This window comes from Novosphingobium sp. FSW06-99, from assembly GCF_001519065.1.
In the GTDB taxonomy this organism is placed as follows: Bacteria; Pseudomonadota; Alphaproteobacteria; order Sphingomonadales; family Sphingomonadaceae; genus Novosphingobium.
Map to the genome: position 1 here is coordinate 1 of NZ_KQ954252.1, position 230686 is coordinate 230686.

Sequence of the window (230686 nt, forward strand, 5' to 3'; positions counted from 1 at the left end):
AGAGCATCCTGCTACAGATTTATCGCAGGACGCTCTAGGTCGCGCAAAGCGCTGTTCATACCTCCCGCCCCTCCTCCCCGCCCGACCACCAACGATAGCAGTAGGTTATCGCGGTCGGGCGGGGAGGAGGGGCGGGAGGTATGACTGCACGTCAGTGCAGCTTGGTATAAAGGGCGTCAGGTGTCGCGCAATCCCACGCCGATCCCGGCCCTGGGCTGATCGAGTTCGGCCGAGGCGACCGGATAGGCGCACGAATCCGCCGCGTAATAGGCCGCCGGGCGGTGATTGCCCGACAGGCCAACCCCGCCCATCGGCGCCGCGTGCGAATGGGCGGTGGTCGGGCGGTTCCAGTTGATCACCCCCGCGCGCACTTGTGCCCAGAACCGGTTGTAATCCTGTGGCGATCCGCCCACCAGCGCGGCGCACAGGCCGAACCGGGTGGCATTGGCTTCGGCAATCGCGGCGTCGAAATCATCGACCACCACCACTTGCAGCAAAGGCCCGAACAGTTCGACATCGGGCCGTTCCTTCATCCGCGTGACATCGATGATCGCGGGCGACAGGAACGGATTGGCTTCGTCCAGCCGCACCAGATGCTTGATTGCGCGGCCCCCGTTCGACAGCAGATAGACAAAGCTTTCGGTCAGCCCGTCGGCGGTGCGGTTGTCGAACACCGGGCCCATGAACGGCGCGGGATCGTCGAACGGCGCGCCCACGATCAGCCGATCGGCCAGCCGCCGCACTTCCTCGATCAGATCGTCGGCCAGCGCATCCTTGACGATCAGCCGCCGCGCCGAGGTGCAGCGTTGCCCGCTGCTGGCAAAGGCCGATTGCACCACCAGCACCGCGGCATCGGCAATCTTGGGCGTGTCCCACACCACGATCGGGTTGTTGCCGCCCAGTTCCAGCGCGACCAGCTTGCCCGGATTGGCCGCCAGGCGCCGGTTGATGGCAATACCGACATGGGCAGAGCCGGTGAACAAGACCCCATCGATGCCTTCGTGGGTGGCCAGTTGCTGGCCCTGTTCGGGCCCGCCCGCCACCATCTGCACCACGCTTGCCGAAATGCCCGCGCGGTGGAAACATTGCACCAGCAACTCGCCTGTGGCGGGCGCGCGCTCCGACGGTTTGAACACCACCGTGTTGCCCGCAATCAGTGCCGGAATGATGTGCCCGGCGGGCACCGAGGCCGGGCCGCTGGCCGGCGTGATCACCGCCATCACCCCGTGCGGTTTGTGGCGCAGCGCGGCGCTGCCCTGCAACGCGCTGTCGAGGCGGCGGTGCGATGTGCGTTCGGCAAAGCCGCGCACCGCGATTTCTACGCGCGCGACCACTTCTTCGACTTCGCCGCGTGCTTCCCACAGGGGCCTGCCGGTTTCTCGTGCGATCAGGTTGGCCAGGCGGTCGTGTTCGCGCCGCACTTCGTTGGCAAACCGGCGCACCGTCTCGATCCGGTTGGAATGCGGCTGTGCCGCCCAGCCCGGCCAGGCCCGCCGCGCACGCGCCACCGCATCATCGATATCGCCGACCGGGCCGCTCCATAGCGGCGCTCCGGTGGCGGGTTCGCTGGAAATGAGCTCTCCCGATGCCACGCTTGCCTGATCCATCCGTTGTTCTGTGCCCGTCTGTTCCCGAAGGGTCAATCATGTCCAGACGGATCATGCCCGGCGGGCGGCAAAGCGGGGCCATGGGCCTGTCCCATGCGCCGGATTGCGGCAATCGCACCGTAAAAGGCTGTCCAGTCATCGTGTTCGGCAATCTGTGCCCAGATCGCCTCGACATCGTCGATCAACAGGGTTTGCGCCTGGCTATCGGCCCAATAGGGATGGTCACTGAGTACCGCCTGAAAAGGCGCCAGCGCCTCGGCCAGCGCGCCGGTGGCGCCGCGCCCGCCGCGATGGGCAAAGAAGAACGCATCGGGCCCCTGGCCGGTTTCGACCATCGTTTTTTCGCACACGGCAATCAGCGCGCTGTCGGCCTCTACTCCGCGCGGGGTCACCCCCAGCCGCCAGCACCAGCGGCGCGCCATCGCCGCGCGGTAAAGCTCGGGAAAGCGGCCCAGCGCGGCGATCAGCGGCGGCGCATCTTCGACCAGCCGCAAGGCGACTGCCAACTGGCCGCAATTCCAGTGCAGCGTCTGCGGCTGGCGGCCAAAGGCATAGAGGCCCTGGTGGTCAAAATAGGCGGCGGTAAACTGCGAGTCCCAGCGTGGCAGCCAGCGCCAGGGGCCATAGTCGAAACTTTCCCCGGTAATGTTCATGTTGTCGGTATTGAGCACGCCGTGGACAAAGCCCGCGACCATCCATTGCGCCGCCAGATCGGCCAGCCGTGCGACCACCTGTTCGAGCAGGCGCGTCGCCGGGCTGGCCCCGGCAGAGCCTGCGGGGCCGGGAAATGTGGCCAGGCAATAGTCGAGCAGCGCGTGCATCTCGGCGCTGGCGTCGAGCGCGAGCAGCCGCTGGAACGTGCCGATGCGGATATGGCCGTGGCTCAGCCGCACCATGACCGCCGATCGTGTGGGTGACGGTTCGTCGCCGCGCCACAAGGCCTCGCCGGTTTCGATCACGCTGAACGTGCGGCTGGTGTTCACCCCCAGCGCTTCGAGCATTTCGGTGGCCAGCACTTCGCGCACCGCGCCCTTGAGCGTCAGCCGCCCGTCGCCCTGGCGGCTCCACGGGGTCTGCCCCGATCCCTTGGTGCCCAGATCGAGCAGACGGCCCGCGTGATCGCGCATCTGCGCAAACAGGAACCCGCGCCCGTCGCCCAGTTCCGGGTTGTACACCTGGAACTGGTGTCCGTGATAGCGCAGCGCCAGTGGCTGCGGCAGATTGCCCGGCAACGGCGCAAAGCGTCCGAAATGCGCGATCCATTGCGCATCATCGAGCGTGTCCAGCCCGACCTCTGCCGCCGCACGGTCGTTGCGCCAGCGCAGCGTGGTCGCGGGAAAATCCGCCGCCGCCACCGGATCGCCCAGCCATTGTGCCAGTGTCAAGATCTGCGGATCGGGTTGATAGCCGTGGGGTTGCATCGTGTCGTTGTGGGGGCTGTGCCCTTGTGGCGCAAGCATTTGCCCTTTGGTGGCTTGCGAATCGGACGATTTGCCAGCAACCGTCCAGACCATGACAAATCCATGGGACTACACCTGGCAAAGCGCGGACGGATTGGCCCTGTCCGCGCGCATCTATCCCGGCGATCCGACCAGCGCGCCGGTGCTGTGCCTGCCGGGACTGACCCGCAACGGGCGCGATTTCGAGGATCTGGCCGCGGCGCTTGCGCCGCGATGGCCGGTCATTTGCCCCGATCTGCGCGGTCGCGGCAACAGCGCGCGGGCGACCGATCCGGCAACTTATAACCCTGCCACATACCTCGATGATATCGAACGGTTGCTGGCAGCGCTGGATACAAAGCGGTTTTTCGTGATCGGTACCTCGCTCGGCGGCCTGTTGACGATGATGCTGGCGGGCGTCGATGCCGATCGGATTGCCGGGGCCGTGCTCAACGACATCGGGCCCGAAATCGACCCTGCCGGGCTGGCGCGGATTCGCGGCTATGTCGGTGTTGCCGCGCGCTTTTCCGATTGGGACGAGGCGACACGCGCGCTGGCCGTTGCACAAGGCGGCGCATTTCCCGCCTTCGGACACGACGACTGGCTGCGGATGGCGCGGCGAACCATGCGCGACGTCGCGGGCACCATCGAATTCGATTACGACATGGCGATTGCCCAACCTTTCGCCAGCGACGATGGCGCCAGTCCCGCGCCCGATCTGTGGCCGCTGTTCGATGCCTTGGCCGGGCGCCCGGTGCTGGTGGTGCGCGGCGGGACGTCGGATATCTTGTCTGCGGCGACGGCAGAGGCGATGCAGGCGCGCTTTGCCAATGTCGATCTGATCACGGTGCCCGATGTGGGCCATGCGCCCACGCTCGATGAACCGGCGGTGCGCGCGCGCATCCTGCGGTTGCTTGAATCCGCGGCATGACGGCCCGCATACCGCATATCCTGCATCTGCATTCGACATTCGCCGCCGGTGGCAAGGAACGCCGGGCGGTGGCGCTGATCAACCGGTTCGGCAAGGGCGTGGCCCATTCGATCGTCTCGGCCGAGCCTGGCGCGATGGGTGCGCGCGACCTGATCGCGCCGGGGCTGACGGTCAATTTTCCGTTCGGGTTTCCTGCGCTGGCGGGCCGCGTCGGGGTGCAGCGGTTGCAGGTGCTGGCGCGGGCGATGCGCGGGTTCGACCTGATTCTGACGTATAACTGGGGCGCAATGGATGCGGCGCTGGCGCATGCGCTGTTTGGCCCGATGCAGGGTCTGGCGCCGCTGATCCACCACGAAGACGGGTTCAACGCCGATGAGGCGCATGGCCTGAAATGGCAACGCAACTGGTATCGTCGGCTCGCGCTGGCCCGCGCCCATGCGCTGGTGGTGCCTTCGCGCCAGTTGGAGGCGATCGCGCTGGGCCCCTGGGCGCAAGCGCCCGCCAAAGTGCACCGCATTGCCAATGGCATCGATACCGCGCGCTATGCGGCAGGGCGCGCCAAACCGCGCCCCGATGCGCTGCCTCGTGTGATCAAGCGGCGGGGTGAAAAGTGGCTGGGCACGCTGGCGGGCCTGCGCGCGGTGAAAAACCTGCCCCGGCTGGTGCGTGCCTTTGCCGCGATGGGCCCGGAATGGCATCTGGTGATTCTGGGCGAGGGCCCCGAACGCATGGCGATCGAACAGGCGGCGCTCGATTGCGGCTGTGCCACCCGCGTCCATCTGCCCGGCCATGTCGCCGACCCGGCCGCCGCAATCGGGCTGTTCGACGTGTTTGCGCTGTCGTCGGACAGCGAACAGGCGCCGCTGTCGGTGATCGAGGCGATGGCCGCCGGGCTGGCGGTGGTCAGCCCGGCGGTGGGCGATGTGGCGGCGATGGTATCGCCTGAAAACGCCGCGCTGATCACACCTGTGGGCGATGATGCGGCGTTGGCGGCGGCGCTGGCGACTGTGGGCGGCAATGCTGACTTGCGCGAACGCATCGGCAGTGCCAACCGTGCGCGGGCTGCGGCCGAATTCGACGAAGCGGCGATGGCCGGGCGCTATGCGTCGCTCTATGGCGCGGCGATGGGCCGTGCCGATTTCCCCTGATTGGCGCGTTCAGGTCCGGTTTCACGTCATTGAGGTTGAATTGGCGCCGGGCTTCGCTAAACCCCCGCGATCATCGCCCGTATAGTTACCGATCCGAAAGCGTACCCCTTGGCCCTGACTCCGAAGAACCCGACGACCACCTCCGAGCGCAATGCCGAACGCCGTGCCGCGCAGGAGCAGGTGTTTCTGCGCGAAGTCGACGATGCCTTGCGCGAAGACGATGCGCTGCAACTGTTCCGTCGCTATGGCCTGCCTGCGGGTGTGGCCATTCTGGTCGGGCTGGCCGGGTTGGCAGGCTGGATGGTGTGGACCAACCACGTCGCCGCCGAAGCGGGTCAGAAGGGCGAGGCGCTGGCGCTCGCACTCGACCAGGTCGATGCCGGCCGGTATGATCCCGCCAAGGCCAGTCTCGACGCCGTGGCCGCGCAAGGTGGCCCGGGCTATACCGCTGCGGCGCGGCTGGTCGAAGGCGGCATCGCGCTCGACCGCAAGAAACCCGAAGATGCCGCGCGCGCCTTTGCCGCCATCGCCGCCGATCCGCACGCCCCGCAGGCCTATCGCGATCTTGCCACGGTCCGCGAAGTGGCGGTGAAATTCGACACGATGGCGCCGCAACAGGTGATCGACCGCCTGAAACCGCTTGCCGTGCCGGGCGGTCCATGGTTCGGCAGCGCAGGCGAACTGGTCGCGGTGGCTGAACTGAAACTGGGGCGCAAGGCCGATGCCGGGGCGCTGTTTGCCGCGATGGCCAAAGACACCGGCGTGCCCTCCAGCCTGCGCAGCCGCGCGGGACAACTCGCCGCCGAGCTTGGGGTCTATCCCGCACAGCAAACCGCCGGCACCGCCGTGACGGTTGCGCAATAAGGAGCCCCGCCAGGGTGGGTCAGGTAACAACTATGCCGGGAACGCGCATGCCGCATGACACGATGACGTCTTCACAGCCTTTTGCTCGTCGCGCGCTGGCGTTGGCGGTGGTTGCCGCCTTGGCGCTTTCGCTGGGCGCCTGCGCCGGTGGCAAGCACAAGGTCAAGAGCACGCCGACCACCGGCAACCGCGTGCCGATCCTGTCGCGAATCGAGGCGGGCACCAAAGTCGACGACGCGCTGTCGAGCGTGGCGGTGGTACTGCCGCCCGCCGAAGTGAACACCGAATGGACCCAGGGCGGCGGTAACGCGGCCAAATCCTATGGCCATCTGGCGCTGGCCGATCACCCAAAGAAACTGTGGACCGCGCAGATTTCAGGGTCGTCGCAGTTGCGCCGCCTGGCCGCCGCGCCGGTGATCGGCGCGGGCAAGCTTTATGTGATCGACACGCTGGGCGTGCTGCGCGCGTTCAATGCCAACACCGGCAAGGAAGTGTGGCACCAGAGCTTTGACATTCCGGCGGACACTGCCGCCGTGTTCGGTGGCGGTGCCTCGTTCGACGATGGCACCGTCTATGTCACCACCGGTCTGGGCGAAGTGGCCGCGCTCGATGCCGAAAAGGGCACCATCAAATGGCGGGTGAAGCCGCTCGGGCCGCTGCGCGGGTCTCCGGCGGTGGGCTATGGTTCGGTCATCGTGGTGACGCAGGACAACCAGATCGCCTCGCTCGATGCCACCGATGGCAAGACGCAGTGGAACGAATCCGGTTCGCTGTCGCAGACCGGGGTGTTCGGCGTGGCCGCCCCCGCGATTGGTCAGGGCACCATCGTGGCCGGCTATTCGTCGGGTGAACTGGTCGCCTATCGCTATGAAAACGGGCGTCAGTTGTGGAATGACGCGCTGGCGCGCACCTCGATCGCGACATCGGTGTCGATCATCACCGATATCGATGCCGATCCGATCATCGACAACGGCCATGTCTATGCGCTGGGCCAGGGCGGGCGCATGGCCGCCTATGAACTGGTGACCGGGCAGCGCATCTGGGAACTCAATCTGGCGGGTATTTCCACCCCGGCGATCGCGGGGGAATGGATTTTCACGCTGACCGACGAAGACAAACTGCTGTGCATTTCCAAGAGCACCGGCAAAGTGCGGTGGCTGTCGCAATTGCCGCGCTGGCGGATTGAAAAGAAGAAAAAGCACAAGGGCGATATTCTGTGGACGGGCCCGGTGCTGGCCGGCAGCCACTTGTGGGTGAACAGCTCTGAAGGCGATGTCGCCGAAGTTTCGATCGACGATGGCAAGATGACCCGTGTGTTCCGCCACGAAACCGGGTTCACGCTCGCGCCGGTGGTGGCCGACAAGACGCTCTATGTGCTGGAAAACAGCGGCCGTATCACTGCCTATCGGTGATACCGGGCACTGGCCGGAACGGACAACGACGAAGCCGGGGGCCGCAAGGTTTCCCGGCTTCATCCTTTTTTGGGAGCTTGGCGGCTATGGCGGCGGCATCATGAGCGAGCCCTTGCGCACAGCCCCCGATCGACCGGCGCGTCCGGCCAGCGATGTTTCCGCAGGCGTCGGGCTGTCGGGGCTGGCCGGACTGCTGGTCTGGCTGCTGCTATGCCGCAACTGGGGGGTGATTGCGGGCGCGCTGGCGCTGCCGGGCCCGCATGCGCCCCTGGCGGGGCCCTATGCCGCGCTGGCGGCGCTGGTCGCGTCGGGTGGGCCGATGGTGCTGTGGTCTATCCTGGTCGACAAAGTGCATCGCCGTACCTCGACCGGGATCGACTGGAGCGCGCCACGCCCCTTGCGCGAGGTTGTCGATATCTCGATCACCAAGCTGGCGGGGCTGTGGGCGACCTGGGCGCTGATCGCGTTTCTCTATTGCCTGGGGCGCTGGTACTGGCGCGGCAATTACCTGTTTGCGATGGATGTGCTGGGGTTCAGCGCGCCGCTGCTGTTTCTGGGCGCGATCCCTTATGTGCTGTGGCTCGATCGCGTGCTGGTCGATCCGCGCGACGGGGCGTGGCATTTCGGTGCGATGCTGATCGGGCGCGAAACTTATGATCGCGACCAGGTCTGGCACCATCTGCGCGCGTGGGCGGTCAAAGGCTTCTTCATCGCATTCATGCTGTCGATCGTGACGCTGGGCTTCATGGAAGAAGTCCGCGCCGATTTCTGGCACGGCGCGGGTGATCCGGCATCGATCGGCTATGTCACCATCGATTTCATGTTCATGGTCGATGTGCAGATCGCGATGGTCGGCTATCTGCTGACGATCAAGCCGCTCGATGCGCACATCCGCACGGCCAATCCGCTGCTGGCCGGGTGGGTCGCGGCGCTGATCTGCTATCCACCGTTCATCCAGATGGGGTCGGGCGGGGTGCTCGACTATCACCCCAACACCGCCGACTGGTCGGTCTGGCTGGCCGGGCACACCGCGCTGATGTGGCTATGGGCGGCTCTGCTGGTCGTGCTGACGGCGCTCTATGCCTGGGCGACGGTGGCGTTCGGCATCCGCTTTTCCAACCTGACCTATCGCGGCGTGCTGACCAACGGGCCTTATGCCTGGACGCGCCACCCTGCCTATCTGGCCAAGAACACGTTCTGGTGGCTGCAGACATTGCCGTTTCTGGCGACATCGCATTCGCCGGTCGATGCGGTGCGCAACACCGTCACGCTGGCGCTGGTCAGCGGGGTCTATTACTGGCGCGCCCGCACCGAAGAGGCGCACTTGCTGGCCGCCGATGCCAAATATCGCGCCTATCACGCCTGGATGGCGGACCACGGCCCGATTACGGCGCGGCTGGTTCGCACCGGGCGCTGGCTGGCGCGGCGGCGCAGTCAGACCGCCTGACCGTCGTCGCTTTCGTAGATGCGGATGGCACGGTCGAACAAGTCGAGTTCGGCGCGTTCGGCAATCCAGGCCTGCATGTGCGGGGCCTTGAAATGCGCGGCCAGGGCTTCGCGATCGCGCCATTTCTCGCTGACATGGATCAGGCCGGGATCGAACAGATCCTGCGCATAGCTGTAGGCGATGCAGCCATCCTCGGCGCGCGTGGCGGTGACCACGCGTTCGGCCATGGGCAGCGCGCGGGCCAGATTTTCGGGCGGCAGGCGAAACGTTCCAACGACCAGGATCATGTCAGAAACTCGAATCGGCATAGATGCGCGACAGATCGCCACCCCATGCGCCGTGGTACAGATCGAGCAGCCGCTCGGCCCGGGTTTGCCCGCGTGCGACGATGTCTTCCAGCGGTTGCAGATAGCCGGTTTCGTTGTCGCCCGCCGCGTTCAGCTGCGCGCGCGAGGCCAGACCGCGCTGGGCAATCGCCAGCACCGGCCCGGCAATGTCGCGCAATGTGCCGCCACCTGGCAGCGGCGCGTCGAGCGCCAGCCGGGGTACCGCCGCGCGCAAGGCTTCGCGCCCGGCCATGTCCCAGTCCTTGACCAGATCCCACGCCGCATCGAGCGCCTGGTTGTCATAGAGCAGCCCGACCCAGAACGCCGGCAGCGCGCAGATCTGGCTCCACGGGCCGCCATCGGCGCCGCGCATTTCGAGGAACGATTTCAGCCGCACTTCGGGAAAGGCGGTCGACAAGTGGTCGGTCCAGTCGGACTGGCGCGGCTTTTCGCCCGGCAAGGCGGGCAGGCGGCCATCGAGGAAATCGCGGAACGATTGGCCCGCCGCATCGATGTACTTGCCGTCGCGATAGACGAAGTACATCGGCACATCGAGCATGTAGTCGATATAGCGTTCATAGCCAAAGCCGTCTTCGAACACGAACGGCAGCATGCCGGTGCGTGCCGGATCGGTGTCCGACCAGATATGGCTGCGATACGACAGGAACCCGTTGGGTTTGCCTTCGAGAAACGGCGAATTGGCAAACAGCGCGGTCGCCAGCGGTTGCAGCGCCAGACTGACGCGGAATTTCTTGACCATGTCGGCTTCGCTCGAATAGTCGAGATTGACCTGGATGGTGCAGGTGCGCAGCATCATGTCGAGGCCCATCGAGCCGACGCGCGGCATGTGCCGCAACATGATCGCATAACGGCCCTTGGGCATGACCGGCAGTTCGGCGCGCGTCTTGTCGGGCCACAGGCCCAGGCCGAGATAGCTCAGTCCCAGCTTGTCACCCACCGCCTTGACCTGTTGCAGGTGGCGACCGGTTTCGGCGCACGTCTGGTGCAGGTTTTCCAGCGGCGCGCCCGACAGTTCGAGCTGGCCTGCCGGTTCAAGGCTGATCGCGCCGTCGGCGCCGCTCATGGCGATGACATTGCCGCCTTCCTCGACCGGTTCCCAGCCATAGTCGCCAAGGCCGGACAGCAGATCGCGGATGCCGCCGGGTTCGTCATACGACGGCGCGCGGTGGTCGGCGTTGCGATAGACGAACTTTTCGTGTTCGGTGCCGATGCGCCAGCGCTCGGCGGGCTTTTCGCCCTTTTGCATGGGGATCAGGAGCGCCTCGCGGCTCTCGATCAGGGGTTCGTTGGTGTCGGTTTCCTGCCGCGTGCTCATGCGCGCATCCGTTAATGGGCGAATAGGTTTCGCGCTACAACTATTCGCTGTCGGCGGGCCAATCGCCTGCAATACCCATCCAAAGGGCGGTGGCTGCAATGGCCGCCGTTTCACCGCGCAGGATGCGCGGGCCCAGCGTGATCGGCACGGCCGCACGATGCGCGCGGATCGCGTCGCGTTCGGCGGGATCGAACCCGCCCTCGGGCCCGATCAACAGCGCCGCGGGGCCCCGATGCGCGGCAAACGCGGCCGCCGCCGGGCCACCGCCGGTCTCATCGGCGAAAAACAGCGCGCGATCGTCGGGCCAGTCGGCCAGCAGGTGCGCCAGCGGCGCTGGGGCATCGCACACTGGCAGTGCGGTGCGCGCGCATTGTTCGGCGGCCTCGACCAGCGTGGCGCGCACGCGATCGGGATTGATGCGGTCGGCCACACAACGCCGCGTCAGCATCGGGCGGATACGCGCGACCCCCAGTTCGCAGGCCTTTTCCAGCACCAGATCGAACCGGTCCTTTTTGAGCAGCGCCGGGCACAGCCAGAAATCGGGCACATCCTCGCGGCCGCGCAGATGTGTGACACAGCGCAGAGTCATCTCGCGCTTGCCGGTCTGTTCGGCCAGCGCCAGCCATTCGCCGGTGCGGTCATCGCACAGCACCACGCTGTCGCCGGGGGCCAGGCGCATCACGCGCACGAGATAGTGCGCCTGCGCGCCATCGATGGTGGCCACCATGTCGCGGTCGAGCGGCCCCGGCACAAACAGGCGCGGCGCGGATTTCGGGGGCCAGGCAGGCGTGGCGGGCAAAGGCTCGGTCATTGCGCGGGTGGTAGGACAGGTCGGCGCACACGGCAATCGCGCTTGCCCTCGCGCGCGGGGCGGCGCAGGAAAGGCCGCGATGACCGACGCAATCGTACCTGATACCCAACATAAGGGCCTGGTTGCCGCGCTGCCGCTGCCCTGGCGCCATTATGCCTCGCTGGCGCGATTCGATCGCCCGATCGGCTGGTGGCTGCTGTTCTGGCCTTGCACCTGGGGGCTGTTTCTGGCCGGCGCGACCTCGCACTGGGTCACGGTGGGGTGGTTGCTGCTGGGTTCGGTGGCAATGCGTGGCGCGGGCTGCGTGTTCAACGATATTGTCGATGCCGATCTCGACGCACGGGTGGCCCGCACCGCCGCGCGGCCGATCGCCAGCGGCGCGGTGTCGAAACGCGCAGCCTGGGCATGGATCATGGTGCTGGCCGCGGTCGGCCTGGTCGTGCTGGTGCAATTGCGCTGGCAGGCGCAAGTGGTGGCGCTGGGCAGTCTGGCGCTGGTCGCGGCCTATCCCTTCATGAAACGGGTGACCGGCTGGCCGCAGGCGTGGCTGGGGCTGGTGTTCACCTGGGGGGCGCCGACCGGCTGGGTCGAGGCGACCGGGTTCGCGCATCCTGCCCCGCTTGGCCCGCTCTATCTGGGCTGCTGGGCGTGGTGCATGGGCTATGACACGATCTATGCCTGCCAGGATCGTGAAGACGATGCGCTGATCGGCATCGGTTCGTCGGCGCTGTCGTTCGGGCGCCATGTCCGCGCCGGGGTGACCGGGCTCTATGCGCTGGCCCTGCTTGGCTGGGCCGGGGCGATCTGGCTGGTGCGGCCCGATCCGCTGGCGCTGGTCGCGCTGGTGCCGGTGGCGATTCATCTCGGCTGGCAGGCGTTGACCTTGCAGCCCGATGATGGCGCGGGCGCGTTGCGGCGGTTTCGCAACAACCGCTTTGCCGGGCTGCTGATGGCGGCGGCGTGCTACGTGGTGGGCGCGGCGGCCTGATCGGGAAACAGCGTGGCGTGGCGCGCGACGATCGCGGGCCACAGGCGCGCGGCCTCGGGCACGATCAGATCGAACCGTTCGGCCAACACGGCAACCAGCGCCTGCGCGCTGTCGATGATCTGCTCGCAGGCGCCACGCGCGTCGGTTTCGACCAGCACGCGGCCCCGCAGGCTGACATTGGTGGCCCCGCAATCGCGCATCACCACCAGATTTTGTACAAAGTTGGATTCGGGATCGCTGGCCTGCCACGCGCACATCGCCGCGATCAGCGCCTCATCGGCGGGCACGGCGGCGAAATCATACGACATCGTATATTTGCCCAGATCGACCTGCACCCGCCAGTCGCCGCGATCGGTGTGACCGATCGCCACCGGCCACACCGGTTGCGGCCAGACCCCCGGTTCCAGCGGCAAGGGCCTGCGCAGCCAGCGGCCGAACCCGGCATCGACCAGCCAGGGCCGATCCAGCCGCACGATCAGCGCCAGGTGCGACCCCATCGCGGGCGCGCTGAGACCGGGACGCAAGATGCCGCCGCACACCCGCTCCACGGTAAAGCCAAGCGCGCCAAGCGCGCTGCCCAACAGGCCATTGTGTTCATAGCACCAGCCGCCCCGGCGCTGCTCGACCAGCTTGGCAAAGATTGCGCCGGGATCGAGCGAGGGCGCGCGCGCCAGTTGCACATCGATGTTTTCAAACGGAATGGCCATGCAATGCGCGGCGACCAGTGCGGTCAGACCGGCCAGATCGGGGGTGGGCGGCCGATCCAGGCCCAGCCGCGCGCAATAGGCGGTCAATTGCGCGGGCGTCATGCCGATGCCAGCAACTGTTCGGCGCCGCCCAGGTCCACGCTGACCAGCCGCGACACCCCGCGTTCGACCATGGTCACGCCGAACAGGCGGTGCATCCGGCTCATCGTCACGGCGTTGTGGGTGACGATCAGATAGCGGGTGCGGGTTTCGCCGACCATCGCGTCGAGCATGTCGCAAAACCGTTCGACATTGGCATCGTCGAGCGGGGCATCGACTTCATCGAGCACGCAGATCGGCGCGGGGTTGGTCAGGAACAGCCCGAAGATCAGCGCCACGGCGGTCAGCGCCTGTTCGCCGCCCGACAGCAGGGTCAGCGATTGCAGGCGCTTGCCCGGCGGCTGGGCAAAGATTTCCAGCCCCGCTTCGAGCGGATCGTCGCTGTCGATCAGCGCCAGATGGGCCTCGCCCCCGCCGAACAGCCGCGCAAACAGCCGGCGGAAATGCGCATCGACCGCATCGAACGCGGCGCGCAGCCGTTCGCGCCCTTCGCGGTTGAGCGCGCCGATCGATCCGCGCAGCCGCGCCACCGCTTCGGTCAGTTCGGCGCGTTCGCGAATCACCGTGCCATGTTCGCCTTCGGCGGCGGCCAGATCGTCGGCGGCGACCAGATTGACTGGCCCCAGCCGCTCGCGTTCGCCCAGCAGGCGGTCGTGCGTGGCGCTGACACTGGCGGCGCTGCCCAGATCATCGGCCACAAAGCCCAGCCGTCCGGGCAGCAGCGGCGGCGGGCACTGGAACCGTTCGCCTGCGATTCCGGCCATTTCCTGGCGCCGCTGGTCCTCGTTTTCGGCACGCGCGGCCAGCCCGGCGCGGGTTTCGCGCGCGCTGGCGAGCGTTTCGGTAGCGAGCGTCAACGCCGCCCCGGCGGCTTCGCCAGCGGCCTCGGCGCGGCCTTGCGCGGTTTCGGCGGCGGCCAGATCGGCGGCGAGCCGGTCGCGCAAGGCTTCGCCCGCCACGATTTCGGCCTCCAGCGCGGGGGGCTTGGCGGCATGGACCGCTCGCTCTTCGGCCAGATCCTGCGCGCGGGTGACCATCTCCGCCAGGCGCCGCGCGGCGTCACTGGCGCGGGTTTGCCAGTTGCGGATATCGTTCTTCAACGCCGACAGCCGCTCGCGCCCGACTGCAATCGCCTGTTCGGTGGCGGCGAGCGTGGCGCTGGCGGTCTGCAACGCGGTGCGCGCGGCGCCGTTCTGTGCGCGCGCGGCCTCCAGCGCGGCGCGCCCGAGCGCCGGATCGGGCAAGGCGGAACGACGGTCTTCGGCACTGGCCAGATCGATCTGCGCGGCGGCGCGCTGCGCGTCGCAATCGGCACCGGCACGGGCCAGATCGGCGGCGCGGGTCTGACGCAGGGCCTGTGCGCCTTGCGCGGCGTCGAGCGCGCGCAAGGCGGCGCGTTCGGCATCGCCTGCGCTGGCCAGCGCACGTTCGGTGGCGGCCAATTCGGTCTGCACCCCGGCCAGTTCGCCGCGCGCGGCGGCATCGGCTGTTTCGGCTGCGGCCAGTGCGGCCTGCCGCGCGGGCAATTGCGTCTGAAGCTCGATCAGCCGGTTTTCGGCTTCGAGCTGGGCGGCTTCGGCGGCGCCTTCGCCTGCCGCGACAAATCCGTCCCAGCGGCGCAGCCGTCCGCCGCGCGTGACCAACCATTCGCCCGGTGCCAATGCACGGCCATTGTCGTGATCGGCCACACGCACCAGCGCCAGCCGTGCCGCCAGTTCGGCCGGCGCGGCGGTGACATGATGGGCCAGCGCATCGGGCAACATCGCGGGCGCTGCGGCGCCGGTCCAGAACCGGCCCTCGCCGGTGGCGGGCGCCGGGCCGAGCGGGGCCATCGCATCGCGCCCCAGCACGGCGGCGAGCGCGCGTTCGTACCCCGGCGCAACCCGTGTGGCCGACAGCGCGGTGGGACCGCGCCCTTTTTGCGCCGCCGCGCGGTCGCGCGCGGCCTTGTCACGGGCGAGCGCATCGGCTTCGCGGGCGATCCCGGCCAGATCGGCGCGCGCCGCGGCCAGCGCCTGCGCCGCCGTATCGCGCGTTTCGGTCAGCGCCTCGCGCCGGGAGGCGAGGTCGCTGCGCGCGGTGCGCGCGGCGGTCAGCGCGGCCATTGCGGCATCGCGCGCGATTTCGGCCTCTGCCACGCGCAGCGCGGGATCGGGTTCACGCGCCAGTGCCTCGGCCTGTGCGCCGATCCGCGCCGCCTCGGCCTCGATCCGCGCCACGCGTTGCCGCGCAGCGGCGACGGCGGCTTCGGCCACGCGCCATTCGGCATCGGTGCCCGCCTGTTCGGCGGTGGCCGTGGCCAGCGCGAGTTCGGCGTTGCGGCTGTCGGCTTCGGCCCGGTCGCGTGCGGAGCGCGCGGCCGGGCGGCGCTCTTCGTCGTCTTTCAGCGCGGTTTCGGCCTGGGCCAGATCGCGGGCGAGACGCGCTTGCGCCTCGGCGGCGTCGCGCGACAGGCGGTCGGCGGCGTCGCGGTCGCTGTCGATCCGCGCGATCTGGCGATCGATATCGGCCAGTCGGTCTTGCGCGGCCTGCAATTGCGCGGTCAGCGTGGCCATGCGCTGGGCATGGGCCTGTGCATCCTGGCGCCGGTCGAACAGGTCTTCGCGGCTTTGGGCCAGCGTGGCGGCGGCCTGATGCTGCTGCGCCTGCGCGGTGCGGGCCTGGTCCTGCGCAGCGCTGACCGCTGCTTCGGCCAGCGCCAGCGCGGCGCGGGCGGCCTCGGCGGCCTGCGCCGCATCGCGCCAGCGGGCATAGACCATTTGCGCCTCGGCCACACGGACCTGTTCGCTGAGCGTCTTGTAGCGTTCGGCGGCGCGCGCCTGGCGGCGCAAGGTGGCGATGCGCCCTTCCAGCCCGACGACAAGATCTTCCAGCCGTCCCAGATTGGTCTCGGTTGCGCGCAGCCGTGCCTCGGCATCGCGGCGGCGCACGTGCAGCCCGGCGATCCCGGCGGCCTCTTCCAGCATCATGCGCCGCTCGGTCGGCTTGGCAGCGATCACCGCGGCAATGCGCCCCTGGCTGACCAGCGCGGGGCTGTGCGCGCCGGTCGCGGCATCGGCAAACACCAGCGCGACATCGCGGGCGCGCACATCACGGCCATTGACGCGATAGACGCTGCCCGCGCCGCGCTCGATCCGGCGCACGACATCGAGTTCCTGGCCATAGGCGCCGGGCTGATCCAGCTCGGCGCTCAGTGTGACTTCGGCAAAGTCGCGCGCCGGGCGGCTGGCGGTGCCGGCAAAGATGACATCGTCCATGCCGCCGCCGCGCATCGCCCGCGCCGAGTTTTCGCCCATCACCCAGCGGATCGCTTCGAGCAAGTTGGACTTGCCGCAGCCGTTGGGACCGACCACCCCGGTCAGGCCGGGTTCGATGCGCAGCTCGGCGGGTTCGACAAAGCTTTTGAAGCCCGACAGTCGAAGCCGCTTGAACTGCATCGTCCCCGCCCCCCGGTTCGCCTGGGGCTAGCGCGCCCCGGCCTTTTGCAGGATCGGTTCGAGCGCGTCCCAGTTCGACACGTCGAGATTGCGACCGTTGAGAATGAACGCCGGGGTGCCGGTGACGTTGAATTCCTTGGTTGCCTTGTCGGTGGCGTTGCTCAGCGCGCTGGCCCTGGTGGCGTCGGACAGGCAGGTCGCACCCTGCGCGGTGGCGATGCCGCGCTGGGCAAAGAATTCGTTCATCCCGGCCAGGCGTGCGATCACCGGAATGCGCTGGCTGGCGGGCAGGGTCTGGACTTTTTGCAAGGCGTCCTGGCCCGCTGTTTTCAGATTGGCGAACATCGTGGGCTGCCATGCCCAATATTGCTCGGCCATCGGGATCACCGTGTCGGGCGTGTTGGCGCAAGTGGCCAGCAGCACGGCGGGCAAGTCGAGCATGTTGAGCATGAAGAAGCGCAATTCATAGCTGACCCGGCCGCTGTTGACATAATCGTCGCGCAGATGCGGGAACCCTTCGGTCGAAAACGCCGCGCAGTGCGAACACGACAACGCGCCATATTCGACCAGTTTCAGCGGGGCATCGGGGTTGCCCATCAGATAGCCGCCATCGGGGGTGGCGGTGATCACGTCGGACCATTGCTTGCCCGCAGGTGGCGCCACTTTGGCCAGCGCGGTGTCGGCGACGACCGGGGTGTCGGCTTTCTTGCCGCAGGCAGCCAGTCCGAGCGCAAGAGGCATGACCGCAAGAGCGAGGGCGAGACGGATCGGTTTCATCGGGTCGAGGAGCTTTCGCAATAGGGGGAAGGCGTCGTTTAGCGCGTCACCGGGCGTGAGGGAAGTTCAGCGCAACCGGGCATCGATCTGCGGCTTGAGCGCATCCCAGGTATATGTCGCGGCCAGCGGCACGCCGTTGATCAGGAATGCGGGCGTGCCGTTGACGAATTCCTTGTCAGAGGCGTCCTGCGTGTGTTTGGCCACGCGGTCGGCTAGCGCCCGGTCGGCCAGGCAGCGATCGAGTTCGGGGCGAGTATAACCGCGCGCTTCCATCAGCCCATAGAGCCCCAGGTCCGAAGCGATCGCGTGCATCTTGGTGGCGAAATCGGGGTTGTCCCAGCGGCCCTTCTGCGCTTCGGTCAATTTGCCGATCGGTTCGAGCCAGTCGCGCTGTTTGGCCAGCAGCATCTGCGCATTGCCAAAGAATTTCGACGGCGGCCCGCATTCGGCCAGCAGCGTGGCGACCACGTCGAGCCCGTTGCGAAGGAACGGGCGCACTTCATACGATCCCTTGCCCGGCCCGATCATGCCGATGCCCAGCGGGGCGATCGCCTGCGCCTCGAATTCGGCACAGTGCGGGCAGGTAAAGCTGATATAGGCCACCAGATGCAGCGGCGCGTCGGGATTGCCGAGCACATAGCTGTCATTGGCGGTACGGATGACATGGCCGTTCCAGTTGGCAGGGCCCTCTACACGGGCGACGGGTTTGGCCATCGCCTGTGGCGTGGCCCAGACCAGCGCGCCTGCCAGCGCGAGCATGATAAAGCGGAACAAGCGTTTCATTGGCATCTCCAGAAAACGGCTCAGCGGATCTTGCGACCCGGTTTGTCGCGATCGGCGCTGGCGCGTTCAAGACTGCGCGCCAGCGATTCGAGCACCGCGCGCAATTCGGGATCGCCCACATCGCGCAAGCTGTCGCCCAGTTCGAGCGGCACGGGTTTGAGCGAGGGCGGCGGCGCCTTTGGTTCGGCGGCGCGGGGCGCCTGCACCGCGCCCTGCCGCATGCGCACCTGGGCCACCGCGCGATAGCCGAAAAAGCGGTTCACGCGCTCGATGATTTCGGGAACGACATGCTGGATGATCGGCGCATGCGCCGGGCTGACCACCAGATGCAAAGTGCCTTCGGACTTTTCGCCGACCGGAAAGCGGATCGATTCGGGCGCGCAATGGCGGGCATGCGCCGCGCCGATGATTTCGGGCCAGCGCGTGACCACGCTCGACTGTACAAAGCCGAAGCGGCGAAACGCGGTGCGGCCGATCGCGGGCATCAGATCGCCGATCATGCGCGCCTCGCCACCGCGCGCACGTTCATAGACGCGCGCGGAGGCGGGCTTGTCGCTGTTCGAACCCTTGCGGTCACGTTCCATCACGCGCCATCCCATGCCATAGCTGCGTGATGCAGACCAGCGTCCAGACCGATCGATCCCCATCCTTTGCGCTATTGCATTGGTATGATGCCCACGCGCGGGTGCTGCCCTGGCGCAGTGCGCCGGGTGCGCCGCCGCCCGATCCCTATCGCGTGTGGCTGTCCGAGGTCATGCTGCAACAGACCACGGTGGCGGCGGTGCAGCCCTATTTCGCGCGGTTTGTCGCGCGCTGGCCCACCGTTGCGGCGCTGGCGGCTGCGGACGAGGCCGATGTCATGGCGGCCTGGGCGGGCCTTGGCTATTACAGTCGCGCGCGCAACTTGATCGCCTGTGCACGCGAAGTGGCCCGGCTGGGCGGATTTCCCGACGATGAGGTGGGACTGCGCGCGCTGCCGGGGCTGGGCGCCTATACGGCGGCGGCGGTGGCGGCGATCGCGTTTGGCCGCGCGGCGGTGGTGGTCGATGCCAATGTCGAACGCGTAGTAGCGCGGCTGTTCGCGATCACCGATCCCTTGCCCACGTCGCGCCCGGCGATCCGCGCGGCGGCGGCGACCATCACGCCCGACGTGCGACCCGGTGATTTTGCGCAGGCGATGATGGATCTTGGCGCGACGATCTGCACCGCGCGCAATCCGCGCTGCCTGTTGTGCCCCTTGCGCGGGCCATGCCGGGCAGAGGCGGCGGGGCTGGCCGCGTCATTGCCCGCGAAACTTGCCAAAAAGGCCAAGCCGCAGCGCACCGGCCATGCCTGGTGGATCGAACGCGACGGCAAGGTGTGGCTGGTGCGGCGGCCCGGCAAGGGCATGCTGGGGGGCATGCGCGCGCTGCCCGACGATGGCTGGTCGGCGCGCGCCGATGGCGATGCCACGCCGCCGTTTGCAGGGAATTGGCGCAAGGGCGGAGTGGTCCGCCATGGCTTCACGCATTTCGATCTCGATTTGCAATTGATGCTTTGCGATGGCGCCGAAATCGGTAAACCTTGGCATGACGATGCGGCCGGAGAATTCTGGCCAGTCGCCACGATCGACGCGGCCGGCCTGCCCACCGTCTTTGCCAAGGCGGCGCAGTTGGCCCTGGCGGAACGATAGGCAATAGAGCGACAGGCAATGGGGAGAACTATGGTGCAGACTGGCATGCAACCGGCGCTTTCGCGACGCGGATTTCTGGGTGGTGCGCTGTTGGCGGGCGGCGCCGGGCTGATGCCGCGCCTGGCCTTTGCGACGCCCGAGGCCGAGGCGCTCTATCCCCATCTGGCCAGGCTTGCGGCAAGCTATGTCGATGGCGGGAAACTGCCCGGCGTGGTTACGCTGCTCGGGCTGGGCGGCAAACAGGCGGTGATCGCGCGCGGGGTGCAGACGCTGGGCGATCCGACCCCGGCGGGGCCCGACAGCCTCTACCGCGCCTATTCGATGACCAAGCCGATCACTGGCATGGCAACGATGATCCTGATCGATGAAGGCAAGCTGACGCTCGACACGCCGCTGGCCGATATCCTGCCCAAATATGCCAAAATGCAGGTGCAGGTGACCCCGGATGGATCGCTCACCGATGTGCGCCCGGCGCGCACGCCGATCACCATCCGCCATCTGCTGACGCACACCTCGGGCCTGGGCTATTCGATCATCCAGAAGGGCCCGATCAAGGATGCCTATGAGGCCAACGGGCTGGTCCCTGCCGAAGTCAGCCATTTTCCGGTTCCGGGGCTGACCGTCGCCAAGACCCTGCCCAGCCTGGCCGCCTTTGCCGACAAGCTGGCCGAAATGCCGCTGGTCTATGAACCGGGCACCATGTGGTCCTATTCGGTTTCGCTCGATCTGCTGGGCCGGGTGATCGAAGTCGTTACGGGCAAGCCGTTCGATGCTTATGTGCAGGAACGGATTTTCGGGCCGTGCGGGATGACCAGTTCGGGTTTCCAGGTCGCACCGCAGAATGCTTCGCGGCTGACCACCAATTACGGTCTGCTCAATGGCAAGCTGGTGCCGATCGATCCGGCGGCCAAGTCGATCTATCTCGATCCGCCCGCCTATCCGTTCGGCGGGGCCGGGCTGGTGACATCGCCGCGCGATTATGACAGGTTCCTGCAGATGGTGCTCAATTATGGCCTGCTCGACGGGCGCCGGGTGATGAACGAACATGCGGTGCGGCTGGGCACCAGCGATCTGCTGCCCCCGGCACTGGTCGGTACCAAAGTGTTCGGGCGCGTGTCGGGCTTTGGCGCGGGTGGCCGGGTCGGCGTGGGCGAGGATGCCGGGACTTATGGCTGGTCGGGTGCGGCGGGCACGGTCGGCTTTGTCAGCTATCGCGGCAATCTCAGCGCCGGGCTGTGGGTGCAATATATGCCTAGCGGCGCATTGCCGATCGGCGAGGAATTCCCCATCGCGGTGCGCAATGATCTGATGCCGCAAAAGATCGCCGCATGACCGATCTGACAATCGCGTTTTCGGGTTCGGTGATCGACCGTGCCGATGCGGTGCGGTCCGATCCCGAAAAGCTGGCGGCGCTGACCAACTGGCGCGCGCGGTTGTTGCGGATGGATGGCCTGGCGCCGCAGATCGGCGCCGATGGCGGGCTTGCCTGGGGCACGCTGGCCGATGCCGACCCGGCGGCAGAGCTGGTGTTTCTGGGATTGTCGCCCGATGGCCGCGCCTGCTTTGTGGCCGTCGATCCGCGCCTGGTCGGGGTGGGCAGCACAGCCCCGCCCGATCCGCGGCTGTGGCAGGTGATGGGCATGCTCTCGCCGCCCGATCTTGCCATCTATGGCGCGGCCAAGGCGCTGGTCGACTGGCATGCGCGGCACGGGTTCTGTGCGCGCTGCGGCCATGCGACGCGGCTGGGCAAAGGCGGCTGGCAACGCACGTGCACCAATGCGGCGTGCCGCGCCGAACACTTTCCGCGGGTCGATCCGGTCACGATCATGACCGTCGAACACGATGGCCGCCTGTTGCTGGGGCGCCAGCCGCGCTTTCCGCCGCGCCGCTATTCGGCGCTGGCGGGGTTTATCGAGCCGGGCGAAACCGTTGAGGAAGCGGTCGCGCGCGAGATTTCTGAAGAGGCCGGGCTGATCGTGCGCGATGTGCGCTATGTCGCCAGCCAGCCCTGGCCGTTTCCATCCTCGCTGATGATCGCCTGCCATGCCTTTGCCGAGGCGGATGTGGTGACCATCGACCGCACCGAGCTTGACGATGCGCGCTGGTTCACCCGCGACGAAGTGATCGCGGCGATGCGCGGCGACGAGGGCGCGGCGTTTCTGGCGCCGCCGCCATACGCGATCGCGCACCAGTTGCTGCGCTGGTGGCTGGCGGCATGACTCATCCCGTTACCATCGACATCTGGTCCGATGTCATGTGCCCGTGGTGCGTGATCGGCACGCGCCAGCTTGAAACCGCGCTGGCCGAACTGGGCGACGAAGTGGCCGCCACGATCCGCTTTCATCCGTTCGAGCTCAATCCCGACATGCCGCCCGAAGGCGAAGAGCAGCGCGCGCACATCATGCGCAAATATGGCCGCAGCGCCGACGAGGCCGCGCAAGGGCGCGAACGCCTGCGCACGATTGCCGCCGGCGCCGGCTATTCGTTCGATTATACCGGTGCGGGTGATCCGCCGCCGGCGATGATGTGGAACACCCGCGCCGCGCACAAATTGCTGGTCATGGCGCTGCGCGATCATGGCCCGCAGGTGCAGGGGCGGCTGAAACACGCGCTGTTCGACGCGCATTTTCAGGCCCGGCGCAATGTGTCCGACCCGGATGTGCTGATCGATGTGGCGCAGGCCGTGGGCATTGCCCGCGCCGAAGCCGCCGCCGCGCTGGCCGATGCCGAACTCGATGCGATCGTGACGGCGGGTGAACAACAGGCGTGGGACTGGAACATCACCGGGGTCCCGGCGATGATCGTCAACGGCAAGTACATGATTCCCGGCGCACAGGACCCGGCGACTTATGCCAATGCCCTGCGCCGCGTGATCTCCCGCGAAACCGCCTGACCCCAAATCCTCCCCGGCACGGGGAGGGGGACCGCGCGAAGCGTGGTGGAGGGGCGTCACCGGATTGCGCAAGGTCGCGAAGATGCGCCAAACCACCGGGTACGATCCGCGTATTTTCAATGTTTTACCCAGCCGCGAAACCCCTCCACCAGCTTCGCTGGTCCCCCTCCCCGTGCCGGGGAGGATTGAAGGTGGGTTAATTCCAGCCATCCTCCGGCTTGTCGAACCACACGTGCACTTGGCTGGTGCCGGTGGCGTTTTCGTAATCCGAAAATTGCCGCCCCCGGGCCTTCCAGTCGCGCCCGCCGCAGGCGGCGGCCATCATCAGGTAATGGCCGAAACGCGCCTCGGGCGCGTGGCGCAAGTAATCGGGCATGGAGTCGATTACCGCCGCATGGTTGCCTTCGGCAAACCAGCGCAGGCGTTCGTAATCGGCCTCGCGCGCGGCGGGGCTGGAAATATGGATCGGGTCTGATGCCTCGTGCAGCGGGATGTCGCGGAACGACCAGAACCGGTGGCTCATCGATCCGCTGGCGATCAGCACCACGCGCTTGTCGCTTTCGGCAATCGCCTGCCCGATGCCGTGGCCCACGCGCAGGAATTCGTCGGGCTCGGCCGAATAGGCGTGGCTGACCGACACCCATTCCTCATCGCCCTGGAGAAAGGTCGACAAGTTGACCGTGGGATAGTGGATCGGCAGCCACGGATCGTCGATCGCGGTGGTGCGCACGCCGTTGGCCGTGGCCTTGTCGGCCATCGCCCGGGCCAGCACGGGGCTGCCGGGTAGGTCATAGCGGATCTGGCGCATGCCGCGCGGCAATTCGTCGCTGGTGAACAAGCCCGACCGGCGCGCCTGGGCGGCCACGCAGAATTCGACGATGGTGAACCAGTGCGTGTCGAACAGCACGATCGTGTCGGGTTTCAGCACGTCGAGCACTTCGGTCTTGATCCGGTGCAATCCGGGCACCAGACTGATTTCCTTGCCCTCGTTGAGGGCCAGGCGGTCCTCGCGCGACATCATGATGGTGGGGGCGTGCGCGACAATGCCGGCACCGATGATTTCGCCCATGATCTTGCGGCTCCCTCGCGTAAATGCGGCTCTTGCGGCTGTGCATAAGCGCAGGGTCGGGCAATCGGAACAGGCGGGGCCACTTCTGTCCGCTTATGCCAAGTGCGCCGGGCCACGACGGGTCTAGCTGGCAGACATCAAGGGAGTTGCCCGATGTCTTATGCCTTTTCCCGTTCGACCGACGCGCATGTCGATCTGTCGTCGCAGGACGCCTTCAACGATGGCGCGCCGTTTGCCACGTTTGACCGCATGCGCCGCGAAACCCCGATGGCCTGGTCGGACATGGCCAATGGCGATCGCGGGTTCTGGTCGGTCACGCGACATGCCGACTTGCTCGAACTGAACCGGCAGGCCGATCTGCTGTCGTCGGCGCGCGGCATCCGCATGGAAGACCAGACCGAGGAAGAATACGAGGCGCGCAAGACCTTTCAGGAAACCGATGCGCCGGTCCACCGCGCCTTTCGCGCGCTGGTGTCGAAGGCCTTTGCAAAGCACACCGTCGCCGGGTTCGAGGACCAGATCCGCACGATCGTCACCGATCTGCTCGACGTGGCGCTGGGCGAGGGTGAATTCGATGCGGTCGATCGTATCGCCCGGCGCCTGCCGATGCAGATGCTGGCGCAGATCATGGGCGTGCCGGTGTCCGACGGGCCGATGCTGGTCGAACTGGGCGATGCGCTGATTTCCAATTCCGACCCCGATTACACCGACTTCGTGATCGACAAGGTCGATACCGATGCCTACCGGCTGCTGCCGTTTCGCAGCCCGGCGGCGGTCAAGCTGTTCGACTATGCCAACGATCTGCTCGACCGGATGGATGCGGGCGAACAGATCGGCGTGCTCAATCTGGTGCGCCAGACCACCAGCCACGGCACGCAGATGTCGCGCGATGAATTCCGCAATTTCTTCTGCCTGCTGGTGGCGGCGGGCAACGACACCACGCGCTATTCGATTTCGGCGACGATCCACGCGCTGGCCAACAATCCGGCGTTGTTGCGCCAGTTGCAGGCGGGCGACTTCACCAATTGGGAGGCGGCCGCCGACGAAATGATCCGCTGGGCCTCGCCCACATCGCATTTCCGCCGCACCGCCACGCGCGATTTCACCTTTCACGACCAGACCGTGCGCGCGGGCGACAAAGTGGTGCTGTGGTTCATTTCAGGCAACCGCGACGAGGCCGCGATAGCCGATCCCTACGCGCTGCGGCTCGATCGGCCGCGCAATCCGTTCCTGTCGTTCGGGCAGGGTGGCCCGCACATTTGCCTCGGCATGTGGCTGGCCAAGCTGGAAGTCGCGATTGTCATGCAGGAACTGGCCAAGCGGCTGACCGCGATCGAGCAGGTTGCCGAACACAGCTATCTGCGGTCGAATTTCATTCATGGCATCAAACACCTGCCGGTACGCGTCACGGCGCGGTGAAGAACAGGATTTTGGGGAGCAGCATGACCAGCCATTCGTCTACTTCGTTCGAGCGCGCGCGCCTGCTGTTCGCCGATCAGCTCAATCTGGCGCGCGGCAAATATGTGCCGATGACCGAGGCGGCCAAGGGCCATGCGCGGTTTTGCGTCGGCACATATGCGGTGACTTATGACAAGACGCTGGTCGCGGCGCCGGGCGGCGGCTTGCTCGACGGGTTGCCCGACATGGAAATGCTGTTCGATCCCGATGGCCTGCGCCCGGGCTGGGAAGCGGGCACGCGCATCGCGCTGGGCACCTTGCAGTTCAAGGGTGAGCCATTCCCGCTGTGCGGGCGCGGCGCGCTGTTGCGCGCAATTGCCGCCTGGCGCGCGCGCGGGCTGGAACCGATGGTCGGCATCGAAATGGAGGCCTATGTGTTCCAGCGCGATGCGCAGGGACAATGGGTGCCTTACGATACCCCCGGCGCGTTCGTCTATGGCACCGGCCCGTTCACCGATCCGGCCGGGCTGGTCGACACGATCTGGGAAGCGGCGCATGCCTGCGGCATCCCGATCGAATCGATGAACGCCGAATATGACGCGCCGCAGTTCGAACTGACCCTGCGCTTTGCCGATGCGCTGAAGGCCGCCGACGATGCCTTTCTGTTCCGGCAGATGGCGCGCGAACTGCTGCTGCGCAAAGGCTACCTGCTGTCGTTTCTGCCCAAACCGTTTGCCGACAAGAGCGGCAGCGGGCTGCATTTCAACATCAGCTTTCGCGATGCGAGCGGGGCCAACGTGTTTGCCGACGATGTTGCCTCGGGCACGCTGTCGCCGGTGATGCGCGGGGCGATCGCGGGCCTGTTGCACCACCACGAGGCGCTGGCGGCGATCCTGGCGCCGATCAGCCAGAGCTATGCGCGGCTGCAACCGGCCAGCCTGTCGGGCTATTGGGCCAACTGGGGAATCGACCACCGCAGCGTGACCGTGCGCGTTTCGGCGGAAACCGGCGCGGCGGCGCGCATCGAGCACCGCATGGCCGATTGCGCGGCCAGCCCCTATTTCGCCATCGCCGCGCTGTTGCAGGCCGCGCTGAAAGGGGTCGAGGCGGGGCTCGATCCCGGCGCGCCCGAAACCGACGACGGGCTGGAGGTGACCAACACCGATCGGCACACGCCGCACGATCTTGGCGCCGCGCTCGACGCGCTGGAGGCCGACACCGTGCTGACCGAGGCGGTCGGGGCCGAACTGATCGCCAACTTCATCGCCATCAAGCGCGAGGAACTGCGCATCGTCAGCCCCCGCGATGCCGCCGGCCATACCGCCTATTACCTGCCCTATATCTGAAAGCACGCCCATGGACACGCGTATCGACATCGCCGGGCATTCGGTTTCGCCCGATCACTATATCGGTGGGCGCCGGGTCGCCTCGCCCTATACGTTCGAAACCCGTTGCCCGTTCGACTGGTCGTGGAAACTGGCCGACATCGCGCGCGGCACGGTGGCCACCGCGGCACAAGCCGCCGAGGCGGCAACCCAGGCGTTTCCCGCCTGGGCGGCGCTGAGCGCGGCGGAGCGCGGGGTCTATCTGCACCGGCTGGCCGACCTGATCGAGGCCAATGTCGAAAAGCTGGCGATGATCGAATGCCTCGACATGGGCATGCTGCTGGAAAGCCTGCGGCTGCGCGTGATTTTGCGCGGGGCGGCCAATTTCCGCAACTATGCCGATCTGGCGACGGCGCATCAGGAACGCGTGTGGTCATCGCGCGGCACCGCCAACCGGGTGATCCGCCAGCCCGCCGGGCCGTCGCTGATCATCACGCCGTGGAACGCGCCGTTCATGCTGTCGACGTGGAAATGCGCGCCCGCGCTGGCGGCGGGCAACACGGTCATTCTCAAACCCGCCGACTGGTCGCCGCTGTCGGCCTCGGTGCTGGCCGACCTGATCGACGAGGCGGGCTTTCCGGCAGGGGTGTTCAACATCGTGCAGGGGCTGGGGGCAGAGCTTGGCAACGCGCTGACCAGCGACCCGCGTATCAAGCGGATCAGCTTTACCGGCAGCGTGCCCACCGCGCGGGTGATCGGCAAGGCGGCGGCGGAAAACATCGTGCCGTTTACGGCGGAACTGGGCGGCAAATCGCCGCTGCTGGTGTTCGCCGATGCCGATCTGGATGCGGCGGCGAAAAAGGCAGCCGGGCAATATGATGACAGCGGACAAGTGTGCATGGCGGGCACGCGGATCATCGTCGAGGACAGCGTGAAAGACGCCTTCCTCGAACGGTTCCATGCCTGTGCCGATGCCCATGTGATGGGCGACAGCCGCGATCCGGCCACTACGATGTCGGCACTGATCCACCCGCGCCATGTCGAACGCGTGCAGGGGTTCATCGACCGCGCGCGCGCGGCGGGCGACACGGTGGTGCGTGGGGGCCGCACCTGGAACGGTCAGTGGATCGAACCCACGCTGATCGTGCCGAAGGACAACCAGTCCGAAGTCGTCCAGAGCGAAGTGTTCGGCCCGGTGCTGACATTCCAGACCTTCCGCGACGAAGCCGAAGGCGTGGCGCTGGCCAATTCGACCGCCTATGGCCTATCGGGCATCGTCTACACCGGCAGCGCAGAGCGCGCCGAACGGGTGGGCCGCGCGGTGCGCGGCGGCACGGTGTGGGTCAACACGTTCCTGGTGCGCGACCTGACCGCGCCGTTTGGCGGCATCGGCATTTCGGGCATTGGACGCGAAGGCGGCGACTATGCGCTGGATTTCCACTCCGACCTGAAAACGCTGCAAATTCTGGACGGCAGCGTGACCTGAGAAGCCCTCCCCCTTCAGGGGGAGGGTTGGGTGGGGGTGTGCGACGCTGGCCTTGTCACGCGCCAATCGGGCCGGGCACCACCCCCTCCCGACCTCCCCCTTTTCAGGGGGAGGAGCAGAAGCCGCAAGGATATTCAGCCCAGGGCCTTGGCGAGAATCCGGCTCAGCCGGTCGGCAAAGGCGCGGGCGTCGTCGGGCAGTTCGCCATCGGCGATGCGCGCTTCGTCGAACAGCAAGTGCGCGCCGTCGGCCTTCAGATCGGCATCGTCGGGCAGCGCGGCCAGACGGGTTACCAGATCGTGGCGCGGGTTCAGTTCCAGCACCGGCCTGGTGCCGCGCGGGGTCTGGCCGCTGGCCGCCAGGATGCGTTCAAGCTGACGGTCGATGCCATGTTCGCTGGCCACCAGACAGGCCGCGCTGGTGGTCAGCCGTTCCGACGCGCGCACGTCCGACACCGCATCGCCCAGCGTGGTTTTCACATAGGCGATGAAGCTTTCGGCCTCGGGCGCGGTCGGCTCTGGCGCATCGGTGCCGTCGATCGGCGCGATCTGGCCCAGATCGGCCAGGCCCTGGGTCACCGATTTGAACGGCTTGCCGTCGAAATCGGCCCCCGCTCCGGCCCAGAAGCTGTCGACCGCATCGGTCAGCAACAGCACTTCGATGCCCCGCGCGCGGAACCCTTCGATCTGCGGGCTGGTCGCCAGCCGTTCGCGATCGGTGCCGGTGGCGTAATAGATCGCGGTCTGGTTTTCGCGCATCGCACCGGCGTAATCCTTCAGCGACCGCCAGGCATCGCCGCCGCTGGTGGTGTGGAACCGCGCCAGGCCAAGCAGCGTCTCGCGCCGGGCGTAATCTTCATAGATGCCTTCCTTCAGCACCGCGCCAAACGTATCCCAGAACGCGGCGTACTTGTCGGCGTCGTGCTGCGACAGCTTGTCGAGCTCGGACAGGACACGGTTGGTCACGCCTTTGTTGATCGCGGCGAGCAGCGGGCTCTGCTGGATCATTTCGCGGCTCATGTTGAGCGGCAGATCAGCCGAATCGACCAGCCCGCGCACAAACCGCAGATAGCGCGGCAGCACGTCGGCCTCGTCGGTGATGAACACGCGCCGCACATAGAGCTTCATGCGGCCCGCACGGTCGGGGTCGAACAAGTCGAACGGGCGGGTTTCGGGCACAAAGGCCAGCACGTTGTATTCGTGCTTGCCCTCGGCGCGGTAATGCAGCGTCAGCGCGGGGGCATCCCACTGCCCGGCCACGCTGCGGTAGAAATCGGTGTATTCCTCGGGCGTGATGTCCGCCTTGGCGCGGGTCCACAGCGCGCTGCCATCGGTCAGTTCGGCGGCGTCGGCATCGGGTTTTTCGATCAGCGCGATCGGCACCGGCACATGGCCCGACTGCGCGCGGACGATCCGTTCGACCGTGGCGCGTTCGGTATATTGCGTGGCGTCGTCTTTCAGATGCAGCACCACCCGCGTGCCTTGCGCCGGGGCCTGGTCCAGCGGCACTGCCTCGATGCTGTACGTGCCAAGGCCGTCGGACGACCAGCGGTGCGCCAGATCGGTCCCGGCGCGGCGCGAAGTGACCTCGACCGTGTCGGCGACCATGAACGCCGAATAGAACCCGACGCCGAACTGGCCGATCAGTTGCGGGCTTTCGCCGTCTTTGGCCGCGGTCAGCTTGTCCATGAATGCGCGCGTGCCCGACCGGGCGATCGTGCCCAGCGCCTCGATCATGTCGGCCTCGGTCATGCCGATGCCATTGTCGGCAATGGTCAGGCGGCGTGCGTCGGGATCGAGCGCGATGGTGATCCGCGCCGTTTCGCCGCTGGCGAGCGCAGGATCGGCAATGCTGTCATAGCGCAGCTTTTCACACGCGTCGGCGGCATTGGCGATCAGTTCGCGCAGGAACACGTCGCGATCGGAATAGACCGCATGCACCATCAGGTGCAGCAGGCGGGCAACATCGGCTTCAAAAACACGGGTTTCGGGGGCGGCGGTGGAGGTGTCGCTCATGGTAATCCTGTGGTCACAGTCCAGATGGTTGCAGATGGGTGAGGACATGGCGTTGTCGCCGCCCGGTTTCAAGCCGCTATCACTGCCGGAAGCAGACGCGCGATGTCGGCGGGGTGGGCCAGATCGGTGCCGGGGTGCAACACCGCCGCGGTACCCGCCGCCACGCCCATGTGAAAGGCCGCCACGTCACCTTGCCCGGCGCACAGCGCATAGACCATCGCCGCCAGAAAGCTGTCGCCGGCGCCGACCGTGCTGCGCGCCTCGACCGGGACCGCCGGGCAGTCGATCACCCCTTCGGCACGCGCCAGGATCGCGCCCTCGTGGCCCAGCGTCACCGCCACCAGCCGGGCCTGGCGCGCAGCGACAATCGCCATTGCCGCATCGATCACCGCGGCGCGGGTCGGCAGGCGGCTTCCGGTCAGTGTTTCTAGTTCGCCCCGGCTGGGCTTGACCAGATCGATCCCCCCGGCCTGCAACCCCTGGCGCAGCGCCTCGCCCGACGTGTCGAGCACCATGCACGTGTCCCGGGCGGCGACGATCCGCGCCACGTCGGCATAGAACGTGGCCGGAACCCCGTGCGGCAGCGATCCGCTGGCGACAAAATGGCTGCATTCGGTCGCCGCGACCCGCGCCAGAGCCGCGCGCCATTCGTCCTCGCGCACTTCGGGGCCTGCGGGCGTAATGCGATATTCCTGCCCGGTGGCATGTTCCAGCGTGGTCACCGCGATGCGCGTGTGTCCGGCGATCGGCACGCGCGTGCGCACCAGTTGGTGCAGGTCGAGCAGCCCGTCGAGCGCCACCCCGGTCGGTCCGCCCGACAGATAGATGCAACGTGCTGCGCCGCCCAGCCGCACGAACACCCGCGCGACATTGATCCCCCCGCCGCCGGGATTGGCATATTCGCGGGTGGTGCGGATCTTGTGCGTGGGAATGATCCGGTCGACGTCATAGGCGACATCGATCGTCGGGTTCATCGTCAGCGTGGCGATGGTGGTCGAAGGAACCGTCATGGGATCGGGCCTTTGCGATGGATGTCGCCCCCTGTGCCATGTCGCCATGACGCAGAGTTTGATGGCCGTCAAAGCGGGGATTGTTTGCGGGCGAGCGCACCGGTATGCGACAGATCGATGCCAACAGGGGGCGAGGCGATACCACGATCCAGATCTCTTACCCCGCATGCCGGGACCCTGACATGGCTTTGCGCGATCATCGCGCTGGCGGTCGGCTTGCGCCTGCGCCACGCGGCCGGTTCGATGGCGTTCGACGAGATGGCCTCGATGTACTTTTCGGGCCAGCCATGGCGCCACTTGTGGGGCTGGTGGATGCTGCGCGAAACCAATCCGCCGCTGTTCTATTCGCTGCTCAAGCTGTGGCGCATGGTCGTGCCGATGGGGCACTGGTGGATGCGCGCGCTGCCGCTGTCGATTGCCTTTGCGCATATGGCGCTGTTCGGGCGCTTTGTGCGGGCACGGCTGGGGTGGCCGGCGGCGCTGCTGGCGCTGATGTTCCTGGCGGTGTCGTCGTCGGATATCTATCAGGCCGATTATCTGCGCGGCTATGGCCTGGCCAAGCTGGCGGTGCTGGTCTCGTTCATCGCCCTGGTCGATGCGCTGGAAACCGGGCGCGGCTGGCGCGTCTTTGTGGGCGGCGCGGTGGTGGCGATCTATTGCCATACCACGATGATCCTGTGGCCGGTGATCGCGACGCTGGCGGTGCTGGGCGATGCCGCGCTGCGCCGCGACTGGCGCTGGCGGCCGATCGTGGCGCTGCTGGCGGCGGATATCGCAACGGCGGTGCTGTCGGGCTGGGTGCTGGTGATGGCCTATGCGCAACTGCGCAGCATGGCGGCGGCCAATATCACCTGGCTGGAATCGCTGGGCTGGGCGGATTTCTGGACGACCTGCCGGTTGCAGTTGCTGACCGGTGGCACGTTCGGATCGGGGCTGATGGCGCTGGCCATGGCGGTGGGTCTGTGGCGCGGGCGTCATGTACGGGCGGTGCGGCTGGCGGCGGGCGTGGCAATTGCCACGCTGGTGGTGTTCAAGGCGACCGACAGGGTCCACCCGATCGTGTCCGATTTCACGCTGCACTGGTGCTTCAGCTTTACCGCGCTGATCGCGGCGGCGGCGCTGACCGGCCCGTGGCCGCAACGGATGCTGCACCGCGCGGGCGTGGCCGTGGCGCTGCTGGCGGTGGGTGTGGCCGGGCTGGTCGATCTGCTGGTGCTCAATCCCGATTGGCAACCGCAGGACTGGCGCCGCACGGTGCAGACCGTGGCGGCGCGTCCCGGCGCGGCGCTGCTGGCCAGCCATGAAGCCGTGGCGGTGGTGATCGAACAGACTTGTGTGGTCGAATTCGGCCATCTGCCCTGCCCGTTTGCGCTGGTGGTGATGACCGATCCCCGGACGACCGACAACTGGGCGTTCGGCGGCTATCACGGGCATCTGGTACCGCCAGGGCACGTGCGCACGGCACTGGGCGGCGCGCGCGTGGTCTATGCCTTCAGCCGCTATTACTATACCCCGCTCGAACATCTGGGGCTGCACGCGCGCGACTGGCACGAAATCTATTGGGACGATGGCGAACTGATCGGGCCGATCCCGATCCACGCCTTTGATCCGCCCGCACCCGGTGCGCCCCCGCGCGTGCCCGACCCCGATGCGCAATATACCGGCGCGCCCGATGACGAGTGATGGAGCACAGATTTGATGATGGCAGACAATGACCGGATTGCCGTGCTGTTGCCCGCCTATAACGAGGCCGTGGCGATCGAGGCGGTGATCGCGGCATTCCGCGCGGCGCTCCCCGATGCGCGGATCTATGTCTATGACAACAACAGCCGCGACGCGACTGCCCGGGTCGCGCGCGAGGCCGGGGCGGTCGTGCGCACCGAACGCCGCCAGGGCAAGGGCCACGTCGTGCGGCGCATGTTCGCCGATATCGAGGCCGAAATCTACATCATGTGCGATGCCGACGATACTTATGACGCGGCCGCCGCCCCGGCGCTGGTCGCGCGGCTGATCGAGGACAATCTGGATATGGTGGTGGGCGCGCGCACCGCGATCAGCGACACCGCCTATCGCCCCGCGCACGAGTTTGGCAACTGGCTGCTGACCGGGCTGGTGCGGTTGATCTTTGGCGACGAATTCCGCGACATGCTGAGCGGATACCGCGTGTTCTCGCGCCGTTTCGTCAAATCGTTTCCGATCATGTCGGGCGGGTTCGAAATCGAGACCGAGCTGACCATCCACGCGCTCGAACTGGAATTGCCGGTTGCCGAAGTCGCCACCAAATTCAAGGAACGCCCGGTCGGTTCGGCCAGCAAGTTGAACACCATTTCGGATGGCGTGCGCATCTTGTGGATGATCCTGGCGCTGCTGAAACAGGAACGCCCGTTGCAGGTGTTTGCGGCGGTCGGCGGCCTGCTGATGATCGCCGCGCTGCTGACCGCGTGGCCCCTGCTGCCCGAATATCTGGCGACCGGGCTGGTGCCCCGCCTGCCGACCGCGCTGCTTGCCACCGGGATGATGCTGCTGGGCTGGCTATGCGTGATGAACGGGCTGATCCTCGATACGGTCACGCGCGGTCGGCAAGAGGTCAAGCGTCTGCGCTATCTCGAATTGCCGGGCATCGGCAGCGCGCCATGATGCGATTGGTGCGCTTTGCGCTGGTCGGGTGTCTGGGCTTTGTGGTCGATGTGGCGATCCTCTACCCCGTGGCCTGGCTGGGCGCGGGATGGGTGATCGGGCGGCTGTGTTCGTGGCTGGGCGCGGCGACGTGCACCTGGGCGGTCAACCGGCGGTTCACTTTTGCCATGGCGATGGCGCCCTCGTGGCGCGAATGGGGGGCCTATCTGATCGCGAACAGCGCGGGCGGGGTGGTCAACTATGCCACGTATGTCGCGCTGATCGAGGCGGTGCCTGCAACCGCGGCGCATCCCTATCTCGCGGTCGGCGCGGGATCGGTGGCGGGATTGCTGGTCAATTTCACGATGTCGCTGCGGTTCGTGTTTTCAAAGGCCTAAAGCAGAAAATAGACGCTGGCGATCCAGGCTGGAATGGCCAGCGCAGCGGCGGCTTTGGGCAGGCGCAGCCCGGTACCTGCCAGCACCAGCAGCGAGATCACCCAGAATTCGGTAAAGGCGCGGAAATACCCGTTCGGATCGATCCAAGGGCCCTGGGCCGACAGCGTCGACAGGACGATGGCAAGGCCAACCCAGCCCGCGGCGATCGATCGGCGCAGGCCCCCGGCGCGCAGCGCACCGGGCACGTACCACGCCGTCCACAGGCCGGTCGCGAAGATCGCACATGCAGTGATCACGACATAGATGTTGCGGATGGCGTTGGGACCGGGGCGCGGTGACAGCGGACGCTGCAGCATTACGCAGTCGTGCACGGTCTGCAAAAAGCCCTGCATGGGCCAGCCCATGTCGCCATTGAAGGATTGCCCGGTACCGGCGATGCCGTACCACCGCTGGGCCAGAAACAGCCGCCACGCGGCATAGGCGATCACCGGAAACAGCCCGATCGCCAGCCGCCGCATGGTCGGTCGCCCGCCGAACAGCGCAGCACAGGCAAACACCACGGCCGATGTTTCGCGCGTCAGCAGGGTCATCACGCCGCTGGCCATGAAGCGCGCGGGCCGCCGTGCCGACGCGGCACCGATTGCCAGCATCAGCCAGGCTGCCGCGACGATCTCGGTGGTGTCGTGCAGCAAGGTAACCGTCAATCCCGGCCAGGCCATCACCGCCGGGGCGAACCATCCCGGCAAAGCGAGCCTTTCGCGCAAGGTCACCGCGCTGCGCGCCATGACGAAAATCCCCAGCAGATTGGCCAGCACCATCATCACCGGCACCAGCGCGGGCCTGCCCAGGCTGAGGCAGAACACGATCAACGGATAGCCGATGCGCTGGCTGCGATAGGCGGGGCGATCGAACGTCACCCCGCCGCCGGTCACCGTGCGCGGCAGCGGCTGGTTGGCCAGGCGGAAATAGAATTGCCCGTCATACCCGGACGATTGCGCGCGCACCGCGATCGGCGTGGGCACGGCGGCCTTGTCGACATAGCGGTCGCCCGCCACGATCAGGCTGGACACGTCGAACTGCCCCCGTGCGATGCCGATGCCCGCGATCAGCGCATAGAGCGCCACCACCGCGATCGGGAAGGCGACGGCATGGCGGCAAAACGCGGCAGCACGCGCATGAGGCAGGGTCATCGGCTCAGTGCGCTTTCAGATCGGGCAAATGCGTCGGGCAGGCATACGGCGGCAGCCAGCACGGCAGGCCAAAGCCGACCGCCGGGCGATAACGCGCGATCGCCATCACGGGAAAGCGCCCGGGCAAGGCAGTATCGGTGTAATGCGTGGTGGTCAGATGGGGCCAAAGTGCCAGATCGCCGGGGTTCATCCACCGCTCGTCCCCGGCAAAATCCCGGCGTTGCGCCACGCCAACCACCCGGCCTGCCGGGTCGGCCATCGGCACAAGATGGAAATCGAAACTGTTGCGCAGCACCCCGGCCCGGTCCGACAATGTCGAATGGGCGTTGTAGATATCGGCATAGGCCGCCATCGGCCCGGCAAACACCACCAGCCGGGCGGGCTCGTCCACACTGGCGCGCACCGGCGCGATGCGCAGGGATGTCAGCGCCAGCATGGCCGCGACGAGCGCCAGCGTCAGGCGCGGGCGTCGGCGCGCGTCGCGCAACGCGATCCACCCGAACAGGCCGATCGCGGGCAGGACCCATTTGAAATAGTGCACATTGCCGAACCGCCACAGCCCGCTCGGCACCAGATCCATATAGCACAGCGCCATCGTGCAATAGGCCAACAGCGCCAGCGCGGTCATCGCCGCGACCATCCGGTCACGCCGCACCAACGCGGCATGGACAATCCCGCATAGCCCGAACGGAACCCATGGCAGCACGGCGAACAGCCCGCGCCCCTCGGGATACCACGGGCGCGGTTCGATCAGCAGGACATAGGCCTTCCACCCGATCCGTCCGAACTGTTCGCCATACGTCGCCGACAACCGCATGTAATCGCTCGACACGGCGCCATAGATCGCCAGGTGCAACACCGCCGCCACGACCAGCGGAACCAATGCCGCGCCCACCAGCGGTACCAGCGATCGCCAGGTGCCCCGGCGCACCAGCGCGATCAGCATGAACAGGCCGATGATGCCGCTGATCACGATATCGCCCGGACGGCTGACGGGGATCAGGCCCAGCATGGCGCCACAGGCGATCATTCGTCCGGTCCGCGTGGCACGCGGCGTGTCGCGCAGCACATCGGCCGCCAGCGCCAGCGCGCCCCAGATCAGCGCCGCCGAGGGTGTGGTGGTCCACGGCTGGATCCAGCTATCGCCGGTGTGCGGCCAGGCAATCGTGGTGGGCACGAACAGCACCACCGCGCCGACCGGACCCAGGCCAAAGCCACGCGCAAACCGGCGAAACCCCAGATAGGCCAGCACATAGCAGGCAAAATCCGGGATCAGTGCCTCATAGAGCGGCGGCAGCCCCGCAAACGGCGCCAGCAGCAAGGGAAACAGCAGCGGATACCAGTGTTGATCGGGGTGCAGATCGCCCCGCGCAAAGGCGCGCGCCGATTGCAGATAACGGTCCTGATCAGACCAGAACACGAAACCGGGCGGTGTGTGTGCCGCCAGCGTCGCCAGATTGAACGAAAAGAACCAGCCGAGCGCAAACACCAGCGCCACGAACCAGACATCGCCCCGGTCCCTGAAATTCACCCCCACCGTATGATCCCGTCAGCCCCCGGGGTTCCTTTGCATGCTTTGCGCCATGCGCGCCAGTTGTTCCGGTGTCGCCTCGGTCTGATAACGGGCTTTCCATTCGGCGGCGGGCAATCCGTGGATCGCTTCACGCGCGGCCACTTTGTCCAGCGGGGCGCCGGCATCGATGATCCAGTCGGCCAGGCAGTTGCGGCAAAACCCGGCCAGACCCATCAGATCGATGTTCTGTGCATCGTGGCGGTGGCGCAAATGGCGCACCAGTCGGCGAAACGCGGCAGCAGCCACCGCATCGGGCAGCGTGTCAAGCGAGTCGGGTGTCGTGTCGAGTGGGGAATTCGTATCCATGCGATTGGTCCTGAGGGTTTTGGGTCTTGGGTTTTAAGGCCCCATGGGCCATAGCCCCGGCGCAGTCGCATGGCCACCGTCGCAATCGGGCAGTGGCTGGCCGACCGCACGCAAAGTATTCAGGCACAAGCGAGGCGGACACCGTGGCGAACACCAATCAGACACAGGCGAATGGCGCCGGGCAAAGCCCACGCGGACGCAAGGTCAAGATTCTGGCGACGGTCGGCCCGGCCAGCCGTTCGCCCGAAATGCTGGAAAAGCTCTATCGCGCGGGCGTCGATGCGTTCCGCGTCAACATGAGCCATGGCGATCACGCCACCCATGCCGAAACGATTGCCTCGATCCGCGCGCTGGAAACCCGGCTTAACCGCCCGATCACCATCCTGGCGGACCTTCAGGGGCCCAAGTTGCGCGTCGGCACGTTCAAGGGTGACCGCGCGGTGATCCGCCATTCGGGCCATTTCACGCTCGATCGCAACCCCGAACCGGGCGATGAAACCCGCGTCTGCCTGCCGCATCCCGAACTGTTCGGCGTCCTGCAAAAGGGGCAGCGGCTGCTGATCGACGATGGCAAGCTGCGTTTGCGGGTGATCCGCGCCGATGCCAACGAAATCTTCTGTTCGGCCGAAGTCGGCGGGGTGATTTCCAACCGCAAGGGCGTCAATGTGCCCGACGCGGTGATCCCGGTGCCCGCGCTGACCGACAAGGACCGCCGCGATCTGGCCTTTGCCATCGAACAGGGCGCCGACTGGATCGCGCTGTCGTTCGTGCAACGGCCCGAAGATCTGGCCGAAGCGCGCAAGCTGATCAATGGCCGCGCCGCGCTGATGGCCAAGATCGAAAAGCCCGCCGCGATCGGGCGGCTAGATGAAATCATCGAACTGTCCGACGGGATCATGGTGGCGCGCGGCGATCTGGGCGTCGAGCTTGACCCCGAAGACGTGCCGCCGCTGCAAAAGCGCATTGTCGCGATGGCCCGCCGCCAGGGCAAGCCGGTGGTGGTCGCCACCCAAATGCTCGAATCGATGATCGAAGCGCCCACGCCCACGCGCGCCGAAGTGTCGGACGTGGCCAATGCGGTCTATGACGGCGCGGATGCGGTAATGCTGTCGGCGGAAACCGCGTCGGGCGCCTGGCCCGAAGAAGCGGTGACCATCATGAACCGCATCGCGGTGCAGGTGGAACGCGATGCCGGGTATCAGGCGCGCGTGCATTTCACCCAGACTCCGCCCGATCCGACCACCGCCGACGCGCTGGCCGGGGCTTGCGCGTCGATCGTGGCGACGTTGCCGATTGCCGGGATCATCGTGTTCACCGGGTCGGGTTCGACCGCGCGGCGGGTGGCGCGCGAACGGCCGGGCGTGCCGATGCTGGTGCTGACGCCGGCACTGCGCACCGCGCGACGGCTGGGCCTGTTGTGGGGCACCCACGCGGTGTCGACCAAAGACATCGGCAGCTTCGAGGAAATGATCGCCAAGGGCAAGCGCATGGCGCTGCGCCACGGGTTCGGCGTGGCCGGGTCAAAGCTGATCGCGCTGGCCGGGGTGCCGTTCGGCACGCCGGGATCAACCAACCTGTTGCATGTCGTCACGCTGGTCGGTGACGAACTGGCGCGGTATGGCGAAGGCACTGCGGAGACCTGATCAGGCTTTCGCAGCGGCCAGTTTCAGCCCGAACGCGACAAACACCACCCCGCACGTCCGGTCGATCGCCCGGGCAAAGGCGGGGCTGGTGACCAACGGGGCCAGCACGCGGGCAAAGCCGATCAGCAGCGCAAACCACATCAGCGTCAGCGCGACATGCACGCCTGCCAGCATCAGCCCGGCCGCCGGATCGCTGGTGCCGGGGGGCAGGAACTGCGGCAGCAGTGTGATATAGAACACCCCGACTTTGGGATTGAGCAGATTGGTCAGCAGCCCGCGCCGGAACGCGGCGGCGGCAGGCGCGGGACCGGCTGCCCCGGCACGAAGCGGGCGCAGCAGCAGGGTCAGGCCGATCCAGCCAAGATAGAGCGCGGCCATTGCGCGCAGCCAGCCATAGGCGACCGGGCTTGCCACCAGCAGCGCGCCAAGGCCCAGCGCCACCGCCAGCCCCCAGGCCAGACAGCCCAGTGCAATACCCAGCCCGGCCATCATGGCCGGGCGCGCTCCGTTCAGCCCGGCGGTGCGCAGCACCAGCATGGTATCGGTGCCCGGCGTGATCGTCAGCAGCGCCGCGACCGGCACGAAGGCCAGCAACGTCGCCGCGCCGATCATCCCGCGCGCGCCCCGAACAAGGCGCTGCCCACGCGCACATGCGTCGCGCCCAGCATCACGGCGGTGTCGAAATCCTCGCTCATTCCCATCGACAGCTGCGCCAGGCCGTTATCGGCGGCGATCTTGCCCAGCAACGCAAAGAACGGCGCGGGCTCGATCCCCGCCGGTGGCACGCACATCAGCCCGGCGACCGGCAGATCGGCACCACGGGCCTGCGTCAGCAGCGCGGACACGTCACCGATGGGACAGCCGCCCTTTTGCGCCTCTTCGCCAATATTGACCTGGACAAACAGCGGCACGCGCCGCCCGGTCTTGTCCATCGCGCGGGCCAGCGCCACCAGCAGCGAGGGCCGGTCGAGCGAATGGATGGCGTCGAACATCTGCACCGCGTCCTCGGCCTTGTTCGATTGCAACTGGCCGACCAGATGCAGGCGGATATCGGGGTGCGCCTCGACCAGCGGGGGCCATTTGGCCTGCGCCTCCTGCACGCGGTTTTCACCGAACACGCGCTGCCCCTCGTCGATCAGCGGCTGGATCGCCTCGACCGGTTTGGTCTTGGCGATGGCGACCAGCGTCACATCATCGGCGCGGCGCCCGGCCAGCGCGGCGGCGCGGGCAATGCGGGCATGGATGGCGGCAAGGGGCGACAGATCGACATCGTCGGGGTGGGTGGCGGCGCTCATGCGCGGTGCTATAACGCATCGTGCGATTTGCTCCAGTGATCATCAAATCCGCTGGCCGGGGTAGGCATCGGCAGGTGCCGCGCCAGGTGCTGTTGAGCGACGCGCGCAACGACGCGCTGCTCGATCGCGCGCTGCGGCGGCTGCCCCAGGGTTCGGCGCTGGTGTTTCGCCATTATCATCTGGCACCGGCGGCGCGCGCGACGCGGTTGCGGCATCTGCGGCGGATCGCGGCGTTGCGCGGGGTCGAGGTGGTGCTGGCGGGCGCGGGCTATGGTCCGGCCAACGCCTTGTCGCCGCGCGCGCGCTTGCGGCTGGCGACGGCGCACACCCTGCGCGAGATCGGCGCGGCCGCACGTGCCGGGGCACATGCGGTGCTGCTCTCGCCGGTCTATCCGACTCGCTCGCATCCCGGCGCCCCGGTGCTTGGCGCGCTGCGCTTCAACTGTCTGGCGCGGCTGTCGCCGCTGCCCGTGCTGGCGCTGGGCGGGATGACCCGGCGTCGTTTTGCACAAGTGCGCGCACATGGTTTTGCCGCAATCGATGGGCTTCCCTGAGAAACCACGCAAAACCGCGACTCGTGGAAAACCCTTGGATTCTTGACGATTCCGGCCTTTGTGGCGCATGATGGGCCGAACGGATCGAAAAGGGTAAGCAGATGGCATCGCGGGCAGTCACTCCGGCGCGTGGGCGGGCCGGGTCCGGTGGGCAGGGCGGCCGGTCGGACTGGCGCGCGATCCTGCGCCGCAGTTTCTGGCGCAGCGCCGAACTGATCGGCGGTACGCTGCTGTTTGCCACGTTGGTGTTCCTGGCGCTGGCGCTGGTCAGCTATACCCAGACCGACCCCTCGGGATCGACCGCATCGGGCAGTCCGGTGGAAAACTGGATGGGGCTGGGCGGGGCCTGGGCGGCGGAGCGCGTGCTGATGCTGTTCGGCCTGCCGGGCGGGCTGATTCTGCCCATGCTGTTCGTGTTTGCGCGGCGGCTGTGGGATGGTACCGGCGATCTGATCGAAGCGACCGAAGACGATGCCGATGTGCCCGCGCTGGTGGTGTGGTGGTGGCTCGCGCTGCTGATGCTGGCGGGCGTGATGCTGATCGACACGACGCTGGCCACAACGCTGGAACGGCCGGGCGGCACGCTGCCCGCCGGGCCGGGCGGGCTGATCGGGCTGATGGGGGCCGCCGGGGTCCACTGGTGCGCGCATTTTGCCGGTGCGGTGCAGGGCTGGGTCGCGCTGGGGCTTGGGCTGGTGATCGGGCTTGCCGGGCTGGTGCTGGTGGCGCGGGTGTTCGTGCTCGAAGGCTGGCGGTTCAACCCGCTGGCCCTGTTGTGGCGTCGCCGCGCCGCGCCCGACGACGCGATTGGCGATGACGGGGACGTGCCCGAACCACGCGCCGCCGCGCCTGCGCCGCGCGCCGCGGCCGCGCCGCCCGCCCCGGCCGAAAGCCAGACCCCGCGCCGCCCGACCGAAATCACCGATCCCACGCGCACCCCCGCGCCCGCACCCATTCAGAAAGCGCGGCAGGGCGATCTGTTCGATGCGTTCGAATTGCCGCCGATCGACCTGCTCGACGAAATCCCGGTCAGCACCGCGCCAAAGATCGACAAGCTGGCGCTGGAACGCAATGCGCGCCTGCTCGAAAACGTGCTCGACGATTTCAACGTCAAGGGCGAGATCATGGCCGTGCGCACCGGTCCGGTGGTCACGATGTACGAACTCGAACCCGCGCCGGGGATCAAGGCCAGCCGGGTGATCGGCCTGGCCGACGATATCGCCCGCAACATGAGCGCGGTGTCGGCGCGTGTGTCGGCCATTCCGGGCCGCACCGTGATGGGTATCGAATTGCCCAACGTCACGCGCGAGATGGTGTCGTTCCGCGAAATCGTCGCCTGCGACAAGTTCGTCAACGCCAAGGGCCTGCTGCCGATCATCCTGGGCAAGGATATCACTGGCGAACCGATCGTGGCCGACCTGGCCGCGATGCCGCACTTGCTGGTGGCGGGCACCACCGGATCGGGCAAGTCGGTCGGGCTCAACTGCATCCTGCTGTCGCTGCTCTATCGGCTGACGCCACAGCAGTGCCGGATGATCCTGGTCGATCCCAAAGTGCTGGAACTCAAGAGCTACGACGATATTCCCCACTTGCTGTCGCCGGTGGTGACCGAGCCTGCCAAGGCGGTGCGCGCGCTGAAATGGGCGGTCGAGGAAATGGAGCGCCGCTATCGCCAGATGAGCTCGATCAGCGTGCGCAACATCACCGGGTTCAACGAAAAAGTGCGTGCCGCGGCCGCCAAGGGCAAGCCGCTGGGCCGCCGCATCCAGGTCGGGTTCGATCCCGACAGTGGCGAGGAAATCTACGAGGAGCAGCAGCTCGATTATCAGGTGCTGCCGCAGATCGTGGTGATCGTCGACGAACTGGCCGACCTGATGGTGACGGTGGGCAAGGAAATAGAAGTGCTGATCCAGCGGCTGTCGCAAAAGAGCCGCGCGGCGGGCATCCACCTGATAATGGCGACGCAGCGCCCCTCGGTCGACGTGATCACCGGGGTGATCAAGGCCAACTTGCCCACCCGCATCAGCTTTGCGGTGACCAGCCGCATCGATTCGCGCACCATCCTGGGCGAACAGGGCGCCGAACAACTGCTGGGCAAGGGCGACATGCTGTACAAGCCCAACACCGACCCGGTGAAGCGCGTGCACGGCCCGTTCGTGTCCGACGAGGAAGTCGAACGCATCGCCGACCACTGGCGCAAGCAGGGCACGCCCGAATATGTCACCTCGGTCACCGAGGAACCGGCAGATGGCGGGTTCGGGTTCGATGATCTGGACGCGACCGCGTCCGACAGCCCCGACGAACGCAAATACCGCCAGGTCTGCCAGCTCGTGTTCGAAAGCCAGAAGGCCTCGGCAAGCTGGATTCAGCGGCAGATGGGGGTCGGCTACAACACCGCCTCGAAGTGGATCGAGCGGATGGAAGCCGATGGCTTTGTCGGCCCGCCCAACCATGTCGGACGCCGTGAGATCTATCGCGACAAGGATGGCAATCCGCTGTGATCATTGCCGACCGGCGGGATCATTTGCCTGCGTGGTGATCGAACTCCACGGAATGATCCTGATCGTGGTTGAAAGAAGACCAATTGCGGAACAGCTTGTTTTTGTGTGCATTTCGCCGGACGCTTTTCCCGCAATTTTTACAATGCCCGACGTAATTCAGGCCGTCCCATCGGACCTTTCCACGAATTGGTCGATGCACATTCAGAAGATTGCAGATAAACAGTCTTTTAAGGAGCGACATTTTTCCTCCAGGGATTTGGATCTGTCAAATCCGGTTCGATAGCCGTCCGCATTCACGGCGCTGGTATCTTGCGAATGGCCGGGTTCACCTGGGGGAAGTATAGCCTTGCGGGCATAAACGCGCTCGGCGTTGAATGGTTAACGGTTGCAGGCGGCGGGCGCGAACCGCGCCGATCATCAGTCCGCGTCGTGCACTGGCGGCACGGGACACGACTGGATTGGCTGCAGAATGTCGTGCGCCATTTGCGCATGGGCGGCAGCGGCATAGGCCTGCTTGTTGAAGGCACACAATTCGTCGAGCGCGTCGAGCGCATCCTTCAGGAATTGCACCGCGCGCGCAGGGTCTGCGGCCGAGCACGGGGCCGGTGGCGGCGTTTCACTTGCGGGTGCCGCCGGGTGCGGTGGGTTGGGGATGCTGGGCGCCAATTGCTGATACTCGCGGTGGGTGGCACTCTGTCGCCGAAAGGTGATTTTCGAAACAGACTCTTACGGAAATAATTTATCGTTATTTGATGATTCGAGGATCTTGTTGATTAATACATATCCTCTGGAATAATCGTTTTTTATTATATATCCGCTATTCAGTTTTTTCCGTAAATTGGAAATCATGACTTTAATAGAACCTTTGAATGCCGTCGTATCAGATGGATTTATCTCTGAGCAAAATTTCTTAATCGAAACGAATGAATTTATGTTGTCGACAAGGGTGTGGGCTATTTCAAATTCCCGTGGCGTAAGCAAGTCGGGATTGCATACCAGAGATACGGCATTTCTCTTGGTGAAGCTGTCGCTCAATAAATTTCTGTTCGCCCTATATTTTATGATAACCGATTTAAGCCGCAGTCTTGCCTCGTCCATATGCATCTTTTTGCTATCGATAACTTCGTCAAATCCGTAATTGAGTAACCTGGTGCGGCGAGGGGGCGTCGAATCGTGGATCAGGGCAATTTTTGCGACATTGTTCAAAAGCAAACTGTTTGAACGAATGAAGCGACCCATCCGCGCGGGGTCATTGCCTCCTGTAATCAGTACATCATAATCACCATGGGCCTTTGAAAGTATGAACGTATCATCATCAAGAAATGGTCTCGACATAATTGTATCTACTAAATGTTCGGCAAATTTATCGCGATATTCTTTGGCATGATCGTTAAATGACTGATAGCGTGCCGAACATTCAACCTTTGTGGCAAGCGAGTGATCGATAAGAAAGTTGTCAATGGTATGGGTAATGTGAAAATTGAACGCAATCGCGGCTGCAAGGTCCACATTCTGCCCCTTTTTTTCAAATCAGGCAAACAATCATGGCGGAGCCTGTTAACGGCTGCATCTTGACCGTGTTTGCTCACTTCATAACTATTGTTACGCGGTTAATGGTAAATTTTCATCGTGCCGGTTTGTAAACCGGATTCGCCCGAAAATGCTAATAATTAGCAACAAAAACAATGCCTTTGTCGACCGCCGGTTAAAATGCATCCGTTTTGAATATATTTACCAGAATATAGTACAGGCGTATGAAATCATTGACAAACTTCCACCCTGCGGAGCGTTTGCGCGCCTCGTCCTGCGAGCGCGCGATCCCCGCTTTTGAAGCGCGCACCCTTAACCACCACCACGGCCTGCCGTTCTTGCAGCATGATCGGCGGGTCGTTCCACCTCCATCCCGAATGGACGGCGCGTCGATCACCTGACCTCGAAGGGCAACGCGCGGCATGGAAGCGCTGGCACAGTGCTGGTTCACCCGGGTTCATCGCCCGGTGCGAGATCGCCATCGCGACAGCGATGGTTCGATGGTCAGCACGTGCCGGTATTGCCACCGTCAACTGGTCAGTTGGGACCGTTCGAACTGGAACTTGGCGGGCGGGCTCGATGTGTCGCGGTTGGCCGAATTGACCGGCGGCCGCACGCTGACGCTGCTCGATGCCTCGGATGATCTGATCGTGCGGCGCTTTCCCATCCGCCATCTCGACAACGAAGCCGATGTCGAGGCGTTCAAGCAGGAATTGCGCGCGCAATATGGGCTCGATGAACCCGGCACGACGCTGGTGCTGCGCGACAGCGCGCCGCCGCGCAAACGCAAGATCAGGCTGTCGCCGCCCCCCGACGAAACGCCTCTCGCTGATCCGCTCTGATCAGGGTGTGTGGGGATTTGGCTCAGGGTGGAGCGAGAATGGCTGATTTTGAGAACCGGCGCGCAGCGTACTTCAGTACGTGAGCACCGGAAGCGCAAAAGCGGCCGTTCGCAGCCCGCCCTGGGCCAAATCCCCACACAGCCTAGGGCAGGAACGGCGCGGCGATCTCGGCGGTCACCCGCGCCAGCCGCCCGCTGGCGCGATCGATCAGCGCCCAGGTGGTGCGCGCCTCGACCAGCACGCGATCGTTTGCATCGCGGAACGTGGTGCAGCGGTCGAACCGCGCGCCTGTCGGGCCCTCTGGAATGAACGTTTGCGCGCGTACGGTCTCGCCCGGCCCGACATTGCCGCGATAGTCGATTTCGTGCCGCGTCACGACCCAGATATAGCGGTCGCGGTGCTCGGGCGCGGCATCGGCCTGCCAGTGCGCCACCGCGATGCGCTCCATCCAGCGCACCCAGACGGCGTTGTTGACATGGCCCAGTTCGTCGATGTCGTCCGCGCCGGCGACGAAGGTCAACTCATGCCGGTTGGCCATCGCCGATATCCAGTTGCCACAGGATAAAGGCGAATTCCTCGGCGGTTTCCTTCAGGCTTTCAAACCGGCCCGATTTGCCGCCGTGGCCCGCGCCCATGTTGGTCTTGAGCAGCAGCGCATGGGCGTCGGTCTTGGCCGCGCGCAGCTTTGCCACCCATTTTGCGGGTTCCCAATACGTCACGCGCGGGTCGTTCAGCCCGGCAGTGACCATCAGCGGCGGATAGGCCTGCGCGCGCACCTGGTCATAAGGCGAATAGGACGCGATCAGGCGAAACGCCTCGGCATCCTCGATCGGGTTGCCCCATTCGGGCCATTCGCCCGGGGTCAGCGGCAGTGTCGCGTCGAGCATGGTGTTGAGCACGTCGACAAACGGCACATGCGCGACCACCGCACCCCATAGATCGGGATCGGAATTGATCACCGCACCCATCAGTTCGCCCCCGGCGGAACCGCCGCTGATCGCGATGCGTCCGGCCTCGGTCAGCCCGCGCGCGACCAGGCCGCGCGCCACGTCGACAAAATCGTTGAACGTGTTGGTGCGCTTGTCCAGCTTGCCCTGTTTGTACCAGCGGCGGCCCAGATCGTCGCCGCCCCGGATATGCGCGATGGCAAACACCATGCCGCGATCGACCAGGCTGAGCCGCACGGTGGAAAAGCCGGGGCCGATGGCAATGCCATAGGCGCCATAACCATAAAGATAGAGCGGCGAGGGATCGCGGCGATCCTTGCGCGCCATGATCGACACCGGCACCATCGTGCCGTCGCGCGCCTCGATCTCCAGCCGTTCGGTGACATAGAGCGACGGGTCATAGCCCGAAGGGATTTCCTGCACTTTCAACAGGTCGAGCGTGCGCGCGGCGACGTGATAGTCATAGACCGAGGCCGGGCTGACCATCGATTCATAGGTCAGCCGCAGGCGGTCGGTGGCCCATTCGGGATTTTCCGACAGACCCGCTTCATAGCTCGCCTCGGGAAACGCGATCGGCTCGATCCGCGCCGGGTCATCGTAATAGCGCACTTCGATGCGATCGAGCCCGCGCACGCGGCCTTCGACGACATAGAAATCGCGGAACAGGTCAAACCCGGTCAGATAGAAATCGTCGGTGCCTTCGACCAGCGTGGTCCACGCGCCGGGTGTGGACAGCGGCGCCGTGGCCAGCCGGAAATTCTCGTGCGTGTCGTTGGTGTGGATGAACAGCAGCGGTTCGCTGCCATCACCACGATCATAGACGTCGGCATCATATTCGACCCCGGTCTGGCGCTCGCGCACCAGGATCTGCGGCGCGGTCGGATCGCTGGCGGGCACCAGCCGGGCCTCGCCGGTTTCATGATCGCCGGTCGAAATGACGATCCAGCGCTCGCTGGCCGACAGGCCGACGCCGACACGAAAGCCCTCGTCGGCTTCGTGATAGAGTGCCACGTCCTCGCCGTGGGCAGTGCCGATGCGGTGCAGCAGGACGGTGTCGGTGCGCCACTGGTCGTTGACGCGGGCATAGACCAGGCCGCTGTCATCGCTTGTCCAGATCAGCCCCGACAGCGTGTCGGGAATTTCGTCGGCCAGCACTTCGCCGGTGGCAATCACCTTGATCCGCGCGACAAACCGTTCGGACCCGTCGCTGTCGACGGCCCAGGCCAGCCGGGTGCCATCGTTCGACACCGCGATCGCGCCCAGCCGGAAATAATCGAGGCCCGCCGCCGCGGCGGTTTCGTCGAAAATCAGCTCGTCGGCGCCGGTATCATCGCCCGCGGCCACGGGCCTGCGCCACCATTTCTTGTATTCGACGCCCTGTTCGTATTCGATCCAGTAGAGGTAATCGCCATCCTTCTGCGGCACCGACCGGTCGGCTTCCTTGATGCGCGCGCGCATTTCGGTGAACAGCGCGTCGACGCGTGGCGCCTGTGCCTCCATGGCTTTGGCAAACCAGTCATTTTCGGCGTTGAGATAGTCGAGGATCGCCGGGTCGGTAACTTCGGGATAGCCGGGGTCGCGCAACCACGCATAGTCATCGGTGACGGTCACGCCGTGGTGGGTGAATTGGGTGGGGCGCCGTTCGGCGACCGGGGGCAGCGAAGGGGAGGGGGTGGTTTTGGCCATGCATCGTCTCTATGGTGCATGGCACGCCCCTGCAAGCGCGGGGGATTGCTTTTGATGGACAGCGGCGATGTTGATGAACACCCATGAAGCGCGGCTGGTCGCGCTGCGCAAACAGCTTGTCGAACAGGGCCTCGATGGTTTTGTCGTGCCGATCTGCGACGAACACATGAGCGAATATGTCGGCGCCTATGCCAAACGGCTGGAATGGTTGACCGGGTTTGCCGGGTCGGCGGGGACGGCGGTGGTGCTGCGCGATCGCGCGGCGATGTTCGTCGACGGGCGCTATACGCTGCAAGTGCGCGAACAAGTCGATGCGCGGTTCTATGATTTCGAGCAGGTCCCGGCGTCGAGCGCGGCGGCGTGGCTGGCGCGCCATGTGCAGGCAGGCGCGCGCATCGGTTATGACGCGTGGCTGCACACGCGCGACTGGGCCGGGGCCATGGCGCGCACGCTGGCCGCGCGCGGCGCGGACCTGGTGGCGGTGGACGCCAACCCGGTCGATGCGGTCTGGACCGGGCAACCGGCACCATCAGCCGCGCCCGCCTTTGCGCAGCCGATCGAATTTGCCGGGGTCGATCATGCCGACAAGCGCGCGGCGGTGGCCGCGTGGCTGGCCGATCAGGGCTGTGACGCGGTGGTGATTGCCGCGCTCGATTCGGTGGCCTGGCTGTTCAACATCCGGGGCGCCGATGTCGAGCGCACCCCAGTGGCACTGGCCTTTGCGCTGGTCCACGCCGATGGTGGTGCCGATCTGTTTCTGGCGCCCGAAAAAGTGACCTCGGAACTGGTCGCGCATCTGGGCGATGCGGTGCGGATTGCCCCGCGCGCTGCCTTTGCCGATGCGCTGGCGGCGTTGGGCGGCAAACGCGTCGCGGTCGATCCCGAACGCAGCGTCGCGGCGATCTTCCACGCGCTCGATCGGGCGGGCGCGACGATCGTGCCGCTGACCGATCCGGTGATCGTGCCCAAGGCGATCAAGAATCCGGTCGAAATTGCCGGGCAGCACGCCGCGCAGGCGCGCGACGGCGCCGCGCTCAGCCGGTTTCTCCACTGGCTCGAACGCACCGCCCCGGCTGGCGGCGAAACCGAAGTGAGCGCATCGAACCGGCTCGAAGGCGAACGCCGCGCGACCAATGCGCTGATCGATCTGTCGTTCGACACCATTTCGGGCGCCGGGCCCAATGGCGCGGTGGTGCACTACCGTGCCGATCCGGCAACTTGTCGCACGATCGAGCCCAACAGCGTCTATCTGGTCGATTCGGGCGGGCAATACCGCGATGGCACCACCGATGTGACGCGCACGGTGTGGATCGGCCCCGATGCCCCCCCGCCCGAAGTGCGCGACCGGTTCACGCGCGTGCTAAAGGGCCATATCGCGCTGGCCCGCGCGGTGTTTCCCGCCGGCACCACCGGCGCGCAGCTCGATGTGCTGGCGCGCCAGTTCCTGTGGGCGGCGGGGCTCGACTATGCGCACGGCACCGGGCACGGCGTGGGCAGCTTTCTGGCCGTGCACGAAGGGCCGCAGCGGATTGCCAAGGCGCAAGGCGCCCAGGCCGGCACCGGGCATCCGTTGCTGGCCGGGATGATCGTGTCGAACGAGCCGGGGTATTATCGCGCGGGCGCCTATGGCATCCGCATCGAGAACCTGGTGCTGGTCGAACCGCGCGCGATCGATGGCGCAGAAGGCGAATTCCTGGGCTTTGCCACGCTGACCCATGCCCCGATCGACCGGCGCCTGATCGATCTGTCCTTGCTCGATGCGGGAGAGCGCGACTGGCTGAACGCCTATCACGCGCAAGTCCGCACGATTGTCGCGCCTTTGCTGGACGGCGCGGACCGCGTCTGGCTGGAAGCGGGCACCGCGCCGTTGTGATGGGTATTAGTTCCTGATATGTTCCTGTCATCCCGAGTCGTTTCGGCCGGGAGATGGGGAGGATTTCGGGATGATCGGCTATGTCACGCTGGGCACCAGCGATCTTGCGCGCGCGGCGCAGTTCTATGATGCAATCGCGGCCGAACTGGGCACGACGCGAATGTTCACCACCGACACCGCGATTGCCTGGGGCACCCCCGGCGGCGCAGCGGGTATCGGGCTGACATTGCCGTTCGATGGCCAGCCGGCCAGCGTGGGCAATGGCGTGATGGTGGCCTTCGACGCGCGCGATCATGCACAAGTCGATCGGTTATATGCGCTGGCGCTGGCGCACGGCGGCAGCGACGAGGGCGCGCCGGGACCGCGCGGCGAGGGTGGTTTTTATGCTGCCTATTTCCGCGATCCCGATGGCAACAAGTTGAACGCCTTTGTCATGACGGCAGGCTGACAGCGCGCCGGGATCTGCCCATCCACGCGACAATGTGCGACAAAGATCAGGGGATTCCGGCATAGTTGGGCGACATCCGCCGCCTATACCATGGGCTGGAAAGTCGTGGGGCGGCAGATGCACAGCCCCAAGCACGACCGGTCAGGCAAGGCCCCCCCCAGCCTGACCTCAGCTACCGCCTCGCGGCTTTCCTTGGATACCGGCCCTGGTGGATCGGGCCGTGGTCTCCACGAAGGGAACGAGGACATGAAGCGCGTACTTTTTGCCGGCGTCGCATTGGCTCTGGTGGCGGGCTCGGTGCCCGGCTTTGCAGCCCCCGCTCCGCAGGCGCCTGCCGCGCCGCACGTGCAACAGCCGATCACATTTGCGCAAGTCAAGGCCGTGGCCGACAAGTTGTGGGATCGGATGGATGTCAATCACGACGGCAAGATCGACGCCGCCGACCATGATGCGCGGTTGCTCGAACGCTTTGCCAGGTGGGATACCAACCGCGACGGCGTGATCAGCAAGGATGAATTTCTGGCCTTTGTCCATGCGCGCGAAGCGCAATGGCACGATCATGGCCCGGACCACGGTCCCGACGGCCCGCCCCCGCCCCCGCCGGGAGAAGCGGGTTGGCACAAACCGGGCCATGAAGGCAAAGGTCCTGACCGGTTGATCGCGATGGCAATCGTCATGCCGGCCCTGCACAGATTGCATAAGGATGGCATCAGCACCCGCGCGGTATTCGATGCGGCGGTCAAGGCGCGTTTCGATACGCTCGATGCCAATCACGACGGCGCGCTGACGCATGAGGAACTTCGCGCGGCGTGGCACGGCGGGTGGCGGCACGGCCAACACCACCACATGGATCACCATGACTGGGATCATCCTGGCGAAGGCGGACCGCACGGGCACGAATGGCGCCACCACGATGGCGACGCACCACCGCCGCCACCCCCACCCCCTGCTGCGCAGTGACGGAGGCGTGAAGTGACAACCATGCTGGCGCCGGGGCTGCAATCGGATATGAACGACGCGATGAGCAACCCGTCGCTTACCGAAATCCTGCTGGTTGATGACGAAGCCGGCTTGCGTGAACCGCTGGCGGATTATCTTGGACGTCAGGGCTTTGCCGTGACGCAGGCGACCAACGCGGCCGAAGCGCGCGGGCGGTTGGCAGCGAGCCATTTCGACCTGGTGCTGCTCGATATCATGATGCCGGGCGAGGATGGCCTGTCGCTGTGCCGCTATCTGGCCGAATCGCGCAGGGTGCCGGTGATTTTCATCACCGCGCGCGGCGAATCGACCGATCGCATCGTCGGGCTGGAAATCGGCGCCGACGACTATGTGGTCAAACCGTTCGACCCGCGCGAATTGGTCGCGCGTATCCGCAGTGTCCTGCGCCGTGCCGGACGCACCATACCCGATGCGGCCGAAGCGGTGGTCTATGAATTCGAAGGCTGGCGTCTCGATCCGCTCAAACGTCGGCTGATCGATCCCGAAGGCGCGATGGTGTCGATTTCTTCGGCGGAATTCCGCCTGTTGATGGCGTTTCTCGACCATCCGCGCCAGGTGCTCGACCGCGATCGTCTGCTCGACATGGTGCAGGGACGCGAAGCGCATTTGTTCGACCGCGCGGTCGACAACCAGATCAGTCGTCTGCGCCGCAAGATCGAACCCGACAGCCGCAATCCGCAACTGATCCAGACGGTGTGGGGCGGCGGCTACATGCTCGCAGCCGAAGTGCGCAAGTTCGCGGCCCGGGACTAGCACGATGTGGGTGCGCAGCCTCCAGGGGCAGATGATGCTGGCCATCGCGGCTGCGCTGCTGGTCGCGCAAGGCCTGTCTGCCTGGTTTATCTGGCGCGAAGTGCACGAACGCCACATTGCCGGGCTGGTCAACGGCGCGGCCATGCGCATGTTCGACGGCCGCCTGCAGGGGCCGCGTCCCGACAACGGCGCAGGGCCCGATGCCCATGGCGACCATCCGGACCATGGGCCGCCGATGGGCCCGCCGATGGGGATGCCGCCGGGACCACCCGATGAGGGATTGCACCTGCCGCGCGGATTGCGTGTGCATGTTGATGCCGCCTCGCCCGAACAGGCTGGCGACACGCATCTGACCGAAGTGGAAACTGCGTTGCGCGATGTGCTGGTGGCCCAAGGCGAAACGCCCGGCCAACTGCTGGTGGTGCAGCGCGAGGCGGCCAGCGATCCCTTGCTGCACCCCGCCGTCCCGGAACTGCGCGTGCGGTTCCGCCTGACCGGCGACAGGACGCTGCCCCCGCTGGTGGTCGCGTCGGAGCGGCGCCCCGACGGCACCTGGATCACCGTGCGCAGCTTCAACCCGTCGAACGAGAGCATGCTGTTTGCCCGGTTGTTGCGTCAGACACTGTTGATCTATCTGCTGCTGGTGGGGGTGGTCGCGCTGATCCTGCGGCGCATCACCCGGCCGTTGCAGGCGCTGACCCGGCGGATCGAGCGGTTCGCCGCCGATCCGGGCAGTTCCGACCCGTTGCAACCACAAGGGCCCGAGGACATTCAGCGACTGATCGCCGCGCACAACGCAATGCAGGCGCGGTTGAGCACGCTGCTCGATGAAAAAGACGTCATGCTGGGCGCGATCGGCCACGATCTGAAAACGCCGCTGGCGACTTTGCGCGTGCGGATCGAGGCGGTGGTCGACGATGTCGAGCGGGCGCGGATGGCCGCCACGATCGAGGATATCAACCGCTCGCTCGACGATATCCTGTCGCTCGCACGGGTGGGCCGCCCGTCAGACCCGATCGAAGTGACCGAATTGTCGGCGCTGGTGACCGATGTCATCGGCGAATACGAAGACATGGGCGACGATGTGGTGCTGACCCAAACCGAACGCACGGTTGCCCCGGTACGCGCCACGTGGCTGCGCCGCGCCTTGCGTAATCTGGTGTCGAATTCGCTGCGGTATGGACACCGCGCCCGGGTGCGCCTCCACCGCGAGGCGCGCGAGGCCGTGCTGGTGGTCGACGATGACGGTCCGGGCATTCCCGAAGACGCGATTGCCCGCATGATGGAACCGTTCACGCGGCTCGATCCTTCACGCAACACCGGCACCGGCGGTGCAGGGCTGGGCCTGACGCTGGCACGTGCTATCGCCGATCAGCATGGCGGCTCGCTGTCGCTGGCCAACCGGTTTGAACAGGGCCGGATCGTCGGTCTGACCGCAACCTTGCGCCTGCCGCTGGTCTGACCGGACGCCAAGTCGTTCGTCGGGCGGCAGATGCTTCCCGTCGATCCAGTCCGGCAAAACTGATTGCCATTGCAACCATCGCGCGGCTAGGCCTGCGGCCCATCCAGATCCCTGTTCCCGATGGGATCGCTTGCTGACAAGGCCTTGCATGTTTCGTTCCGGACATCGTTCTTTCGCTGCGCTGGCCCTGGCCGGTACCGCACTGTGCCTCGCCCCCGTGGTTCCTGCCATGGCGCAGGCGCCGTTTCCCGCCGATGGCACGCTGCCGCACACCGCGATCCCCAGCCACTATGTCATCGCCATCCGGCCCGATCCCAAGGCGCTGACGTTTACCGGAACGTTCGCGATCGATATCGATGTGCCGCAGGCGACCGATGCAGTGGTGCTCAATGCCGCGCAGATCACCGTGGACAAGGCGCGGCTGGTGACGGCCGATGGGCACAGCATGCCGCTGGCGATCAGCCCTGATGCAAAAGAACAGACCGTGCGGCTGGGCGCGACCGGCGGCATCGCCGCGGGCCACTATCGCATCGAAGGCAGCTATGCCGGGCGCATCGACACCCAGGCCGACGGGCTGTTCGCGCTCGATTACACCGGCAACGACGGCAAGCCGACGCGCGCGCTGTTTACCCAGTTCGAACCCAGCTATGCGCGCCAGTTCGCGCCGATGTTCGATGAACCTTCGTACAAGGCGACCTTCGATCTGTCGGTGGTGGTGCCGCAAGACCGCCTGGCCGTCAGCAACATGCCAGTCGCCAGTGAGGAACCGGCGGGCAAGGGGCTGAAAAAGGTCACCTTCCGCACCACGCCGAAAATGGCATCCTACCTGCTGTTCTTTGGCGAGGGCGATTTCGAGCGGATGAGCAAGATGACCAGCGCCGGGGTCGAGGCGGGGATCGTCTCGCCAAAAGGCAGCGGCGAACAGGCGCGCTTTGCGCTGAACGAACTGGCCGGGCTGATCCCTTATTACAACGACTATTTCGGTGTGAACTACCCCCTGCCCAAGATCGACAACATCGCCGGACCCGGCCAGTCGGAATTCTTTGCGGCGATGGAAAACTGGGGCGCGGTGTTCACGTTCCAGCGCGATCTGCTCGACGATCCCAAGACGACCTCGCCGCAATCGCGCGAATTCATCGAAGTGGCGCAGGCGCACGAAGTGGCCCACCAGTGGTTCGGCGATCTGGTGACGATGGCCTGGTGGGACGATCTGTGGCTGAACGAAGGTTTCGCCAGTTGGATGGAAAACAAGGCGACCGACCATTTCCATCCCGACTGGTTCGCACTGCTCAACCGCGTCTCGGGGCGCGAGGCGGCGATGGGGCTCGATGCGTTCCGCACCACGCATCCGGTGGTGCAGCGCATCCGCACAGTGGATGAAGCCAACCAGGCGTTTGACGCAATCACCTATCAAAAGGGTGAAGCGGTGCTGGCCATGCTGGAGGCCTATGCCGGGGAAACCACCTGGCGCGACGGCATCCGCGCCTATATGGCCGCGCACAAGTTCGGCAACAGCCACACTGCCGATCTGTGGCATGCGGTCGAATCCGCCGGGGCCACCGGGCTGACCACGATTGCCACCGATTTCACCACCCAACCGGGCATCCCGCTGGTGCGCGTGGCCGATGTGCAATGCGCTGGCGGCAAGACCACACTCAGCCTGACGCAGGACGAATTTACCCGCGATCGCGTGGGCGAACCGTCGACGCGCCGGTGGCATGTGCCTTTGCTGGTGTCGGTCGGCGGCGGCGCGCCGCAGCGTTCGGTGATGGCCGATGGCAAGACCACGCTGACGATCGACGGCTGTGGCCCGGTGGTGATCAACGCCGGGCAGCTTGGCTATTACCGCACGCTCTATACGCCCGCCGGGCTGACCGCGTTGACCGTTGCGCTGCCGCATCTGGCGCCGATCGACCAGCGCGGGCTGATCGCCGATCAGATGGAACTGGGTCTGGCCGGGTATCAGCCGCTGGCGGGTCCGCTCGATCTGCTTGCAGCCTTGCCGGTCGACGCCAATGCACGCGTGGCGGGTGATGCCGCGCGGCGCTTCGACGGATTGTATGACCGGCTGGATGGCGATCCGGCAGGGCAGGCCGCGATTGCGGCGCGCGCGATTGCGCTGTGGAAGCCACGGCTCGACACGCTGGGCTATGATCCGCGCAGCAGTGACACGCTGCCCGATGCCGATCTGCGCGCCACGCTCGTCGCGGTGCTGGGGCATCTGGGCGAACCGGGCGTGCTGGCCGAGGCACGGCGGCGGTTTGCCGCGCTCGACCATGATCCCCATGCGCTGGATGGCCCGTTGAAGCAGGACTGGCTGGGCATCATCGCGCGCAACGCGACGCCTGCCGAATGGGACAAGCTGGCGCAGATGGCCAAGGACAGCACCTCGACCGTGGCGCGTTCGGATCTGTTCGAACAACTGGGCGGCGCGCGCGATGTCGCGCTGGCACGGCGCGCGCTCGATCTGGCGCTGACCGATGTCCCGGGCAAGACCACTTCGGCCGGGATCATCTCTGCAGTGGCGGCCGAACACAGCGAACTGGCGTTCGACTTTTTCGTCGCGCACCGTAATGCCGTGCTCGCCCTGGTCGATGCCTCGGCCCAGACGACTTATGTCGAACGTCTGGCTGGGCGTGCCGATACTCCGTCGATGGTCGACAAGCTGACCGCGTACGAGCAGACCCTGCCCGAAGACGCGAAAAAGCCGGTCGAACGCGCGCTTGGGCGGTTGAAGGACCGCCTGGCGGTGAAGGCCCGTATCGATCGCGAAACGGTGGCCTGGCTCAAGGGGCACTGATCGCTCTTTTGCGTTAAGGGCGGGATGCGGGTAAGGGCCGGGTTGTCATGACCCGGCCCCCCTTTATTCTGCTCGATGACACACGCGGCACCGGTGCGGCGCCTTCGCGGCTCTATCGCGATCCGGTCGAGATCGTGGTGGCGCGCCGGGCGCACGAAGTGGCGCCCGCGCTGGCGCGGATTGGCGCAACGCCGGGCCACTGGGCGGGGATGATCGCCTATGAAGCCGGGCTGGCGCTCGAACCCCGGCTGATGCCGCTGGCCGCACGGCGCAGCGGCGCGGCAGGGCCGCTGGTGTGGTTTGCGCGCTTTGCCGACCGCACGCTGATGACCGGCGATGACGTCGATGGCTGGCTGGCGCGCGAAATCCAGGGGGCCGGCGTGCTCGGGCCGATGGTGCCGCAAGTGTCGGTCGGTGGCTATGCCCAGGCCTTTGCCGGGGTGCACGAGGCGATTGCCGCGGGCGATGCCTATCAGGTCAATCTGACATTTCCGCTGGGCGGAACCTGGCGCGGCGATCCGCTGGCGATCCACCGCGCATTGCGCCGCGACAGCGGCGCGGGGTTTGGCGCGGTGCTGTGGGACGGGTCGCACTGGACGTTGTCGGCCTCGCCCGAACTGTTCTTTCAGGTCGAGGGCGACAGCGTGACGGTGCGCCCGATGAAGGGCACCGCGCCGCGCGGACGCACCGTGCACGAAGACACCGCCGAGCGTGACCGCTTGCGCGCCAGCGTCAAGGATCGCGCCGAGAACCTGATGATCGTCGATCTGATGCGCAACGATCTGTCGCGCATGGCCGTGCCCGGATCGGTGCGGGTGGATGAACCCTTCGCGATCGAGAGCTATCCCACGGTGCACCAGATGGTTTCCACGGTGAACGCGCGGCTGGCGCCGGGCAAAGGCGTGGGCGATCTGTTGCGCGCGATATTCCCCTGCGGATCGGTCACCGGAGCGCCAAAAATCCGCGCGATGGAACTGATCGACAGCCACGAGCGCGATGCGCGCGGCGTCTACTGCGGGGCGATCGGCCATATTGACGTGCCAGAGCCGGCCGATACCAAGGATGGTGGCAATCAGGCTGGTCGTGCGGTGTTCAATGTGGCAATCCGCACGGTGCGGCTTGCGCCCGATTATCCGGGCGCTGCGGGCGGCCGCGCAACGATGGGCGTGGGCTCGGCGGTGGTCGCCGATTCGGCCATGCTCGGCGAATGGCGCGAATGCCTGATCAAAGGGAGTTTCTTGCGGTTGTCCGCTGGCCAGGCTGATCTGATCGAGACGATGGCGTTTGATCCCGCGCGCGGGATCGCTCTGATCGAACACCATCTCGAACGGCTGCGCACCAGCGCGGTCGAGCTTGGCTTTGCATTTGACCGCCATGCCACGCGCAACGCAATCCAAGCGCTGTGCTTTGATCTGGAGGCGCCCGCCAAAGTGCGGCTGATGCTGGCGCGGTCGGGCGCGATTGCGCTGGAAACCGCGCCGCTGCCCGCCACGCCCGATCGGCTGCTGACATGCGCGGTGCTGCCGCTGCCGCTGGCGGCGGATGACTGGCGGTTGCGGCACAAGACCAGCGACCGCGCGTTTTACGAGGCCGCCTTGCGCGCCGCCCGCGCCGCCGGGGCGGACGAGGCGCTGTTGCTGCGCGATGATGGCCTGATCACCGAGGGCAGTTATACCAATGTGTTCGTCCGCCGCAGCGATGGCCGGTTGATCACGCCGCGCGCGGGCCACGGGCTGTTGCCCGGCGTTTTGCGCCGCAGCCTGATCGATGCCGACAAAGTTGTCGAAGGCGATGTCACGCTGGCCGACCTTGCCGAAGGGTTTTTGCTGGGCAATTCCCTGCGCGGGCTGCTACCGGCACGTCTTTTGGGATAGATGCCAATGCGCAGTGCCGAACCCATCAGCCAGGCCCTGGCCCGGATCGCGCCATCGCGCACCAATGGGATGACCGATCGCGCCATCGCGCTGCGCGCGGCCGGGCGCGACATCATTGCGCTGTCGGTCGGCGAGCCCGATTTTGCCACCCCCGATCATGTCAAGGCGGCGGCCAAGGCCGCGCTCGATGCCGATGACACGCGCTATACCGCAGTGGCCGGAACCCAGACCCTGCGCGAGGCGGCGGCGCTGCATTTCGCGCGTGATCTGGGCATTGTCGTACCCTGGCAACAAGTGATCGTGTCGGCGGGCGGCAAGCAGGCGATCTTTCACGCCCTGGTGGCCACGCTCGATGCGGGCGACGAAGTGCTGATCCCGTCACCCTGGTGGGTCAGCTATCCCGAAGTGGTGCGCTTTGCAGGGGCCACGGTGGTCGACCTGCCGACTACGGCGGCGGGCGGATATCGCATCACGCCCGAACACCTGGCGGCGGCAATCACCCCGCGCACGCGCTGGCTGCTGCTCAACAGCCCCGGCAATCCGACCGGCGCGACGTATTCCGCTGCCGATCTGGCCGCGCTGGGCGAGGTGTTGCGCGCGAATCCGCACGTCCTGGTGCTGAGCGATGATATCTATGCGCCGTTGCGCTATACGCCGGGTGATCATGCCACGCTGGCGGTGGTCTGCCCCGATCTGGCCGCGCGCGTGCTGACCGTGTCGGGCGTTTCGAAAAGCCATGCGATGACCGGATTTCGCATCGGCGTTGCGGCAGGGCCGGCCTGGCTGATCGGCGCGATGGGCAAATTGCAGTCCCACACCAGCGGCAATGCCTGCTCGATTGCACAGGCGGCGGCGGTGGCGGCGTTCACCGGGCCGCAGGATTTCCTGATCGACTGGCGCGAACGGTTCCGCGCGCGGCGTGACCGGGTGGTGGCCGCGATCAACGCGATCCCCGGACTGTCGACCCCGCTGCCCGATGGCGCGTTCTATTGCATGATCGACGCGACGCCGCTGATGGACCGTTTCGGCGATGACGAGGCGCTGGTGCTGCACTTGCTCGACCATGGCGTGGCGGTGGTGGCGGCATCGGCGTTTGGCGGGCGCAATGGATTTCGCATCAGCTTTGCCGCCGATGATGACAAACTTGACCGCGCGATCGCGCGTATCGCGGGGGCCCTGCAATGACTGATCTGACCATCCTGTACGAAGATGCCGAAGCGCTGGTAATCGACAAGCCCGCCGGGCTGCCGCTCGACCGGCCCCGCGCAGGGGGCATGTCGCTTGAAGAACGCGCCTACGAATTGCGGCTGGGCTTTTCGCGCTCACCCTCGCCGGTGCACCGGCTCGATCAGGACACCTCTGGCTGTCTGTTGCTGGCGCGCCATCCACGCGCGCTCAAACGCTATTCCGCCGCGTTCGAGGCACGCACCGTGGGCAAGACCTATTGGGGCGTGGTCGATGGCACGCTGGACGAAGATCGCGGGACGATCAGCCTGAACTTGTCGAAAATCAGCAGCGAGCGCGATGGCTGGCGGATGATCCCGGCGCGCGCGGGCAAGGCGGCGATCACCCACTGGCGCGTGCTCGACCGCCAGGGTGCGCTTACGCTGGTCGAATTCACCCCCGAAACCGGGCGCACCCACCAGATCCGCGTGCATGCCGCCGCCGGACTGGGCCATGCACTGCTGGGCGATCCGGTCTATGGCAAGAAACTGCCCGGCAAGCGCACGATGCTTCACGCCGCGCGACTGGTGATCCCGCGCGATGGCAAGCCGCCGATCGACGCCCATGCGCCGATGCCCGCCGACTTTCGCGCGCTGGGCTTTGCCGAGCCCGCAGGATGAGCGCCGCCGCCGATGCGGTGATCGACCGCGCCATGGCGCTGGTCAGCGAAAGCTTCATCACCGCGACCGGGCCCGGCGGGCAGAACGTCAACAAAGTTGCCACCGCCGTGCAACTGCGCATCAACATCTATGCCTTGCGGCTAAGCCCCGAGGTGTTTGCGCGGCTGAAAACGCTGGCCGGCAGCCGGCTGACCTCGGGCGGCGAGATCGTGCTGACCGCGCGGCGGTTCCGCACGCAGGAGGCCAACCGCGCCGATGCGCGCGAACGCCTGGCCGACCTGCTGCGCGAAGCGCTGACCCTGCCCGAAAAGCGCGCCAAGTCGCGGCTCAACCGCGTCGGCAAAGTCCAGCGGCTGGCAGGCAAGAAAATTCGCGGCTCGATCAAGGCCGGGCGCGGCAAAGTGCAATTCGACTGAATTTCGCGAATTCGAGGCCATTCACCGCACGGGCGTTGGCAGTTTTGCTTCGCCGTCGCCGATATCGGCTGGCACGGTGGCATCGGCCAGCGGCGGCGCCGGGCGCTTTTCCAGCGCCTCGGCGGCGGCATCGAGCTGTTTTGCCTCGCCTTTGGTCACGCCGCCGGGGCCGGGATCGCTGTCGCTTGAACAGGCGGCCAGCAACAGCACCAGGCACAGCGCGCCGCGCATCTTATTGCGGGGGTTGCTGGTGGGGGGTGGTGCTGTCCCCGCCGCCTTGCTGGTCGGCGTCGGCAGCCGCACGTGCGGCACGCACTTGTTCGGCGACCGAGGCGGCATCTTCGGCATCGGTGGTCGCGGCGGCACGTGCCGACAGTGCGGCGGCAGAGGCATCGGCGTCGGGATCGCGCGCAGGCGGCGGGGCGGCCAGCGAGGGCGGCCCGGCGGGCAAGTCGGCGGCCGGCATTTCGACATTGCTGGGGGTGGCGTCATCGCTTTCGTGATCGTGATGGCCGCAACCGGCCAGCATCAACACGGCCAGCAGGGCGGCGGGGGCGAATTTCGTCATCAAAGTCCTCGTCGGTGCGATGGCTTTTGCCATAGAGTCCCTCTCTAGCCATGGCATCGGGCCCTGTCCAATCGTGCCGTAGGGGGAACAACCTGAACTTCATATAACAAAATCTTTATATGCCTTGCTCCATATAAAGATGTCTTTATATGGATGTCCCATGAGCTCCGCGATTCCCCTGATCGATACCTTGCGCGCGCTGTCCGATCCGACGCGCCTGCGGATCATGCGGCTGCTCGCCAGCATGGAACTGGCGGTGGGCGAATTGGCACAAGTGCTGGGGCAAAGCCAACCGCGCGTGTCGCGCCATGTCAAGATCCTGTGCGATGCCCGGCTGGCGGAACGTCGCCGCGAAGGGGCCTGGGTGTTCCTCCACGCGGTGGGCAGCCAGTCACGCGGGGCCGGTCCGTTGGTCGACGCGGTGGCGCACTTGCTGGCCACTGCCGAAGACAGCGATCCGGCGTTCGCCGGGCAATGCGCCGAAGACCGCGCGCATCTCGACGCGATTCGCGCCGCGCGCCAGGCCCATGCCCGCGAATGGTTCGACCGGCATGCCGCGCAATGGGACCAGTTGCGCAGCTTGCATATCGACGATGGCCCGGTCGAATCCGCGCTCGCCGAATTGCTCGGCACCACGGCAGGGCAGGGCGATCTGGGCCGCCTGCTCGATGTCGGCACCGGCACCGGGCGCATGGCCGAACTGTTTGCGCACAGCGCGCGCCGCATCACCGCGCTCGACCACAGCCCCGATATGCTGCGGCTGGCACGCACCCGGTTGCAGCACTTGCCGGCGGGCAAAGTCGAGCTGGTACAGGGCGATTTTGCGCAATTGCCGTTTGCCGCGGCCAGTTTCGATACCGTGCTGTTCCACCAGGTGCTGCACTATGCTCAGGCGCCAGAGGCCGTGCTGGCCGAGGCCGCGCGCGTTACCGCGCCGGGAGGACGCATCGCGATCGTCGATTTCGCCGCGCACGATCGCGAAGATCTGCGCACCCAGCATGCCCATGCGCGGCTCGGCTTTGCCGATGCGCAGATCGCCGGGCTGTTTGCCGATGCCGGGTTCGAGCCGCAAGCCGAACGCGCGCTGGCGGGCAAAGAGCTGATTGTCAAACTGTGGACCGCCACGCGCCGGTCCGGCCGCACACAGGCATGATCCCGATGACCGACTGTCTTTCCCCGATCGCTGCCGATGCCCCGCTGTTTGCCGGGCTGCCGGGCGATATCGCCGTCAGCTTCGAATTCTTTCCGCCCCGGACCGAGGCGATGGATGAGCAACTGTGGGATGCCATCGGCACGCTGGCCCCGCTCGATCCCGCCTTTGTCTCGGTGACCTATGGCGCGGGTGGATCGACCCGCGAACGCACCCATGCAACGGTCGCCCGGCTGGTGCGCGAAACCGCGCTGGTGCCGGCCGCGCACCTGACATGCGTCGGGGCGAGCCGGGGCGAAATCGCCGAAATCGCCGATCGCTACTGGGAAGCCGGGGTGCGGCACATCGTTGCCCTGCGCGGCGATCCGCAGCCGGGCATGGGCGGACAGTTTGCGCCCCATCCCGACGGCTATGCCAATGCCGCCGCGCTGGTGGCGGGGTTGGCCGCGCGCCACCCGTTCGACCTGTCGGTGGCGGCCTATCCCGAAGGGCATCCCGAATCGCCCAGCCCACAGGCCGATCTCGACAACCTGAAGCGCAAGATCGATGCCGGGGCGACCCGCGCGATCACCCAGTTCTTCTTTTCGGCGGAAACCTATTTCCGCTTTCTCGATCGCGCACTGGCGGCGGGGATCACCGTGCCGATTCTGCCTGGCATCATGCCGGTGACCAATCTGGCGGGGATTCGCCGGATGGGTGGCAACACCGCGATCCCGTCCTGGCTGGAGGCGATGTTCACCGGGCTCGACGATCGCGCCGGCCCGCGCGCGCTGGTCGCCGCGGTGGTCGCCGCCGATTTGTGCCGCAGGCTCTACGAGGGCGGTGTGCGCGATTTTCACTTCTACACGCTGAACCGGGCGGATCAGGCCTTTGCCATCTGCCAGTTGCTCGGTCTGCGTCCCAGGGACAGCCAGTCATGACCATCATCCCCAGCGCCGCGCGCGCCGCGTTTCTCGAACAGGCGCGGCAACGCATCCTCATCACCGACGGAGCCTTCGGCACAGAAATCCAGCGCTGCGGCCTGACCGAGGCGGACTATGCCGGAACGCTCGGGCTGAGCCATGACCAGAAGGGCAACAACGACATCCTGGCGCTGAGCGCACCGCATGTGCCCGAGGCGATCCACCGCGCCTATTTCGCCGCCGGGGCGGATCTGGCCGAAACCAACACGTTTTCGGCCAATCGCATCAGCCAGGCCGACTATGGCGCCGAACATCTGGTGCGCGACATCAATCTGGCGAGCGCGCGGCTGGCCCGCCGCGTGGCCGACGAATTCACCGCCGCCGATGGCCGCCCGCGCTTTGTGGCGGGCGCGATCGGGCCGACCAACAAGACGCTGTCGCTCAGCCCCGATGTCAACGATCCCGGCTATCGCGAGATCAGTTGGGACCATCTGGTCGATGTCTATGCCGAACAGGCTGAGGCGCTGGTCGAAGGCGGGGCCGATTTCATCCTGATCGAAACGGTGTTCGACACGCTGAATGCCAAGGCGGCGGTGATGGCGGTGCGCCGCATCGAGGCGGCGCTGGGCCGTGAAGTGCCGATCATGCTGTCGATGACGCTGACCGATCTGTCGGGCCGCAACCTGTCGGGCCACACGGTCGAGGCGTTCTGGTATGCCGTGCGCCATGCCCGTCCGCTGACGATCGGGCTCAATTGCTCGTTCGGCGCGTCGCAATTGCGCCCGCATGTGCGCGTGCTGTCGCAGATCGCCGATGCGCTGATCATGGTCTATCCCAACGCCGGGCTGCCCAACGAACTGGGCGAATATGACGAGGCGCCGCCGACCACCGCCGGGCTGGTGCGCGAATGGGCCGAACATGGCCAGGTCAACGTGCTGGGTGGGTGTTGCGGATCGACACCCGATCATATTGCGGCCATGGCGCAGGCGGTGGCCGGGCTGCCCCCGCGCCAGCCATCCCCCGTGCCGGTGGCCACGCGGCTGGCCGGTCTTGAACCCTTTATCATGGCGTCGTGATGTCCGAACAAACTGCCCCGGCGTCCGCCGGTTCGCGCTTCGTCAATGTCGGCGAACGCACCAATGTCACCGGCTCGGCCGCGTTCAAGAAGCTGATCCTGGCGGGCGACTATGCCAGGGCGGTTGATGTCGCGCGCCAGCAGGTGGAAAACGGCGCGCAGATCATCGACGTCAACATGGACGAAGGCCTGCTCGACGCCGAACTGGCGATGACCACGTTCCTGAAACTGATCGCCGCCGAACCCGATATCGCGCGCGTGCCGGTGATGATCGACAGCTCGAAATGGTCGGTGATCGAGGCCGGGCTGAAATGCGTGTCGGGCAAACCGATCGTCAATTCGATCTCGATGAAGGAAGGCGAAGAGGCGTTCCTGCTCCACGCGCGCAAATGCCTCGATTACGGCGCGGCGGTGGTGGTCATGGCATTTGACGAGGCGGGCCAGGCCGACACGCGCGAACGCAAGGTCGAAATCTGCCAGCGCGCCTATGCCTTGCTGACCGGGATCGGCTTCCCGCCCGAAGACATCGTGTTTGATCCCAATGTGTTTGCGGTGGCCACCGGCATCGAGGAACACGATCGCTATGCGCTCGATTTCATCGAGGCCGCGCGCGAGATCCGCCAGACCTGCCCGCATGTCCACATTTCGGGCGGGCTGTCGAACCTGTCGTTCAGCTTTCGCGGCAATGAAACGGTGCGCCGCGCGATGCATTCGGTGTTTCTCTATCATGCCATCCCCGCAGGGATGGACATGGCGATCGTCAACGCCGGGCAACTCGACATCTATGATGCGATCGATCCGGTGCTGCGCGAGGCGTGCGAAGACGTGCTGCTGATGCGGCACCCCGATGCCACCGAACGCCTGATCACGCTGGCCGAAAGCTTCAAGGGCCGCGACCAGGTGGCCGAAAAGGCCGCCGAGGAATGGCGCGGATGGGATGTCGTGCGGCGTCTCGAACATGCGCTGGTCAAGGGCATCGACGCCTATATCGTCGAAGACACCGAAGAAGCGCGCCTGCTCCATGCCCGTCCGATCGAAGTGATCGAAGGCCCGTTGATGGCCGGGATGAACACGGTTGGCGACTTGTTCGGTGCGGGCAAGATGTTCCTGCCGCAAGTGGTCAAATCGGCGCGCGTGATGAAAAAGGCGGTCGCCCACCTGATCCCCTATATCGAGGCGCTAAAAGAGGAGGGGGCCCGCGCCAAAGGCCGCATCATCATGGCCACGGTCAAGGGTGATGTGCACGATATCGGCAAGAACATTGTCGGCGTCGTGCTGCAATGCAACGGCTATGAAGTGATCGATCTGGGCGTGATGGTGCCCTGGACGCGGATCATCGAAACCGCGCGTGAACAGGATGTCGATATTATCGGCCTGTCGGGGCTGATCACCCCCTCGCTCGATGAAATGGTAACGATGGCCGAGGAAATGCAGCGCGCCGGGATGACCATTCCGCTGCTGATCGGCGGGGCCACCACCAGCAAAGTGCACACTGCGCTGCGCATCGATCCGGCCTATGACGGCCCGGTGATCCACGTGCTCGATGCCAGCCGCGCGGTCGGCGTGGCCAGCCAGTTGCTGTCCGACACGCAGGCCGATGCGTTTATCGCCGCCACCGCCAATGACTATGTCGCGGTGCGCGATGCGCGCGCGGGCCGTGGCGCGTCGAAGCTGCTGACGCTGGAGGCCGCGCGCGACAACGCCTTTGCGCCGGATTTTTCCGAGAAGGCGCCCCCGCCCGAACAGCCGGGGCGGCATGTCTTTGCCGATTGGGATCTGGCCGACCTGGCGCAAGTGATCGACTGGACACCGTTCTTTCGCGCGTGGGAACTGGCGGGCACTTTTCCCGCCATCCTCGACGATGCGGTGGTGGGCGAAAGCGCGCGTGCGCTGTGGGCCGATGCCCAGGCGATGCTGACGCGGATCATCGCGGAAAAGTGGCTGACCGCGCGCGGCGTGGCGCAATTCTGGCCCTGTGCGCGCCATGGCGACGATGTGCTGTTGCATCTCGATGGCGGCGACCGCCATGTCCGCCTGCCGTTCCTGCGCCAGCAGATCATCAAGAGCCGGGGACGCGCCAATTTCAGCCTGGCCGATTTCATCGATCCCGCGGGCGACTGGATCGGCGGGTTCGCCGTCGGCATTCACGGTATCGATGCGCATCTCGAACGGTTCCGTGCCGAACACGACGACTATTCCGACATTCTGTTGAAGGCACTGGCCGACCGCTTTGCCGAGGCTTTTGCCGAACGCCTGCACCAATATGTGCGCACCACTTTGTGGGCCTATGCGCCGGGCGAGCAATTGACCAACGAGGCGCTGATCCGCGAACAGTATCGCGGCATCCGCCCCGCGCCGGGCTATCCCGCGTGCCCCGATCACAGTCTCAAGCCGATCCTGTTCGATCTGCTCGATGCCAATGCCACCACCGGTATTACATTGACCGAGAGCCAGGCCATGCTGCCCACCGCGGCGGTCAGCGGATTCTATTTCGCGCATCCCGAAAGCCAGTATTTCGGGGTTGCCACGATTGGCCGCGACCAGGTTGCCGACTATGCCGAACGGCGCGGGATCGATCTCGCCACCGCCGAGCGCTGGTTGCGCCCCAATCTGGATTGACACCGATGCCCACCCCCGCCGTGCACGAAGCGCCCGCCAGACGCTGGGTCGAATGGGCCCTGTCGCGGATCGCCGCCGACTACACGCGGTCGGCCGATACGCACCTGATCCCGGTCAGCCTGCCCGCGCTGCCGGGGGTGGCGCTCTATCTCAAGGATGAAAGCAGCCATCCCACCGGCAGCCTGAAGCACCGGCTGGCGCGGTCTTTGTTCCTCTATGGCTTGTGCAATGGCTGGATCGAGCGCGGCACCACGATTGTCGAGGCGTCGTCGGGTTCGACCGCGGTGTCAGAGGCCTATTTTGCCCGCATGCTGGGGCTGCCGTTCATCGCGGTGGTGCCCCACAGCACCGCCGCCGAAAAGATCGAGGCGATCGAGCGGCTGGGCGGGACATGCCGCAAAGTGGCCGATCCGGGCGCCGTCTATGCCGAGGCGGAACGCATCGCGGCGGCCCACGGCGGGCATTACATGGATCAGTTCACCTTTGCCGAGCGCGCCACCGACTGGCGCGGCAACAACAACATTGCCGAAAGCATCTTTGCCCAGATGGCGCACGAACCCTGCCCGATCCCGGCGTGGATCGTGTGCGGCGCGGGCACCGGCGGCACGTCGGCCACGCTCGGGCGGTTTGTGCGCTATCACCGCCATGCCACGCAGATCTGCCTGGCCGATCCGGTCGGCTCGGTGTTTCACCGCCACTGGCACGACCGTGCGGTCACCACGTTTGCCGGCACGCGCAGCCTGATCGAGGGAATCGGTAGGCCCCGGGTCGAACCGTCGTTCCTGCCGCCGGTGATCGACCGCGTCGAAGTGGTGGCCGATGCCGCCTCGATCGGGGCGGCGCGCGTGCTGTCGCACGTGCTGGGCCGTCGTGTGGGCGGATCGACCGGGACCAATCTGGTGGCGATGGCACGGTTGGCGACCGCGATGGCACAGGCGGGCGAACGCGGTGCGATCGTGTCAATCTTGTGCGATTCGGGCGAACGCTATGCGTCCACTTATTTCAATGCCGACTGGCTGGCGGCGCAAGCGATCGACACCGCCGACGACGAAGCGCGCATGACACATTTTCTGGCCACCGGGCACTACGCCGAGGTGTAAATCGGCCAGTGCGATGCCATATCGTGCGCCTGCGAACAGGAGCATCAGGCGCATGAAACCCCAAGGCAACACCATCTTGATCACCGGCGGCGGCAGCGGTATCGGCGCCGCGCTGGCGCAGCGCCTGCACGATGCGGGCAACACCGTAATCGTCAGCGGGCGGCGGCTCGACGCGCTGCAGGCGGCCATCGCCGGCCGGCCCAATATGCATGCGATCGTGCTCGATATCGACAATGCCGTGGCCATCGAGGCCTTTGCACAAGAGGTGCTGAGCGCATTTCCCGCGCTCAACGTGGTGATCCACAATGCCGGGATCATGCGTTTGGAACCGCTCGACACCCGCCGCGATCTGGCCGATGCCGAGGCAACCATCACCACCAACCTGCTTGGGCCGATCCGTCTGAACAACGCACTGATCGATCATCTGGTGGCGCAACCCGATGCCGTGATCGTGACGGTCACGTCCGGGCTGGCATTCGTGCCGATGACCGTCGCGTCGACATATTGCGCGACCAAGGCGGCGATCCATTCCTACACCGTGTCGCTGCGTGAAGAGCTGAAGGGCCGGGTCGAAGTGATCGAGCTGGCGCCGCCCGCCGTGCAGACCGGTCTGACGCCGGGTCAGGAAAATCGCCCCGGCTATCAACCGCTGAACGAATTCGCCGACGAAGTCATCGCACTGCTGCTGGCGCAGCCGACGCCTGCCGAAGTGCTGGTGGAGCGGGTCAAGTTCCTGCGCAATGCCGAGGCCGAACATCGCTTCGATCAGACCGTGGTGCAACTGAACGCCTTTGCTGCGCAGGCCCGCGCCGCAAGTACCTGACGGTTTGTTTCGAAAGTCGCCTGTCGGCGACAAAGTGCCGCCCACCGTCGCGCACCTCCGGCCCATCCACCTACAGGGTACCTTGAATGGGTGGATGGGCCGGGGGCGCGGGGTGATGAGTGGCACTTTCAAAACAGAAACTTACATACCTATTCCCGCACCGACCGGCTTGCGCTTCGCGCCATATGCGGCATGACGTGGCAAAACAGCCGGGCGGGGAACCATGGGCACCAGCGAACTCTTTCTGATCGCGCTGACGATCATTCTGGCAGTGCCCTACGCGGTGTGGCGGCTGGCCCGCAGCGATACCCACGCGCCGCTGGTGGTGGTGCAGATCATCGGCGGCATCCTGCTGGGGCCGGGCGTCCTGGGCGGGGTGTTTCCCACTGCCTTTGCCACGGTGTTCAATCCGCAGGTGATCGGCGCGCTCAACGGGATCGCGTGGTGGTCGGTGATGCTGTTCGTGTTCGCCGCCGGGCTCGAACTCGATCTGCGCGATGCCTGGGCCAAACGTGGCGAGACATTCACCGCCGCCGCCGCCGCCCTGCTGGTGCCGCTGGCGTTCGGCGCGGGCGCGGCGGCGGTGCTGCTGTGCTGGCCGGGCTGGGTCGGGCCCAAAGGCAGCTATGGGCAGGCGGTGATGGGTATCGGCATGGCCTGCGCGGTGACCGCGCTGCCGATCCTGGTGCTGTTGATGGAAAAGCTGGGCATCTTTCGCCGCCCGCTGGGCGACCGGTTGCTGCGCTATGCCAGCTTTGACGATGTCGCAATCTGGGGCGTGCTCGCGCTGATCCTGCTCGATTGGCAGCGGATCGGGCGGCAGGGGCTGTTTCTGGTCGGGTTCGGCCTGGCTGCGTGGGGCATGCGGCGGCTGATCAGGCGGCTGGCAGAACCGGATCGCTGGGCGATCGGCGTGGTCTGGCTGGCGGCGGCGGGGTTTGCCGCCGACTGGTCAGGGCTGCATTTCATGGTTGGCGCCTTTCTGGCAGGCGCCGTGCTCGACGGGCATGATTTCTCGATCGAGCGGCGCGATGCAGCGCGCGAATTCCTGCTGCTGGCGCTGATGCCGGTGTTTTTCCTGTCGACCGGGCTGCGCACGCAGTGGGGCGCCGGGCTGAACGGAATGGGTGCGGTGATGGTGTTTGGCGCGGCGGGGCTGTTGCTGGTGGCCTCGGTCGCGGGCAAGCTGATCGGCGCGCATCTGGCCGGGTGGCTGCTGGGCTGGGCACCGGGCGAAGCCTCGGTGATCGGCTGGCTGTTGCAGACCAAGGCCCTGATCATGATCATCTTTGTCAATGTGCTGCTCGACCGCCAGATCATCACCGCCGAAACCTTTACCGCGCTGCTGCTGATGGCGGTGGCCAGCACCGCGCTGACCGTGCCGATGACCCGTCCCCGCCTGGCACGCCTGGGCCAGCCAGCGGCCCCGCATCCTCCCCGATTCGGGGAGGATCGAAAACGGTCAGGGTCGTCGCAGCGTTTTTTCGGGAACCGGATTTTATCAGATATTGCATGCATTCCCGCCTGCCAACGTCGGATTTTTGCGAGAGATCGCTTTGGCAGCGCGGCGCCGATCTGGCATAGCGACAGGCGTGACCGACGCCCGACTGCACCAACCCCGCCCCGATCTAGACCAGGCCCGCGCAGAACTGGCGCGCGTGTTCGGATTTCCCGCGTTTCGCGGGGTGCAGGACAAAGTGCTGACGCGCGTGCTGGCGGGGCACTCGACGCTGGCGGTGATGCCGACCGGCGCGGGCAAATCGCTGACGTATCAATTGCCTGCCGTCATGCTGCCGGGCACGTGCGTGGTGGTATCACCGCTGATCGCGCTGATGCACGACCAGTTGCGCGCGGCCACTGCCAACGGCATCCGTGCCGCCACGCTGACCAGCGCCGACACCGATCGCGGCGCGACGATGGACCGGTTTCGTGGCGGCGAGCTCGATCTGCTCTATGTCGCGCCCGAACGCGCCAGCCAGAGCCATTTCCGCGAATTGCTCGAATCCGCGCCGATCGCGCTGTTTGCCATCGACGAGGCGCACTGCGTGTCGGAATGGGGGCACGATTTCCGCCCCGATTATCGCCTGTTGCGCCCGTTGCTCGACTATTTCGACGAAGTGCCGCGGCTGGCGCTGACCGCGACGGCCGATGCGCATACCCGTGCCGACATTCTCGACCAGTTGGGCATCCCTGGTGACGGGCTGATCATCGCGGGGTTCGACCGGCCCAATATCCGCTATACGATCACCCCGCGCGACAATCCGATGCGGCAATTGACCCGCCTGCTGGCCGAACAGCCAGGACCGGGCATCATCTATGCGCCAACTCGCGCCGGGGTGGAAAAGCTGGCCGATCAGCTTGGCGCCACGGGTCGGCCGGTGCTGCCCTATCACGCAGGCCTGTCGCCCGATGTGCGGGCGGCCAACCAGTCGGCGTTTGTTGCGTCGGAAGATATGGTGATGGTGGCCACCGTCGCCTTCGGCATGGGCATCGACAAACCCGACGTGCGCTTTGTCGCGCATGCCGGTCTGCCCAAATCGATCGAGAGCTATTACCAGGAAACCGGGCGTGCCGGGCGCGACGGCGATCCGGCGGTGGCGGTCATGCTGTGGGGCGCCGACGATTTTGCCCGCGCGCGGGCGCGGCTGGGGGAAATGGACGAAGTGCGGCGCGCCGGTGAACGCGTCCGGCTCGACGTGCTGGCCAGCCTGGTCGAAACCGCGCAATGCCGCCGCGCGATCCTGCTGCGCCATTTTGGCGAGAGCCCGCCCGAGACGTGCGGCAATTGCGACAATTGCCTCGATCGTCCGGCGGTGACCAATGTCACCGATCTGGCGCGCAAGCTGCTGTCGGCGGTCTATCGCACCGGGCAATCGTTCGGGCTTGGCCATGTCGAAAAAGTGCTGACCGGTGCGGCCGACGAACGCGTGATGGCGCGCGGGCACGACCAGTTGTCGGTCTATGGCATTGTCGGCGCGGACGAGGCGGCGCTGATCCGCCCGGTCAGCCGCGCGTTGCAGGCGCGCGGCGCGCTGGTGCAGACCGAACATGGCGGGCTGATGCTGGCGGGCGATGCGCGCGATATTCTCAAAGGCGATGCCAGTGTCGACCTGATCGTGCCCAAGACCCCGCTCAAGGCAGAAAAGCCCGCGCGCCGCCGCAAGGGCGCCAGTGCCGCGCCGGCAGGCGATCCGGGCGATGATCCGTTGTTCGCCGCGCTGCGCGCGCTGCGCCGCGATCTGGCCAAGGAAGCGGGCGTACCGCCCTATGTGGTGTTCCACGATTCGACTTTGCGCGAAATGGCCGCGCAGCGTCCGGGTTCACTGGACGCGCTGGCCGAAATCAGCGGCGTCGGCGCGCGCAAGCGCGATGCCTATGGCGATGCGTTCCTGAAGGTGATCGGGGAGTTTGGCGATGGATGACGGAGCATGGTTTGCGGCCAAGCGGTTTGGCTATGGTGCCGGGTTGCCGATCGCGTGGCAAGGCTGGGCGCTGCTGGCGGTGCTGGTCGGTGCGATCGTGGGACTTGCACGGGCATTGGTGCCCGCCCATCCCGGCTATTTCGTCGGGGCGGTGTTCGCGCTCGGCACGCTGTTGATGCCGCTTTTCCGGGCCAAGACACGCGGTGGCTGGAAATGGCGAGGGGGCCGCAACTGATCAGCCGAGCAGATGCCCGCTGCGGTCGCGCTTGGTGGCAAGATAACGGTGGTTGTGCGGGTTTGACGGCAATTCGTGCGGCACGCGTTCGACCACTTCGACGCCCACCCCGCGCAAGGCATCGACTTTGGCCGGGTTGTTGGTCATCAGCCGGATCGCGGGCACGCCCAGCAGATCGAGCATCCGCGCCGCAACCGGAAAATCGCGCGCCTCGTTGGGTAGGCCCAGCCGTTCGTTGGCGTCGACCGTGTCGAACCCCTGATCCTGCAACTGATAGGCGCGCAACTTGTTGATCAGGCCGATGCCGCGCCCTTCCTGCCGCAGATAGAGCAGCACGCCCCAGCCGCCGCGTTCCGCTTCGTCGGCCATGGCGTGGAGCGCGGCGTCGAGCTGCGGGCCGCAATCGCATTTCAGGCTGCCGAGAATGTCGCCGGTCAGGCATTCGCTGTGCAGCCGCACCAGCGGCACGCGGTCATGATCCTGCGTGCCGATGATCAGCGCGACATGTTCGCGCAAATCATCGCGCGCGCGAAACGCCACGATTTCGGCATCGGCGGTGGCCGCCACCGGCAGATGCGCGCGGGTCTGGATCGACAGCGCGGCGGGATCGCGAAAGGCGGCCAGGTCCTGCAAGGTGACGGTCACCGCCGATTCGGTGCCGGTGGCGACCATGAACGCGGGCAGGATACCCGCCATGCGCGCCAGATCCATCGCGGCGCGCGCCACATCGGCATCGGCCAGCGGATCGGCGCGGAACGGCCCGCGCAACGGGCTGTCGAGATCGTGCGCCGGATCGGCCAGTTCGCGCGCGGCTTCCAGGCTGAACGGCTGATATCCGCGAATCAGCACCGGCGCGGCGGGGTTGAATTCGCGGGTGTTGCCCAGTTTCAGCGTGGCCGCGCGCGCGGCCGAAACCAGCAGGCGCGCGGCAAACAGCCCCGGCTGCGCATAGGCGGTTTCGGCTGGCAACAGGTCGAGCGCGCCCTTTTCGCCCGCATCAGACGCCACCCGGATCGCCCAGCCGTGGCGCAACGCATCCAGCGCCTGCGCCACGCGGCGACTGTCACCGTCGCCGGTCATGCGTCAAACCCGGTGATCAGCGGCACATGGTCCGAGGGTTGATCCCAGCGGCGGGTTTCCTCGACCAGCCGGTGCGTCGCCGAGCGCGCGGCCAGCGCGGGCGAGGCCCACATGTGATCGAGCCGGCGGCCCTGATCCTTGTCGCGCCAGAACGAGCGGTACGACCACCACGAATAGTTGCGTTGCGGCGCGGGGATATGTTTGCGGCCCAGATCGACCCAGTCATGCGCCGCCGCCAGCCGTGCCAGCGCGGCCACTTCGACCGGGGTGTGCGAGACGACCTTGATCAGCGCCTTGTGGTCATAGACATCGCAATCGAGCGGGGCGATGTTGAAATCGCCGACCAGCAGCGTGGGCCGGTCAAGATTGTGCGACCAGGCCGTCATGCGTTCGAGAAAGTCGAGCTTTTGCCCGAACTTGGGGTTGGCCTCGCGGTCGGGAATGTCGCCGCCCGCCGGGATATAGACGTTTTCGAGGAACAGGCCGTGCCCGGTCAGTTCCACCCCGACATGACGCGCCTCGCCATTTGCCTGCCAGTCGTGGCGCGCGGTTTCGGTGAGGGGCAGGCGGCTGACGGTGGCTACGCCGTGATAGCCCTTTTGCCCGCTGATCGCGATATGGCCATAGCCCAGCCGTTCGAACACATCGCGCGGGAACAGCTCATTGGTGCACTTGATTTCCTGCAGGCACAGCACATCGGGCTGTTCCTGAACGAGAAACCGTTCGACGGATTCGATGCGCAGGCGGACCGAATTGATGTTCCAGGTGGCGATGGTGATCATGGGCGGGTCTTAAGCGCGGCGCAAAAGGGTGGGAACCGATTTTTTTGCCGAAGGCGCCATGACTGCCTCATATCGCGCAGAAGAAAGGCCAGACGCGCGCGTTCTACGTCGCAGGCCTGGCCAAAGTTCGTCAGAGAGGAAAACCCTCGCCCCAGGGGGGGGCGGTCGGGGCGAGGGTTCCAGCTGCGTTCGTCACGCTCCTGCAAGACAGACCGGGGGGGCTTGTCAGCGGGTAACAGGGGGGTGAACCCGCTTGGTCCGTCTTGCTGAAACCGGTTTAGACTGGTCCCGCTTTCTCCCAGATGAACGGACCGTGCAGGATTGCGCTCAAGTTGTCGCATGTGTGTCGCAAGATTTCGTCAATACTGGAATATGGGGAAGGCGGCGCCAGCCCGCTCCCCCGCATTCGCACATTCCGCGAAAAAAGGATCACCCGGCGCGATGGTTCTGCTGGCGCGGGTCGGTCCAGTGGAACACCGAGTCGTTGACCGGGGCGCCATATTGCGGGTTGATCAGGCGCACCATCGTGCGGCGCGACTGGGCATCGGTGGCAATCCACGAATCGAGCTCGAGCCCACCCGGCGCCGAAGCCTTGCGCACCATCAGCAGTGTCAGCGTGCCATATTCGGGGTGGCCGGGATCGCGCACCGCCATGCTGATCAGATCGGACCGCCCGGTGGGGTTCAGCCTGGCAAAGCGCGCGACATCCTTGTTCGGATCGAGCAGCGCGCCCAGCGGGCTGTTGCGAATCGGCCAGCGCTGCACCTGCCGCACTTCGTAATCGATCATCGTCAGCGATGTGCCGTCCGACACGATCAACAGTGGCACGCCGGGCTGATACTGGAAGCGGATCTTGCCCGGCCGCTTCATCGTCAGCACACCGGTCACCCGGCCACCTTGCGCATCGGTCTGGATGAAATCGGCGTGCAGCGTGTCGATCGCGCGCAAGGCGGCGACCGCCTGGTTGATATCGGCGGCGGCATCGGCGTGCGCAGCGACCGGGGCCAATGCAAGCACCCCCGTCGCAGTGGCGACGAGGGTGGCTGAAGCGACTGCGCCCAACAGGGCACGTCGCGGGAACAAGGAGATCATGCGGGTCATGGCCATGCTGTGGGCGCTGGTCATTGAACCCGGCGTGAACTTACTTGATCTTGGCTTCCTTGAATTCAACGTGCTTGCGCACGACCGGGTCATACTTCTTGAAGCTGAACTTTTCGGTCGAGTTGCGCGGATTCTTCTTGGTCACATAGAAGAACCCGGTGTCGGCGGTCGAGACCAGGCGGATCTTGACGGTGGTAGGCTTGGCCATGACTCTATCCTGAAACCTTGTGTGTCAAAGAATGACGTTTGCTGACGTTTTGGTGTCTTGCAAAAAGAACGGGCGGCCAACAATGCCGCCCCGCGCCCGCGCCACACCATGATGCGATACAGGGGTGGCCCGTTGCGGCAGAATCGGGCGAATGTCAAGCTGTGAGAGTCTGTATCGAGTGTGCCGCACCCTCGCCGTAGGCCGCCATAGCGCCCTCTGATCAAATCCCGGAACCGGATCCCTCCCCTCATCAGAAGGGGAGGATCGAATAAGGCCGGGTTTGGCGGTCGGAGGCTGCGTGGTGGAACAAAGCCGCCGATCGGGCGACTTTCGCAGCAGGCAGTCAGTCCCCCTCTCCATCACCACCAAACGGCGGCAATGGCGTGACCAGGCCGAAATGTTCGTGGTGCGGGGCGTGGTGCAGCGGTGGCAGGTTGAGCGGTTCCGGCTTTACGCGGGTGTCGGGCAGGCGGTCGAGCAAGTTGCGGATCAGCGTCAGGCGGCCGCGCTTCTGGTCATTGAAATCGACCAGCGTCCAGGGTGCCTGGGGGGTGTGCGTGGCCGCCAGCATCACTTCGCGCGCATGGGTATAGTCGGCATAGTGGTTGCGTGCGGCCAGATCGACGCTCGACAGTTTCCAGCGTTTGAAGGGATCGTCGCGGCGTTCGGCAAAACGCTTTTCCTGTTCGGCCTGGTCGCAGCACAGCCAGTATTTGAATAGGATGACGCCGTCATCGATCAGCAGGCGCTCGAACACCGGGGTGGCGGCCAGAAACGCGCGCACTTGCGCCGCGTCGGCAAAGCCTTCGACTGCCTCGACCCCGGCGCGGTTGTACCAACTGCGGTCAAACAGCGCGATTTCGCCGGCGGCGGGCAGATGCGCGACATAGCGTTGGAAATACCACTGGCCGGATTCGCGCGCAGAGGGCTTGTCGAGCGCCACCGTGCGCACCTGGCGCGGGTTGAGCTTTTCCGAAATTGCGTGGATCACCCCGGTCTTGCCTGCGGTGTCGCGCCCTTCAAACAGCACCAGCACGCGCGCGCCGGTCTTGGCCGCCCAGCGCGCGGCGATGCTCAATTCCTCCTGCAGGCCTTCCAGCAGGGCGGCGTAATGCTTGTGCCCCAGCTTGTCCGTCATCAGATTTTCAACAACCAGATCAGCGCCGCGGTGCCGATGACGATGCGATAGATCGCAAACGGGATGAAACCGTGCTTGCTGATATAGCCGAGGAACAGCCGGATCACCACCAGCGCGACCACGAACGAGACCACCGATCCGATGGCGATCTGCACAAACCCGACCGGCCCGCTGTGTGCGGCCAGCGCATGACGGTTGTCCCACAATTGTTTGACCGTGGCGCCAATCATCGTCGGCACCGCCAGGAAAAAGCTGAATTCCGCCGCCGTCTTGCGGTTTTCGCCCATCGCCAGCGCGCCCATGATGGTGGCACCCGATCGCGACACGCCGGGGATCATCGCGATGCATTGCACCAGCCCGATCAGAAACGACCGCTTCACCGGCAATGCGCTGACCGGTTCATAGTCGCGATGGCGCACCGCACGCTCGATCACGATGATCGCAAACCCGCCGACGATCAGCGCAACGGCCACCACGAGCGGCGATTCGAGCAGGAAATCGATCTTCTTTTTCAACAACACGCCCAGCACCGCCGCCGGGATGAACGCAATCAGCACGTTGCGGATGAAATGCAGCGATTCGCGGTCGCGCCGCAGCGCGCCGGTGCCAACTTCGACAAAAGTGCGCCAATAGACCACCACCACCGCCAGGATCGCGGGCAACTGGATGACGATGTTGAACACTTCCCAATCTTTCAGGTCATACCCGAACAGATCGGTCGCCAGCACCAGATGGCCGGTTGAAGACACGGGAAGGAACTCGGTCAGTCCCTCGACGATACCGAGCACAATGGCGGTCAGATTCATGCTATCCATGGCGCCAAGGGATTGCCGCAGCGCAGCACGCTGTCAAGGGCCGCAGCCCGATCGTCAGGATCGCACGCTGTGACGAGGCCGGCGATTTCGGCTCAATCGGTGAGTGTGGCCGCGCTGTCGAATTGCAGCCGGGCCAGCCGCGCATAGAGCCCGCCTTGCGCCGACAGCGTGGTGTGGGTGCCCTGTTCGACTATCCGTCCGTCGCTCATCACGATGATGCGGTCGGCCTGGCGCACCGTGGCCAGGCGATGGGCGATCACCAGCGTGGTGCGCGTCTTCATCAGGCGATCGAGCGCGTCTTGCACCAGCCGTTCGCTTTCGGCATCGAGCGCGCTGGTCGCCTCATCGAGCAGCAGGATCGGCGCATCGCGCAACAGCGCGCGGGCGATGGCGATGCGCTGACGCTGCCCGCCCGACAACCGGGTGCCGTCTTCGCCCAGAAAGGTGTCGAGCCCGTCGGGCAGGTCTTTCAGGAAATCCTCGGCATTGGCCGCGCGCGCGGCGGCCCAGATGGCGTCATCGTCCGCATCCGGTTTGCCATAGCGCAGATTGTCGCGCGCGCTGGCGGCGAACAGCACGCCTTCCTGCGGGACCAGCGCCATGCGCGCGCGCACCTGCTTGGGATCGGCTTCGCGCAAGGGTACGCCGTCGATGCGCACCAGCCCCGCCTGCGGGTCGTAGAACCGCTCGGCCAGCGCAAACAGCGTCGATTTGCCTGCCCCCGAAGGCCCGACAATCGCCACGGTCTCGCCCGGTTCGACCGACAGCGAAAAATCGTTGAGCGCGGCCACTTCCGGCCGGCTGGGATAGCGGAAGGTGACGTTCTGAAACGCGATCTGCCCGCGCGGCGGGCTGGGCAGCGCGATCGGGCGGGCGGGGGCGGCTATTTCAGGGCTGACCCGCAACAGTTCGCTCAACCGTTCGGCGGCGCCCGCGCCGCGCACCAGATCGCCATAGACTTCGGTCAGTGCCTGGAACGCGCCCGCCACCAGCGCGCCGGTCAGCACGAATTGCGCGATCATGCCGCCGCTGATCCGGCCCGAGGCAACGCCCAGCGCGCCTTGCCACATCAGCGCGGTCAACCCGCCCAGCACCAGCACGATCACCACCGCAGTCATCACCGAGCGGATCAGGATACGGCGTTGCGCGGTGGCAAAGGTGTGTTCCACCGCTTCGCCAAAGCGGGCCTGTTCGCGCGTTTCCTGCCCGAACGCCTGCACCACCTTCATCGCGCCGAGCACTTCGGCGACGCGCACGCCAACCATTGCCACGCGGTCCTGGCTCGATCGTGACACGCGGCGCAAGCGGCTGCCGAACAGCGTGATCGGCACGACCACCACCGGGATGCCCAGCAGCAGTTCGGCGGTCAACGCGGGCGCCAGTGCAAACAGGATGGTGACCCCGACCAGGATCGTCAGCGAATTGCGCAGCGCGATCGAAACGGTGGTGCCGACCACTTGTTCGATCACCGCGGTGTCCGACGTCATCCGGCTGGAAATTTCCTTGGGGCTGTTGTCCTCAAAGAAGCTGGGCGGCATGGTCAGCAGATTGGCTTGCACTTTCAGGCGGATATCGGCGACCACGCGTTCGCCCAGCCACGACACGAAGAAAAACCGGATGGCGGTGAACACGCCCAGCAGCGCGACGATGACGAACAGCAACAGGAACCAGCGCCCCAGCGCGTGAACATCGGCGCCTTTTGAAAAGCCCTTGTCGACCACCAGCCGCAGGCCATAGGGCACCGCGGCGGTCAGCCCGGATGTCGCCAGCAAGGCGATCCCGGCCATCGCCACCCGGCCGGGATAGGACAGCCCCTGTTCGAGCACCATGCGCAGCGGCCCCAGCGATCGGCGGCGACCACGTTCCACTTCGGTTTCGGCAGCGGGGGCAGGTTCGGCAGCGGCAAGCGGGGGCGCATCGGTCATGCGCCTTCGCCTAGAGCATTTTTTCGGGCAAGGGTATCGTCGAAATGGGGCCATGCCCGCACGGTGCCGCCGTCGATGGCAGCTACCAGGCGAGGAGACCTTCTGATAAAAGACGGTAATGCTGAAATTTACCTGTCTGTGCGGTCAAGTCCGCGTCGAAGTCGCAAAGCGGCCAGACTTCATCAACGAATGCAATTGCACGCTTTGCCGCAAGTCAGGCGCGCGCTGGGCCTATCTCCATCCCTCTGAAGTCAACATCGAAGGCGCGACCGGAGGATATAGCCGGACCGACAAGGACGATCCGGCGGCAGAAATACATTTCTGTGGCCGATGCGGCTCAACGACGCATTTCACGCTGACAAAGAGCGCCAAGGCGAAGTTTGGCGATGTCCAGACCGGCGTCAACATGGCATTGGCCGATGAACGCGACCTCGCCGGAATCGAGTTGCGTTACCCCGATGGATTGGCCTGGTCGGGCGGATCGGACTTTGGCTATGTGCGGGCGCCGCGTGTCATTGGCCAGTCCCAGGCTTCGCAATGACGGCTGGCGAGGATTGCCGCTAAGGCGAAACCCGAACTGAGACAGCACCGTTTTTTTAGGTTGCATTGCACAATCGATTGGAAAGGGCCACAATGGCCTTTCGGATTCGCCTGGTGCCGCATTGTCGCCCCCGCACCGCACCGGGTTCCCATGTGATCAGGATTGCCGCGTGATGTTGTACAAGGCTTATGAAATTCAGCGCTCGTTCCTCAACGCCGGCAGCGCGATGGCGTCGATGGCGGCCGATTGGCTGGGCGATCCGCGCTATCCGCTGGCCGGAACCGCGCCGAGCCAGGCGCTGGCCTCGGCGCTGGAAGTGTTTGCCCATGCCGCCGCGCCGCGTGGCAAGCCCGCGTTCGGGATCAAGTCGGTGCAGGTCGATGGTGCCACGCACACAGTGACCGAAACCACCGTGATCAAGCGCCCGTTCGGCGACCTGAAGAAATTCACCCACGACGGGCTGCCCGATGACGCGCCGCGTCTGATGATCGTTGCGCCGATGAGCGGGCACTATGCCACACTGTTGCGCGGCACGGTCGAACGCATGCTCGAACGCCACGTCGTCTATATTACCGACTGGATCGATGCCAAGCTGGTGCCGGTGGCCGACGGTCGCTTCGATCTTGACGACTATATAGATTACCTGATCCATTTCCTCGAATTCATCGGCCCCGGCGCGCACGTGATGGCGGTGTGCCAGCCTTCGGTCCCGGCGTTTGCCGCCACGGCAGTGATGGCGCGGCTGGGCCATCCCTGCCGTCCGCTGACGCTGACCATGATGGGCGGCCCGGTCGACACACGCGAAAGCCCGACCGCAGTCAACGACCATGCGATCACCAAGCCTTATGTGTGGTTCAAGCACAATGTGATCACCGACGTGCCCGTGAATTACCCCGGCGCCGGTCGCAAGGTCTATCCCGGCTTTGTCCAGCTTGCCTCGTTCATGTCGATGAACCTGGGCAGCCACATGATGAGCCATTACGGCCTGTTCAAGCACCTGGTGCAGGGCGACGGCGAAAGCGCGGATTCGACCAAGGCCTTCTATGATGAATACCGCTCGGTCTGCGACATCACCGCCGAATTCTATCTGCAGACGGTCGACGTGGTGTTCCAGCAGCACTTGCTGCCGCGCGGCGAATTCGTCCACCGCGACCGGATCGTAGATCTGGGCGCGATCACCGACACCGCGATCTTGTGCATCGAGGGCGAGCGTGATGACATTTCGGGCATCGGCCAGACGCGCGCCGCGCTGAAAGTCACCCCGGGCCTGCCCGACACGATGAAGAAATACCATCTGGCCCCCGAAGTCGGCCACTATGGCATCTTCAACGGGTCACGCTGGCGGTCGTCGATCGCTCCGGTGGTCGACGAATGGATCGCCCGCCACAATCGGCACGAACAGGGCGGCAAACTCAGCGCCGTCGCCTGATCGTATCCTCCCCGGAACGGGGAGGGGGACCGCGCGCAGCGTGATGGAGGGGTTTTGCCCCACAAACGTCGCTCTGTAGCGGGGCGCACCCCTTACGCTGCTTGTGCGCGCCCTGCCGGCGTTTCACCAGGCGGCCAGGCCCCTCCACCGCCTTTCAGGCGGTCCCCCTCCCCGTGCCGGGGAGGATATTACACGAAGAACTGGGTGATCCATTCGCAGATCAGCGCGGGCTTGGGCTCGCCTTCGATCTCGACCGTGATTTCCATCGTCTGTTGCCATTGGCCGGGGCGCTTTTCTTCGATTTCCAGCAGCTTGAAATGGCCCCGGATGCGTTTGCCCGATCGCACCGGCGACAGGAAGCGGGTCTTGTTGCCGCCATAGTTGACGCCCATCCGGATGCCCTTGGGACGCGGGCAATCGCTGTTCTGGGTCAGCAGCGGGATCAGCGACAGGGTCAGGAACCCGTGCGCGATGGTGCCGCCGAACGGGGTCTTGGCGGCGGCTTCGGGATCGATGTGGATAAACTGGAAATCGCCGGTCGCTTCGGCGAACTGGTTGATGCGTTCCTGCGTCACGTCGACCCATTCGGACGTGCCGACCACCTGGCCGACCAGGTCCTTGAGCGCGGTGGCCTCGATATAGTTGGGCATGCTGGATTTCCCCGATGCTGTTGCGGGGCCCGTCATGCCGCCTCGCGCGGGCGCGCGCAATGGTCAATTAATCACGCGATTAAGGTGTGGTGCGATCGTCCAGCAAGGTTCCGGCCGCGTTCGGGTGGCGCACCGCCATGACCGGTTCGGGCACGCGCGCCGGTGGCCGCCGGATCAGCCGGGCAATCCGCCGCGCCTCGGCAGCCGCCTCGTCCAGCCGCCCGACATAGGCCGCCAGCCCGCATTGCAGCCCGACCAGCATGTAACAGAACGGCTGAAACGCGATCCCCACAAAGCTGCCGCCGACCAGATAGACGATCTGCGCCTGTTGCAGCGCATCGGCCAGTGGACTGACCCAGGCCATGTCGGCGGGCGGGTCCTTCAGATAGCGTTTGCGGATGCGCTCCATCTGTACCACGCCCAGAATGTGCAGCAGCAGCCACAGGCCAAGGCCGGGATAGCCCTGTTCGCCCAGCATCTCGAAATAGCTGGAATGATAGGCGCGGGCATGTTCGATCACCCGTTCGGTGTGCACCGCCGTGCTGTTGCCGTCCTTTTCGGTGACCACTTTGTCATAGCTGATGTTGTCCTGGCGGAACGCGTCGAAACCGCCGCCGAACGGATGCGACTTGGCGAATTCCCAGGTCCATTGCCACACCGCGACGCGGGTACTGGCCGACTGGTCGGCCTGGTGGTCCTCGATCGTACTCATCCGCTCGGTAAAGCTGGCGGGCAGCAGCGGCAGCGCGATCGCGCTGCCGAGGCCGATCAGCGCAAGATAGGTAAACCGCCGCTGTGTGCTGCGCAGTTTCAGCAGGCCGAGCACCGCGACACAGATCAGCCCGGTGCGCGCCTGCGTTCCCACCGGCATCAGGATCGCCGAAAAGCTGACGCCGATGGCAAACAGGCGCACCGGCCAGCTTGGGCGGAACACCGTGCCATAAGTGGCCAGCCAGAACGCCAGCGGTATGATGCAGATCGCCACCGTCGAAATGATCGAGCCTTCGTAAAGTCCGGTGTTGTCGTTGACGAGCAGCTTCAATTCGCCATAGCCGCCGCCGCCCGCCAGGGTCTTGATCGCGCCGTCGATGATGATCACCGCCACGCCCATCACCATGATCAGCACCAGCGCCTCGATCCGCAGCCGCGTGCGCAGCGTTAGCGGCAGAAAGATCGCAAAGATCAGCGCTTTCCAAACCCAGTCCCATTTGGCGGCGGCCTCGACCGGAAAATCGGCGGTGAGCGTGGTCAGCCCGCAATAGACCAGCAGCGCGATCATCAGCCCCTGGCGCGAGGACAGGCGGATGCCGCGCTTGTCGTCGCGCACGGCAAACATCACCACAGCCAGCACGAATGCCACCAGCGAGATCGACAGCGACCCCAGCGGCCCCCAGCCGATTTTCTGCGGGCTGACGATATCGATATAGGCATAGGCCAGCACCAGCAGGAACGGCCGCGACAGCCCGGCCAGGAAGAACGCCAGCACGAATGCGGTAAGCGCAAGGTTGGTCACGGCTGGCGGTCCTGCCCCGGTTTGCGTCGGTCGATCGTCGGGCGTGGCAAGGCCGGATCGTCATCCAGATCGGCACGCTGCACCAGCCGCCAGACGGCGATCGCCATGACGAAATGCGGAATGGCAAGGGCAAGCAGATCGATCATGGTGAACCCGTCATGCGCCGGGCGCGGTTGATACCGCGTTAAGGCTTGCTGTGGCATGCAAAAGACATGACTCGCATCCTTCACGTGCTCGATCACGGGCTGCCGCTGCAAAGCGGCTATACCTTTCGCACGCGCGCAATCCTGAAGGCGCAAGAGGCGCTGGGGCTGGAAGTGCGTGCGGTCACCGGGCAGCGCCACACTGCCGCGCCCGATCCCGCCGCAATCGATGATGATGGCGCCGAACGGGCCGATGGCTTGCGGTTCTGGCGCACGCCGGGCAGTGCCGAAGGCGCGCCGGGCCTGCGCGAATGGCGCGAAGTGCGCGCGCTCGCCGATCGTATCGAACAGGTGGCGCGGATCTGGCGCCCCGACGTGCTCCACGCGCACAGCCCGGCGCTGTGCGGCATGGCCGCCTTGCGCGCTGCGCGGCGGCTGGGTCTGCCGCTGGTCTATGAAATCCGTGCGTTCTGGGAAGATGCCGCGGTCGGCAACGGCACCGGCAGCGCGGGGTCGTGGCGGTATTGGTTGACGCGCCAGTTGGAAAACCGTGTGGTGGCGGGCGCCGATGCGGTGGTCACGATCTGCGAAGGGCTGCGCACGGATCTGATCGCGCGGCGGTTTCCGGCAGAGCGCATTTCGATCATGCCCAACGGGGTCGATCTGGCGCTGTTTGGCGCGCCGCTGGCGCGCGATACGGCACTGGCCGAACGGCTGGGGCTGGGCAGCGGGCCGGTGATCGGATTTCTGGGCAGTTTCTATCCCTATGAAGGGCTCGATGACCTGATCGCGGCCATGCCCGCGATTGTCGCGCGCCAGCCCGATGCCCGGCTGTTGCTGGTTGGCGGGGGGCCGGCAGAGGCCGCCTTGCGCCAGGCTGCGCAGGCATCGCGCGCGGCAGATGCCATCCACTTCGTCGGGCGGGTGCCGCATCACGAGGTCGATCGCTATTACGCGCTGGTCGATGTCGTGTGCTATCCGCGCAAGGCGATGCGGCTGACCGATCTGGTCACCCCGCTCAAACCGCTGGAGGCCATGGCGCAAGGCAAGCTGGTGGCCGCCAGCAGCGTCGGCGGGCATCGCGAACTGATCGAGCACGGGGTGACCGGCACGCTGTTTGCGCCTGACGATCCGGATGCATTGGCGGTTGCCATGATCGCCTTGCTGAGCGATCGTTCGGGGTGGGATGATCGTCGCGATGTGGCCAGGCGCTTTGTCGAAGGCGCGCATGACTGGGGTTTCAACGTGCGGCGTTATCTTCCCGTTTACCAAAGGGTGTTAGCCACCAGGGGTGAAGCTGCCCCGATTGCCGCCTGATAGCCAAGGCCCGGTCGACCCCGGGCACCTGCAGGAACGATAGAGCCACGTGATCAAAGTCCCTCGTCCTCGCTCTGGCAAGACCTCGCAACGCGGCAGCGCCGCGCCTGCGGCGATCATGACCCATCGCCTGTTTCCGGTGCTGGTGGCATTGTGGTGTGCCGCGCTGGGCGGTCTGGGCTGCCTGGCGGCGGGTGCCGATGCACTGGCGGCGCTGGTCGTTCATCTCCATTTGCCTGCCATCCTGCCCGCTGCGGCACCACCGCTGGGATTGACCGCACGGCTGGTGCTTGGTCTTGCGCTGGCCGGGTTGGGCGGCGCGATCGGACTGGCGATCGGCGTGGCGCTGTTCCTGCGCGCCGGGGGCAAGCTGCCGACCCGGCCTGCGCGCCCGGTCGCGGCGCCCGCGCCGCGCGAAGATCCGGTTGTCGTGGCCGAACCGGCCTTGCGCGTGCGCAGCCGCGACGCCCATCCCGATGCACCGCCGCGCCGTCCGCTGGTGGTGACCGAAGACGTGCTGCCCTATCCCACCGCGATGGTCGAACCGGCCGCCGCGCCGGAACCCGGAGGCCCGACCGAACCCGACGCGATCAGCTTTGACCATGGCGGCCCGGGCCAGACCGAGCGGCCGTTTGATCCCAACAGCGAACCGGCGGACCTGCCACCGTTTCTGGCCGCTGCGATGTCTGCGGTGAACCGCAATTCCGCGCCGGTGGTGGTGGCCCCGTCCGAACCGATCATCGTGCCGGCCTTCGATCAGGCCGACATGCCCGAAGCGCGTGAGCCCGAAGTTGTCGAGCACGAAGTGGTCGAGGCTGTGGCTGTCGAGCCTTTGGCAGACGAGCATGAAACGGTTGAACCCGCGCCCGAACCGGTGGTCGTCCACGCGCCGGTCACCCCGCTGCCGCTGGCCAGCGTGGCCGCCGCTGCGCCCAAGGCGCCGCTGGACGAATTGCCGCTGGCAAGCCTGGGGCTGGTGCAACTGATCGAGCGGCTGGCGCTGGCGATTGCCACGCGCCAGGCGCACCGCGCGGCCGTCGCCGCTGCCGAGCCGGAACCGGTCGATCCGCGCATGCCGCTGCACCGTTTCGATCCGCTGTCGATGGACCCGACCGGGCCGCTGTTGCGCACCAAGAAATCGCGCGGCGATACGCCCGCCATCCGGCCTGAAGCGGCGGACGATCAGGTTGAAGCGGCCACGATCACCACGCTGCACGATCCGCTGGCCACGATGGGTGACTGGCACGACGATCATGAGGCGGAACCGTTGCCCGCGCGCTTTCTGGGCGCAGGCGCGGCACAGGCCGACACGGTGGACGAGGATGCCCACGCCGATCACGACGCGGTCGAGCATCGCTATTCCTCGCTGGCCGAGATGGCCTTGCCCCGGCCCGAACTGGTGCCGTTTGTCACGCTGGAAACCGCCACTCCTGGTCATGACCACGATGCCGCGGCGCAGGACGATCGCCATGGATCGGATCGCCAGGGTTCGGAACGCCACACGCCTGATCCCGTGGTGCCGTTCCCCAGCCGCCTGACCGGCGGCGATACGTCTTCGGCTCTGGCCCCTGGCGATGCCGATCGCGCCTTGCGCGAGGCACTGGCGACCTTGCGCCAGATGAGCGCTCAGCGCTAGAATAGCGACCGACCGGCCCAGGCCGGCGATCCGGTTGCACCGCGTGCGGCGCAACCGGACCACACCCGCTTGCCCGAGTGGGGCAGGGGGCATGGTCGCGGTTGCAAAATAACATTCATGCGGCCATGGGGAATTTCGCGCAACTTTCGTTGCCTTTCGGGCAAAGTGATTCGCGTGTTTGAACGACCTCTGGTTGCAGGAATGTTGGAAAGATGGGTTTTCCGCCGGTTCAGGGCCTTTATGATCCGCGTAACGAGCACGACGCCTGTGGTGTGGGCTTCATTGCCCATATCAAAGGCACGAAGAGCCACGCGATCATTAAACAGGCGCTGGAAATTCTGGCCAATCTCGACCATCGCGGGGCGGTGGGCGCCGACCCGTTGCTGGGCGATGGCGCCGGCATCCTGATCCAGTTGCCCGATGCGCTGTTCCGCAAATGGGCCGCCGCGCAGGGCAAGGATCTGCCGCCGCCGGGCGATTATGCGGTGGCGATGTGCTTTTTGCCGCAGGACGAACCCAGCCGCAGCTTCATCACCCAGTTCTTCGAAAAGTTCATTGCCAAGGAAGGGCAGGAACTGATCGGGTGGCGCGATGTGCCGACCACTTGCGCCGGTCTGGGCGCGGCGGTGATTGCCGAAATGCCGGTGATCCGCCAGTGCGTGATCAAGCGCGGCGAAGGCACGCCCGATCAGGACGCGTTTGAGCGCAAGCTGCTGGCGATCCGCAAGCAGACGCAGAACCCGTTGGAGGCGCTGGCCGAACGGCACAAGCTGCCGGGCATCAGCCAGCTCTATATCCCCAGCTTTTCGTCGCGCACGATCGTCTACAAAGGGCTGCTGCTGGCGACCCAGGTGGGCAGTTTCTACGATGACTTGCGCGATCCCGATTGCGTGTCGGCGCTTGGCCTGGTGCACCAGCGGTTTTCGACCAACACGTTCCCAAGCTGGAAGCTGGCGCATCCTTATCGGTTCGTCGCGCACAACGGCGAAATCAACACCGTGCGCGGCAACGTCAACTGGATGAATGCGCGGCGCCGGACGATGGAATCCGAACTGCTGGGCGCCGATCTCGACAAGATGTGGCCGCTGATCCCGCATGGCCAGTCCGACACCGCCAGTCTCGACAACGCGCTCGAACTGTTGCTGGCGGGCGGCTACAGTCTGGCCCATGCGGTGATGATGCTGATCCCCGAAGCCTGGGCGGGCAATCCGCTGATGGATGCGCGTCGGCGCGCGTTCTACGAATACCATGCCGCGCTGATGGAACCGTGGGACGGTCCGGCGGCGGTGGCATTTACCGACGGGCGCCAGATCGGCGCGACGCTCGATCGCAACGGCTTGCGCCCGGCGCGGTTTTCTATCACCCGCGACGATCTGATCTGCATGGCCTCGGAATCCGGGGTGTTGCCGTTCCGCGAAGAGGACATCGTGCGCAAGTGGCGCCTGCAGCCCGGACGCATGCTGCTGATCGACCTCGAAAAGGGTCGCATCGTCGAAGACGAGGAAATCAAGGCAGAGCTTGCCAGCGCCGAACCTTATGAGGAATGGCTGGCCGCTGCGCAGTACAAGCTGAAGGAACTGACGGTTCCCGATGCCGACGATCTGCCCGATGCGCCCGCGCTGCCGGTGTGGTCGACCACGCTGCTCGATCGCCAGCAAGCGTTCGGCTATACCCAGGAAGACATCGCCCGGTTCCTCGAACCGATGGCGATCACCGGCGAAGACCCGATCGGGTCGATGGGCACCGACACGCCGATCGCGGTGCTGTCGCGCCGCTCGCGGTTGCTCTACGACTATTTCAAGCAGAACTTTGCCCAGGTCACCAATCCGCCGATCGATCCGATCCGCGAAGAACTGGTGATGAGCCTGGTGTCGATGATCGGCCCGCGCCCCAATCTGCTGGGCCGCGTCGCCGGTACGCACAAGCGGCTCGAAGTCGATCAGCCGATCCTGACCAATGACGAGATCAACAAGATCCGTTCGGTCGAGGCAATGCTCGACGGCGCGTTCCGCACTGCCACCATCGACATGACCTGGGATGCCTCGACCGGGGCGGCCGGGCTGGAACAGGCGGTCAAGGAAATGTGCTGGGCCGCGACCGAGGCGGTGCTGGCCGACCAGAACATCCTGATCCTGTCTGACCGCGCGCAGTATGAAAGCCGCGTGCCGATGCCCGCGCTGCTGGCGACGGCCGCGGTGCACCATCACCTTGTGCGGCAAGGGCTGCGCATGCAAACCGGGCTGGTCGTGGAAACCGGCGAAGCGCGCGAAGTGCACCATTTCTGCGTGTTGGCAGGCTATGGCGCCGAGGCGATCAACCCTTATCTGGCGTTTGAAACGCTGGAGGCGATCCGGGTCGAAAAGGGCCTGCCGCTGTCGACCTACGACGTGCAGAAGAACTATATCAAGGCGATCGGCAAGGGCATCCTGAAGGTTATGTCCAAGATGGGCATCTCGACCTATCAGTCCTATTGCGGGGCGCAGATCTTCGATGCGGTGGGGCTGTCGTCGGCGTTCGTCGACAAGTATTTCACCGGCACCGCGACCACCATCGAAGGCGTGGGCTTGCGCGAAATCGCCGAGGAGACCGTGCGGCGGCACTCCGAAGCCTATGGCGACAACCCGATCTATCGCAAGATGCTCGATGTCGGCGGGATGTACCAGTTGCGCCTGCGCGGCGAGGAACACGCCTGGACTGCGTCCAACATCGCCAGCCTGCAACATGCGGTGCGCGGCAACCTGCCCGACCAGTACCGCGAATTCGCCGCCAGCATCAATGATCAGTCGGAACGGATGCTGACCATCCGTGGCCTGCTCGACCTGAAGCCGGCGGAAGTTGCGATCCCGCTCGACGAGGTCGAACCGGCGGCAGAGATCGTCAAGCGGTTTGCCACCGGGGCGATGAGTTTCGGTTCGATCAGCCGCGAGGCCCACACCAACCTGGCGATCGCGATGAACCGCATCGGCGGCAAATCGAACACGGGTGAAGGCGGGGAAGAACCGGATCGGTTCAAGGCCCTGGCCAATGGTGATTCGCTGCGGTCGGCCATCAAGCAAGTCGCGTCGGGCCGGTTCGGAGTCACGGCCGAATATCTGGTCAATGCCGACGACATCCAGATCAAGATGGCGCAGGGGGCCAAGCCCGGCGAAGGCGGCCAGTTGCCTGGCGACAAAGTCGACAAGGTGATCGGCCGCACCCGCCATTCGACCCCCGGCGTGGGGCTGATCAGCCCGCCGCCGCACCACGACATCTATTCGATCGAAGACCTGGCGCAATTGATCCACGATCTCAAGAACGTGAACACCGCTGCGCGCATTTCGGTCAAACTGGTGTCCGAAGTGGGCGTCGGCACGGTGGCGGCGGGCGTGTCCAAGGCGCGCGCCGACCATGTGACAATCTCGGGCTATGAAGGCGGCACCGGCGCGTCGCCGCTGACCAGCCTGACCCATGCCGGTTCGCCGTGGGAAATCGGTCTGGCCGAAACGCAGCAGACCCTGTTGCTCAACAACTTGCGCAGCCGCATCGCGGTGCAGGCCGATGGCGGCCTGCGCACCGGGCGTGACGTGGCGATTGCCGCCTTGCTCGGCGCCGACGAGTTCGGCTTTGCCACCGCGCCGCTGATCGCCAGCGGGTGCATCATGATGCGCAAGTGCCACCTCAACACCTGCCCGGTGGGCGTGGCGACGCAGGACCCGGTGCTGCGCGCGCGCTTCACCGGCAAGCCCGAACACGTGATCAACTATATGTTCTTCGTTGCCGAGGAACTGCGCGAGATCATGGCCGCGATGGGCTTTCGCACCGTGGCAGAGATGGTCGGGCGGGTTGACCGGCTCGATCCGAAAAAGGCGATCCACCACTGGAAGGCGCAAGGCATCGACTTGTCGCGGCTGTTGCATCAGGTCGATCCGGTTCCCGGCACTACCCGCAACTGGAGCGAGCGGCAGGATCACGGGCTCGACGCTGCGCTCGACAACGATCTGATCGCCTCTGCCCGTCCGGCCTTCGAACAGGGCACCCCGGTGCGCATCGAACGCAACGTGATCAACGTCAACCGCACTGTCGGCGCGATGCTGTCGGGCGAAGTGGCGCGCGCGTTCGGCCATGCGGGCCTGCCCGACAACACCATCCATGTCGCGTTTCGCGGCGTGGCGGGGCAATCGTTCGGCGCGTTCCTGGCGCACGGGATCACGCTCGACCTGACCGGCGATGCCAACGACTATGTCGGCAAGGGGCTGTCGGGTGGCCGCGTGATTGTGCGCCAGCCCGCGCATGTCGCGCGCGAGGCAAGCGAGAACATCATCGTTGGCAACACCGTGCTTTATGGTGCGATCGCGGGTGAGGCCTATTTCAACGGCGTTGCCGGGGAACGCTTTGCGGTGCGCAATTCGGGCGCGATCGCGGTGGTCGAAGGCACCGGCGATCATGGCTGCGAATATATGACCGGCGGCGTGGTGGTCGTGCTGGGCCGCACCGGGCGCAACTTTGCCGCGGGGATGTCGGGCGGGGTGGCCTATGTCCACGATGTCGACGGGGTGTTCGCGCAGCTCGCCAACACCGCGATGGTCGATCTGCTGCCGATTTCGCCCGATCGCGATGACGAGGATGGCACCGGCCGTCCGCAACAGCGCGCGATCGATGTGGCCGATTATGGCATGGGCGACATGGTGCGCCACGATGCCGATCGTCTGCGCATCCTGATCGAACGCCATTTGCTCCACACCGGCAGCCGCCGGGCCCGCGCGATCCTTGACAACTGGGCCGAGGAACTGCCCCGGTTCGTCAAAGTGATGCCGCGCGACTATGCCCGCGCCCTGCGTCAGCTAGAGGCGGAGCGGGTTGCCGCTGCCTCGGTCGCTGCAGAATAAGGATTGACAGACAATGGGTAAGTCGACCGGTTTTCTCGAAATCGACCGCCAGGACCGTGGCTATGACGCGCCGACGGAACGGTTGAAGCACTATCGCGAATTCATCGTGCCGCACGATGAGGCCACGCTGAAAGGCCAGGCCTCGCGGTGCATGAATTGCGGCATTCCGTTCTGTCACAATGGCTGTCCGGTCAACAACCAGATCCCCGACTGGAACCATCTGGTCTATGAATCCGACTGGCGCGATGCGCTCGACAACCTGCATTCGACCAACAATTTCCCCGAATTCACCGGGCGCATCTGCCCCGCCCCGTGCGAGGCGGCGTGCACGCTGAACATTGTCGATCAGCCGGTCACGATCAAATCGATCGAATGCGCGATTGTCGACAAGGGCTGGCGCGAAGGCTGGATCGAACCGCAAGTGCCGGTGAAAAAGACCGGCAAATCGGTCGCCATCGTCGGCTCGGGCCCGGCGGGCATGGCTTGTGCGCAGCAACTGGCGCGCGTCGGCCATTCGGTCACCGTGTTTGAAAAGTCCGACCGGATGGGCGGGCTGCTGCGCTATGGCATTCCCGACTTCAAGATGGAAAAGGCGCTGATCAACCGCCGCCTGGTGCAGATGATGGCCGAAGGGGTGGAGTTCCGCACGTCGGTCGAAGTCGGCGTGACGGTGTCGATGGCCTCGCTCAAGGAAAATTTCGATGTGGTGGTGCTGGCGGGCGGCGCGGAAGACCCGCGCCCGCTGCTGATCCCCGGTTTCGAATTGCCCGGCGTGCGCTTTGCCATGGAATTCCTGACCCAGCAGAACAAGCGCAACGCGGGCGACGATGAAATCCGCGCCGCGCCGCGCGGGTCGCTGACCGCCACGGGCAAGCATGTGGTGGTGATCGGCGGGGGCGACACCGGCAGCGATTGCGTCGGCACGTCGAACCGCCAGGGCGCCTTGTCGGTCACCCAGCTTGAGATCATGCCGCGCCCGCCCGAAAAGGAAGACAAGGCGCTGACCTGGCCCGACTGGCCGCTGAAACTGCGCACATCGAGCAGCCACGAAGAAGGCGTCGCGCGCGAATTCGCCGTGTTGACCAAGCGCGTGGCCGGCGAAAACGATGTGACCGGGCTGGAATGCGTGCGCGTCGAATGGGTCGGCGGCAAGATGCAGGAAGTGCCGGGCAGCGAGTTCACGCTTCGGGCCGATCTGATCCTGCTGGCTATGGGCTTTGTCGGCCCGCGCAAGCAGGGTCTGCTCGAACAGGCCGGGGTGGAACTTGATCCGCGCGGCAACGTGCGCGCCAATGTGCAGGATTATCGCACCAGCGCCGACAACGTGTTCACGTGCGGGGACATGCGGCGCGGGCAAAGCCTGGTGGTGTGGGCCATCCGCGAAGGTCGCCAGTGTGCCCGCGCGGTAGACGAGGCGCTGATGGGCGTATCCGAACTGCCGCGTTAAGCCCGCGTGCAATCCTTTTGTGCCAAGATCGGCCGACGGGCGCGTGTGCACCCGTCGGCCGCTTGACTTGTAATGGTGTTGTAACATAGCGGCCGGGATTCAGATTGCCCGGAGTTGCCGCCATCGATCAGATTGCCGCCTTGCCCTATCGTACCCGTGGTGACGGTCTTGCCGCACCGACCGAAGTTCTGCTGGTCACCTCGCGCGGGACCGGGCGCTGGGTCATCCCCAAGGGCAACCTGGGCAAGCGCGAGGCCGCGCATATGGCCGCCGCGCGCGAGGCGATGGAAGAGGCGGGCGTGGCCGGCGCGGTTTGCCCCAGCCCGCTGGGTTTCTATCACTATCGCAAGACATTGCGGTCTGGTGCGGCAGTGCGCGCGCAAGTGCAGGTCTATCCGCTGGCGGTAACCGACGAATTGCCCGACTGGGCCGAATCGGGCGAGCGCACCCGGCGCTGGTTTTCGCTGGGCGAGGCCGCCACGCTGGTCGATGAACCCGATCTGGGTGACCTGATCCGCAGTTTTCGCGCGTCCGAAGTGCGCGTGCTGACCCGTACCGCGCCGCTGCTTGCCCGCATCAGCGGCGCGAAGGAGAAGTTGGGAATGTTTCACTGGTTTCAGTCGCTCTTGCCGCAACAGGGCAATTTCTTTGCCTTGTTCGAAGCCCATGGCGAAACGCTGGTCGCGGGCAGCAATGCGCTGGTGCGCATGTTGCAGGGCGGCGAGGCGATGTCGCAGCACGTGCGCGAAATCTCCGAACGCGAACACGATGCCGATGCGATCACCCGCGAAGTGCTGATCGCGGTGCGCAAGACATTCCTGACGCCGTTCGATCGTGGCGCGATCACCTCGCTGATCGGGGCGATGGACGATGCGATCGACCAGATGCACCAGACATCGAGCCTGGCCGCGATCTACAGCGTGACCACGTTCGAGCCCGAGATGCAGGACATGGCGGCGATCATCGTCGATGCCGCGCGCCTGATTTCCGAAGCGCTGCCGCTGTTGCGCGCGATCCACGGCAATGCCGCGCGGTTGCACGAATTGACCGAACGGCTGATCCGGCTGGAAGGCCGCGCCGATGAAATCCACGATGCCGGGCTGGCGCGCGCCTATCGCGAGCTGGGCGAAAGCGCGCCGATGCGCTTTTTCGTGCACCGCGAAATCTACAGCCATCTCGAACGCGTGGTCGACAAGTTCGAGGACGTCGCCAACGAGATCGACAATCTCGTGATCGATCACGCCTGATCATGCAGCATATCGGTCTGGCGCTGCCCCTGATCATCGCGCTGGTGGTGATGGCGTTCGCGTTTGATTTTCTCAACGGCCTGCACGATGCGGCCAATTCGATCGCCACGGTGGTGGCCACCCGCCTGCTGACGCCGGTGCAGGCGGTGCTGTTTGCTGCGGTGTTCAACTTTGCCGCCTATTTCGTGTTCGGGCTGAAAGTGGCCGAAACGGTGGGCAAGGGCATCATCAACAAGGATGTGGTGACGCCGGGCGTGGTGTTTGGCGCGCTGGTCGGCGCGATGGCGTGGAACGTGATCACCTGGTGGCGCGGCATTCCGTCGAGTTCGAGCCACGCGCTGGTCGGCGGGCTGCTCGGCGCAGGCATGATGCATGCCGGGCCCGGCGCGATCGTGTGGGGCGGGTTGACTGCGACGACGCTGGCGATCGTGCTGTCGCCGCTGATCGGGCTGGCGGTGTCGATGCTGTTTTTCCTGGTTACCGCATGGCTGTTTGTGCTGGTTACCGCGCGCACGGCAGAAGGGCTGTTCAAACGGCTGCACCTGGTGTCGGCGGCGGCCTATTCGCTGGGCCACGGCGCCAACGACGCGCAAAAGACGATGGGGATCATCACCGTCCTGCTCTATTCGCAAGGGTACATGGGCACGACCTTCCACGTGCCGCTGTGGGTGGTGCTGGGCTGTTATGCCGCGATGGGGTTGGGCACGCTGTCGGGCGGGTGGAAGATCATCGAAACGATGGGTAGCCGGATCACCCGCCTGACCCAGCATCAGGGGTTCTGCGCGTCGGCCGGCGGATCGGTCATGCTGTTTGCGGCGAGTTCGCTGGGCATTCCGGTGTCGACCACGCACACCATCACCGGCTGTATCGTCGGGGTTGGCGCGGCGCGGCGCACCACGGCGGTGCGCTGGGGTGTGGCGCAGCGGGTGGCGGTGGCCTGGGTGGTCACCATCCCCGCCGCCGCCGCCGTTGGCGCGCTGTTCTACGAGATATCGCGGCTGTTCTGACGTCCACGATTGGGACTGTCAGCTTTTTTGGTAATGATGCACGCCGCGCTTGAGCGGCGTCCGCACATGACTAATGTGCGATCGCAGATTTCCATAGCGCTGACTCGAGGATCACCCCATGTCGTTTTCCGCCAATGCCCTGAAATTCTATATCGATGGCGCCTGGGTCGATCCCGCCGGAACCGCCACGCTCGATGTGATCAATCCCGCCACCGAGGCACCGTTCCTGACGATCGCGATGGGCGGTGCCGCCGATGTCGATCGGGCAGTGGCCGCCGCGCGCAAGGCGTTTGGCACCTGGGCCTTTTCGACCCGTGAAGAACGCCTGGCGCTGTTGCGCCGCGTGCTCGACGAATACAACCGCCGGTTTGAAGACATTGCCCAGGCGGTGACCGCCGAAATGGGCGCGCCGATCGAATTCGCGCGCGATGCCCAGGCCTGGGCGGGCCGTGCGCATATGGAAGCGGCGATCAAGGCGCTGGAAGATTTCACCTTTGAACAGGCGCGCGGGTCCAGCCGGATCATCCTCGAACCGATCGGCGTCGCCGCGCTGATCACGCCATGGAACTGGCCGCTCAACCAGATCGTGTGCAAAGTTGCGCCCGCGCTGGCCGCCGGGTGCACCGTGGTGCTCAAGCCGTCGGAAATCGCGCCGGTCAGCGGGCTGATCTGGGCCGAGATCATGGATGCCGCGGGCACCCCGCCAGGCGTGTTCAACATGGTCAACGGCAATGGCCCCGATGTCGGCCAGGTCATGGCTGAACATCCCGATGTCGACATGGTGTCGTTCACCGGATCGACCCGCGCGGGCGTGCTGGTGGCCAAGTCGGCCGCCGCAACGGTGAAGCGCGTGGCGCAGGAACTGGGCGGAAAATCGGCCAACATCATCCTGCCCGATGCCGATTTCGCCGCAGCGGTCGATGCCGGCGTGCGCGGCTGTTTCAGCAATTCGGGCCAATCGTGCGATGCGCCCACGCGCATGCTGGTGCCCGCCGATCGCCATGCCGAGGCGCTGGACATCGCGCGCGCCACCGCGCAATCGATGGTGGTTGGCGATCCGCACAATCCGGCCACGACCCACGGGCCGGTGATCAGCGATGTGCAATGGGCCAAGATCCAGCGCCTGATCCAGACCGCAATTGACGAAGGCGCCGAACTGGTCGCTGGCGGCACCGGCCTGCCCGACGGACTGACCAAGGGCTATTACGTGCGCCCGACGGTGTTCGGCGGCGTGACCACGGCGATGACCATCGCCAACGAGGAAGTGTTCGGCATGGTGCTGGCGATCATGCCCTATGACAGCATCGAACAGGCGATCGAGATCGCCAACGACACCGTCTATGGCCTGGCCAACTATATCGCCGGGACCGACATTGACCAGATCCGCGCCGTCGCCCGGCGCCTGCGCAGCGGCACGGTCAACGTCAACTATCCCGACTGGGATGTCTACGCCCCGTTCGGCGGTTACAAGCAATCGGGCAATGGCCGCGAATATGCCGATTACGGCATCCACGACTTCCTGGAAACCAAGGGCGTCATCGGCTGGGGCTGATCTAAAGTCCTCCACCTCAGGGGGAGGGTTGGGAGGGGGTGTCCGAGGCCCAAGGGACGCGTGCCATCGCACCGTCGGACACCCTTCCCCAACCCCTCCCCTGAGGGGAGGGGCCTAAATCGCGCCGCGCTCAATCCGGCAAGCGCCAGTCGATTGCGCCGCGTCCGTGTTCGGTCAGAAAGGCGTTGGCCTGGCTGAACGGGCGGCTGCCGAAAAACCCGGCATAGGCCGACAGCGGGCTGGGGTGCGGGGCCTTGAGCACGAGGTGCGGGCCGGTAGACAGGCCGGGCACGCGGGCGGCCTTTTTCTGGGCGTGGCTGCCCCACAGCAGGAACACGCATGGTTCGCGGCGCGCGGCAACGGCGGCGATGGCGGCGTCGGTCAGCGCTTCCCAGCCGCGATTCTGGTGCGATCCGGGCTGGGCCTGTTCGACTGTCAGCGCGTTGTTGAGCAACAGCACGCCCTGCCGGGCCCAGGCATCGAGATGGCCGTGGCGGGCCGGGGCAATCCCCAGGTCGGATTGCAACTCCTTGTAGATGTTGACCAGGCTGGGCGGCACTTTCACCCCCGGTTGCACCGAAAACGCCAGGCCATGCGCCTGGCCCGGCCCGTGATAGGGGTCTTGCCCCAGGATAACCACGCGCACGGCATCGAGCGGGGTCAGTTCGAGCGCAGCCAACCGGGTGCCGCGCGGGGGAAACACCACTTTGCCCGCCGCCTCTTCGGCGCGCAGCCAGCCGCCCAGCGCGCGCAGGGCGGGGCTGGCCAGGACGGGATCGAGCGCCGGGCGCCAGCTATCGGGAACGGTGGTCTGGGTCATCGTCCGCCCCTTCTAGCCATGCCCGCGCGGGCTTGCCAGCCATAGCCGCTTGCCCCACGCTGCCAGAGCGCCTAAGCGACGGAGCATGGCCGTATATCTCCACGAAGAAGACTTGCCCTCCGATGCGCTCGGGCCGGGAACCGTTGCCGTCGATACCGAAACGATGGGGCTGATCACGCGCCGCGACCGGCTCTGCCTGGTGCAGATCGCCGATGGACGTGGCGATGAACATCTGGTGCGGTTTGGCCGCGACAGTGCCTTCGATGCGCCCAATCTGAAGGCGGTGCTGGCCGATCCGGCCCGGCTGAAACTGTTTCATTTCGCACGGTTCGATCTGGCCGCCATCCACCACTATCTGGGCGTGATGGCGACCCCGGTGTTCTGCACCAAGATCGCCTCGAAACTGGTGCGCACGTATACCGACCGCCATGGCCTGAAAGAAGTCGTGCGCGAAACCACGGGCAAGGAAATTTCCAAGCAGCAACAGTCGAGCGACTGGGGCGGGCCGGTGCTCAACGATGCACAACTGGAATATGCCGCGTCCGACGTGCGCTATCTCCATGCCGCGCACAGCGTGCTGACAGAGCGGCTGGCGCGCGAAGGGCGGACGGAAATTGCGCAGGCCTGTTTTGATTTTCTGCCCACCCGTGCCTTGCTCGATCTGGCCGGTTGGGCCGAAAACGACATTTTCAGCCACGAATAGGCCGCCCGTGACCCCTGCAACCGGCATCCTGGCATGACATTGCGCGCCGACCAGATGCGCGACCGGCGCCGGGTGTTTGCCGCCCCCGGCGGGTCGCACGACCGTATGGTGCGCCTGCTCGCTGTGGTCCTGCCCGGCCTGATCGGTGCGCTGCTGGCGGTGATGGTGCTGGCCCCGCTGGGTCCGCGCGGTGAAATCAGTTTTCTGCTCGACCGCACCAAAGTTGCCGTGGTGGATGATCGCATGCGCGCGCTGGGCGCGCTCTATCGCGGTGAAGACGATCACGGACGCAGCTTTTCGATCACCGCAGGCAGCGCGGTGCAGCATTCGGTGCACCAGCAAGAAGTCGCGATGAAGGATGTTACCGCGCGCATGTTGCTCGACGACGGACCGGCGATCATGGTGGCGGATTCGGGGATCTATGACTTTGCGCGGCAGGAAATCGCCGTGCCGGGGCCGGTCAACATCCAGACCACCGATGGCTATCGCATGGTCACCCAGGGCGCGCAGATCAACCTCGACCATCGCATCCTGGCCAGTCACGGCGCGGTGACCGGGCGCATTCCGATCGGCACGTTCAGCGCCGACCATTTCTATGCCGATCTCGACACGCGCGAGATCCGGCTCGATGGCCATGCGCGCCTGCATATGGTGCCCGGCCCGATCGCTTTGCCCGGGGCCTTGCCCCGGCCCCATCAGGCAGGTGCGTCCCAGACGCGTCATTCCCCCAATCCCTCCATCGAGGTGAGCAAGCCGTGATCCCCGTGCTTTCCAGGTCCGCAAGTTCCGGCTCCAGTCTGACGCGCGTCGCGCTGCGCAGCCTTGTCATCGGCTTTGCCGCTTCGGCGGCGGTGATCGCGGGCGCGGGGCATCTGGCCGCCGCCACCAAAGTCGCGCACAACAGCGATGCACCGGTCGATTTTTCGGCCGATCGCATGGATTTGCAGGACAAGCAGGATCGCGCGGTGCTGACGGGCAACGTCATCGTCACGCAGGAAGAACTGCGGCTGACCGCCGATCGTACCTTGATGGCCTATACCAACACCAACAAAGTCACGCTGCAACGCGTCGATGCCACGGGTCATGTGGTGGTTACGCGCAACGACGAACGGGCCAGCGGCGATGTCGCGGTCTATGATCTCAACCGCAAGCTGATCACGATGGTGGGCCATGTCGTGCTCAACCGAGCCAATGGCGACGTGCTGAACGGTGGGCGGCTGGTGATGGATCTCAACACCGGGTTGTCGAGCATGGATGGCCACACTGCCGGCCCGGCGGGCGCCGCGGCCGGCCAGACCGACGCGCACTCAGGCCGGGTCAGCGGCACGTTCAACGTTCCCAAAAGCGACGACAAGACCAAGGACGCCAAGAAGCCCTGAGCAGGAAGGGGTTGTGCTATTCCTCGGTCCTGATCAGCACCGCTTCGCCGATCAGCAGGAACAGCAGGAACGGTGACCACGCCGCCAGGAACGGCGTGTAGGCCCCGAAATTGCCCATCGCCAGCGCGGCGTTGTCGACCACGAAATAGGCAAAGCCCAGCGCCATGCCGATCAGCGCGCGGACGAACAGCTTGCCCGACCGGGCCAGGCCGAACCCGGCCACCGCGCCGAGCAAGGGCATCAGCAGCGCCGACAACGGGCCCGACAGCTTGTGCCACCACCGCCCGTCGAGTTCGCTGGTGCGATACCCGGCGCCATGGATGGCCTCGATCGTGTCGGTCAGCCGCCACAGCGATTCGCCATCGGCATTGGTCTTGCGCATCAGAACTTGGGTCGGGTCGACTGCGTTCGCGTAGACGCGCGGGCCCCCCAGCGGGGTCAGCTTGGTGCTTTGCACGTCAAAGCTGGTCGGCCGATCGAGCCGCCAGCCCGGGCGGGCGAATTGTGCATGGGGCGCGTGGACAATCTCGGTGACCATGCCGGTGGGGTCGCGCCGGTACCAACTGACATCGCCCATGGTCATCGCGGCACCCCGGCCCACCACGGTGCGCGCATAGAACACGTTGGGCCCGTCCTGCATCCACACATTGGTCTTCAGATCGGTGTCGGGCGGCACCGGCCCATAGTCGACATCCTGCCACGCCTTGAGCGCGGCGGCGGCGCGTACGGTCACGCGTTCGTTGAAGGTAAAGTTTATCACGCTGGTAATCGCGGCGACCAGAAACAGCGGCGCCAGAATCTGGTGCGCCGACAGTCCGGCAGCCTTCATCGAAATGACTTCGCTGTTCTGGTTGAGCGTGGTCAGCGTCAGCATCGTCGCCAGCAGCACCGAATAGGGCAGAAACTTGCTGGCCAGTTGCGGCAGGCGCAGCGCGACAAAATGCAGCAGTTCCCTTTGCCCATTGCCCTTGGCGGCCAGAATATGCCCGCTTTCGCTCAGCAGATTGAGCATTTGCAGCACGAGCACCAGCATCACCAGCACGGCGACAATCCGCACCGCGAACATGCGCGCGATGTACCGGGTCATGGTTGCAGACGGGAACAGATCAAGCGACATTGTGCGGTACCAGTGTCTCGTCGTCGGGCAGTGCAGGGGCGGGCGGCTTGCGCACGATGGTGAACAGGCGGCCGATCATCTTGCCGATGCGGGCAAACGCCGTTTCCAGCCCGCCGATCGGTTGCCCGCCCGGAACATAGGCCAGGCGCCAGTACATCCACACGATCAGTGCGGCAAACGCGGTGAACGGCCCCCACAGCGCCACGGCCGGGCTGACTCGGCCAAGGCTGGCCACGTCCTGCCCGTATTCGTTCACCTTGTGATAGGCGACCACCATCACGATAGACACGAACACACCCAGCGCCGACGATGACCGCTTGGGCGGCACCGCCAGCGCGACCGCCAGCAGCGGCAGCAGGAACATCATCGCCACTTCGACCAGACGGAAGTTGAGATTGGCGATCGACTGGTTGCGGATGTCCCGGCTGGCGTTGCGGTCCCAGCCGATGCGCAGCAGTTCGGGCAGGAAATATTCGCGATCCTTGTCGCCGCGTCGGCGGAATTGTTCGATCTTGGGCAAGTCGATCGGCAAGTCGTGGCTGGCAAAGGTCAGCACGCGCGGGTTCTTGATGGTCGGCGATTCCTGCACCATCTGGCCATCGGTCAGCCGCAGGATCACCGTGTCGGGATTTTCCTTGTTGGCAAAGAACTGCCCCTCACGCGCAGAAATGACCATGGTCTGGCCATCCGGATTGGCGATCCGGGCAAAGATGCCTTCAAGCTGGCGGCCTTCATCCCGGCTCGATTCGACGCGCAACGCGGTGCGGTCCTGCAGCGAGTTGAATTCGCCGACGTTGATCGACGCGCCCAGCGCACCCGACCGCAACTGGAACTGCAATTCCTCGTAATAGTAACGCGACAGCGGCTGGATATAGCTGACGATCGCCAGATTGAGCACGGCCAGCCCGATGGCGAACAGGAACGGCACACGCAGCAGCCGGGTATAGCTGAGCCCCAGCGCGCGCATCACGTCGAGTTCGGAACTCGTCGCCAACCGGCGAAAGGCGAACAGGATGCCCAGCATCAGCCCCAGCGGCACTGCCAGCGCGGCATATTCGGGCATCATGTCGGCCAGCATCTTGAACACGACGATCACCGGCCCGCCCTGGGTCGCGACAAAGTCGAACAAGTCGAGCATCTTTTCGAGCGACAGCAGCGAAGCCGCCAGCACGAACACCCCCAGCATCGGTACGAACACCAGCCGGGCGATGTATTTGTCTATAGCGGTTATGAATTTCACGAAGCGGGCCAGTGCTTTTCCGTTGTCGCGTGCCGGGGCGATGGCCTTGGCCACACGGCGTGGCGGCACGTATTTTGCCTAGCCGGGATCACGCGGCGAAGAAAGGGCTGTTTGCCAGCCCGCGCTGAATCGCGCCGGACCGTTGCAGGCGCGACCCGATCGCGCGCGCGGTCAGGCCTTTTCAAGCGTGCAGCGCAGCGGGTGCTGGTTCTGGGCAGCGAAATCCATCACCTGGTTGACCTTGGTTTCGGCGATTTCGTAGGGAAAGATGCCGCATACGCCGACGCCGCGCTGATGGACGTGGAGCATCACGCGGGTCGCCTGTTCCAGATCCATGCTGAAAAAGCGCTTGAGCACCAGCACCACGAATTCCATCGGGGTGTAGTCGTCGTTGAGCATCAGCACTTTGAACATGCTGGGCTTCTTGGGCTTTGCTCGCGTGCGCGTGGCGACCCCGACCTGCCCGTTGCCGCCTGCTCCGTCGCCCGTGTCCGAATCATCGGGCCCGGCCGCCACCACCGTGATGCGATCGGCGTGGGCAACGGGAATGCGCCCGGTTTGGTGCGGGTCTGAAGAAAGGACTGACTGCATGGTGTCCTGAATATCGCATCGCGCAGGTCCCCATTCAAGAGGCGACAGCGGCGCTTGGGCAATCGGCGTGCAATTGGGCAACGCAAGGTTCCACACGAAGAGGGGGCTGACCCCCCCTCATGCCGCCAGACACCCTGCCAAAACGCAAACGGGCCGGACGGAGACATCTCCGTCCGGCCCGCAGGGACTTTGTTAAAGGCGCCTGGATCAGGCGGCCTTCTTGACCTTTTCGACCGCCAGGCTGACGCGGGTCGAGATCGGCTGGAACGCTTCGTTGACCAGCTTGAGCACGGCTTCGCTGTTTTTCGAGCTGGCGGCAACCGCTGCGTCGAACTGCTTGCGCAGCAGAGTCGACTGCTTTTCGAGCAGTTCGCTGGGCGATTTGACCGCGGCCAGTTCCTTGAACTCGGCGGTCAGCGTTTCGAACGCCGACTTGCTTTCGGTCAGATAGCCCTTGCTGAGTTCCTGCAGGCCGGTGGCGAGGATCTTCGACGATTCGACCAGAGCTTCAACGTTGCCCTTGGTGAATGCGCCCAGCTCGCCGAGGTTGGCCTGGTTCTTTTCGAAAGCGGCCTTGGCCTTTTCCGAAGCGTCCTTGAGAGCGGTCTGGAACTTTTCGGTGATTTCGGTGGTCGCGGTGGTCATGATACGGGGTTCCTTGCTGGGTGCCGTCACGGTCCGCGCCGGGGGTGTCCGGGGCGCGGCAGCGGCGGCTGGTTTTGTGGGCTTTGGCGTGGGTTTTGGCGATTTGGCCGCTTTCGCGACGGGTTTCCTGGCAGGGGCGGTCCTTGCTCGGATCGTCTTGGCTGGCGCCGGAGCAGCCGTCTCCGCCTTGGCAGGGGCAGTCACCACGGCGGGTTCGGCCTCGGCTTCGGGGGCGACTTCGGCTTCGAGGGCAACCGGTTCGGTCACCACCACCACCGCATCGGCGGGGGCGCTGGTCACGGCAGGCGCCGGCGCCGCCCGTGCCTTGCGCACCGCACGCTTGGGTACTGTTGCGTCCTTGCCCGGGGCAATTTTGTCCGGGGCGATGGCGGGTACAGCCTCGCCGGCTGCCGTAGCGGTGCCTTGCTCGACTGATTCGACCATTGTCCCATGCTCCTTTGCGCCGCAGCGGTCCGGCTCGACTCGGTATGATGCCGGTCTTTGCTGCAATGCAATAACTATGGGCGTGCAGGTGCGAAGTCAAGGTTTATTGTGCACTGCACAATGGGGCAATCTGGTCCAGTTTGGTGGTGTCGTGGCGTTGATCAACGCTGCTTTACATAGCGTCCGGGGGCGTCCTCGATCGGCTTGTCGCCGCGCCCGCCGGGTACGCGACGGCCCTTGGCGGGGACTTCGGCGGCATCGTGGGCGCGGATCCAGGCGATCCAGTCGGGCCACCAACTGCCCTTGGTTTCCTGGGCATCGGCCAGGAACTGGTCGAGCGTCTGCGGGTCGCCGGGGTTGAGCCAGTACTGGTATTTGCCCGATTGCGGCGGATTGACCACGCCCGCGATATGCCCCGATCCGGCCACCACGAATTTCCACGGCCCCGCCAGATGGCGGGTGAGTTTCCACACGCTTTCGGCTGGCGCGATATGATCAAGCCGGCCGGCCTGGATATAACACGGCGTTGCAATGCGATGCAGATCGATCGGGGTGCCGTCGATCGTCAGCGAATCGGGCACGACCAGCCGGTTGTCGCGATAGAGTTCGGTCAGATAGGCGCGCAGCCACTTGAACGGCAGGTTGGTGGTATCGCCGTTCCAGTACAACAGGTCGAACGCCGGATAGTCCTCGCCCATCAGGTAATTGTTGACGACATAGTTCCACACCAGATCCGAAGAGCGCAGCATGTTGAACGTGGCGGCCATATAGCGGCCATCGAGGCATCCGTCGGTGACCAGCTTTTCCATCGTGCGCAACTGGCCGTCATCGATGAAATTCTTGAGATCACCGGCCTTTTCGAAATCGACTTGCGCGGTGAAGAATGTTGCGGTGGCGACTTTGTCAGCCTCGCCACGCCGCGCCAGCAGCGCCAGTGTGGCCGCCAGCGTGGTTCCCGCAACGCAATAGCCGATGGCATGGACGGCCGGCACGTTCAGCCGGGCGCGCACATGGTCGATCGCCGCGATCTGGCCGAGCACATAGTCATCCCAGGCGACATCGGCCATGCTGGCATCGCCAGAGTGCCACGAGACGACAAACACGCTCAATCCCTGCGCCACGGCCCAGCGGATGAAGCTGTTTTGTGGATTGAGATCCAGGATATAGAAGCGGTTGATCCACGGCGGAAAGATCACCAGCGGCACGCCCAGCACGCGCTCGGTGGTCGGGCTGTACTGGATAAGCTGGAACAGCGGCGTTTCGTAGACCACCTTGCCCGGAGTCGCGGCGATATTTTCGCCCAGCACAAAGGCATCCTGGCGGGCGTGGGTAAGCTGACCCTTGCGCAAATCGGTCAGCAGGTGTTCAACCCCGCGCACCAGATTTTCGCCGCGTGTCGCCAAAGTGCGTTCGATCACCAGCGGGTTGGTGGTCGGGAAATTGGCCGGGCTGAGCGCTTCGGTGATCACCCGCACGGCAAAGCGCAACTGTTCGGCCTTTTCAGGCGGCAGGCCGGACACGTCGTCGGCCATCGCGCGCAGGCGTTCCGACAACAGCAGATAAGTCTGGTGGATCAGCGCGAACACCGGCTGTTCGCGCCATTTGGGATCGGCAAAGCGGCGGTCATGGCGCGGCAGATCGGGCACCTGGTCGGCGGGGACCGGGCTGGTGGTGCCGGTATAATGCCCCAGTACCGAGGTCCACAGCGCCACGCTGTCATCCCACAGCTTTTTCTGCGCCTCGGGCCGGGCCAGCGGGAACTGGCCGAACCATTCGCCCGCCCAGGTGTTCCAGGCCGAGGGATTGCCCAGTTGCGCCAGCATGGGTTCGATCCGTCCGGCCTGTTCGGCGCCGAAATCGAGCCACATTTTCTGCAGCTTGGCCGCCGACATCGCCCAGTGCTGCAGATCGGCGGGATCGGGCGGGGGGCTTTGCGTGGTCGGCATCAGCGGGGTGAACAGCGCCTGCAACGCCTCACCCTGCTTGCGCATCAGGTCTTCGATCACATTGGCATCCTCGATCGCCGCGGGGTTGTTGCCGTTCGCCTTGGTACCCATACCTGACCCCTTCACCACTTGTGGCGATCTTTAGACCCGTGCGCGGGCCATGGCCACAGACAGATGGTATGAGCCGTTCTGAATGCAGGACGGTTTCCTTGGATGGCGGTTTGGCGTAAGGCCCGGGCCAGTGGTTTCCCAACGGAGAAAGACCCCCAAGCCGTGGACGAAGAATTTTACCGCATGAAGCGCCTGCCGCCCTATGTCATCGCCGAAGTCAACGGCATGCGGGCCGCGGCACGCGCCGAAGGGCGGGACATCATCGACCTTGGCATGGGCAATCCCGATCTGCCGCCGCCCCGGCATGTCATCGACAAGCTGTGCGAAGTTGCGCAGAAGGGTTCGGCGCACGGTTATTCCGCCTCGCGCGGGATCCCCGGCGTGCGCAAGGCGCAGGCCAATTATTACGCGCGCCGGTTCGGCGTCGATCTCGATCCCGAAACCGAAGTGGTGATGACGCTGGGGTCGAAGGAAGGGCTGGCCAGCCTCGCCACCGCGATTACCGCGCCGGGCGATGTCGTGCTGGCGCCCAATCCCAGCTATCCGATCCACACGTTCGGCTTCATCATTGCCGGCGCGACGATCCGTTCGGTGCCGACCACGCCCGACGAACGCTACTGGGAATCGCTCGACCGGGCGATGCGGTACAGCGTGCCGCGCCCTTCGGTGCTGATCGTCAACTATCCCTCGAACCCGACCGCAGAAACGGTCGATCTGGCGTTCTACGAACGGCTGGTCGCCTGGGCGCGCGAAAACAAGGTGTGGGTGCTGTCGGACCTGGCCTATTCGGAACTCTATTACGACGGCAATCCGACGCGCTCGATCCTCGAAGTGCCCGGCGCCAAGGATGTCGCGGTCGAATTCACCAGCATGAGCAAGACGTTCTCGATGGCCGGCTGGCGCGTCGGGTTTGCGGTGGGCAACCGCCAGTTGATCGCCGCGCTGACGCGGGTCAAAAGCTATCTCGACTATGGCGCGTTCACGCCGATCCAGGCGGCGACCTGTGCGGCGCTCAACGGGCCGCAGGATATCGTCGAATCCAACCGCCTGCTCTATCAAAAGCGCCGTGATGTGCTGGTCGAAAGCTTTGGCCGCGCCGGGTGGGACATTCCCAGCCCGCCTGCATCGATGTTCGCCTGGGCGCCGTTACCGCCTGCGCTGCGTCACCTCGGCAGTCTGGAATTTGCCAAGCAATTGTTGACCCAGGCCGAAGTCGCAGTGGCGCCCGGCGTCGGCTATGGCGAAGACGGCGAAGGCTATGTGCGTATCGCGCTGGTCGAAAACGAGCAGCGCCTGCGTCAGGCCGCACGCAACATCCGTCGCTATCTGGCCAGCATGGGGGTCAACGCCAGCGCGGCGTAAACGGGCTGGACTTGGGTTCTGGAACGGGCAATTAACCGGGCGATGAAATTGCCCGGGATGGATGCCATGCGCCAGAACTTTGCCGACCGCGTGACGGTCACGCTTGAAAACCATGTCGCGCACGTGCTGCTCGACCGCGCCGACAAGATGAACGCGCTCGACGATGCGATGTTCGAGGCGTTGATCGCGGCGGGCGAATATGTGCGCGGCCTGCCCGGCGTGCGCGCGGTGGTACTGTCGGGCGCGGGCCGCGCGTTTTGCGCGGGGCTTGACCTTGCAAGCTTTGGCCGCGCCGACCGCTGGAAGGATGGCTCGCTGGCCGATCGCACCCACGGCATTGCCAACCGTCCGCAATATGTCGCAACGCTCTGGCGCGATCTGCCGATGCCGGTGATCGCGGCGGTGCACGGGGTGTGTTTTGGCGGCGGCTTGCAGATTGCCAGCGGCGCCGACATCCGCATCGCCCACCCCGACACGCGGCTGGCGGTGATGGAAGTCAAATGGGGTCTGGTTCCCGACATGGGCGGCTATCTGCTGTGGCGCGGCAATGTGCGCGACGATGTGCTGCGCGAACTGACGTATACCCACCGCGAATTTACCGGTGAACAGGCCGCCGCGCTGGGATTTGCCACCCATGCCGATGCCGATCCGCTGGCCCGCGCCTTTGCCCTGGCGCACGAGATCGCCGGGAAAAGCCCGCATGCCGTGCGCGGTGCCAAGGACTTGTCGAACCGCACCCCGCTGTTGGACGACGCTGCGGTGCTGATGGCCGAAAGCGTCAGCCAGATCGATCTGATGGGATCGCCCAACCAGATCGAATCGGTGCGCGCGGGGATGGAACGCCGTCCGCCCGAATTCATCGATCCTTGATCAAGAATCCCGTTGCCCTCGGCCGCAGGCTCGGCTAACCGCCCTCTTCCCACGCAATGCGTGCCGGGGGCCCGATGGCGGAATGGTTACGCGCCGGACTGCAAATCCGTTTATGCCGGTTCGATTCCGGCTCGGGCCTCCAATTTTCCCAAGCCTGCGATCGATACGTGTGGGTATCCCGCATCCGCCGGGGCGTACATATCTCTGACATCCGGCGACAATTTCGTACATTGTGAGGTTGGTTGGCGCTTTGCGTCGGTCATATCATCGTCACAACAGCGGCCGCGCGATCGATGGCCTTGGGGTTGCGTCGATGTCACCGAGCTTCGTTTTTCACTGTTCGAATCCGTCAGGGTGCTTGCAAGGGCAGTGCCTTGCTTGATGTCTGGTGGCGCAAGGCATTGTCGGCGCTGGCCTGCCACGTGGCCGAGGACGCGCGCGTCCTGCTGCCCATCGGGGACTGGCCAAGGCTGGATTGCGCCGCGCAGTTCTATCGGATTACCGATACCCTGGTCGCCGTAGACGGGTTTGATGCGATCCTGATCCACAAGGGGATGCTGACCTCGTTTCGACAGGCCGATATTGGCCTGTGCCTGCGCGAAATGGTCGCGGTCTATGCCAATCCGGTGTTCGTGCTGTTTGTCCAGCAGCCGCGTCGTCGCCACTTGTTCCTGCCGGCGCATGTGCGGATCTTGAAAATCTATGCCGATCCAGCGCGGTATCACAGCCGTCACGCCCGGCGCGGCGCGTTCATGCACATTCCCAAGACCGGGGGCACGTCGATCTGGTCATGTCTGTCGCGATCGGTGCGTTCGACCGTCTACTTTGCATCCGATGCCACGCTCGCCGCTTTTGACGGCGATCTCGACGCATTTGAACTGGTGGGGGGGCATATTCATGCAGAAACGCTGGTCGCCCGAAACTGGCAGAGCCCGACCTTTTTCGTGCTGCGCGATCCGGTCAGGCGTGTCCTTTCGGCGATTGCCCACGCCCGGCGGACCGACGGGAATCTGGCCACGTTTGATGAAAGCTTCCATGTCATGCGGCAGATCGATGGCACCGCACCCGATGAAAATCTGCGCAAGATCATCTTCTACGAAGGCAACCTCCAGATCCGCATGCTTGCCGAACGCCCCGGCGATGATCTGCACGACCCCGCCACGCGCGAGGCGATGTACCGTCGCGCCTGCGCGCGGTTGGAACAATCCGGTTGGCAGTATGGCTGCCTCGAAGATCCGGTGGTGCTGGCACGGCGCATATCCGACCGGTTCGGGGTTCGCACCGCGAAGTTGCCCCATCTGAACCGGACGGCGCAACGCGGCCTGCCTGACTACGCCCGGCAGATCGAGGAGCTGGTGCTCGACGAAGACAATTGCATGGATATCAAACTGTATCGCAAGGCGCTTGCGCTGCAGCGGTGACCGACACGCCGGGGCGTTTATCGGCGACGCGGTCGGCTGCGTTGTGGATCGTGGTTAACCCGATGCCAGCCTTTGTATGCTAACGATACCCGGGCTTGCGGCCTTTTTGGGATGGCGCCGATGCCGGTGTTGTCCTTCGCAAGGGTTGCTGTCATCGTTTTGGCAGCATTGGGGGGCACGTTGGGCGGCTGGATTGCGAGTGTCGTGGGTGTCTGCCTGGTGGCCCTTGTGGCGGCGGGGGTGGCCAGACGCGGACCGGTCATGGGCGTGGCTCGCCTGCTGGTGGACAGCCTTGGCCGGTTGTTCCGCCGCGATCGTGCGGGCAGGCGTGCGGCCGGCGGGTTCCAACCGCAACTTGCCGATATCGAGGCAGGGATTGCCCGCTATAACCCCGCGCAGGCCGAGGCTTTTGCCGGCGCCGCCGCCGAACTCGCGCGGTCGGGGGACAAAGCCTGCTTGCGCCTTGCCGCCACCGACGGTCCGGTGGCTGCTGCCGACGCGCTGGTTATCGCGGCGCGTGCGGACCCGCGCGGTGCCGCAGCGCGGTTGCATCAGGCGGCCCGGTTCTATGCGCCGTTTGCCCCCGATCAGGCGCGCACGACCTATGCCGAAGCGCTGCGCCATGAACCCGACACGCTGTGGTGCCTGATCGAGCTGGGCCGCCTCGATCGCGAGGGCGGGGACCTGGTGGCGGCGCGGGCCGGTTTCGACCGCGCCTGGGCGCTGGCGCCGGCCTTGCGCGACCAGGGCGTGCTCCATCGCGAGTTTGGTGATCTGCTGCGCGCCAGTGGCGATGGTGCGGGGGCACGCGCGCGCTATGATCAGGCGTTGGCGATCGCACAGATCCACGCCGGGACCGATCCGCACGATCGTCAGGCGCAACGCGATCTGGCCGAAATCCATGTCCGACTGGGTGAGCTTGAACGCGACAATGGCAGCCTGACCGAGGCACGCGCGTACTTTGCGCAGGATCTGGCGATCGTGCAGCGCTTTGCCGACGACGACCCGCAGATCGCCCGCCGGCAGCGCGATCTGTCGGTGAGCCACGAACGGCTGGGGCTGATCGAACGCGATGCGGGCAACATTGCCGAGGCGCGCATCCATTTCGAACAGGCGCAGGCGATCCGCACGCAACTGACTATCCGCGACCCGCACAACATCGGCTGGCAGCGCGACTTGTCGGTTATCCATCACCGGATGGGCGAACTCGAGTGGCTGGCCGACAATCCGGCGCGCGCGCAGTTCCACTTCCAGTGGGATCTGGCGATTGCCCAGCGCCTGGCCGCCCACGATCCGCACGATGCGTGGTTGCAGCGCGATCTGTCGGTCAGTCACGAACGGCTGGGCATGTTGCAACGCAGCCTGGGCAACCGGCCCCAGGCGCAAGGGCATTTCGAAGCGGCGATTGCGGTGATCGAGCGGCTGGCCACCGAAGATGCGGGCAATCCGCGCTGGCAGAGCGATCTGTCGAGCAATTACGAGCGGCTGGGCGATCTTGAGCGTGATGCCGGGTACCCCGATCGGGCCCGCACCCATCTGGAGGCGGCGCGGACGATCCGCGCGCGGCTGGCGGCCGACAGTCCCGACAATCCGGCCGCCGCGCGCGCCTTGTCGATCAGTCATGCCAGGCTGGGCGACCTGGAGCGCGATGCGGGCAATCGCGATGTGGCGCGCGGCCATTACAAGCAGGTGGTGGCCCTGCGCCAGAAACTGGCGGCACACGATCCGGGCAACACGGGGCGGCAGCGCGATCTGGCGATGGCCTGCGAACGGCTGGGCGATCTGGAAATCGATGCCGGGCGCCTGGACCGGGCGCGGGTGCATTATGGCGATGTCCTGGCGATCCGCCAGCGTCTGGCCGACGCCGATCCGCACAATGGCTGGTGGCAATACGATCTGGCCTTTGCGCTGTTGCAACTGGCGCAGATCGATCACGCGACGGGGCGGCGCGACGAACCGTGCAGCGCCTTGCGTCGCACGGCGGCGATCCTGGCGCCGCTGGTGGAGGCCGAACCGGACAATCAGACATTTGCGCAAATGTTCGAATTCGTGCAGGACGAACTGGCCATCATGGCTTGATTGGGTCGATCCGGGCGCGCCGCGCGGGTTCGCTGCAATCGGTTGGCAAAGCTGGGTCTGTGACGTTTGCCTGATATCCTGTCTTCGCCCGGGTTTCTGACCGCGCGCCCGATTTCCCGCCGATTCCTGCCCTGGCTTGTGGCCATCGCGTTCCTGATGGAATCGCTCGACACCACCGTGCTCAACACCGCCGTGCCAACCATGGCGCGTTCGCTGGGGGTGCCGGAACTGAGCCTCAAGGCGGTGCTGGCCAGCTATGCGCTCAGCCTGGCGGTGTTTATCCCGGCCAGCGGCTGGGTGGCCGACCGGTTCGGCACGCGGCGGGTGTTCAGCGCGGCGATCGCCATGTTCACGCTGGGTTCGGTGCTATGCGGGCTCAGCCATTCGATTCCCGCGCTGGTGGTCTGCCGGATCATCCAGGGCATGGGCGGGGCGATGATGGTGCCGGTCGGTCGGCTGACACTGGTGCGCGCGTTTCCGCGCGCGGAACTGGTGCGGGCGATGAGCTTTGTGGCGATCCCCACGCTGGTCGGGCCGCTGATCGGCCCGGCGCTGGGCGGTATGATCATCAGCGTGGCGCGCTGGGAAGACATCTTTTTCCTCAACATCCCGATCGGTCTGGTCGGGCTGGTGATGGTGTGGCTGCACTTGCCCGATTTTCGTGGCGAGAATGTGCCGCCACTCGATCGCATGGGGCTGGTGTGGTTCGGCAGCGGCATCGCGCTGTTGTCGTGGACGCTCGAAGTGTTTGGCGAACACCATGCCGGGGGGCGTGTGGTCGCGGTGGCGGGCTCGATCGCGATCGGCCTGTTGTTGCTCTATTGGCGTCATGCGCGGCGGCTGGCCAATCCGTTGCTCGATCTCGATCTCCTGCGGTTCCGCACGTTCCTGGTGTCGGTGTGCGGGGGCTTCCTCACGCGGCTGGGGGTGGGCGGCGCGCCGTTCCTGCTGCCTTTGCTCTATCAGACCGGGCTGGGCTATGCGCCGCTCCATTCGGGGCTGCTGTTCATGCCGCAGGCGCTTGGCGCGATGGTCAGCAAAGTGTTCGTGCGCTATGAACTGGCGTTCTTCGGCTATCGCACGATGCTGGTCGGCAACACGGTCGCGCTGGGGCTGATGCTGATGGCGTTTGCAACCGTCGGTGCGGCGACGCCGGTGTGGATGATCTGTCTTCAGGCGATGGTCTATGGCATCCTGATGTCGAGCCAGTTCACCGCGATCAACACGCTTGCTTATGCCGATGTGCCCAATGACCGGTCGAGCCGCGCCAGCGCCTTTGCCAGCACGTTCCAGCAACTGGCGCTGAGCTTTGGCGTGGCCAGTGCGGGGATGGTGACGGCGGGGTTTGTCACCTCACGCGCCACCGAACAGGCCGAAATGCTGTCCAGCGTGCACCATGCTTTTGTCATCCTGGGCATGGTGACGATCGTGTCGGCGCTGGTGTTCGCCGTGCTGCGGCGCGGCGATGGCGATTCGATCAGCGGGCATCACGAGCCCGGCCCGGTCAGTGATTCCGCGCCAATTCCCGGTTCAGCCACAGCGCCAGCAACGTAGCCAGCGCGCCCGACAAGAGATAGGCGCCCGACGCGAGCAGCCCGAACCGCGCCGACGCCCACAGCGCCACCAGCGGCGCAAACCCTGCGCCGACCAGCCAGGCAAGGTCGGCGGTCAGCGCCGCGCCGGTATAGCGGTGGCGCAGCGGCAATTCGCTGGCAACCGCCCCCGACGACTGGCCAAAGCACAGCCCGAGCAGCAGAAACCCGACGATCATGAACGCGAATTCGCCGGTTTCGCCCTGGTTGAGCAATTGCGGGGCAAACCCGCTGAACACCGCGATCACCGCCGCCGACCCGGCGAGCAGCCGTCGACGCCCGAATTGATCGGCCAATTGCCCCGAGGCGACCATGGCGACCAGCCCGGTGGTGGCTGCGCCAGCTTCGAGAATCAGGAAGCGGGTGGGCGATTCGGGGGTGAACAGCGTGACCCAGGACAGCGGAAACACCGTGACCATGTGGAACAGCGCAAAACTGGCGAGCGGGGCGAACGCGCCCAGCACGATCGTGCGCCACTGGTTGGTCAACGTGCGCAACGGGCGTTCGGCAGCGATGTCGCGGGTCTGATAGAGCCGTTCAAACGACGGCGATTCGACGATCCGCAGCCGCGCGAACAGCGCCACCACGTTGATCGCAAAGGCCACGAAGAACGGATAGCGCCAGCCCCAGTCGAGAAAATCGCCTGCGGTCAGCGACGAGGTAAAGAACGCGAACAGCAGGCTGGCCACGATCAGGCCCAGCGGCGCACCCAGTTGCGGGATCATCGCATACCACCCGCGCCGGCCCTCGGGCGCGTTGAGTGCCAGCAGCGTGGGCAACCCGTCCCAGGTGCCCCCTTGCGCAAAGCCCTGGCCCAGCCGGAACAGCGCGAGCAGCGCGGCCGAGCCGAGTCCGATCGTTTCATACCCCGGCAAAAAGGCGATCGCGGCGGTCGATCCGCCCAGCAGCACCAGCGCCACGGTCAGCTTGAACCCCCGGCCATAGGCACGGTCCAGCCCGATGAACCATAGCGAGCCGAGCGGACGCGCCAGGAACGCCAGCGCGAACACGCCGAACGAGGCAAGCGTGGCGGGCAGCGGCGGCAACCAGGCAAACACCAGCCGGGGGAACACCAGCACCGAAGCGATCGCATAGACAAAGAAGTCGAAGAATTCGGACGTGCGCCCGATGATCACGCCGATGGCGATATCGCCGGGCGTCACGCCATGGCCATGGTCCGGGTCGGACCGTTCGGGGTCGCCGGAAGCAAGCCGGGCAATCGCTTCGTATCCTTTGGACGTCATGGCTCGCTCTCGTACGTTTTTTGTGATTTGCCATTGCCTCCCAGAGTCATTGATCAAGGTCAAGAGCTGGGACAAAATGTCCAATCGATTGCCCCCTGGCCCGCGCCTATGCGCGCGGTCATGTTCACAAAACCCTCGCGTCGGCTGCGTGCCGCTCTCGTCCTTCCGCTCGGCCTGCTGCTGACAGGCTGCGATTGGGTCGTGCTCAACCCGGCCGGCGATATCGCGCGGCAACAGGCCAATCTGGTCGTGGTGTCGACTGCGCTGATGCTGCTGATCATCGTGCCGGTGATGGCGCTGACCGGACTGTTCGCCTGGCGCTATCGCGCGACCAACACGGCGGCGGCGTATGAGCCCGACTGGGACCATTCGACCAAGCTGGAACTGGTGATCTGGTCGGCGCCGCTGGCGATCATCATCGCGCTGGGTTCGATCACCTGGCTGGCGACGCATCTGCTTGATCCCTATCGCCCGCTCACGCGGATCGATGCGACCCACGCGGTGGCACCCGGCACCCGGCCGATCGATGTCGAAGTGGTCGCGCTCGACTGGAAATGGCTGTTCATCTATCCCGAGCAGAACATTGCCACGGTCAACGAGCTGGTCCTGCCCGAAGGGCGCCCGGTGCGGTTCCGCATCACTTCGTCGACGGTGATGAACTCGTTCTATGTCCCCGCGCTGGCGGGCCAGATCTATGCCATGCCCGGTATGGAAACCAAGCTGCATGCGGTGTTCAACCAGACCGGCACGTTCAACGGGCTGTCGGCCAATTTCAGTGGGCCCGGCTTCAGCCACATGCATTTTGTCACCCGCAGCGTGACCGGCCAAGGCTTCGACGCCTGGGTTGCGGGCGTGCGCAAGGCGGGCGCCGGGCTCGACCGCGCGACCTATCTGGCGCTCGACAAGCCCAGCGAGCAAGTTCCGGTGATCCACTATGCCAACGTCGCGCCCGACTTGTTCGACGCGGTGGTCAACATGTGCGTTCGCCCCGGCAAGCTGTGCAGCGGTGAAATGGCCGCGATCGATGCGAAGGGCGGCACCGGCAAGTCGGGCCTGCTCAACGTTGCCGCGCTGACCTATGACAAGCAGGGCCACGAACAGGTCGTGTCGTCCAACCCCGGTTTTGCCGATGCCAGCCTGCGCCGTTTTGTGCGCGACTGGTGCGCCGACAATCGTCCCTTGCGCGCCGCGGTTGCCCGCGACGCCGCCCCGCTGCTGGTTCGCAGCCGTCCCCTTTCGTGATCAGGACACCCGTGATGACCAACCCAGACCAGACCTGGTCCCCTTTGCTCGGGCGCCTGTCGCTCGATGCCATTCCCTATCATGAGCCGATTCTCGTCGCGACCTTTGCGGGCGTGGCGGTCGGCGGCATCGCGCTGCTCGGCGTGCTGACCTATTATCGGCTGTGGGGCTATCTGTGGAAGAACTGGTTCACCAGCGTCGATCACAAGAAGATCGGCATCATGTACATGGTGCTGGGGCTGGTGATGTTCCTGCGCGGGTTTGCCGATGCGCTGTTGATGCGCACCCAGCAGGCGGTGGCATTCAACGGCAACGACGGGTTCCTGCCCGCGCACCACTATGACCAGGTGTTCACCGCGCATGGCGTGATCATGATCTTTTTCGTGGCCATGCCGTTTGTTACCGGCCTGATGAACTTTGTCGTGCCGTTGCAGATCGGCGCGCGCGACGTGTCGTTTCCGTTCCTGAACAATTTCAGTTTCTGGATGACGACGGCGGGCGCGGTGCTGGTGATGGCCTCGCTGTTCATTGGTGAATTCGCGCAGACCGGCTGGCTGGCCTATCCGCCGCTGTCTGGGCTGGCCTACAGCCCGGGCGTCGGGGTCGACTATTATATCTGGGCGCTGCAGATCGCCGGCGTTGGCACCACGCTGTCGGGCATCAACCTGATCGCCACGATCGTGAAGCTGCGCGCGCCGGGCATGACGATGATGCGCATGCCGGTGTTCACCTGGACCGCGCTGTGCACCAACGTGCTGATTGTCGCCTCGTTTCCGGTGCTGACCGCCGTTCTGGCGATGCTCAGCCTCGATCGCTATGTCGGGACCGACTTCTTCACCAATGATTTTGGTGGCAGCCCGATGATGTACGTCAACCTGATCTGGATCTGGGGCCATCCCGAAGTCTACATCCTGATCCTGCCGATCTTTGGCGTGTTTTCCGAAGTGACCTCGACATTCAGCGGCAAGCGGCTGTTTGGCTATACCTCGATGGTCTATGCCACGGTGGTCATCACCGTGCTGTCCTATCTGGTGTGGCTGCACCACTTCTTCACGATGGGTTCGGGCGCCAGCGTCAACAGCTTTTTCGGAATCACCACGATGGTCATCTCGATCCCCACCGGGGCCAAGATGTTCAACTGGCTGTTCACGATGTATCGCGGCCGCATCCGCTATGAATTGCCGATGATGTGGACGGTGGCATTCATGTTCACGTTCGTGATCGGCGGGATGACCGGCGTCATGCTGGCGGTGCCCCCGGCCGACTTTGTGCTGCACAATTCGCTGTTCCTGATTGCGCACTTTCACAACGTGATCATCGGCGGGGTGGTGTTCGGCACGTTTGCGGCGATGAACTACTGGTGGCCCAAGGCGTTCGGGTTCAAGCTCGAACCGTTCTGGGGCAAGGTCAGCTTCTGGTGCTGGGTGCCGGGGTTCTGGCTGGCGTTCGCCCCGCTCTATGTCATGGGCCTGATGGGCGTCACGCGGCGCATGCGGGTGTTCGACGATCCCAGCCTGCAACCCTATTTCATCGTCGCCGCACTCGGCGCGGGGCTGATTGCCTGCGGCATCGGCGCAATGCTGGTGCAGTTTGCCGTGTCGATCCTGCACCGCGAGGCGCTGCGCGATGAAACCGGCGATCCGTGGGGCGGGCGCACGCTCGAATGGTCGACCAGCTCGCCGCCGCCCGAATACAACTTTGCCTTCACGCCGATCATCCACGATCTGGACGCGTGGGCCGAAATGAAGAGCCAGGGCGTGGCGCGGCCGCTCGAAGGGTTCCGCCCGATCCACATGCCCCGCAGCACGGGCGCCGGTGTGATCCTGGCCGGGATCAGCATGGTGTTCGGGTTTGCCATGATCTGGCACATCTGGTGGCTGGCAGGGGCAAGCCTTGCCGCGCTGCTGATGACCGCGATCGCGCATACCTTCAACTATGACCGGTCGTATCACATCCCGGCGGACGTGGTGGCGCGGACCGAAGCCGAACGCACGCGGCAGCTCGCGCTGACCGAAGGAGCCTGATGCCATGAGCACCGCAGACCTGACCGCACAATATTACGATCTCAACGAACACGACCATCCGGAAGGCGGCAGCACGCAGCTCGGCTTCTGGATCTACCTGATGAGCGACTGCCTCATCTTTGCCATGCTGTTTGCCGCGTTCGGCGTGCTGGGCGCCAACTATGCGGCAGGGCCGGGTCCCAAAGACCTGTTCGAGCTGCCGCTGGTGGCGGTCAACACCGCGATGCTGCTGTTTTCATCGATCACCTATGGCTTTGCGATGATCGAGATGCAGCGAGGCCGCGTCGGCGGGGTCAAGTTCTGGCTGGTCGTCACGGCGCTGTTTGGCGCGGCGTTCCTGTCGATCGAGATGTACGAATTTTCGCACCTGATCGCCGATGGCGCCACCCCGCAGCGCAGCGCGTTTCTGTCGTCGTTCTTCACGCTGGTCGGCACCCACGGGCTGCACGTCACGTTTGGGCTGGTCTGGCTGGGCGTGCTGCTGGTGCAGCTGTCGCAGCATGGGCTGATCGAGGCCAATCGTCGCCGCCTGTTGTGCCTGTCGATGTTCTGGCACTTTCTCGACCTGGTGTGGGTCGGGGTGTTCACTTTTGTCTATCTGATGGGAACCTTGCGATGAGCGCTGCGCATACCGACAGCCATGGCGATGCGCATCACGATGATGCGCCGCACTTTTCGATCCGCGACTATGCCACCGGCTTTTTCGCCTCGGTGGTGCTGACGGCCATCCCGTTCTGGCTGGTGATGACCGGCGCGCTGGGCGACAAGACGCTGACCGCGCTGGTGATCGCGGGCTTTGCGGTGGTGCAGGTGATCGTCCACATGATCTATTTCCTGCACATGAACACCAAATCGCAAGGCGGCTGGAATTTCCTGGCGCTGATGTTCACGGTCATCCTGGTCGGGATTGTGCTGTCGGGATCGCTGTGGGTGATGTATCACCTCAACCACAACATGATGCCGATGCCCCATTCCATGAACGAGTTGCCATGATCGGCGCGCGCCGCCGATCGGTGGGGCCTGCGCTGGTCCTGCTGGTGCTGGCGGCGCTGTTTGCCGCGCTCGGCGTGTGGCAGCTCTATCGCCTGGGCGGCAAATTGCGGCTGATTGCCGAAACCGATGCGGCGGTGCACGCAGCGCCGATCGATCCGGCGGTGCTGCCCAAGGGCGATCTGGCGCTGTTTGCCTATCGCCGCCTAGCCATGACCGGGCATTTCCAGCCCCAGGGCACCACGCTGGTCACCGGCACCTCGGGCATCGGCACCGGCTATTGGGAACTGGTGCCACTGGCGGGTGACGACGGGATGACCGTGATGATCAATCGCGGGTTTCTTCCCGAAGGCAGCCATGGCGATACCGCCCGTGCCAAAGTGCCGACCGGCACGGTGCGGATCGAGGGCCTGCTGCGCCCGACAGAGCCCCGTGGCACCTGGCTGCGCGCCAATCACCCCGAACGTGACCGCTGGTATTCGCGCGATGTGGCCGCCATCGCGGCCCGGCGCGGGGTGCGGGTCGATCCGCGCCTGTTCATCGATGCCTGGACCGAAACGCCCGCGCCGGGCGGCGATGCGCCGGTGCCGGGTTTGACCGTGATCGCCTTTCCCAACAACCACCTTGGCTATGCGCTGACATGGTTTGCCATGTGTGCGATGGCCATTGCGGGAACAGTGGTGTACATGCGGCGGCGCTGATGCCGACCGAACCTGCCCACCCCCGTCGCCTGTTTCCCCCCGCCAGTGCGCGCAACATGGCGCTGCTGGTGCAATTGCGGTGGATGGCCGTGGTCGGCCAGTTGCTGACGATCTGGTTCGTCAGCCATGTCCTCGACATCAAGCTGCCGCTGACGCAACTGGTGGCGATCCCCGCGCTGCTGGCGATGGTGAACATCGCCACTCATGTGATCGGGCCCGAACGCGAGGGGTACAGCTATGTCGAACTGATCGGCGCGCTGATGCTCGATGTCATCGCGCTGACCTGGCAGCTCTATCTGAGCGGGGGTATCACCAATCCGTTTACCGGGCTGTTCCTGTTGCAGATCGCGATCGGGGCGATCCTGCTGCCCCCGAACTGGAGCTGGATCGTTGGCGCCATCGCGTTGATGTCGGTGTCGCTGCTGTCGTTCCGCTATGTGCCGATGGGGTTGCCGCATGCGCTGCTGGTCGATCCCCTGCAGCTCTATCTGGCGGGCAGTTATGTCTGTTTTGCGTTGATGGCGGCGCTGCTGGTGTTCTTTGTCATCCGTATCGATCGCAACCGGCGCCAGAGCGATGCCGCGCTGGCCGCGCTGCGCCAGCGCGCCGCCGAAGAAGACCATATCGTGCGGATGGGCCTGCTGGCCTCTGGCGCCGCACACGAACTGGGCACACCGATGGCGACGATGTCGGTGCTGGTGCGCGACTGGTTCGCCCATCCCGCGTTCGCGCACACACCCGATCTGGTCGAGGAACTGCGCGAGATGGAGACCGAGCTGGCGCGCTGCAAATCGATCGTCAGCGGCATCCTGCTGTCGGCGGGCGAGGCGCGCGGGGAAAACCCGGCGGTGACCAGCGCCGACATGTTCGTGCGCGATTTCGTCAAGGAATGGGCGACGCGCAGCGGCGGCGCGGTGCGGCTGGTCAACCGCATCGATCGCGACGTGCCGATCGTGTCCGACCCGGCGCTGCGCCAGGTGATCGGCAATGTCATCGACAACGCGCTCGATGTGTCGCCCGATGCGGTCGAAGTGATCGCCGCGATCGATGCGCAGACGCTGCTGCTGACATTCCGCGACAGGGGTCCCGGTTTTTCCGAAGACATGATCGCGCGCATCGGGCGGCCCTATACGTCGACCAAGGGGCGCCCGGGCGGCGGGCTCGGGCTGTTTCTGGTGTGCAATGTGGTGCGCAAGCTGGGCGGCGAAGTCGATGTGCGCAACCGCGAGGACGGGGGCGCGCAAGTGCAACTGGCGATCCCGCTCAAGGCGCTGGCGGCATGACCGGCAATCCGCCCCGGCTGGTGATCGTCGAGGATGATCCAGCCTTTGCCCGCACCTTGCGACGCAGTTTCGAACGGCGCGGCTATGCGGTGTGGCATGTTGCCAGTCCCGACGAGCTGGCCGGGCTGATGGCGGGGCAGGGGTTCGACTATGCGGTGGTCGATCTCAAGCTGGGCAATGCCTCGGGGCTGACCGCGGTGCAGATGCTGCACGCGGCCGATGCCGAAACGCGCATCGTCGTGCTGACCGGGTTTGCCAGCATTGCCACCGCCGTCGAGGCGATCAAGCTGGGCGCCGGGCACTATCTGGCCAAACCCGCCAACACCGACGATATCGAGGACGCGTTCGGGCGCGACCGGGGCGATCCCACGGTCCCGGTCGAAGGTCGCAAGAGCTCGATCAAGACGGTGGAATGGGAGTATATCCACGCCACGCTGGTCGAATGCGATTTCAACATTTCCGAAACCGCGCGGCGGCTGGGGATGCATCGCCGCACATTGGCGCGCAAACTGGAAAAGCGGCAGTTGCGATAAGCGCCGCAAGGCGCCACATGGACGGGCATGACCGATAATCGCATCCCGCCGTCTTCGCTGTCGCATCAGCGCTTCTATCAGGCCGAACAGGAAGCGGGGTTTGCCGAAGAGCATCCCCGCACATCGCCCCAGCAGCAGGACCCGTCCTATCGGCTGGCGTTTCACGATGCCGATTTCCTGTTGCGGCAGGAATTGCGCCCGGTGCGGTTTCAGCTCGAACTGCTCAAGCCCGAAATGCTGCTCGACGAGGCGGGGATCGCCTCGACGCTGGTGGTCTATGGTTCGGCGCGCATCCCGACGCCCGAGGCGGCGCAGGCCGCGCTCGATGCCGCAACCACGCCCGAGGCGCTGGCCGTGGCACAGCGCATGGCCGATCGGTCGCGCTGGTACGAACAGGCGCGCCAACTGGCGCATCTGGCCGCCGGCAGCAACGTGGTCGAAAAGGGCAAGCGGCACTTCGTGGTCTGTTCGGGCGGGGGCCCCTCGATCATGGAGGCGGCCAATCGCGGCGCGCGCGAGGCGGGGGGCGAAACCATCGGGCTGAACATCACCTTGCGCCACGAACAGGCGCCCAACCGCTATGTCACGCCGCACTTGTCGTTCCAGTTCCACTATTTCGCGCTGCGCAAGATGCATTTCCTGCTGCGTGCGCGGGCCGTGGCGGTGTTTCCGGGCGGGTTCGGCACGTTCGATGAATTTTTCGAGCTGTTGACGCTGATCCAGACCGGCAAGATGCAGCCCATTCCGGTGCTGCTGTTCGGCGGCGACTATTGGGACAAAGTGATCAATTTCAACGCCATCGCCGAAGAGGGCATGATCGGCTTTGATGATCTGGAGCTGTTCCACCGCGTCGACAGCGCCGAAGAAGGCTGGCAGCGGATCGTCGACTTCTACGCGCTGGAAACCGGGGACTGACAAGGCTTCGAGCCAATTCACCATGGAGGCGGGCATCATCAAGTGGATCACGCGAGGCGCCATGGTGATGGTCACGATCGTGGCGTTGGCCACGGTTTGTCTGGCGGGTTATCAACTGCTTGAACGGCACAGGATGGCTCAGCGCAATCGGACGGTCGAGGGCCCGCTCAAAGTCGATCCCGGCGATCCTGTTCTGATATCGGCGCACGCGTTTCTGGACGTGCTTGGCCCGTCCACGACGGGTGACGGCCTTCGGTTTGCCGTGATGCCATCGTTCGGGAAGCGGTGGATTGCGATTTCACTATCGGAACATGCGGGCGCAAACCCCGTCCGGGCCCTGATCTATGACCGCAGCACCGGAGTATATTCGCGCAGGAATTTTGATCTGCCCGCGCCGGACGCCGCATCGTTTCTTAGACAATGGGACAATGTGACCGACGGATATTCGGGCGAGCCACGCTTGCTTGCTGATGGAACTCCGCTGGCCTTTGAACGCAGGCGCGGTTCGCGCCTCACCTCTGGCGTCGGCAATTCACCGTGCCACTATGATGTCCTGGGCGACATCGCTGCCCGGCGATTGGCACGGTATATTCCCGAATTGGCCGACTTGCGGGTCGCGAATCTGGCCGAAGTGCTGAAGGGCCGGATTTGCAACACGTCGATTTTCCAATTTGGTCAAATGCCCGATATTCGTCTGAACTTGCCACCCTGGCAGAGCGCGAGGTTTGTCACGCGTGCAGGCTGACAAGCGCGGCATGGCCCATCGGGCCGTGCCCCTGGCCAAGCCCCGGCGCCGCGATCAGCGCGGCGCGGACAAAGGCGCGGGCCTCGGCCACCGCCTGATCCAGCGGTGCGCCCGCGCCCAGCCGCGTGGCGATGGCGCTCGACAGCGTGCAGCCGGTGCCATGGGTGTGGCGGGTGACGATGCGCGGGGCGGTCCACACCCGGTCGGGCCGACCGGGCACGATCAGCCGGTCGATCACGTCGGGCCCCTCTGCATCGCCGCCTTTGGCCAGATAGGCGATGCCCCGGCGGCGCATCGCTGCATCGCCGCCCAGCGCGGCCAGTTCGGGGACATTGGGGGTGGTCAGGCTGGCCAGCGCCATCAGGCGTTCGAACGCGGCGATTGTCGCGCCATCGGCCAGCACCGCGCCGCTGGTGGCGATCATCACCGGGTCGAACACCACCGGCACGCCCAGTGCGGCCAGCCGGTCGGCCACCACGGCAGCGATTTCGGGTGATCCCAGCATGCCGATCTTGACCGCATCGACACCGATATCGGACACGCAGGCATCGATCTGCGCGGCGACCATCGCCGGGCTGACCGCCTCGACCATGGTCACCCCGCACGTGTTCTGCGCGGTCAGGGCGGTCAGCGCGGTCATGGCATGCCCGCCCAGCAGCGTGATCGTCTTGATATCGGCCTGGATGCCCGCGCCGCCGCCCGAATCCGAACCGGCAATCGACAGCACCCGCACCATCATGCCCGGTGGCGTCGCTGCGTGGCGGGCGGGTGTTTGGCGTGCAGGGCCCTGGCGCGGGTGGGCCGATCGGTCAGCTCGCCGCCGCAATTGGGGCATTGATCATCCAGCGCATCGGCGCATTCGGCGCAGAACGTGCATTCGAACGAACAGATGAACGCGCCGGGCGCCTCGGCCGGCAAGTCAGTGCCGCAGCGTTCGCAATCGGGCCGCATCTCCAGCATGGTTCAGGCCACCTTGCGCACGGCGGCGCAGATCTTCTCGACCAGCGTGGCGACCTGTTTGGCATCATCGCCTTCAGCCATCACGCGGATCACCGGTTCGGTGCCCGACGGACGGATGACCAGGCGGCCTTTGCCGGCGAGGTCCGCCTCGGCCTCGGCGATCACTGCCTTGACCGTGTCGTTTTCCAGCGGCTTGCCCCCGGCAAAGCGCACATTGCGCAGCAATTGCGGCACGGGGTCGAACAAGTGCAACGTTTCGCTGGCAGGCTTGCCGCTGGCGACCAGCGCGGCCAGCACTTGCAACGCTGCGATCGTGCCATCGCCGGTGGTGCTGTGGTCGGTCAGGATCATGTGTCCCGACTGTTCGCCCCCGACATTGTAGCCGCCTTCGCGCATGCGTTCGAGCACGTGGCGGTCGCCCACCGCCGTGCGCACCAGATCGAGGCCCTGCGCGTTGAGATAGCGCTCAAGGCCGAGGTTCGACATCACGGTTGCCACCACGCCGCCGCCGCGCAACTGGCCCTGTTCGGCCAGGCGGCTGCCGATCAGCGCCATGATCTGGTCGCCATCGACGGTATGGCTCTTTTCATCGACCACGATCAGGCGATCGGCATCGCCATCGAGCGCGATGCCGATATCGGCGCGCACTTCGCGCACTTTGGCCTTGATCGCGTCGAGATGGGTCGAACCCACGCCGAGATTGATGTTCTTGCCATTGGGTTCGACGCCGATGGCGATGACTTCGGCGCCCAGTTCCCACAGCACCGAGGGCGCCACCTGATAGGCCGCACCATTGGCACAGTCGAGCACGATGCGCAGGCCGTCGAGCCGGACATCGTGCGGCAAGCTGGCCTTGACCGCGTGGATATAGCGCCCGCGCGCATCGTCGATGCGCCGCGCCCGGCCGACTTCTTCGGCGGCGGCCAGCGGCAGGTCGTCTTCGAGCATCGATTCGATCGCCTCTTCGGCATCGTCCGACAGCTTGAACCCGTCGGGGCCGAACAGTTTGATGCCATTGTCTTCGAATGGATTGTGGCTGGCCGAAATCATCACCCCGACATCGGCGCGCATTTCGCGGGTCAGCAGGGCAATCGCCGGCGTCGGCATCGGCCCCAGCAGCACGACATCCATGCCCACGCTGGTAAAGCCCGCAGTCATCGCGTTTTCCAGCATATAGCCCGACAGGCGGGTATCCTTGCCGATCACCACGCGATGGCGGTGTTCGCCGCGCTGAAAATAGGTGCCCGCCGCCTGGCCGACTTTCATCGCGGTGGCCGCGGTCATCACGCCTGCATTGGTGCGGCCCCGAATACCGTCGGTGCCGAAGAACTTGCGCCCCATGCTCAAACCCTTTTGAAATCCGTTTGGTGCCCCTGCCACAGGGCGATTGCCACCGCCCCATACACGGGTAATCTAACCAGCGCATGAACCAACACGACGATCAAGGCAACGCGCCTGATAGCCCCGGTGGCCTCGTTCTGCCGCCCATCGCGCAGATTCCGGCGGGGTGGACGTTCGCCGCGCTGACCATCGGGCTGGGCGGGGGGCTCGCGCTCGCGTTTGCGGCGCCGTCGCGGTTGCCGGCGGTGCTGGCGGTGGCAGGGCCGGTGGGCGAATTGTGGCTGCGCGCGTTGCAGGCGACGATCGTGCCGCTGGTCGCCGCGCTGATCTTTACCGGGGTGTTCCAGACCGTGCGCACCGCGAGCGCGGGCGGCATGGCGCGGCGCAGTCTGGGTTGGTTTCTGGCCGAACTGGTGTTTTCGGGCGCAGTTGCGCTGACGGTGCCGACGCTGCTGTTGCACTGGGTGCCGGTGCCCGCCAGTGCCGCCGCCGCTTTGCGCGCCAGTCTTGGGGCGAGTGTGCCCGCCAGCCTGCCGGGGGTGGTCGACTATCTGCGCTCGATCGTGCCCAGCAATGTGATCGAGGCGGCGGCGGGCGATCGCATGTTGCCGCTGATCCTGTTCATGAGCGTGTTTGCGCTTGCCACGACACGGCTGGTGCCGGTGCAGCGCGATGCGCTGGCCACGCTGTTTGCCGCGCTGGCTGGCGCGATGCTGGTGGTGATCGGCTGGGTGCTGGCATTGGCGCCGCTCGGCGTGCTGGCGCTCAGCCTGACGGTCGCGGCCAAAAGCGGGCCTGCGGCGGTGGGCGCGCTGGCGCACTATATCGTGATCGTCACCGCATCGGGGACGGTGGTGTGGCTGGCCGCCTATCCCTTTGCGGCGATCGCCGCGCGTCAACCGCTGGGGCGGTTTGCACGCAATCTGCTGCCGGTGCAGGTGTTTGCGCTGTCGACGCAAAGCTCGCTCGCCTCGCTGCCCGCGATGCTGGGCGCGTGCGACCGGTTGGGGGTGCGTGCGGCCTCCGCCGAATTCGTGATGCCGCTGGCGGTGGCGCTGTTTCGCGCGACCAGCCCGGCGATGAACCTGGCTGTGGTGGTCTATGTCGCACACTGGTACGGCGTGCCGCTGACCACCGGGACGTGCGTTTCGGGGCTGATCATGGCGATCCTCGTGTCGCTCAGTTCGGTCAGCCTGCCGGGCACGATCAGCTATATCGCCTCGGTCGGGCCGATCGCGCTGGCAATGGGGGTGCCGGTCGCCCCGCTGGCCCTGCTGGTCGCGGTCGAGGTCGTGCCCGATCTGATGCGCACGCTGGGCAATGTCACCTGGGATGTGGCGGTGGCCGCGGTGGTCGATCGCGCATCGCACGACGGCCCCGCCTGATCGCGTTACCCTCAAACGCCGATTGAAAATTCTCGCTGGAAAACCCACACACAACCGGTACGGCAGTTTTCAAGCCCCAATTTCAACCCCGACGATCTGAACGGAGCGACCATGGCCATCATCCTTTCCCCGCTGCCTTATGCCGACGACGCGCTGGCGCCGGTGGTGTCTGCCACCACCTTGCAGACGCACCACGGCAAGCATCACCGCACGTATGTCGATCGCACCAACACCGCGATCGAAGGCACCGACCTTGCCGACAAGAGCCTGGAAGACATCATCGCCGCCGCGATCGCCAGCGCCAACAAGGGCCTGTTCAACAACAGCGCGCAGACCTGGAACCACGGGTTCTACTGGCACAGCCTGAGCCCTGCCGCGCAGGCGCCCGAAGGGGCGCTGGCCGCTGCGATCGACGCAGCGTTCGGTTCGCTCGACGCGCTGAAGGCCGAACTGGTTGCGCAAGGCACCGCGCACTTTGCCAGCGGCTGGGTCTGGCTGGTGGCCAAGGACGGCAAGCTGGCGGTCGAACAGACCCACGATGCGGCAAGCTATGCCGATCTGTCGGGCACGCCGCTGCTGGTGATCGACTTGTGGGAACATGCCTACTATCTCGACCACAAGAACGTGCGCCCCGACTATCTCAAGCAAGTCGTGGCAGGGCACCTGAACTGGGCCTTTGCCGCCGAAAACCTGGCGCGCGGCACGCTGTGGAGCTATCCGGCAGCATAATTTTTCCAGACCGGCATTCCAGGCTTGCCCCGGAATGCCGGTCAGGTTTCGACCGTGACAGGGTGGCCGGTGCTGTCATCTTCCTGATCATCGCGCAGCCGCGCCGGTTCGAACAGCGATTCGCCGAACAGAAACCCGACCAGGTTGGGGCGGCCGAGATGGTCGACCAGCGCCGACAGCGTCAGCAGGATCGGTACCGACAGCAACGCGCCCAGCACGCCCCAGATCCACGTGAAAAAGCTGAATGAAAGCAGGATCGATACCGGGTTGAGCGTAAAGCGCACGCCCAGGATCGAAGGTGTGACCACATTGGCTTCGAGCGCATGGAGCCCCAGGAAGCACAACGCCGGTGCCAGCCCCGCGCCAACCGTGTTCGCCGTGCCAAGCCCCACCAGCGCGAGCAGCCCGACCATCGTCAGCGGCCCCATATAGGGCACGAAATTCAGCACGAAGGCGAGCCCGCCCCACATCACCGGCGCCGAAAAGCCGAAATAGCGCGCGCCTGCATAGACCAGGATACCGATCCCGGCGTTGATCTGCGCCACGGTCAGGATATAGCTGGCAACCCGGTCCTGTACATCGCGCATGACGCGGGCAATCCGCACCGACGAGGTGAAGTTGGCGCGTTCGACCAGCAGGCGGCGGCGCATGCGGATGCGCGCCTCGATCATGAAAAAGGTCATCAGCCCGGTCAGCAGCACTTCGAGCGCGACGCTGGGCGTGGCGAGCGCCAGTTGTTCGATCACCGAAGGTTCGGCAATTGCCACCACGCGAGTCGGCTGGCCCGCCAGGGGGCCACCGATGTGATTGATCTGGCGGTTGAATTCGGTGATCCAGGCAAAGTTTTCGCGCAGTTGCGCAAAGTGTCGCGCAATCTCGCGCGCCATCGCGGGAACCTGGTCGACCATGTCGAACGCCGGTTGCAGGATCACTGCCAAGGCCACGATGATGATCCCGATCATCACCAGGATCGCCATGAACGAGGCCAGCATGTTGGGAATGCCGATCCGCGTCAGCCGGTCGGCCAGCGGCGACAGCACGATCGACAGCACCAGCGCGGTAACCGGCGGCTGCACGACGACCGCGCACTGGGTCAGAATGAAGGGCAAAGCCATGACCAGACCGGCCATCAGCAGCAACACGATCATCGATTGCAGGCGCACTTGCTGGCGGCGCAAAAGCTCGTCGCCATCGGTTGCGGCAGCGATGAAGGGGGGCATTTCATCGGGTTCGCTCATGCGGGGTGCTGTGCGCTTTTGCTGCGGCGCGATCAAGGGGCGAGCGGTGGGGTAACCGGCCGACAAATTCGTATCTTTGCGATGCAAAACGGTTGCCGAAGGATTTGCGACCGCCTAGCGCTGCGCAGCGCCGTGGCAGAGGTGTCCAGACGACCTGCCGCAAGTCCGGATAGATGGGTGTTGCCACATGAAACTGGTGATGATTGGCTCGGGGTACGTAGGGCTGGTTTCGGGCGCGTGTTTTGCCGATTTCGGACACGAAGTGATCTGCGTCGACAAGGACGAGGCGAAGATTGCGGCTTTGCAGGCCGGGGTCATCCCGATCTATGAGCCCGGTCTCGATCATCTGGTGGCGAGCGGGGCAGGGGCTGGCCGGTTGAAATTCACCACCGACATCGGCGCAGCCGTGGCCGGGGCCGACGCGGTGTTCATCGCCGTGGGCACCCCCTCGCGGCGTGGCGATGGCCACGCCGACATGGTTTATGTCCATGCCGCCACACGCGAAATTGCCTCTGCGCTGACCGGGTTTACCGTAGTGGTCAACAAGTCGACGGTTCCTGTCGGCACTGGCGATGAAGTCGAACGCCTGATCCGCGAGGTCAACCCCGACGCCGACTACGCGGTGATCTCCAACCCAGAATTCCTGCGCGAAGGGGCGGCGATCGATGATTTCAAGCGGCCCGACCGGGTGGTCATCGGTGGCCATGACGAACGCGGCCTGGCCGTGATGCGCGAAATCTATCGCCCGTTGGCGCTGGGGCGTTCGCCGGTTATCGAAATGAGCCGACGCGGCGCCGAACTGACCAAATATGCAGGCAACGCGTTCCTGGCGACCAAGATCACCTTCATCAACGAAATTGCCGACTTGTGCGAAAAAGTTGGCGCCGACGTGCAGGAAGTGGCGCGCGGTATCGGGCTGGACAACCGCATCGGGTCGAAATTCCTGCATGCCGGGCCCGGCTATGGCGGATCGTGCTTTCCCAAGGACACGCTGGCCCTGCTCAAGACCGCCGATGATTACGATGCCCCTGTCCGCATCGTCGAAGCGGTGGTGGCGGTCAACGACCGGCGCAAGCGGGCCATGGGGCGCAAGGTGATCGACGCTGTGGGCGGCGATGTCCGCGGCAAGACGATCGCGGTGCTGGGGCTGGCATTCAAGCCGAACACCGACGACATGCGCGACAGCCCGGCCATCGCGGTGATCCAGACCTTGCAGGATGCGGGTGCGATCATCCATGCCTTCGATCCCAAGAGCATGGATCAGGCACGGCTGGTGCTGCACGATGTTGCCTATTTCGATGACGCCTATGTCGCGATGACCGGCGCCGATGCGCTGGTGATCGCCACCGAATGGGATGAATTCCGCGCGCTCGACTTGCGCCGGGTCAAGGCCTTGCTGCGCGAACCGGTGCTGGTCGATCTGCGCAACATCTATCCGCGCGATGCGGTCGAGGCGATCGGGCTGGCCTATACCGCCGTCGGCCGCTGAGGCGGCCGGGCGCGCGCAATATCAACCGCCGGGCAGGGGCTGCAAGGCGGCGCTGACGATGGTGCCATCGGTGGCGTTGGCGATCACACGCAGCTCAGCCATGGGGCACGCGCTGGCGGTACGCCAGACTGCCCCGTTGACCAGCGGCACATGCTGGCCGTCGCAGGTGACGATGGCGCTGATCGCGGCCTGGGTCAGGCCCTGGCCGGGCCGCGCGACAAACCGGTATTGCCCCGCCGGCAGATAGATCTGCCGGGTGGCCACCGTTTCGTCGGCATTGTCCTTGCCAGAGAACGCAAGCTGCGCGTCGATCACGTGAGCATGGTCGCCCAGTGTCCAGTCGAACGGCAGATGCACGGCCTTTCCGGTGGCGGTCGGCCAGGCCCAGGGATCGGCTTTGCCCAGCCAGGCGCGCCACAGCATGTCGGCGAGCGCCGGATTGGCGCCGGGGCCATAGACCAGCGGGGCCAGCAGCGCGGTCATGTCGTCGCCCGGCAGGGGCGCTCCATTGTCGCGCAAGGCAGCGATCAGCGCGACAGCGGTGCCCGAACCGGCGGGATCGGGATGCAGGCCGTCAAAGAACCGGTGGCGCCAGCGCGGCGGTTCGCGCAGCGCAGCCAGCGCCTGGGCAAAGGCTGCCGGGCGCGCCAGATCGGCCAGCAAGGTTTCGCGCATCGACCCCGGCGGCAACTGCAATTGCAACAGCGCGGCCAGTGCCGCGATCTCGCCCGCGATATCGCCCCTGGCATGCGCGCGATCGAACCCGGCCTGCAACAGCCATGGGTCACGGCGCGACAACAGCCAGGCATGGTCCAGCCACGCACTGCCAGCGTCTTGCGGCCCGAGCGTCCGCGCGATTGCGGCAAAGCCGGGCTCGTCGAGCACGGTGCCCTGGTTGGCGATGCGGGCCACATCGACCACGCGCGCGGTCGGTGCGCCGGCCATTGCCAGTTGCCAGGCCCGCATCGCCGCCGGGCGTGCCTGTGCAAACGGTAACCGCGCAGCATATTGTGGTTGCTGCGCCAGCAGGGCGATGGTCGATACTTGTGAGGAAAAGATCTGGACCGCCGCACCCAGGGCAAGTGCGGCGACCGCCAGGCGGCGGACCAGCGATACGCGCGGCGTACGGCTGTGGCGCGTGTGTGCCGGATCAGGCGCGGTGGCCATGGCGTCCTCCTGACCTGGGGCTGCGTCGTTCGGCGGGCCGGGACAACAAGGCCAGACAGGCGGCAAAACAGGCCGACAGTGCCACCGTCCGCAAGGGATAGTCAAAACTCGAATGGACCAGCAACAGTGCCACGACCGTGCCTGCGGCCTGCCGCAGCGGATCGGCTCTGCTGCGATCCGCCCCGGCGCGCCAGGCCGGCGCCCACCGCATCGCCAGCCAGACGAGAAACCCTGCGGCCAGCACGATCCCGGCCAGCCCGGCTTCGAGGGTGAATTCCAGCCAGTCGTTGTGCGCGTGGTTGAGATAGAGAGGGGCGAGCTGGTCGGTCGGCTCATCCACTTCGAACGCGCGCCGAAAGGCGCCGAAACCCGTGCCCCACGGGGCATAGCGGGCGATCATGCGGATCACCACCGGCCAGAAGATATAGCGTTCGTCGTCATCGGTATAGGATCGTGACAGCACCAGCCCGAGCGCCCCGCCGGGTTGCAGCCGTGCCAGCACGATGCCGCCCAGCGCCACCAGCACGACAGCGGCGAGTGTGCCCAGCACGATCAGGCGCGTCTTGCGCGGGTCGCCCCCTGCGCGCCCGTTGTAGAAGATGACCAGCGCCGCCAGCACCGCAGGCACCAGCAATGCGCAACCGGCGCGCGACCCGGTCAGCAATGCGCCGATCGTGCCTGCCCCGGCCGTTACGCCAAACAGCCAGCCGCCCGGCGTCGGCTGGCGTTGATCGGCGGCGCGGTCCTGCCATTTCCGGTTCAATCCGGCGGCCAGCGGAATGGCGCAAGCCATCGCGATCGCCTGGTGGTTGCGGTTGGCAAACAGACCGGTGGGCAGCCCCGAATGCGCATTGGCGTAAAGGTGCCACTGGCCATAGTCTGCGGTCACTTGTGCCAGCGCGAGCGCCAGCGAACCGGCCAGAAACGCCAGCCATGCCATGACCCACACTTCGGTAAAACTGTCGGACAGTCGCATGCGCAGCCAGATGGCCGCCGCCGGGATCAGGAACACCGCCGCCGCAGCGGTTTCGTCGGGGTCGAGCGACCAGGGCCGCGCCAGCACATGACCGACCATCAGCCTGTCGCCCTGGGCAAACAGCGCACGTCCCGGCCAACCGCTCCACAGTGTGGCAGGCAGCGGCACGAGTTGCAGCGCGAACAGCACCACCAGTGCCAGCGCCAGCACGCCAAACAGCACATCCTGTGCCAGCAGTTTGCCGAACGGTGCGCGCAGCGCGGGAGCAATCAGCAGGCCAAGCCCGATCAACTCGGCCGCCATCTGCTCCGCCGGGGCCTGGGCGCTGCCGCCGCCGAGCGCCAGCATGACGACGATCGCGGCAATCAACGTCGTATGTCTGGCAAGCAGTGCGGAAAGCGGTTGATGACCTGGGGTGGGCCCGAAAGACGTGCTGTGGCGCTCTGTGACCATCGGTTTTGGGATCTCGCTGGCATGGCGGCAGGCAGGCTTCGTTTGTGCAGCACGGCTTAGTGGATGCGGACCAGCTTGCCAAGCGCCTTGCGCAGGCGGACGTCTCGAGGATTTCACCCGGTCGGCATGGCGCAAGTGTTGGCGGAAGTCAGGGCGCCGTGCAAATTGATTTCGCGATTTGCAGCATTTGCGGCGAACGCCATGAAGTTTGACGGTTTTGTATCGGTAGCCCTTTTGCGACATGCGGCCGAAGCCTCTTGAACGCTCAGGATATTGCCGTATTAGACGGTTATGGTGCAGTGCAGTAGGGGATTCATGGACATGCCGGCCAGCGTTGCATCGCCTGTTGTGTCCAGCGGCGCTGACGTCGCAGCAGCAACCTGTGCAGTTTCAGTAATTATAGTTAACTGGAACACGCGCGAAATGACGCTCGAGTGCTTGCGCTCGCTCTATGCCCAGACTCTCGACACCGATTTCGAAGTTCTGCTGGTCGACAATGGTTCGCATGACGGGTCGGCCGCCGCCATTGCCGAAGAATTTCCGCAAGTGCGGTTGTTTGCGGAAACCGTCAATCACGGGTTTGCCGTCGCCAACAACATGGCGATCGAGCATGCGCGCGGACGGCGGGTGTTGTTGCTCAACACCGATACGGTGGTGCTTGATCGGGCGGTGGACCGGCTGGTCGCTTTTGCCGAAACCCGCCCTGCGGCGCGGATCTGGGGCGGACGCACGTTGTTTGGCGATCTGTCGCTCAATTACACATCTTGCTGGCAACAGCAGACTTTGTGGAGCGTGACGTGTTTTGCGCTGGGATTGACCAAGCTGTTTTCCAACACCAATTTCTTCAATCCCGAAGGGATGACGGCGTGGAAACGCGACACGGTGCGCGAAGTCGATATCGTGACGGGCTGTTTCCTGCTGATCGACACCGACTTGTGGCGGCAGTTGAAGGGTTTTGACCCGATATTCTTCATGTACGGCGAAGAGGCGGATCTGTGCGGCCGGGCCCGCGTGCTGGGTGCGCGGCCGGTGATCACCCCCGATGCGGCGATCATCCATTACGGCAGGGGCAGCGCGACCAAGCGGTCGGATCAATCGGTGCGGCTGTTGCGCGCAAAAATCGGGTTGGCGCGGCGCAATATGCGGCCGGCGACGGCGGAAGTGGTGCGCTGGCTCTATCTGGTGGCGGTCACCGTGCGGGCCGTGGGCTATGGTCTGCAGGCCCGTTTGACGGGTGGGCGTGGCGCGGCGGATGCCACCAATTGGGGTGAAACGCTGACCCGGCGGGGTGAATGGTTTGCGCGTGCCAGTCTGATCTTTTGACGCAAGCAGGGCGTCTGTTCACAAGGCAGGCGCCGACCAACGGGGAGGCACGCGGAGCGTGCCGTGGCACTGACGACGCAAAAGGACGGCCTTTGTGAAGATAGCGATTTTCGGTCTTGGTTATGTCGGCTTTACCGCCCTGTGCTGTATTGCGCAGGAAGGGCATCGGGTGGTCGGCATCGACGTCAATCCCGACAAAGTCGCCGCGATCCTGGCCGGCACGGCGCCGATCAAGGAACCGGGTGTCGATGCCATGCTGGTCAAGGGCCTGGCCGATGGTCTGATCCACGCAACGTCGAGCCCGGTGGGCGAACTCGACGATTGCGATCTGGCAATCGTCTGTGTGGGGACGCCGAGCGGGGCCGACGGCGGCCACGACATGCGCTATATCATCGACGTGACGCGCCAGATCGCCGGGGAATTGAAACCGGGTCGGGCGCAGCCGCTGACCGTGGCGTTTCGTTCGACCATTCGCCCTGGCACGCTCGACGAATTGATCCACCCGATCTTCCGGTCACGGCTGGGCGATGCCACCGATGATCTGGTCGAACTGGTGTACAATCCCGAATTCCTGCGCGAAGCGACCGCGGTGCATGACTATTTCCATCCGCCCAAGATTGTTGTCGGCACCAGAGATGGTCAGCCCAGCGCGACCATGGACGCGCTCCACGCCAATCTCGACGCGCCGGTGTTCTATGTCGGCTTTCGCGAAAGCGAGATCACCAAGTTCGTCGACAACACCTGGCACGCGGTCAAAGTGGCCTATGCCAACGAAATCGGCAGGGTGTGCATGGCGCTGGGTATTTCGGCATCGAAAATGCACGAGATTTTCGTGTCCGATACCAAGCTGAACATCTCGTCCTATTACACCCGTCCGGGTGGCGCGTTTGGCGGATCGTGCCTGCCCAAGGATGTACGCGCGTTGCAGCGGATTGCCGCCGACAGCGGCGCCAACACTTATCTGGTGGATTCGCTGTTGCGTTCGAACGAGGCGCACAAATACGCGATGTTCCGCGCGGCGATCGACGGCTTGGCGCCGGGGGCAAAAGTCCTGGTCGCCGGACTGGCGTTCAAGGCCAAGACCGACGACTTGCGCGAAAGCCCCAATGTCGATCTGGTGCGCATGATGCTGGCGGCGGGCTATGACGTGCTGGTCTATGATCCGGCGGTGGACGCGACGCAACTGGTCGGGGCCAATCTGGGTTATGTCTATACCCGCATTCCCCGGCTCGAAGCCTTGCTGATTTCCGCCGAGGCGGCCGAAGCGGGGGATTTCGACCGGATCATCCTGACCAATGCGACGGGTCTGGGTCTGCGCGTGCCGCCGGAAAAATGCCTCGACATCGCGACGATCAAGTAGCCCATGCACAATCCGGGGCACGCCGAAATGGGTCCAGACCTGCACGACGCCGCGAACACGCCTTTGGGTGGTGAACTCGACGGTCGCAAGATTCTGATCATCGTCGAAAATCTTCCTGTGCCGTTCGATCGACGGGTGTGGCAGGAAGCGACCACCTTGCAACAGGCGGGGGCGACAGTCTCGGTGATCTGCCCGGTGGGCAAGGGCTATGACCAGCGCTACGAACAGATCAGTGGCGTGCACATCTATCGCCACCCCCTGCCGCCCGAAGGCAACGGGGCGCTCAGCTATGCAATGGAATATTCCGCCGCGCTGTTCTGGCAGACCGTGCTGAGCTGGAAAATCCTGTTCCGCCATGGTTTTGACGTGATCCAGGGATGCAATCCGCCGGATCTCGTGTTTCTGGTGGCCTGGCCGTTCAAGCTGTTGGGCAAGCGGTACATTTTCGATCACCACGATATCAATCCGGAACTCTACATCGCCAAGTTCAACCGGCAGGACATATTCTGGCGGCTGATGGTGCTGCTCGAACGGTGGAATTTCGCCTCGGCCAATGTGGTGATCTCGACCAACGACAGTTACCGCAACATTGCCCACACCCGTGGCCGCAAGCGCGAGGACGATACGTTTGTCGTGCGGTCGGGCCCGGATCTGACGCGGCTGCGGTTGGTGCCGCCCAATTCCGAGCGCAAGCGCGGCCATCGCTATCTGGTCGGCTATGTCGGGGTGATGGGCGAACAGGAAGGCATCGACCTGCTGCTGGAATCGGCGGCGCACATCGTGTTCACGATGGGGCGCAGCGATGTTGCCTTTTGCCTGGTCGGCGGCGGGCCCAGCCTCGCTTCGCTGCGGCAGATGGCGCACGACAAGGGGCTGGATGCGCATGTTGAATTTACCGGACGTGCGCCCGACGATGTGCTGTTCGAAGTGCTGTCGACCGCCGATGTCTGCGTGAACCCCGACAGGGTCAATCCGATGAACGACCTGTCCACGATGAACAAAGTGCTGGAATACATGGCGTTCGGCAAGGCGCAGGTGCAATTCGATGTGCGCGAGGGGCGCCATTCGGCGGGTGAGGCTTCGCTCTATGCCAAGTGCAACGATCCGATCGATTTCGCCGAACGGATTGTCGAATTGCTGGGCGATCCCGACCGTTGTGCGCAGATGGGGCGGATCGGGCGGCAGCGTATTGAAAACGAATTGTCGTGGGAACATCAGCGTGCGCCGTTGATGGCCGCCTATCGCCGGGCACTGCGTTTGTCGGCCTGATTCTGCCTGTTTTTGCGCCCATGCGATCGAACGCGATGGTCGTTTCGCCGCACATCGCGGCACACGATCACGGGCAATTGCGCTTGACAGGCTTTGTGTGGCTACGTATTTTGCAGTGCAGCACAAATTGCGTGCAGGGGCTCCAGTCGTTTAGTGTCTTTAAATTGCGGCGGCCGCATACTGTTGTGGGCGCGGGTCAGGGTAAAATTCAGCTAACGACCTTGGCGTTTGAGCGATTTGAACGCGGCGTAGTTCGAATATTTTAAAAGGCCTTTGAAACGATATTCGGAGAGCTGCGTCGATGAGCGTGCTGAATTTGCTAACACCGCGCCTGGGATTGTATGAAGCGTGGGAGCTGTTTTTTACCCTCGGCGCAATCGTGCTGGCGTTTGTCCTGCAGCGTTTCAAGAGCGGCGTGTTTCAGCACCTTGATGGCGCATTTGCGGCCTTCGAGAATCGCTGTTCGGCGATCGCCGCGCGCCCCTGGCTCAGCATTGTCATCATCGCGGTTGCCTCGATCGGGTTGCGGCTGGCTATCGCGCCCTGGCTGGGCACGCCCGACCCGGTTATTGCCGATGAATTCAGCCTGATCTTTCAGGCCGATACGATGTTCCATGGGCACCTTGCCAATCCGGGCACCGTCACGCCCAATTTCGAAGCGGTCTATGTGCTGCTTCGGCCCACGTTCTCCTCGATGTATCCTGTGTTGCGTTCGTTTCCCCTGCTGGTCGGCCTGCTGTTGGGCGTTGGCGTGTGGGGTGGTGTGCTGCTGTCGGTTTGTGCGCTGGCGATCGCGGTGCACTGGATGGTGCGGCAATGGGTGAATGACCGGGTTGCCCTGCTCGTGGCCGCGATCGTGATCCTGCGCTTTGGTCTGTTCAGCCTGTGGGTCAATTCCTATTTCGGCAGTGCGTTCACCGGTCTTGGCGGGGTGTTGCTGCTTGGCGGTTATCGTTCGGTCACGACGCGCTCGGCCTTGTCGGGGGGGATCGCGATCGGGGTCGGGGTGTTGATCCTGATGACCACCCGTCCTTATGAGGCGCTCTTCTTTGCTGCACCGATCCTGCTGGCGCTGGGCATCCATTTCGTGGTTGCGTCGGGCCCGGTGCGCAAGGCGCTGGTGGCGCCTGCGCTTGCCGCAGTGGTGTTCGTCGGCCTCGGGCTTGGCATCACGCTCGCCTCGAATAGTGCTGTCACGCATGACGCAAAGGTGTTCCCCTATAACCTCTATCGCCAGACCAGTTCGCTGGCGCCGGCGTGGTTGATCAACAAGCCGGTGCCGATCGTGGGGCCGGGGCCGCGTTACGCCATTGCGCAGCATTTTCTCGACTATGAATACAGGAACTACCACGATAACCGCCAGCGCCTGCTGTCATCGGAAGCGTACAGGTTTCGCAATTACTGGAATTTCTATGTCGGCTTTGCGCTGACGATCCCGTTCCTGCTGGGTCTGGTCGCACTTCGTCGGAACTATGCCGTGCTGGCCTCGATCGTCGTGCTGGGGCTGGCTCTTTCGATCGAGACCTGGACCTTTTCGCACTATGCTGCGCCAGGCTTCGGTTTCTTCATGCTGGCAATCGCGGCAGGTTTTGACGCGATGCGCAAGCGTCCCGCACAAAGCTGGGTGCCCTGGACCTGGTTGAGCCGAACACTTGTGCTCGCGCTTGTGGTGGGCAGCGTCATCCCGTTGCAATCCACATTTGCGGGCAAACCGGATTTCGTGCCGTGGGCCGACAATGGCTTCAGCACGCCGTGTTGCTGGTTGCGTCCGCGTTCCGCGCCGAACGAATTGCGCAGGGTGGTTGAACAGACGCCCGGACGCAATATCGTTCTCGTCGATACGAGCGTGCAGGCGCCCTATGCCATCCTGATTTCGAACGAAGCGGATCTGGAGAACGCCCGCACCCTGCTGGTCAACCGTGATCCGCAATATGACCAGGAAACGATCGCGCGCTATCCCGGCAGGCGGATCTGGACGCTGACCTGGCAACCGGGAGATGGGGCTGCGTGCCTCACACCCCGCAAATCCACCGATCTGGTGCCCGTGTTGCCGACGTGGGTGCGGGGGTCGGCGGCTGCGTGCCCGGGCGGGCTCCTGCGTCCACTGACCGCCTTTCAGGTGTCGAGCGACACGATGCGACAAGGCCCGGTTGATCGTCATAAATAATTAAATTTAGAGAATTATTCCTTCGGTTGAAGCGCATGAGGCACTCACTACGGTTGCTTGAACGCATCAACTGCCCAAATCCAACGTAGACTAGGCGGAAGATCCTGTGACCATGACCACCACAGCACAAGGTGAGGCGGGCGTTCTTCGGAAACCTGCGCTGCAAGACTATCTGGCGATCATGCGGCTTGATCATGTCACCAAGCACGTGTTCGTGGTGCCAGGGATTGTTCTGGCCTATTTGCTGCGGCACCATTTCGTCACGCTGACGCCGTGGCCGTTCGTCGCAGGCGCGATCGTTGCGGTGTGCATCGCCTCGGCGAACTATGTCATCAACGAATTTCTCGATCGCGAATTCGATGCACTGCATCCGACCAAATCGTTGCGTACGGCGGTCAAGGTCGAACTGTCGGGCGTCGTTGTGTGGTTGCTGTGGCTGGCGCTGGTCGTGATCGGCTTTGTGGTGGCCTGGACGGCCAGTGTGACCATGCTGGTGATCGCGGTGGGGTTTGCTGCGCAGGGTATTTTCTACAATGTCAAACCGCTGCGCACCAAGGATCACGCCTATCTCGACGTGCTGTCGGAATCGGTCAACAACCCGTTCCGCCTGATGATCGGCTGGGCGATGGTCGATCCGTCGACGTTGCCTCCGGCGAGTATCCTGCTGGGCTATTGGCTGGGCGGGGCGTTCCTGATGGGGGCCAAGCGTCTGTCGGAATACCGCGAAATCGTCGCCAACCACGGACGCGATCTGCTGGTCCGCTATCGCGCCAGCTTTGGCGGGTATGACGAATACAGCCTGACCGCATCGTGCCTGGTCTATGCGGCGCTCAGCGGGATGGCGCTGGCCATTTTCATGGTCAAATACCGCATCGAATATATTATCACGCTGGTGCCGATCGCACTGCTGTTCGGGAAGTACATGTCGCTGGCGATGCGCCCGGCCTCGACCGCGCAAAAGCCGGAAAAGCTGTTCAACGAACATGGCCTGATGGCGCTGGTGCTGATCGTGGTCGTGACGTTTGTGGTCGCCACGGTGGTGAACATGCCGTTTTTGCAGACGCTTACCGCGCAGCACTTCATCTCGCTGCAATAACCATGGATATCGCGTGGGATTCCTTCCGGCTGGCGGTGTTCGATGTTGATGGCACGCTGTATGATCAGCGGCGCCTGCGGCTGACGATGGCCGCGCAGCTCGGGCTGCATTGCGCGCGCGCGCTCAATCTGCGCACCGCGCATGTGCTCAAGCGCTATCGGCGGCGGCGCGAACATCTTGCCGATGCCGAAACGGTCGATTTCGAACGCGTGCTTGAAGACGAACTGGTGGCGATCCATGGCGGCGGCGGCGGACCGTTGCGCGCGCTGGTGACCGACTGGATGGAAGTCCGCCCGTTGCCCTATCTTGCCGCCGCCCGCAGGCCCGGCGTGGTCGATCTGTTCGACCGTTTGCGCCGTTCGGGCAAGATCATCGGCGTGCTGTCGGACTATCCCGCCCGCGACAAGCTTGCCGCGCTTGGTCTTGATGCCGATGTGGTGGTCAGCGCCACCGATGCCGAAGTCAATGTGATGAAGCCCCATCCCGCCGGATTGCAGCGCGTGATGGCGCTGGCCGGGGTATCGCCCGATGAAACGGTGATGATCGGTGACCGCGCCGAGCGCGATGGCGAGGCCGGGCGGCGGGCCGGCGTCAGAACGCTGGTGCTGGGCGGTGACACCACCGCGCATTGGACCGGGTTCACCGATTTCCGCCAAGTCTGGACGGCTGCACCATCGGCTGGCGCGGCGTGAAGGACACGCTGCTACGCGTCGGGCGCTATGGCTTGACCGGGGGCGCTGCGGCGGTCGTCGATCTGGGCGTGTTTGCGCTGCTGTGCCCGGCGCTGTTGCCGGTGGGTCCGGCTGCGACGGTCAGTTTTCTGGCCGCCGTGGGGGTCAACTACACGTTGACCAGCCGATATGTCTTCGCCAACAGCCTCAATCGAAAACGCTTTTACCGGTTCTTCGTGTTTGCGGTGCTGGGGCTGCTGATCAATGTCAGCGCGACCGTGGCGGTCGCCCGGCTGTTGCCGGTCAAGCCCGTCGTCGCAAAGTTCTGCGGTATTGGTATCGCGTTCTTTTTCAATTACCTGTTCAACGCAAAATTCGTTTTCGATCGCGACTAGGCGGCGTGATGCCGGCAATCCGGGGCGCATGATGCTCTGGCAGTCTTTGGCATCGTCTATTGCAAAAAGGCTGGTGCCCACTTTTGTTTGGCATAAGCTAACGGGCAGCGCCCGCGGTTCGTTGGCGGACTGCATTGGGGGAGCCGATTGCCGATGCGCCTGATCATCGCCTTTCTCGCCGCGCTGCTGTTGATGGGGCCTGCGCTTGCGCGAGCGGACGCGCCGGGCGGAACGCCATGCACCACTGCCAGGGGAGACGGTTGCTCCGCAGACGGGTCGGTGCAGGTGCCGACATTCTTTCGCGGCTATGCCACGCAAGGATCGGCTGGCGTGTCACGCCCGGCCGGCACGAGCACCAACCCGTGGCACTTGTCGTTCAAGACCACGACCAGCGGGCAATCCCCGGTCTATCCCGCGCGCCCGTCGTGGAACGTGGCCGGGGTCGACTATGCGGTCGGCATTCCGCGCGGGCAGGCGCCCACGTTGGGCAATCTGCACCCGTCATACCTCAAAGACCCGGCGCAGATCGCGACTGATCCACTGGTCAACCCACGTCGACAGGGCGAAAATTGCCAGTTCTATGCCTCTAACACGGCAGTGCCGCGCGGGGTCGCGGCGGGCACGACGGCCACACCCTTTCCCTTTGCGCTGGGTGGTGCGGGTATCTATTGCAGCAACACCACCGGATCGGCCAATTCGCTGATCTTTGACGGGTACAATTTCGCCTGGAACAGCACCACCGGATCTGGCTGCGTGCCGGTCTTTCTGGCAGACAAGCCGTGGGGCGCCGGCGCGGCGAGCACCGGGGCGACCACTGCCAATGTCATCATGCGCAACTCGCTGTTCGTCGAGGGCCCCAATTGCAACATCTGGGGCGGCGTCTACCAGGGGCCCGGAACCGCGCAGGCCGGCCCTGAAAATGCCGCCGCGGTCTATGGCGTGGCTTTTGCCAACGGCGCCACGCTCAACAGCTTTTCGTTCGTCAACAACACCGTCTATGGCTGCGGCGGCGATGCGCTGGCCGGCGCGCTGGAAACCGCGCTGTGCAGTGCCAGCTTCAATGCCACCCACTACGCAGCGGGTGGCATAGCGAATTGGGTAACCGGCGCAAAAGTCGGTGTCGCGCCGCTGAACGGTCATTTCCTGGGCATTTCCGGTGGCACCGCATGGATCGAATTCAACGCCTTCCTGCATATGCCGGGGCGCTTGTTCGACATGGGCAATGTCAATGTCGGCAACCACACCATCGTCGTCGCCAACAACTATATCGAGGGCATGCTCTACAGGCAGGAGCCGGGCGTGTTGTTCAACAGCATCGTCAACAGTGGCGGAACGCAGGAAACCATCACCACCAATGCCCCGCATGGCGTGCCGGTGGGTAGTCACGTCTCGCTGGTGGTGTCGGGCAATGGCGCACAGGGCTTTCCGGGCGGCTGGGGCGGCACGTGGACGTTGCAGGCCACCGATGCGACCCATCTCGTGCTCGACAGCCCGATCAACCATGGCGACTGGACCTGGGGCGGTTCGGGCAATTACGGCTGGGTCTACAGCAATTTCGGCCATGGCGAATTGTGGAACACCGCCGCCACCACCGGTGGCGCCACGTTCACCGGCACGATCAGCGGCACCACGCTGACGGTGTCCGGCCTGTCGGGCACGCTGACGGCGGGGCAATATGTCACCGCCACCGGTGCTGCCGATGGCGTGATCACCGGCACCATCAGCGGCAGCACGCTGACCGTCAACAGCGTCACCTCGGGCACGCTCGCGGCGGGTCAACTGGTGGGCGGTTCCGGCCTGGGCATCCCCGCCGCCGTGACCATCGTGTCGGGCGGCGGATCGACCTGGACGCTCAGCCAGTCGGTCGGCAACATCGGCCCCGCTGTGATCAACACCTATGATGCCATTCCCTCGCCCACTTATATCGTCGGCGGTTCAGGCAACACATGGACGCTCAACCGGGCGCTGGGCAAGATCGGCCCCACCCGGATGGCCGCGCCTTATTACACCCCCGGTGTGCGGGGGGGCATCACCACCTACAAAGTGAGCTATAACACCTATCTGCAAACCCCGTCGGCATGGGGATATGGCGGCACCGCGATCCTGTGGGCGCAGACCAACAGCAACCTGATGGGGGTGCCGCTGGGCACACTGACGGGATCAGTCGATCACAATGTGTTGGTGTCGGACCTGCAGAACAACGCGCGGCACGTGCAGAATTCCTATGGCGTGGCGTTTCAGGCGACCAGGCTGGCGGGTTTTGCGGTTGCCGACAACTATTTCGATCCCACCGGGCAATATTATTGCTGGATCGGCTACACGCTCGATTCCGGCAACGGCCCCACCCTCAGCGGCAATGTCAACATGCTGAACCCGTCTGACCCGTATGCCAACATGATGGATAGCTATGCCATCGTTCCCTATGTTTCGGGCACGGGCGCCAACAGCCAGGGCGAAAACGGGCTGGCCTACAACACCAGGACCGGTGTGCTGACCATTACGCTGGCCGCGCCCGCCCCATTTGGCGCCGGGCAGCGCTTTTTCATCCGCAATGGCGCGGTAAATGCCGGGCCCAACTATCTGGCCGGCCCGATGACCGCCTCCGGCGTATCGGGCGCGACTGTCACCGTGAACCTTGCCCCCGGCTTTACCGGGGTGCCGATCAGCGTCACAGCGGGCGTCACGCTGATCGACAGCGCCGGGCATCCGCAGGCCTGTTACGGGCACAATTGAGACTGTTCGGCAGGATCAGAGTTGGCGCGGCGCATAAGGGATGATGCGCGCCACGCCGCCAAAATGCACCATCCTGTTGTACACTGCCGATACCGGCTGCTCGGGCGTGACTCCGCCCCAATCGCGCGGCCCGCTCCACACATTGGCCATCATCCACCCGCCGTTTGGTGGCGCATGACTCAGGCCCGGCTCGGTCATGGCATGAACCGGTTTGCCGTCGACGGTGTAGATCACGCGGTTTGCGACCCATAGAAAGCCATAGCGGTGATAACCGGTCGATGGATTGAACGGCAATGGCTGGCGCCATGTGGTGTTCGACGGATGAAGCGTGAAATGCACATAGCCGGGTTGATCGGGATGTGTGGCCCACGGTTCATTGGCCAGAAATTCGATATCGATTTCCAGCGGACCGAAACTGGCGCCGCGCCAACTGCGCCCCTTGGTGTCGCGCGCCTGGATCCAGAAAAACGACAGGCATCCCCCGGCGCGATGTTCGGGATCGACCACCATGCGGGTTTCGTAATAACCGCGCGCGGTGCCGGGAAAACCGTCAGACATGACTTCGCTGGCGAGTGTCCGGCCCCCATCACGCACCGTGCTGAGGCGCAGATAGCCCTTACCGGGGTCATTCAGCCCACTGGGATCCTGTTCGCTCACTTGCGCCAGTGCCGGTGTCATGAACCCTTCATGGCCGACCAGCCACGGCCCGGAAATCTGCAGGGTGTCGCGCACGTGCTGCCCGATGATGCCATGCAGCCGGTCGTCAACCGGATGAATGGCGTGGTGCAGGGGGCTGAAATCCGCATCGACGATGGTGCGCGGGCTGGCACAACCGCTCATGATCGCGGATTGACCACCTATCAACATCAGCGCCAACCCCATCAACATGCGCAATTGCGTTTCTCCAATAACGAACTTCGAATCAGCCTATGTATCTGGTACGCCTTCTTCTCATTCCGGGAATGCTGATTTGATTGAAGGCTTGGCGCCTGGCCTGCAATAAAAATGCAAGATAAGTCATGTCCGTCTTCGGAAAGAATCGTTTAAAAATACACCTTCCTTTGCGTCGATGAATGAAGGTGAATTTTAAGAGTTAGTAACATTAATTAATTCTAAATTGGGCCGTCGGGTAAATTTTATTTTGCTTGTGGTTCGTTATCTATTCAATTCGAGATCAGGAACAGGAGATGCCATGAGGACCTTGGAGTCGCGATTTGACGAATGTAGAGGCGTCGGTCCGGGCTTTGATCACATGCGAGTTGGGCTGGCACTTTCCATCCTGCTTTGGCACAGCTTCGGGTTGAGTCGCGGCTTGCTGTGGGTTCAGACACTGCCTGTGTTTCCATTTCGTCCGCTTCTTGCTGCGTTGCTGCCGATGTTTTTCTCTCTTAGCGGGATACTTGTGATTGGTAGTGCGATTCGGCTCAATAGCTTGCGCACATTCATCACCTTCCGGGTCCTGCGCATTCTGCCCGCATTGTTTACTGAGGTCTCGTTGTCGGCGCTGATTTTTGGGCCCATGCTGACCGTATTGCCGTTGCGGGGTTATTTCACCAGCCCGGAATTCTTTGAATATTTCGGATCTTTCATAGGCCGGGCACGCTTTAGCCTGCCGGGGGTATTTCTCGACAACCCCATGCCGAAACTCGTCAATGGTGCTTTGTGGACGGTCGGGCCGGAAATCTTTTGCTATGTCACATTGTCGCTGCTGATTGTCACCGGCATTTACCGTCAACGCCGCGCCATGCTCGCTGTGACGATCCTTTTTATGCTGTCATGCATCTGGTCCGATCAGATTGATACCCAGGCGATTCTGCGGGCGTTGCCCAGCCGCTCGCTCATCTGTGCGTTCCTGTTTGGGAACCTGATCTATCTCTATCGTGATAAATTGCCTTATTCGCAGTTGCTCGCGGTGGGAGTGTTTGTGGTGTCGCTAGGCGCCATTGCCGTTGCCGAATACTCGAGCGCCTATAACTTCCTGATCTACCCGGCCATCCTCGGCCTGAGCTACGTTACGGCGATCATAGGTTTCAGCCCACTGCCTCCGCTGCCGTTCTTTCACAGGGGGGATTATAGCTATGGCATCTATATCTATGGCTTTCCGATACAGCAGGCGCTGCTGCACTTTTTCCCTGCGCATCGAACCGCGCTGTTCGTTACCGTCACCGCCCTGCCGCTCACACTGCTTTGTGCAATCGGATCGTGGCACTTGATCGAAAAGCCTGTTCTGGGCCTGCGCAAGCATCTTTTGCCAAAACAGCGTCGACCCGTCGAACAGGAAGGCACCGTGCGGGCATGGACTCCACGAACCGTTGGCATCACGGTGTGTCTCCTGGCGTATGGCTTGTTCGTAGCGCACGCATCGGCCCTGTTTCCATTGCGCAGCGCCGCCGGACGGTTGCTGGGCGCGAACACCCCAACGACTACGCAAGCAGGTCCGCAGTTTTAGATAAAAACGAATAAAATTATTCTAGAGCAATAAAATGGAGCGCCCGGCGTCAGATTGGACGCCACGCGCTCCACGCCATTGGGGCGAATTGGGTTGAGCGTGGTCATGCAGCAAAACATCTGTGCGATGCGCCTATGTGTCCTTGGAGTGGGCTTGGTGAACAAGGTTGGCCTGCTCACTTTATAGGCATTTTTCGGGCTGGCCGTGGCAATCTGGAGGCCGATGTTCATTGTTGCCTGGAATTGATAAAGACAGGGATGGCCGGGCGTTCTGGCGCTCGGTCATCACCGCATAAGGAACCGTATGGAAATCTCAGGTCCATTGTCGCCCATCGCAGGTTTCGTCTACATCGCCACCAGCGGCCTCGCGCTGGTGGCTGCAACATGCACACCTGCCACGCGTCGCAAGCTGGCGGTGATCAACTGGGGCGCGGTCGCTGTCATCTTTGTGGCGCTGGCGGTGTGGCGGCTGACCGATGGCGAGATTCTGTTGCAGGACTATGTGCGCGGGTGGACCCGCGGCCATGGCGTCTATGATGATCGCCACGTCTTCCAGGTTCCGGTGACGCTTGGTGCGGTTCTGGTGATGGCGGCGCTGGTCGTCCTGGCGCAGCGGTCGTCCGGCGTGGGGCGTTCGGGGCAGGCGCTCGCCCTTTCACTTGTCATGGTGGTTTATACCGCCGTACGCGCAACCTCGCTCCACGCGATTGACGAGATTCTCTATCAATCGCTGGGGCCGATCCATGTCAATTATCTGATCGATCTTGGCCTGACCGCGCTGGTTGCGGCGCTGGCGATTTTCGAATGTCGCCAGGTGGCGACATCCGCATCGCGCCGACATCGTTCATCGTCATCGCGCACGCGTCGGTCACGGTCTGCCGACCGTGATCCGGATCGCCCCCGTCGTCGCCGTCGTCAATGATCGATACTTTTCGCGATCTCAGGCGACACGCGGCTTGCGCCGCACCCAGAATGCCCAGTCGATCACGTAACTGTGTTGTGCGCAAGCGACGCACGCGCCCAGCAGAATGGTAAACCAGGTTAGCGTGCCACCCTGATAAGTAACTGAAAATCCCATGATAATCAGCATGCTCAGGCTCATCGCAATGCCACGATAGAACCCGGCATCGGCTACGTTTGCCATGGCCTCGGCGCGAAACAGGCCGCCCAGAGCGGCAATGCAGGCGAAGAACAGCGCCAACGTCGCCGGCAGACCAAACCGCACGGCATAGAGCAGCCAGTGCGCGTCGATGCTCGACGTCAACATCCAGTCGGGCCGCCGGTAGGGGTCAAAGCCGATGCCAACCCAGGGATGCGCGAGCACCGATTGCGTTGCATATTGCCAGATTGCCACACGAAAGTATCCGGTGGACGGATCGAGCGTGGCAAACCGGATGAACAGGCCGATCGGACCGCCCTTCGACAGAAAGCTGATGCCGGCTATCACGATGACCAGTCCGGTAAACAGCACGGGCCAGGTCAATTCGCGTACCTGGCGTGTAAGCCAGTCGTAAAGCAGCATGCCGACGATGGCGAACAACGCCAGAATGGCTGCGGAACTCACCGTAAAGATCGCCGTCGCGGATGCGGCGATGGCCAGCCACAAGGGCCAGCCGCGAATGCCGCTTTTCCAATAGATTCCCAGCAGTGTGGCCATGTGCAATCCGGCTTCGATCGGGTGCACCCAGGGGCCATAGGCACGCATCAGGCCAAAGCGGATGCGGACGTCGATCACGTCATTGATATTCTCCGTGCCGCTCGCGTAGTGCAGTCCGCCGAAAATCTTGACGAAAAACGGGCGCACCAGCAATTGGTGCGTCACGGATTCCACGCCCAGACTGATGCCGGCAAGAAAGAAGCCCGGCGTGCACAGGATCAGCGCGCGGCGCATGTCATCCAGCGACCGGAACGAGATCCGCGCCATGTAATATCCGGCGACCGCATCAAACGCGAACGACACGCCGCTGACCAGCGCACGATCTGCGCCGTATACCGCCCACAGCGATATCACCATCCATGAGCCCAGGATCAGGATCAGCCAGTCTGGCAGAACGAACCGGATCGCACCGTTCCACAAGTGCCAGGCCACCCATGGCATAGTCAGCGCCAGGGCCAGGCGATCCATATAGATGAAGTTTTCGCCGACGTGGATCGATACCTCACGCGGGAGCAGCGTGGCATAGATCACCAGCACCATCGGCCAGATCGCCACCGGGCGGTTGCCGACCCGCACATGCCCCATAGCCTTTCGCGCGACAATTGTGCCGACGTCGTCTGAAAGGGGGATTGCGGAAGATGGATAGGCTGACGGCATCGCGGTCCAGGGGTTCCGACTGCAAGTGAATTCTCTCAGCGTTCGATACTAGCGGCTGGTCAGCCGAAGGGAAGCCCTGTTTGGCAAAGTCTTACCGCACTGCGCAATTTGACCCTTTATGGCACGGCGGTGGCGGGTATGCCTGATTGCAGCATGGGCAGGCTTGCCGTTACAAAGCACAGGCATAGCCGAGATTCGGCAAATGGGGTGGATGAGTGCTGCACTTTTTGGTGCGGCGGGTGCGTGCTAGAATATCAGCAGGATTTGTTGGTTGCACTGCAGCAGGTTTTACGGCACGTCCCGCGTGTGGATGGAACGAACAAAGTCCGTGTGCTGAAAGCGGAGAAATGGTGGGCAATGGCAACGAAATTCAATCGCGCATGGCGACCGTGTCTGCTCGGGGTGCTGACCTTGGGGCTGGGTGCTTGTGCCGGGGATTACAAGGCCACTGTGGGCGCCTATGAGCCGACCAAGTCGGATCTGATGGGCCAGGCGCGGCTTAGTGCCGAGACCCCTGCCATTTATCGGCTGGGTGCCGGCGACGCGATTCAGATCAAAGTTTATGGCGAGCCGGACTTGTCGTTCGATCGGTTGGTGATTGACCAATCGGGGACATTCAACCTGGCCATTGCCGGTGACGTCCAGGCGGCCGGGCTGACCGCGAACGAGCTGGCGGAGCACCTTCGGGCGGCGCTGGGCAGGCAGATCATCAACCCGCAAGTGACCGTCAATCTGCTCGAATACGGTTCGCAAAAGATCACCGTCGAAGGCGCGGTTGCCAAACCGGGGATTTATACCCTGCCGCCGGGCACGACATTGCTGGGCGCACTGGCAACCGCCGGGGACCCCGAGCGCGTGGCGCGGGTCAAGGCCATTGCGATCATCCGTACCGATGACAAGGGCAAGCTGCTTGCCGTGGTCGATCTGCACGCGGTGCGGGCCGGCAAGATGATCGATCCGGTTCTGATGGCCAACGACCGGGTGGTTGTCGGCGTTTCGGCGGGGCGGACATTCTATCAGGATATGCTGTCGCTTATCCCGGCTGCAGTCATCTTTTCACGGTTTTAATCAGGGCGGCGTTTGACCATGAACACCACAATCCAACCCGCCGGCGCGCCTGACTATATTGGTCGTTTCATGCCCCGGCCCACTGACGACGGGGACGAAAAGTCCGGTTTCAGCTTCAACATCGCCGATCTGCGCGCGATGATGTGGCGCCAGCGGCGCGTTCTGCTGCAGGTGATCGGCGCCAGCCTGTTCATTGGTCTGGCCGTTTCGTTGCTGATGGCGCCACGGTACGAGGCCGAATCGACCGTGCGCGTCGACAACGAAAACGTGAAGATCGAAGCGGGGCAGGACGTCGATCCGGTGGTGGCGCTTGGCGATACCAACCGCTACCTCAACACGCAGGTGGTCGTCGTGGAAAGCCGGTCGATGGCATATGCGGTGATCGACGATCTCAAGCTCGACCAGAACGATGATTTTCTGCTGAAGATGCGTGAGCGGCTACCCGATGGCGCGATTCCGGCCAACTATCGCAAGGCGGCGCGCCGCCAGGCCGAAGCTGCCGTGCTGATGGCCAATTTGAAAGTCACCGTGCCGATCGACAACCGCGTGGTGGAACTGGACTTCACCAGCCCCAACGCAGCCGTAGCGGCACAAGTGGTCAACAGCTATGCGCGCAATTTCGTAACCAACAACATCAAGACCGGCTTGATGGCCAATGCCTATGCCCGCAAGGTGTTGAGCGATCAGATCGAGAGCCTGCGTGACCAGCTCGAAGTTTCCGAGCACAAGGCGATCGACTATGCGCGAACCAACAATCTGATCGATGCGAGCGATGCTTCCGGCGGTTCGGGAGCGTCCGACACCAAGGAAAACGCGGCCGGCAGCGGCAATTCGCAGTCGATCACCACGGCCAACCTGGTCCATCTCAACAGCCAGTATACCGATGCCGTGACCACGCGCATTTTGGCCGAGCAACGCTGGCGCGCGGCGCAGGCGACGCCGCTGTTGCAGATTGTCGAAGTGCAGGGCAACAGCTCGGTGTCGTCGCTGATGAACCAGCGTTCGATCGCGGCATCGGAATATGCGCAGCTCAGCGCGAAGTACAAACCGGATTTTCCGCAAGTGGTGCAGGCGCGGGCGCAACTCAACTCGCTCGACAACCAGCTTCAGGCCGTCGCCACCAACATCAAGAAATCGCTTGAATACCAATATCATGTTGCGCTTGATCAGGAAAAATCGCTGGCGAGCCAGCGCGATGCCCTGTCGGGCCAGACCTTGCAGGAACAAGGTCGGCGGGTTCAGTTGAACCTGATTGCCCGCGATGTCGATTCGCGTCGTCGTCAGCTCAATGACCTGATGGCGCGCTTTAACCAGATCAGCGCCGCGTCGGATATTGTGCGCAACAATATCTCGCAGCTCGACAGCGCCGAAGTGCCGGCGCGCCCGGTTTCACCGAACCTGCCCAAGAACATGGCGATTGCCTTTGCACTTGGTCTGGTCATTGCTGTGGGTATTGCGATTGCCCGTGAAGCGGTCGATGACACACTGCGGTCGCCGGAAGATGTCGAAAGCAAGCTGCACTTGCCGTTGTTGGGCACCACCCCCAACGCCCCGGACGAGGATCTTGGTGCTGGCGGCGACGATCGCAAGAGCGCGATCAACGAAGCCTATTACTCGATCCGCGCGGCGCTCGATTACGCCACGCTGACCGGTACGCCCGAAGTGCTGCAGGTGACCAGCAGCCAGCCATCGGAAGGCAAATCCACCACGTGTATCGCGCTGGCACGCGACTATGCCCGAATCGGCAAGCGGGTGTTGCTGATCGACGCCGACTTGCGGCGCCCTTCGCTGCACCGTCACTTCACCGCCGATCGCACGACCGGTCTCACCGAAGTGCTGCTTGGGCATCAAACGCTTGCCGATTGCATCATCAAGGTTGGCAAGGATTCGTTCGATCTGCTGCCGCTGGGCCAGGTGCCGACCAATCCGGTCGAAATCCTGTCATCGAACGCGCTCGGGGATTTCCTGGCCGCGACCAAGCCATCTTATGATGTGATCATCCTCGACTCTGCGCCGATCATGGGGTTGGCCGATGCGCCGCTGATCGCCCGCCAGGTGCAGACGGTGTTGCTGATCGTCGAAGCGAACCGCGCGCACAATGGCCAGGCCAAGGCTGCTGTCCGGCGTCTGCAGGACATTGGCGCCAGGATCGCCGGTGTCGTGCTGACCAAGTTTGACCACCGGATCGCCGGGTATAACTACGACTATCACTACAAGTATTATCAGTACGAAAACAGCGAGACAGCCTGATCAGCGGCCGTGCGGCTGGTTGACGTGGAGCCTGCGTTCCTGCGATTGCCCATTGGGCAGGATGCAGGGCGCGGGTGCGGCGGGATCGTCGGTCAAGATGTCGGTTCTCTCTGTTTCGATTGGTATGGAGCACTTGTGAGGATTCGCCGGTCTGGGGCACCAAACGTGCGAGGGGCGCTGGCCTCTTGATTACGCGCGATCATGGTGATGGGCGCGGGTTTCCGCGCGTACGCATACTCGGACTGGGGTTCGATCAGTTAAACCGCGACCTGGTCGCGGCCTACCTTCGTGCCTGGCCGCTTGACGGGCCCTATGGTTACGTAACGACGCCCAATGTCGACCATCTTGTTCGCCTGCGCACCGAACGCCATACGATCGAAGTCGAAGAAGCCTATGCGCAAAGCGATCTGACTTTGTGCGACAGCAAGGTGATGGGCCTGCTGTCACGCTTTTACGGGGTCCATCTCGAAGTATCGGCGGGCAGCGACGTCACCGCCGATTTGCTCGAAGGCATGGTGGGCAGCACCGACAGTGTGGTGATCATCGGCGGAGGCACGGATACGCTGCCGGCGCTGGCGGCGCGCTTTGGCCTGGGCAATCTGCGCCAGCACATTCCGCCGATGGGTCTGTTGCACAATGAAGCTGCGCTGGACGCAGCGGCCCGGTTCATCGTCGCCAATCCCGCACGCTTTGTATTTATCGCGGTAGGATCGCCGCAGCAGGAAATCATTGCGTTGCGGGCCAAGAAGATGGGCGCAACGTGCGGGATCGCGCTGTGTGTCGGCGCATCGCTCGATTACCTGACCGGGCGAAGTCAGCGCGCGCCGTGGTTGCTGCAGGCCTTGGCGCTGGAATGGCTGTACCGGTTGATCCGCGAGCCACGCCGCCTGTGGCGCCGTTATCTGGTGCGATCGCCCCGGATATTTGCGCTGATGCACAAGGATGCCCGTGAGCGGCGGCGCGCGCGCAAGCGCGGGCGGGGTGGACATGATGCCTGACCGACGGGCCTCCGGCAGAATTGTTCATGTTTCGGGCGATTTTCCCGACCAGTTCCAACCCGCCAAGACCCGCGCCATCGAAAGCCTGGTGCGCCTGGTCGATGATCGCTTTGAACAGCAGGTCTTTTCGCTGAACCGCGCGGCCCCCGGCGCGGCGTTGCTGTCGGCTGCGTTGGCCAATCCCCTGCGGCCGCGTCTTGGTATTGAAACCGGTGGCGCGCACGATGGCGTCACGCCGGTCCGCTATCTGGCGCCGGGCAAGGGGATCTATCATGCTGCCATGCTGGGCAATCTGGGCGATTGGCTGGCCGATCGTCTGGCTGCGGGGCCGCGTCCTGGTCTGATCGTGGGGCACAAGCTTTCTGTGGAGGGACTTGCGGTGGCGCGCGCGGCCCGCGTGCTGAATGTGCCTTATGCGCTGTCGATCCAGGGTGATTCCGATCTCAAGATCCTGTCGGCACGTCCCGATCTGCGCGCGCGTTTTGCGCGGGTGTTCCATGGGGCGGCGATGGTGTTCCATTTTGCGCCCTGGGCCCTTGCACGGATCGAGGCGCAGTTGGGCCCGCGCAGCGGCGCATCGACGCTGGTGCCCTGTCCGGTCAGCAACGCGCAGATCATTCCCCCCCGCGAAGACGGCGACGGTCTGCTGTCGATCTTTCACCTGCAAAGCCATCGCCGCAAGAATTTGGCGCGCATGGTCGCGGCCAGCGATCGTGCGGCAAAGGTGGTGCCGGGTCTGCGGCTGGCGGTTGTCGGTGGCGGCAATGCTGCGCAGCATGCGCGGTGCGACGCGCTGGTGACCGGCCATGCCTGCGTGCTGGAAGGCGCCTTGCCGCTGGAGCAGATCCCTGCGCGCCTCAACCGCGCCAGCGGCTTTGTGCTGGCTTCGCTGCGCGAAAGTTTCGGCCTCGTGTTCATCGAGGCCTTGCTGGCCGGGGTGCCGATTGCTTATCCCGCCGACTGGGCGGTTGACGGGTATTTCGATGATGCACCCTTTGCCTTGCGCGTCGACAATCGCGATGTCGGCGCCATTGCCGAGGCGATGGTGCGCCTGGTGCGGGACGAACGCCCCCTCAAGGCGGCGCTCTCCACATGGCAGCAATGCGCGCAAGTGCGCATTTTCCAACGCCGCGCAATCGGCGATGCTTTTGCCGCAGGGCTTGCAACCGCAATGTCTATTCCTGCCAACACCTCCATGACGGGCCTCACGCCATGAGTATCGGCCGCAATGCCTTGTACAACTTTGTGGGTACGGCCGTGCCGACCGTGCTCGCGCTGGTCACGGTGCCGGCCTATCTGAAGCTGATCGGGCCCGAACGTTATGGCGTGCTGGCGATCGCGTGGCTGGTACTGGGCTATTTCGGGGTGTTCGATCTGGGGCTGGGCCGCGCCACGTCGCAGCGCATTTCGACTTTGCGCGACGCCGGTGCCGATGCCCGCGCCACTGCGTTCGGCACGGCCTTGGTCAGCAATCTGTGCGTCGGGCTGGTTGGCGCGCTGATCATGTGGCCGGCATCCTACGTGATGTTTTCGATGGAAATGAAGCTGGCCCCGGCGATGCTGGTCGAAACGCTGGCGGCATTGCCCCTGCTGGCGCTGGCGGTGCCGGTGGCGACCACGCTGGGGGTGCTGTCGGGCGCGCTGATGGCGCGTGAGAAATTCTTTCTGACCAACCGCATTTCGATCACCAACACGTGTCTGTTCCAGATCCTGCCGTTGTCGGTGGCCTGGTTTTTCGGACCAAACATGGTGACCTTGCTGGCGGCATCCATCACCGCGCGCATGGTCGGGCTGGTGCTCTACTGGATTGAATGCAGACGCGAATTCGGGGCGGATGCGTTTCGCCGGTTCGATCGCGGGCAATTGCGCGAATTGCTCAGCTATGGCGGGTGGGTGACCGTTTCGGCGATATTCAGCCCGTTTATCCAGGTGATCGACCGGTTCCTGATCGGGGCGATGCTGGGCAGCTATGCCGTCACCGTCTATGTCGTGCCCACCCAGTTGACCTCGCGCGTGCAAACCGTTTCGGGCGCCCTGTGCAACGCCTTGTTCCCGCGCATGGCGATGGCCAGCGGCGAGGATGCGGATCGCCTGGCGCGCGATGCCGTGGGCGTGCAACTCGCGCTGCTGACCCCGCTGATCGCTGGCGCCTTTGTGCTGATGCAGAATGGCATGGAATTCTGGGTGGGGCGAAAACTCGGTCTCGAAACCACCCCGATCGCGCGCATATTGCTGCTGGCGGCATGGCTGAACATGTTTGCCAATGTGCCGTTTGCCCGGTTGCAGGCGAAAGGTCGGCCCGATCTGGTGACCAAGGTCATGTTGTCCGAATTGCCGTTCTTTCTGGTCGCGCTGTACTTTTCGGTGGTGCACTGGGGCGTGCTGGGCGCGGCGGTGGTCTATTTCGCCCGGTTTGTGGTCGATCTGAGCGCGCTCAACTGGGTGAGTTCACGCCGCTTTGACCATTTTGCGCCGATTGCCGGATCGCTGTGTGCGTTCGGCCTGATCAACCTGGCGCTGCCACACGTCAGCGCGGGCCTGGGGGTGCGGTTTTTGTTGGCGGTGATCGTCGGGCTGCTGTTTGCCGTGCAATCGTGGATCGTGTTGCCGCCGCAATTGCGCGAGGTCGTGCGCAAGCGGCTGCACCGGTTCACGCAGTTGCGCGAAGGCTGACCGCGCAATTGCCGGCGGGGCCTTCGCGCCGCAACGGCTTATCCGGCAATCCCCGCCGCCGCCAGCACCGCCAAAGTCAGCAGATCGGGCGCCAGCGCGGTCATCGGCGCGATCTGCACCGGCTTTTCCATGCCGATCAGCATCGGGCCGATCACCGCGTTGCCGCCCAGTTCGCGCAGCAGCTTGGCCGAGATGTTGGCCGATTGCAGGCCGGGCATGATCAGCACATTGGCGCGGCCCGACAGGCGGCTGAACGGGTAATTGGCCATGACTTTGGGGTTGAGCGCCACATCGGGCGCCATGTCGCCCTCGTATTCGAAACCGGGCTGGCGTTGGTCGAGGATCGCGACGGCATCGCGGATGTTGTCGAGCCATTTGCCATAGGGATTGCCGAATGTCGAAAACGACAGGAACGCCACCCGCGGTTCGTGGCCCATCCGGCGCGCGACGGCGGCGGTTTCGATCGCGATCTGCGCCAGGTCTTCGGCGCTGGGGCGTTCGTTGACGGTGGTGTCGGCCATGAACACGGTGTCGTTCTTGCCCACCATCAGATGGATGCCGAAGGGAATGTGCCCCGGCTTGGGATCGAGCACGCGGCGCACTTCGGTCAGGGTCTGCGCAAAGGTGCGCGTCATCCCCGAAATCATCGCCTCGCCATGGCCCAGCGCGACCAGCAAGCTGGCGAACACGTTGCGGTCCTGGTTGACCATCCGCTTGATGTCACGTTCCAGAAAGCCCCGGCGTTGCAGACGCGGATAGAGATAGGCGACCATTTCGGGCACCAGCGGCGAAATCGCCGAATTGTGGATTTCATAGCTGGCGGGGTCCGACACCCCCAGTTCGGTCAGCTTGTCCAGCACGGCCTGGGTGCGCCCGACCAGCACCGGCGTGCCATAGCCGAAATCACGGTATTGCACGGCAGCGCGCAGCACCACCTCGTTTTCCGCCTCGGCAAACACCACACGGCGCGGGTTCTGCTTCACCTGGGCATAGACATTGGTCAGCACCGAGGTGGTCGGGTTCAGCCGCGCCTTGAGGCTGGTGCGATAGACGTCGAAATCTTCGATCGGCAGCCGCGCCACGCCCGAATCCATCGCCGCCTTGGCGACGGCCGACGATACGCGTTCCATCAGGCGCGGGTCGAACGGGGCGGGGATGATATAGTCGAGCCCGAACTGATGGTTCTTGCCATAGGCCGCAGCGACTTCTTCGGGCACGGTTTCACGCGCCAGTTCGGCAATGGCCTGCGCGGCGGCGATCTTCATCTCTTCGTTGATCGTGGTCGCGCGCACGTCGAGCGCGCCGCGAAAGATGAACGGAAAGCCCAGCACGTTGTTGACCTGGTTGGGATAGTCCGACCGGCCGGTGGCGATGATGCAGTCAGGACGCGCGGCCTTGGCCTCGGGCGGGGTGATCTCGGGGTCGGGATTGGCCATCGCAAAGATGATCGGCTGCGGCGCCATGTCCATCACCCATTCGGGCTTCAGCGCCTTGGCCGCCGAAAGGCCCAGGAAAATGTCCGCGCCTTTCAGCGCCTCTTCCAGGTTGCGCGCCGGGGTATCGACCGCATGCGCGCTCTTCCACTGGTCCATGCCGGTTTCGCGGCCCTGGTAGATCACGCCCGACCGGTCGCACATGATCACGTTGTCATGGCGCACGCCCATCGCCTTGATCAGCGCGGTGCAGGCAATCGCCGCCGCACCCGCCCCGTTGACCACGACTTTGACATCTTCCAGCTTGCGCCCGGTCAGGTGGCAGGCGTTGAGCAGGCCTGCGGCGGAAATGATCGCGGTGCCGTGCTGGTCATCGTGCATCACCGGGATCTTCATGCGGTCACGAAGGGCTTGTTCGATGATGAAGCATTCGGGCGCCTTGATGTCCTCAAGGTTGATCCCGCCAAAGCTCGGTTCGAGCAGGGCGACCGCCTCGATGAACTTGTCGGCGTCTTCGGTATCGACCTCGATATCGATCGAATCGACATCGGCAAAGCGCTTGAACAGCACGGCCTTGCCTTCCATCACCGGCTTGGCCGCCAGCGCGCCCAGATTGCCCATGCCCAGAATGGCGGTGCCGTTGGAAATCACCGCGACCAAGTTGCCCTTGGCGGTATAGTCGTAGGCACAGGCCGGATCGTCGGCAATCGCCTGCACCGGCACGGCCACGCCCGGCGAATAGGCCAGGCTGAGGTCGCGCTGCGTGGCCATCGGCTTGGAGGCGATGATCTCGATTTTGCCGGGGCGAATGGTCTTGTGATAGAACAGCGCTTCGCGTTCGGTGAAACGGACGTTGCTTTCATCAGACATCGCTAATCCCTAACTCTATGCGCCTTTGCGACGGCCCTGTCGGCTCTTTTCCGTTGCGTCAAGGCCGGATGGCATAATCACAATCCGCGCGGTTGCCAGTTCGGGATGGCCAGCGGGCGCACCGCAAACAGCATGCTGCGCCCGCTCTGCCAGACCAGTTGCAGGCGCGGATCGGGGCGCTGGGGCAGGCCGGTATCGATCAGCCAGACATAGTCCACACGTTCGATCGGAGCATATTTCAGCGCGCTGTCGACACTGCGCAAGCGCCCCCCGCCACAGCGCGGCGACCACACGAATTCCGACGGATCGGCGCTGAAATTGCGCCCGGGGCGAAACCGCGGGACCACCATGTGCAACCCCGGCACGGCCCAGTTGTCGTTGACCCAGGCCTGGCGATAGATGCTGGCAAGGCTGGCCAGATGGTCGCGCCGGGTGTTGCGCCATTGCACATCGAGGCACGAATGTTCGACAAAGGCGAGCACCCGGCTGCCGCGTTCGATATGCTGCAGCGCCGCCAACTGCGTACGGAAATCGTCGGCATAGTCGGCAAAGCTGGCCGCTGTTACCACCAGCCGCACCGCGAGCAGCACCATCCCGCTGTAGGCCACGGCCCAGGCCACGCGCGGGCGCGCCCGGCTCCAGTCCATCAGCCCGAGCAACAGCATGCAGGCCACCGGCAACAGTCGCACATCGACGAAATTGCTGCCGTTGATATCGCTGGGGATCAGGATGAATTCGATCAGGATGGTCAGGCCGGGCAGCAGGCGCGCCCAGGTCCAGCGCCCGCCGATCAGCCAGCCCAGTGCGATCAGGCTGTAGCACGCGATCGTCGTGACATAATCGAGCACCATCGACTGATCGCGCAGCGTCAGCAGCAGGTACCATTCCTTTTCGGTCCACCGCCAGAAATTGAAACTGCGCGCAGGCGGCGGCGACAGGAGTTTCCACAGCACGATCGTCACCACCGTGGCGACCAGCGGCCACAGCAGCACCGCCAGCCGCTGCAGCGCGGCGCGCCAGTCGTGCGCCGTCAGGCTGGCGCGAAACCGCGACGGACGCCACCAGCCCGGCGGCAGTGCGTCAACCTCTCGGCCAAAGGCATTGGCCATGACCAGCAGCGCCAGCGTCAGTCCGCCAATGGCATGGCACAGCATGGCAACCGGTTGCAGCACGATCAGCACCGCAGCGCGCCGATTGGGATGCGCCTCCAGCCGCACCGAGACTGCAAACGCGATCAGCGACAGCCCGGTGGCGAGGATATAGTTGAGAAAACCCGTCAGCAGCGGAAAGCTGAACACATAGACCAGCGCCCAGCCCGCGCCATAACCGCCGCGCGGGTTGACCGCACGGATCACCGCCAGACAGCCCCCGGTATAGAGCGCAGTGGCCAGCACGGTCGACCACCAGCCCGCCGCCAGCACGCCGAACGGCAGCCCGATCAGCTTCATCAGCACGCCGTCGCCGATGTTCAGCGTGAACACCCAGCGGTACGAGAAATACTTTTCCAGCGGGCTGTTGGGCCCGGCCGCCTCGATCGCGGCAGCGCCCATATGGCCGGGAATGTCGATCAGCGGCGGCACTTCGACCAGCCAGAACGGCGCGATGAACAACAGCACGATCAGCGCGATGCCAGGCCGCGTCAGCCAGGGCAGCGGCGCTGTGGTGTGCCGGTACGGCCAGAAGGCCGATGACCAGAAGCCGGGTTTGTGATTGTCGGCAGGTGCTTGCATCATGGTATCAGCAGCCCCTGTTTGTCGTGCGGCGCCGTTGCCATGTATGGTCGCGGAATTGTCGATATCCTGTGGCCTGCGGTTTGAGCTGTGCGGGTTTCTGGTCTAGCCCCGTCTGGTGACACTTCATGCCCCAACTCCGATGATGGCGCAATATCTGGCGCTGAAGGCGCAGGCCGACGACTGCCTGCTGTTCTATCGCATGGGCGATTTTTTCGAGCTGTTTTTCGACGATGCCAAGGCGGCCAGCCAGATCCTCGATATCGCGCTGACCAGCCGGGGCGAACACGGCGGGCAGGCGATTCCGATGTGCGGCGTGCCGGTGCATGCGGCCGAAGGCTATCTGGCGCGGCTGATCCGCGCCGGGTGCCGGGTGGCCATTGCCGAACAGGTCGAAACTCCCGAACAGGCGAAAAAGCGCGGCGGTTCAAAGGCGCTGGTGGCGCGCGATATCGTGCGGTTCGTGACCGCCGGAACACTCACCGAAGAAGCCCTGCTCGAACCGCGCCGCGCCAATGTGCTGGCCGCGCTGTGCCTGGTCGGGGGGCGCGTCGGGCTGGCCACATGCGACATTTCGACCGGGCGGATGGAACTGGAAGACTGCGCCCCCGATGCGCTGGGCGCGGCGTTTGCGCGGATCGGGGCGAGCGAGACGATCGTGGCCGAATCCGCCGCAGCCCAGGGCCTGACCGTGCCCGATGACGCGGTGCCGCGCCCGGTGCGCGGGTTTGACGCAGCACGCGGCGACACCGTGCTGCGCGACGTGCACGGCGTGGCCACGCTCGATGCCTTCGGCAGCTTTTCGCGCGCGATGCTGGCAGCGGCGGCGGGGCTGATCGACTATCTCGACCATGTCGGGCGTGGGCGCCTGCCGTTTCTGTTGCCACCGCAGGCGCGCGTCGGCGATGCCACCATGGCGATGGATGAAGCAACGCGCGCCAGCCTGGAAGTGACCGTGGCGAGCGGCGGCGGCCGGCGCGGCAGCCTGCTCGAAGCGGTCGACCGCTGTGTCACCGGGGCGGGCGCGCGCCTGCTGGCCGATGATCTGTCGGCGCCGCTGACCGATCTGGCCGCGATCCGCCAGCGGCTCGAACTGGTCAGTTGGTTGCATGATGATCCGCTGTTGCGCGGCGATGTGCGTGCCTTGCTGCGGGCGGCGCCCGACATCGGGCGTGCCATTGGCCGCGTCGTGGCGGGACGCGGATCCCCGCGCGATCTGGGCCAGTTGCGCGACGGCCTGGCCGAGGCCGCGCGCCTGGCCGATCTGATCGCAGGCGCAGGCGCGCTGCCACAGCTTGCCGCCAGCCTGGTGCCGCAGTTGCGCGGGCATGGCGCGCTGGTCGATCTGTTCGCCCGCGCGCTGGTGCCCGCGCCACCGACCGAACGCACCCAAGGCGGGTTCATTGCCGAAGGCTATGACGCCGCGCTCGATGAATTGCGGCGCATGGCCGGGCATTCGCGCCGCGCGATCGCCGCGCTGGAGGCGAAATACCGCGACGAAACCGGGGTTTCCGCGCTGAAGATCCGCCACAACGGCGTGCTTGGCTATTTCATCGAAGTGCCCGCGCGCCATGCCGACCGGATGATGGCGCCGGATTCGGGCTTTACCCACCGTCAGACGATGGCGGGTGCGGTGCGTTTCAACGCGCTGGCGCTGCACGAAGAGGCGAGCAGGATCGCCGAAGCGGGCGGTCATGCGCTCGCCGCCGAAGAGGCGCATTTCGAAGACCTGTCGGCGCGCGCGATTGCCGCGCGCGAAACCATTGCGCGCGCCGCCGCTGCGCTCGCGCGGTTCGATGTCGCCGCTGGATTGGCCGAACGCGCCGCCGAAGGTGGCTGGAGCCTGCCGCGCGTGGTCGATGAACCCGTGCTCGACATTGCCGGGGGGCGCCATCCGGTGGTCGAAGCGGCGCTGGCGGCGCGCGGCGACCGGTTTGTCGCCAACGACTGCCGTCTGGTGCCCGAAGATCGGCTGTGGCTGGTCGGCGGGCCCAACATGGGCGGCAAATCGACATTTCTGCGGCAGAATGCACTGATCGTGCTGCTGGCCCAGGCGGGCAGCTTTGTGCCCGCCGAAGCAGCCACCGTGGGCGTGGTCGATCGTCTGTTCAGCCGGGTTGGCGCCAGCGACAATCTGGCGCGCGGGCGTTCGACCTTCATGGTTGAAATGGTCGAAACCGCCGCGATCCTGGCACAGGCGGGGACCCGCAGCTTTGTCATTCTCGACGAAGTCGGGCGCGGCACATCGACCTACGACGGGCTGGCGCTGGCCTGGGCGGTAGTCGAGGCGGTGCACGAGGTGAACCGCTGCCGCTGTCTGTTTGCCACGCATTATCATGAACTTGCCCGCTTGTCCGAAAGCTGTTCGGCGCTGACGCTGCACCATGTGCGGGCGCGCGAATGGAAAGGCGATCTGGTGCTGCTGCACGAACTTGCCGAAGGGCCTGCCGACAAGAGCTATGGCCTGGCGGTGGCGCGTCTGGCCGGGGTGTCGCAACCGGTGCTGCGCCGCGCGCGGGCGGTGCTCGACCGGTTGGAAAAAGGCCGTGCGGCCACCGGTGGCCTGGCCGCCGGGCTCGACGATCTGCCGCTGTTTGCCGCCGCGATCGAGGCGGCAGAGGACAAAGTCGATGCATTGCGCGTAAAACTCAACGCGCTCGATATCGACAGCCTGAGCCCGCGCGCTGCGCTCGACTTGCTGTATGAGCTGAAACGCGAAGCCAACAGTTAGGGTTGGCAGGGCACTGGCCAAGCGTTTCATTCTGGGGCATTATCCTTGCGGGTTATGGGACGGTATCAGTCATGAACGGGCAGACCGGATGCGCGCGCTGGCGTGCTGCCTCGTGGGCGTTTCCGCGAGTGGCGGCAGCCGTGGTCGCATTGGCCAGCCCGCTGGCGGCGGCAAGCGAACCGGCGACCGGTCTGGTCGTGGGCAAGGCGCATGTGCGCGGGCTGGTTCTGGCGGGCGGGGTGCGCGCCTATCTGGGGCTGCGCTATGGCGTGGCTCCGGTTGGGCCGCTGCGTTGGCATGTGTCGACACAGGCGCATCTGGCTGGCGCGATCGATGCGACCCATTTCGGTGCGGCCTGCCCGCAGGGCGACAGCACCGGGGCCTGGTATCGCAAGCTGGCGGTGGCGATGGGCAGCGATTCCGACGCGATCGGCGCCGCGCCGCAAACATCCGAAGATTGCCTGTTTCTCAACGTCTGGACGCCGCGCGCCGCCGCCGCCAGACATCTGCCGGTGATGGTGTGGGTACACGGCGGGTCGAACACCAGCGGTTATGGCCATGAACCCGATTATCGCGGCGCGCGGCTGGCGGCACGCGGAGTGGTCGTCGTCACCATCAACTATCGGCTGGGCGCGCTCGGGTTTTTTGCCCATCCCGCGATCAGCGATGTCAGCGCCGGGCGGCAGGGTCTGTCGGACCAGATCACCGCGCTGCGCTGGGTGCGCGACAACATTGCCGCGTTTGGCGGCGATCCGGCACAAGTGACGCTGTTTGGCGAATCCGCCGGGGGCACCGATGTTGCCGCACTGATGCATATCCCGGTGGCGCAGGGGCTGTTTGCGCGGGCGATCATTCAAAGCGGCTATCTGGCGCCGGATGCCTTTGCCACGCCGGGTACGGCCACGCGTGCCGCCACCGACTTGTTCGCGCGCGACGAAACCGCGGCCGCGCTGGCGCAACACAGCCCCGCCGATCTGGTGCATGTTGCGGGCGAACGGCACAAGGGCGCGTTCGCCGCGCCGCTGGTGCCGCCCAAACCGGCGTTTCATGTGCCGCTGCTGATCGGCACCAATGCCGATGAGTTCCGCATGTATCTGCCCGCAGATCCGGCCACGCGCGGTGCGGGCGAGGCGGGGGTGCTGCTCGGCATGCCCAGGGCGGGGGACATCGCGCATCTGCTGCAACGGCTGTCGAACGATGCTGCCACGCGCGCTGATCTGCTGGCCAGCGCGCCGGTGTTCCATTGCCCGGCCGCTGCGCTGGCCCGCGAGACCCTGGCCGCCGAACAAGGAGCGTGGGTCTACCGGTTTGACCGGGTGCGCCCCGGCCACCATGGCTTTGGCGCCTATCACGGCGCGGAAATCCCCTATGTGTTCGGCACTGGCGCGGCCTGGTTGCCTGCCGAACCGGTCGATCGTACGCTGTCGGACACGATGATGCGCTATTGGGTGAATTTCGCGCGCACCGGCAATCCCAACGGCCCCGGCCTGCCACACTGGCCGCGCTGGGGCGCGGGCGCCGACGATGCCATGCCGATGGTCCATTTCGGCAGCACAGTGCGGGTCGCGCCCGCCGCCGATCTGGCGTTGTGCGCGCTGATTGCCGGTTGATGCCCCACGATCTGCGCCCCGATCTGGTGCCCGTCGCGGGACGGCAGGTGCTGTTCGTGATGGCCGCCGATGCCGAATATGGCCCGCATTTGCGTGCGCGGTTCAATCCCCTGTTCACCGGGGTTGGCCCGATCGAGGCGGCGATGAAGGGCGCACTGGCGCTGTCGGCACTTGCCCGCCACGGCCAACGGCCCGACTGGGTGGTGTGTCTCGGCTCGGCGGGTTCGCGGGTGTGCCCGCTGGGCGAGGTGTTTCAGGTCAAAAGCGTGTCGTGGCGCGATATCGATGCCTCGCCATTCGGTTTTACCCCCGGTGTCACGCCGTTCATCGATCACCCGGTCGACGTGCCGCTGGCTACCCCGCTGCCGATCGCCTCGGCGCGATTGTCCACCGGCGGCGATGTGCTGTCGGGCGATCGCTATGATGCGATCGATGCCGACATGGTCGATATGGAAACCTTCGCGATCGCCCGCGTCTGCGCGCTGTTCGATGTGCCGCTGATTGGCCTGCGCGGCATTTCCGATGGCCCCGAACCGCCTACCGGGCTGCACGACTGGACCAACCTGCTGGGCCATCTGGACGAAGAACTGGCCAGGGCGGTGGACCTGTTGCCGGATGCGCTGGCCGCGCACGGTGCCGGCTGAACCTTGCGCCCGCGCATCGTGCGGGCAGATCGCGCAGGTCTTGGGAACAATCTGTCACCCATGTGTCCGGGCTGGACACAGTGCGCAAATGGTGGGCCCGGCAGGATTTGAACCCGCGACCTAGCCGTTATGAGCGGCCAGCTCTAACCGCTGAGCTACAGGCCCACGCTGATGGTGCGAGTAAAGCGGCGGGCCCGGCTTGGCAAGCGGGTCTAGCCTTGTGCGGCCGTGACGATTTCGGCGATGCTGGCAGGGCGCACGCCGCGTTCGCGCAAATGGGCAAAGACCAGTCGCCACCAGGCATAGAGCTGATGAAGCGCGGCTTCGTCGCGCACATAAGGGGTATGGCCGGGGCAGAGCGACGGGCTGTGGAACGAAAACACCAGCACCGGCAGCCGGTCGGCCAGTGCCGCATCGATCGCCCGCAGCGCGGCGCGCGCATCGACGCCCTCGGGGGTCAGCGGCACACGTTCGAGCAGGCCCAGCCGTGCCAGCACGCCGCGCATGCGCGGCACCCGCCACAGCGCGTGGTACAGCCAACTGCCCTGACGCCGCAGCAATCCGCAATAGAGCGTGCTCAACGGCAGTTCGAACAGACCGGCGGCGCGGTCGATCCACCACGGGTGGACCGGGTGATCGCGGAAATTGGGCCCGTCTTCGCCGGTATAGTCGAACCGCGCGCGCACCGATGTGTCGATCCGCATGCCGCCATCGGCCAGGATCCGCGCGGTATGCGCCCCCACGCCATAGCGACCGGCGCGATAGATCAGCGGGGTGCGGCCAAATGCCGCCTCGATCGTGCGGCGCAAGGTGTCGAACTTGGCGCGTTCGAGCGCAGGGGGCAGGTTTCCGGCATAGCTGTTGGGAACATTGACGTCTTCTTCGTGCGGCGGGCTGACCCAGGGGTGCAGTTGCACGCCGATTTCGGCGCGACCCTGCGCCACGGCCGGACCCAGCGCATCGATCATCCGCGCATCGCAGGCCACCGGATAATCGACCAGATAGACCGGCGCGATGCCCAGATTTTCGCAGAACGCCTGAAACCGGCCAAGCCAGGGCACGTGACTGAGGGTGTGGCCATAGCGGTCGAACGGCTTGGACCAGTCGAATTCCTCTTCGGTGTCGACGGTCACCACAAAGCGCGGGCCAAAGCCGGGCGCAAACTGCACGTGATCGGCGGGCCCCGGCGCGGCGCGAATATCCGGGTCACCCTGCGGGTCTGCCAAGTTCGTCACCCCCCCAGCCTTGCCATGTGGCCTGGCACGCTGGCTAGAAAGCGTTGGCAGTGCGGTCAAGCACGGCCGGCATATGAACCGGCAATGTCAGTTCCAGCACGGCACACCCGGCAGACCCGGGCCGGACGAGTTGTCCCCCCGCTGCATGCACTTCGGCCGCGGCGAGGCGCAGCGCAAAGCCGTGCCCCAGCATGCCCATGCCAGGGCTGCTGCCGCGCGCGATATCAGGGGCAAACAGGATATCGTCATCATGCCGGGCCAGCGCGGCAGGCAAGGTCATTCGCACCCGCGCCAGATCACCGTTGCCGGATTCGAGAACGCCGGTATCAAGCGTCAGCGCCAGCCGCTCACCCGGCGCGGCCGCCGCGGTCAGGGTCGACAGCAGTCGCCACAGCAAGCGCTCTGCCTCGTCGGGGTCGATTGTGATCGGCACGGGGTGGTCGGGCACGCTCCAGCGCAGGCGAATTTCGCGGGGTGCAACCAGTGGTTCCAACTGCGTGGCAAGGCGGGCCATGATCACCGTCAGATCAGCCTCGCCCGCATCGATCTGCGTGCGGCCGCTTTCCAGGCGCACCAGCCGCTCGACATCCTCGAAACCTGCCAGCATGCGCGCAGCATCGGCGGCGATCGAGGCCGCCAGGCTGCGGTACTGGTGCGGGGTGGGGCCCAGCATCTGTTGCTGGATCAGTTCGGCAAACCCCTGGATCGCGTTGATCGGCGTGCGCAATTCGTGCAGCAGTTGCTGCAGGCTGTCGCCCCCGGTGCGATCCACCAAGGCGTCATCGGGCACGACCTGCGCGGCACGGCGCAGACGCGCGCGGTATCCGGTGAAGGCGCCGCCCGCAGGGTCAAAACGCGGTGCCGCATCGATGCGCCACGCCCCGGTCACGCGCGGCGCGCCGTCGAGCACCAGCCGCCCGGCGACAATCGGCAACCGCGCGCCGAACGCGCGCAGCGTCTGCGCATCGACCGACGCGGCGGCAGCGGCAGCCACTGGCGCAAACGGCATGTGGCCGACCAGCAGCGCGGGGTCGACGCCATCGGCGGCGATGATCGTGCCGGTGGTATCGATCGCCACATCGACGGTCATGGCGAGTGGTTCGGCAGCGGGATCTTCGGCAAAGGGCAGGCGGGTCTGGCCCGGTTCAGGGTGATCGTCGGCCTGGCGGTTGCGGCGGAACGCCTCGATCCGCTGCACGATCGCGCCGATCCCTTCGCGGGGCGCAGCCTCGACGCGGGGTGGCGCGGGGGTGGGCATGGCCACCAGCACGGCGGGAGCGTTGGACATGACTTCGGCCTCGGGCGCGGACAGCACATAGTCATCGATGCCCAGCCGTTCGAGCAAGGCGATGACCGGTGCGGTCAGGTCGCGGCGGTGGCGCAGCGCACCGCGTGCATGGACGGGCAGGGCGGGGATCAGCCGCAACCAGGCGGCATCATCCAGCCGTGCGCGCGCGATCGCGGCAATCGCGGTGCGCGGACCCCGCCGCACCAGATGCACGATCAACGTCGGACTGCGCAGCGTGCACAGCCCGACCAGCACCGCCGCTGCCGCATCGCCAAGCGCGGCATGCAAGCTGTCGAGACGGCCCAGCGCCTGGCTGTGGCGATCAGTCCAGGCCTGATCGGAGGTGCGGCCGAGCAGATCGACCAATTGGCGAAATTGCGTGTTGAGGCCCGCCCGGCCGGCCGCCTGCGTCTGCAGTACGGTGTCAAGGCGGTCATCAACGATCATGCATGCTCCGCTTTGGCGCCCGGAAGGGACGCCTCGTTTCACTCGATTCGTCTGCACGGCAAGTGTCGTACAAACCCGGCGTTAAGGTATACCCTTTGCCATCGTTCGCGCATCCGCAGGGATGCGTGGCGGGCGGCAAAGCCGGTGATGCTGCTGTGGCCGGGTAGACCCTAACAAAATATGCACAGTGGCAAAGGGCTACGTTGATTGCGTTGCAATGTGGGACGATTGCGGTAAGAGCAAATAATATTATAGCGAGAGCCAGTTTCGAGAGGCGAATCTTGCCGTGGCCCCAAACCGGGATCGTCGGCAGGGACAGGCCCCGCGCTCTCTGGCTGACGATCTGACCTGGTGGCAACGAGGACCATGGCGACACTGGATGCAATTGACCGCCGGCTGCTTGCCGAACTGCAAGCCGAAGGCCGGGTAACCAATGTCGAATTGGCCCAACGGGTCGGCCTGACCGCGCCACCGTGCCTGCGCCGGGTCCGCGCGCTGGAAGAAGCAGGGGTCATTCGCGGCTATCACGCCGATCTCGATGCCTCCAAACTGGGTTTTTCGATCACCGTGTTCGCGCTCGTCAGCCTGAAAAGCCAGGCCGAGGAGTCGCTGCGCCAGTTCGAAGATCACATGCGCGGCCTGCCCGAAGTGCGCGAATGTCACATGCTCAACGGCGAGATCGATTTCATCCTGAAGATCGTCTCGCGCGATCTGCAAAGCTTTCAGGAATTTCTCACCAGCAAGCTTACGCCCGCACCCAATGTCGCCAGCGTCAAGACATCGCTGACCATCCGCACCGCCAAGCAGCAGCCCGGCGTGCCGCTGGAGGATGTGGAGTAGCGCTGCGCTATTTTTCCTTGGCCTGTTCGTGATGCCGGATCACTTCCTGGATCACGAAGCGCAGGAACTTTTCTGAAAACTCCGGGTCGAGCCGCGCGTCTTCGGCCAACCTGCGCAACCGGTCGATCTGGCGCTGTTCACGCGCAAGGTCGCTGGCGGGCAGGCCGTGTTCGGCCTTGTAGGCGCCCACCGCCTTGGTGATGCGGAACCGTTCGGCCAGGATGTGGATCATCGCGGCATCGATGTTGTCGATGCTCTGGCGATAGCCGTCCAGCACGGGGTCTTGGCTCATTGGGTCTCCAACCGGGGGCAGATTCACGTTTCGATGTCATTGGCGTGAAAACTTCGACTTGCCAAGCGCCCAGCCACAGGCCAATCGGGCTGGCGATGTCTGCCACGATCCACCCGCTGCCCCGTCGGGCCGAACCTTCGCTGCAGCCGCTCATGGCGCTGGTTGCCGAAGGCATGAACAGCGTGAATGCGGTCATTCTTGATCGCATGCAATCGCGCATTCCCCTGATTCCGGCGCTGGCCGGACACCTTATCGCGGGCGGGGGCAAGCGTATGCGCCCGATGCTCACGCTCGCGGGCGCAGCGCTGGTCGGCTATGGCGGCAGCCGCCATTACCGGTTGGCGGCGGCGGTCGAATTCATCCACACTGCGACGTTGCTGCATGATGACGTGGTCGATGGCTCGGACATGCGGCGGGGCAAGGAAACCGCCAATATCATCTATGGCAATCCGGCGACGGTGCTGGTCGGCGATTTCCTGTTCAGCCGCAGCTTTGAATTGATGGTCGAAGATGGCTCGATCAAGGTCCTGCGCATCCTGTCGAACGCCTCTGCGGTGATCACCGAAGGCGAAGTCGATCAACTGGTGGCCCAGCGCCAGATCGAAACCACCGAGGAGCGCTATCTGGCGATCATCAACGGCAAGACCGCCGCGCTGTTCGCGGCCGCCTGCCGGATCGCCGCCGTGGTTGCCGAACGGCCCGAATCCGATGAAGCCGCGCTCGATGCCTATGGCCGCAATCTGGGCATTGCGTTCCAGTTGGCCGACGATGCGATCGACTACGATTCTAACGCCGCCGAAATGGGCAAGGAACAGGGCGACGATTTCCGCGAAGGCAAGATGACGCTGCCGGTGATCCTGGCCTATGCGCGCGGCAACGAGGCGGAGCGCACGTTCTGGCGCGACGCGATTGCCGGGGATCGCAACACCGATGCCGACCTGGCGCACGCCATCGAGCTGATTCGCAAGCATGACGCGGTGCATGCCACGCGCGAACGCGCGCGCCACTATGCCCAGCGTGCGATCGACGCGATCGCTGCCTTCCCCGCCGGTGCGGCCAAGACGGCCATGACCGAAGCGGCCGAATTCGCCGTCGCGCGCCGGTTCTGATCGTCCCCTTGCGGGGACGATCACCGTTCAGCCCATCGGATACATGATTTCGCGGCTGACTTTGTTCACCGCCTTGATGGCCGATTCGGGCAGGACGAGATCGGCGGCGGCAAAGATCGGATCGAGCTGATCCTCGCGGCTGACGCCGACAATGGTCGAGGCGACGAAGTCGTGTTGTTTCGACCAGGCCACCGCAAAGGTCACCGGATCGAGCCCGTGTTCGGCGGCGATCGCGGCAAAACGTTCGGCCGAAGTCACCGACTTGTCGTTGACGAACCGCCGCGCCATCGCTTCCTGGCGACCGCCCATCGACAGATAGTTCGAAAAGCGGGCACCGTCGGGGCGCGCGCCGTTGCTGTACTTGGTGGCCAGCACGCCGCCGCCGATCGGCGAATAAGGGATCAGGCTGACCCCTTCCTTGCGGCAGACTTGCGCCAGGTCATCCTCGAACCGGCGGTTGTTGAGGCTGAAATTGTTCTGGATCGTCTGATAGCGCGCCGCACCCAGCTTGTCCGACGCGGCGATCGATTTCATCAGGCCCCACGCGGTTTCGTTGGAACAGCCGACGATGCGCACTTTGCCCGCGCGAACGAGCTCGTCGAGCACCTCCATGGTTTCCTCATAGGGCGTGTCGTGGTCGGGCCAGTGCGTCTGGTACAGATCGATATAGTCGGTACCGAGCTTGGTCAGGCTTTCTTCCAGCGCGGTGACGATGTTGCGCCGATCGAGCGCGGTCATCCCGCTGCGCTTGGGGCTCTTGAACCACACGTGGCTGGGGCCCGACACTTTGGTGGCCAGGATGATCGCGTCGCGCGGCTTGGTTTTCAGCCACTTGCCAACGATTTCCTCGGTGCGGCCAACCCATTTGGCATCGGGCGGCACGGGATAGCCCTCGGCGGTGTCATAGAAATTGATCCCCGCGTCATAGCTGCGGTCGAGGATGCGCAAGGCAGTGGCTTCGTCGGTCTGGCTGCCGAATGTCATGGTGCCCATACAGATGTCGGACACGACGATGGCGGACGTGCCAAGGCGGCGATGTTGCATCGGGGGGATCTCCGGAACAGGAACAGGGGGTGGGTGCGCGTGACAGTTGCGACTTGAAACGCAATTGCCCCAGTTGCCCGCATCGGGTCAAGCGGAATGGGTCAGCGCCGCGCGCGCTGCCACAGCCGCCACAGGCAATAGCCGGCGGTGGCCGAACCAGCCATCACCAGCAGCAACACACCCGCCGCCGCCAAGCCGCTGATCACCAGCGACCGAACCAGATCGGCGATGATGGTAATCGCGGTCTTCACCGGCATGGGCCCTTTGCTGGCGCTGTGGTGTGGTGTTTCCGCCAGGCGGAAGGCGGGTTTTCCCCGGCCTTTTGGCGTACCGGACCAAATTTGTCATGCAATGTCGAAAGTCCCGCGTCTATAGGGCGCCGATTGACCGTTTGTCTCCCTTTTGATTGACAGGATTGCCGGTGTCGTCTCGTTTGTCTGCTTGTGCGTTGCACCGTCTGCTCGCTTCGACTGTCCGCACCGGTCTGGTGCTCGCCGGTCTGGTTCTGGCGGGGGGTGCGGCCCATGCCGCCCCGGCGTCATTGCCGGAATCGGCAAGCGTTGCGCTGACCTTCGACGATCTGCCCGGCATCGTGCTCAAGCCCGATCAGGCCTATGTCGAGGCGACCAACAAGGCCTTGATCAAGGGGCTGAAGCATCATCACTTTCCCGCCATCGGCTTTGTCAACGAGGGCAAGCTCGACGAGATTATCCGCGCCCGCCAGATCGCCGTTCTGCAGCGCTGGATCAAGGCCGGGTTCGACCTTGGCAACCACACCTTTTCGCATTCGTCGCCCAACAATGTCGGCGCCGCCGGCTATATTGCCGACATCGCGCGGGGTGAAAAAGTAATCCGGCCAATGATGGTCAAGGCGCATCGCAACCTGCAATGGTTTCGCCATCCCTATCTCGAAACCGGCAGCCCCGAACCGGTCAAGGCCCAGATCAACGCCTGGCTGGCGGGCCATGGTTATCGCATCGCGCCGGTCACCATCGACGCCGACGACTGGGAATTTGCCGAACCCTATGACAATGCGGTGATGACCGGCAACACGGCCGAGGCGGCGCGCATCCGCGGGGTCTATCTGGCCTATACCGAACGTTCGATCGGCTGGTACCGCCGCGCCTCGCACGTCCTGTTCGGGCGCGACATCGCCTATGTCATGCTGCTGCACGACACCCGGTTGAATGCCGATTGTTTCGAAGGGCTGGCCGCCATTCTGGCACGGCAGAACCTGCGCCCGATCACGATCGACCAGGCCTTGCGCGACCCCGCCTATCGCACCGCCGACAATTACAGTGGCAAGGACGGCATCGAATGGATGGAGCGCTGGTCGGACACGCTCAAGAAAGACCTGCCGTGGAGCGACTATGAAGACGTGCCAAAGGGCATCGTGAAGGAATACGACAAGCTCGACAGCAACTGACCGACAAGGGTCTGTTCTGGCAGCGCCCGTCGCTGGCGGCTTCTGTGTCTAGCGGTGCAGCGTTGCAAACAGCGACGTGATCGCCTGGATCACCGTGCTGCCGGCAATCGGCGCCAGCAACAGCAGGCCAAGATTGATCATCACGATCAATCCGACAATGCGTTCGGCGCGCTTGTCGAGCTTTGGCTTGCCCGCATCGGGCAGCGGGTTCGGCGGCGGAACCGGTGGCCATTGATCCCGCAAATCGAGAAACATCGCGAACGACCCTTTCATTATGGCGGAATACGTATGCAGGCCAGAGCCTGCAACGCTGTTCCAACCGCTTCAGCACCCGGATTTCGACGACCGTCTGGTGCGGCAATCGCTCCGATTCTCCCCTTTTGAAACATCAGAGTAACACACGGATTCGGTGAGTAAATAGCGTCAAACCCCGGTTTCTTGCCGATGTGCGCCGAAATGAATCGATTTTGGGGCGATGAGGGTTGTGCAAAAACGGCTCCCACCGGCCACACCTTTGGTCTACGGGGCGATCGTGGCCGATTTGCCGATCCATGCCGTACTCGATGACGTGCTTGCCGCGCTGGCGGTCCATCCGTCGGCGGTGCTGATTGCGCCGCCAGGGGCCGGCAAGACCACGGCCGTGGCGCCTGCGCTGATCGGGCAGGACTGGTGCACGGGCACGGTGATCGTGCTCAGCCCGCGCCGGGTGGCCGCGCGCGCGGCCGCCGAACGCATGGCCGACCTGATGGGCGAGGTCGCGGGCCAGACTGTCGGCTATGCCACCCGGCTCGACAGCAAGCGCGGCCCGCACACGCGCATCGTGGTGATGACCGAGGCGATTTTTGTGGCCGCGATCATGGCCGATCCCGAATTGGCCGGAGTCAGCGCGGTGCTGTTCGACGAAGCGCACGAACGCCATCTCGATGCCGATCTCGCGCTGGCTTTGGCTGTCGAGGCGCAGGGCGTGCTGCGCCCCGATCTTCGGCTGCTGGTGATGTCGGCCACGCTCGACGGTGCGCGCTTCGCCGGGCTGCTCGAACGGGGCGGTGCGGCTGTGCCGGTGCTGGAAAGCGCGGGCCGCGCCTATCCGCTGTCCATCCGCTGGCTCGGCTGGCGCGCCGATCTGCCGGTCGAGGTGCAAGTGGCCGCTGCCATTGCGCGTGCCTGGGGCGAAACCTCCGGCGACGTGCTGGCGTTTTTGCCGGGCGTGCGCCAGATCGATCGCACTGCCGATTTGCTGGCCAGCCGCCTGCCGCAGGCACTGGTGCTGGCGCTGCACGGGCAAGTCGATCCCGCCGCGCAGCGCGCCGCGATCCGCCGCGATCCCGCCGGGCGTCGTCGCGTGGTGCTGGCCACCAGCATCGCCGAAACCTCGCTCACGCTCGATGGGGTGAGCGTGGTGGTCGATGCCGGGCTGTCGCGACAGGCCGAATTCGACAAGGCTGCCGGGGTTACCCGGCTGGTGACCACGCGCGCCAGCCAGGCGGCCGCCGCGCAGCGTGCCGGGCGCGCCGCGCGGCAGGTGCCGGGCGTGGCCTATCGCCTGTGGGAAGAAGCGGCGCATGCCGGACGTCCGGCCTTTGCCACGCCCGAGATCCTTGCCGCCGATCTGGCCCCGCTGGCGCTGACGCTGGCGCAATGGGGGGCCGGCGATGCGCGCGCACTGGCCTGGCTCGATCCCCCGCCCGAACCCGCGCTGGCGGCGGCGCGCGGCACGCTGGTGGCGCTCGGCGCGCTCGATGGCGAAGGGCGGATCACGCCCCACGGCGCGGCGATGGCGCGCCTGCCGATGGAACCGGCGCTGGCCCACATGCTGCTTTATGCCGCCGCGCGCGGGGACCGGGCGGCCACCACCGCGGCGCGGCTGGCGCTGTTGTTGCAGGAACGCGGGCTTGGTGGGCGCAGCGACGATCTGGCGCGGCGGCTCGAAGTGTGGAACGCCGATCGGTCGGGGCGTGCCGGGGCGGCGCGCGATCTGGCCGCGCGTTGGGCCCGTGCGGCGTCGCGGCTGGTGCGCGCCGGGCCGGACGACGATCTGCCGCTGGCGGTGCTGCTGGCCGAGGCGTTTCCCGACCGGATTGCGCGCGCGCGCGGTGCCAGCGGCGAGGAATGGCTGGCTTCGGGCGGGCGCGGCTATCGCCTCGATCCGGCATCGCCCTTCATTACTGCGCGGTGGCTGGTGATCGGCGATGCGCAAGGCGAGGCCAAAGGTGCGCGAATCACCGCCGCACTGGCACTCGATGAAGCCGATATCGACCGCCATCTGGCGCATCGCCTGATCGCACGCACGACGCTCGACTGGAACGCCGAAGAGGCGCGGGTGGAGGCGCGCAGTGAACGGCGGCTGGGCGCGATCGTGCTGGCGCGGGTGCCCGATCCGGCGCCGGATGGCGCAGCGCTGGTGGCGCGGCTGATCGCGGTGCTGCGGGATGGGGGCCTCGCCCTGTTGCCACTGGGCCAGGCCAGCCGCGCGCTGATCGAACGCGCGCGCCATGCCGGGCTGGCTACGCTGTCCCCGGCGGCGCTGCTGGCCGAGGCCGAGACATGGCTGGCGCCGTTGCTGACCGGGCGGCGCGATTTCGCGGTGGCGCCCGGGCGCCTGCACGAAGCGTTGCTGGCGCGGCTCGACTGGGCGCAGCGGCAGGACCTTGACCGGCTGGCCCCGGCCGAATTTCGCGATCCCACCGGTGCGGGCCATGCCATCGATTACGATCATCCCGGCGGGCCAAGCGTCGAATTGCGGGTCCAGGCACTGTTCGGGCTCGATCGTCATCCCACCGTGGGCCAGCCGCCACAACCGCTGCTGCTGTCGCTCACCTCGCCGGGCGGGCGCCCGATCCAGACAACCGCCGATCTGCCCGGATTCTGGCGTGGATCGTGGCGCGACGTGGTCAAGGAGATGAAGGGCCGCTATCCCAGACACCGCTGGCCCGACGCGCCGTGGGCCGAGGTGCCGAGCCTGAAGACCAAGAACGCCTTTCAGGCACAAAAACGGACTTGATTTGTCGAACGATTCGGTTGCAAGCGCGTGGCCATGACCGCACGCATCTATCAGCGCCCGAAGAACGCCATGCAGTCCGGCAAGGCCCGGAATCATGACTGGCTGCTCGAATTCGCCCCGGCCGAGGCCAAGCGTCCCGACCCGCTGACCGGATGGGCCGGTTCGGGCGACATGCGGCAACAGGTCATCCTGAAATTCGCCAGCGAGGCAGAGGCCCGCGCCTATGCCGATCGCCATGGCATTGCGGCGCATGTCACCCCGACCCCGGCACGCCGTCTGAAACTGCAAAGCTACGCGGATAACTTCCGCTAAGAGTTTGGTTCGAAAGTGCCGCCCGCCACCCTGCGCCGGGGGTTGCAGGCTGGTGCATGGCACAAAATCGCCGAACGGCGACTTTCGAAACGGGCGCTAAGCTTGCTTGCATTTTTGTTGCGGCGCGGTCATAGGCCCCACCGGGAGTCGGGTGGACGTTTGCGTTCGCCAACCTGGTCAGGTCCGGAAGGAAGCAGCCACAACGATTTGCGGCGGGTCGCCCGGCTCCTTTTCCCATCACATGTGGACGGTGCCCCGCGGGCATTCGACTTTCCCGGGCAGAGCCGGTACGAACACGCGTGATGGCCGATTCAACCGACATATTTGGCGACGCGTCCGCCGATGAACCGCTTTCCGCCGCCGCGCTTGAGGCGGCGGGGCAGAGTTCGATGTTCGGCGATGCGGCGCCTGCCGCCGCTGTCGCCCCGCCCCCGCAACCCTATCGCGTGCTGGCGCGCAAATACCGGTCGCAGACATTTGCCGAGCTGATCGGGCAGGAGGCCATGGTCCAGACACTCGCCAACGCGATCCGGCGCGGGCGGCTGGCGCATGCCTTTTTGATGACCGGCATTCGCGGGGTGGGCAAGACATCGACCGCGCGGCTGATTGCCAAGGCGCTCAATTGCATCGGCCCCGACGGGCAGGGTGGGCCGACGATCGACCCGTGCGGCCAGTGCGAACCGTGCCGCGCGATTGCCGAAGGGCGCCATATCGACGTGATCGAAATGGACGCCGCCAGCCATACCGGCGTCGACGATGTGCGCGAAATCATCGAGGCGGTGCGCTATGCGGCGGTGTCGGCACGCTACAAGATCTATATCATCGATGAAGTTCACATGCTCAGCCGCAACGCGTTCAACGCGCTGCTCAAGACACTGGAAGAACCGCCCGCGCATGTGAAATTTCTGTTCGCCACGACCGAAGTCGACAAGTTGCCGGTAACCGTCCTGTCGCGGTGCCAGCGGTTTGACCTCAAACGGATCGAGGCGCCGGTGCTGGCGCGGCATTTCGCGATGATCTGCGACAAGGAAGCGGTCAGCGCCGATGCCGAAGCGCTGGCGCTGATCGCGGCAGCAGCCGAAGGGTCGGTGCGCGACGGATTGTCCATCCTCGATCAGGCGATCAGCCATGCCGATCTGGCCACCGGCGGGGCCGGGCAGACGCATGTCACCGCCGCGCAAGTGCGTGAAATGCTGGGTCTGGCCGATCGCGCGATGCAGCGACGGCTGTTCGGTGCGCTGCTGGCCGGCGAAGCGCCAGGCGTTATCGAGGAAGTTGCCGGGCAATATGCGCTGGGCATCGAACCGCTGGCGCTGATGCGTGCGCAGCTCGATCTGGTGCACAAAGTCACGCTGGCGCAAGTCACCGGCAGCGCCGATGCACCTGGCGCCGAAGAGCGCGCGGCGATCGATGCCTGGGCCAAGGCGCTGGGCGCGGGGCAATTGCACCGGCTGTGGCAATTGCTGCTGAAAGGCCACGATGAAGTGCGCGTGGCGCCCGATCCGCTGGCGGCGGCGCAGATGGCGTTGCTGCGCGTGATGCATGCGACCGACATGCCCGATCCGGGCGGACTGGTGCGCCGGATCGAAGGACTGTTGCGCGATGCGGCAGTGGCCGCGCCGGTTGCGCAGGCGGGGCCGGGCGGGGCGGCCCCGGTGGCCAGCCGCGCACCGGTCGATTGGGCCGGACTGGTCGATCAGGTCGAGGCGACTTCGCCGCTGGTGGCATCGACCATGCGGCTGGCGGTGCGGGTGATCCGGCTTGAGGCGGGCCTGCTCAGTTATGAACTGGCGCCGGGCATTCCTGGCGATCCGGGGGCCGATATGCGCCGCGCGCTCGAGGCGGCGACCGGCGAGCGCTGGCAAGTCGAACGCGGGGAGGGTAAGGGGGCCCCGAGTCTCGAAGAGGTACGCGCTGCGCGCGCCGCCGCCGACGAGGCTGCAATGCATGACGATCCGCTGGTCAAAGCCGTGATGGCGGCCTTTCCGCAGGCGCGAATCGTCGACGAGCCGGCCTCTGGTGAGGTCGGTGCCAAACCCTGGAGCCGACGCGCATGAAGTCGATGGAAGAGATGATCCAGGCCGCCCAGCGGGCCGCCGAAACGATCCAGAAGCAGATGGCCGACGCCCAAGACCGCCTCGATGCGATCGAAGTCGAAGGTCAGGCCGGTGGCGGACTGGTGCGTATTCGCGCCACCGCCAAAGGCCGGGTGATCGGCGTGGCAATCGACGACAGCCTGCTGGCGGTGTCTGAAAAGGGCATTCTGGAGGATCTGGTCGCCGCTGCGTTCAACGATGCGCGGGGCCGTGCCGACGCTGCCGCTGCCGAGGAAATGCAGAAAGTGCAGATGGCCGCAGGCATCCCGCCGGGTTTCAAACTGCCGTTCTGAACCCACTGCCGCCCGCAGGTACATCTGGCCAGCGCCATGCCGTGCCTGCGATAAACGGCGCCGTGCGCGCGGCATGTCGTTGGTCGGCATCGGGTTTTGTTGACGTTCTCGTGTTAAACGCCATAGCTTGCGGGGCGGTTCGCCCCGTTTGCGCCGTATGGCGAAAGGATTGAATTTGATCGTGCTTTCCGCCGTGCTTGCGGCATCGTTGACTCAAACCGGGTTGCCGGATCAGGCGGTAGCGGCTGCGCCGCAGCCCGAGGCCGCCGCGCCGGTCAACCCTGCGCCACCGCCGGCGCCCGCCACACCGCCCAGTACCACACCGCCCAGTACCACACCGGCCAGCACCACGCCCGACAGCGCAGCGACCACCGTCGCCAGCACGCCCGACACTGCGCCTGCCGTAGCCAAGCCCGACCAGACGCCTCCGGCCAAGCCCGCCACCAGCGAAATCGTCGTGTCGGGCCAACAGCGGATGAAGCGGCTCGACCCGGTCGAAGGGATCAACAAGGTCAGCTTTCAGGCTATTGAAGGCGTCGACAAGGCGTTGATCGGCCCGGTCATCCATGTCTATCGCGACCGCATTCCCGGCCCGATCCGTCAGGGGCTGCACAATTTCTTCTTCAATCTGACCGAGCCGGTCAACGCGGTGAACTATGTCCTGCAATTGCACCCCGGCAAGGCGCTCAAGACCGTGGCGCGGTTCGGCATCAACTCGACTGTCGGCGTCGGCGGGCTGATCGATGTCGCCAAGAAGAAGCCGTTCAACATCTATTATCGCCCCAACGGGTTCGGCAACACGTTCGGCTATTGGGGCATCGGGCCCGGGCCCTATCTGTTCCTGCCGCTGGTCGGGCCGACCAATGTGCGCGACCTGATCGGCTCGCTGCTCGATCAGGCGGCTTTGCCGGCCGTCGTCAAGCCGCTGAACAACTATTACTATGTGCTGGCCGCCGGGGTGATCACCGAACTCGACTACCGTGTCGATATCGATGCCGGGGTGGAGCGCGTGCGCAAGACCAGCAATGTCTATGCCTCGTATCGCCAGGCCTATATGAAGGCGCGCTTCGAAGAGATCGAGGCGCTGCACGGTCGCGGCCCGCTGGCCAAGGGCGAGATCGGCCAGCCACCATTTGTACGCCCGCTGTTTCCCGAAGGTGGCGCCGCGCCTGCCGCCACGCCGTCTGGCACTACCCCGCCCGCCGCCGCGCTGGTGCCCGCGCCGACGGCTGCCCCGGCGCCTGCCGCACCCCTGCCGCCCGTGTTCATAGCGGTGCCGATTGTCGAACCGCATGCGGTGGTCCAACCCCTGCCACCCGGGTATCATCCCGGCGGAAGCTGATCGCGCGGGGGAGCGGGCCGGTGCCGTCTTCCCGCGTGCCGCCCCTGAAACCGCGCGGTTGTCTACCGTCTTTGGGGAAAGGGCATTGCGGCCACGCCACGGTGATCCCATATCTGCGGCAAGCCCCGTAACGGGCCTGCCGGTCGAGCGCGTTCACGCGCGGGGCTGACGGGGTCAAGGCGGGGGAAAGGAACCGGATTTCAATGCAACATTATCCTCTTTTGCCGCTGCGCGATATCGTGGTGTTCCCCGGCATGGTCGTGCCGCTGTTTGTCGGTCGGGAAAAGTCGGTTGCCGCGCTCGAAGCGGCAATGGGCGGGGCCAAGGATATTTTCCTGCTTGCCCAGCTTGATCCCGGCATCGATGATCCCGATCACGACGATCTCTATGATACCGGCGTCATTGCCAAAGTGCTGCAATTGCTGAAATTGCCCGATGGCACCGTGCGCGTGCTGGTCGAAGGCAACCAGCGCGCCCGGCTGGCCGATCTGGCGTCCGAATCCAGCCCGCACGGCGCGATGCTGGTGGCCGGGGTCGAACCGATCGAACCGATTGCGGTGGCCAGCGCCGAAGTGTCGGCAATGATGCGCCAGGTGGTCGAACAGTTCGGCGAATATGCCAAGCTGTCGAAGAAATTGCCGCAGGATGCGGGCTCGCAACTCGGCGAAATCGACGACGCGGGCAAGCTGGCCGACGCGGTGGCCGCCAATCTGGCCGCAAAAGTCGCCGACAAGCAGGCCGTGCTGTCCGAAGTCGATGCCTTGCGTCGGCTGGAAATGGTGCTCTCGTTCATGGAGGGCGAGCTTGGTGTGCTGCAGGTCGAACGCAAGATCCGGGGCCGGGTCAAGCGCCAGATGGAAAAGACCCAGCGCGAATATTACCTCAACGAACAGTTGAAGGCGATCCAGTCCGAACTCGGCGGCAGCGATGAAGGCGGCAGCAACGAGATCGACGAACTGGCCGAGCGCATCGAAAAGCTCAAGCTGTCGAAGGACGCACGCGCCAAGGCGGTGGCCGAGCTGAAAAAGCTCAAGACCATGCAGCCGATGTCGGCCGAAGCGACGGTGATCCGCAACTATCTCGACGTGTTGCTGGGCCTGCCGTGGGGCAAGCGCAGCAAGCTCAAGCGCGACATCGCCACCGCGCAGGACGTGCTCGATGCCGATCACTATGCGCTCGACAAGGTCAAGGACCGGATCATCGAGTATCTGGCCGTCCAGGCCCGCACCAACAAGCTGAAGGGGCCGATCCTGTGCCTTGTCGGCCCGCCGGGCGTGGGCAAGACCAGCCTGGGCAAATCGATTGCCCGGGCGACCGGTCGCCAGTTCATCCGCCAGTCGCTGGGCGGCGTGCGTGACGAGGCCGAGATCCGCGGCCACCGACGCACCTATATCGGCTCGCTGCCGGGCAAGATCGTGACCAACCTGCGCAAGGCGGAAACGATGAACCCGCTGTTCCTGCTCGATGAAATCGACAAGCTGGGGCAGGATTTCCGGGGCGATCCGGCCTCTGCGCTGCTCGAAGTGCTCGATCCCGAACAGAACGCAAAGTTCCAGGATCACTATCTGGAGGTCGATGTCGACTTGTCCGACGTGATGTTCGTGTGCACCGCCAACAGCCTCAATCTGCCCCAGGCACTGCTCGATCGCATGGAGATCATCCGGCTTGAAGGCTATACCGAGGACGAAAAGGTCGAGATTGCCGAGCGCCATCTGGTGGCCAAGCAAGTCGAGGCGCATGGGCTGAAGGCGGGCGAATTCACGCTCGAACACGATGCCTTGCGCGATCTGATCCGCTATTACACCCGTGAAGCCGGGGTGCGCACGCTCGAACGCGAGATTGCGCGGCTGGCCCGCAAGGCGTTGCGGCGCATTCTCGAAGGCAAGGATACGGCGGTCACCGTGACGCCGGAAAACCTTGCCGACTTTGCAGGCGTGCGCAAGTTCCGCCATGGCGTGTCGGATGATGAAAACCAGGTCGGCGCAGTGACGGGCCTGGCGTGGACCGAAGTCGGCGGCGAACTGCTGACGATCGAAAGCGTTACGGTGCCGGGCAAGGGCGCGGTGCGCACCACCGGCAAGCTGGGCGAAGTGATGAGCGAATCCGTCCAGATGGCGTTCAGCTTCGTCAAGTCGCGCGGGCCGACGTATGGCATCCGGCCCTCGATCTTTCAGCGCAAGGACCTGCACGTGCACTTGCCCGAAGGCGCGGTGCCCAAGGACGGGCCAAGCGCCGGGGTCGGCATGGTCACCGCCATGGTATCCACGCTGACCGGGATTGCGGTGCGTGCCGATGTGGCGATGACTGGCGAGGTTACGCTGCGTGGCCGGGTTCTGGCGATCGGCGGGTTGAAGGAAAAGCTGCTCGCGGCCTTGCGCGGCGGCATCAAGACCGTGCTGATCCCCGAGGAAAACCGCAAGGATCTGGCGGAAATCCCCGCCAACATCCTCGAAGGCCTGGAAATCGTGCCGGTCAGCCATGTCGATGACGTGCTGGGGATCGCGCTGGTATCGCGCCCCGAACCGATCGAATGGACCGAGGCCGACGATCTGGCCAGCCAGCCGGGCAGTCCGGTTGCCGCCGCGATCGTGCCGCCAACCGCGCACTGATCGGGCGTTGCGATGATGAATGCCCCCGTGCCCCGCACGGGGGCATTCGTTTGCCTGCTGTGCCTGTTGCACTTGCTGTAACGCTGGTGCAAAAATTGTGTGCGCGCGCGAAAGCGCCGGGCAAGGGCACCCCGGCAAGCCTTTGCGGATCGGAAATCTCCCGGATTTAGTGGAAAAATCAGCCGATTCCCGCGCATTTGTCTTTGACAGTGGCGGCCTTCTCCGTTCATGTCCGCCACCTCGTCATATTGATTCCGAATTCATCTTGACCTGCAGAACAACAAAGTAGGGGGTTCCCATATGAACAAGAACGATCTGATCAGCGCTGTTGCCGATGCCAGCGGTCTGACCAAGGGTGATGCGACCAAGGCGGTGGAAGCCGTGTTTGATTCCGTCACCGGCGCGCTGGCCAAGGGCGACGAAGTGCGTCTGGTCGGTTTCGGCACTTTCTCGGTTGCCAAGCGCAAGGCTTCGACCGGCCGTAACCCGCGCACGGGCGAACCGATGTCGATCAAGGCTTCGGCGCAGCCGAAGTTCAAGGCTGGCAAGGGCCTGAAGGACGCTGTCAACTGAGACAGGCACCGGGTCGACCGGTCGACCGGTCGGCAACCCAAAAAACCGCGCCCGGCATAGCCAGGGCGCGGTTTTTTTGTGGTATTGCTCAGTCGGTCTTTTCGCGGATCGACGCGGCATAGAGCGCAATCGCCGCTGCGGTTGAAACGTTCAGGCTTTCGATCGCGCGCGAAATCGGCAGGCGCGCCACCGCATCGCAATGGTCGAGCACATTGCGGCGAATGCCGTCGCCTTCGGCGCCCAGCACCAGCGCGACCGGGCCACCAGGCAGCGCCGAGGGGAACGTCGCCTTGCCTTCGCCATCGAGCGCGATGCGCCAGTAGCCCGCCTCGGAAATCGTTTCGAGCGCGCGCGCCAGATTGACCACCCGCACCCATGGCACCAGTTCCAGCGCGCCCGAGGCCGATTTGGCCAATGTGCCGGATTCGGGCGGCGCATGGCGATCCTGGGTGATCAGCCCGGCCACATCGAACGCTGCGCAACTGCGCAGGATCGCGCCGACGTTGTGCGGATCGGTCACCTGGTCGAGCAGCACGATCGTGCGCCCTTCGGCCTCGTCGAGCAGTTCGCCGAGCACGAGGTCGGGCAGCGGCGCACAATCAAGCACCAGGCCCTGATGCGGCGAATCGCGCGCGACCAGTCGGCCAAGGTCGGCGGCCTGGGCATATTCGATCGGTAGCGAGGTCGGCAATTCGGCATCATGGTCGTCGAGCATGGCCTGGATCGCCTCACGCGTGCCCCACAGCTTTTTTGCGACCCGTTCGGGATTGGTCAGCGCTGCCTCGACCGCATGGCGGCCCCACAGCCGCACTGCGCCTGCCGCGCCGCGGCCGCCCGAGCCGCGTCCGCCATGCATCCGCCCTTCGCGCCCGCGCAACGAAGTCTTGGGCCGACCACTGTCGTTGACCCCTTCGCGGGCAGTGCGGGAACGATCGTCTGACGGGCGACGGGGCGAGGCCATGGCGGGATGCTTTCGTAAGGAGGCAGTTTGCGTGAAAATTTCCTGCGCCCTGTGCCAGCCCCCCCATTGACAGGCAAGCCCTGCTTCGCCATTGGGGCGCCTCCCTCGGCCGGTAACGCCGCTTTCGCTTCTGGCGAAACGGTATTTGCAGGCCCCTGACAGGGCCCGACACCGGCAGATCTGGTGTGGACAGGTGGCCGAGTGGTTAATGGCAGCAGACTGTAAATCTGCCCGCGAGAGCGTACGGTGGTTCGAATCCACCCCTGTCCACCACACCAGCCCATCCGCAAGACGGCGCGGACCGTCGCCGGATCCATCCCGTCCCTGCGCGGCAGGCGGCACAATCGGCTTCATGTGGTCATGCGTTGAGGAAAAGCCGTTGCATGGCGTCTATTGCGGCGCTGTTGCCGTCTGCGCGTGGGGCAGCCTCTGCCAGGGCGTGGCGGCGGCGGGAGCGATCGCTGCGGCTTTGATGGCTGTGTTCGATGGCCTGCGCGACATAGTGGTCCGGATCGCGGGCGATGCCGTCGGTGTGGCCGATTTGCTGCAACAATCCCGCGGCGAGCCGCTGACGCATCGCGGGCCCGGCAAGGGTCACGATCGGTGTGCCGCGATGGATCGCCTGCCAGGCCGTCGTATAGCCGGAGAACGCCGGGCAATCGAGCATCACGTCCATGGCGTCGAGAAAGCCGAGGAATTCCGCCTCGTCCATCCAGGGGGTGGCATGCAGATGGCGGGCGGGGTCGAGCCCGGCGGCGGCGAATGCCGCGGTCAGGCGCTGCATCAGCAGTTGGCTTGCCCAGGGATGTTTGCGCGATTGCACAACCCAGAATTCGGACGGGCCGGCGTCTTGGGCAATGCGCGCAAACAGCGCGTCGTCGCGGGGATCGAATTTCATCGGTTGCTGGCATAGCGCAAAGCGCACGTGGCCGGGCTGACGCTGCGGACCGTTCCAATGGCGCGACGTCGGCGTCTCGAAACGGGTGAGCACGCCCGTTCCCGGCAGCCGGATCAGCCTCTCGGTATAGTGTGCGTCGGCATTGTCCGGCTCGATCAGGTCGCCCGACAGATAGGCGTCGATGCTCGGCAACCCGGTGGTGACGGGATGGCCCCAGCTTGCCATTTGCAGCCTGGCCAGCCGCAGCGGTGCGAGCGCGCCGACCACCGGGTCCATGCCGACTTCGGGGTAGAGCAGAATGTCGGGGGCCTCTTGGCCGATATGGTCGGCCCACTGGTCGATCGAACGAGGCTGGCACCGGTAATGATCGACCGCGCGCGCGGCCCATTCGGTGTCTGCATCGCGAAAGTCGCCCGTGTCATAGAGCCGGATGTCAAACCGGTTGCGATCGAGCCCTTCGAGAATGCCGCGCAGGATGACCTTCCAGACCGGATGCGCCCGCACCTGCCCGCTGACGATGCCAAGGCGCAACCGCGCGCGGCCTGTCACGGCAGGGGCCGGGAAGGGGGGGCGGGCGTGCCCGGCGTCGCGGCAGACCAGTCGCCCGAAACGCGCGAGCGACGCGGTGACATTGTCCCGGCGATAGGCGAGCAGGAACGGCTGAACACTGCCGATTGCTTTGGCCAGGGCGCCAGGATGCGCGGCTGTCCATTCCTCCAGCTCTGTGGTTGCTTGCGCAAAATCGGGCAGCACTTGCGCGCTTTGTGCCACCTGTGAGGTCATCATCGGAATGGCCGCCACCGCGTGCGCCAGGCGAGCTGCGGCATGGTGGGGCGAGCGCGCTATGATCGCGCGATAGTGGGCGATTGCTTCGCCGCGTGCGCCAAGCTCGAACAACGCATGGCCCAGATGCAGCGTCGCCTCGTCATGATCGGGCCTGATCTTGAGCACGGCGTGAAACGCGTCGGCGGCCTGGGCAACGGCATTGCGCTTCATCAGCGCAAGGCCGAGGTTGTAGTGCGCCTCGGCCTGGCCGGGATGGTGCTGGATGACCGCGCGGCAGGTGCGCTCTGCCTCGTCGAGCTTGCCCATCGTCAGCAGCAGGCCGGCGGCGTTGATGCGCGCGGCCGCAAACTGCGGGTCGATCTGGCTGGCGCGGTGAAAGCTCTGCAAGGCGGCGTCCGGCTGGCCGATGGCGGCCTGGCAATTGCCCAGATTGTTCCACACATCGCGCAAGTTCGGATTGAGCCGGAGCGCGGCGAGATACGTCTTGGCCGCCGCTTCGACCTCTTCCAGCGCCTGTAGCACGACGCCGAGGTTATACAGCGCGGCAAGGTGGTCCGGTTTGACTTGCAGCGCGTGGCGCAGGGCCTGCGCGGCGGCATGGTTGTCACCCGTGGCGTGCAGGACGATGCCCAGATTGGTGTGAAACCCTGGCACGCGCGGATTGATCGCGATTGCCTGCTCGATGCGGCTGAGCGCGAGCGGCGTGTTGCCTTGCGCGTAATCGATCATGCCAAGCAGGTTGAGCGCGTCAGGCTGACGCGGGTCGGCCTGCAGAACGCGCTCGTAGTGCAGTCTTGCTTCGGTCAGGCGGCCGGCCTGGTGGTGGCTGCCACCGGCCATGATCGTCGCACGGACAAGTTCGGGGGTCATGCGCGGGGTCCCGGCAGGATAGGCACGTCAACCTCCGTCAGATGAACCGTTTGTTTCTGGTTGGTTAATCACGGATTGCCGGAAACATCGCCGATGTCAAAAGACGATTTGATATCGCTATCACGATTGTGGCCCGACAGGACTTCTGGCGCCGCCGGCGGCCATCCATTTTGCTAATGACGGGCAAGGTGCTTGTCCGGGGCGGTCGGGGCAGGTACCGCTGTGGTATCCAAACCCCTTGAAATGTGGAGCATGCCTTGGTTGGCGGTTTGCCCGGTGGACCGTCCATTACAGATCCGCGCGCGCGCCTGGTCGGTATTGTGATGGTTGCGGCCTCGGCGGTGTTGTGGAGCACGGCGGGGCTGTTTGTGCGGCTGGCTTCGCTCGATACGCCTTCGCTGGTGCTGTGGCGCTCGTTGTTTGCGGCGCTGACGCTGGGTGGGCTGGCGCTGGCGCGCGGCGGCCCGGCGCGGATGCTGGCGGTGCGCCACAGCGGGTGGATCGGGGTGCTGTTTGTCGGCACTTCGGTGGTATCGAGCACGGCCTATGTGCTGTCGCTGCGGCTGACCAGCGTGGCCAATGTGATGACGGTCTATGCCGCGCTGCCGTTCATCGCCACGGGCATCGCGTTCGTGTGGATCCGCGAAAGGGTCAGTCGGCGTTTTCTGGTGGCGGGCGCGCTGGCGACCGGCGGGATCGTGGCCAGCGCAGGGGGATCGAGCGGGTTTGGCGATCTGGCCGGGATTGCGGCGGCGCTGGTGATGACGGTGGGCTTTGCCGTGCAACTCGTCGGCATCCGGCGCCATGGGCGGGTCGATGTGATGGCGCTCAATGCCTGTGCGGCGGCGTCGTGCGTGCCATTGATGATCCCGTTTGCGCAATGGGTCCTGCCGGGGCCGGGGCAACTCGTATGGTGCGCGTGTTATGGCGCGCTGACCACCGGGTTTGCCTATGTGCTGGCGCTCGAAGGCGGGCGGCGCGTGTCGCCGGGCGAAGTGGGGTTCATTTCGATGCTCGATGTCGTGCTGGGGCCGCTGTGGGTCTGGCTGGCATTCGGGGAACGGCCGGGCGCGCTGGTGATCGCCGGGGGCGCGGTCGTGCTGGGGTCTGTCGCCTGGTATCTGTGGAGCAGCGCAGTATCGTCGGTGGACGGCGAATCTGCGACGAATTGACCGTTCCGATCGATTGACCGCGCGGCGCAAGGATTGCCCGGTTTGTCGCATCCGCACGCGCCGGCGCGGGTAAACCTTTTCCATTCATGTTTGTGACAGCTCGGTCGCCGAACAGTGGCGGGCATGGGGCGGGCTCAATCAGGAAAGGACCGAGCGATGCAACACATGTCTTCCCACCGGCTGCCCCGCATGGTGCTGGCTGCCGCGCTTTTGCCCATGGCCCTGGCGGGCTGCGCCACGACCGGATCGGTCAAGCGCGCGCAAGCCAGTGCCGATGCGGCCATGGCCCGCGCCAATGCCGCCGCCGATGCGGCCCAGCATGCCCAGGGCAGCGCCGATGCGGCGATGGGCGCTGCGCAGCATGCGCAAGGCACGGCCGATGGCGCCGCCAGTGCCGCGCAAGGTGCGGGCACCACCGCGCAGGCCGCGCTGACTGCCGGGCAAAGTGCCGACAATCGGATCAGCGTGCTCGAAAGCCGTCTGCACAGGCTTGAACAGGCGCGGGCCCGCGAAGGCCGCAAGCATCGCCACCATCACCGGCACCATGCTGCGACGGCCTGCCCGGTCAAGCCAAAGGCGGCGAAATAGCCCTCCGGGGTGGCGGGCACTGACCGGTTGACGACGGCGCAAGTGTGGCATGAGCCGGGGCTCGATGCACTTTTGGCAAGGCTTGTTTTGCAATTGTGCCGTCATCGACTAGAAGCCCGCCATGCCTGGAGACATTCTTGACAATCGCGGTCGCGGTACCGCCGGCTGGAGCTGGCCCTCGATCCATCCCGAAGGCCGCAAGTTCGGGGCTATTGCCGCGATCATAACGGTGGTGGCGTTCCTGTTCGGCGGAAGCCTGCTGGCCTGGCCGCTGGCCATGCTGACATTGGGGGTGCTGGCGTTTTTCCGCGACCCGGAACGCGTAACCCCGCGCGGCGATGCGTTCATCGTCGCACCCGCCGACGGGCTGATCACGCTGATCCAGAAAGTGCCGCCCCCGCGCGAGCTGTCGGCCAACGATGGCACCGGGGTGATCGCCATGGGCACTGCGCCGGTGACGCGGGTGTCGATTTTCATGTCGGTGTTCGACGTGCATATCAACCGTGCGCCGATCGGTGGCACGGTGCGCCGGGTGGTTTATATCCCCGGCAAGTTCCTCAACGCCGATCTCGACAAGGCGAGCGAAGAAAACGAGCGCCAGCATTTCCTGATCGAGCGTGGCGACGGGTTGCAGATCGGCTTTACCCAGATTGCCGGGCTGATCGCGCGACGGATCGTGCCATTCGTCAAGGCGGGCGACATTGTCGCGGTGGGCCAGCGAATCGGGCTGATCCGCTTTGGCAGCCGGGTCGATGTCTATCTGCCCGAAGGGACCGAGCCGCAGGTGTTGATCGGGCAACGCGTGGTGGCCGGTGAAACGGTGATTGCCCAGCTCGGCCAGGCGCCGCTGATCGAAGGTGTGCGGCAGTGATCGACGACGCCGACGCGTTCGACGATGACGAGGCCAGCGGGTATGATTTCGGCAGGCGGCCGCTGCCGCGCGGGCTGACGCTGCGCGCATTGGTGCCCAATGCGATCACGTCGGCGGCGCTGTGCTGCGGGCTGACCGGGATCCGCTTTGCCATTGGCGGCGATTTCCGTTCCGCCGTGCTGGCGGTGATCCTGGCCGGGATGCTCGACGGGATCGACGGGCGCGTGGCCCGCGCGATGCGCGCGCAATCGCGCTTTGGCGCCGAACTGGACAGCCTGTCCGATGCCATTGCGTTCGGCGTGGCCCCGGCGCTGATTCTCTATCTGTGGTCGCTGCAGCAAGTGCCGCGCTTTGGCTGGTTTGCCGCGCTGGCGCTGGCGGTGTGCTGCGCGCTGCGGCTGGCGCGCTTCAACGCGCAGATCGACATGGCCGACCAACCGCACAAAAGCGCCGGTTTCCTCACCGGGGTGCCCGCGCCGGTGGGGGCAGGGCTGGCGCTGATGCCGCTTTATCTGTGGATCGCCAGCGGGCGCGACGAATTTCGCCATCCTGTCGCGGTTGCCATCTGGACGGCGGTGATCGCGTTCCTGATGATTTCCAACACTGCCACGCTCGGCTGGACCGGGCTGCGTCCGCGTCGCACCATTCGGCTGGAAGTGATCGGGCTGGTCGGGCTGGTGTTTGCCGCCTTGCTGACCGAACCCTGGCTGACATTGGTCGGGGTCTGCGCGGCCTATATCGCCATGCTGCCGGTGGGTGTTCTGCGTTATCGTCGGTTCAGGCAGCAGCGCGCAGCCGCACGGGACCGCCAGATGTCCGGCGCCGAGGCGGATTGATCACCACTTGCGCCGCGGACGATGCCGCGCCGTGCCCGGTGGCCACCATTGGCGCCGGCGTGCCGTCGTGGCGCGGTGTTTCGATCAGCGTGAACAGATAGACACGGTCTTCGGCGAGGGTGCGGCGCTCTGCGGCCAGCCGTCGCACGGTTGGCAATGCCTGGCGCAGGCTGGATCCGATGACCGCCGCGCTGGCGCAACCGGCAGTGGCGAAAACGAGCGTGGCAATCAGTCCGAGCATGGCAAGCGTCCTTGATTGGCAAAACCCGGTCGCGGCGCGAAATCACGCTACGCGGGCCTTGACACCCTGTGGATGACCTGTGGATAATGGCGATCGCAGGCAGGTTGTTGCCAACCCTTGCGATGGACCGTTTGTTCCACTTTTGTTCCAAATCGTCAAGCGGTAATCCGCATTCGCCCTAAGCAATGACCCAAGGCGCTGATTTGGTATCGCTTTTTTACCTCCGAAGCGGATCGTTAGGTAACGTCTGTTGACCTTCGGTGTGGCGGGGTGATTCGCAAACCGGCTGGTTTTGTGCTGGATTTGCGGGGCCAGAGCGGCTAACGGCCCGATCCGTCACACGGCGATTCGGTGCAATTATGCATTGCGTTGCGACTCGTGCGGCACAACCCATGTTCAAATCCACATGGGCGGAGCACATACCGGTGCCTCACGCGCGCAAAGCGCGTCGGGTTCCTTCCGCCCAGAGGTCTAACCGGAAAGGAATACCCCTATGGCGGCTCCCGTCGTCACGATGAATCAGCTGATCGAAGCCGGTGCCCACTTTGGCCACCAGACCCATCGCTGGAACCCGCGGATGAAGCCGTATATCTTCGGCGCCCGCAACGGCATTCACATTCTCGACCTGTCGCAGACCGTTCCGCTGTTTGCCCGTGCGCTCGAATTCATTTCGGCGACCGTGCAGAACGGTGGCAAAGTGCTGTTCGTCGGCACCAAGCGCCAGGCGCAGGAACCGATCGCCCAGGCTGCGCGCGCGGCTGGCCAGCACTATGTCAACCACCGCTGGCTGGGCGGCATGCTGACCAACTGGAAGACCATCTCGGGCTCGATCAAGCGTTTCAAGGCGCTGGAAGAACAGCTTTCGGGTGACACCGCCGGTCTGACCAAGAAGGAAGTTCTTCAGCTCACGCGCGAACGCGACAAGCTGGAACTGTCGCTGGGCGGCATCCGCGACATGGGCGGCATTCCCGACGTGATGTTCGTGATCGACGCCAACAAGGAAGAGCTGGCGATCAAGGAAGCCAACGTGCTGGGTATTCCGGTCGTGGCCATTCTCGATTCGAACGTTTCGCCGCATGGCATCGCGTTCCCGATCCCGGCGAACGACGACGCCAGCCGCGCCATCCGTCTCTATTGCGATGCAGTGGCCGCTGCTGCCACGCGTGGTGGGCGCGATGCCCAGATCGCGTCGGGCGTTGACCTCGGCGCGCTGGACGAGCCGGTCGCCGAAGAAGCGATCGAGGCCTGATTTTTCGGGAAACGGGCGATCGGTGACAGATGTGTCACCGATCTGTCCCGCTTCATGCATACGGGCCGCAGCGGGACTTGCTGCGGCCCCACCTGTTTAAAGATGAAGGACAAACGCAATGGCCTATACCGCCGCTGACGTGAAAAACCTGCGCGAGCGCACCGGCGCCGGCATGATGGATTGCAAGAAGGCGCTTGATGAAACCGCCGGCGATTTCGAAGCCGCGGTTGACGCGCTGCGCGCCAAGGGTCTGGCCGCTGCCGCCAAGAAGTCGAGCCGCACCGCCGCCGAAGGGCTGGTCGGGGTGGTCGTTTCGGGCACCAGCGGCGTTGCTGTCGAAGTCAATTCGGAAACCGACTTCGTCGCCAAGAACGAGCAGTTCCAGGATTTCGTGCGCAAGACCACCGAAGTGGCGCTGGCGACCGCGGCGGCCGATATCGAAGCGCTGAAATCGGCGGCCTATCCCGATGGCGGTTCGGTGGCTGAAAAGCTGACCAACAATGTCGCCACGATCGGCGAAAACCAGCAGTTGCGCCGTCTGAAGCACGTCAGTGTGACGAGCGGGCTGGTGGTGCCTTATGTGCACAACGCGGCGGCTGCGGGCCTGGGCAAGATCGGCGTGCTGGTCGCGCTGGAATCCGAAGCCGGTGCCGACGTGCTCGAACCGCTGGGCAAGCAGATCGCCATGCACATCGCAGCGGCGTTCCCGCTGGCGTTGACCGCTGATGATCTCGATGCCGAACTGATCGCGCGCGAACGCAAGATCGCCGCCGAAAAGGCCGCCGAAAGCGGCAAGCCCGCTGAAGTGCAGGCCAAGATCGTCGATGGCGCGGTGGCCAAGTATGCCAAGGAAAACGCGCTGCTTTCGCAGCTCTTCGTGATCGACAACAAGACGCCGATTTCGCAAGTGGTCGAAGCCGCCGGCAAGGCAGCGGGCACCAAGATTGCGCTGGTCGATTATGTCCGCTTTCAGTTGGGCGAAGGCATCGAAAAGGAAGAAACCGACTTCGCCGCCGAAGTGGCTGCGGCTGCCGGTATCAAGTAAGGCTCGCTTGTGAAACGCGCGTAAGGGCGCGTTTCACAAGTCGGTGCCGACTTCCCGACGCCTTAGTGTCGGGCAAGCTAAGCCCCCTATGCAAACAATCCCCGCGTGTCACAGCGCGGGGATTTTTGCGTCCGGAAAAAGACCGGGACGGCCCTTGGCACGCATCGCGCGGTGCGTATAAGGGCGCCAACCAAAGTCCCCGTACAGGATAACACAAAGCCCATGACTGCCCCAGCGACCCTGCCCGCGTTCAAGCGCATTCTCTTGAAGCTGTCGGGGGAAGTCTTGATGGGCAACCAGGCGTTTGGCATCGATACCGATTTTGTTGCCAGCCTGGCCGCCGAAGTAAAGGCGGCCAAGGAAACCGGGCTGGAACTGTGCCTGGTGATCGGCGGCGGCAATATCTTTCGCGGCATGGCGGGCGCGGCCAAGGGGATGGACCGTGCGCAGGCCGATTACATGGGCATGTTGGCGACCATCATGAACGCGCTGGCGATGCAGTCTGCGCTGGAAAAGCTGGGCGTTGATACGCGCGTGCAATCAGCGATCCAGATGGACGCGGTGTGCGAACCGCTGATCCGCCGCCGCGCCGAACGCCATCTTGAAAAAGGCCGCGTGGTGATCTTTGCCGCAGGGGTCGGCGCGCCCTATTTCACGACCGATTCAGGCGCTGCCCTGCGCGCGGCGGAAATGCAGTGCGACGCGCTGTTCAAGGGCACCAGTGTCGACGGCGTCTATAATGCCGATCCGAAAAAGGACCCCGACGCGCGCCGCTATGACACCATCGATTACGACACCGTGCTGGCCGACAATCTGCAAGTGATGGATGCATCGGCGGTGGCATTGTGCCGCGACAACGCGATACCCATCGTGGTGTTCTCGATCCGCGAGCAGGGCAATCTGGCCAAAGTCTTGGCAGGTGCCGGCACGCAGACAATTGTCAGGAAGGATAGCTGAACCATGGCCAAGTATGACAAGGCCGATCTCGAACGCCGCATGCGCGGTGCGGTCGAAGCGCTGCGACATGATCTGGGCGGGCTGCGCACCGGGCGCGCCAATACGTCGTTGCTCGATCCGATCATGGTCGAGGCCTATGGCCAGCGTATGCCGTTGAACCAGATGGCGACCGTTTCGGCACCTGAACCGCGTCTGCTGTCTGTGCAGGTGTGGGACAAATCGAGCGTCGGCCCGGTGGAAAAGGCCATTCGTTCGGCGGGTCTGGGGCTCAACCCGATCAACGATGGCAACACGCTGCGTCTGCCGATCCCCGATCTGACCGAGGAACGGCGCAAGGAACTGGCCAAACTTGCCAACCAATATGCCGAAAAGGCGCGCATCGCGATCCGCAATGTGCGCCGCGACGGCATGGAAAATCTCAAGGCTGACGAAGCCAAGAAGGAAATTTCGGAAGACGAGCGCAAGCGCGCCGAAACCGAAGTGCAGAAGCTGACCGATGAATGCATCAAGGCCGCCGACGAAGTGGCGGCTGAAAAGGAAAAGGAAATCCTGGGGCGGTGAGCGCGGTTCCGGCCCTGGGCGATGAACCGCGTCATGGCCTGCGCCATCTCGCGATCATCATGGATGGCAATGGCCGCTGGGCCAAGCGCCGCCATATGCCGCGTGTGCTGGGGCATCAGCGCGGGGTAGAGGCGGTGCGTCGCACGGTGCGTGCCGCCGCCGAACTCGGGCTGTCGGCGCTGACGCTCTATGCCTTTTCGACCGAGAACTGGCGGCGGCCCGAAGACGAAGTTTCAGCGCTGATGGGGCTGCTCAAGCATTTCATCCTGTCCGATCTCGACGAATTTGCCGCGAACAACATCCGGCTCAAGATCATCGGCGATACCAGCGCGTTTTCGTCCGAAATCATCGGCCTGATCGATCACGCCCGCTCCCGCACCGCCGACAATACCGGCATGGTGATGACCGTGGCGCTCAATTACGGATCGCAGGACGAGATTGCCCGCGCCGCGCGCGCGGCGGCAGCCAAGGGCGAGATCACGGCCGAGGCGATTTCAGCCGAACTCGACACCGCCGATCTGCCCCCGCTCGATCTGATCATCCGCACTTCGGGCGAAGTGCGGCTGTCGAATTTCCTGATGTGGCAGGCGGCTTATGCCGAAATGCTGTTCCTCGACGTGCTGTGGCCCGATTTCGGGCGCGAGCACCTCGAGGCGGCGATCGAGGAATATGCGCGCAGGGAGCGGCGCTTTGGCGGTCGCTGATCCGGCCGCGACCAAGCGGTCTGACCTGCCGGTGCGGATCGCTTCGGCGGCGGTGATGGTGACGGTTGCGGGTGGCGCGTTCTGGCTTGGCGGCTGGTTTCTGACCGCGTTCATTGCCGTGATCGGGCTTGGCATATTCGCCGAATGGGTCATGCTGGTGCTGGCGTTTGAACGGCGCATCATGGCTCGTGTACGTTGGCTGGTGTCCGGTGTGGTCTATATCGGGCTTGGCTGTCAAAGCGCGCTGGTCCTCAAGAGCGGCTCGCCCGGATTGCTCGATGTGGTGGCCAGTGTGATTGCGGTGGATATTGGCGCCTATTTTGCCGGTCGCACCTTTGGCGGGCCCAAGATTGCACCCGCAATCAGTCCCTCAAAGACCTGGAGCGGGCTCGGCGGCGCGATCTTGGCGGTTACCGCCTATTTGCTCGCGCGCACGTGGATGGCGGAATCGGCGATCGATCCGCAGGCGCGACTTGAAGCGGTGCATGAGGGGCTCGGGCTTGGGTTCGACCTGCTTATGGCGCTGCTGACCGGGCCGTTGATCGCGATCGTTGCGCAATCGGGCGATTTTTTCGAAAGCTGGATGAAGCGTCGCGCCGGGGTCAAGGATTCAGGTCGTCTGATTCCTGGCCATGGTGGCTTGTTCGATCGTGCCGACGGGCTGATCGCCGTGCTATTTGTGCTTGGCCTTATCCGTATTATCCCGGCTATAGTGGGGCGATAATGCGTTCACTCACCATCCTTGGCGCCACCGGTTCGATTGGCGCATCGACTCTCGATCTCGTGCGGCGCAACCGCGATGCCTTTCGCGTGGTCGCGCTGACCGGGCACAGCAATGTTGCCGTGCTGGCGGCGCTGGCCCGGGAATTCGCGGCCGAAATCGCGGTGATCGGCGATGAGGCGCTGTTGCCGGATCTGCGCGCCGCGCTCGCGGGCAGTGGCATCGCCAGCGCGGGCGGGGCAGGCGCCCTGATCGAGGCAGCGCGACGACCCGCAGACCTGACCGTGGCGGCGATCGTCGGCTGTGCGGGGCTGGCCCCGACTATGGCGGCGATCGAGCAGGGCCGCACCGTGGCATTGGCCAACAAGGAAGCGCTGGTCTCGGCCGGCGGCGTGATGACGCGCGCAGTGGCACAGCACGGCACCACGCTGCTGCCGGTCGATTCGGAACACAACGCGATTTTCCAGTGCCTGGCGGGCAACGATGTGGCGCATGTACGGTGGATCACGCTGACCGCCAGCGGGGGGCCGTTCCGCGACTGGCCGATCGAGCGGCTGGCCCATGCCACCCCGGCAGAGGCGGTGCGCCATCCCAACTGGTCGATGGGCGCCAAGATCAGCGTCGATTCGGCGACGATGATGAACAAGGGGCTCGAATTCATCGAGGCCTGGCACTTGTTTCCGGTCGGGGTCGAGCGGCTGCGCATCATTGTTCACCCGCAATCGATCATCCATTCGATGGTCGAATACCGCGATGGCACGACGCTGGCGCAACTGGGCCCGTCGGACATGCGCGTGCCGATTGCCTCGGCGCTGGCCTGGCCCGCGCGCATGGCAACGCCGTGCGAACCGCTTGATTTGGCAACGATCGGCACGCTGACCTTTCGCGCGCCCGATGAAGAACGCTTTCCTGCCACGCGCCTGGCGCGCGAGGCGACGCTGGCGGGCGGCGCGGCGGCGGCGGTGATGAATGCTGCCAACGAAGTAGCGGTTGCCGCGTTCCTGTCTGGTCAGATCGGGTTCACGCAGATCGTGCAATGTTGCGAAGACGTGCTAGCCTGTGGTCTGCCATCGCCGCCGCAATCGCTCGAAGAGGTGATCGCGGTTGACCATGAGGCGCGTGTTCGTGCCCGCGAAGGTCTGGAGCTTGTGATTTGACGCCGCTGCATTCACCTGGATTGTTGATTACCCTCGTCGGATTTGCGCTCGTGCTGGGCCCGCTGGTGTTCATTCACGAGCTGGGGCACTATCTCGCCGGGCGCCTGTTCGGGGTGCGCGCTGATACGTTTTCGATCGGGTTTGGCAAGGAACTGTTCGGCTGGACCGACCGGCGCGGCACGCGCTGGAAACTGAGCGCGCTGCCACTGGGCGGTTATGTGCAGTTTGCCGGCGACAGCAACCCCGCCGGGCAACCGAGTGCCGACTGGCTGGCGCTGCCCGCCGATGAACGTGCCCGCACCCTGCAGGGCCGCCCGTTGTGGCAGCGCGCGATGATCGTGCTGGCCGGGCCTGTCACCAATCTGCTTGTTGCGGTGCTGATTCTTGCCGGTTTTGCCTGGGCCTATGGCACGCTGGTATCGCCGCCGGTGGTGGGGCTGGTGCAGCCCGGATCGGTGGCGGAAAAGGCAGGCGTGCGCGCGGGCGACCGTATCGTCTCGCTGGGCGGCGGCGCGATCGACAGCTTTCTGGCGATCCGCATGACGGTGTCGCAACATCCGGGCGAACGGCTCGACATGGTGCTCGATCGCGGTGGCCAGCGCCTTGCCGTGGTGGTTACCCCGGCGGTGAAAGTTGAAAGCGACCGCTTTGGCAATCACCAGTCGATCGGCTTTCTGGGGGTCGGCCCGGCGACGGTCGAACGGCGCCCGGTCGGCCCAGTCGGTGCCCTGGCCGAAGGGCTGGGCGAAACGCGCGATATCATCGCCATGACGGTGACCGGGATCGAACAGATCGTCACCGGGCGACGCGATGCGCGCGAACTGGGCGGGCCGATCAAGATTGCCAAGTATTCGGGCGAACAACTGGTTTCGGGCTGGCAGAGCTTTGTCGGGTTCATCGCGCTGATCTCGATCAACCTGGGCTTCATCAATCTGCTGCCGATCCCGGTGCTCGATGGCGGACATCTGGTGCTGTTTGCGATCGAGGCGGTGCGTCGCAAGCCGGTCAGCCAGCGCGGGCAGGAACTGGCATTCGGCACTGGCCTGGCGCTGGTTGTCGCGCTGATGCTGTTTGTCACGTTCAACGATGCAGGCTCGCTCAAGCTGTTCGGAGGGTAAGCGCTGCCTGGCGCGTTGTTGGGGTTGCAGCGCGGAACGGGGCAGCCGGTAAAACTGCCTCAAACCATGTGCCCGGGGGCACATTGCTGGGGAATTTGCGCCGAGTTGCCGAATGTTCGCACCAAGCTTGCTTGCGCGAACGGCCGTCATCGGGCAGAGGGCAGGCAGTCCATCGGCAGGAACCGGCGGGGCGATGGCAGGAAGTTTGCGGTCCGCAATGCGGCCGTAGTGCAAGAACGGGATGGCGCTTGGTGATGATTTCTAGGAACGCTTGCCGGACTGCAGCTGGTCGATTGGGTATGACCGCCACGATCGGCATGCTGCTGGCGAGCAGCTGTCTTGCCGCGCGACCCGAGGGGGCTTTGGCCGACAACGCGCCCGCAGCGTCGGATGAACCCATTGCCGCGGCTACTCCTGCGCCTCCCCCGGTGGCCCCGACGCCCGTAAAGCCGGCGAAGAAGCACGCCAACGCGCTGTTCGCCAAGCACCGCAAGGCCGCCGAATCGGCAGCCGCCCAGCCGGTGCCGGTTGCCATTTCCGCCGCGCCCGCGCCTGTATCGCAGCATCTGGCGCCGCCTGCGACGATTGTGGCCGCGCCCGGCGCACCGCATTTTGCCGCACCGGTCGCCAATCCCGGCCCGGCCGTGGTTGCCGCTCCGGCGCCGGCCTACGCCGCTCCCGCTGCGGCCGTGCAACCGGCTGTGGCGGCAGCGCCCGCCGCGCAGCCCGCTTATGCGGCGGTGGCCGACGCCGAACAGGCAGCGCCTGCCGCAACCCCGGCCCCGCAGGCAGCGGTTGATCAGGCGCCGCCGGCTCCGCCCGCGCCCAGGCCCGGCCCCGCACTGCAAAAGCGGTTCCGGCAAAAGCCTGCCGCCAAGGCCCTGCCGGTCGACGCGGCAGCCGTTGCTGCGCCACAGGCGCCACATGCAGCCCCCGCGCCGACCGAGGTCAATCAGACGGTCAAATCGATCGGTGTCGAAGGCGCGCAGCGGCTCGAACCCGACACCATCCTGTCGTACATCCGCATGCATGTGGGCGATCGCTATACCCAGGCCAGCGCCGACCAGGTGCTGAAGGATCTGTTTGCGACCGAGCTGTTCTCGGACGTGACGCTGCGCAACGATGGCGGCGCAGTGGTGATCGTGGTCAAGGAAAACCCGGTCGTCAACCGGATCATCCTCGAAGGCAACAAGCGCCTGAAAGAGGACAAGATCACCCCGGAAATCAAGCTTTCGGCGCGGCAGATCTTTACCCGGTCGAAAGTCCGCGCCGACGTGACCCGGATTATCGAGCTGTACAAGCGTGAAGGGCGCTTTGCCGCGTCGGTCGAGCCGAAGATGGTCATGCTCGACCAGAACCGCGTCGATATCGTGTTCGAAATCACCGAAGGACCCAAGTCCAAGGTGCGCCAGATCAACATCATCGGCGCGCACAAGTTTTCGGTGACCCAGTTGCGCACCGAAATGGTGACCAAGCAGCAGCGTTCGTTCCGCATTTTCTCGTCGGGCACCAGCTATGACCCCGATCGTCTGGCGTTCGACCAGCAGAAATTGCGTCAGTTCTACCTGACCCAGGGCTATGCCGATTTCCGCGTGGTTTCGGCGGTTGCCGAACTGACCCCGGACAAGAAGGACTTCATCGTCACGTACGTGATCGAGGAAGGCAAACGCTACAAGTTCGGTGATGTCAAAGTCGAAAGCCAGTTGCGCGATTTCAACGGCGACCAGTTGGCCAAGCGGCTGTCGATCAAGAAGGGCGCCTGGTACAACGCCAAGGCCGTCGAAGACACGGTTGACGCACTGACCGAAACGGTCGGCAGCTTTGGCTATGCCTTTGCCGACGTTCGTCCGGACTTCCAGCGCAACAAGGACAAGGAGACGATGTCGGTGACCTTCCGCATTGCGGAAGCGCCCCGGGTCTATGTCGAGCGCATCGATGTCAACGGCAACACGCTGACCGAAGACAAGGTCATCCGCCGCGAGTTTCGTCTGAGCGAAGGCGATGCCTTCAATTCGTACCAGATCAAGCGGTCGTCGAACCGCATCAAGTCGCTAGGCTATTTCCAGGAAAAGTTCGAAATCGAGCAGAAGCCCGGTTCGACGCCCGATCGCGTTGCGCTCGAAGCCAATCTGGAAGAAAAGCCCACCGGCCAGTTGCAGCTTTCGGCCGGGTATTCCAGCCTCGAAAGCTTTATCTTCCAGGCCTCGATCCAGCAGAACAATTTCCGCGGGCGTGGTGAAACGATCGGTACGACGTTCAACTATTCGGCTTATTCAAAGGCCGTGGTGCTGAACTTTACCGAGCCTTACGTGTCGGATCGCAACGTCTCGCTGGGCTTTGACATCTATCGCCGCGACCAGTCGAGCTTCAACTTCTACGATTCCAACCGCAACACCACCTACGAGAACAACACAACCGGTTTTCAGGTGCGTGCCGGTTTCCCGTTGACCGAACACAGCTCGCTGATCGGGCGCTACACGCTCAATTACGAGCAGGTGACGCTGGATCAGGCGACGTATTACATCAACGGCGTCTGTTCGGTGTACCTGGCGGGGCAATACTTGTGCGACGCGATCGGCGACCGTACCAGCTCGATCGTGGGCTCGTCCTATGTCTATGACACGCTCGACAACCGGCTGCATCCGTCGAGCGGTTCGACCTTCATCACCGGCATCGACATTGCCGGGCTGGGCGGTTCGGTCAAATACGCCCGCCTGACGGCCAATGCGGCGCATTACATTCCGCTGGGCCATGGGTTCATCTTTGCGCTGCGCGGCGAAGCCGGGGCGATCCACGCGCTGGAGAACAACGCACCCAACCAGTATGAAGACCCGGTCCGCCTGACCGACCGCTTCTTCCTGGGTGAACCGCAGATCCGCGGTTTCGACATTCGCGGTGTCGGCCCGCGCGTGCTGCGCGAATTCTACACCGGTTACAACTCGTCGAGTGGCAACGGCGGCACGCTCAACACCAACCAGAACAGCGAAGTCAACGACGCGCTGGGCGGCAAATACTACTATCTCGGCCATGCCGAGCTGGAAATTCCGCTGGGTTCGGGCGCACGCGAACTGGGCCTGCGGCCATCCATCTTCATGGATGCGGGTGCGGTGTGGGGCGTGACCGCGCCGGCCACGGTGGGCACGACGATCCTGTACACCGACGCGGTGACGGGGAAATACACCACCAATGCCACGGCTTCGAACGGCACGCAGAACGCGATCGCCCAGAAGTTTCTTGAATCATACGTGGGTGACAGCCCGGCACCGCGTATTTCGTTTGGTTTCGGGGTCAACTGGAACTCGCCATTTGGTCCCTTCCGCATCGATATCGCCAAGGCGTTGACATACGTCTATGGCGATACTCGCAAGACTTTCAGCTTCAACGTGGGAACCCAGTTCTGATGAAACTCCGTCATATCTCTGCCGCGCTTGTCGCGGGTGTTTCGCTTGCCGTCGCTCCGGCCGCTTTTGCCCAGACCGCTGGCGGGATCGTGGCCAGCGGGATTGGCGTCGCCAATTCGCAGGCCGTGGTGTTCAGCTCGAACGCCTACAAGGCGGCGATGGTGCAGATGCAGACCACCTACAAGCCGCAGCTTGACCAGGTGAAGGCGCGTCGCGCGGCGCTGAAGGCGCAGCTTGGCCCGCTGATCGACAAGTTCAAGGCTGACCGCAGCGCGCCCAAGCCCGATAACACCCTGCTGCAGCAGGAATATACCCAGATCCAGCAGATCCAGCAGGGTGGCGAACAGGAACTGCAGCAGATCGTCGAGCCGGTGAACACCGCACGCCAGTTCGTGATCGAACAGATCGCCGAAAAGCTGGGCGACGCGACGCAGGCCGCGATGACCAAGCGCAAGATCACGCTGGTGCTCGACGAGCAGTCGGTGGTCAAGCACGACACTGCCTACAACCTGAACCAGGACATTCTCGATCAGCTCAACCTGATCCTTCCTTCGGTTGGCGTGACGCCGCCGGCCGGCTGGCTGCCGCGCGAACAGCGTGAACGTCAGGCGCAGGAACAGGCTGCTGCGGCTGCCGAAGCCGCCGAAGCCGGTGCCGCTGCACCTGCCGCCAAGAAGCAGCCGCAGGGCCGCTGATACCGGCGATGAGCGAAACGGGCGATGTGCCGGCGGCGGCGCCGCTGGCATTCGACATCAAGGGGGTGATGGCGGCGCTGCCGCACCGCTATCCCCTGTTGCTGGTCGATCGGGTGGTCGAACTCGTGGTGGGCGAGCGCATTCACGCGATCAAGGCCGTCAGCATGAACGAGCAGTTTTTCCAGGGGCATTTCCCCGGACGCCCGATCATGCCCGGCGTGCTGCAGATCGAGGCGCTGGCGCAAGCCGCCGGGGTGCTGGCGGTCGAAACGCTCGGCCTGGCCGGGACGGGCAAGCTGGTCTATTTCATGGCCATCGAAGAAGCCAAGTTCCGTACCCCGGTCGAACCTGGCTGTCTGCTCGATCTGCACGTGTCGTTTACGCAAAAGCGCGCGCGGGTGTGCAAATTTGCGGGCAAGGCCATGCTGGGCGACAAGATTGCCACCGAAGTCAGCTTTACCGCGATGATCGCAGATGGCTGAATTTGGGCCGCGCTGACGCGCGGCGCAGACGCCCCGCCCCGCCTCCTCACCCGACCACCATGCCATAATGGTAATCTTGGTGGTTGGGTGGGGAGGCGGGCGGGGGGGGCTGCCGTTCACGCCAGTGAACGCAAAATGCAAAGACTCATCTCGACATCCCTGCGCCTTTCCGTTAGGGGCGCGCTTCGCAATTCCTGCGGCCGGTCGGTACCGGGCGCATCCAGGAGCAATTCGATGAAAGACAAGATCCACCCCGACTATCACTTCATCAACGTTCAGATGACCGATGGCACCGTGTTCCGCACCCGTTCGACCTGGGGCAAGGAAGGCGACACGCTGGCGCTGGATATCGATCCGACGTCGCATCCGGCCTGGACCGGTGGCAACTCGCGTCTGCTCGATCAGGGTGGTCGTGTGGCCCAGTTCAACAAGCGTTTCGGCGGTCTGAGCCTGAAAAAGGCCTGATCTTGGCGCGCCGGATGGAAATCCGGCGCGGCCTGCCATTTTTTCCTTTCCATTGCGGCGCCTTTTTGCAAAGGGGCGCCTCTCGTGGCGATCATAGCTCAGTTGGTTAGAGCGCCGGTTTGTGGTACCGGAGGTCGTGGGTTCGAACCCCATTGGTCGCCCCATTTCTCCACTTTGCTGATGTCCCAATTCCCGCTAGGCACGTAACGTGTCTGTGCGTGGCTGCTCGATTTGGCGGCCTTGCGTTTCGATCCGTCCGGCCCTTGTGCCGATGCCGGATCGCCAATTGGGAAGTTTTGCGTTTCGCATGCACGGTTTTGCCAATCCCGCCCGGTTTCTGCGCATCGCGCGCTGGCTGATGCCTGCATTGCTGGTGCCGGGGTTGGTCATGGCACTGGGCGCGCTGGCCTGGGGTGTGGCCTATGCGCCGCCCGATCATCTGATGGGCGTGACGGTCAAGATCCTGTTCATTCATGTGCCTTGCGTCTGGCTGGGCATGGCGGGCTGGTCGACGATCGCGGTGTCGAGCGTGGTCGAACTGGTCTGGCGCCATCCGCTGGCCGGAATTGCGGCGCGCGCGGCGGCGGTGCCTGGGGCGGTGTTCACCGCGCTGGGGCTGATCACCGGATCGATCTGGGGACGTCCGACCTGGGGCACCTGGTGGGTGTGGGACGGACGATTGACCAGCTTTCTGATCCTGCTGTTTCTCTATTTCGGCTATATTGCGCTGGCTGATGCGGCGCAGCGCGATGCCGCGGGCGGGGGTGGCGCAGGGCGCATCCCGGCGATTTTCGGGCTGGTCGGCGCAATCAACATTCCGATCATCAACCGGTCGGTGGTGTGGTGGAACAGCTTGCACCAGCCGCCTTCGATCACGATGGGGCGCTCATCGATCGACGGCACGTATCTGTGGCCGCTGCTGATCGGGGCGCTGGGCTTTTCGTTGATTTTCGGCGGGGTGGTGCTGGCGCGGATGCGCATGCTGCTGGCACAGATCCAGACCGAGGCGCGCCTGCGTCGCAAGGCGCTGGGTTGAGAAGGGCGCAAGAACCGGACCGATGCACGAACGGCTTGATCAGTGGGAATTCGTCTGGGCGGCGCTGGCGATCGGCGTGGTCGGCATGCTGACCATGGTCGGCTGGTCGCTGTTCGCGATGATTCGCGCCGAACGGCGCCGTGATGCGGTGCGCCGCAAATGACCACGCCCTCGACCACGTTGCTCAAACCCAAGCACCAGCGGCTGGTGCTGGTGCTGTTCGCATTGGCGGCGTTGATCGGCGCGGGGCTGCTGGCGGCCTTCGCGCTCAGCCGACAGGCAAGCTATTTCTATATCCCCAGTGACATTGCCGCCCATCCGCCCGAACCGGGCCGCGCGGTGCGGCTGGGCGGGATGGTGCAAAAGGGCACCTTGAAAACGATGCCCGACGGGGTGACCATTCATTTCATCGTGACCGATGGCAAGGCCCGCGTGCCGGTGCGTTTTTCCGGGATTACCCCCGATCTGTTTGTTGAAGGATCGGGTGTGGTGGCCGAAGGTCGCATGGAAGACGGCACATTCGTGGCCGACAACCTGCTGGCCAAGCACGACGAGAAATATGTGCCGCGCGAAATGAAAAACATGACCGAGAGCGACGCAAAACAGGTGGTGGCACAAACCCAATGAGCGACTTGATCCGATGATCGCGGAAGTGGGCCTGGCCCTGTTGTGGCTGGCGGCGGCGCTGGCGGCGTTGCAACTGGTGGTCGGCGCGCTGGCGCTGCGGCCCGAAGGGCGCGCGCTGGCCGGGCTGGTGCGTCCGGTGGCGGTGATGCAGGGGCTGCTGGTGATGGGCGCGTTTGCCGCGCTGGTCATGCTGTTTGTCACCACCGACCTGTCGGTCAAGCTGGTGGTCGACAACAGCCATTCGGCCAAGCCGCTGATCTTCAAGATCGCCGGGACCTGGGGCAACCACGAAGGGTCGATGCTGCTGTGGGTGACCATCATGGCGGTGGCGGGCGCGTTCGTGGCGTTGATCGAGCGGCGGCTGGATGAGGCGACGCTCACCGCGACTCTGGCCGGGCAGGCGTTCATCAGCCTGGGTTTCTATGTCTTTCTGCTGATCGCCTCGAACCCGTTTGCGCGCCTGGCGCAACCCGCCGACGAAGGGCAGGGGCTCAACCCGCTGTTGCAGGATATCGGCCTCGCGTTCCATCCGCCCACGCTTTACGTGGGCTATGTCGGGCTATCGATCGCGTTTTCCTTCGCGATCGGCGCGCTGGTTACCCGCAATGTCGGCCCGGCGTTTGCCCGCGCGATGCGGCCCTGGGTGCTGGGCGCGTGGATTTTCCTGACGCTGGGGATCACCGCCGGTTCGTACTGGGCCTATTACACGCTGGGCTGGGGGGGCTGGTGGTTCTGGGACCCGGTCGAGAACGCCTCGCTGATGCCATGGCTGGCGGCCACCGCGCTGCTCCATTCGGTGTCGGTGTTGCAAAGCCGCGATGCCTTGCGCGCATGGACTGTCATGCTGGGGGTGGTGGCGTTTTCGATGTCGATGGTCGGCACGTTCCTGGTGCGATCGGGCATTTTGACGTCGGTGCACGCCTTTGCGGTCGATCCGCAGCGCGGCGCGTTCATCCTGGCGCTGCTGGCGATCGATATCGGCGGCGCGCTGGCGCTGTTCACCTTGCGCGCGGGCACCGTGACCGAGGGCAAGCGGTTTGGCCTGGTCAGCCGCGAGGCGGCGCTGGTGTTCAACAACGTCATGCTCAGCGGTATTCTGGGCATCGTGCTGATCGGCACGCTCTATCCGTTGCTGACCGAGGCCTATGGCGTGAAAGTGTCGGTCGGTGCGCCCTATTTCAACCCGGCTGCAGGGATGTTTGCCTTTCCGATGTTCGTGGTCATGGCGGTCGGGCCGCTGTTGCGCTGGCGTCAGGACCGGTTGAGCGGTGCGCGGTCGGGCCGCCGCCTGTGGCCATTGGCGGTGTGCCTGGCGCTGGTGCTGGCGGTACTGGTCGGCGTGGAACTGACCGCGCATGGCATCGCGCTGTTGCCCGCGCTTGGCCTGTCGGTGGCGCCGGGTCTGCTGCTGGCGAGCCTGTTGCCGTTGCGTGGACGCAATCTGCGCCGCACGCCCCTGCCGGTGTGGGGCATGGTGGTGGCGCATGCCGGCATCGCGGTGGCGCTGTTCGGGATGGCCAGCGAGAGCGCTTTTTCGGTCGAGCGGCTGGCCGCGCTGTCGATCGGCGAAGCACGCGAAGTCGGGCCGTGGCGTGTCAGTCTGGATGGCATGATGCCGGTTGCCGGGCCGAACTGGACCGCACTCGAAGCCAATGTGACCACACGTTATGCCGGTGGCACGCCGGTGCAATTGCACCCCCGCGCCGAAACGTTCACCAATCCGCCGGGCACGCGCAACGAATCCGCGCTGGAAACGCGCTGGAACGGGCAGCTCTATGTGGTGCTGGGCGAACAGGCCGAAGATGGCCGCTGGCAGATGCGGTTCTGGTGGAAACCGTTCGTGCCGCTGATCTGGCTGGGCGGGGCGCTGGTCGGGCTTGGCGGCGCGCTGGCACTGCTGGGCCGGGTGATGAGCGATATCCGCCGGCTGGTGGCCAAGGACAAGATCGCATGGCGGCGTATGAGGCAGGGACGATGAGCCAGGCCGACCCCAAACCGCGGCTGCGGCTGGCGCTGTGGCTGCCGCTGATCCTGTTCGCCGCGCTGTTTGCGCTGTTTGTCCATGGGTTGACCAACCCGGCGGACACCAACGTGGCCAGCGCCTTTGTGGGCAATCCGCTGCCGCAATTCGATCTGCCGCCCGCCGCCGCAGATCGGCCGGGGCTGGCCACGCGCGCGTTTCAGACGGGCAAGCCCAAACTGCTGAACGTCTTTGCCAGTTGGTGTGTGCCATGCGCCGCCGAGGCACCGCAACTGGCCGCGCTGGCGCAGGCCGGGGTGGAAGTCGATGGCGTGGCCATCCACGACCAGCGTGCCGATCTGACGCGGTTTCTGGCCGCCAACGGCAATCCCTATGCCGCGATCGGCCGCGATGACCAGCGTGCGGTGCAACTGGCGATTGGATCGTCGGGCGTGCCGGAGACCTATGTGATCGATGGCCGCGGCGTGATCCGCTATCAACACATTGGCGACATTCGCCCCGAAGACGTGCCAAAGCTGCTGGCCCGCGTGAAGGACGCCGGCAAAGGGGCCGGATCATGAAAATCGCCCATCTGGCCGCGCTGTTGCTGATCGTGTCCGCGCCGGTGCTGGCGCAGGAGCATGTGCCGCCCGCGCCTTATGCCTATCGCCAGCTCGACAATCCCGAGCAGGAGGCCAGGGCCAAGGCGTTGATGGTCACCTTGCGCTGCGTGATGTGCCAAAGCCAGTCGATCGCCGATTCGGACGCGCCGATCGCGGGCGACATGCGCAGCGAAGTGCGCACGCGGATTGCTGCGGGCGAAGATCCCGAACATATCCGGCAATGGCTGATCGCGCGCTATGGCGATTATGTGACCTATGCGCCGCAAGTCAAACCGATCACCTGGCCGCTGTTTGCCGCGCCGGTGGTTATCCTGGCGCTGGCCGCGCTGTTGTTGCGTGGGCGCTTCGGGCGGCCCCGGCAGACCAATGACGAGGGCTCGGCATGACCTGGGTGGTGATTCTGGCGATTGCCGTGCTGGTGTTCGCAGGTCTGGTGTGGGTGTTCAAGGTGCCGCGCGTGGCCTGGGAACTGACGGCTGCGGCGCTGCTGTTCGGGTTGGCCGGTTATGCCCTGCAGGGCCATCCGGGTCTTGCCGGTGCGCCCAAGGCCCCGGTCGAGAACCAGCATATCGCCGATGCCGAACTGCTGCGCCAGCGCCAGGCGATGGGCGACAAGTTTGGCCAGGGCCAGTCGTGGCTGGTGGTCGCGGATGCGTTGTCGCGGCAGGGGCAGTTTCGCGCCGCCGCCGATCTGCTGGGCCATGCGGTGCGCGAACATCCCGATGATGCCGATCTGTGGGTCGCGCTGGGCAATGCGCTGACCGGGCACAGCGACGGCATGATCAGCCCGGCGGCGCAATTCGCGTTTCGGCGGGCTGCTGCGATAGACCCCAATCATCCCGGTCCGCCGTTCTTTTTCGGGCTGGCGCTGGCGCAATCGGGGCATCTGGTCGAAGCGCGCGCGCTGTGGGCCGGTTTGTTGCAACGCACCCCGCCCGATGCGCCCTATCGCCGCGATCTGGTCGGACGGCTGGCGCGACTCGATGAACTGATCGCGATCAGCGAGGGCAAACCCCCGCCATCTGCGCACCAGGACCCGGCCCAGCCACCGGTGGCACCACCAGATCGCTGATAAAAAAGCGTTTCAGGCCAGGTTCAGGGTTGCGTGAAGCGCCCATTGCCCGCGTATCGGGGCAGTGCTAATGCGCCTCGCCGCCGGTCGCAGGATATCTGTGTGCCGTGTGCAAGAGGCCGGGGTAGCATGACCACGAATGCAGGCGCTGCAGTGCAGAACGGCGAAGTCCGGGGGCTGCACAGGCCGATCGGTACGCGTGGCGGCTTTGCGGGAGCGCGGCTGGCGATAGGCGCGATGGGCGTGGTGTTCGGTGATATCGGCACCAGCCCGCTCTATGCCTTGCGCGACACGTTTGCCGGGCGGCACCGCTTGCCGCTCGATTCGTTGCATATTCACGGCATCGTCAGCCTGATGTTCTGGTCTATGCTGATCATGGTCACGCTGAAATACGTGATCATCCTGATGCGGGCCGACAATCGCGGCGAAGGCGGCAGCCTGGCACTGCTGGCGCTGATCAACCGCGAAACCGCCGAACGGCGTTGGGGCCGCGGCGTGATCCTGCTGGGCGTGGCGGCCACCGCGTTGTTCTTTGGCGATGCGATGATCACCCCGGCGGTGTCGGTGATGGGCGCGATCGAGGGCGTGGCGATCTATCGCCCCGAGTTGCATTATGCCGTCGTGCCGATGGTGGTGTTGATCCTGATTGCGCTGTTCTTGCTGCAATCGCGCGGGACTGCCCGGCTGGCGTCGTTTTTCGGGCCGATCATGCTGGTCTATTTCGCGACGATCGCGGTGCTCGGGCTGGGCAGCATTGCCACCCATCCGCAAGTGATCACGGCCTTGTCGCCGCATTACGCCCTGGTGATGTTCGCGGGCGATCCGTGGCGCGGGTTTCTGGCGATGGGCGCGGCGGTGCTGGCGGTGACCGGCGCCGAGGCGCTCTATGCCGACATGGGCCATTTCGGGCGCATCCCGATCCGCCTGTCATGGCTGGCCGTGGTGCTGCCCGCGCTGGTGCTCAATTATCTGGGCCAGGCGGCGCTGCTGCTGCGCCAGCCTGACGCGCTGGAAAGCCCGTTCTTTCTGCTCGCGCCGCACTGGTTCCAGTGGCCTTTGCTGATCCTGGCCAGCCTGGCCGCGATCATCGCGTCGCAGGCGGTGATTTCAGGGGTGTTCTCGGTCACCCAGCAGGCGATCCAGTTGGGTTTCATCCCGCGCATGACGATCCGCCACACCAGTCTGGCCGCCGGCCAGATCTATATCCCGGCAATCAACCAGGCGCTGTTGGTGGCGGTGGTCGTGCTGGTGCTGGTGTTCCAGCGTTCGACCAACCTGACCGCGACGTATGGCGTGGCGGTGACCGGCGCGATGCTGATCGACAACGTGTTGCTGGCGGTCGTGCTGTTCCGGCTGTGGCACTGGAAACCGCTGTTTGCGGTACCCTTGCTGGCGCTGTTCTTTGCGGTCGACGGGCTCTATCTGGCCGCCAACCTGACCAAAGTGCCCGACGGCGGCTGGGTGCCGTTGCTGATGGGCACGGTGGTGTTCATCCTGTTGACGACGTGGTCGCGCGGGCGTGCGCTGTTGCGCAAGAACATGGCGGCGGCGGGCATCCCGCTGGAGGTGTTTACCAAGTCGGCGCATTCCAGCGCGATCCGCGTGCCCGGCACGGCGGTGTTCATGGCCTCGGCCTCGGCCGGGGTGCCCTCCGCGCTGTTGCACAACATGAAGCACAACAAAGTGCTGCACGAACGCGTGGTGTTGATGACCGTGCAGATCGAGGATACGCCGTTTGTCGATCCCGCCACCCGCGCGGCGGTGCGCGATTTCGGCAACGGGTTCTACCGGTTGAAACTGCGCTTCGGCTTTCTGGAAGAAACCGACGTGCCTGCCGCGCTCAAGCTGCTGACGCTGGGCGGCGAACCGTTCGACATGATGCGCACCAGCTTTTTCCTGTCGCGCCAGACGCTGTTGCCGTCTGATACGCCGGGCATGGCGCTGTGGCGTGAAAAGCTGTTTTCATGGATGCTGCGCAACGCCGCCAGCGCCATGGAATTCTTCCGCCTGCCGACCAATCGAGTCGTCGAACTGGGTAGCCAGATCAAGATCTGAATCGTGGTCCTGTGGCCCTTGGCCGGGGTCTGACCAGGCTTGACCGCTGTGCGGAAATGGGGATGCTGTATTCCGAAGAATATAGTACCCCTCCGATCGCGGATCAGGCACCCTCACGATGTCCCAAACCACCATGCAGGCGCCGTGCCCGCCCTTTGGACGTGGCATTGACAGGTTCCTTGCCCGTCAGATCGGGCGTTAGGGGCTGGTCGTGGCGCGCAGGGTTCGCATCGACATGGTCGGGCTTCGCTATGGGCGGCTGGTCGGGCTGGCTTTCGTGGAAACCGGACGCCCGCACGCGCATTGGCTGTTCCAGTGCGATTGCGGGGAAACCACCATTGCCGACGGGGCGGCGGTGCGGTTCGGCAAAACGGCCAGTTGCGGGTGCCTTCATCGCGAAATCTGCGCCGCACGGCTGACCCGGCATGGCCATCGTGCGGCCCGGCGGCACGGCCCGACGTATCGCGCGTGGCAACAGATCAACACCTATTGCACCAACCCGCGATCGCCCCGCTATCGCGATTTCGGGGGGCGGGGTATCGTGGTCGATCCGCGCTGGGCCGCCGATTACCAGGCCTTTCTGGCCGACATGGGGGAACGTCCCGACGGCACGGTGCTCGACCGGCGCGACCGGGCGGGGCCTTTTGACGCCGACAATTGTCGCTGGGTCCCGCTGCGTCCGCGCGCGATCCGCGCCGCACGATCGCGCCGGGCGCTTCGCGGCGATGGCGATGCAGCGCCGGGCATGGCACTGTGATGCCCGCAACTGCCACGAGAGACCTGATGACCGCGACCCAGACCCCCGACCAGCAAGCCGTTGGTACGCACTTTAGCCGCGACGCGATGATCCATGCCCGCGACAAGACATTCGATGCGGTCAACCGGATCGCCGCCAGGATCAGCCCCGGCGTGACCGAGGGACAGGCGCAGACGATCGCAGGCGACGTGCTCGACGCCATGGCCATGGAACGGCTGTGGCACCCCAATGTCATCCGCTTTGGTCCGGGCACGCTCCAGACCTTTCGCGGGCCGTTTCAGCCCGACTATGTGCTGCAGGACGATGACATCTTCTTCATCGATCTGGGCGTGGTGTGGCGGGGCCACGAGGGCGATTCGGGGGATACTTTCGTGGTTGGCACCGACCCGGAGATGCATGCCTGTGCAAAGGCGGCCCGCGAGCTTTGGGCGGATGTGGCAAGGCGCTGGCGCGAAGAGGCCCTGAGCGGCGATGCGCTCTATCGCCATGCGCAGGATGAGGCACAGGCGCGCGGCTGGCGGCTCAACTGGGATGTCAAAGGCCATCGCGTCAGCGACTTTCCCCACGCGATCTACCAGGCGGGCAAACTTGGTGATTTCGACCAGCCGCCAGCGTCGGGCCTGTGGATCCTGGAAATCCAGATCGCGCATCCCACGCGGCCGTTCGGCGCCTTTTTCGAGGATCTGCTGATCGCGCCCGAAATCGCCCCGGCATAGCGGGTCCGGCCGACCAGGGCAGCAATTGCTGTCGGTCCGATCGACTATCGCCTATCGTCGCGCTGCCCCCTTGATTGCGGAGACTTCCGATGACGCTGCCGTTCGTTCGCTTGTCCGCCCTTGCCGCGCTGTCGACTGGCGCGATCGGTCTGGCGCTGGTGGGCGGGCATGCCCGGTTGGCCGCCGCGCCCCCGGCTCTGCCGGCCGATTGCGCGGCGGACAACGGCGGGCTGACTTTGCCGCCGGGGTTTTGTGCCACGGTCTATGCCGATCATCTGGGCCATACGCGGCACCTGACCGTCGGAGCCGACGGCACGGTCTATGTCAACACGTGGGATTCAGAGGATTATTTTCCGCACAATCCGGCACCGGCAGGGGGCTTTGTGGTGGCGCTGAAGGATCGCGATGGCGATGGCGTGGCCGATGTGATCGAACGGTTCGGCTCGACGCCCCGGCGCGGGGGGCAGGGCGGCACCGGCATCGCGCTGTGGCATGGCGCGGTCTATGCCGAAGAGGGCGGCACGATCGTGCGCTATGCGCTGACGCCGGGACAGATGGCGCCGGGCGAACCGGGAGAACTGGTGCTGTCGGGGCTGGTATTGGGCGGCGACCATCCGATGCATCCCTTCGTGATCGCAGCGGACGGCACTTTGCTGGTCAATTCGGGATCGGCCACCAACACCTGCGAACATCCCAACCGCCAGCCGGGCGCAAAGGGCGCCGACCCGTGCATCGAACAGCAGACGCGGGGCGGCCTGTGGGCCTATCGCGCCGATCGACTGCGCCAGGTGTTTGCGCCCGCCGACCGCTGGGCCACCGGTATCCGCAACACCGGGGGGCTGACGTTCGATTCGGCCGGGCGGCTGTTTGCGGTGCAGCACGGGCGCGACCAGTTGTCGCAGAACTGGCCCGCGCTCTATACCGGCGAACAGGGCGCCGAATTGCCCAACGAGATCCTGTTTTCGCCATTCCGGGGCGCCGATTACGGCTGGCCCACCTGTTATTACGATGCCGGGCAGGGGCGCCATGTGCTCGCGCCCGAATATGGCGGCGATGGTGGCAAGTCGCAGGGGCGTTGCGCGGGCAAGACGCTGCCGGTGGCGGCTTATCCTGCGCACTGGGCGCCCAACGACGTGGCGATCTATACCGGGCAGCGTTTCCCCGGTGCTTATGCCCAAGGCGCCTTCATCGCCTTTCACGGATCATGGAACCGCGCGCCTGCGCCGCAGGATGGCTATTTGGTGGCGTTTCAGCCGCTCAGCGACGGCAGGCCGTCGGGGCGCTGGATTCGCTTTGCCGACGGGTTTGCCGGCGAATATCGCGAACCGGGCCGCGCCACACACCGCCCGGCCGGGCTGGCGGTGGGGCCCGATGGCGCGCTCTATATCGCCGACGATGTGCGCGGCACGATCTGGCGCGTGACCTATCACGGCGCGCCCGATGCCGCGCTGACCGAGGCGCCGCGCGCCGTGGTCAAAAGCGCGCTGACATCGGGCGATGCGTTCAGCGGCGCGCCGCCAGTGCCCCCACCGGGATCGAGCGCGGACGAGGTTGCGCTTGGTCAGCGGATCTATTTCGGCGAGATCAAGGGCGGCACATGCGTCGGCTGCCACGGTTCCGACGGGCGCGGCAGCGCGGCGGGCGGATCGCTGGTCGGCCCGGCCTATCAGTGGAGCGACGGATCGGTGGCCGGTCTGGCCGCGACGATCACCGCCGGGGTGGCGCATCCCAAAAAGACCAGCGGTGGCATGCCCGCGCTGGGTGGCGCCCCGCTCGATGCCGGCGATGTGCATGCCGTCGCGGCCTATGTCTGGACACTGGGCCACCATCCGGGCTGATCATGCCGATCGTCATTGAACTGCACTGACGTGCAGTGATACCGCCCGCCCCGCCTCCCCGCCCGACCACCATAGCCTGATGGTATCGTTGGTGGTCGGGCGGGGAGGCGGGGCGGGCGGTATGTGTCGCGCTTTGCGCGACCTGGTATCAGTCGTGCGGGGTGGTGCTTTCGGCTTCGCCCTCGGCGCTTTCGCCCATGCCGTGACGCAGCAGCATCGGCAACTGGGCAAAAGTGAACGCGAACGACAGCGCGGTGACGCCCCACACCTTGATCGTCAGCCAGGTTTCAAACCCGCCGTTGTCCTTGTTGAACCAGTGCCGCAGCAGTTCGTTGAGCACGGCCAGAAACACGAAAAACCACGCCCAGTTGCGCGACAGTTTCAGCCAGCCTTCCTCGTTCAGCCCGTCGAACGCCGATTGCAGCAGGTCGCGCAGCATCGGGCGGCGAAAGTACAGCCCGATGAACAGGATCGCGGCGAACAGCACATAGATCACCGTCGGCTTGATCTGGATCCAGGTCGGATCGCCCAGCAGGACGGTCAGCGTGCCGAACGCGATGATCAGCGTGGATGACAGCCACAGCATCGGCGAAATCTTGCCCAGCCGCCATTTCGAGATCAGCAGCGCGGCCACCGTGGCGACCATGAAGGCCACCGTGCTCTTGGTCACGCCGACCACGGCGTTGAGCCCGGCGTCGGTGCCCTTCGGCGTGAAATGGCGATAGGCCAGGAAAAATACCAGCAGTGGTCCATAATCGACCAGCAGGTTGATCCAGGCCGATCCGGCGGTTTTCTTGGCGGTCACTGCACGTCTCCGGCAATCACCCGGGCGACCAGCGCGGGGTCGAACGGGCGCAAATCATCGATCTTTTCGCCCACGCCAATGGCATGAATCGGCAATCCGACTTGTTCGGCGGCGGCCACCAGCACCCCGCCACGCGCGGTGCCATCCAGCTTGGTCATCACCAGCCCGGTCACGCCCGCCACTTCGCGGAACACGTCGATCTGTTGCAGCGCGTTCTGGCCGTTGGTGGCATCGAGCACCAGGACCACATCATGCGGCGCCTCGGGGTTCAGGCGGCCCAGCACGCGGCGGATCTTGGCCAGTTCGTCCATCAGCTCGCGCTTGTTCTGCAAACGCCCGGCGGTATCGACGATCAGCACGTCGGTGCCTGCGGCGGTCGCCTGTTTCACCGCGTCGAACACGATCGAGGCGGGATCGCCACCTTCGGCCCCGCTGACGATCGGCACGCCCAGCCGATCGGCCCAGACGCGCAATTGACCGATCGCGGCAGCGCGAAAGGTATCGCCCGCGGCCAGCATCACGCTGTAATCCTGTTCCTGGAACATGTGCGCCAGCTTGGCGATGGTAGTGGTCTTGCCCGAACCGTTGACCCCGATCACCAGGATCACTTGCGGGCGCGGAAAGGCCACGATCTCAAGCGGACGCGCCACACCGCGCAGGATTGCCTCGATCTCGGCGGCCACCGCGCCGCGCAAGGCGGCGGCATCGAGCCCGGTTTCGAACCGCCCGGCGGCCAGCCGCTCGCGGATGCGCGCGGCGGCGCGCGGGCCCAGATCGGATGCGATCAGCGCATCCTCGATATCGTCGAGCTGTTCACCGGTCAGCCGCGTGCCGCCGGTCAGCCCGGCCAGATTGTCGGCCAGCCGCTCCTGTGTCTTGCGCAGGCCGCCCAGCAGGCGGTCGCTCCAGGTCTCGCTGCTCATGCCAACAGTCCTTCGGTAAGCGTGGTCGGGGTGACCGTCATCAGGCGGCCCGCCACGCTTCCCGGCGGCAGGCGATAAGGGGCGAATTCGCCCGAATGGCCGGTGCCGTCACGTTCGGCCAGCACCACGCGCGGCTGTCCGATCAGGCCCTGCAACCAGGCCGCGCGGTGCACCGCGACTTCGGCGCGCAAGGCGGCGGCGCGTTCGCGCACGCGCACCGGATCGACTTGCGGCATGCGCGCCGCCGGGGTGCCGGGGCGCGGCGAATAGGGGAAAATGTGCCCGTGGACGATCCGCGCCGCACCGATCAGGCTCAGGTTGTTGGCGTGCATTGCCTCGGTCTCGGTCGGGAAACCGGCGATCAGGTCGGCGCCGATGGCGATCTCGGGACGGCGCGCCAGCAGGTGTTCGACCAGCGTGATGGCCTGGGCACGGCTGTGGCGGCGCTTCATGCGTTTGAGCACCATGTCGTCGCCCGATTGCAGCGACAGATGGATATGCGGCATCACGCGTGGTTCGCCAGTGATGATCTCGAACAAGTGCGGGTCGATTTCCACCCCGTCGAGCGATGACAGCCGCAGCCGGGGCAGCGCGGGAAACGCGCGCAGGATGGCCGCAACCAGATCGCCCAATCGCAACGGCTGGTCCAGATCGGCGCCCCAGCCGGTGACATCGACACCGGTCAGCACCACTTCGTTGACGCCATGGTCGAGATGCGCCCCGACCCGGTGCAGCACGTCGGCGATCGGGCTCGACACGCTGGGCCCACGCCCGGCGGGAATGATGCAGAACGTGCAGGCGTGGTCGCAACCGTTCTGCACCGGCACAAAGGCGCGGGTGTGGTGGGCCGATGCCGTCGAAGGCGCGGCAGGCGCGCGCCAGCTTTGCGGGGCCAGCTTGGCCGGGTTGGGCACCACCGCATCGACTTCGTCCATCGCGGCAAAGGTATCGGGCTCGATCGTCGCGGCGCAGCCGGTTACCACCAGCCGCGCATCGGGGTGGTCGCGGCGCGCGCGGCGCACCGCGCGGCGCGACTGGCGCACAGCCTCGGCGGTGACCGCGCAGGAATTGATCACCACCGTCGACCCCGGCGCGCCGGTCAGCATGGCGCGGATCGCCTCGCTTTCGGCCAGGTTGAGACGGCAGCCGAGCGTGATGACCGGATCTGTCGCGCTCATGCCGGGTAATCGTTGGCGGCGAACGTGCCGGTAAAGCTGGTTGCGGCGGGCCCGGTCATGATCACGTTGTCATGGGCATCCCACGCGATCGTCAGCGGCCCGCCCGGCAGGGTGACCGTAACGCGCCGCCCGGTCAGCCGCCGTCGCATCGCCGCCACGGCCGTGGCGCAGGCCCCTGTGCCGCAGGCGCGCGTCAGCCCGGCGCCGCGTTCCCACACGTGCAGCGTGATCGCATCGGGGCCGGTCAGCGTGGCCACATTGACATTGACGCGCGCGGGAAACAGCGGATCGTGCTCGATCAGCGGGCCCAGCCGCGCCAGATCGACGGCATCGGCATCGGGCACAAAGAACACCACATGCGGATTGCCCACGTTGACCGCGACCGGATCGGCCAGATCCTCCCACGCCACCGGCATTGCCAGCGTGTCCATCGCATAGGCCAGCGGGATCGCGTCCCAGCCGAACCGGGGCACCCCCATTGCCACGCTGATACCGTGATCATCGACGCGGGCGACCAGATCGCCGCCCAGCGTTTCAATACGCGTTTCGCCGCCGTGCTCGGGGCCCAGCAGCATGCCGACCGCGCGGCTGGCATTGCCGCAGGCTTCGACTTCGCCGCCATCGGGGTTGAAGATGCGCATGCGCACATCGGCATGGGTGGCGGGCTCGAGCACGATCAGTTGATCGCAGCCGATCCCGGTCTTGCGGTCGGCCAGCGCGGCGGCGCGGCGCGCGGTCACGGGGACCGGATGCGCGCGCGCGTCGATCACCACGAAATCGTTGCCAAGGCCATGCATCTTGCGAAACGGGATGTGCATGGTCGCGGCTACTAGAACAATGGGAGCGGTTTGGAAATCGCCCTGATCAGGCCCTGATCAGGCGGTGCGCGAGTCCGGCACTGTTGCGGCTGGCCGTGGCGAAACCGCCAGCAGGCTTTGCGCGGCAAGCTCGTCGCGCAGATCTTCGGCGCTCAACGGGTGGCCATAGATATAGCCCTGGCCCAGAAATGTGCCCAGCTTGCGCAATTCGTCAAGAATCTGGGGGCTTTCGATCCCTTCGGCGGTGATCGGCAGGTCCATCCCCCGGCCCAGCGAGCTGATCGCCTCGACCATCGCATTGCTGTCGCGGTTGCGCCCCAGCCCGGCGATGAAATTGCGGTCGATCTTGATCCGGTCGAACGGCAGCGCGCGCAAATGCGCCAAACTTGATGCGCAATGGCCAAAATCGTCCAGGCTGATCCGCACCCCCTGGTTGCGCAACGATGTGACCAGTGACCGCACCATCGGCAGGTTTTCGACCAGACTGTCTTCGGTGATTTCGATATCGAGCCGGTGGGGCGGGATGCGCGCTTCGACCATCAGTTTGAGCAGCCTTTGCGCAAACCACGGATCGCGCAACTGCACTGGCGAGATGTTGATCGCCAGCGTCAGGTGCGGCGCCCATTCGCCGGCATCGACCAGCGCCTGGCGAATCAGCGATTCCGACAGGGCCGGCATCACGCCGATCTCTTCGGCCACCGGCACGAACACGTCGGGGCCGACTATGCCGCGTTCGGGCGAATGCCAGCGGGCCAGCATTTCCAGTCCGGTGATCGCGCCGCTGGCCAGATCGATCTGCTTTTCATAATAGGGGCGGAATTCGCCATTGTGCACGCCCTGGCGGATCGCCTGCTCCAGACGGTTGCGCGCCAGCATGTCGTCCTCGATCGCCGGTTCGAACCAGCAATGCCGGCTGCGCCCGCCTTTCTTGGCCTGGTACATCGCGACATCGGCCTGATGGGTCAGCGTGGCGACCACGTCTGCGGTGGCGCTGGCGGGCGTGATCGCCAGGCAAGCCAGCCCGATCGACGCGGTGACCACGACCGTGTGATCATCGCAATGCACCGGCAGCGCAATCGCTTCGCCGATCCCGGTGGCCAGGCGATCGCCATGGCCGGTGCAATCGGTTCCGCGTGCAAACGGGACCAGTGCGGCAAATTCATCCCCGCCCAGCCGCGCGAGCACGGCATCGGCGGGCAGCATGGCGCGGGCCCGCCGCGCCGCCTCGATCAGCACGGCGTCGCCGACATGGTGGCCATGCGCGTCGTTGGCCTGTTTGAACCGGTCAAGATCGATCAGCATCAGCGTCAGATTGCCATCGCGCTGCCCGGTTGCGGCGGCCAGCCGGGCCAGCGCTACATCGAAACTGCGCCGGTTGAGCAACCCGGTCAGCGCATCGGTATCGGCCAGCCGCAGCGCCGCCGTTTCGGCATCGCGCCGCGCGGCCACTTCGCGCATCAGGTCGACATAGCGGCGCCAGCCAAAGATGATCAGCGCGATGTTGAGCAGCAGCGCATTGGTCAGCAGCGCATCGACGCTGCCTTCGCCCGAAATGAGATGATGCACGACATGCGGCAGCACTGACGAGCCGGTGCCGACGAACAGGAGGATGGCCGCAAAGATGATGCCCAGCGCCACCACATCGCGCTCGGTCCGGGCCGCGCCAGGCGCAGGCAGGCGCACGGGGCCGGGATTGAGCCCAGCCGCATTCGCAGCGGACACCTGGCCGCCGGTCTGCCGATGCTGGAAATCCTGCGATGGCATCGTCCCTGCCGTGCTCCTCACAAATCCGGAATTGCAAATGCGAAATCCCTGTATGCCTGCATAAACCGCCATGTTGAAATTTGGGTTAAGCCTCCGGACAGACGGCCCGCTTGCCAAATCGTGGCCATGCGCCTAAGGGGACCACGTGAATCGGCCAATTCGGGCCGGATCGCACCAATGGCTTTCGGCTTTGAAGCGGAGATGCTGGACGCTGGTCGGCGAGGTTTCGCCCACCGGCGTTTTTGGCGTTCTGGCTCAATAGCCGGGAATTGGGCAGGAGTGACACGGATTGTTCGATAGTCTGTCAGACCGGCTGAGCGGCGTTTTCGACCGCCTGCGTGGTCGCGGCGCGCTGTCCGAAGAGGACGTGCGCGGTGCGATGCGCGAAGTGCGCATTGCCCTGCTGGAAGCCGACGTGGCGCTGCCGGTGGTGCGCCGGTTTGTCGATGGGGTTACCGAAACCGCGATCGGCCAGCAGGTCTTGCGCTCGGTCACGCCGGGCCAGCAAGTGGTCAAGATCGTCCACGACGCGCTGACCGAAATGCTGGGCAGCGGCACGGCCGAGCTGGATCTGGCGGCGACCCCGCCGGTGGTGATCATGATGGTCGGCCTGCAAGGGTCGGGCAAGACCACCAGCACCGCCAAGATCGCCAAGCTGCTGAAGGACAAGCAGGGCAAGAAAGTCCTGATGGCCTCGCTCGACGTCAATCGTCCGGCGGCGCAGGAACAGTTGGCCGTGCTGGGTGGCCAGGTCGACGTGGCGACATTGCCGATCGTGCCGGGCCAGACCCCGGTCGAGATCGCCACGCGTGCGCTCCATGCGGCGCGGTTGCAGGCGGTCGACGTGCTGATGCTCGACACCGCCGGGCGACTGCATGTCGATCAGGCGCTGATGGACGAAATGAAGGCCGTCAGCGCGATCGCGACACCACGCGAGACGCTGCTGGTGGTCGATTCGCTGACCGGGCAGGACGCGGTCAACGTTGCGCAGAATTTCGCGGGGCAAGTGCCGCTGACCGGCGTGGTGCTGACGCGCATGGACGGCGATGCGCGCGGCGGTGCGGCGCTGTCGATGCGCGCGGTCACCGGTCAGCCGATCAAGTTTGCCGGGACCGGCGAAAAGCTCGACGCGATCGAGGCGTTTGATCCGCAACGGGTTGCCGGTCGCATCCTGGGCATGGGCGATATTGTCTCGATCGTCGAAAAGGCCGCCGCTGCGGTCAACGCCGACGAAGCCGACAAGCTGGCCCAGCGCATGGCCAAGGGCGAGTTCGACATGAACGATCTGCGCACCCAGTTGCGCCAGATGCAGCGCATGGGCGGACTGGGCGCGCTGGCCGGGCTGATGCCGGGGATGAAGAAGGCCAAGGCGGCGATGGCCAATTCGGGCATGGATGACAAAGTGCTGGTGCACATGGATGCGATCATCGGCTCGATGACGCCCAAGGAACGCGCCAAGCCCGAACTGCTCAACGCCAAGCGCAAGATCCGCGTGGCCAAAGGGTCCGGCACGCAAGTGCAGGACGTCAACAAGATCATCAAGATGCACCAGGAAATGGCGCGCGCGATGAAGCAGATCCGCAAGATGGGCGGGCTCAAGGGCCTGGCCGCGATGTTCGGCAAGGGCGGTATGGGCGCGGCGATGCCGGGTCTCGATCAGCCGATGGGGCCGGGCGGCCTGGGCGGCGGCATGAAGATGCCCGGCCTTGGCGGCATGCCGGCCAATCTGGGCGATTTGCTCAAACGGAAATGACTGTTTTGAATTCCACCTGTTTTACAAATCTGATGAAAGGGTAATCCATGTCTGTTTCTTTGCGTCTGTCGCGTGGCGGCTCCAAAAAGCGCCCCTATTACAAGGTCGTCGTGTCCAACAGCCGCGCCCCGCGCGACGGCAAGTATCTGGAACAGGTCGGCACCTACAACCCGCTGCTGGCCAAGGACGATGAAAACCGCGTGCGTGTGGTCGAAGACCGCGTGCGCTATTGGCTGAGCGTCGGCGCGCAGCCGACCGAACGCGTTGCCCGTCTGCTCGACAAGCTGGGCATCAAGGAACGCAAGGTCACGCTGAACCCCAACGCGGGCGTTCCGGGCAAGAAGGCCACTGAACGCGCTGCCGACAAGGCCAAGAAAGCGGCCGAGGCTGCTGAAGCCGCTGCGGAATCGGCGGAAGCCTGATCTTGGCGACCGACAAGCCGGTCACGCTGGCGGCCATTGCGGGCGCGCATGGCGTGGCCGGTGAAGTGCGGCTGAAACTGTTCAGCGAAGGGGTGGCGACCTTGAAGCGCCACCTCAATCGCGAAAACGGCTTCAACGGCGGCACCCTGACGCTGACCGCGTTGCGCGACGACGGCAAGGGCGGCGCGATCGCGCGCTTTGCCCAATGCATCGATCGCAACGCGGCAGAGGCGTTGCGCGGCACCCTGCTGACCGTGCCGCGCAGCACGTTGCCGCCGCTGGGCGCTGGCGAATATTACCATGCCGACCTGATCGGCCTGCCGGCGGTGTCGGACGACGGCACGGCGCTGGGCACATGCATCGCGGTCGACAATTTCGGCGCAGGCGATGTGCTAGAAGTGCGGCGGCCCGATGGCAAAAGCTTCATGGTGCCGATGCGCGCCGAAGCAGTGCCGGAATGGGATGCCGATCGGCTGGTGATCACCGCCGCGTGGGCGCAGGACTGAGCCGTCCGAAATTTTCGCCATTGGCCAACCAGGAGTGCCGACCGGCATTGCTCGCTACAGGATGGCCGGGCCCCGCACGATTCGACAAGTCCGCGATTTTGTATATACTGACCGGATATACGGGAGTTGGTGATGGCCAGGGAATATACGGTCAAAAGCTTCAAGTCGGGCAATTCGGTCGCCTTGCGCCTGCCAAAGGCGCTCGGGATTGCCGAGGGCGAAGATATCGTGATCGTCCCGCATGATGCTGACAGCTTCAGCATCTGGAAGAAGAGCGATGCCAAGAAGGTCTTCATGGGCCTGTACGGCAGCATGTCGCCCGGTTTCATGGATGAAGACCGGCAGGACGTGGAACAGGACGATTATGACTGGCCGGGCTCCGGCGACCAACCGGCGGCGGCGTGATGTATTTGCTCGATACCAATGCCTGCATCGATTTTCTCAACGGGCGCAGCGCGGCGCTGGCGCAGCGCATGGCCGAAAATTTCGGTTCGTTGTGGGTGTCTTCGATCAGCGTGGCCGAACTGATGGTTGGCAGCCGTCAGTCAGCCGATTCGCGACGGGACGCTGAGCGGATCAACGTCTTTGTGGCCAACCTCGACATTGCCGATTTCGACGAGGCTTGCGCACGGCGCTATGGCGCGGTGATCCGGGCGATCGGCGTGCGCCGCAAGAGTTTTGACCGGCTGATCGGCGTGCAGGCGCTTGAGCGGGGGCTTGTGCTGGTCACCCGCAATGGCCGGGATTTCGATGACGTGCCCGGTCTGGTGATCGAGGATTGGACACGCTGATCGGTGCTCGACAGGGCATCGTTGAGGCGCCAGGGGATCGCACCATGACATTCGCCGCCACTATCCTCACGCTCTATCCCGACATGTTCCCGGGGCCTCTTGGCCACAGCCTGGCAGGCCGTGCGCTGGCCGAGGGCACCTGGTCGCTCGATGCCGTGCAGATTCGCGATTTTGCCGCCGACAAGCACCGCACCGTCGATGACACGCCTGCGGGCGGCGGGGCGGGGATGGTGCTGCGGGTCGATGTGCTGGCGCGCGCGGTCGATCACGCCCGCGCGCTGCACCCCGCTGTGCCCGTGGTGGCGATGACCCCGCGTGGCAAGCCGCTGACCCAGGACCGCGTGCGCACACTGGCGGCGGGTCCTGGGGTTACCGTGCTGTGCGGGCGGTTCGAAGGGTTTGACGAGCGGATCTTTGCCGGGCGCGATGTGGAAGAGATCGCGGTGGGCGATGTCGTGCTGTCGGGCGGGGAATGTGCCGCGCTGATGCTGCTCGATGCTTGCATTCGGCTGCTTCCCGGCGTAATGGGCGCGGCTTCCAGTGGGCACGAGGAATCGTTTGAAAACGGTCTTCTCGAATACCCGCACTACACCCGACCCACCGAGTGGGAAGGGCGCACGATCCCTGAAGTGCTGCGATCGGGGGATCATGCGAAGATCGCTGCCTGGCGTAAATCCATGGCAGAAGATCATACCCGGCTACGCAGGCCGGACCTTTGGGAACGCCACACTGGCGTTCGGGTCCAGTCTGCCTCTGGTGCGCAGCGTGGAACGACGGACGAAAAAAATGAACCTGATTCAGCAGCTTGAAGCTGAAGCCATTGCCGAATTCAAGGCAAAGAAGGAAATCCCGGCTTTCCGTGCGGGTGACACCGTGCGCGTTGGCGTGCGCGTCGTCGAAGGCGAACGCACCCGTGTCCAGGCCTATGAAGGCGTGGTGATCGCGCGGTCGAACCGTGGCCTCGGCTCGAACTTCACCGTTCGCAAGATTTCGTTCGGCGAAGGTGTGGAACGCGTGTTCCCGCTCTATTCGCCCAACATCGATTCGATCACCGTCGTGCGTCGCGGCGTCGTGCGTCGTGCAAAGCTGTATTATCTGCGCGGTCGTCGCGGCAAGTCGGCGCGTATCGCCGAACGTCGCGATGTGCGTCCGGGCAACGAAGGCTGACACCTTTGCCTTGACCCGGTTGCGCCTATCCGCAACACAGTCCATTCGCCAAAAGGCGTCCCGGTCAACCACCGGGGCGCCTTTTTGCTGTCAGACCCATATGAGTGCCAGTCCCATGCGTCCCAATCCGATCCCACCGTGTGCGTCTCCCCTCCCCTTCAGGGGAGGGGCCGGGGGTGGGGGCTATCCTCTTGGTTCGGCGTGTGGGGCCAGGCCCCACCCCAACCCCTCCCCTGAAGGGGAGGGGCTCAGGAAATGGCGCTCGATTGGCCTGCTGTTCATCGCTGCCATGATCGGCAGCATCGTATCCACCCCGCTTGCCGCCCGGGAGACCGCCGTGACCCAGCCTGCCACCTCCGCCACGCTGACGATCGAACGGGTCTATGCCAGCCCCGGGGTGGCCGGGCCCAACCCGCGCGGGGTGCGCCTTTCGCCCGACGGGCGGTTCCTGACGATGCTGCGCAGCCGCGCCGATGATCGCGATCGCTATGATCTGTGGGGGTTTGATCGCAAGACCGGGCAATGGCGCATGCTGGTCGATTCGGCCCGGCTCGCCTCTGGCCGCGAGCTGTCGCAGACCGAAAAGATGAACCGTGAACGGCAACGCATCGGCGCGCTGAAAGGCATCGTCAGCTATGACTGGGCGTCGGATTCGCAAAGCGTGCTGGCGCCGGTCGACGGGCAACTGTTCCTGGCCCATGTCGCCGGGCCCGATGCCGGCAAAGTGGCGCCGATCGCCGCCGCGGAGGGCGCCGAAGTGCTCAACCCCACGCTCGGCCCCAGGGGCACCCAGATCGCCTTTGTGCGCGACCGGCGGCTGTGGGTTGCGCCGCTGACCGGTGCGGCCAGGGCGGTGACCCCCGCCGAAGCCAATGCCGACGTGCACTGGGGCGAGGCGGAGTTCATCGCGCAGGAAGAACTGCACCGCTTTGCCGGATACTGGTGGTCGCCCGATCAAGGCCGGCTGGCAGTCGAACGGTTCGATGAAAGCGGGGTCGGGCTGGTCACCCGCGCGGCGATCGGCGCCGGGGCGACTTCGGTTACGCAACAGCGCTATCCGGGCGCGGGCACTGCCAATGCGGTGGTGTCGCTGGCGATCGTGGGGATCGATGGCGAAACCCGCGTCGATGTCGATCTGGGCCCCGACAAGGACATCTATCTGGCGCGCGTCGACTGGGCGCCCGATGGCAAGACGCTCTATGTGCAGCGGCTCAACCGCGTGCAGGACCGACTCGACATGCTGGCGGTCGATCCCGACACCGGGGCATCGCGCGTGGTGTTCAGCGAAGTCGCGCGCGACAAGAGCTGGATCAACTTGTCGGATGCCTATCGCTTTCTGGCCGATGGCAGCCTGATCTGGTGGTCCGAACGCGATGGCCACGGGCACCTTTACCATTACAAGCAAGGCGCCTGGACGCAGCTTACGCGCGGCAACTGGGAAGTGTCGAGCCTGGTCGCGGTCGACCAGAAGGCCGGGCGGGTGATCCTGACCGGCAATCGCGACGATGTGCTGGCCGGGCAGGTCTATGCGCTCGATCTGGCGCATCCCGACACGCTGACCCCGCTGGGCGATCCCGCGTTTGACAACCATGCCACTGCCGACGGCAAAGGCCAGACGCTGATCGTGACGCGCAGCGCCGATGCGCAGCCGCCGCAATCCTATCTGGCCGACAGCGCGGGCAAGCGGCTGGCCTTGATCGAGGAAAACCGCGTGGCAGGCGATCATCCCTATGCGCCCTATCTGGCCGCGCATCGTCCGGCGCAGTTCGGCACGATCAAGGCCGCCGACGGGTCGGACCTGCACTGGCTGATGATCACGCCGAAGATGGAGCCGGGCAAGCGCTATCCGGTGTTCACCTATCACTATGGCGGCCCTAGCGCCCAAGTCGTGCGGCGCGGCTGGCAGGGCGCACTGGCGCAGGCCGTCGTGGCCAAGGGCTATATCTGGTTTGCCATCGACAACCGCGGTTCGGCCAATCGCGGGGTCGATTTCGAAAGCCAGATCTGGCACGCGATGGGCTCGGTCGAGGTGGAAGACCAGCTTGCCGGAACGCGCTGGCTGAAGACGCAAGGCTATGTCGATCCGGCGCGCATCGCCACGTTCGGCTGGTCCTATGGCGGCTATATGACCCTCAAGATGCTCGAAGAGCACCCGCACGAATGGACGGCGGGCATCGCAGTGGCGCCGGTGACCAGGTGGGAACTGTACGATACCGCCTATACCGAACGCTATCTGGGCGATCCCAAGGCGCCCGGCGGCGTCTATGACCGCGCCGGCGCGCTGGTCGATGCAACGAAAATTGCCGACCCGCTGCTAGTGATTCACGGCATGGCCGACGACAATGTCGTGCTCGACAACACCACCGCGCTGGTCGCGAAGTTGCAGGCGAATGCCGTGCCGTTCGAGATGATGCTTTACCCCGGCCAGACGCATGGTATCGGCGGGCCGAAGATCAGCGTGCACCTCTATGATGCGGTGTTCGATTTCCTGGCCCGCCACGGTGTCGGCGCAGGCGGAAAATAGGAGCAGACCAATGGGTTATCGGGTAGCAGTGGTGGGCGCCACCGGCAATGTCGGCCGCGAAATGCTCAATATCCTGGCCGAGCGCGCCTTTCCGATCGATGAGATTGCCGCGCTCGCCTCGTCGCGATCGCAGGGCAGCGAGATCGAATTCGGCGAAACCGGGCAAATGCTCAAAGTGCAGAACGTCGATCATTTCGATTTCACCGGCTGGGACATGGCGCTGTTTGCGGCGGGGTCTGGCCCGACCAAAGTCCATGCGCCGCGCGCTGCGGCGGCGGGCTGTGTGGTGATCGACAATTCGTCGCTGTACCGCATGGACCCCGACGTGCCGCTGGTCGTGCCCGAAGTGAACCCCGAGGCGATCGACGGCTATAAAAAGCGCAATATCATCGCCAACCCCAACTGTTCGACCGCGCAACTGGTGGTCGCGTTGAAGCCGCTGCATGACCGCGCAAAGATCAAGCGTGTGGTGGTCGCGACCTACCAGTCGGTGTCGGGCGCGGGCAAGGAAGGCATGGACGAACTGTTCGAACAGAGCCGGGGCATTTTTGTCGGCGACCAGGTCGATCCCAAAAAGTTCACCAAGCAGATCGCGTTCAACGTGATCCCGCATATCGATGTCTTCCTCGACGACGGATCGACCAAGGAAGAATGGAAGATGGTGGTCGAGACCAAGAAGATCCTCGATCCGAAGATCAAGGTTGTGGCGACCTGCGTGCGGGTGCCGGTGTTTGTCGGCCATTCCGAAGCGGTCAACATCGAATTTGAAGAGGAAATCAGCGCCGAGGAAGCGCAGGATATCCTGCGCGAAAGCCCCGGCGTGATGCTGATCGACAAGCGCGAGGACGGCGGATACGTCACCCCCGTCGAATGCGTGGGCGATTACGCCACGTTCGTCAGCCGCGTGCGCGAGGATTCGACCGTGGACAACGGCCTGAGCCTGTGGTGCGTGTCGGACAACTTGCGCAAGGGCGCCGCGCTCAACGCGGTGCAGATCGCCGAACTGCTGGGGCGGCGTCACCTCAAGAAAGGGTGAAGACCGCCCCTGGTTCGTCATGGCGAAACCGGCCTGGCGCGATGCCGTGTTCGGCCAGGGCATGGGCCAGGTCGCGCAAGGGTTCGTCGCGGCCTTCGTCGCTGAGCGGGAACACGCCCCAGTGGATGCCGACCGCCTGCGGGGCGTCGAGGTGTTGCAGGATGCGCACCGCCTCGGCTGGGTCGGTGTGCTGGTCGGCCATGAACCAGCGCGGGGCATAGGCACCGATTGGCAGCAGTGCCGTGTCGGGTGATCCCAGCCGGGCGCGGATCGTGTCGAACAGGCTGCCGTCGCCATAGCCGGTGTCGCCCGCGAAATAGACCGACCGGTCGCCCGCACGCACGTGAAAGCCGCACCACAGCGCCATGCGGCGATCGTATAGCCCGCGCGCGGACCAGTGTTGTGCGGGCACGAACGTCACGGTGACACCGGGCAACTGCTGTTCATCCCACCAGTCGCCGGTGACGATCCGGGCCCGGGGCGCGATGCGGCGCACCAGTGTGTCGTTGCCGAGCGGGGTGACGATCAGCGGATCGTGGCGCGCAACCAGCCGCCGCATCGTCGCCACGTCGAGATGGTCGTAATGGTTGTGGCTGAGCAGCACCGCATCGATCGGCGGCAAATCTTCAAACCGCACGCCGGGCGCGCAGACGCGCTTGGGCCCGGCAAACTGCACCGGGCTGCACCGCTGCGACCACACCGGATCGGTCAGCAGATTGAGTCCCCCGGTCTGGATCAGCACCGTGGCATGCCCGACCAGCGTGATGCGGGTGCCATCGACCCGCGTGTCGGGCCGGGCGGGGTGCACCGGCACGTGGGTCGGCCAGGGCGCACGTTTCGAGGTTTTGCGCCAGCGGCGGATATCGGCAAACGTCTTGTCGTGCGTGACAGGGGCGATGTTGAAAAAGCGGCCATTAAAATGGTCGCTGGTCGGCCCGTCGTAATAGCGGTTTTTGGGCATGGGGTGTCCGATAGAGGATGCACCCCTCATATCGGGACGAGGCGGGGACGATTACAAGCCCAGCGCGGCGCGTTCGCGTAGAAGGATATCGACGCCGCGCCCGATCAGCCGCGCAATCGCTTCGGGGCTTTGCCAGCCGGTGTGCGGGGTCAGCACGGCGCGCGGGGCGCGGCGCAAGGGGTGATCGGCGGGCAATGGCTCGGTTGCATAGACATCGAGCCCCGCGCCGCCCAGATGACCGTCGTGGAGCATGGCCAGCACTTCGGCCTCGTCGGTCAATTCGGCGCGCGCAGTGTTGATCAGCACCGCGCCGCGCTTCATCTTGCGCAGCCGCGCGGCATCGAGGAACCCGGCGGTTTCGCTGGTATAGGCCAGATGGGGCGAGACCACGTCGGCGCGCGCCAGCAGCGTGTCGAGATCGACTTGCTCCACGCCCGTAATATCGACCGGGCGGCGCGCCCAGACCAGCACGGTCATGCCCAGCGCCTGCGCCAGCCGGGCCACTTCGCCGCCGATCGCCCCCACCCCGACCAAACCGATGGTTTTGCCGAACAGTTCGCCCAGCGGCGCCCCGGCCCAGCCGCCGCTGCGCACGCTGGCATCCTGTGCGGCGATATCGCGCCACACCGCGAACAGCAGCGCGATGGTGTGTTCGGCCACCGCGCGGTCGCCATAGCCCTTGATGGTGTGCACCGGAATGCCGCGTTCCGCCGCGGCGGGCAGATCGACGAAATTGGCAGCGCCGGTGCCAAGGAACAGGATCTGTTTGAGCGCGGGGTTGGCGTCCATCGCCGCCGCGCTCAACCGGCTTTCATTGACGACGACCATCGCATAGCCGGCCGTGCGTGCGATCATCGTCGCCTCGTCGGGGGCCCCGAGAAAGTGCGTGATCAGGCTGTCGTCGGCGCCTGCGCGGGCGAACGCTTCGACCAGCAGGTCGGTCGAATCCGCCACCACGGCAAAACTGTTGGTCATCGCGCGAAACTCAATCGGCAAAATCGGGATCGGTGCGTGTCAGATCGCGTACCAGCGCGATCCATTCGGGCAGGCCGGTGTCCTGGCCGCCAAAATTCTCGCACTGGCTGGCGGTCAGTTCGCGCACCGGTTCGGCCACCGGATAGAGCCGCGCGCCGCCGCTCATCGCCGCAATCTGGATCTGGCAGGCGCGTTCCAGATTGATCATCGCCGAAAACGTCTCTGCAATCGTGGCATAGGCGGTCAACAGGCCGTGGTTGCGCAGGACCAGCGCGCCGTGGTTGCCAAGATCGCGCACCAGCCGGGGCTTTTCTTCATCGAGCAGCGCGATGCCTTCGTAATCGTGATAGCCGATGCGATTGTAGAATTGCAGCGCGTGCTGGCTGATCGGCAGCAGGCCATCGGCCTGGCACGCCACTGCGATCCCCGCGACGGTGTGTGTGTGCATCACGCAGCCGACATCGTGCCGCGCGGCATGGATGGCGGTGTGGATCACGGTTCCGGCGGGATTGACCTCGCGCGCAGAGGGCGTCGCATGGATCGGAAAGCGCACCAGCCGGCTCGCGGTCACTTCGTGGAACTGATCGCCGAACCGGTTGATCAGGATATCTTCGGTGCCGGGAATGCGCGCCGAAATATGCGTGTAGATCGTATCGGTCATGCCGAATTTCGCCGCCAGTCGATAACACGCCGCCAGATCGTGGCGGGTCTGATGTTCGGCCTGATCGGTACTGGTTGCGTCGAAGCGGGCGGCGGTCGCCATTAGCACGGTTCCCCTAGTTCGCGGCTCAGCACGCGCCAGCGCGAATTGATTTCGTCGCGATCGACATAGGCCCCCTGCAAATGCCGTTCCCCGGTCTGGGGATCGAATTCGCGGCGGGCATGCAGCACGCGGCGGTTGTCGAATGCCCACATATCACCGGGCGCCAGCCGACGCTCGATGAAATACTTCGGATCACGGCACATCGCCTGAAAAAGGCGGAGCGCGGCATAGATCGCATCCATCTGCCCGGCCGGGGCGTCGATCGGCCCGCGCAGGAAATTGGCAAAGCGCACTTCTTCAAGATCGCCGTCGCTGTTCAGCGCGATCAGCGGCGCGGTCCAGCGGTAGTCGGTGCGATCATCGCGGTTCCAGAATGCCATCTGCGTGGTGGTGATCGTGGCGAATTCCGCCGGATGGTGCGCGCGCATGGCCTCGCCGATGGCAAAGCCGTCGACAAACACCGATTCGCCACCCACCGCATCGTTGATCAGGCAATGCAGGAATTGCAGCCCCGGCTGCAATTCACGCGTCGGCAAATCGGTGTGCGCGGGCAAGTTGACGCTGGTATAGGCGGCGCTGTCGGCGCGCGGCTTGGATTTGACATCGAACACGCGGCCGAAATTGGTTTCGCGCAGATGCGAAATGCGCGCGATCGGCGCCAGCAGCGCCTCATGTTCCACCGGCACGTTCTTCACCAGCGTCATGCCGGCCGAACGCAGCGCGCTCAGCCACGCCCACAGCGTGCTGTCGTCGGCCATGATGTCGGCATAGTCGAAGCTTTTGAGCGCATCGGCATATTCGCTGCCCCAGATGAACGGACGGGGCCGCGCGGCACGGCGTTCGGCGCGGCTGGCGTCGTCGGGGGCATGGCTGCGCAGCCAGCCTGGCGCATAACGGCTGACATGGCCATCGGACCAGCGCACCACCAGATCGCCCGCCGCATCGATCGCGGCCTCCGCAAAAGTCAGATCGGCCGCGGCGTCGGTGATCTCGAACAGTTGTTCGCGGGTCAGCGGCAGATAGCATTGCGAACAGGTGCAATTGTCGCGCAGGAAATAGCGGTGCAGCGGCGTTTCGCGCCCGTCGCTCCAGATGACCACCGCCGTATCGGCGGTCAGCGTCACACGGACCAGCGTGTGGTCGGTGGCGAACACGCGCCAGTCCTGAACAATGTCCAATTCAGTCGTCATCTCAGGCCTCTTCTGTCCTGGTGTGCGCACCCCAGGGTTCGCGGGCAAAAATGCGTTCCATCGCGGGCAGGAACGTCTCGATCGGCAGGGTGTCGTAATCGCGATCGAACGCTTTCTGGTCCCACAAGTCGGTGAACCGCGCGGTGCGCGCAAAGGCGGGGTGATCGCGGTATTGGTCGCGCGCGTGCTTGTCGCCGCCGAAATATTCGGCGTAGAAAAAACCCTGGAACTCCTCGTGGTGTTCGATCATCCAGGCGTTGAGCGGGGAAATATAGGGCGCCAGCATCGCCGCCGCCATCGGCCCGTGGTTGACCGGCGCCAGCGTGTCGCCAATGTCGTGCAGCAGCGCGCAGACGACCATTTCATCGTCGGCCCCGTCGCGCAGCGCGCGCGTCGCGGTCTG

The 230686-nt window shown here is 65.1% G+C and carries 201 protein-coding genes, 4 tRNA genes, 1 other RNA gene and 1 pseudogene (1 of these 207 cut by a window edge); 136 read left to right on the forward strand and 71 right to left on the reverse strand.

The features are described 5' to 3' along the window. Nucleotides 1-176: 176 nt before the first annotated feature. Both AQZ49_RS02690 and AQZ49_RS02695 read right to left on the reverse strand, forming a co-directional pair. Entirely contained in the window at nt 177-1607 is a 1431-nt protein-coding gene (locus AQZ49_RS02690; RefSeq protein ID WP_067612616.1) for a succinylglutamate-semialdehyde dehydrogenase, read from the reverse strand. Nucleotides 1608-1639: 32 nt separating this feature from the next. Beyond that, nucleotides 1640-3028, reverse strand: a complete 1389-nt coding sequence (locus AQZ49_RS02695) for a protein adenylyltransferase SelO family protein (RefSeq protein WP_067613424.1) — start codon at nt 3026-3028, stop codon at nt 1640-1642. 91 nt (nt 3029-3119) lie between these two features. Here AQZ49_RS02695 and AQZ49_RS02700 point away from each other — a divergent pair, with 91 nt between their 5' ends. The 5 genes from AQZ49_RS02700 to AQZ49_RS02720 all read left to right on the forward strand — a co-directional run bounded on the left by AQZ49_RS02700 (nt 3120) and on the right by AQZ49_RS02720 (nt 8848). Then, nucleotides 3120-3977: an alpha/beta fold hydrolase gene (locus AQZ49_RS02700; protein WP_067612619.1), complete on the forward strand. Its 858-nt coding sequence runs from the start codon at nt 3120-3122 to the stop codon at nt 3975-3977. Then, nucleotides 3974-5125: a glycosyltransferase family 4 protein gene (locus AQZ49_RS02705; protein WP_067612621.1), complete on the forward strand. Its 1152-nt coding sequence runs from the start codon at nt 3974-3976 to the stop codon at nt 5123-5125. Before AQZ49_RS02700 ends, AQZ49_RS02705 begins: the two co-directional genes overlap by 4 nt. A 108-nt stretch (nt 5126-5233) precedes the next feature. Further along, a complete protein-coding gene (locus tag AQZ49_RS02710; protein WP_067612624.1) occupies nt 5234-5989 on the forward strand; it encodes a tetratricopeptide repeat protein in 756 nt (251 codons plus the stop codon). A 47-nt stretch (nt 5990-6036) separates the two neighbouring features. After that, nucleotides 6037-7401 carry an outer membrane protein assembly factor BamB family protein gene (locus AQZ49_RS02715; protein WP_082701282.1) on the forward strand — a complete coding sequence of 455 codons (1365 nt, stop codon included), beginning with the start codon at nt 6037-6039 and terminating at the stop codon, nt 7399-7401. 100 nt (nt 7402-7501) lie between these two features. Next, nucleotides 7502-8848 (forward strand): methyltransferase family protein, encoded by a 1347-nt coding sequence (locus tag AQZ49_RS02720; protein ID WP_067612631.1) that lies wholly within the window; start codon nt 7502-7504, stop codon nt 8846-8848. On the opposite strand, the gene AQZ49_RS02725 is transcribed toward AQZ49_RS02720, so the two are convergent. From AQZ49_RS02725 to AQZ49_RS02735, 3 genes are read right to left on the reverse strand one after another with little or no spacing between them, the layout of a single operon-like run. Next, entirely contained in the window at nt 8836-9135 is a 300-nt protein-coding gene (locus AQZ49_RS02725) for a putative quinol monooxygenase (protein WP_067612634.1), read from the reverse strand. The genes AQZ49_RS02720 and AQZ49_RS02725 overlap by 13 nt on opposite strands. Nucleotide 9136: 1 nt before the next feature. Beyond that, a complete protein-coding gene (locus AQZ49_RS02730; protein WP_067612637.1) occupies nt 9137-10510 on the reverse strand; it encodes a glutamate--cysteine ligase in 1374 nt (457 codons plus the stop codon). A gap of 40 nt (nt 10511-10550) precedes the next feature. Continuing rightward, a complete protein-coding gene (locus tag AQZ49_RS02735; RefSeq protein ID WP_067612640.1) occupies nt 10551-11321 on the reverse strand; it encodes a 16S rRNA (uracil(1498)-N(3))-methyltransferase in 771 nt (256 codons plus the stop codon). Nucleotides 11322-11400: 79 nt separating this feature from the next. Here AQZ49_RS02735 and ubiA point away from each other — a divergent pair, with 79 nt between their 5' ends. Then, on the forward strand, nt 11401-12309 hold the full coding sequence (gene ubiA / locus AQZ49_RS02740) for a 4-hydroxybenzoate octaprenyltransferase (protein WP_067612643.1): 909 nt from the start codon (nt 11401-11403) through the stop codon (nt 12307-12309). Here the strand turns inward: ubiA and AQZ49_RS02745 are convergent. The 5 genes from AQZ49_RS02745 to AQZ49_RS02765 all read right to left on the reverse strand — a co-directional run bounded on the left by AQZ49_RS02745 (nt 12285) and on the right by AQZ49_RS02765 (nt 18696). Further along, nucleotides 12285-13118 carry an arylamine N-acetyltransferase family protein gene (locus AQZ49_RS02745; RefSeq protein ID WP_067612646.1) on the reverse strand — a complete coding sequence of 278 codons (834 nt, stop codon included), beginning with the start codon at nt 13116-13118 and terminating at the stop codon, nt 12285-12287. The genes ubiA and AQZ49_RS02745 overlap by 25 nt on opposite strands. Further along, entirely contained in the window at nt 13115-16552 is a 3438-nt protein-coding gene (locus AQZ49_RS02750) for a chromosome segregation SMC family protein (RefSeq protein WP_067612649.1), read from the reverse strand. Before AQZ49_RS02750 ends, AQZ49_RS02745 begins: the two co-directional genes overlap by 4 nt. A gap of 27 nt (nt 16553-16579) precedes the next feature. Beyond that, the gene (locus tag AQZ49_RS02755) at nt 16580-17329 is read right to left on the reverse strand and encodes a thioredoxin domain-containing protein (protein WP_067612652.1); all 750 of its coding nucleotides are present in this window, start codon (nt 17327-17329) and stop codon (nt 16580-16582) included. A 66-nt stretch (nt 17330-17395) separates the two neighbouring features. Continuing rightward, nucleotides 17396-18112, reverse strand: a complete 717-nt coding sequence (locus tag AQZ49_RS02760; protein WP_067612655.1) for a thioredoxin domain-containing protein — start codon at nt 18110-18112, stop codon at nt 17396-17398. A 20-nt stretch (nt 18113-18132) separates the two neighbouring features. Continuing rightward, the gene (locus AQZ49_RS02765; protein ID WP_067613426.1) at nt 18133-18696 is read right to left on the reverse strand and encodes a DUF721 domain-containing protein; all 564 of its coding nucleotides are present in this window, start codon (nt 18694-18696) and stop codon (nt 18133-18135) included. Between the two features lie 29 nt (nt 18697-18725). On the opposite strand from AQZ49_RS02765, the gene AQZ49_RS02770 reads away from it, so the two are divergent. From AQZ49_RS02770 to AQZ49_RS02785, 4 genes are read left to right on the forward strand one after another with little or no spacing between them, the layout of a single operon-like run. Beyond that, a complete protein-coding gene (locus AQZ49_RS02770) occupies nt 18726-19784 on the forward strand; it encodes an A/G-specific adenine glycosylase (protein ID WP_067612658.1) in 1059 nt (352 codons plus the stop codon). 30 nt (nt 19785-19814) lie between these two features. Continuing rightward, a complete protein-coding gene (locus AQZ49_RS02775; RefSeq protein WP_067612661.1) occupies nt 19815-21116 on the forward strand; it encodes a serine hydrolase domain-containing protein in 1302 nt (433 codons plus the stop codon). After that, nucleotides 21113-22003, forward strand: coding sequence for an NAD(+) diphosphatase (gene nudC, locus AQZ49_RS02780; protein ID WP_067612664.1), 891 nt, complete (start codon nt 21113-21115; stop codon nt 22001-22003). Before AQZ49_RS02775 ends, nudC begins: the two co-directional genes overlap by 4 nt. Beyond that, entirely contained in the window at nt 22000-22677 is a 678-nt protein-coding gene (locus AQZ49_RS02785) for a DsbA family oxidoreductase (RefSeq protein ID WP_067612667.1), read from the forward strand. The genes nudC and AQZ49_RS02785 overlap by 4 nt, the downstream gene beginning before the upstream one ends. Nucleotides 22678-22873: 196 nt before the next feature. Here the strand turns inward: AQZ49_RS02785 and AQZ49_RS02790 are convergent, their stop codons facing one another. Further along, nucleotides 22874-23746, reverse strand: coding sequence for a 3,4-dihydroxyphenylacetate 2,3-dioxygenase (locus AQZ49_RS02790; protein WP_067612670.1), 873 nt, complete (start codon nt 23744-23746; stop codon nt 22874-22876). A gap of 153 nt (nt 23747-23899) precedes the next feature. Between AQZ49_RS02790 and AQZ49_RS02795 the strand changes: the two genes are divergently transcribed. Genes AQZ49_RS02795 through AQZ49_RS02805 form a run of 3 tightly spaced genes read left to right on the forward strand, consistent with a single transcriptional unit; the run spans nt 23900 to nt 27955 of the window. Continuing rightward, a complete protein-coding gene (locus tag AQZ49_RS02795; RefSeq protein ID WP_067612673.1) occupies nt 23900-25165 on the forward strand; it encodes a cytochrome P450 in 1266 nt (421 codons plus the stop codon). Between the two features lie 23 nt (nt 25166-25188). Then, complete coding sequence (locus AQZ49_RS02800; RefSeq protein ID WP_067612676.1) at nt 25189-26490, forward strand: type I glutamate--ammonia ligase; 1302 nt, start codon at nt 25189-25191, stop codon at nt 26488-26490. A 10-nt stretch (nt 26491-26500) separates the two neighbouring features. Continuing rightward, entirely contained in the window at nt 26501-27955 is a 1455-nt protein-coding gene (locus tag AQZ49_RS02805) for an aldehyde dehydrogenase family protein (protein ID WP_067612679.1), read from the forward strand. A gap of 134 nt (nt 27956-28089) precedes the next feature. On the opposite strand, the gene htpG is transcribed toward AQZ49_RS02805, so the two are convergent. Both htpG and AQZ49_RS02815 read right to left on the reverse strand, forming a co-directional pair. Then, on the reverse strand, nt 28090-29970 hold the full coding sequence (gene htpG / locus AQZ49_RS02810; RefSeq protein ID WP_067612682.1) for a molecular chaperone HtpG: 1881 nt from the start codon (nt 29968-29970) through the stop codon (nt 28090-28092). A gap of 68 nt (nt 29971-30038) precedes the next feature. Then, on the reverse strand, nt 30039-30980 hold the full coding sequence (locus AQZ49_RS02815) for a 1-phosphofructokinase family hexose kinase (RefSeq protein ID WP_067612685.1): 942 nt from the start codon (nt 30978-30980) through the stop codon (nt 30039-30041). 117 nt (nt 30981-31097) lie between these two features. Here AQZ49_RS02815 and AQZ49_RS02820 point away from each other — a divergent pair, with 117 nt between their 5' ends. From AQZ49_RS02820 to AQZ49_RS02830, 3 genes are read left to right on the forward strand one after another with little or no spacing between them, the layout of a single operon-like run. Then, nucleotides 31098-32663 carry a hypothetical protein gene (locus AQZ49_RS02820; protein ID WP_067612688.1) on the forward strand — a complete coding sequence of 522 codons (1566 nt, stop codon included), beginning with the start codon at nt 31098-31100 and terminating at the stop codon, nt 32661-32663. A 15-nt stretch (nt 32664-32678) separates the two neighbouring features. After that, nucleotides 32679-33617, forward strand: a complete 939-nt coding sequence (locus AQZ49_RS02825) for a glycosyltransferase (RefSeq protein ID WP_067612691.1) — start codon at nt 32679-32681, stop codon at nt 33615-33617. Continuing rightward, nucleotides 33614-33994 (forward strand): GtrA family protein, encoded by a 381-nt coding sequence (locus AQZ49_RS02830; protein ID WP_067612694.1) that lies wholly within the window; start codon nt 33614-33616, stop codon nt 33992-33994. Before AQZ49_RS02825 ends, AQZ49_RS02830 begins: the two co-directional genes overlap by 4 nt. Here AQZ49_RS02830 and AQZ49_RS02835 read toward each other — a convergent pair. The 3 genes from AQZ49_RS02835 to AQZ49_RS02845 are packed head-to-tail and all read right to left on the reverse strand — an operon-like array spanning nt 33991 to nt 37063. Continuing rightward, the gene (locus tag AQZ49_RS02835) at nt 33991-35184 is read right to left on the reverse strand and encodes a hypothetical protein (protein ID WP_067612696.1); all 1194 of its coding nucleotides are present in this window, start codon (nt 35182-35184) and stop codon (nt 33991-33993) included. The two genes, AQZ49_RS02830 and AQZ49_RS02835, sit on opposite strands and share 4 nt — an antisense overlap. A 4-nt stretch (nt 35185-35188) precedes the next feature. After that, nucleotides 35189-36721, reverse strand: a complete 1533-nt coding sequence (locus AQZ49_RS02840; RefSeq protein ID WP_067612699.1) for a hypothetical protein — start codon at nt 36719-36721, stop codon at nt 35189-35191. Nucleotides 36722-36733: 12 nt separating this feature from the next. Continuing rightward, on the reverse strand, nt 36734-37063 hold the full coding sequence (locus AQZ49_RS02845; RefSeq protein WP_067612702.1) for a DUF1244 domain-containing protein: 330 nt from the start codon (nt 37061-37063) through the stop codon (nt 36734-36736). Between the two features lie 143 nt (nt 37064-37206). On the opposite strand from AQZ49_RS02845, the gene pyk reads away from it, so the two are divergent. Then, nucleotides 37207-38706, forward strand: coding sequence for a pyruvate kinase (gene pyk / locus AQZ49_RS02850; RefSeq protein WP_067612705.1), 1500 nt, complete (start codon nt 37207-37209; stop codon nt 38704-38706). Here pyk and AQZ49_RS02855 read toward each other — a convergent pair whose 3' ends face one another. Both AQZ49_RS02855 and AQZ49_RS02860 read right to left on the reverse strand, forming a co-directional pair. Further along, nucleotides 38707-39318, reverse strand: a complete 612-nt coding sequence (locus tag AQZ49_RS02855; protein WP_067612709.1) for a LysE family translocator — start codon at nt 39316-39318, stop codon at nt 38707-38709. Then, complete coding sequence (locus AQZ49_RS02860) at nt 39315-40001, reverse strand: YggS family pyridoxal phosphate-dependent enzyme (RefSeq protein WP_067612712.1); 687 nt, start codon at nt 39999-40001, stop codon at nt 39315-39317. The genes AQZ49_RS02855 and AQZ49_RS02860 overlap by 4 nt, the downstream gene beginning before the upstream one ends. Before the next feature lie 74 nt (nt 40002-40075). Here AQZ49_RS02860 and AQZ49_RS02865 point away from each other — a divergent pair, with 74 nt between their 5' ends. Together AQZ49_RS02865 and AQZ49_RS02870 are read left to right on the forward strand one after the other, a co-directional pair. Continuing rightward, nucleotides 40076-40555 carry a thiamine phosphate synthase gene (locus AQZ49_RS02865; RefSeq protein WP_231738653.1) on the forward strand — a complete coding sequence of 160 codons (480 nt, stop codon included), beginning with the start codon at nt 40076-40078 and terminating at the stop codon, nt 40553-40555. 101 nt (nt 40556-40656) lie between these two features. Further along, nucleotides 40657-43056, forward strand: a complete 2400-nt coding sequence (locus AQZ49_RS02870; RefSeq protein ID WP_067612716.1) for a DNA translocase FtsK — start codon at nt 40657-40659, stop codon at nt 43054-43056. A 417-nt stretch (nt 43057-43473) separates the two neighbouring features. On the opposite strand, the gene AQZ49_RS22095 is transcribed toward AQZ49_RS02870, so the two are convergent. Next, nucleotides 43474-43626: a hypothetical protein gene (locus AQZ49_RS22095; protein WP_156428109.1), complete on the reverse strand. Its 153-nt coding sequence runs from the start codon at nt 43624-43626 to the stop codon at nt 43474-43476. A gap of 156 nt (nt 43627-43782) precedes the next feature. Continuing rightward, nucleotides 43783-44565 (reverse strand): winged helix-turn-helix domain-containing protein, encoded by a 783-nt coding sequence (locus AQZ49_RS21685; protein ID WP_156428110.1) that lies wholly within the window; start codon nt 44563-44565, stop codon nt 43783-43785. Nucleotides 44566-45008: 443 nt separating this feature from the next. Between AQZ49_RS21685 and AQZ49_RS02875 the strand changes: the two genes are divergently transcribed. After that, nucleotides 45009-45428 carry a hypothetical protein gene (locus AQZ49_RS02875; protein WP_067612719.1) on the forward strand — a complete coding sequence of 140 codons (420 nt, stop codon included), beginning with the start codon at nt 45009-45011 and terminating at the stop codon, nt 45426-45428. A 142-nt stretch (nt 45429-45570) separates the two neighbouring features. Here AQZ49_RS02875 and AQZ49_RS02880 read toward each other — a convergent pair whose 3' ends face one another. Together AQZ49_RS02880 and AQZ49_RS02885 are read right to left on the reverse strand one after the other, a co-directional pair. Beyond that, nucleotides 45571-45966 carry an acyl-CoA thioesterase gene (locus AQZ49_RS02880; protein WP_067612722.1) on the reverse strand — a complete coding sequence of 132 codons (396 nt, stop codon included), beginning with the start codon at nt 45964-45966 and terminating at the stop codon, nt 45571-45573. Continuing rightward, on the reverse strand, nt 45950-48061 hold the full coding sequence (locus tag AQZ49_RS02885; RefSeq protein WP_067612724.1) for a S9 family peptidase: 2112 nt from the start codon (nt 48059-48061) through the stop codon (nt 45950-45952). Before AQZ49_RS02885 ends, AQZ49_RS02880 begins: the two co-directional genes overlap by 17 nt. 73 nt (nt 48062-48134) lie before the next feature. Between AQZ49_RS02885 and AQZ49_RS02890 the strand changes: the two genes are divergently transcribed. The 10 genes from AQZ49_RS02890 (at nt 48135) to arfB (ending at nt 60530) form a co-directional block, all read left to right on the forward strand. After that, nucleotides 48135-49934 carry an aminopeptidase P family protein gene (locus tag AQZ49_RS02890; protein ID WP_067613430.1) on the forward strand — a complete coding sequence of 600 codons (1800 nt, stop codon included), beginning with the start codon at nt 48135-48137 and terminating at the stop codon, nt 49932-49934. A 70-nt stretch (nt 49935-50004) separates the two neighbouring features. Beyond that, nucleotides 50005-50382 (forward strand): VOC family protein, encoded by a 378-nt coding sequence (locus tag AQZ49_RS02895; RefSeq protein WP_067612727.1) that lies wholly within the window; start codon nt 50005-50007, stop codon nt 50380-50382. A 246-nt stretch (nt 50383-50628) separates the two neighbouring features. Continuing rightward, nucleotides 50629-51342 carry an EF-hand domain-containing protein gene (locus tag AQZ49_RS02900; protein ID WP_067612730.1) on the forward strand — a complete coding sequence of 238 codons (714 nt, stop codon included), beginning with the start codon at nt 50629-50631 and terminating at the stop codon, nt 51340-51342. A gap of 60 nt (nt 51343-51402) precedes the next feature. After that, complete coding sequence (locus AQZ49_RS02905; RefSeq protein ID WP_197410920.1) at nt 51403-52134, forward strand: response regulator; 732 nt, start codon at nt 51403-51405, stop codon at nt 52132-52134. 4 nt (nt 52135-52138) lie between these two features. Then, a complete protein-coding gene (locus AQZ49_RS02910) occupies nt 52139-53596 on the forward strand; it encodes an ATP-binding protein (RefSeq protein WP_067612733.1) in 1458 nt (485 codons plus the stop codon). A gap of 148 nt (nt 53597-53744) precedes the next feature. Next, a complete protein-coding gene (locus tag AQZ49_RS02915; RefSeq protein WP_067612737.1) occupies nt 53745-56396 on the forward strand; it encodes a M1 family metallopeptidase in 2652 nt (883 codons plus the stop codon). 47 nt (nt 56397-56443) lie between these two features. Further along, nucleotides 56444-58270 (forward strand): aminodeoxychorismate synthase component I, encoded by a 1827-nt coding sequence (gene pabB, locus AQZ49_RS02920; protein ID WP_067612740.1) that lies wholly within the window; start codon nt 56444-56446, stop codon nt 58268-58270. A 6-nt stretch (nt 58271-58276) separates the two neighbouring features. Then, entirely contained in the window at nt 58277-59455 is a 1179-nt protein-coding gene (locus AQZ49_RS02925) for a pyridoxal phosphate-dependent aminotransferase (RefSeq protein ID WP_067612743.1), read from the forward strand. Continuing rightward, on the forward strand, nt 59452-60114 hold the full coding sequence (locus AQZ49_RS02930) for an RluA family pseudouridine synthase (RefSeq protein ID WP_067612746.1): 663 nt from the start codon (nt 59452-59454) through the stop codon (nt 60112-60114). Before AQZ49_RS02925 ends, AQZ49_RS02930 begins: the two co-directional genes overlap by 4 nt. After that, on the forward strand, nt 60111-60530 hold the full coding sequence (gene arfB, locus AQZ49_RS02935) for an alternative ribosome rescue aminoacyl-tRNA hydrolase ArfB (protein WP_067612749.1): 420 nt from the start codon (nt 60111-60113) through the stop codon (nt 60528-60530). Before AQZ49_RS02930 ends, arfB begins: the two co-directional genes overlap by 4 nt. Before the next feature lie 21 nt (nt 60531-60551). Here the strand turns inward: arfB and AQZ49_RS02940 are convergent, their stop codons facing one another. Further along, nucleotides 60552-60761 (reverse strand): hypothetical protein, encoded by a 210-nt coding sequence (locus tag AQZ49_RS02940; protein ID WP_067612752.1) that lies wholly within the window; start codon nt 60759-60761, stop codon nt 60552-60554. A gap of 1 nt (nt 60762) precedes the next feature. Continuing rightward, nucleotides 60763-61098: a hypothetical protein gene (locus AQZ49_RS02945; RefSeq protein ID WP_067612755.1), complete on the reverse strand. Its 336-nt coding sequence runs from the start codon at nt 61096-61098 to the stop codon at nt 60763-60765. A gap of 160 nt (nt 61099-61258) precedes the next feature. On the opposite strand from AQZ49_RS02945, the gene AQZ49_RS02950 reads away from it, so the two are divergent. From AQZ49_RS02950 to AQZ49_RS02990, 9 genes and pseudogenes are all read left to right on the forward strand, one after another. Next, nucleotides 61259-62251, forward strand: coding sequence for an ArsR/SmtB family transcription factor (locus tag AQZ49_RS02950; protein ID WP_067612758.1), 993 nt, complete (start codon nt 61259-61261; stop codon nt 62249-62251). A gap of 5 nt (nt 62252-62256) precedes the next feature. Further along, nucleotides 62257-63168: a methylenetetrahydrofolate reductase [NAD(P)H] gene (metF, locus tag AQZ49_RS02955; protein WP_067613434.1), complete on the forward strand. Its 912-nt coding sequence runs from the start codon at nt 62257-62259 to the stop codon at nt 63166-63168. Further along, nucleotides 63165-64226: a homocysteine S-methyltransferase family protein gene (locus AQZ49_RS02960; RefSeq protein WP_067612761.1), complete on the forward strand. Its 1062-nt coding sequence runs from the start codon at nt 63165-63167 to the stop codon at nt 64224-64226. Before metF ends, AQZ49_RS02960 begins: the two co-directional genes overlap by 4 nt. Then, nucleotides 64226-66844 (forward strand): methionine synthase, encoded by a 2619-nt coding sequence (gene metH / locus AQZ49_RS02965; protein WP_197410895.1) that lies wholly within the window; start codon nt 64226-64228, stop codon nt 66842-66844. Before AQZ49_RS02960 ends, metH begins: the two co-directional genes overlap by 1 nt. A 5-nt stretch (nt 66845-66849) precedes the next feature. Then, entirely contained in the window at nt 66850-67944 is a 1095-nt protein-coding gene (locus AQZ49_RS02970) for a PLP-dependent cysteine synthase family protein (protein ID WP_067612767.1), read from the forward strand. Nucleotides 67945-67996: 52 nt separating this feature from the next. Further along, entirely contained in the window at nt 67997-68767 is a 771-nt protein-coding gene (locus tag AQZ49_RS02975; protein ID WP_067612770.1) for an SDR family oxidoreductase, read from the forward strand. A gap of 223 nt (nt 68768-68990) precedes the next feature. After that, nucleotides 68991-70178 (forward strand): annotated as a pseudogene (locus AQZ49_RS02980) (cation:proton antiporter); the annotation flags it as partial. A 196-nt stretch (nt 70179-70374) separates the two neighbouring features. Next, entirely contained in the window at nt 70375-72189 is a 1815-nt protein-coding gene (gene recQ, locus AQZ49_RS02985) for a DNA helicase RecQ (RefSeq protein WP_067613436.1), read from the forward strand. Further along, a complete protein-coding gene (locus AQZ49_RS02990) occupies nt 72182-72424 on the forward strand; it encodes a hypothetical protein (RefSeq protein ID WP_067612773.1) in 243 nt (80 codons plus the stop codon). Before recQ ends, AQZ49_RS02990 begins: the two co-directional genes overlap by 8 nt. On the opposite strand, the gene ribA is transcribed toward AQZ49_RS02990, so the two are convergent. From ribA to AQZ49_RS03025, 7 genes are all read right to left on the reverse strand, one after another. Then, nucleotides 72425-73504, reverse strand: coding sequence for a GTP cyclohydrolase II (gene ribA / locus AQZ49_RS02995; protein WP_067612776.1), 1080 nt, complete (start codon nt 73502-73504; stop codon nt 72425-72427). Continuing rightward, complete coding sequence (locus AQZ49_RS03000; RefSeq protein ID WP_067612778.1) at nt 73501-74286, reverse strand: exodeoxyribonuclease III; 786 nt, start codon at nt 74284-74286, stop codon at nt 73501-73503. Before AQZ49_RS03000 ends, ribA begins: the two co-directional genes overlap by 4 nt. Nucleotides 74287-74715: 429 nt before the next feature. Continuing rightward, complete coding sequence (locus AQZ49_RS03005) at nt 74716-75387, reverse strand: LolA family protein (protein WP_067613438.1); 672 nt, start codon at nt 75385-75387, stop codon at nt 74716-74718. A gap of 40 nt (nt 75388-75427) precedes the next feature. After that, a complete protein-coding gene (rpmG, locus tag AQZ49_RS03010; RefSeq protein ID WP_067612782.1) occupies nt 75428-75595 on the reverse strand; it encodes a 50S ribosomal protein L33 in 168 nt (55 codons plus the stop codon). Between the two features lie 343 nt (nt 75596-75938). Next, nucleotides 75939-76733: a polyphosphate kinase 2 gene (ppk2, locus tag AQZ49_RS03015; protein ID WP_067612785.1), complete on the reverse strand. Its 795-nt coding sequence runs from the start codon at nt 76731-76733 to the stop codon at nt 75939-75941. Further along, nucleotides 76733-77548, reverse strand: a complete 816-nt coding sequence (locus AQZ49_RS03020; RefSeq protein WP_067612788.1) for an undecaprenyl-diphosphate phosphatase — start codon at nt 77546-77548, stop codon at nt 76733-76735. Before AQZ49_RS03020 ends, ppk2 begins: the two co-directional genes overlap by 1 nt. Before the next feature lie 92 nt (nt 77549-77640). Further along, nucleotides 77641-79473, reverse strand: a complete 1833-nt coding sequence (locus tag AQZ49_RS03025; RefSeq protein WP_067612790.1) for an ABC transporter transmembrane domain-containing protein — start codon at nt 79471-79473, stop codon at nt 77641-77643. 118 nt (nt 79474-79591) lie between these two features. Between AQZ49_RS03025 and AQZ49_RS03030 the strand changes: the two genes are divergently transcribed. Next, complete coding sequence (locus AQZ49_RS03030) at nt 79592-80014, forward strand: GFA family protein (protein ID WP_067612793.1); 423 nt, start codon at nt 79592-79594, stop codon at nt 80012-80014. 172 nt (nt 80015-80186) lie between these two features. Next, nucleotides 80187-81443: a polyhydroxyalkanoate depolymerase gene (locus AQZ49_RS03035; RefSeq protein ID WP_067612797.1), complete on the forward strand. Its 1257-nt coding sequence runs from the start codon at nt 80187-80189 to the stop codon at nt 81441-81443. A gap of 188 nt (nt 81444-81631) precedes the next feature. On the opposite strand, the gene AQZ49_RS03040 is transcribed toward AQZ49_RS03035, so the two are convergent. The 3 genes from AQZ49_RS03040 to AQZ49_RS03050 form a co-directional block, all read right to left on the reverse strand. Further along, nucleotides 81632-82093, reverse strand: coding sequence for a MaoC family dehydratase (locus AQZ49_RS03040; RefSeq protein ID WP_067612801.1), 462 nt, complete (start codon nt 82091-82093; stop codon nt 81632-81634). 79 nt (nt 82094-82172) lie between these two features. Then, nucleotides 82173-83606, reverse strand: a complete 1434-nt coding sequence (locus tag AQZ49_RS03045; protein ID WP_082701286.1) for a putative O-glycosylation ligase, exosortase A system-associated — start codon at nt 83604-83606, stop codon at nt 82173-82175. Next, complete coding sequence (locus AQZ49_RS03050) at nt 83603-83752, reverse strand: hypothetical protein (RefSeq protein ID WP_231738659.1); 150 nt, start codon at nt 83750-83752, stop codon at nt 83603-83605. The genes AQZ49_RS03045 and AQZ49_RS03050 overlap by 4 nt, the downstream gene beginning before the upstream one ends. A 66-nt stretch (nt 83753-83818) precedes the next feature. Between AQZ49_RS03050 and AQZ49_RS03055 the strand changes: the two genes are divergently transcribed. From AQZ49_RS03055 to AQZ49_RS03085, 7 genes are all read left to right on the forward strand, one after another. Further along, a complete protein-coding gene (locus tag AQZ49_RS03055) occupies nt 83819-85066 on the forward strand; it encodes a TIGR04063 family PEP-CTERM/XrtA system glycosyltransferase (protein WP_067612807.1) in 1248 nt (415 codons plus the stop codon). A gap of 49 nt (nt 85067-85115) precedes the next feature. Continuing rightward, nucleotides 85116-86702, forward strand: a complete 1587-nt coding sequence (locus tag AQZ49_RS03060; protein ID WP_231738663.1) for a hypothetical protein — start codon at nt 85116-85118, stop codon at nt 86700-86702. A 212-nt stretch (nt 86703-86914) separates the two neighbouring features. After that, nucleotides 86915-91567 (forward strand): glutamate synthase large subunit, encoded by a 4653-nt coding sequence (gene gltB, locus AQZ49_RS03065; protein ID WP_067612813.1) that lies wholly within the window; start codon nt 86915-86917, stop codon nt 91565-91567. Between the two features lie 13 nt (nt 91568-91580). Next, nucleotides 91581-93014 (forward strand): glutamate synthase subunit beta, encoded by a 1434-nt coding sequence (locus tag AQZ49_RS03070; protein ID WP_067612817.1) that lies wholly within the window; start codon nt 91581-91583, stop codon nt 93012-93014. Between the two features lie 122 nt (nt 93015-93136). Next, nucleotides 93137-94261 (forward strand): DUF47 family protein, encoded by a 1125-nt coding sequence (locus AQZ49_RS03075; RefSeq protein WP_231738844.1) that lies wholly within the window; start codon nt 93137-93139, stop codon nt 94259-94261. 2 nt (nt 94262-94263) lie between these two features. Next, complete coding sequence (locus AQZ49_RS03080) at nt 94264-95268, forward strand: inorganic phosphate transporter (protein WP_067612820.1); 1005 nt, start codon at nt 94264-94266, stop codon at nt 95266-95268. Between the two features lie 118 nt (nt 95269-95386). Beyond that, nucleotides 95387-96820: an aldehyde dehydrogenase family protein gene (locus AQZ49_RS03085; RefSeq protein WP_067612823.1), complete on the forward strand. Its 1434-nt coding sequence runs from the start codon at nt 95387-95389 to the stop codon at nt 96818-96820. Nucleotides 96821-96950: 130 nt separating this feature from the next. Here the strand turns inward: AQZ49_RS03085 and ung are convergent, their stop codons facing one another. After that, on the reverse strand, nt 96951-97640 hold the full coding sequence (ung, locus tag AQZ49_RS03090) for a uracil-DNA glycosylase (RefSeq protein ID WP_067612826.1): 690 nt from the start codon (nt 97638-97640) through the stop codon (nt 96951-96953). An 85-nt stretch (nt 97641-97725) separates the two neighbouring features. On the opposite strand from ung, the gene AQZ49_RS03095 reads away from it, so the two are divergent. From AQZ49_RS03095 to AQZ49_RS03105, 3 genes are read left to right on the forward strand one after another with little or no spacing between them, the layout of a single operon-like run. Next, nucleotides 97726-98343, forward strand: coding sequence for a ribonuclease D (locus tag AQZ49_RS03095; protein ID WP_067612829.1), 618 nt, complete (start codon nt 97726-97728; stop codon nt 98341-98343). Between the two features lie 33 nt (nt 98344-98376). Continuing rightward, nucleotides 98377-99102: an LPS export ABC transporter periplasmic protein LptC gene (gene lptC, locus AQZ49_RS03100; protein ID WP_067612832.1), complete on the forward strand. Its 726-nt coding sequence runs from the start codon at nt 98377-98379 to the stop codon at nt 99100-99102. 5 nt (nt 99103-99107) lie between these two features. Next, nucleotides 99108-99722 (forward strand): LptA/OstA family protein, encoded by a 615-nt coding sequence (locus AQZ49_RS03105; protein WP_067613442.1) that lies wholly within the window; start codon nt 99108-99110, stop codon nt 99720-99722. Nucleotides 99723-99738: 16 nt separating this feature from the next. On the opposite strand, the gene lptG is transcribed toward AQZ49_RS03105, so the two are convergent. The 5 genes from lptG to AQZ49_RS03130 all read right to left on the reverse strand — a co-directional run bounded on the left by lptG (nt 99739) and on the right by AQZ49_RS03130 (nt 105816). Next, nucleotides 99739-100839 carry an LPS export ABC transporter permease LptG gene (gene lptG, locus AQZ49_RS03110; protein WP_067612835.1) on the reverse strand — a complete coding sequence of 367 codons (1101 nt, stop codon included), beginning with the start codon at nt 100837-100839 and terminating at the stop codon, nt 99739-99741. Next, complete coding sequence (gene lptF, locus AQZ49_RS03115; RefSeq protein WP_067613444.1) at nt 100829-102079, reverse strand: LPS export ABC transporter permease LptF; 1251 nt, start codon at nt 102077-102079, stop codon at nt 100829-100831. The genes lptG and lptF overlap by 11 nt, the downstream gene beginning before the upstream one ends. Nucleotides 102080-102250: 171 nt before the next feature. Continuing rightward, a complete protein-coding gene (gene clpS / locus AQZ49_RS03120; RefSeq protein ID WP_231738666.1) occupies nt 102251-102670 on the reverse strand; it encodes an ATP-dependent Clp protease adapter ClpS in 420 nt (139 codons plus the stop codon). Between the two features lie 207 nt (nt 102671-102877). Further along, on the reverse strand, nt 102878-103759 hold the full coding sequence (gene phaP, locus AQZ49_RS03125) for a phasin family protein (RefSeq protein ID WP_082701287.1): 882 nt from the start codon (nt 103757-103759) through the stop codon (nt 102878-102880). A gap of 161 nt (nt 103760-103920) precedes the next feature. Further along, nucleotides 103921-105816, reverse strand: coding sequence for a PHA/PHB synthase family protein (locus AQZ49_RS03130; RefSeq protein ID WP_067612841.1), 1896 nt, complete (start codon nt 105814-105816; stop codon nt 103921-103923). A 162-nt stretch (nt 105817-105978) separates the two neighbouring features. Between AQZ49_RS03130 and AQZ49_RS03135 the strand changes: the two genes are divergently transcribed. The 6 genes from AQZ49_RS03135 to AQZ49_RS03160 all read left to right on the forward strand — a co-directional run bounded on the left by AQZ49_RS03135 (nt 105979) and on the right by AQZ49_RS03160 (nt 113102). After that, nucleotides 105979-107178, forward strand: a complete 1200-nt coding sequence (locus tag AQZ49_RS03135) for an LL-diaminopimelate aminotransferase (RefSeq protein ID WP_067612844.1) — start codon at nt 105979-105981, stop codon at nt 107176-107178. 42 nt (nt 107179-107220) lie between these two features. Next, nucleotides 107221-108048: a crotonase/enoyl-CoA hydratase family protein gene (locus AQZ49_RS03140; protein ID WP_197410896.1), complete on the forward strand. Its 828-nt coding sequence runs from the start codon at nt 107221-107223 to the stop codon at nt 108046-108048. Nucleotides 108049-108116: 68 nt separating this feature from the next. After that, nucleotides 108117-108190: transfer RNA gene (locus AQZ49_RS03145), tRNA-Cys, on the forward strand. A 232-nt stretch (nt 108191-108422) separates the two neighbouring features. Further along, complete coding sequence (locus AQZ49_RS03150) at nt 108423-109469, forward strand: hypothetical protein (protein ID WP_067612847.1); 1047 nt, start codon at nt 108423-108425, stop codon at nt 109467-109469. A 261-nt stretch (nt 109470-109730) separates the two neighbouring features. Beyond that, nucleotides 109731-111548, forward strand: a complete 1818-nt coding sequence (locus AQZ49_RS03155) for a tetratricopeptide repeat protein (RefSeq protein ID WP_231738669.1) — start codon at nt 109731-109733, stop codon at nt 111546-111548. Between the two features lie 66 nt (nt 111549-111614). Continuing rightward, the gene (locus tag AQZ49_RS03160; RefSeq protein WP_197410897.1) at nt 111615-113102 is read left to right on the forward strand and encodes a DHA2 family efflux MFS transporter permease subunit; all 1488 of its coding nucleotides are present in this window, start codon (nt 111615-111617) and stop codon (nt 113100-113102) included. Here the strand turns inward: AQZ49_RS03160 and AQZ49_RS03165 are convergent. Next, on the reverse strand, nt 113053-114384 hold the full coding sequence (locus AQZ49_RS03165; protein ID WP_082701288.1) for an MFS transporter: 1332 nt from the start codon (nt 114382-114384) through the stop codon (nt 113053-113055). The two genes, AQZ49_RS03160 and AQZ49_RS03165, sit on opposite strands and share 50 nt — an antisense overlap. A gap of 120 nt (nt 114385-114504) precedes the next feature. Here AQZ49_RS03165 and cyoA point away from each other — a divergent pair, with 120 nt between their 5' ends. The 9 genes from cyoA to AQZ49_RS03210 are packed head-to-tail and all read left to right on the forward strand — an operon-like array spanning nt 114505 to nt 122817. After that, the gene (cyoA, locus tag AQZ49_RS03170; RefSeq protein ID WP_156428112.1) at nt 114505-115626 is read left to right on the forward strand and encodes a ubiquinol oxidase subunit II; all 1122 of its coding nucleotides are present in this window, start codon (nt 114505-114507) and stop codon (nt 115624-115626) included. A 14-nt stretch (nt 115627-115640) separates the two neighbouring features. Further along, nucleotides 115641-117650 (forward strand): cytochrome o ubiquinol oxidase subunit I, encoded by a 2010-nt coding sequence (cyoB, locus tag AQZ49_RS03175; protein WP_067612856.1) that lies wholly within the window; start codon nt 115641-115643, stop codon nt 117648-117650. Nucleotides 117651-117654: 4 nt separating this feature from the next. Beyond that, nucleotides 117655-118269, forward strand: a complete 615-nt coding sequence (cyoC, locus tag AQZ49_RS03180) for a cytochrome o ubiquinol oxidase subunit III (RefSeq protein WP_067612858.1) — start codon at nt 117655-117657, stop codon at nt 118267-118269. Next, nucleotides 118266-118643 (forward strand): cytochrome o ubiquinol oxidase subunit IV, encoded by a 378-nt coding sequence (gene cyoD / locus AQZ49_RS03185; RefSeq protein WP_197410898.1) that lies wholly within the window; start codon nt 118266-118268, stop codon nt 118641-118643. Before cyoC ends, cyoD begins: the two co-directional genes overlap by 4 nt. Next, complete coding sequence (locus AQZ49_RS03190; RefSeq protein WP_067612861.1) at nt 118640-119341, forward strand: SURF1 family protein; 702 nt, start codon at nt 118640-118642, stop codon at nt 119339-119341. The genes cyoD and AQZ49_RS03190 overlap by 4 nt, the downstream gene beginning before the upstream one ends. Next, entirely contained in the window at nt 119341-120624 is a 1284-nt protein-coding gene (locus tag AQZ49_RS03195) for an ATP-binding protein (protein ID WP_067612864.1), read from the forward strand. Before AQZ49_RS03190 ends, AQZ49_RS03195 begins: the two co-directional genes overlap by 1 nt. After that, nucleotides 120621-121157 (forward strand): response regulator transcription factor, encoded by a 537-nt coding sequence (locus AQZ49_RS03200; protein WP_067612867.1) that lies wholly within the window; start codon nt 120621-120623, stop codon nt 121155-121157. Before AQZ49_RS03195 ends, AQZ49_RS03200 begins: the two co-directional genes overlap by 4 nt. 27 nt (nt 121158-121184) lie before the next feature. Then, the gene (locus AQZ49_RS03205) at nt 121185-122072 is read left to right on the forward strand and encodes an LOG family protein (protein ID WP_067612870.1); all 888 of its coding nucleotides are present in this window, start codon (nt 121185-121187) and stop codon (nt 122070-122072) included. 22 nt (nt 122073-122094) lie between these two features. Then, a complete protein-coding gene (locus AQZ49_RS03210) occupies nt 122095-122817 on the forward strand; it encodes a hypothetical protein (protein WP_067612872.1) in 723 nt (240 codons plus the stop codon). Here the strand turns inward: AQZ49_RS03210 and thiD are convergent. The 3 genes from thiD to glmM are packed head-to-tail and all read right to left on the reverse strand — an operon-like array spanning nt 122801 to nt 125118. Next, nucleotides 122801-123556 (reverse strand): bifunctional hydroxymethylpyrimidine kinase/phosphomethylpyrimidine kinase, encoded by a 756-nt coding sequence (gene thiD, locus AQZ49_RS03215; RefSeq protein ID WP_067612875.1) that lies wholly within the window; start codon nt 123554-123556, stop codon nt 122801-122803. The two genes, AQZ49_RS03210 and thiD, sit on opposite strands and share 17 nt — an antisense overlap. Further along, nucleotides 123553-123777, reverse strand: a complete 225-nt coding sequence (locus AQZ49_RS03220; RefSeq protein WP_067612879.1) for a DUF1272 domain-containing protein — start codon at nt 123775-123777, stop codon at nt 123553-123555. The genes thiD and AQZ49_RS03220 overlap by 4 nt, the downstream gene beginning before the upstream one ends. A 3-nt stretch (nt 123778-123780) precedes the next feature. Beyond that, nucleotides 123781-125118, reverse strand: a complete 1338-nt coding sequence (glmM, locus tag AQZ49_RS03225) for a phosphoglucosamine mutase (protein ID WP_067612881.1) — start codon at nt 125116-125118, stop codon at nt 123781-123783. Between the two features lie 83 nt (nt 125119-125201). Between glmM and AQZ49_RS03230 the strand changes: the two genes are divergently transcribed. Next, nucleotides 125202-126503, forward strand: coding sequence for a dicarboxylate/amino acid:cation symporter (locus AQZ49_RS03230; RefSeq protein ID WP_067612885.1), 1302 nt, complete (start codon nt 125202-125204; stop codon nt 126501-126503). A gap of 111 nt (nt 126504-126614) precedes the next feature. Then, nucleotides 126615-127232, forward strand: coding sequence for a superoxide dismutase (locus AQZ49_RS03235; RefSeq protein WP_067612888.1), 618 nt, complete (start codon nt 126615-126617; stop codon nt 127230-127232). Between the two features lie 41 nt (nt 127233-127273). Here AQZ49_RS03235 and AQZ49_RS03240 read toward each other — a convergent pair whose 3' ends face one another. Further along, entirely contained in the window at nt 127274-128470 is a 1197-nt protein-coding gene (locus AQZ49_RS03240; protein WP_067612891.1) for an AI-2E family transporter, read from the reverse strand. 187 nt (nt 128471-128657) lie between these two features. On the opposite strand from AQZ49_RS03240, the gene AQZ49_RS03245 reads away from it, so the two are divergent. Then, complete coding sequence (locus AQZ49_RS03245; RefSeq protein WP_067612894.1) at nt 128658-129959, forward strand: UDP-glucose dehydrogenase family protein; 1302 nt, start codon at nt 128658-128660, stop codon at nt 129957-129959. Nucleotides 129960-129980: 21 nt separating this feature from the next. Here the strand turns inward: AQZ49_RS03245 and AQZ49_RS03250 are convergent, their stop codons facing one another. Next, a complete protein-coding gene (locus AQZ49_RS03250; protein ID WP_067612897.1) occupies nt 129981-131126 on the reverse strand; it encodes a hypothetical protein in 1146 nt (381 codons plus the stop codon). Further along, nucleotides 131110-132471, reverse strand: coding sequence for an O-antigen ligase family protein (locus tag AQZ49_RS03255; RefSeq protein ID WP_067612900.1), 1362 nt, complete (start codon nt 132469-132471; stop codon nt 131110-131112). Before AQZ49_RS03255 ends, AQZ49_RS03250 begins: the two co-directional genes overlap by 17 nt. 405 nt (nt 132472-132876) lie before the next feature. Between AQZ49_RS03255 and AQZ49_RS03260 the strand changes: the two genes are divergently transcribed. The 8 genes from AQZ49_RS03260 to AQZ49_RS03295 all read left to right on the forward strand — a co-directional run bounded on the left by AQZ49_RS03260 (nt 132877) and on the right by AQZ49_RS03295 (nt 143569). Continuing rightward, nucleotides 132877-133878 (forward strand): glycosyltransferase family 2 protein, encoded by a 1002-nt coding sequence (locus AQZ49_RS03260; protein ID WP_255355394.1) that lies wholly within the window; start codon nt 132877-132879, stop codon nt 133876-133878. Between the two features lie 94 nt (nt 133879-133972). Then, nucleotides 133973-135238: a nucleotide sugar dehydrogenase gene (locus AQZ49_RS03265; protein WP_067612906.1), complete on the forward strand. Its 1266-nt coding sequence runs from the start codon at nt 133973-133975 to the stop codon at nt 135236-135238. A 27-nt stretch (nt 135239-135265) separates the two neighbouring features. Continuing rightward, nucleotides 135266-136507, forward strand: a complete 1242-nt coding sequence (locus AQZ49_RS03270; protein ID WP_067613456.1) for a glycosyltransferase family 4 protein — start codon at nt 135266-135268, stop codon at nt 136505-136507. Nucleotides 136508-136808: 301 nt separating this feature from the next. Further along, nucleotides 136809-138674, forward strand: coding sequence for a hypothetical protein (locus AQZ49_RS03275; RefSeq protein ID WP_067612909.1), 1866 nt, complete (start codon nt 136809-136811; stop codon nt 138672-138674). A gap of 112 nt (nt 138675-138786) precedes the next feature. Then, nucleotides 138787-139770 carry a UbiA family prenyltransferase gene (locus AQZ49_RS03280; protein WP_067612912.1) on the forward strand — a complete coding sequence of 328 codons (984 nt, stop codon included), beginning with the start codon at nt 138787-138789 and terminating at the stop codon, nt 139768-139770. A 2-nt stretch (nt 139771-139772) separates the two neighbouring features. Further along, nucleotides 139773-140462: an HAD family hydrolase gene (locus AQZ49_RS03285; RefSeq protein ID WP_067612915.1), complete on the forward strand. Its 690-nt coding sequence runs from the start codon at nt 139773-139775 to the stop codon at nt 140460-140462. Further along, nucleotides 140459-140836 (forward strand): GtrA family protein, encoded by a 378-nt coding sequence (locus AQZ49_RS03290; RefSeq protein ID WP_067612918.1) that lies wholly within the window; start codon nt 140459-140461, stop codon nt 140834-140836. Before AQZ49_RS03285 ends, AQZ49_RS03290 begins: the two co-directional genes overlap by 4 nt. A gap of 153 nt (nt 140837-140989) precedes the next feature. Next, nucleotides 140990-143569, forward strand: a complete 2580-nt coding sequence (locus AQZ49_RS03295) for a hypothetical protein (RefSeq protein WP_067612921.1) — start codon at nt 140990-140992, stop codon at nt 143567-143569. 15 nt (nt 143570-143584) lie between these two features. On the opposite strand, the gene AQZ49_RS03300 is transcribed toward AQZ49_RS03295, so the two are convergent. Next, nucleotides 143585-144457 carry a glycoside hydrolase family 16 protein gene (locus AQZ49_RS03300; RefSeq protein ID WP_067612924.1) on the reverse strand — a complete coding sequence of 291 codons (873 nt, stop codon included), beginning with the start codon at nt 144455-144457 and terminating at the stop codon, nt 143585-143587. Between the two features lie 304 nt (nt 144458-144761). On the opposite strand from AQZ49_RS03300, the gene AQZ49_RS03305 reads away from it, so the two are divergent. Then, nucleotides 144762-146018 carry an acyltransferase family protein gene (locus tag AQZ49_RS03305; protein ID WP_082701291.1) on the forward strand — a complete coding sequence of 419 codons (1257 nt, stop codon included), beginning with the start codon at nt 144762-144764 and terminating at the stop codon, nt 146016-146018. A 303-nt stretch (nt 146019-146321) separates the two neighbouring features. Next, entirely contained in the window at nt 146322-146939 is a 618-nt protein-coding gene (locus tag AQZ49_RS03310; protein WP_067612930.1) for a hypothetical protein, read from the forward strand. 18 nt (nt 146940-146957) lie between these two features. On the opposite strand, the gene AQZ49_RS03315 is transcribed toward AQZ49_RS03310, so the two are convergent. Continuing rightward, on the reverse strand, nt 146958-148259 hold the full coding sequence (locus AQZ49_RS03315; protein WP_067612934.1) for an O-antigen ligase family protein: 1302 nt from the start codon (nt 148257-148259) through the stop codon (nt 146958-146960). Nucleotides 148260-148484: 225 nt separating this feature from the next. Between AQZ49_RS03315 and AQZ49_RS03320 the strand changes: the two genes are divergently transcribed. From AQZ49_RS03320 to AQZ49_RS03340, 5 genes are all read left to right on the forward strand, one after another. After that, on the forward strand, nt 148485-149399 hold the full coding sequence (locus AQZ49_RS03320; RefSeq protein ID WP_197410901.1) for a polysaccharide biosynthesis/export family protein: 915 nt from the start codon (nt 148485-148487) through the stop codon (nt 149397-149399). An 18-nt stretch (nt 149400-149417) separates the two neighbouring features. Beyond that, nucleotides 149418-151649: a GumC family protein gene (locus AQZ49_RS03325; RefSeq protein WP_067612940.1), complete on the forward strand. Its 2232-nt coding sequence runs from the start codon at nt 149418-149420 to the stop codon at nt 151647-151649. A gap of 185 nt (nt 151650-151834) precedes the next feature. Continuing rightward, nucleotides 151835-152647: a WecB/TagA/CpsF family glycosyltransferase gene (locus tag AQZ49_RS03330; RefSeq protein ID WP_067612943.1), complete on the forward strand. Its 813-nt coding sequence runs from the start codon at nt 151835-151837 to the stop codon at nt 152645-152647. Then, nucleotides 152637-153863, forward strand: coding sequence for a glycosyltransferase (locus AQZ49_RS03335; RefSeq protein WP_197410902.1), 1227 nt, complete (start codon nt 152637-152639; stop codon nt 153861-153863). The genes AQZ49_RS03330 and AQZ49_RS03335 overlap by 11 nt, the downstream gene beginning before the upstream one ends. Then, complete coding sequence (locus AQZ49_RS03340; RefSeq protein WP_067612948.1) at nt 153860-155320, forward strand: flippase; 1461 nt, start codon at nt 153860-153862, stop codon at nt 155318-155320. The genes AQZ49_RS03335 and AQZ49_RS03340 overlap by 4 nt, the downstream gene beginning before the upstream one ends. A 38-nt stretch (nt 155321-155358) precedes the next feature. Here AQZ49_RS03340 and AQZ49_RS03345 read toward each other — a convergent pair whose 3' ends face one another. Together AQZ49_RS03345 and AQZ49_RS03350 are read right to left on the reverse strand one after the other, a co-directional pair. Then, complete coding sequence (locus tag AQZ49_RS03345; RefSeq protein ID WP_067612950.1) at nt 155359-157623, reverse strand: NADP-dependent malic enzyme; 2265 nt, start codon at nt 157621-157623, stop codon at nt 155359-155361. Between the two features lie 77 nt (nt 157624-157700). Further along, nucleotides 157701-159356, reverse strand: coding sequence for a hypothetical protein (locus AQZ49_RS03350; RefSeq protein ID WP_231738672.1), 1656 nt, complete (start codon nt 159354-159356; stop codon nt 157701-157703). Between the two features lie 139 nt (nt 159357-159495). Between AQZ49_RS03350 and mutS the strand changes: the two genes are divergently transcribed. The 3 genes from mutS (at nt 159496) to AQZ49_RS03365 (ending at nt 164338) form a co-directional block, all read left to right on the forward strand. Continuing rightward, a complete protein-coding gene (gene mutS, locus AQZ49_RS03355; protein ID WP_067612952.1) occupies nt 159496-162084 on the forward strand; it encodes a DNA mismatch repair protein MutS in 2589 nt (862 codons plus the stop codon). Nucleotides 162085-162155: 71 nt separating this feature from the next. After that, nucleotides 162156-163694 carry a carboxylesterase/lipase family protein gene (locus AQZ49_RS03360; RefSeq protein ID WP_067612954.1) on the forward strand — a complete coding sequence of 513 codons (1539 nt, stop codon included), beginning with the start codon at nt 162156-162158 and terminating at the stop codon, nt 163692-163694. After that, entirely contained in the window at nt 163694-164338 is a 645-nt protein-coding gene (locus AQZ49_RS03365) for a 5'-methylthioadenosine/S-adenosylhomocysteine nucleosidase (RefSeq protein ID WP_067612956.1), read from the forward strand. The genes AQZ49_RS03360 and AQZ49_RS03365 overlap by 1 nt, the downstream gene beginning before the upstream one ends. 89 nt (nt 164339-164427) lie before the next feature. On the opposite strand, the gene AQZ49_RS03370 is transcribed toward AQZ49_RS03365, so the two are convergent. The 3 genes from AQZ49_RS03370 to AQZ49_RS03380 form a co-directional block, all read right to left on the reverse strand. Beyond that, nucleotides 164428-164503 (reverse strand) — tRNA-Ile (locus AQZ49_RS03370). A gap of 47 nt (nt 164504-164550) precedes the next feature. After that, nucleotides 164551-165564 (reverse strand): polysaccharide deacetylase family protein, encoded by a 1014-nt coding sequence (locus AQZ49_RS03375; RefSeq protein WP_067612958.1) that lies wholly within the window; start codon nt 165562-165564, stop codon nt 164551-164553. Between the two features lie 43 nt (nt 165565-165607). Continuing rightward, complete coding sequence (locus AQZ49_RS03380) at nt 165608-167308, reverse strand: histidine kinase dimerization/phospho-acceptor domain-containing protein (protein WP_067612960.1); 1701 nt, start codon at nt 167306-167308, stop codon at nt 165608-165610. A gap of 366 nt (nt 167309-167674) precedes the next feature. Here AQZ49_RS03380 and AQZ49_RS03385 point away from each other — a divergent pair, with 366 nt between their 5' ends. Next, on the forward strand, nt 167675-168148 hold the full coding sequence (locus AQZ49_RS03385; protein ID WP_067612962.1) for an Lrp/AsnC family transcriptional regulator: 474 nt from the start codon (nt 167675-167677) through the stop codon (nt 168146-168148). Nucleotides 168149-168155: 7 nt separating this feature from the next. Here the strand turns inward: AQZ49_RS03385 and AQZ49_RS03390 are convergent, their stop codons facing one another. Next, on the reverse strand, nt 168156-168440 hold the full coding sequence (locus AQZ49_RS03390) for a chorismate mutase (RefSeq protein WP_067612964.1): 285 nt from the start codon (nt 168438-168440) through the stop codon (nt 168156-168158). A 95-nt stretch (nt 168441-168535) separates the two neighbouring features. Here AQZ49_RS03390 and AQZ49_RS03395 point away from each other — a divergent pair, with 95 nt between their 5' ends. Then, a complete protein-coding gene (locus AQZ49_RS03395; RefSeq protein ID WP_067612966.1) occupies nt 168536-169549 on the forward strand; it encodes a polyprenyl synthetase family protein in 1014 nt (337 codons plus the stop codon). A 27-nt stretch (nt 169550-169576) separates the two neighbouring features. Here the strand turns inward: AQZ49_RS03395 and AQZ49_RS03400 are convergent, their stop codons facing one another. Together AQZ49_RS03400 and AQZ49_RS22100 are read right to left on the reverse strand one after the other, a co-directional pair. Continuing rightward, on the reverse strand, nt 169577-170593 hold the full coding sequence (locus AQZ49_RS03400) for an aldo/keto reductase (RefSeq protein WP_067612968.1): 1017 nt from the start codon (nt 170591-170593) through the stop codon (nt 169577-169579). A 101-nt stretch (nt 170594-170694) separates the two neighbouring features. Then, nucleotides 170695-170844 (reverse strand): hypothetical protein, encoded by a 150-nt coding sequence (locus AQZ49_RS22100; protein ID WP_231738675.1) that lies wholly within the window; start codon nt 170842-170844, stop codon nt 170695-170697. Between the two features lie 170 nt (nt 170845-171014). On the opposite strand from AQZ49_RS22100, the gene AQZ49_RS03405 reads away from it, so the two are divergent. Then, a complete protein-coding gene (locus tag AQZ49_RS03405; protein ID WP_231738679.1) occupies nt 171015-172019 on the forward strand; it encodes a polysaccharide deacetylase family protein in 1005 nt (334 codons plus the stop codon). A gap of 48 nt (nt 172020-172067) precedes the next feature. Here the strand turns inward: AQZ49_RS03405 and AQZ49_RS03410 are convergent, their stop codons facing one another. Further along, a complete protein-coding gene (locus AQZ49_RS03410; protein WP_067613461.1) occupies nt 172068-172274 on the reverse strand; it encodes a hypothetical protein in 207 nt (68 codons plus the stop codon). 277 nt (nt 172275-172551) lie between these two features. On the opposite strand from AQZ49_RS03410, the gene hrpB reads away from it, so the two are divergent. The 8 genes from hrpB to AQZ49_RS03450 all read left to right on the forward strand — a co-directional run bounded on the left by hrpB (nt 172552) and on the right by AQZ49_RS03450 (nt 182245). Continuing rightward, a complete protein-coding gene (hrpB, locus tag AQZ49_RS03415) occupies nt 172552-175020 on the forward strand; it encodes an ATP-dependent helicase HrpB (RefSeq protein WP_067613463.1) in 2469 nt (822 codons plus the stop codon). A 33-nt stretch (nt 175021-175053) separates the two neighbouring features. Further along, the gene (locus AQZ49_RS03420; protein ID WP_067612972.1) at nt 175054-175332 is read left to right on the forward strand and encodes an ETC complex I subunit; all 279 of its coding nucleotides are present in this window, start codon (nt 175054-175056) and stop codon (nt 175330-175332) included. A gap of 140 nt (nt 175333-175472) precedes the next feature. Further along, nucleotides 175473-175567: signal recognition particle sRNA small type (gene ffs / locus AQZ49_RS03425), an RNA gene on the forward strand. Between the two features lie 67 nt (nt 175568-175634). Then, nucleotides 175635-177389, forward strand: a complete 1755-nt coding sequence (locus tag AQZ49_RS03430; protein WP_197410903.1) for a DNA polymerase III subunit gamma/tau — start codon at nt 175635-175637, stop codon at nt 177387-177389. Further along, entirely contained in the window at nt 177386-177721 is a 336-nt protein-coding gene (locus tag AQZ49_RS03435) for a YbaB/EbfC family nucleoid-associated protein (protein ID WP_067612977.1), read from the forward strand. Before AQZ49_RS03430 ends, AQZ49_RS03435 begins: the two co-directional genes overlap by 4 nt. Before the next feature lie 181 nt (nt 177722-177902). Next, nucleotides 177903-179063, forward strand: coding sequence for an MlaA family lipoprotein (locus tag AQZ49_RS03440; protein WP_231738846.1), 1161 nt, complete (start codon nt 177903-177905; stop codon nt 179061-179063). A gap of 203 nt (nt 179064-179266) precedes the next feature. Then, entirely contained in the window at nt 179267-181672 is a 2406-nt protein-coding gene (lon, locus tag AQZ49_RS03445; RefSeq protein WP_067612979.1) for an endopeptidase La, read from the forward strand. 300 nt (nt 181673-181972) lie between these two features. After that, nucleotides 181973-182245, forward strand: coding sequence for an HU family DNA-binding protein (locus tag AQZ49_RS03450; protein ID WP_067612981.1), 273 nt, complete (start codon nt 181973-181975; stop codon nt 182243-182245). 88 nt (nt 182246-182333) lie between these two features. On the opposite strand, the gene rlmB is transcribed toward AQZ49_RS03450, so the two are convergent. Then, complete coding sequence (gene rlmB, locus AQZ49_RS03455; RefSeq protein ID WP_067612983.1) at nt 182334-183206, reverse strand: 23S rRNA (guanosine(2251)-2'-O)-methyltransferase RlmB; 873 nt, start codon at nt 183204-183206, stop codon at nt 182334-182336. A gap of 187 nt (nt 183207-183393) precedes the next feature. Here rlmB and AQZ49_RS03460 point away from each other — a divergent pair. After that, nucleotides 183394-183479, forward strand: a tRNA-Tyr gene (locus tag AQZ49_RS03460). An 85-nt stretch (nt 183480-183564) separates the two neighbouring features. Here the strand turns inward: AQZ49_RS03460 and AQZ49_RS03465 are convergent. Further along, on the reverse strand, nt 183565-185760 hold the full coding sequence (locus AQZ49_RS03465; RefSeq protein WP_067612985.1) for a tetratricopeptide repeat protein: 2196 nt from the start codon (nt 185758-185760) through the stop codon (nt 183565-183567). A gap of 323 nt (nt 185761-186083) precedes the next feature. Here AQZ49_RS03465 and AQZ49_RS03470 point away from each other — a divergent pair, with 323 nt between their 5' ends. From AQZ49_RS03470 to AQZ49_RS03485, 4 genes are all read left to right on the forward strand, one after another. Continuing rightward, nucleotides 186084-186932, forward strand: a complete 849-nt coding sequence (locus AQZ49_RS03470) for a DMT family transporter (RefSeq protein ID WP_082701295.1) — start codon at nt 186084-186086, stop codon at nt 186930-186932. 156 nt (nt 186933-187088) lie between these two features. Continuing rightward, nucleotides 187089-187520, forward strand: coding sequence for a hypothetical protein (locus AQZ49_RS03475; protein ID WP_067612989.1), 432 nt, complete (start codon nt 187089-187091; stop codon nt 187518-187520). A 121-nt stretch (nt 187521-187641) separates the two neighbouring features. Further along, nucleotides 187642-188391: a phosphatidylserine decarboxylase gene (locus tag AQZ49_RS03480; RefSeq protein ID WP_067612991.1), complete on the forward strand. Its 750-nt coding sequence runs from the start codon at nt 187642-187644 to the stop codon at nt 188389-188391. Further along, complete coding sequence (locus AQZ49_RS03485) at nt 188388-189227, forward strand: CDP-alcohol phosphatidyltransferase family protein (RefSeq protein WP_067612993.1); 840 nt, start codon at nt 188388-188390, stop codon at nt 189225-189227. Before AQZ49_RS03480 ends, AQZ49_RS03485 begins: the two co-directional genes overlap by 4 nt. On the opposite strand, the gene AQZ49_RS22495 is transcribed toward AQZ49_RS03485, so the two are convergent. After that, entirely contained in the window at nt 189169-189468 is a 300-nt protein-coding gene (locus AQZ49_RS22495) for a hypothetical protein (RefSeq protein ID WP_082701296.1), read from the reverse strand. The two genes, AQZ49_RS03485 and AQZ49_RS22495, sit on opposite strands and share 59 nt — an antisense overlap. A gap of 493 nt (nt 189469-189961) precedes the next feature. On the opposite strand from AQZ49_RS22495, the gene rpsB reads away from it, so the two are divergent. The 24 genes from rpsB (at nt 189962) to AQZ49_RS03605 (ending at nt 212707) form a co-directional block, all read left to right on the forward strand. Then, complete coding sequence (gene rpsB / locus AQZ49_RS03495) at nt 189962-190717, forward strand: 30S ribosomal protein S2 (RefSeq protein WP_067612995.1); 756 nt, start codon at nt 189962-189964, stop codon at nt 190715-190717. 118 nt (nt 190718-190835) lie between these two features. Continuing rightward, nucleotides 190836-191762, forward strand: coding sequence for a translation elongation factor Ts (gene tsf / locus AQZ49_RS03500; RefSeq protein ID WP_067612997.1), 927 nt, complete (start codon nt 190836-190838; stop codon nt 191760-191762). 222 nt (nt 191763-191984) lie between these two features. Beyond that, complete coding sequence (gene pyrH / locus AQZ49_RS03505; RefSeq protein ID WP_067612999.1) at nt 191985-192719, forward strand: UMP kinase; 735 nt, start codon at nt 191985-191987, stop codon at nt 192717-192719. Between the two features lie 3 nt (nt 192720-192722). After that, nucleotides 192723-193280, forward strand: a complete 558-nt coding sequence (gene frr / locus AQZ49_RS03510; RefSeq protein ID WP_067613001.1) for a ribosome recycling factor — start codon at nt 192723-192725, stop codon at nt 193278-193280. Then, complete coding sequence (gene uppS, locus AQZ49_RS03515; protein ID WP_082701297.1) at nt 193277-193984, forward strand: polyprenyl diphosphate synthase; 708 nt, start codon at nt 193277-193279, stop codon at nt 193982-193984. The genes frr and uppS overlap by 4 nt, the downstream gene beginning before the upstream one ends. Then, nucleotides 193971-194708, forward strand: a complete 738-nt coding sequence (locus AQZ49_RS03520) for a phosphatidate cytidylyltransferase (protein ID WP_231738682.1) — start codon at nt 193971-193973, stop codon at nt 194706-194708. The genes uppS and AQZ49_RS03520 overlap by 14 nt, the downstream gene beginning before the upstream one ends. Further along, nucleotides 194708-195862: a 1-deoxy-D-xylulose-5-phosphate reductoisomerase gene (dxr, locus tag AQZ49_RS03525; RefSeq protein WP_067613005.1), complete on the forward strand. Its 1155-nt coding sequence runs from the start codon at nt 194708-194710 to the stop codon at nt 195860-195862. The genes AQZ49_RS03520 and dxr overlap by 1 nt, the downstream gene beginning before the upstream one ends. A gap of 23 nt (nt 195863-195885) precedes the next feature. Then, the gene (rseP, locus tag AQZ49_RS03530) at nt 195886-196980 is read left to right on the forward strand and encodes an RIP metalloprotease RseP (protein ID WP_231738689.1); all 1095 of its coding nucleotides are present in this window, start codon (nt 195886-195888) and stop codon (nt 196978-196980) included. Between the two features lie 299 nt (nt 196981-197279). Continuing rightward, on the forward strand, nt 197280-200381 hold the full coding sequence (bamA, locus tag AQZ49_RS03535) for an outer membrane protein assembly factor BamA (protein ID WP_067613007.1): 3102 nt from the start codon (nt 197280-197282) through the stop codon (nt 200379-200381). Further along, a complete protein-coding gene (locus AQZ49_RS03540) occupies nt 200381-201076 on the forward strand; it encodes an OmpH family outer membrane protein (RefSeq protein WP_067613009.1) in 696 nt (231 codons plus the stop codon). The genes bamA and AQZ49_RS03540 overlap by 1 nt, the downstream gene beginning before the upstream one ends. Nucleotides 201077-201084: 8 nt before the next feature. Further along, on the forward strand, nt 201085-201558 hold the full coding sequence (gene fabZ / locus AQZ49_RS03545; RefSeq protein ID WP_067613011.1) for a 3-hydroxyacyl-ACP dehydratase FabZ: 474 nt from the start codon (nt 201085-201087) through the stop codon (nt 201556-201558). A 234-nt stretch (nt 201559-201792) separates the two neighbouring features. Beyond that, nucleotides 201793-202023, forward strand: coding sequence for a 50S ribosomal protein L31 (rpmE, locus tag AQZ49_RS03550; RefSeq protein WP_067613013.1), 231 nt, complete (start codon nt 201793-201795; stop codon nt 202021-202023). An 87-nt stretch (nt 202024-202110) separates the two neighbouring features. Then, nucleotides 202111-202187 (forward strand) — tRNA-His (locus AQZ49_RS03555). Nucleotides 202188-202330: 143 nt separating this feature from the next. After that, nucleotides 202331-203059, forward strand: coding sequence for a heme ABC transporter permease CcmC (gene ccmC / locus AQZ49_RS03560; RefSeq protein WP_067613471.1), 729 nt, complete (start codon nt 202331-202333; stop codon nt 203057-203059). 22 nt (nt 203060-203081) lie between these two features. After that, complete coding sequence (locus AQZ49_RS22500) at nt 203082-203222, forward strand: hypothetical protein (protein ID WP_197410905.1); 141 nt, start codon at nt 203082-203084, stop codon at nt 203220-203222. Further along, nucleotides 203219-203686 carry a cytochrome c maturation protein CcmE gene (gene ccmE, locus AQZ49_RS03565; protein WP_067613015.1) on the forward strand — a complete coding sequence of 156 codons (468 nt, stop codon included), beginning with the start codon at nt 203219-203221 and terminating at the stop codon, nt 203684-203686. The genes AQZ49_RS22500 and ccmE overlap by 4 nt, the downstream gene beginning before the upstream one ends. A gap of 13 nt (nt 203687-203699) precedes the next feature. Next, nucleotides 203700-205664 carry a heme lyase CcmF/NrfE family subunit gene (locus AQZ49_RS03570; protein ID WP_067613017.1) on the forward strand — a complete coding sequence of 655 codons (1965 nt, stop codon included), beginning with the start codon at nt 203700-203702 and terminating at the stop codon, nt 205662-205664. Then, nucleotides 205637-206227 carry a DsbE family thiol:disulfide interchange protein gene (locus AQZ49_RS03575; protein WP_231738692.1) on the forward strand — a complete coding sequence of 197 codons (591 nt, stop codon included), beginning with the start codon at nt 205637-205639 and terminating at the stop codon, nt 206225-206227. Before AQZ49_RS03570 ends, AQZ49_RS03575 begins: the two co-directional genes overlap by 28 nt. Then, a complete protein-coding gene (locus AQZ49_RS03580) occupies nt 206224-206655 on the forward strand; it encodes a cytochrome c-type biogenesis protein (RefSeq protein ID WP_067613021.1) in 432 nt (143 codons plus the stop codon). Before AQZ49_RS03575 ends, AQZ49_RS03580 begins: the two co-directional genes overlap by 4 nt. Further along, entirely contained in the window at nt 206652-207341 is a 690-nt protein-coding gene (locus tag AQZ49_RS03585; RefSeq protein WP_156428117.1) for a tetratricopeptide repeat protein, read from the forward strand. The genes AQZ49_RS03580 and AQZ49_RS03585 overlap by 4 nt, the downstream gene beginning before the upstream one ends. 237 nt (nt 207342-207578) lie before the next feature. Beyond that, nucleotides 207579-209396 carry a potassium transporter Kup gene (locus AQZ49_RS03590; RefSeq protein WP_082701371.1) on the forward strand — a complete coding sequence of 606 codons (1818 nt, stop codon included), beginning with the start codon at nt 207579-207581 and terminating at the stop codon, nt 209394-209396. A 211-nt stretch (nt 209397-209607) separates the two neighbouring features. Then, the gene (locus AQZ49_RS03595; protein WP_067613025.1) at nt 209608-210153 is read left to right on the forward strand and encodes a hypothetical protein; all 546 of its coding nucleotides are present in this window, start codon (nt 209608-209610) and stop codon (nt 210151-210153) included. Nucleotides 210154-210179: 26 nt separating this feature from the next. Beyond that, a complete protein-coding gene (locus AQZ49_RS03600) occupies nt 210180-210869 on the forward strand; it encodes a M24 family metallopeptidase (RefSeq protein WP_067613027.1) in 690 nt (229 codons plus the stop codon). Between the two features lie 89 nt (nt 210870-210958). After that, nucleotides 210959-212707 carry a PQQ-dependent sugar dehydrogenase gene (locus AQZ49_RS03605; protein ID WP_067613029.1) on the forward strand — a complete coding sequence of 583 codons (1749 nt, stop codon included), beginning with the start codon at nt 210959-210961 and terminating at the stop codon, nt 212705-212707. A 148-nt stretch (nt 212708-212855) separates the two neighbouring features. On the opposite strand, the gene AQZ49_RS03610 is transcribed toward AQZ49_RS03605, so the two are convergent. The 5 genes from AQZ49_RS03610 to AQZ49_RS03630 are packed head-to-tail and all read right to left on the reverse strand — an operon-like array spanning nt 212856 to nt 218195. After that, complete coding sequence (locus AQZ49_RS03610) at nt 212856-213512, reverse strand: inner membrane-spanning protein YciB (RefSeq protein WP_067613031.1); 657 nt, start codon at nt 213510-213512, stop codon at nt 212856-212858. Then, a complete protein-coding gene (gene ftsY, locus AQZ49_RS03615) occupies nt 213509-214435 on the reverse strand; it encodes a signal recognition particle-docking protein FtsY (RefSeq protein WP_067613033.1) in 927 nt (308 codons plus the stop codon). The genes AQZ49_RS03610 and ftsY overlap by 4 nt, the downstream gene beginning before the upstream one ends. Continuing rightward, nucleotides 214432-215613, reverse strand: coding sequence for a MiaB/RimO family radical SAM methylthiotransferase (locus AQZ49_RS03620; protein ID WP_067613035.1), 1182 nt, complete (start codon nt 215611-215613; stop codon nt 214432-214434). The genes ftsY and AQZ49_RS03620 overlap by 4 nt, the downstream gene beginning before the upstream one ends. After that, complete coding sequence (gene dapF / locus AQZ49_RS03625; protein ID WP_067613037.1) at nt 215610-216431, reverse strand: diaminopimelate epimerase; 822 nt, start codon at nt 216429-216431, stop codon at nt 215610-215612. Before dapF ends, AQZ49_RS03620 begins: the two co-directional genes overlap by 4 nt. Nucleotides 216432-216488: 57 nt before the next feature. Beyond that, nucleotides 216489-218195 carry a putative bifunctional diguanylate cyclase/phosphodiesterase gene (locus tag AQZ49_RS03630; RefSeq protein WP_082701298.1) on the reverse strand — a complete coding sequence of 569 codons (1707 nt, stop codon included), beginning with the start codon at nt 218193-218195 and terminating at the stop codon, nt 216489-216491. A 289-nt stretch (nt 218196-218484) separates the two neighbouring features. Here AQZ49_RS03630 and ffh point away from each other — a divergent pair, with 289 nt between their 5' ends. From ffh to AQZ49_RS03675, 9 genes are all read left to right on the forward strand, one after another. Continuing rightward, nucleotides 218485-219948 (forward strand): signal recognition particle protein, encoded by a 1464-nt coding sequence (gene ffh / locus AQZ49_RS03635; protein WP_067613039.1) that lies wholly within the window; start codon nt 218485-218487, stop codon nt 219946-219948. Nucleotides 219949-219995: 47 nt separating this feature from the next. Beyond that, complete coding sequence (gene rpsP, locus AQZ49_RS03640; protein ID WP_067613041.1) at nt 219996-220370, forward strand: 30S ribosomal protein S16; 375 nt, start codon at nt 219996-219998, stop codon at nt 220368-220370. 2 nt (nt 220371-220372) lie between these two features. After that, on the forward strand, nt 220373-220876 hold the full coding sequence (gene rimM / locus AQZ49_RS03645; RefSeq protein ID WP_067613043.1) for a ribosome maturation factor RimM: 504 nt from the start codon (nt 220373-220375) through the stop codon (nt 220874-220876). A 132-nt stretch (nt 220877-221008) separates the two neighbouring features. Next, complete coding sequence (locus AQZ49_RS03650) at nt 221009-221281, forward strand: antitoxin (protein ID WP_067613045.1); 273 nt, start codon at nt 221009-221011, stop codon at nt 221279-221281. Continuing rightward, the gene (locus AQZ49_RS03655) at nt 221281-221667 is read left to right on the forward strand and encodes a type II toxin-antitoxin system VapC family toxin (protein ID WP_067613047.1); all 387 of its coding nucleotides are present in this window, start codon (nt 221281-221283) and stop codon (nt 221665-221667) included. Before AQZ49_RS03650 ends, AQZ49_RS03655 begins: the two co-directional genes overlap by 1 nt. Nucleotides 221668-221711: 44 nt before the next feature. Further along, nucleotides 221712-222476 (forward strand): tRNA (guanosine(37)-N1)-methyltransferase TrmD, encoded by a 765-nt coding sequence (gene trmD, locus AQZ49_RS03660; protein ID WP_067613475.1) that lies wholly within the window; start codon nt 221712-221714, stop codon nt 222474-222476. Beyond that, on the forward strand, nt 222454-222834 hold the full coding sequence (gene rplS, locus AQZ49_RS03665) for a 50S ribosomal protein L19 (protein ID WP_067613049.1): 381 nt from the start codon (nt 222454-222456) through the stop codon (nt 222832-222834). The genes trmD and rplS overlap by 23 nt, the downstream gene beginning before the upstream one ends. A 289-nt stretch (nt 222835-223123) precedes the next feature. Continuing rightward, nucleotides 223124-225358 carry a S9 family peptidase gene (locus tag AQZ49_RS03670; protein WP_082701299.1) on the forward strand — a complete coding sequence of 745 codons (2235 nt, stop codon included), beginning with the start codon at nt 223124-223126 and terminating at the stop codon, nt 225356-225358. Between the two features lie 10 nt (nt 225359-225368). Continuing rightward, complete coding sequence (locus AQZ49_RS03675) at nt 225369-226394, forward strand: aspartate-semialdehyde dehydrogenase (RefSeq protein WP_067613050.1); 1026 nt, start codon at nt 225369-225371, stop codon at nt 226392-226394. Here the strand turns inward: AQZ49_RS03675 and AQZ49_RS03680 are convergent. The 5 genes in view from AQZ49_RS03680 to AQZ49_RS03700 are tightly spaced (at most 51 nt apart) and all read right to left on the reverse strand, a layout consistent with a single transcriptional unit that may run on beyond the window. After that, nucleotides 226381-227355, reverse strand: coding sequence for an MBL fold metallo-hydrolase (locus tag AQZ49_RS03680; RefSeq protein ID WP_067613052.1), 975 nt, complete (start codon nt 227353-227355; stop codon nt 226381-226383). The genes AQZ49_RS03675 and AQZ49_RS03680 overlap by 14 nt on opposite strands. Nucleotides 227356-227406: 51 nt before the next feature. Continuing rightward, on the reverse strand, nt 227407-228330 hold the full coding sequence (locus AQZ49_RS03685) for a 2-hydroxyacid dehydrogenase (RefSeq protein ID WP_067613054.1): 924 nt from the start codon (nt 228328-228330) through the stop codon (nt 227407-227409). 10 nt (nt 228331-228340) lie between these two features. After that, the gene (locus AQZ49_RS03690) at nt 228341-229093 is read right to left on the reverse strand and encodes a class II aldolase/adducin family protein (RefSeq protein WP_067613057.1); all 753 of its coding nucleotides are present in this window, start codon (nt 229091-229093) and stop codon (nt 228341-228343) included. Beyond that, entirely contained in the window at nt 229093-230283 is a 1191-nt protein-coding gene (locus AQZ49_RS03695; RefSeq protein ID WP_067613059.1) for a TauD/TfdA family dioxygenase, read from the reverse strand. Before AQZ49_RS03695 ends, AQZ49_RS03690 begins: the two co-directional genes overlap by 1 nt. 1 nt (nt 230284) lies before the next feature. Continuing rightward, nucleotides 230285-230686, reverse strand: partial view of an HD domain-containing protein gene (locus AQZ49_RS03700; RefSeq protein ID WP_067613061.1) — the 3' portion only. It continues 162 nt past the right edge of the window; only the last 402 of its 564 coding nucleotides appear in the window; its start codon lies off the right edge, out of view; the stop codon is at nt 230285-230287.

What these genes read in the sequence shown, in the direction of transcription:
- AQZ49_RS02795 (WP_067612673.1), top strand. Translation starts at nt 23,900, where the DNA reads ATGTCTTATGCCTTTTCCCGTTCGACCGACGCGCATGTCGATCTGTCG.
- AQZ49_RS02905 (WP_197410920.1), top strand. Translation starts at nt 51,403, where the DNA reads ATGAGCAACCCGTCGCTTACCGAAATCCTGCTGGTTGATGACGAAGCC.
- AQZ49_RS03400 (WP_067612968.1), bottom strand. Translation starts at nt 170,593, where the DNA reads ATGCAACATCGCCGCCTTGGCACGTCCGCCATCGTCGTGTCCGACATC.
- AQZ49_RS03465 (WP_067612985.1), bottom strand. Translation starts at nt 185,760, where the DNA reads ATGACCCCCGAACTTGTCCGTGCGACGATCATGGCCGGTGGCAGCCAC.
- gltB (WP_067612813.1), top strand. Translation starts at nt 86,915, where the DNA reads ATGGGTTTTCCGCCGGTTCAGGGCCTTTATGATCCGCGTAACGAGCAC.
- AQZ49_RS03320 (WP_197410901.1), top strand. Translation starts at nt 148,485, where the DNA reads ATGGGCAGGCTTGCCGTTACAAAGCACAGGCATAGCCGAGATTCGGCA.
- AQZ49_RS03335 (WP_197410902.1), top strand. Translation starts at nt 152,637, where the DNA reads ATGATGCCTGACCGACGGGCCTCCGGCAGAATTGTTCATGTTTCGGGC.
- AQZ49_RS02815 (WP_067612685.1), bottom strand. Translation starts at nt 30,980, where the DNA reads ATGACGGTTCCTTCGACCACCATCGCCACGCTGACGATGAACCCGACG.
- AQZ49_RS02885 (WP_067612724.1), bottom strand. Translation starts at nt 48,061, where the DNA reads ATGGCCAAAACCACCCCCTCCCCTTCGCTGCCCCCGGTCGCCGAACGG.
- AQZ49_RS03675 (WP_067613050.1), top strand. Translation starts at nt 225,369, where the DNA reads ATGGGTTATCGGGTAGCAGTGGTGGGCGCCACCGGCAATGTCGGCCGC.
- AQZ49_RS03270 (WP_067613456.1), top strand. Translation starts at nt 135,266, where the DNA reads ATGGGTCCAGACCTGCACGACGCCGCGAACACGCCTTTGGGTGGTGAA.
- AQZ49_RS03630 (WP_082701298.1), bottom strand. Translation starts at nt 218,195, where the DNA reads ATGCCATCGCAGGATTTCCAGCATCGGCAGACCGGCGGCCAGGTGTCC.
- AQZ49_RS03470 (WP_082701295.1), top strand. Translation starts at nt 186,084, where the DNA reads ATGGTTGCGGCCTCGGCGGTGTTGTGGAGCACGGCGGGGCTGTTTGTG.
- AQZ49_RS03240 (WP_067612891.1), bottom strand. Translation starts at nt 128,470, where the DNA reads ATGAGCGAACCCGATGAAATGCCCCCCTTCATCGCTGCCGCAACCGAT.
- AQZ49_RS02775 (WP_067612661.1), top strand. Translation starts at nt 19,815, where the DNA reads ATGGTGCAGACTGGCATGCAACCGGCGCTTTCGCGACGCGGATTTCTG.
- AQZ49_RS03590 (WP_082701371.1), top strand. Translation starts at nt 207,579, where the DNA reads ATGGGCGTGGTGTTCGGTGATATCGGCACCAGCCCGCTCTATGCCTTG.
- AQZ49_RS03450 (WP_067612981.1), top strand. Translation starts at nt 181,973, where the DNA reads ATGAACAAGAACGATCTGATCAGCGCTGTTGCCGATGCCAGCGGTCTG.
- AQZ49_RS03680 (WP_067613052.1), bottom strand. Translation starts at nt 227,355, where the DNA reads ATGCCCAAAAACCGCTATTACGACGGGCCGACCAGCGACCATTTTAAT.
- AQZ49_RS03390 (WP_067612964.1), bottom strand. Translation starts at nt 168,440, where the DNA reads ATGAGCCAAGACCCCGTGCTGGACGGCTATCGCCAGAGCATCGACAAC.
- rpsP (WP_067613041.1), top strand. Translation starts at nt 219,996, where the DNA reads ATGTCTGTTTCTTTGCGTCTGTCGCGTGGCGGCTCCAAAAAGCGCCCC.
- arfB (WP_067612749.1), top strand. Translation starts at nt 60,111, where the DNA reads ATGAGCGCCGCCGCCGATGCGGTGATCGACCGCGCCATGGCGCTGGTC.
- AQZ49_RS03650 (WP_067613045.1), top strand. Translation starts at nt 221,009, where the DNA reads ATGGCCAGGGAATATACGGTCAAAAGCTTCAAGTCGGGCAATTCGGTC.
- metH (WP_197410895.1), top strand. Translation starts at nt 64,226, where the DNA reads ATGTCCGAACAAACTGCCCCGGCGTCCGCCGGTTCGCGCTTCGTCAAT.
- htpG (WP_067612682.1), bottom strand. Translation starts at nt 29,970, where the DNA reads ATGAGCGACACCTCCACCGCCGCCCCCGAAACCCGTGTTTTTGAAGCC.
- AQZ49_RS03480 (WP_067612991.1), top strand. Translation starts at nt 187,642, where the DNA reads ATGCCTGGAGACATTCTTGACAATCGCGGTCGCGGTACCGCCGGCTGG.
- AQZ49_RS02950 (WP_067612758.1), top strand. Translation starts at nt 61,259, where the DNA reads ATGAGCTCCGCGATTCCCCTGATCGATACCTTGCGCGCGCTGTCCGAT.
- AQZ49_RS02975 (WP_067612770.1), top strand. Translation starts at nt 67,997, where the DNA reads ATGAAACCCCAAGGCAACACCATCTTGATCACCGGCGGCGGCAGCGGT.
- AQZ49_RS03540 (WP_067613009.1), top strand. Translation starts at nt 200,381, where the DNA reads ATGAAACTCCGTCATATCTCTGCCGCGCTTGTCGCGGGTGTTTCGCTT.
- AQZ49_RS03085 (WP_067612823.1), top strand. Translation starts at nt 95,387, where the DNA reads ATGTCGTTTTCCGCCAATGCCCTGAAATTCTATATCGATGGCGCCTGG.
- mutS (WP_067612952.1), top strand. Translation starts at nt 159,496, where the DNA reads ATGATGGCGCAATATCTGGCGCTGAAGGCGCAGGCCGACGACTGCCTG.
- AQZ49_RS02690 (WP_067612616.1), bottom strand. Translation starts at nt 1,607, where the DNA reads ATGGATCAGGCAAGCGTGGCATCGGGAGAGCTCATTTCCAGCGAACCC.
- AQZ49_RS02745 (WP_067612646.1), bottom strand. Translation starts at nt 13,118, where the DNA reads ATGACGCCCGCGCAATTGACCGCCTATTGCGCGCGGCTGGGCCTGGAT.
- AQZ49_RS03695 (WP_067613059.1), bottom strand. Translation starts at nt 230,283, where the DNA reads ATGACGACTGAATTGGACATTGTTCAGGACTGGCGCGTGTTCGCCACC.
- AQZ49_RS03200 (WP_067612867.1), top strand. Translation starts at nt 120,621, where the DNA reads ATGACCGGCAATCCGCCCCGGCTGGTGATCGTCGAGGATGATCCAGCC.
- AQZ49_RS02925 (WP_067612743.1), top strand. Translation starts at nt 58,277, where the DNA reads ATGCGCAGTGCCGAACCCATCAGCCAGGCCCTGGCCCGGATCGCGCCA.
- AQZ49_RS22495 (WP_082701296.1), bottom strand. Translation starts at nt 189,468, where the DNA reads ATGCTCGGACTGATTGCCACGCTCGTTTTCGCCACTGCCGGTTGCGCC.
- AQZ49_RS02705 (WP_067612621.1), top strand. Translation starts at nt 3,974, where the DNA reads ATGACGGCCCGCATACCGCATATCCTGCATCTGCATTCGACATTCGCC.
- AQZ49_RS03165 (WP_082701288.1), bottom strand. Translation starts at nt 114,384, where the DNA reads ATGACGTCCAAAGGATACGAAGCGATTGCCCGGCTTGCTTCCGGCGAC.
- bamA (WP_067613007.1), top strand. Translation starts at nt 197,280, where the DNA reads ATGACCGCCACGATCGGCATGCTGCTGGCGAGCAGCTGTCTTGCCGCG.
- ccmE (WP_067613015.1), top strand. Translation starts at nt 203,219, where the DNA reads ATGACCACGCCCTCGACCACGTTGCTCAAACCCAAGCACCAGCGGCTG.
- AQZ49_RS03260 (WP_255355394.1), top strand. Translation starts at nt 132,877, where the DNA reads ATGCCGGCCAGCGTTGCATCGCCTGTTGTGTCCAGCGGCGCTGACGTC.
- AQZ49_RS03035 (WP_067612797.1), top strand. Translation starts at nt 80,187, where the DNA reads ATGTTGTACAAGGCTTATGAAATTCAGCGCTCGTTCCTCAACGCCGGC.
- pabB (WP_067612740.1), top strand. Translation starts at nt 56,444, where the DNA reads ATGACCCGGCCCCCCTTTATTCTGCTCGATGACACACGCGGCACCGGT.
- cyoB (WP_067612856.1), top strand. Translation starts at nt 115,641, where the DNA reads ATGACCAACCCAGACCAGACCTGGTCCCCTTTGCTCGGGCGCCTGTCG.
- AQZ49_RS03340 (WP_067612948.1), top strand. Translation starts at nt 153,860, where the DNA reads ATGAGTATCGGCCGCAATGCCTTGTACAACTTTGTGGGTACGGCCGTG.
- pyrH (WP_067612999.1), top strand. Translation starts at nt 191,985, where the DNA reads ATGACTGCCCCAGCGACCCTGCCCGCGTTCAAGCGCATTCTCTTGAAG.
- AQZ49_RS03080 (WP_067612820.1), top strand. Translation starts at nt 94,264, where the DNA reads ATGCAGCATATCGGTCTGGCGCTGCCCCTGATCATCGCGCTGGTGGTG.
- AQZ49_RS02910 (WP_067612733.1), top strand. Translation starts at nt 52,139, where the DNA reads ATGTGGGTGCGCAGCCTCCAGGGGCAGATGATGCTGGCCATCGCGGCT.
- AQZ49_RS03020 (WP_067612788.1), bottom strand. Translation starts at nt 77,548, where the DNA reads ATGGATAGCATGAATCTGACCGCCATTGTGCTCGGTATCGTCGAGGGA.
- AQZ49_RS03130 (WP_067612841.1), bottom strand. Translation starts at nt 105,816, where the DNA reads ATGGGTACCAAGGCGAACGGCAACAACCCCGCGGCGATCGAGGATGCC.
- AQZ49_RS02750 (WP_067612649.1), bottom strand. Translation starts at nt 16,552, where the DNA reads ATGCAGTTCAAGCGGCTTCGACTGTCGGGCTTCAAAAGCTTTGTCGAA.
- clpS (WP_231738666.1), bottom strand. Translation starts at nt 102,670, where the DNA reads ATGCAGTCAGTCCTTTCTTCAGACCCGCACCAAACCGGGCGCATTCCC.
- AQZ49_RS03155 (WP_231738669.1), top strand. Translation starts at nt 109,731, where the DNA reads ATGGGCGTGGCTCGCCTGCTGGTGGACAGCCTTGGCCGGTTGTTCCGC.
- trmD (WP_067613475.1), top strand. Translation starts at nt 221,712, where the DNA reads ATGACATTCGCCGCCACTATCCTCACGCTCTATCCCGACATGTTCCCG.
- AQZ49_RS02820 (WP_067612688.1), top strand. Translation starts at nt 31,098, where the DNA reads ATGCCAACAGGGGGCGAGGCGATACCACGATCCAGATCTCTTACCCCG.
- AQZ49_RS03050 (WP_231738659.1), bottom strand. Translation starts at nt 83,752, where the DNA reads ATGATCGATCTGCTTGCCCTTGCCATTCCGCATTTCGTCATGGCGATC.
- AQZ49_RS03600 (WP_067613027.1), top strand. Translation starts at nt 210,180, where the DNA reads ATGACCGCGACCCAGACCCCCGACCAGCAAGCCGTTGGTACGCACTTT.
- AQZ49_RS03275 (WP_067612909.1), top strand. Translation starts at nt 136,809, where the DNA reads ATGAGCGTGCTGAATTTGCTAACACCGCGCCTGGGATTGTATGAAGCG.
- phaP (WP_082701287.1), bottom strand. Translation starts at nt 103,759, where the DNA reads ATGGTCGAATCAGTCGAGCAAGGCACCGCTACGGCAGCCGGCGAGGCT.
- fabZ (WP_067613011.1), top strand. Translation starts at nt 201,085, where the DNA reads ATGAGCGAAACGGGCGATGTGCCGGCGGCGGCGCCGCTGGCATTCGAC.
- AQZ49_RS03195 (WP_067612864.1), top strand. Translation starts at nt 119,341, where the DNA reads ATGCCGACCGAACCTGCCCACCCCCGTCGCCTGTTTCCCCCCGCCAGT.
- AQZ49_RS03005 (WP_067613438.1), bottom strand. Translation starts at nt 75,387, where the DNA reads ATGACCCGCATGATCTCCTTGTTCCCGCGACGTGCCCTGTTGGGCGCA.
- AQZ49_RS02895 (WP_067612727.1), top strand. Translation starts at nt 50,005, where the DNA reads ATGATCGGCTATGTCACGCTGGGCACCAGCGATCTTGCGCGCGCGGCG.
- rpmE (WP_067613013.1), top strand. Translation starts at nt 201,793, where the DNA reads ATGAAAGACAAGATCCACCCCGACTATCACTTCATCAACGTTCAGATG.
- AQZ49_RS02830 (WP_067612694.1), top strand. Translation starts at nt 33,614, where the DNA reads ATGATGCGATTGGTGCGCTTTGCGCTGGTCGGGTGTCTGGGCTTTGTG.
- AQZ49_RS03030 (WP_067612793.1), top strand. Translation starts at nt 79,592, where the DNA reads ATGCTGAAATTTACCTGTCTGTGCGGTCAAGTCCGCGTCGAAGTCGCA.
- AQZ49_RS03300 (WP_067612924.1), bottom strand. Translation starts at nt 144,457, where the DNA reads ATGTTGATGGGGTTGGCGCTGATGTTGATAGGTGGTCAATCCGCGATC.
- AQZ49_RS03280 (WP_067612912.1), top strand. Translation starts at nt 138,787, where the DNA reads ATGACCACCACAGCACAAGGTGAGGCGGGCGTTCTTCGGAAACCTGCG.
- AQZ49_RS02715 (WP_082701282.1), top strand. Translation starts at nt 6,037, where the DNA reads ATGCCGCATGACACGATGACGTCTTCACAGCCTTTTGCTCGTCGCGCG.
- AQZ49_RS02890 (WP_067613430.1), top strand. Translation starts at nt 48,135, where the DNA reads ATGAACACCCATGAAGCGCGGCTGGTCGCGCTGCGCAAACAGCTTGTC.
- ppk2 (WP_067612785.1), bottom strand. Translation starts at nt 76,733, where the DNA reads ATGACGGACAAGCTGGGGCACAAGCATTACGCCGCCCTGCTGGAAGGC.
- AQZ49_RS02915 (WP_067612737.1), top strand. Translation starts at nt 53,745, where the DNA reads ATGTTTCGTTCCGGACATCGTTCTTTCGCTGCGCTGGCCCTGGCCGGT.
- AQZ49_RS03220 (WP_067612879.1), bottom strand. Translation starts at nt 123,777, where the DNA reads ATGCTGGAGATGCGGCCCGATTGCGAACGCTGCGGCACTGACTTGCCG.
- rplS (WP_067613049.1), top strand. Translation starts at nt 222,454, where the DNA reads ATGAACCTGATTCAGCAGCTTGAAGCTGAAGCCATTGCCGAATTCAAG.
- metF (WP_067613434.1), top strand. Translation starts at nt 62,257, where the DNA reads ATGACCGACTGTCTTTCCCCGATCGCTGCCGATGCCCCGCTGTTTGCC.
- AQZ49_RS03475 (WP_067612989.1), top strand. Translation starts at nt 187,089, where the DNA reads ATGCAACACATGTCTTCCCACCGGCTGCCCCGCATGGTGCTGGCTGCC.
- AQZ49_RS03655 (WP_067613047.1), top strand. Translation starts at nt 221,281, where the DNA reads ATGTATTTGCTCGATACCAATGCCTGCATCGATTTTCTCAACGGGCGC.
- AQZ49_RS02900 (WP_067612730.1), top strand. Translation starts at nt 50,629, where the DNA reads ATGAAGCGCGTACTTTTTGCCGGCGTCGCATTGGCTCTGGTGGCGGGC.
- ccmC (WP_067613471.1), top strand. Translation starts at nt 202,331, where the DNA reads ATGCACGGTTTTGCCAATCCCGCCCGGTTTCTGCGCATCGCGCGCTGG.
- AQZ49_RS03575 (WP_231738692.1), top strand. Translation starts at nt 205,637, where the DNA reads ATGGCGGCGTATGAGGCAGGGACGATGAGCCAGGCCGACCCCAAACCG.
- AQZ49_RS03040 (WP_067612801.1), bottom strand. Translation starts at nt 82,093, where the DNA reads ATGCCCAACTATATCGAGGCCACCGCGCTCAAGGACCTGGTCGGCCAG.
- AQZ49_RS02700 (WP_067612619.1), top strand. Translation starts at nt 3,120, where the DNA reads ATGACAAATCCATGGGACTACACCTGGCAAAGCGCGGACGGATTGGCC.
- rlmB (WP_067612983.1), bottom strand. Translation starts at nt 183,206, where the DNA reads ATGGCCTCGCCCCGTCGCCCGTCAGACGATCGTTCCCGCACTGCCCGC.
- AQZ49_RS02945 (WP_067612755.1), bottom strand. Translation starts at nt 61,098, where the DNA reads ATGACGAAATTCGCCCCCGCCGCCCTGCTGGCCGTGTTGATGCTGGCC.
- AQZ49_RS22500 (WP_197410905.1), top strand. Translation starts at nt 203,082, where the DNA reads ATGCACGAACGGCTTGATCAGTGGGAATTCGTCTGGGCGGCGCTGGCG.
- tsf (WP_067612997.1), top strand. Translation starts at nt 190,836, where the DNA reads ATGGCCTATACCGCCGCTGACGTGAAAAACCTGCGCGAGCGCACCGGC.
- lptG (WP_067612835.1), bottom strand. Translation starts at nt 100,839, where the DNA reads ATGTCGCTTGATCTGTTCCCGTCTGCAACCATGACCCGGTACATCGCG.
- AQZ49_RS03315 (WP_067612934.1), bottom strand. Translation starts at nt 148,259, where the DNA reads ATGGGGCATGTGCGGGTCGGCAACCGCCCGGTGGCGATCTGGCCGATG.
- AQZ49_RS03285 (WP_067612915.1), top strand. Translation starts at nt 139,773, where the DNA reads ATGGATATCGCGTGGGATTCCTTCCGGCTGGCGGTGTTCGATGTTGAT.
- frr (WP_067613001.1), top strand. Translation starts at nt 192,723, where the DNA reads ATGGCCAAGTATGACAAGGCCGATCTCGAACGCCGCATGCGCGGTGCG.
- AQZ49_RS03325 (WP_067612940.1), top strand. Translation starts at nt 149,418, where the DNA reads ATGAACACCACAATCCAACCCGCCGGCGCGCCTGACTATATTGGTCGT.
- glmM (WP_067612881.1), bottom strand. Translation starts at nt 125,118, where the DNA reads ATGGGGCGCAAGTTCTTCGGCACCGACGGTATTCGGGGCCGCACCAAT.
- AQZ49_RS03210 (WP_067612872.1), top strand. Translation starts at nt 122,095, where the DNA reads ATGGAGGCGGGCATCATCAAGTGGATCACGCGAGGCGCCATGGTGATG.
- AQZ49_RS02800 (WP_067612676.1), top strand. Translation starts at nt 25,189, where the DNA reads ATGACCAGCCATTCGTCTACTTCGTTCGAGCGCGCGCGCCTGCTGTTC.
- AQZ49_RS03585 (WP_156428117.1), top strand. Translation starts at nt 206,652, where the DNA reads ATGACCTGGGTGGTGATTCTGGCGATTGCCGTGCTGGTGTTCGCAGGT.
- cyoA (WP_156428112.1), top strand. Translation starts at nt 114,505, where the DNA reads ATGTTCACAAAACCCTCGCGTCGGCTGCGTGCCGCTCTCGTCCTTCCG.
- AQZ49_RS03295 (WP_067612921.1), top strand. Translation starts at nt 140,990, where the DNA reads ATGCGCCTGATCATCGCCTTTCTCGCCGCGCTGCTGTTGATGGGGCCT.
- AQZ49_RS02805 (WP_067612679.1), top strand. Translation starts at nt 26,501, where the DNA reads ATGGACACGCGTATCGACATCGCCGGGCATTCGGTTTCGCCCGATCAC.
- AQZ49_RS02770 (WP_067612658.1), top strand. Translation starts at nt 18,726, where the DNA reads ATGCAGACCAGCGTCCAGACCGATCGATCCCCATCCTTTGCGCTATTG.
- AQZ49_RS02790 (WP_067612670.1), bottom strand. Translation starts at nt 23,746, where the DNA reads ATGGGCGAAATCATCGGTGCCGGCATTGTCGCGCACGCCCCCACCATC.
- ftsY (WP_067613033.1), bottom strand. Translation starts at nt 214,435, where the DNA reads ATGAGCAGCGAGACCTGGAGCGACCGCCTGCTGGGCGGCCTGCGCAAG.
- AQZ49_RS02785 (WP_067612667.1), top strand. Translation starts at nt 22,000, where the DNA reads ATGACTCATCCCGTTACCATCGACATCTGGTCCGATGTCATGTGCCCG.
- AQZ49_RS03310 (WP_067612930.1), top strand. Translation starts at nt 146,322, where the DNA reads ATGGAAATCTCAGGTCCATTGTCGCCCATCGCAGGTTTCGTCTACATC.
- AQZ49_RS02760 (WP_067612655.1), bottom strand. Translation starts at nt 18,112, where the DNA reads ATGAAACGCTTGTTCCGCTTTATCATGCTCGCGCTGGCAGGCGCGCTG.
- AQZ49_RS03140 (WP_197410896.1), top strand. Translation starts at nt 107,221, where the DNA reads ATGAAATTGCCCGGGATGGATGCCATGCGCCAGAACTTTGCCGACCGC.
- AQZ49_RS03685 (WP_067613054.1), bottom strand. Translation starts at nt 228,330, where the DNA reads ATGACCAACAGTTTTGCCGTGGTGGCGGATTCGACCGACCTGCTGGTC.
- AQZ49_RS02930 (WP_067612746.1), top strand. Translation starts at nt 59,452, where the DNA reads ATGACTGATCTGACCATCCTGTACGAAGATGCCGAAGCGCTGGTAATC.
- AQZ49_RS03410 (WP_067613461.1), bottom strand. Translation starts at nt 172,274, where the DNA reads ATGTTTCTCGATTTGCGGGATCAATGGCCACCGGTTCCGCCGCCGAAC.
- ung (WP_067612826.1), bottom strand. Translation starts at nt 97,640, where the DNA reads ATGACCCAGACCACCGTTCCCGATAGCTGGCGCCCGGCGCTCGATCCC.
- AQZ49_RS02970 (WP_067612767.1), top strand. Translation starts at nt 66,850, where the DNA reads ATGCCCACCCCCGCCGTGCACGAAGCGCCCGCCAGACGCTGGGTCGAA.
- AQZ49_RS03420 (WP_067612972.1), top strand. Translation starts at nt 175,054, where the DNA reads ATGACCGCACGCATCTATCAGCGCCCGAAGAACGCCATGCAGTCCGGC.
- AQZ49_RS03095 (WP_067612829.1), top strand. Translation starts at nt 97,726, where the DNA reads ATGGCCGTATATCTCCACGAAGAAGACTTGCCCTCCGATGCGCTCGGG.
- AQZ49_RS03385 (WP_067612962.1), top strand. Translation starts at nt 167,675, where the DNA reads ATGGCGACACTGGATGCAATTGACCGCCGGCTGCTTGCCGAACTGCAA.
- AQZ49_RS03435 (WP_067612977.1), top strand. Translation starts at nt 177,386, where the DNA reads ATGAAGTCGATGGAAGAGATGATCCAGGCCGCCCAGCGGGCCGCCGAA.
- AQZ49_RS02730 (WP_067612637.1), bottom strand. Translation starts at nt 10,510, where the DNA reads ATGAGCACGCGGCAGGAAACCGACACCAACGAACCCCTGATCGAGAGC.
- AQZ49_RS02725 (WP_067612634.1), bottom strand. Translation starts at nt 9,135, where the DNA reads ATGATCCTGGTCGTTGGAACGTTTCGCCTGCCGCCCGAAAATCTGGCC.
- AQZ49_RS03360 (WP_067612954.1), top strand. Translation starts at nt 162,156, where the DNA reads ATGAACGGGCAGACCGGATGCGCGCGCTGGCGTGCTGCCTCGTGGGCG.
- AQZ49_RS03245 (WP_067612894.1), top strand. Translation starts at nt 128,658, where the DNA reads ATGAAACTGGTGATGATTGGCTCGGGGTACGTAGGGCTGGTTTCGGGC.
- AQZ49_RS03070 (WP_067612817.1), top strand. Translation starts at nt 91,581, where the DNA reads ATGGGTAAGTCGACCGGTTTTCTCGAAATCGACCGCCAGGACCGTGGC.
- AQZ49_RS03250 (WP_067612897.1), bottom strand. Translation starts at nt 131,126, where the DNA reads ATGGCCACCGCGCCTGATCCGGCACACACGCGCCACAGCCGTACGCCG.
- AQZ49_RS03620 (WP_067613035.1), bottom strand. Translation starts at nt 215,613, where the DNA reads ATGAGCGCGACAGATCCGGTCATCACGCTCGGCTGCCGTCTCAACCTG.
- AQZ49_RS03055 (WP_067612807.1), top strand. Translation starts at nt 83,819, where the DNA reads ATGACTCGCATCCTTCACGTGCTCGATCACGGGCTGCCGCTGCAAAGC.
- AQZ49_RS02960 (WP_067612761.1), top strand. Translation starts at nt 63,165, where the DNA reads ATGACCATCATCCCCAGCGCCGCGCGCGCCGCGTTTCTCGAACAGGCG.
- AQZ49_RS03000 (WP_067612778.1), bottom strand. Translation starts at nt 74,286, where the DNA reads ATGATCACCATCGCCACCTGGAACATCAATTCGGTCCGCCTGCGCATC.
- AQZ49_RS02765 (WP_067613426.1), bottom strand. Translation starts at nt 18,696, where the DNA reads ATGGAACGTGACCGCAAGGGTTCGAACAGCGACAAGCCCGCCTCCGCG.
- AQZ49_RS02845 (WP_067612702.1), bottom strand. Translation starts at nt 37,063, where the DNA reads ATGGATACGAATTCCCCACTCGACACGACACCCGACTCGCTTGACACG.
- AQZ49_RS03430 (WP_197410903.1), top strand. Translation starts at nt 175,635, where the DNA reads ATGGCCGATTCAACCGACATATTTGGCGACGCGTCCGCCGATGAACCG.
- cyoD (WP_197410898.1), top strand. Translation starts at nt 118,266, where the DNA reads ATGAGCGCTGCGCATACCGACAGCCATGGCGATGCGCATCACGATGAT.
- lptC (WP_067612832.1), top strand. Translation starts at nt 98,377, where the DNA reads ATGACATTGCGCGCCGACCAGATGCGCGACCGGCGCCGGGTGTTTGCC.
- AQZ49_RS03380 (WP_067612960.1), bottom strand. Translation starts at nt 167,308, where the DNA reads ATGATCGTTGATGACCGCCTTGACACCGTACTGCAGACGCAGGCGGCC.
- AQZ49_RS03190 (WP_067612861.1), top strand. Translation starts at nt 118,640, where the DNA reads ATGATCGGCGCGCGCCGCCGATCGGTGGGGCCTGCGCTGGTCCTGCTG.
- AQZ49_RS02735 (WP_067612640.1), bottom strand. Translation starts at nt 11,321, where the DNA reads ATGACCGAGCCTTTGCCCGCCACGCCTGCCTGGCCCCCGAAATCCGCG.
- AQZ49_RS02835 (WP_067612696.1), bottom strand. Translation starts at nt 35,184, where the DNA reads ATGACCCTGCCTCATGCGCGTGCTGCCGCGTTTTGCCGCCATGCCGTC.
- AQZ49_RS02695 (WP_067613424.1), bottom strand. Translation starts at nt 3,028, where the DNA reads ATGCAACCCCACGGCTATCAACCCGATCCGCAGATCTTGACACTGGCA.
- AQZ49_RS03395 (WP_067612966.1), top strand. Translation starts at nt 168,536, where the DNA reads ATGTCTGCCACGATCCACCCGCTGCCCCGTCGGGCCGAACCTTCGCTG.
- AQZ49_RS02870 (WP_067612716.1), top strand. Translation starts at nt 40,657, where the DNA reads ATGGCATCGCGGGCAGTCACTCCGGCGCGTGGGCGGGCCGGGTCCGGT.
- dxr (WP_067613005.1), top strand. Translation starts at nt 194,708, where the DNA reads ATGCGTTCACTCACCATCCTTGGCGCCACCGGTTCGATTGGCGCATCG.
- ribA (WP_067612776.1), bottom strand. Translation starts at nt 73,504, where the DNA reads ATGACCGGCGACGGTGACAGTCGCCGCGTGGCGCAGGCGCTGGATGCG.
- AQZ49_RS02855 (WP_067612709.1), bottom strand. Translation starts at nt 39,318, where the DNA reads ATGATCGGCGCGGCGACGTTGCTGGCCTTCGTGCCGGTCGCGGCGCTG.
- AQZ49_RS02860 (WP_067612712.1), bottom strand. Translation starts at nt 40,001, where the DNA reads ATGAGCGCCGCCACCCACCCCGACGATGTCGATCTGTCGCCCCTTGCC.
- AQZ49_RS03365 (WP_067612956.1), top strand. Translation starts at nt 163,694, where the DNA reads ATGCCCCACGATCTGCGCCCCGATCTGGTGCCCGTCGCGGGACGGCAG.
- dapF (WP_067613037.1), bottom strand. Translation starts at nt 216,431, where the DNA reads ATGCACATCCCGTTTCGCAAGATGCATGGCCTTGGCAACGATTTCGTG.
- AQZ49_RS03345 (WP_067612950.1), bottom strand. Translation starts at nt 157,623, where the DNA reads ATGTCTGATGAAAGCAACGTCCGTTTCACCGAACGCGAAGCGCTGTTC.
- AQZ49_RS02880 (WP_067612722.1), bottom strand. Translation starts at nt 45,966, where the DNA reads ATGGCCAACCGGCATGAGTTGACCTTCGTCGCCGGCGCGGACGACATC.
- AQZ49_RS02940 (WP_067612752.1), bottom strand. Translation starts at nt 60,761, where the DNA reads ATGCGCGGCGCGCTGTGCCTGGTGCTGTTGCTGGCCGCCTGTTCAAGC.
- AQZ49_RS02755 (WP_067612652.1), bottom strand. Translation starts at nt 17,329, where the DNA reads ATGAAACCGATCCGTCTCGCCCTCGCTCTTGCGGTCATGCCTCTTGCG.
- AQZ49_RS02720 (WP_067612631.1), top strand. Translation starts at nt 7,502, where the DNA reads ATGAGCGAGCCCTTGCGCACAGCCCCCGATCGACCGGCGCGTCCGGCC.
- AQZ49_RS03570 (WP_067613017.1), top strand. Translation starts at nt 203,700, where the DNA reads ATGATCGCGGAAGTGGGCCTGGCCCTGTTGTGGCTGGCGGCGGCGCTG.
- AQZ49_RS03230 (WP_067612885.1), top strand. Translation starts at nt 125,202, where the DNA reads ATGAACCAACACGACGATCAAGGCAACGCGCCTGATAGCCCCGGTGGC.
- AQZ49_RS03235 (WP_067612888.1), top strand. Translation starts at nt 126,615, where the DNA reads ATGGCCATCATCCTTTCCCCGCTGCCTTATGCCGACGACGCGCTGGCG.
- AQZ49_RS03690 (WP_067613057.1), bottom strand. Translation starts at nt 229,093, where the DNA reads ATGGCGACCGCCGCCCGCTTCGACGCAACCAGTACCGATCAGGCCGAA.
- AQZ49_RS03025 (WP_067612790.1), bottom strand. Translation starts at nt 79,473, where the DNA reads ATGACCGATGCGCCCCCGCTTGCCGCTGCCGAACCTGCCCCCGCTGCC.
- AQZ49_RS03205 (WP_067612870.1), top strand. Translation starts at nt 121,185, where the DNA reads ATGACCGATAATCGCATCCCGCCGTCTTCGCTGTCGCATCAGCGCTTC.
- AQZ49_RS03350 (WP_231738672.1), bottom strand. Translation starts at nt 159,356, where the DNA reads ATGATGCAAGCACCTGCCGACAATCACAAACCCGGCTTCTGGTCATCG.
- rpsB (WP_067612995.1), top strand. Translation starts at nt 189,962, where the DNA reads ATGGCGGCTCCCGTCGTCACGATGAATCAGCTGATCGAAGCCGGTGCC.
- lon (WP_067612979.1), top strand. Translation starts at nt 179,267, where the DNA reads ATGCAACATTATCCTCTTTTGCCGCTGCGCGATATCGTGGTGTTCCCC.
- rpmG (WP_067612782.1), bottom strand. Translation starts at nt 75,595, where the DNA reads ATGGCCAAGCCTACCACCGTCAAGATCCGCCTGGTCTCGACCGCCGAC.
- thiD (WP_067612875.1), bottom strand. Translation starts at nt 123,556, where the DNA reads ATGATGGTGCGGGTGCTGTCGATTGCCGGTTCGGATTCGGGCGGCGGC.
- AQZ49_RS03305 (WP_082701291.1), top strand. Translation starts at nt 144,762, where the DNA reads ATGAGGACCTTGGAGTCGCGATTTGACGAATGTAGAGGCGTCGGTCCG.
- cyoC (WP_067612858.1), top strand. Translation starts at nt 117,655, where the DNA reads ATGAGCACCGCAGACCTGACCGCACAATATTACGATCTCAACGAACAC.
- AQZ49_RS02990 (WP_067612773.1), top strand. Translation starts at nt 72,182, where the DNA reads ATGGATGACGGAGCATGGTTTGCGGCCAAGCGGTTTGGCTATGGTGCC.
- AQZ49_RS02825 (WP_067612691.1), top strand. Translation starts at nt 32,679, where the DNA reads ATGATGGCAGACAATGACCGGATTGCCGTGCTGTTGCCCGCCTATAAC.
- ubiA (WP_067612643.1), top strand. Translation starts at nt 11,401, where the DNA reads ATGACCGACGCAATCGTACCTGATACCCAACATAAGGGCCTGGTTGCC.
- AQZ49_RS03605 (WP_067613029.1), top strand. Translation starts at nt 210,959, where the DNA reads ATGACGCTGCCGTTCGTTCGCTTGTCCGCCCTTGCCGCGCTGTCGACT.
- AQZ49_RS03670 (WP_082701299.1), top strand. Translation starts at nt 223,124, where the DNA reads ATGATCGGCAGCATCGTATCCACCCCGCTTGCCGCCCGGGAGACCGCC.
- AQZ49_RS02875 (WP_067612719.1), top strand. Translation starts at nt 45,009, where the DNA reads ATGGAAGCGCTGGCACAGTGCTGGTTCACCCGGGTTCATCGCCCGGTG.
- AQZ49_RS03580 (WP_067613021.1), top strand. Translation starts at nt 206,224, where the DNA reads ATGAAAATCGCCCATCTGGCCGCGCTGTTGCTGATCGTGTCCGCGCCG.
- nudC (WP_067612664.1), top strand. Translation starts at nt 21,113, where the DNA reads ATGACCGATCTGACAATCGCGTTTTCGGGTTCGGTGATCGACCGTGCC.